General features: G+C 71.6%; 210 protein-coding genes, 4 tRNA genes and 1 pseudogene (1 of these 215 running past the window's edge). 102 read left to right on the top strand and 113 right to left on the bottom strand.

What is annotated here, in order from left to right:
* The 4 genes in view from IFT79_RS11180 to IFT79_RS11165 are tightly spaced (at most 41 nt apart) and all read right to left on the bottom strand, a layout consistent with a single transcriptional unit that may run on beyond the window.
* On the bottom strand, positions 1–2,343 hold the 5' portion of the coding sequence (locus IFT79_RS11180; RefSeq protein ID WP_192124227.1) for a beta-xylosidase/alpha-l-arabinosidase. It extends 30 nt beyond the left edge of the window; only the first 2,343 of its 2,373 coding nucleotides appear in the window; the start codon lies at positions 2,341–2,343; the stop codon falls past the left edge of the window.
* A gap of 41 nt (positions 2,344–2,384) precedes the next feature.
* On the bottom strand, positions 2,385–3,290 hold the full coding sequence (locus IFT79_RS11175; protein WP_056047129.1) for a carbohydrate ABC transporter permease: 906 nt from the start codon (positions 3,288–3,290) through the stop codon (positions 2,385–2,387).
* On the bottom strand, positions 3,287–4,321 hold the full coding sequence (locus IFT79_RS11170; protein WP_446718860.1) for a carbohydrate ABC transporter permease: 1,035 nt from the start codon (positions 4,319–4,321) through the stop codon (positions 3,287–3,289). The genes IFT79_RS11175 and IFT79_RS11170 overlap by 4 nt, the downstream gene beginning before the upstream one ends.
* 10 nt (positions 4,322–4,331) lie before the next feature.
* Entirely contained in the window at positions 4,332–5,618 is a 1,287-nt protein-coding gene (locus tag IFT79_RS11165; protein WP_192124225.1) for an ABC transporter substrate-binding protein, read from the bottom strand.
* A 147-nt stretch (positions 5,619–5,765) separates the two neighbouring features.
* On the opposite strand from IFT79_RS11165, the gene IFT79_RS11160 reads away from it, so the two are divergent.
* From IFT79_RS11160 to IFT79_RS11150, 3 genes are read left to right on the top strand one after another with little or no spacing between them, the layout of a single operon-like run.
* Positions 5,766–6,773, top strand: a complete 1,008-nt coding sequence (locus tag IFT79_RS11160; RefSeq protein WP_123571912.1) for a LacI family DNA-binding transcriptional regulator — start codon at positions 5,766–5,768, stop codon at positions 6,771–6,773.
* A 58-nt stretch (positions 6,774–6,831) separates the two neighbouring features.
* Complete coding sequence (locus IFT79_RS11155; protein WP_192124218.1) at positions 6,832–7,488, top strand: hypothetical protein; 657 nt, start codon at positions 6,832–6,834, stop codon at positions 7,486–7,488.
* Positions 7,485–8,201 carry a hypothetical protein gene (locus IFT79_RS11150; protein WP_192124216.1) on the top strand — a complete coding sequence of 239 codons (717 nt, stop codon included), beginning with the start codon at positions 7,485–7,487 and terminating at the stop codon, positions 8,199–8,201. Before IFT79_RS11155 ends, IFT79_RS11150 begins: the two co-directional genes overlap by 4 nt.
* Before the next feature lie 257 nt (positions 8,202–8,458).
* Here IFT79_RS11150 and opgC read toward each other — a convergent pair whose 3' ends face one another.
* Genes opgC through IFT79_RS11125 form a run of 5 tightly spaced genes read right to left on the bottom strand, consistent with a single transcriptional unit; the run spans position 8,459 to position 14,933 of the window.
* Complete coding sequence (opgC, locus tag IFT79_RS11145; RefSeq protein ID WP_192124214.1) at positions 8,459–11,005, bottom strand: OpgC domain-containing protein; 2,547 nt, start codon at positions 11,003–11,005, stop codon at positions 8,459–8,461.
* Complete coding sequence (locus tag IFT79_RS11140; RefSeq protein WP_082460371.1) at positions 10,993–11,412, bottom strand: ATP-binding protein; 420 nt, start codon at positions 11,410–11,412, stop codon at positions 10,993–10,995. The genes opgC and IFT79_RS11140 overlap by 13 nt, the downstream gene beginning before the upstream one ends.
* Positions 11,405–11,737, bottom strand: a complete 333-nt coding sequence (locus tag IFT79_RS11135; protein ID WP_056047165.1) for an STAS domain-containing protein — start codon at positions 11,735–11,737, stop codon at positions 11,405–11,407. Before IFT79_RS11135 ends, IFT79_RS11140 begins: the two co-directional genes overlap by 8 nt.
* Positions 11,734–13,683 carry a glycosyltransferase gene (locus IFT79_RS11130; RefSeq protein WP_235452761.1) on the bottom strand — a complete coding sequence of 650 codons (1,950 nt, stop codon included), beginning with the start codon at positions 13,681–13,683 and terminating at the stop codon, positions 11,734–11,736. Before IFT79_RS11130 ends, IFT79_RS11135 begins: the two co-directional genes overlap by 4 nt.
* A 59-nt stretch (positions 13,684–13,742) precedes the next feature.
* A complete protein-coding gene (locus tag IFT79_RS11125) occupies positions 13,743–14,933 on the bottom strand; it encodes a GAF domain-containing SpoIIE family protein phosphatase (RefSeq protein WP_192124212.1) in 1,191 nt (396 codons plus the stop codon).
* Between the two features lie 166 nt (positions 14,934–15,099).
* Here IFT79_RS11125 and IFT79_RS11120 point away from each other — a divergent pair, with 166 nt between their 5' ends.
* Entirely contained in the window at positions 15,100–15,345 is a 246-nt protein-coding gene (locus tag IFT79_RS11120; RefSeq protein ID WP_056047170.1) for a ribbon-helix-helix domain-containing protein, read from the top strand.
* Between the two features lie 242 nt (positions 15,346–15,587).
* On the opposite strand, the gene IFT79_RS11115 is transcribed toward IFT79_RS11120, so the two are convergent.
* From IFT79_RS11115 to IFT79_RS11080, 8 genes are all read right to left on the bottom strand, one after another.
* Positions 15,588–16,196: a hypothetical protein gene (locus IFT79_RS11115; protein WP_192124210.1), complete on the bottom strand. Its 609-nt coding sequence runs from the start codon at positions 16,194–16,196 to the stop codon at positions 15,588–15,590.
* A gap of 77 nt (positions 16,197–16,273) precedes the next feature.
* Positions 16,274–16,666, bottom strand: coding sequence for a hypothetical protein (locus IFT79_RS11110; protein WP_249407983.1), 393 nt, complete (start codon positions 16,664–16,666; stop codon positions 16,274–16,276).
* Positions 16,667–16,686: 20 nt separating this feature from the next.
* Complete coding sequence (locus IFT79_RS11105) at positions 16,687–17,760, bottom strand: Asp23/Gls24 family envelope stress response protein (protein ID WP_192124207.1); 1,074 nt, start codon at positions 17,758–17,760, stop codon at positions 16,687–16,689.
* 97 nt (positions 17,761–17,857) lie between these two features.
* The gene (locus IFT79_RS11100) at positions 17,858–18,460 is read right to left on the bottom strand and encodes a hypothetical protein (RefSeq protein ID WP_192124205.1); all 603 of its coding nucleotides are present in this window, start codon (positions 18,458–18,460) and stop codon (positions 17,858–17,860) included.
* Positions 18,457–19,035 carry a DUF6286 domain-containing protein gene (locus tag IFT79_RS11095; RefSeq protein ID WP_192124203.1) on the bottom strand — a complete coding sequence of 193 codons (579 nt, stop codon included), beginning with the start codon at positions 19,033–19,035 and terminating at the stop codon, positions 18,457–18,459. The genes IFT79_RS11100 and IFT79_RS11095 overlap by 4 nt, the downstream gene beginning before the upstream one ends.
* Positions 19,032–19,385 (bottom strand): hypothetical protein, encoded by a 354-nt coding sequence (locus IFT79_RS11090; protein WP_192124201.1) that lies wholly within the window; start codon positions 19,383–19,385, stop codon positions 19,032–19,034. Before IFT79_RS11090 ends, IFT79_RS11095 begins: the two co-directional genes overlap by 4 nt.
* Positions 19,382–19,570, bottom strand: coding sequence for a DUF2273 domain-containing protein (locus tag IFT79_RS11085; RefSeq protein ID WP_043597628.1), 189 nt, complete (start codon positions 19,568–19,570; stop codon positions 19,382–19,384). The genes IFT79_RS11090 and IFT79_RS11085 overlap by 4 nt, the downstream gene beginning before the upstream one ends.
* Positions 19,567–20,004 (bottom strand): Asp23/Gls24 family envelope stress response protein, encoded by a 438-nt coding sequence (locus IFT79_RS11080; protein WP_056047193.1) that lies wholly within the window; start codon positions 20,002–20,004, stop codon positions 19,567–19,569. The genes IFT79_RS11085 and IFT79_RS11080 overlap by 4 nt, the downstream gene beginning before the upstream one ends.
* 285 nt (positions 20,005–20,289) lie before the next feature.
* On the opposite strand from IFT79_RS11080, the gene IFT79_RS11075 reads away from it, so the two are divergent.
* From IFT79_RS11075 to IFT79_RS11065, 3 genes are read left to right on the top strand one after another with little or no spacing between them, the layout of a single operon-like run.
* Positions 20,290–20,847, top strand: a complete 558-nt coding sequence (locus tag IFT79_RS11075) for an RNA polymerase sigma factor (protein ID WP_056047985.1) — start codon at positions 20,290–20,292, stop codon at positions 20,845–20,847.
* Positions 20,844–21,452, top strand: coding sequence for an Asp23/Gls24 family envelope stress response protein (locus IFT79_RS11070; protein WP_192124198.1), 609 nt, complete (start codon positions 20,844–20,846; stop codon positions 21,450–21,452). Before IFT79_RS11075 ends, IFT79_RS11070 begins: the two co-directional genes overlap by 4 nt.
* Positions 21,449–21,784: a hypothetical protein gene (locus IFT79_RS11065; RefSeq protein WP_123571926.1), complete on the top strand. Its 336-nt coding sequence runs from the start codon at positions 21,449–21,451 to the stop codon at positions 21,782–21,784. The genes IFT79_RS11070 and IFT79_RS11065 overlap by 4 nt, the downstream gene beginning before the upstream one ends.
* A 99-nt stretch (positions 21,785–21,883) precedes the next feature.
* Here IFT79_RS11065 and hxlA read toward each other — a convergent pair whose 3' ends face one another.
* Positions 21,884–22,507 carry a 3-hexulose-6-phosphate synthase gene (gene hxlA / locus IFT79_RS11060; RefSeq protein ID WP_043597635.1) on the bottom strand — a complete coding sequence of 208 codons (624 nt, stop codon included), beginning with the start codon at positions 22,505–22,507 and terminating at the stop codon, positions 21,884–21,886.
* 176 nt (positions 22,508–22,683) lie between these two features.
* Here hxlA and IFT79_RS11055 point away from each other — a divergent pair, with 176 nt between their 5' ends.
* The gene (locus IFT79_RS11055) at positions 22,684–23,535 is read left to right on the top strand and encodes a helix-turn-helix transcriptional regulator (RefSeq protein WP_249407982.1); all 852 of its coding nucleotides are present in this window, start codon (positions 22,684–22,686) and stop codon (positions 23,533–23,535) included.
* A gap of 227 nt (positions 23,536–23,762) precedes the next feature.
* On the opposite strand, the gene IFT79_RS11050 is transcribed toward IFT79_RS11055, so the two are convergent.
* The 6 genes from IFT79_RS11050 to IFT79_RS11025 form a co-directional block, all read right to left on the bottom strand.
* On the bottom strand, positions 23,763–24,824 hold the full coding sequence (locus IFT79_RS11050) for an ABC transporter permease (protein ID WP_158612938.1): 1,062 nt from the start codon (positions 24,822–24,824) through the stop codon (positions 23,763–23,765).
* On the bottom strand, positions 24,821–25,912 hold the full coding sequence (locus IFT79_RS11045) for an ABC transporter permease (RefSeq protein WP_192124196.1): 1,092 nt from the start codon (positions 25,910–25,912) through the stop codon (positions 24,821–24,823). Before IFT79_RS11045 ends, IFT79_RS11050 begins: the two co-directional genes overlap by 4 nt.
* Positions 25,909–27,483, bottom strand: coding sequence for a sugar ABC transporter ATP-binding protein (locus IFT79_RS11040; protein ID WP_192124195.1), 1,575 nt, complete (start codon positions 27,481–27,483; stop codon positions 25,909–25,911). Before IFT79_RS11040 ends, IFT79_RS11045 begins: the two co-directional genes overlap by 4 nt.
* Before the next feature lie 36 nt (positions 27,484–27,519).
* Positions 27,520–28,480: ABC transporter substrate-binding protein (locus IFT79_RS11035; RefSeq protein ID WP_192124770.1), on the bottom strand; the 961-nt coding region annotated here is incomplete at its 3' end.
* Between the two features lie 171 nt (positions 28,481–28,651).
* Positions 28,652–30,340, bottom strand: a complete 1,689-nt coding sequence (locus IFT79_RS11030; RefSeq protein WP_192124193.1) for an ATP-binding cassette domain-containing protein — start codon at positions 30,338–30,340, stop codon at positions 28,652–28,654.
* A 106-nt stretch (positions 30,341–30,446) separates the two neighbouring features.
* A complete protein-coding gene (locus IFT79_RS11025) occupies positions 30,447–31,484 on the bottom strand; it encodes a LacI family DNA-binding transcriptional regulator (protein WP_056047214.1) in 1,038 nt (345 codons plus the stop codon).
* Between the two features lie 217 nt (positions 31,485–31,701).
* Here IFT79_RS11025 and IFT79_RS11020 point away from each other — a divergent pair, with 217 nt between their 5' ends.
* Complete coding sequence (locus tag IFT79_RS11020; protein ID WP_056047217.1) at positions 31,702–32,328, top strand: AmiS/UreI family transporter; 627 nt, start codon at positions 31,702–31,704, stop codon at positions 32,326–32,328.
* 24 nt (positions 32,329–32,352) lie between these two features.
* Positions 32,353–33,591: an acyl-CoA dehydrogenase family protein gene (locus IFT79_RS11015; RefSeq protein ID WP_192124191.1), complete on the top strand. Its 1,239-nt coding sequence runs from the start codon at positions 32,353–32,355 to the stop codon at positions 33,589–33,591.
* Between the two features lie 154 nt (positions 33,592–33,745).
* On the opposite strand, the gene IFT79_RS11010 is transcribed toward IFT79_RS11015, so the two are convergent.
* Together IFT79_RS11010 and IFT79_RS11005 are read right to left on the bottom strand one after the other, a co-directional pair.
* Positions 33,746–33,818: transfer RNA gene (locus IFT79_RS11010), tRNA-Arg, on the bottom strand.
* Between the two features lie 88 nt (positions 33,819–33,906).
* Entirely contained in the window at positions 33,907–34,197 is a 291-nt protein-coding gene (locus IFT79_RS11005) for a hypothetical protein (RefSeq protein WP_056047225.1), read from the bottom strand.
* Positions 34,198–34,379: 182 nt separating this feature from the next.
* On the opposite strand from IFT79_RS11005, the gene IFT79_RS11000 reads away from it, so the two are divergent.
* From IFT79_RS11000 to IFT79_RS10990, 3 genes are all read left to right on the top strand, one after another.
* Positions 34,380–34,967, top strand: coding sequence for a helix-turn-helix domain-containing protein (locus IFT79_RS11000; RefSeq protein WP_192124188.1), 588 nt, complete (start codon positions 34,380–34,382; stop codon positions 34,965–34,967).
* 8 nt (positions 34,968–34,975) lie between these two features.
* The gene (locus tag IFT79_RS10995; RefSeq protein ID WP_342211827.1) at positions 34,976–36,415 is read left to right on the top strand and encodes an MFS transporter; all 1,440 of its coding nucleotides are present in this window, start codon (positions 34,976–34,978) and stop codon (positions 36,413–36,415) included.
* A gap of 72 nt (positions 36,416–36,487) precedes the next feature.
* Positions 36,488–37,348 carry a phosphatase PAP2 family protein gene (locus IFT79_RS10990; RefSeq protein WP_148053721.1) on the top strand — a complete coding sequence of 287 codons (861 nt, stop codon included), beginning with the start codon at positions 36,488–36,490 and terminating at the stop codon, positions 37,346–37,348.
* A 21-nt stretch (positions 37,349–37,369) separates the two neighbouring features.
* Here the strand turns inward: IFT79_RS10990 and IFT79_RS10985 are convergent, their stop codons facing one another.
* A complete protein-coding gene (locus tag IFT79_RS10985) occupies positions 37,370–38,548 on the bottom strand; it encodes a VIT1/CCC1 transporter family protein (RefSeq protein ID WP_192124186.1) in 1,179 nt (392 codons plus the stop codon).
* 33 nt (positions 38,549–38,581) lie between these two features.
* On the opposite strand from IFT79_RS10985, the gene IFT79_RS10980 reads away from it, so the two are divergent.
* The 3 genes from IFT79_RS10980 to IFT79_RS10970 all read left to right on the top strand — a co-directional run bounded on the left by IFT79_RS10980 (position 38,582) and on the right by IFT79_RS10970 (position 40,485).
* Complete coding sequence (locus IFT79_RS10980) at positions 38,582–39,433, top strand: DUF429 domain-containing protein (protein ID WP_056047240.1); 852 nt, start codon at positions 38,582–38,584, stop codon at positions 39,431–39,433.
* A 163-nt stretch (positions 39,434–39,596) separates the two neighbouring features.
* Complete coding sequence (locus IFT79_RS10975) at positions 39,597–40,109, top strand: GNAT family N-acetyltransferase (protein WP_123572007.1); 513 nt, start codon at positions 39,597–39,599, stop codon at positions 40,107–40,109.
* A 16-nt stretch (positions 40,110–40,125) separates the two neighbouring features.
* A complete protein-coding gene (locus IFT79_RS10970) occupies positions 40,126–40,485 on the top strand; it encodes a hypothetical protein (RefSeq protein ID WP_123571936.1) in 360 nt (119 codons plus the stop codon).
* Between the two features lie 311 nt (positions 40,486–40,796).
* Here the strand turns inward: IFT79_RS10970 and IFT79_RS10965 are convergent, their stop codons facing one another.
* On the bottom strand, positions 40,797–41,222 hold the full coding sequence (locus IFT79_RS10965) for a YchJ family protein (RefSeq protein ID WP_192124184.1): 426 nt from the start codon (positions 41,220–41,222) through the stop codon (positions 40,797–40,799).
* Between the two features lie 188 nt (positions 41,223–41,410).
* Here IFT79_RS10965 and IFT79_RS10960 point away from each other — a divergent pair, with 188 nt between their 5' ends.
* The 3 genes from IFT79_RS10960 to IFT79_RS10950 all read left to right on the top strand — a co-directional run bounded on the left by IFT79_RS10960 (position 41,411) and on the right by IFT79_RS10950 (position 43,934).
* Positions 41,411–41,806, top strand: a complete 396-nt coding sequence (locus tag IFT79_RS10960) for a hypothetical protein (protein ID WP_056047249.1) — start codon at positions 41,411–41,413, stop codon at positions 41,804–41,806.
* 166 nt (positions 41,807–41,972) lie between these two features.
* Positions 41,973–42,845 carry a metallophosphoesterase gene (locus IFT79_RS10955; RefSeq protein WP_192124182.1) on the top strand — a complete coding sequence of 291 codons (873 nt, stop codon included), beginning with the start codon at positions 41,973–41,975 and terminating at the stop codon, positions 42,843–42,845.
* Positions 42,846–42,917: 72 nt separating this feature from the next.
* Positions 42,918–43,934 (top strand): NAD-dependent epimerase/dehydratase family protein, encoded by a 1,017-nt coding sequence (locus IFT79_RS10950; RefSeq protein WP_192124180.1) that lies wholly within the window; start codon positions 42,918–42,920, stop codon positions 43,932–43,934.
* A gap of 98 nt (positions 43,935–44,032) precedes the next feature.
* On the opposite strand, the gene IFT79_RS10945 is transcribed toward IFT79_RS10950, so the two are convergent.
* Complete coding sequence (locus IFT79_RS10945) at positions 44,033–44,686, bottom strand: HAD-IA family hydrolase (protein ID WP_192124179.1); 654 nt, start codon at positions 44,684–44,686, stop codon at positions 44,033–44,035.
* A gap of 58 nt (positions 44,687–44,744) precedes the next feature.
* Here IFT79_RS10945 and IFT79_RS10940 point away from each other — a divergent pair, with 58 nt between their 5' ends.
* From IFT79_RS10940 to IFT79_RS10930, 3 genes are all read left to right on the top strand, one after another.
* Entirely contained in the window at positions 44,745–45,164 is a 420-nt protein-coding gene (locus tag IFT79_RS10940; protein WP_148053722.1) for a hypothetical protein, read from the top strand.
* A 404-nt stretch (positions 45,165–45,568) separates the two neighbouring features.
* Positions 45,569–46,501 carry an aminodeoxychorismate lyase gene (locus tag IFT79_RS10935; protein ID WP_342211826.1) on the top strand — a complete coding sequence of 311 codons (933 nt, stop codon included), beginning with the start codon at positions 45,569–45,571 and terminating at the stop codon, positions 46,499–46,501.
* Positions 46,502–46,767: 266 nt separating this feature from the next.
* Positions 46,768–47,037 (top strand): hypothetical protein, encoded by a 270-nt coding sequence (locus tag IFT79_RS10930; RefSeq protein WP_173151877.1) that lies wholly within the window; start codon positions 46,768–46,770, stop codon positions 47,035–47,037.
* Positions 47,038–47,175: 138 nt separating this feature from the next.
* Here the strand turns inward: IFT79_RS10930 and glgX are convergent, their stop codons facing one another.
* Complete coding sequence (gene glgX, locus IFT79_RS10925; RefSeq protein ID WP_192124178.1) at positions 47,176–49,233, bottom strand: glycogen debranching protein GlgX; 2,058 nt, start codon at positions 49,231–49,233, stop codon at positions 47,176–47,178.
* A gap of 299 nt (positions 49,234–49,532) precedes the next feature.
* On the opposite strand from glgX, the gene IFT79_RS10920 reads away from it, so the two are divergent.
* The gene (locus IFT79_RS10920) at positions 49,533–50,579 is read left to right on the top strand and encodes a hypothetical protein (RefSeq protein ID WP_192124177.1); all 1,047 of its coding nucleotides are present in this window, start codon (positions 49,533–49,535) and stop codon (positions 50,577–50,579) included.
* An 89-nt stretch (positions 50,580–50,668) separates the two neighbouring features.
* Here IFT79_RS10920 and IFT79_RS10915 read toward each other — a convergent pair whose 3' ends face one another.
* The 3 genes from IFT79_RS10915 to IFT79_RS10905 all read right to left on the bottom strand — a co-directional run bounded on the left by IFT79_RS10915 (position 50,669) and on the right by IFT79_RS10905 (position 56,150).
* On the bottom strand, positions 50,669–52,582 hold the full coding sequence (locus tag IFT79_RS10915; RefSeq protein ID WP_123571946.1) for an APC family permease: 1,914 nt from the start codon (positions 52,580–52,582) through the stop codon (positions 50,669–50,671).
* Positions 52,583–52,779: 197 nt separating this feature from the next.
* Positions 52,780–53,577, bottom strand: coding sequence for a response regulator (locus IFT79_RS10910; protein WP_192124764.1), 798 nt, complete (start codon positions 53,575–53,577; stop codon positions 52,780–52,782).
* 5 nt (positions 53,578–53,582) lie between these two features.
* Positions 53,583–56,150 carry an ATP-binding protein gene (locus IFT79_RS10905; RefSeq protein ID WP_192124176.1) on the bottom strand — a complete coding sequence of 856 codons (2,568 nt, stop codon included), beginning with the start codon at positions 56,148–56,150 and terminating at the stop codon, positions 53,583–53,585.
* 302 nt (positions 56,151–56,452) lie between these two features.
* Here IFT79_RS10905 and IFT79_RS10900 point away from each other — a divergent pair, with 302 nt between their 5' ends.
* The gene (locus IFT79_RS10900; protein ID WP_173151885.1) at positions 56,453–57,118 is read left to right on the top strand and encodes a TetR family transcriptional regulator; all 666 of its coding nucleotides are present in this window, start codon (positions 56,453–56,455) and stop codon (positions 57,116–57,118) included.
* A 110-nt stretch (positions 57,119–57,228) separates the two neighbouring features.
* Here the strand turns inward: IFT79_RS10900 and IFT79_RS10895 are convergent, their stop codons facing one another.
* The 7 genes from IFT79_RS10895 to IFT79_RS10865 all read right to left on the bottom strand — a co-directional run bounded on the left by IFT79_RS10895 (position 57,229) and on the right by IFT79_RS10865 (position 64,465).
* Complete coding sequence (locus IFT79_RS10895; RefSeq protein ID WP_192124175.1) at positions 57,229–57,990, bottom strand: glycosyltransferase; 762 nt, start codon at positions 57,988–57,990, stop codon at positions 57,229–57,231.
* Entirely contained in the window at positions 57,987–59,405 is a 1,419-nt protein-coding gene (locus IFT79_RS10890) for a PIG-L family deacetylase (protein ID WP_192124173.1), read from the bottom strand. The genes IFT79_RS10895 and IFT79_RS10890 overlap by 4 nt, the downstream gene beginning before the upstream one ends.
* Positions 59,399–60,583: an acyl-CoA dehydrogenase family protein gene (locus IFT79_RS10885; protein ID WP_249407981.1), complete on the bottom strand. Its 1,185-nt coding sequence runs from the start codon at positions 60,581–60,583 to the stop codon at positions 59,399–59,401. The genes IFT79_RS10890 and IFT79_RS10885 overlap by 7 nt, the downstream gene beginning before the upstream one ends.
* Positions 60,584–60,665: 82 nt before the next feature.
* Complete coding sequence (locus IFT79_RS10880; RefSeq protein WP_159825077.1) at positions 60,666–60,998, bottom strand: hypothetical protein; 333 nt, start codon at positions 60,996–60,998, stop codon at positions 60,666–60,668.
* A gap of 165 nt (positions 60,999–61,163) precedes the next feature.
* Positions 61,164–61,253: transfer RNA gene (locus IFT79_RS10875), tRNA-Ser, on the bottom strand.
* Positions 61,254–61,732: 479 nt separating this feature from the next.
* Positions 61,733–63,115 carry an LCP family glycopolymer transferase gene (locus IFT79_RS10870; protein WP_173151891.1) on the bottom strand — a complete coding sequence of 461 codons (1,383 nt, stop codon included), beginning with the start codon at positions 63,113–63,115 and terminating at the stop codon, positions 61,733–61,735.
* Positions 63,116–63,256: 141 nt separating this feature from the next.
* Positions 63,257–64,465, bottom strand: a complete 1,209-nt coding sequence (locus tag IFT79_RS10865) for a glycoside hydrolase family 6 protein (protein ID WP_173151893.1) — start codon at positions 64,463–64,465, stop codon at positions 63,257–63,259.
* 301 nt (positions 64,466–64,766) lie between these two features.
* On the opposite strand from IFT79_RS10865, the gene IFT79_RS10860 reads away from it, so the two are divergent.
* Positions 64,767–65,066, top strand: a complete 300-nt coding sequence (locus IFT79_RS10860) for a hypothetical protein (RefSeq protein WP_056047292.1) — start codon at positions 64,767–64,769, stop codon at positions 65,064–65,066.
* Positions 65,067–65,202: 136 nt separating this feature from the next.
* Here IFT79_RS10860 and IFT79_RS10855 read toward each other — a convergent pair.
* From IFT79_RS10855 to serS, 3 genes are all read right to left on the bottom strand, one after another.
* Positions 65,203–65,290 (bottom strand) — tRNA-Ser (locus IFT79_RS10855).
* A gap of 118 nt (positions 65,291–65,408) precedes the next feature.
* A complete protein-coding gene (locus IFT79_RS10850) occupies positions 65,409–66,263 on the bottom strand; it encodes an HAD family hydrolase (protein ID WP_236556913.1) in 855 nt (284 codons plus the stop codon).
* A complete protein-coding gene (serS, locus tag IFT79_RS10845) occupies positions 66,260–67,525 on the bottom strand; it encodes a serine--tRNA ligase (protein WP_192124171.1) in 1,266 nt (421 codons plus the stop codon). The genes IFT79_RS10850 and serS overlap by 4 nt, the downstream gene beginning before the upstream one ends.
* Positions 67,526–67,623: 98 nt before the next feature.
* On the opposite strand from serS, the gene IFT79_RS10840 reads away from it, so the two are divergent.
* On the top strand, positions 67,624–68,649 hold the full coding sequence (locus IFT79_RS10840) for a diacylglycerol/lipid kinase family protein (RefSeq protein WP_159825874.1): 1,026 nt from the start codon (positions 67,624–67,626) through the stop codon (positions 68,647–68,649).
* A 51-nt stretch (positions 68,650–68,700) separates the two neighbouring features.
* Here the strand turns inward: IFT79_RS10840 and pheA are convergent, their stop codons facing one another.
* Positions 68,701–69,654 (bottom strand): prephenate dehydratase, encoded by a 954-nt coding sequence (gene pheA / locus IFT79_RS10835; RefSeq protein ID WP_159825873.1) that lies wholly within the window; start codon positions 69,652–69,654, stop codon positions 68,701–68,703.
* 69 nt (positions 69,655–69,723) lie between these two features.
* On the opposite strand from pheA, the gene pgm reads away from it, so the two are divergent.
* Entirely contained in the window at positions 69,724–71,343 is a 1,620-nt protein-coding gene (pgm, locus tag IFT79_RS10830) for a phosphoglucomutase (alpha-D-glucose-1,6-bisphosphate-dependent) (RefSeq protein ID WP_056047304.1), read from the top strand.
* A 135-nt stretch (positions 71,344–71,478) separates the two neighbouring features.
* On the opposite strand, the gene IFT79_RS10825 is transcribed toward pgm, so the two are convergent.
* Positions 71,479–72,288, bottom strand: a complete 810-nt coding sequence (locus IFT79_RS10825; RefSeq protein ID WP_159825871.1) for a M15 family metallopeptidase — start codon at positions 72,286–72,288, stop codon at positions 71,479–71,481.
* 137 nt (positions 72,289–72,425) lie between these two features.
* Between IFT79_RS10825 and IFT79_RS10820 the strand changes: the two genes are divergently transcribed.
* The 3 genes from IFT79_RS10820 (at position 72,426) to IFT79_RS10810 (ending at position 75,576) form a co-directional block, all read left to right on the top strand.
* Positions 72,426–74,255 carry an MDR family MFS transporter gene (locus IFT79_RS10820; RefSeq protein WP_249407980.1) on the top strand — a complete coding sequence of 610 codons (1,830 nt, stop codon included), beginning with the start codon at positions 72,426–72,428 and terminating at the stop codon, positions 74,253–74,255.
* A 397-nt stretch (positions 74,256–74,652) separates the two neighbouring features.
* Positions 74,653–75,255 carry a MarR family winged helix-turn-helix transcriptional regulator gene (locus tag IFT79_RS10815; RefSeq protein WP_192124169.1) on the top strand — a complete coding sequence of 201 codons (603 nt, stop codon included), beginning with the start codon at positions 74,653–74,655 and terminating at the stop codon, positions 75,253–75,255.
* A 150-nt stretch (positions 75,256–75,405) separates the two neighbouring features.
* Positions 75,406–75,576 (top strand): hypothetical protein, encoded by a 171-nt coding sequence (locus IFT79_RS10810; protein WP_157485415.1) that lies wholly within the window; start codon positions 75,406–75,408, stop codon positions 75,574–75,576.
* Positions 75,577–75,690: 114 nt separating this feature from the next.
* Here IFT79_RS10810 and IFT79_RS10805 read toward each other — a convergent pair whose 3' ends face one another.
* Positions 75,691–76,551, bottom strand: coding sequence for a DNA-methyltransferase (locus tag IFT79_RS10805; protein ID WP_159825869.1), 861 nt, complete (start codon positions 76,549–76,551; stop codon positions 75,691–75,693).
* Between the two features lie 71 nt (positions 76,552–76,622).
* Here IFT79_RS10805 and IFT79_RS10800 point away from each other — a divergent pair, with 71 nt between their 5' ends.
* Positions 76,623–76,907 (top strand): GNAT family N-acetyltransferase, encoded by a 285-nt coding sequence (locus IFT79_RS10800; protein WP_056047314.1) that lies wholly within the window; start codon positions 76,623–76,625, stop codon positions 76,905–76,907.
* Between the two features lie 93 nt (positions 76,908–77,000).
* On the opposite strand, the gene IFT79_RS10795 is transcribed toward IFT79_RS10800, so the two are convergent.
* The 6 genes from IFT79_RS10795 to IFT79_RS10770 all read right to left on the bottom strand — a co-directional run bounded on the left by IFT79_RS10795 (position 77,001) and on the right by IFT79_RS10770 (position 83,034).
* Complete coding sequence (locus IFT79_RS10795; protein ID WP_056047318.1) at positions 77,001–78,050, bottom strand: lipoate--protein ligase family protein; 1,050 nt, start codon at positions 78,048–78,050, stop codon at positions 77,001–77,003.
* A gap of 9 nt (positions 78,051–78,059) precedes the next feature.
* Positions 78,060–78,935 carry an alpha/beta fold hydrolase gene (locus IFT79_RS10790; protein ID WP_056047320.1) on the bottom strand — a complete coding sequence of 292 codons (876 nt, stop codon included), beginning with the start codon at positions 78,933–78,935 and terminating at the stop codon, positions 78,060–78,062.
* A gap of 72 nt (positions 78,936–79,007) precedes the next feature.
* Entirely contained in the window at positions 79,008–79,646 is a 639-nt protein-coding gene (locus IFT79_RS10785; protein ID WP_192124166.1) for a PepSY domain-containing protein, read from the bottom strand.
* Positions 79,647–79,876: 230 nt separating this feature from the next.
* Positions 79,877–81,478: a HAMP domain-containing sensor histidine kinase gene (locus IFT79_RS10780; RefSeq protein WP_342211825.1), complete on the bottom strand. Its 1,602-nt coding sequence runs from the start codon at positions 81,476–81,478 to the stop codon at positions 79,877–79,879.
* Positions 81,471–82,148, bottom strand: a complete 678-nt coding sequence (locus tag IFT79_RS10775; RefSeq protein WP_056047329.1) for a response regulator transcription factor — start codon at positions 82,146–82,148, stop codon at positions 81,471–81,473. Before IFT79_RS10775 ends, IFT79_RS10780 begins: the two co-directional genes overlap by 8 nt.
* Positions 82,149–82,281: 133 nt before the next feature.
* A complete protein-coding gene (locus IFT79_RS10770; protein ID WP_192124164.1) occupies positions 82,282–83,034 on the bottom strand; it encodes an SDR family NAD(P)-dependent oxidoreductase in 753 nt (250 codons plus the stop codon).
* Positions 83,035–83,205: 171 nt separating this feature from the next.
* On the opposite strand from IFT79_RS10770, the gene IFT79_RS10765 reads away from it, so the two are divergent.
* Positions 83,206–83,910, top strand: coding sequence for an HAD family hydrolase (locus IFT79_RS10765; RefSeq protein WP_192124162.1), 705 nt, complete (start codon positions 83,206–83,208; stop codon positions 83,908–83,910).
* Between the two features lie 112 nt (positions 83,911–84,022).
* Here the strand turns inward: IFT79_RS10765 and IFT79_RS10760 are convergent, their stop codons facing one another.
* Together IFT79_RS10760 and IFT79_RS10755 are read right to left on the bottom strand one after the other, a co-directional pair.
* On the bottom strand, positions 84,023–84,442 hold the full coding sequence (locus tag IFT79_RS10760; RefSeq protein WP_056047339.1) for a VOC family protein: 420 nt from the start codon (positions 84,440–84,442) through the stop codon (positions 84,023–84,025).
* 112 nt (positions 84,443–84,554) lie between these two features.
* The gene (locus tag IFT79_RS10755; protein WP_192124160.1) at positions 84,555–85,781 is read right to left on the bottom strand and encodes a multidrug effflux MFS transporter; all 1,227 of its coding nucleotides are present in this window, start codon (positions 85,779–85,781) and stop codon (positions 84,555–84,557) included.
* Between the two features lie 101 nt (positions 85,782–85,882).
* On the opposite strand from IFT79_RS10755, the gene IFT79_RS10750 reads away from it, so the two are divergent.
* Entirely contained in the window at positions 85,883–86,344 is a 462-nt protein-coding gene (locus IFT79_RS10750) for a MarR family winged helix-turn-helix transcriptional regulator (protein ID WP_055978010.1), read from the top strand.
* A complete protein-coding gene (locus IFT79_RS10745) occupies positions 86,341–87,723 on the top strand; it encodes an MFS transporter (RefSeq protein WP_192124158.1) in 1,383 nt (460 codons plus the stop codon). The genes IFT79_RS10750 and IFT79_RS10745 overlap by 4 nt, the downstream gene beginning before the upstream one ends.
* Positions 87,724–87,746: 23 nt before the next feature.
* On the opposite strand, the gene IFT79_RS10740 is transcribed toward IFT79_RS10745, so the two are convergent.
* Positions 87,747–88,781, bottom strand: a complete 1,035-nt coding sequence (locus IFT79_RS10740; RefSeq protein WP_192124156.1) for a YdcF family protein — start codon at positions 88,779–88,781, stop codon at positions 87,747–87,749.
* Between the two features lie 304 nt (positions 88,782–89,085).
* On the opposite strand from IFT79_RS10740, the gene IFT79_RS10735 reads away from it, so the two are divergent.
* The gene (locus IFT79_RS10735; protein WP_192124154.1) at positions 89,086–89,250 is read left to right on the top strand and encodes a hypothetical protein; all 165 of its coding nucleotides are present in this window, start codon (positions 89,086–89,088) and stop codon (positions 89,248–89,250) included.
* A gap of 196 nt (positions 89,251–89,446) precedes the next feature.
* On the opposite strand, the gene IFT79_RS10730 is transcribed toward IFT79_RS10735, so the two are convergent.
* The 4 genes from IFT79_RS10730 to IFT79_RS16420 form a co-directional block, all read right to left on the bottom strand.
* Entirely contained in the window at positions 89,447–89,599 is a 153-nt protein-coding gene (locus IFT79_RS10730) for a hypothetical protein (RefSeq protein WP_192124153.1), read from the bottom strand.
* A gap of 19 nt (positions 89,600–89,618) precedes the next feature.
* Entirely contained in the window at positions 89,619–89,954 is a 336-nt protein-coding gene (locus IFT79_RS10725) for a hypothetical protein (protein ID WP_192124151.1), read from the bottom strand.
* Between the two features lie 36 nt (positions 89,955–89,990).
* Positions 89,991–91,448 carry an ATP-dependent nuclease gene (locus IFT79_RS10720; RefSeq protein ID WP_192124150.1) on the bottom strand — a complete coding sequence of 486 codons (1,458 nt, stop codon included), beginning with the start codon at positions 91,446–91,448 and terminating at the stop codon, positions 89,991–89,993.
* A 166-nt stretch (positions 91,449–91,614) separates the two neighbouring features.
* Complete coding sequence (locus tag IFT79_RS16420) at positions 91,615–92,016, bottom strand: MerR family transcriptional regulator (RefSeq protein ID WP_192124148.1); 402 nt, start codon at positions 92,014–92,016, stop codon at positions 91,615–91,617.
* Between the two features lie 95 nt (positions 92,017–92,111).
* Between IFT79_RS16420 and IFT79_RS10710 the strand changes: the two genes are divergently transcribed.
* Positions 92,112–93,113 (top strand): bile acid:sodium symporter, encoded by a 1,002-nt coding sequence (locus tag IFT79_RS10710; RefSeq protein WP_192124147.1) that lies wholly within the window; start codon positions 92,112–92,114, stop codon positions 93,111–93,113.
* A 306-nt stretch (positions 93,114–93,419) separates the two neighbouring features.
* Here the strand turns inward: IFT79_RS10710 and IFT79_RS10705 are convergent, their stop codons facing one another.
* Positions 93,420–93,911 carry a hypothetical protein gene (locus IFT79_RS10705; RefSeq protein ID WP_192124146.1) on the bottom strand — a complete coding sequence of 164 codons (492 nt, stop codon included), beginning with the start codon at positions 93,909–93,911 and terminating at the stop codon, positions 93,420–93,422.
* Between the two features lie 338 nt (positions 93,912–94,249).
* Between IFT79_RS10705 and IFT79_RS10700 the strand changes: the two genes are divergently transcribed.
* The 7 genes from IFT79_RS10700 to IFT79_RS10670 all read left to right on the top strand — a co-directional run bounded on the left by IFT79_RS10700 (position 94,250) and on the right by IFT79_RS10670 (position 101,469).
* Complete coding sequence (locus tag IFT79_RS10700; protein ID WP_192124145.1) at positions 94,250–96,307, top strand: cytochrome c oxidase assembly protein; 2,058 nt, start codon at positions 94,250–94,252, stop codon at positions 96,305–96,307.
* Complete coding sequence (locus tag IFT79_RS10695; RefSeq protein ID WP_192124144.1) at positions 96,304–96,927, top strand: copper resistance CopC family protein; 624 nt, start codon at positions 96,304–96,306, stop codon at positions 96,925–96,927. Before IFT79_RS10700 ends, IFT79_RS10695 begins: the two co-directional genes overlap by 4 nt.
* A 41-nt stretch (positions 96,928–96,968) precedes the next feature.
* The gene (locus IFT79_RS10690; RefSeq protein WP_192124755.1) at positions 96,969–97,517 is read left to right on the top strand and encodes a copper chaperone PCu(A)C; all 549 of its coding nucleotides are present in this window, start codon (positions 96,969–96,971) and stop codon (positions 97,515–97,517) included.
* On the top strand, positions 97,514–98,752 hold the full coding sequence (locus tag IFT79_RS10685) for a Dyp-type peroxidase (protein ID WP_192124143.1): 1,239 nt from the start codon (positions 97,514–97,516) through the stop codon (positions 98,750–98,752). The genes IFT79_RS10690 and IFT79_RS10685 overlap by 4 nt, the downstream gene beginning before the upstream one ends.
* Positions 98,753–98,802: 50 nt before the next feature.
* Complete coding sequence (locus IFT79_RS10680) at positions 98,803–100,257, top strand: PepSY-associated TM helix domain-containing protein (RefSeq protein ID WP_192124141.1); 1,455 nt, start codon at positions 98,803–98,805, stop codon at positions 100,255–100,257.
* 69 nt (positions 100,258–100,326) lie between these two features.
* Positions 100,327–100,764 carry a GNAT family N-acetyltransferase gene (locus IFT79_RS10675; RefSeq protein ID WP_192124138.1) on the top strand — a complete coding sequence of 146 codons (438 nt, stop codon included), beginning with the start codon at positions 100,327–100,329 and terminating at the stop codon, positions 100,762–100,764.
* A gap of 87 nt (positions 100,765–100,851) precedes the next feature.
* Complete coding sequence (locus tag IFT79_RS10670; protein ID WP_192124136.1) at positions 100,852–101,469, top strand: hypothetical protein; 618 nt, start codon at positions 100,852–100,854, stop codon at positions 101,467–101,469.
* Between the two features lie 671 nt (positions 101,470–102,140).
* Here IFT79_RS10670 and IFT79_RS10665 read toward each other — a convergent pair.
* The 3 genes from IFT79_RS10665 to IFT79_RS10655 form a co-directional block, all read right to left on the bottom strand.
* Complete coding sequence (locus tag IFT79_RS10665) at positions 102,141–102,638, bottom strand: helix-turn-helix transcriptional regulator (protein WP_192124134.1); 498 nt, start codon at positions 102,636–102,638, stop codon at positions 102,141–102,143.
* Between the two features lie 165 nt (positions 102,639–102,803).
* Positions 102,804–104,825, bottom strand: a complete 2,022-nt coding sequence (locus tag IFT79_RS10660; RefSeq protein WP_192124131.1) for a serine hydrolase — start codon at positions 104,823–104,825, stop codon at positions 102,804–102,806.
* A 432-nt stretch (positions 104,826–105,257) separates the two neighbouring features.
* A complete protein-coding gene (locus IFT79_RS10655; protein ID WP_192124128.1) occupies positions 105,258–106,100 on the bottom strand; it encodes an NmrA family NAD(P)-binding protein in 843 nt (280 codons plus the stop codon).
* Between the two features lie 66 nt (positions 106,101–106,166).
* Here IFT79_RS10655 and IFT79_RS10650 point away from each other — a divergent pair, with 66 nt between their 5' ends.
* The 3 genes from IFT79_RS10650 to IFT79_RS10640 all read left to right on the top strand — a co-directional run bounded on the left by IFT79_RS10650 (position 106,167) and on the right by IFT79_RS10640 (position 107,757).
* Positions 106,167–106,505 carry a winged helix-turn-helix transcriptional regulator gene (locus tag IFT79_RS10650; RefSeq protein ID WP_192124126.1) on the top strand — a complete coding sequence of 113 codons (339 nt, stop codon included), beginning with the start codon at positions 106,167–106,169 and terminating at the stop codon, positions 106,503–106,505.
* Between the two features lie 221 nt (positions 106,506–106,726).
* Positions 106,727–107,080 carry a Cd(II)/Pb(II)-sensing metalloregulatory transcriptional regulator CmtR gene (cmtR, locus tag IFT79_RS10645; protein ID WP_192124124.1) on the top strand — a complete coding sequence of 118 codons (354 nt, stop codon included), beginning with the start codon at positions 106,727–106,729 and terminating at the stop codon, positions 107,078–107,080.
* On the top strand, positions 107,077–107,757 hold the full coding sequence (locus tag IFT79_RS10640) for a cation transporter (protein WP_192124122.1): 681 nt from the start codon (positions 107,077–107,079) through the stop codon (positions 107,755–107,757). The genes cmtR and IFT79_RS10640 overlap by 4 nt, the downstream gene beginning before the upstream one ends.
* Before the next feature lie 58 nt (positions 107,758–107,815).
* Here IFT79_RS10640 and IFT79_RS10635 read toward each other — a convergent pair whose 3' ends face one another.
* Positions 107,816–108,763, bottom strand: coding sequence for a helix-turn-helix domain-containing protein (locus IFT79_RS10635; protein WP_192124120.1), 948 nt, complete (start codon positions 108,761–108,763; stop codon positions 107,816–107,818).
* Positions 108,764–108,881: 118 nt separating this feature from the next.
* Here IFT79_RS10635 and IFT79_RS10630 point away from each other — a divergent pair, with 118 nt between their 5' ends.
* Positions 108,882–109,517 carry an isochorismatase family protein gene (locus IFT79_RS10630; protein ID WP_192124118.1) on the top strand — a complete coding sequence of 212 codons (636 nt, stop codon included), beginning with the start codon at positions 108,882–108,884 and terminating at the stop codon, positions 109,515–109,517.
* Positions 109,518–109,768: 251 nt separating this feature from the next.
* Here the strand turns inward: IFT79_RS10630 and IFT79_RS10625 are convergent, their stop codons facing one another.
* A complete protein-coding gene (locus IFT79_RS10625; RefSeq protein WP_162235901.1) occupies positions 109,769–110,074 on the bottom strand; it encodes a LuxR C-terminal-related transcriptional regulator in 306 nt (101 codons plus the stop codon).
* Between the two features lie 135 nt (positions 110,075–110,209).
* On the opposite strand from IFT79_RS10625, the gene IFT79_RS10620 reads away from it, so the two are divergent.
* From IFT79_RS10620 to IFT79_RS10585, 8 genes are all read left to right on the top strand, one after another.
* Positions 110,210–110,692, top strand: a complete 483-nt coding sequence (locus IFT79_RS10620; RefSeq protein ID WP_192124116.1) for a hypothetical protein — start codon at positions 110,210–110,212, stop codon at positions 110,690–110,692.
* A 40-nt stretch (positions 110,693–110,732) separates the two neighbouring features.
* Complete coding sequence (locus IFT79_RS10615) at positions 110,733–111,317, top strand: hypothetical protein (protein ID WP_137847184.1); 585 nt, start codon at positions 110,733–110,735, stop codon at positions 111,315–111,317.
* 232 nt (positions 111,318–111,549) lie between these two features.
* Complete coding sequence (locus IFT79_RS10610; RefSeq protein WP_192124115.1) at positions 111,550–111,996, top strand: hypothetical protein; 447 nt, start codon at positions 111,550–111,552, stop codon at positions 111,994–111,996.
* 95 nt (positions 111,997–112,091) lie between these two features.
* Positions 112,092–112,280 (top strand): hypothetical protein, encoded by a 189-nt coding sequence (locus IFT79_RS10605; protein WP_192124114.1) that lies wholly within the window; start codon positions 112,092–112,094, stop codon positions 112,278–112,280.
* 91 nt (positions 112,281–112,371) lie between these two features.
* On the top strand, positions 112,372–112,719 hold the full coding sequence (locus tag IFT79_RS10600) for a hypothetical protein (RefSeq protein WP_192123519.1): 348 nt from the start codon (positions 112,372–112,374) through the stop codon (positions 112,717–112,719).
* A 172-nt stretch (positions 112,720–112,891) separates the two neighbouring features.
* Positions 112,892–113,317, top strand: coding sequence for a hypothetical protein (locus tag IFT79_RS10595; protein ID WP_192124113.1), 426 nt, complete (start codon positions 112,892–112,894; stop codon positions 113,315–113,317).
* Positions 113,318–113,570: 253 nt separating this feature from the next.
* Positions 113,571–113,915 carry a hypothetical protein gene (locus IFT79_RS10590; protein ID WP_192124112.1) on the top strand — a complete coding sequence of 115 codons (345 nt, stop codon included), beginning with the start codon at positions 113,571–113,573 and terminating at the stop codon, positions 113,913–113,915.
* A 152-nt stretch (positions 113,916–114,067) separates the two neighbouring features.
* Positions 114,068–114,409 carry a hypothetical protein gene (locus tag IFT79_RS10585; protein WP_173154442.1) on the top strand — a complete coding sequence of 114 codons (342 nt, stop codon included), beginning with the start codon at positions 114,068–114,070 and terminating at the stop codon, positions 114,407–114,409.
* Positions 114,410–114,643: 234 nt separating this feature from the next.
* On the opposite strand, the gene IFT79_RS10580 is transcribed toward IFT79_RS10585, so the two are convergent.
* Together IFT79_RS10580 and IFT79_RS10575 are read right to left on the bottom strand one after the other, a co-directional pair.
* Positions 114,644–115,462: a CPBP family intramembrane glutamic endopeptidase gene (locus IFT79_RS10580; protein ID WP_043595650.1), complete on the bottom strand. Its 819-nt coding sequence runs from the start codon at positions 115,460–115,462 to the stop codon at positions 114,644–114,646.
* Positions 115,463–115,958: 496 nt separating this feature from the next.
* A complete protein-coding gene (locus IFT79_RS10575; RefSeq protein WP_192124111.1) occupies positions 115,959–116,534 on the bottom strand; it encodes a recombinase family protein in 576 nt (191 codons plus the stop codon).
* Positions 116,535–117,718: 1,184 nt separating this feature from the next.
* On the opposite strand from IFT79_RS10575, the gene IFT79_RS10570 reads away from it, so the two are divergent.
* From IFT79_RS10570 to IFT79_RS10560, 3 genes are all read left to right on the top strand, one after another.
* A complete protein-coding gene (locus tag IFT79_RS10570) occupies positions 117,719–118,462 on the top strand; it encodes a hypothetical protein (protein WP_192124110.1) in 744 nt (247 codons plus the stop codon).
* A 475-nt stretch (positions 118,463–118,937) separates the two neighbouring features.
* Positions 118,938–119,564, top strand: coding sequence for a recombinase family protein (locus tag IFT79_RS10565; protein WP_233568558.1), 627 nt, complete (start codon positions 118,938–118,940; stop codon positions 119,562–119,564).
* 53 nt (positions 119,565–119,617) lie between these two features.
* Positions 119,618–119,878, top strand: a complete 261-nt coding sequence (locus tag IFT79_RS10560) for a hypothetical protein (protein ID WP_192124109.1) — start codon at positions 119,618–119,620, stop codon at positions 119,876–119,878.
* 32 nt (positions 119,879–119,910) lie between these two features.
* Here IFT79_RS10560 and IFT79_RS10555 read toward each other — a convergent pair whose 3' ends face one another.
* Both IFT79_RS10555 and IFT79_RS10550 read right to left on the bottom strand, forming a co-directional pair.
* Positions 119,911–120,249, bottom strand: coding sequence for a DUF2274 domain-containing protein (locus IFT79_RS10555; protein ID WP_148053743.1), 339 nt, complete (start codon positions 120,247–120,249; stop codon positions 119,911–119,913).
* A 176-nt stretch (positions 120,250–120,425) separates the two neighbouring features.
* Positions 120,426–121,277: a cation-transporting ATPase gene (locus IFT79_RS10550; RefSeq protein WP_123572114.1), complete on the bottom strand. Its 852-nt coding sequence runs from the start codon at positions 121,275–121,277 to the stop codon at positions 120,426–120,428.
* A 174-nt stretch (positions 121,278–121,451) separates the two neighbouring features.
* On the opposite strand from IFT79_RS10550, the gene IFT79_RS10545 reads away from it, so the two are divergent.
* Positions 121,452–122,507, top strand: a complete 1,056-nt coding sequence (locus IFT79_RS10545; protein ID WP_123572113.1) for a hypothetical protein — start codon at positions 121,452–121,454, stop codon at positions 122,505–122,507.
* A gap of 38 nt (positions 122,508–122,545) precedes the next feature.
* Positions 122,546–123,418, top strand: coding sequence for an endo alpha-1,4 polygalactosaminidase (locus IFT79_RS10540; protein ID WP_123572112.1), 873 nt, complete (start codon positions 122,546–122,548; stop codon positions 123,416–123,418).
* A 16-nt stretch (positions 123,419–123,434) separates the two neighbouring features.
* Here IFT79_RS10540 and IFT79_RS10535 read toward each other — a convergent pair whose 3' ends face one another.
* From IFT79_RS10535 to IFT79_RS10525, 3 genes are read right to left on the bottom strand one after another with little or no spacing between them, the layout of a single operon-like run.
* Entirely contained in the window at positions 123,435–124,280 is an 846-nt protein-coding gene (locus IFT79_RS10535; protein WP_056049355.1) for a transglutaminase family protein, read from the bottom strand.
* The gene (locus IFT79_RS10530) at positions 124,277–125,203 is read right to left on the bottom strand and encodes an alpha-E domain-containing protein (RefSeq protein ID WP_056049358.1); all 927 of its coding nucleotides are present in this window, start codon (positions 125,201–125,203) and stop codon (positions 124,277–124,279) included. Before IFT79_RS10530 ends, IFT79_RS10535 begins: the two co-directional genes overlap by 4 nt.
* Entirely contained in the window at positions 125,197–126,951 is a 1,755-nt protein-coding gene (locus IFT79_RS10525) for a circularly permuted type 2 ATP-grasp protein (RefSeq protein WP_159825860.1), read from the bottom strand. Before IFT79_RS10525 ends, IFT79_RS10530 begins: the two co-directional genes overlap by 7 nt.
* Before the next feature lie 196 nt (positions 126,952–127,147).
* On the opposite strand from IFT79_RS10525, the gene IFT79_RS10520 reads away from it, so the two are divergent.
* The 4 genes from IFT79_RS10520 to IFT79_RS10505 all read left to right on the top strand — a co-directional run bounded on the left by IFT79_RS10520 (position 127,148) and on the right by IFT79_RS10505 (position 131,458).
* Entirely contained in the window at positions 127,148–127,360 is a 213-nt protein-coding gene (locus tag IFT79_RS10520; protein ID WP_056049364.1) for a hypothetical protein, read from the top strand.
* A gap of 147 nt (positions 127,361–127,507) precedes the next feature.
* On the top strand, positions 127,508–127,777 hold the full coding sequence (locus tag IFT79_RS10515) for a GlsB/YeaQ/YmgE family stress response membrane protein (protein WP_043595797.1): 270 nt from the start codon (positions 127,508–127,510) through the stop codon (positions 127,775–127,777).
* Between the two features lie 105 nt (positions 127,778–127,882).
* Positions 127,883–128,623, top strand: coding sequence for an aminoglycoside 3'-phosphotransferase (locus IFT79_RS10510; protein WP_192124108.1), 741 nt, complete (start codon positions 127,883–127,885; stop codon positions 128,621–128,623).
* A gap of 120 nt (positions 128,624–128,743) precedes the next feature.
* Positions 128,744–131,458, top strand: coding sequence for a phosphoenolpyruvate carboxylase (locus IFT79_RS10505; protein WP_446718859.1), 2,715 nt, complete (start codon positions 128,744–128,746; stop codon positions 131,456–131,458).
* Positions 131,459–131,530: 72 nt separating this feature from the next.
* On the opposite strand, the gene IFT79_RS10500 is transcribed toward IFT79_RS10505, so the two are convergent.
* The 3 genes from IFT79_RS10500 to IFT79_RS10490 are packed head-to-tail and all read right to left on the bottom strand — an operon-like array spanning position 131,531 to position 134,725.
* Positions 131,531–132,508, bottom strand: coding sequence for an ABC transporter permease subunit (locus IFT79_RS10500; RefSeq protein ID WP_199859668.1), 978 nt, complete (start codon positions 132,506–132,508; stop codon positions 131,531–131,533).
* A gap of 1 nt (position 132,509) precedes the next feature.
* On the bottom strand, positions 132,510–133,454 hold the full coding sequence (locus IFT79_RS10495; RefSeq protein WP_192124104.1) for a carbohydrate ABC transporter permease: 945 nt from the start codon (positions 133,452–133,454) through the stop codon (positions 132,510–132,512).
* Between the two features lie 11 nt (positions 133,455–133,465).
* On the bottom strand, positions 133,466–134,725 hold the full coding sequence (locus tag IFT79_RS10490; RefSeq protein WP_192124103.1) for an ABC transporter substrate-binding protein: 1,260 nt from the start codon (positions 134,723–134,725) through the stop codon (positions 133,466–133,468).
* Between the two features lie 290 nt (positions 134,726–135,015).
* On the opposite strand from IFT79_RS10490, the gene IFT79_RS10485 reads away from it, so the two are divergent.
* Positions 135,016–136,266 carry a Gfo/Idh/MocA family protein gene (locus IFT79_RS10485; protein WP_192124101.1) on the top strand — a complete coding sequence of 417 codons (1,251 nt, stop codon included), beginning with the start codon at positions 135,016–135,018 and terminating at the stop codon, positions 136,264–136,266.
* 53 nt (positions 136,267–136,319) lie between these two features.
* A complete protein-coding gene (locus IFT79_RS10480) occupies positions 136,320–137,351 on the top strand; it encodes a LacI family DNA-binding transcriptional regulator (RefSeq protein ID WP_192124099.1) in 1,032 nt (343 codons plus the stop codon).
* 102 nt (positions 137,352–137,453) lie between these two features.
* Here the strand turns inward: IFT79_RS10480 and IFT79_RS10475 are convergent, their stop codons facing one another.
* From IFT79_RS10475 to IFT79_RS16405, 5 genes and pseudogenes are all read right to left on the bottom strand, one after another.
* The gene (locus tag IFT79_RS10475; RefSeq protein WP_123572107.1) at positions 137,454–138,416 is read right to left on the bottom strand and encodes an SDR family NAD(P)-dependent oxidoreductase; all 963 of its coding nucleotides are present in this window, start codon (positions 138,414–138,416) and stop codon (positions 137,454–137,456) included.
* Positions 138,417–138,484: 68 nt separating this feature from the next.
* On the bottom strand, positions 138,485–139,111 hold the full coding sequence (locus tag IFT79_RS10470; RefSeq protein WP_192124097.1) for a CDP-alcohol phosphatidyltransferase family protein: 627 nt from the start codon (positions 139,109–139,111) through the stop codon (positions 138,485–138,487).
* A 174-nt stretch (positions 139,112–139,285) separates the two neighbouring features.
* Complete coding sequence (locus tag IFT79_RS10465) at positions 139,286–139,720, bottom strand: DNA methylase (RefSeq protein ID WP_192124096.1); 435 nt, start codon at positions 139,718–139,720, stop codon at positions 139,286–139,288.
* 215 nt (positions 139,721–139,935) lie between these two features.
* The gene (locus tag IFT79_RS16410) at positions 139,936–141,021 is read right to left on the bottom strand and encodes an alkene reductase (protein WP_274604889.1); all 1,086 of its coding nucleotides are present in this window, start codon (positions 141,019–141,021) and stop codon (positions 139,936–139,938) included.
* Positions 141,022–141,129: 108 nt separating this feature from the next.
* Positions 141,130–142,260: pseudogene (locus IFT79_RS16405) on the bottom strand (MFS transporter); the annotation flags it as partial.
* 22 nt (positions 142,261–142,282) lie between these two features.
* On the opposite strand from IFT79_RS16405, the gene IFT79_RS10455 reads away from it, so the two are divergent.
* Positions 142,283–142,879 carry a TetR/AcrR family transcriptional regulator gene (locus IFT79_RS10455; protein WP_192124092.1) on the top strand — a complete coding sequence of 199 codons (597 nt, stop codon included), beginning with the start codon at positions 142,283–142,285 and terminating at the stop codon, positions 142,877–142,879.
* Positions 142,880–142,912: 33 nt separating this feature from the next.
* On the opposite strand, the gene IFT79_RS10450 is transcribed toward IFT79_RS10455, so the two are convergent.
* Both IFT79_RS10450 and IFT79_RS10445 read right to left on the bottom strand, forming a co-directional pair.
* Entirely contained in the window at positions 142,913–143,821 is a 909-nt protein-coding gene (locus IFT79_RS10450) for an NAD(P)-dependent oxidoreductase (protein WP_274604888.1), read from the bottom strand.
* Between the two features lie 6 nt (positions 143,822–143,827).
* Positions 143,828–144,577 carry a lysophospholipid acyltransferase family protein gene (locus IFT79_RS10445; protein WP_192124088.1) on the bottom strand — a complete coding sequence of 250 codons (750 nt, stop codon included), beginning with the start codon at positions 144,575–144,577 and terminating at the stop codon, positions 143,828–143,830.
* A 394-nt stretch (positions 144,578–144,971) separates the two neighbouring features.
* Here IFT79_RS10445 and IFT79_RS10440 point away from each other — a divergent pair, with 394 nt between their 5' ends.
* On the top strand, positions 144,972–145,430 hold the full coding sequence (locus IFT79_RS10440; RefSeq protein ID WP_157485546.1) for a hypothetical protein: 459 nt from the start codon (positions 144,972–144,974) through the stop codon (positions 145,428–145,430).
* On the opposite strand, the gene recQ is transcribed toward IFT79_RS10440, so the two are convergent.
* From recQ to IFT79_RS10420, 4 genes are all read right to left on the bottom strand, one after another.
* On the bottom strand, positions 145,391–147,499 hold the full coding sequence (gene recQ / locus IFT79_RS10435; protein ID WP_192124086.1) for a DNA helicase RecQ: 2,109 nt from the start codon (positions 147,497–147,499) through the stop codon (positions 145,391–145,393). The two genes, IFT79_RS10440 and recQ, sit on opposite strands and share 40 nt — an antisense overlap.
* A gap of 31 nt (positions 147,500–147,530) precedes the next feature.
* A complete protein-coding gene (locus IFT79_RS16910) occupies positions 147,531–148,526 on the bottom strand; it encodes a CPBP family glutamic-type intramembrane protease (protein ID WP_192124084.1) in 996 nt (331 codons plus the stop codon).
* 74 nt (positions 148,527–148,600) lie between these two features.
* The gene (locus IFT79_RS10425) at positions 148,601–150,889 is read right to left on the bottom strand and encodes a bifunctional metallophosphatase/5'-nucleotidase (protein ID WP_192124082.1); all 2,289 of its coding nucleotides are present in this window, start codon (positions 150,887–150,889) and stop codon (positions 148,601–148,603) included.
* 196 nt (positions 150,890–151,085) lie between these two features.
* A complete protein-coding gene (locus tag IFT79_RS10420; RefSeq protein ID WP_192124079.1) occupies positions 151,086–151,505 on the bottom strand; it encodes a GNAT family acetyltransferase in 420 nt (139 codons plus the stop codon).
* A gap of 129 nt (positions 151,506–151,634) precedes the next feature.
* On the opposite strand from IFT79_RS10420, the gene IFT79_RS10415 reads away from it, so the two are divergent.
* Positions 151,635–152,510, top strand: coding sequence for a shikimate dehydrogenase (locus IFT79_RS10415; RefSeq protein ID WP_192124077.1), 876 nt, complete (start codon positions 151,635–151,637; stop codon positions 152,508–152,510).
* Positions 152,511–152,512: 2 nt separating this feature from the next.
* Positions 152,513–153,352 carry a type I 3-dehydroquinate dehydratase gene (aroD, locus tag IFT79_RS10410; protein WP_056049401.1) on the top strand — a complete coding sequence of 280 codons (840 nt, stop codon included), beginning with the start codon at positions 152,513–152,515 and terminating at the stop codon, positions 153,350–153,352.
* Between the two features lie 298 nt (positions 153,353–153,650).
* Here the strand turns inward: aroD and IFT79_RS10405 are convergent, their stop codons facing one another.
* On the bottom strand, positions 153,651–154,121 hold the full coding sequence (locus IFT79_RS10405) for a DUF805 domain-containing protein (RefSeq protein ID WP_192124076.1): 471 nt from the start codon (positions 154,119–154,121) through the stop codon (positions 153,651–153,653).
* A 157-nt stretch (positions 154,122–154,278) separates the two neighbouring features.
* On the opposite strand from IFT79_RS10405, the gene IFT79_RS10400 reads away from it, so the two are divergent.
* Positions 154,279–154,533 (top strand): DUF6458 family protein, encoded by a 255-nt coding sequence (locus IFT79_RS10400; protein ID WP_043593189.1) that lies wholly within the window; start codon positions 154,279–154,281, stop codon positions 154,531–154,533.
* A gap of 19 nt (positions 154,534–154,552) precedes the next feature.
* Here the strand turns inward: IFT79_RS10400 and phoA are convergent, their stop codons facing one another.
* From phoA to IFT79_RS10385, 3 genes are all read right to left on the bottom strand, one after another.
* The gene (gene phoA / locus IFT79_RS10395) at positions 154,553–156,487 is read right to left on the bottom strand and encodes an alkaline phosphatase (RefSeq protein WP_342211823.1); all 1,935 of its coding nucleotides are present in this window, start codon (positions 156,485–156,487) and stop codon (positions 154,553–154,555) included.
* Between the two features lie 290 nt (positions 156,488–156,777).
* Positions 156,778–159,801 (bottom strand): AAA family ATPase, encoded by a 3,024-nt coding sequence (locus IFT79_RS10390; RefSeq protein ID WP_192124074.1) that lies wholly within the window; start codon positions 159,799–159,801, stop codon positions 156,778–156,780.
* Positions 159,798–160,994, bottom strand: coding sequence for an exonuclease SbcCD subunit D C-terminal domain-containing protein (locus IFT79_RS10385; protein WP_192124072.1), 1,197 nt, complete (start codon positions 160,992–160,994; stop codon positions 159,798–159,800). Before IFT79_RS10385 ends, IFT79_RS10390 begins: the two co-directional genes overlap by 4 nt.
* A 205-nt stretch (positions 160,995–161,199) precedes the next feature.
* On the opposite strand from IFT79_RS10385, the gene IFT79_RS10380 reads away from it, so the two are divergent.
* A complete protein-coding gene (locus tag IFT79_RS10380; RefSeq protein WP_082460627.1) occupies positions 161,200–162,411 on the top strand; it encodes a M20/M25/M40 family metallo-hydrolase in 1,212 nt (403 codons plus the stop codon).
* Between the two features lie 171 nt (positions 162,412–162,582).
* Here IFT79_RS10380 and IFT79_RS10375 read toward each other — a convergent pair whose 3' ends face one another.
* From IFT79_RS10375 to IFT79_RS10365, 3 genes are all read right to left on the bottom strand, one after another.
* Entirely contained in the window at positions 162,583–163,602 is a 1,020-nt protein-coding gene (locus IFT79_RS10375; RefSeq protein WP_192124070.1) for a hypothetical protein, read from the bottom strand.
* A 186-nt stretch (positions 163,603–163,788) separates the two neighbouring features.
* The gene (prpB, locus tag IFT79_RS10370; RefSeq protein WP_192124067.1) at positions 163,789–164,688 is read right to left on the bottom strand and encodes a methylisocitrate lyase; all 900 of its coding nucleotides are present in this window, start codon (positions 164,686–164,688) and stop codon (positions 163,789–163,791) included.
* Positions 164,688–166,355: an MmgE/PrpD family protein gene (locus tag IFT79_RS10365; protein WP_192124065.1), complete on the bottom strand. Its 1,668-nt coding sequence runs from the start codon at positions 166,353–166,355 to the stop codon at positions 164,688–164,690. Before IFT79_RS10365 ends, prpB begins: the two co-directional genes overlap by 1 nt.
* A 207-nt stretch (positions 166,356–166,562) precedes the next feature.
* Between IFT79_RS10365 and IFT79_RS10360 the strand changes: the two genes are divergently transcribed.
* Both IFT79_RS10360 and IFT79_RS10355 read left to right on the top strand, forming a co-directional pair.
* The gene (locus IFT79_RS10360; RefSeq protein ID WP_192124063.1) at positions 166,563–167,315 is read left to right on the top strand and encodes an Ltp family lipoprotein; all 753 of its coding nucleotides are present in this window, start codon (positions 166,563–166,565) and stop codon (positions 167,313–167,315) included.
* A 128-nt stretch (positions 167,316–167,443) separates the two neighbouring features.
* Entirely contained in the window at positions 167,444–168,112 is a 669-nt protein-coding gene (locus tag IFT79_RS10355; protein ID WP_192124061.1) for a hypothetical protein, read from the top strand.
* Between the two features lie 123 nt (positions 168,113–168,235).
* Here the strand turns inward: IFT79_RS10355 and IFT79_RS10350 are convergent, their stop codons facing one another.
* From IFT79_RS10350 to IFT79_RS10340, 3 genes are all read right to left on the bottom strand, one after another.
* The gene (locus IFT79_RS10350; protein ID WP_192124059.1) at positions 168,236–169,186 is read right to left on the bottom strand and encodes an acetamidase/formamidase family protein; all 951 of its coding nucleotides are present in this window, start codon (positions 169,184–169,186) and stop codon (positions 168,236–168,238) included.
* The gene (locus tag IFT79_RS10345) at positions 169,183–170,637 is read right to left on the bottom strand and encodes an APC family permease (RefSeq protein ID WP_056049559.1); all 1,455 of its coding nucleotides are present in this window, start codon (positions 170,635–170,637) and stop codon (positions 169,183–169,185) included. The genes IFT79_RS10350 and IFT79_RS10345 overlap by 4 nt, the downstream gene beginning before the upstream one ends.
* Before the next feature lie 154 nt (positions 170,638–170,791).
* Entirely contained in the window at positions 170,792–171,718 is a 927-nt protein-coding gene (locus tag IFT79_RS10340; RefSeq protein ID WP_249407979.1) for a proline iminopeptidase-family hydrolase, read from the bottom strand.
* Between the two features lie 127 nt (positions 171,719–171,845).
* Here IFT79_RS10340 and IFT79_RS10335 point away from each other — a divergent pair, with 127 nt between their 5' ends.
* The 3 genes from IFT79_RS10335 to IFT79_RS10325 all read left to right on the top strand — a co-directional run bounded on the left by IFT79_RS10335 (position 171,846) and on the right by IFT79_RS10325 (position 175,331).
* A complete protein-coding gene (locus IFT79_RS10335; RefSeq protein WP_173151968.1) occupies positions 171,846–172,646 on the top strand; it encodes a FadR/GntR family transcriptional regulator in 801 nt (266 codons plus the stop codon).
* Between the two features lie 109 nt (positions 172,647–172,755).
* Complete coding sequence (locus IFT79_RS10330; protein WP_192124054.1) at positions 172,756–174,522, top strand: alpha,alpha-phosphotrehalase; 1,767 nt, start codon at positions 172,756–172,758, stop codon at positions 174,520–174,522.
* Between the two features lie 140 nt (positions 174,523–174,662).
* A complete protein-coding gene (locus tag IFT79_RS10325; protein ID WP_056049435.1) occupies positions 174,663–175,331 on the top strand; it encodes a hypothetical protein in 669 nt (222 codons plus the stop codon).
* Between the two features lie 168 nt (positions 175,332–175,499).
* Here the strand turns inward: IFT79_RS10325 and IFT79_RS10320 are convergent, their stop codons facing one another.
* Complete coding sequence (locus IFT79_RS10320; protein WP_192124052.1) at positions 175,500–176,495, bottom strand: siderophore-interacting protein; 996 nt, start codon at positions 176,493–176,495, stop codon at positions 175,500–175,502.
* A gap of 194 nt (positions 176,496–176,689) precedes the next feature.
* Between IFT79_RS10320 and IFT79_RS10315 the strand changes: the two genes are divergently transcribed.
* The 5 genes from IFT79_RS10315 (at position 176,690) to IFT79_RS10295 (ending at position 183,741) form a co-directional block, all read left to right on the top strand.
* Positions 176,690–178,252 carry a pyridoxal-dependent decarboxylase gene (locus IFT79_RS10315; protein WP_192124049.1) on the top strand — a complete coding sequence of 521 codons (1,563 nt, stop codon included), beginning with the start codon at positions 176,690–176,692 and terminating at the stop codon, positions 178,250–178,252.
* Complete coding sequence (locus tag IFT79_RS10310; RefSeq protein ID WP_192124047.1) at positions 178,249–179,694, top strand: lysine N(6)-hydroxylase/L-ornithine N(5)-oxygenase family protein; 1,446 nt, start codon at positions 178,249–178,251, stop codon at positions 179,692–179,694. Before IFT79_RS10315 ends, IFT79_RS10310 begins: the two co-directional genes overlap by 4 nt.
* Positions 179,691–182,177 (top strand): GNAT family N-acetyltransferase, encoded by a 2,487-nt coding sequence (locus IFT79_RS10305; protein WP_192124045.1) that lies wholly within the window; start codon positions 179,691–179,693, stop codon positions 182,175–182,177. The genes IFT79_RS10310 and IFT79_RS10305 overlap by 4 nt, the downstream gene beginning before the upstream one ends.
* A gap of 377 nt (positions 182,178–182,554) precedes the next feature.
* A complete protein-coding gene (locus IFT79_RS10300) occupies positions 182,555–183,055 on the top strand; it encodes a MarR family winged helix-turn-helix transcriptional regulator (RefSeq protein ID WP_123572037.1) in 501 nt (166 codons plus the stop codon).
* A gap of 179 nt (positions 183,056–183,234) precedes the next feature.
* A complete protein-coding gene (locus IFT79_RS10295; RefSeq protein ID WP_159825830.1) occupies positions 183,235–183,741 on the top strand; it encodes a mycothiol transferase in 507 nt (168 codons plus the stop codon).
* A 111-nt stretch (positions 183,742–183,852) separates the two neighbouring features.
* On the opposite strand, the gene IFT79_RS10290 is transcribed toward IFT79_RS10295, so the two are convergent.
* From IFT79_RS10290 to yczR, 5 genes are all read right to left on the bottom strand, one after another.
* Positions 183,853–184,506 (bottom strand): hypothetical protein, encoded by a 654-nt coding sequence (locus IFT79_RS10290; protein ID WP_192124043.1) that lies wholly within the window; start codon positions 184,504–184,506, stop codon positions 183,853–183,855.
* Positions 184,503–185,234 carry a hypothetical protein gene (locus tag IFT79_RS10285; protein ID WP_123572034.1) on the bottom strand — a complete coding sequence of 244 codons (732 nt, stop codon included), beginning with the start codon at positions 185,232–185,234 and terminating at the stop codon, positions 184,503–184,505. Before IFT79_RS10285 ends, IFT79_RS10290 begins: the two co-directional genes overlap by 4 nt.
* 218 nt (positions 185,235–185,452) lie before the next feature.
* Complete coding sequence (locus IFT79_RS10280) at positions 185,453–187,615, bottom strand: DEAD/DEAH box helicase (protein WP_192124041.1); 2,163 nt, start codon at positions 187,613–187,615, stop codon at positions 185,453–185,455.
* Positions 187,616–187,895: 280 nt separating this feature from the next.
* Positions 187,896–191,078, bottom strand: coding sequence for an efflux RND transporter permease subunit (locus IFT79_RS10275; protein WP_192124038.1), 3,183 nt, complete (start codon positions 191,076–191,078; stop codon positions 187,896–187,898).
* A 163-nt stretch (positions 191,079–191,241) separates the two neighbouring features.
* Positions 191,242–192,681, bottom strand: coding sequence for a MocR-like transcription factor YczR (gene yczR / locus IFT79_RS10270; RefSeq protein WP_192124036.1), 1,440 nt, complete (start codon positions 192,679–192,681; stop codon positions 191,242–191,244).
* A 62-nt stretch (positions 192,682–192,743) separates the two neighbouring features.
* Here yczR and yczE point away from each other — a divergent pair, with 62 nt between their 5' ends.
* Together yczE and IFT79_RS10260 are read left to right on the top strand one after the other, a co-directional pair.
* The gene (gene yczE, locus IFT79_RS10265; protein WP_056049470.1) at positions 192,744–193,370 is read left to right on the top strand and encodes a membrane protein YczE; all 627 of its coding nucleotides are present in this window, start codon (positions 192,744–192,746) and stop codon (positions 193,368–193,370) included.
* A 104-nt stretch (positions 193,371–193,474) separates the two neighbouring features.
* A complete protein-coding gene (locus IFT79_RS10260; protein ID WP_082460630.1) occupies positions 193,475–195,751 on the top strand; it encodes an APC family permease in 2,277 nt (758 codons plus the stop codon).
* Between the two features lie 18 nt (positions 195,752–195,769).
* Here the strand turns inward: IFT79_RS10260 and IFT79_RS10255 are convergent, their stop codons facing one another.
* Complete coding sequence (locus IFT79_RS10255) at positions 195,770–196,768, bottom strand: LacI family DNA-binding transcriptional regulator (RefSeq protein ID WP_043597449.1); 999 nt, start codon at positions 196,766–196,768, stop codon at positions 195,770–195,772.
* Positions 196,769–197,013: 245 nt separating this feature from the next.
* Here IFT79_RS10255 and IFT79_RS10250 point away from each other — a divergent pair, with 245 nt between their 5' ends.
* From IFT79_RS10250 to IFT79_RS10235, 4 genes are all read left to right on the top strand, one after another.
* On the top strand, positions 197,014–198,267 hold the full coding sequence (locus tag IFT79_RS10250; RefSeq protein WP_192124034.1) for a sugar ABC transporter substrate-binding protein: 1,254 nt from the start codon (positions 197,014–197,016) through the stop codon (positions 198,265–198,267).
* Positions 198,268–198,477: 210 nt separating this feature from the next.
* Positions 198,478–199,566, top strand: a complete 1,089-nt coding sequence (locus IFT79_RS10245) for a carbohydrate ABC transporter permease (RefSeq protein WP_043597416.1) — start codon at positions 198,478–198,480, stop codon at positions 199,564–199,566.
* Positions 199,563–200,489 (top strand): carbohydrate ABC transporter permease, encoded by a 927-nt coding sequence (locus IFT79_RS10240; RefSeq protein ID WP_173151986.1) that lies wholly within the window; start codon positions 199,563–199,565, stop codon positions 200,487–200,489. Before IFT79_RS10245 ends, IFT79_RS10240 begins: the two co-directional genes overlap by 4 nt.
* A gap of 64 nt (positions 200,490–200,553) precedes the next feature.
* On the top strand, positions 200,554–202,509 hold the full coding sequence (locus tag IFT79_RS10235; protein WP_192124032.1) for a glycogen debranching N-terminal domain-containing protein: 1,956 nt from the start codon (positions 200,554–200,556) through the stop codon (positions 202,507–202,509).
* A gap of 85 nt (positions 202,510–202,594) precedes the next feature.
* Here IFT79_RS10235 and IFT79_RS10230 read toward each other — a convergent pair whose 3' ends face one another.
* Positions 202,595–203,755 (bottom strand): NAD(P)-binding domain-containing protein, encoded by a 1,161-nt coding sequence (locus IFT79_RS10230; protein WP_192124030.1) that lies wholly within the window; start codon positions 203,753–203,755, stop codon positions 202,595–202,597.
* Between the two features lie 140 nt (positions 203,756–203,895).
* Here IFT79_RS10230 and IFT79_RS10225 point away from each other — a divergent pair, with 140 nt between their 5' ends.
* Together IFT79_RS10225 and IFT79_RS10220 are read left to right on the top strand one after the other, a co-directional pair.
* Positions 203,896–204,093, top strand: coding sequence for a DUF3073 domain-containing protein (locus tag IFT79_RS10225; protein ID WP_056227242.1), 198 nt, complete (start codon positions 203,896–203,898; stop codon positions 204,091–204,093).
* Between the two features lie 13 nt (positions 204,094–204,106).
* The gene (locus IFT79_RS10220) at positions 204,107–204,493 is read left to right on the top strand and encodes a VOC family protein (protein WP_192124028.1); all 387 of its coding nucleotides are present in this window, start codon (positions 204,107–204,109) and stop codon (positions 204,491–204,493) included.
* Between the two features lie 121 nt (positions 204,494–204,614).
* Here IFT79_RS10220 and IFT79_RS10215 read toward each other — a convergent pair whose 3' ends face one another.
* Both IFT79_RS10215 and purM read right to left on the bottom strand, forming a co-directional pair.
* A complete protein-coding gene (locus IFT79_RS10215) occupies positions 204,615–204,836 on the bottom strand; it encodes a hypothetical protein (protein ID WP_056049486.1) in 222 nt (73 codons plus the stop codon).
* A gap of 110 nt (positions 204,837–204,946) precedes the next feature.
* Positions 204,947–206,071: a phosphoribosylformylglycinamidine cyclo-ligase gene (purM, locus tag IFT79_RS10210; RefSeq protein WP_159825804.1), complete on the bottom strand. Its 1,125-nt coding sequence runs from the start codon at positions 206,069–206,071 to the stop codon at positions 204,947–204,949.
* A gap of 71 nt (positions 206,072–206,142) precedes the next feature.
* Between purM and purF the strand changes: the two genes are divergently transcribed.
* The 3 genes from purF (at position 206,143) to IFT79_RS10195 (ending at position 210,049) form a co-directional block, all read left to right on the top strand.
* Positions 206,143–207,603 (top strand): amidophosphoribosyltransferase, encoded by a 1,461-nt coding sequence (gene purF / locus IFT79_RS10205; protein WP_056049492.1) that lies wholly within the window; start codon positions 206,143–206,145, stop codon positions 207,601–207,603.
* A gap of 89 nt (positions 207,604–207,692) precedes the next feature.
* On the top strand, positions 207,693–208,493 hold the full coding sequence (locus IFT79_RS10200) for an ABC transporter ATP-binding protein (RefSeq protein WP_233568550.1): 801 nt from the start codon (positions 207,693–207,695) through the stop codon (positions 208,491–208,493).
* A complete protein-coding gene (locus tag IFT79_RS10195) occupies positions 208,475–210,049 on the top strand; it encodes a transporter (RefSeq protein WP_192124026.1) in 1,575 nt (524 codons plus the stop codon). The genes IFT79_RS10200 and IFT79_RS10195 overlap by 19 nt, the downstream gene beginning before the upstream one ends.
* Before the next feature lie 128 nt (positions 210,050–210,177).
* On the opposite strand, the gene IFT79_RS10190 is transcribed toward IFT79_RS10195, so the two are convergent.
* Positions 210,178–210,591, bottom strand: a complete 414-nt coding sequence (locus IFT79_RS10190; protein ID WP_192124024.1) for a hypothetical protein — start codon at positions 210,589–210,591, stop codon at positions 210,178–210,180.
* A 107-nt stretch (positions 210,592–210,698) separates the two neighbouring features.
* A complete protein-coding gene (locus IFT79_RS10185) occupies positions 210,699–211,079 on the bottom strand; it encodes a sterol carrier family protein (protein ID WP_192124022.1) in 381 nt (126 codons plus the stop codon).
* A gap of 130 nt (positions 211,080–211,209) precedes the next feature.
* Here IFT79_RS10185 and purD point away from each other — a divergent pair, with 130 nt between their 5' ends.
* The 4 genes from purD to IFT79_RS10165 all read left to right on the top strand — a co-directional run bounded on the left by purD (position 211,210) and on the right by IFT79_RS10165 (position 215,207).
* Complete coding sequence (gene purD / locus IFT79_RS10180; protein WP_056049509.1) at positions 211,210–212,478, top strand: phosphoribosylamine--glycine ligase; 1,269 nt, start codon at positions 211,210–211,212, stop codon at positions 212,476–212,478.
* Positions 212,475–213,422: a phosphoribosylaminoimidazolesuccinocarboxamide synthase gene (locus tag IFT79_RS10175; RefSeq protein WP_192124020.1), complete on the top strand. Its 948-nt coding sequence runs from the start codon at positions 212,475–212,477 to the stop codon at positions 213,420–213,422. Before purD ends, IFT79_RS10175 begins: the two co-directional genes overlap by 4 nt.
* Positions 213,423–213,636: 214 nt before the next feature.
* Positions 213,637–214,551 carry a VOC family protein gene (locus IFT79_RS10170; protein ID WP_249407978.1) on the top strand — a complete coding sequence of 305 codons (915 nt, stop codon included), beginning with the start codon at positions 213,637–213,639 and terminating at the stop codon, positions 214,549–214,551.
* A gap of 86 nt (positions 214,552–214,637) precedes the next feature.
* The gene (locus IFT79_RS10165) at positions 214,638–215,207 is read left to right on the top strand and encodes a GNAT family N-acetyltransferase (protein WP_192124018.1); all 570 of its coding nucleotides are present in this window, start codon (positions 214,638–214,640) and stop codon (positions 215,205–215,207) included.
* Between the two features lie 101 nt (positions 215,208–215,308).
* On the opposite strand, the gene IFT79_RS10160 is transcribed toward IFT79_RS10165, so the two are convergent.
* The gene (locus IFT79_RS10160; protein WP_056049517.1) at positions 215,309–216,811 is read right to left on the bottom strand and encodes a catalase; all 1,503 of its coding nucleotides are present in this window, start codon (positions 216,809–216,811) and stop codon (positions 215,309–215,311) included.
* 54 nt (positions 216,812–216,865) lie between these two features.
* Positions 216,866–217,369 carry a Fur family transcriptional regulator gene (locus tag IFT79_RS10155; RefSeq protein WP_056049519.1) on the bottom strand — a complete coding sequence of 168 codons (504 nt, stop codon included), beginning with the start codon at positions 217,367–217,369 and terminating at the stop codon, positions 216,866–216,868.
* A gap of 131 nt (positions 217,370–217,500) precedes the next feature.
* Between IFT79_RS10155 and IFT79_RS10150 the strand changes: the two genes are divergently transcribed.
* The 5 genes from IFT79_RS10150 to IFT79_RS10130 all read left to right on the top strand — a co-directional run bounded on the left by IFT79_RS10150 (position 217,501) and on the right by IFT79_RS10130 (position 223,640).
* Positions 217,501–218,832, top strand: a complete 1,332-nt coding sequence (locus tag IFT79_RS10150; protein WP_192124016.1) for an acyltransferase family protein — start codon at positions 217,501–217,503, stop codon at positions 218,830–218,832.
* A gap of 284 nt (positions 218,833–219,116) precedes the next feature.
* The gene (gene purS / locus IFT79_RS10145; protein WP_043597439.1) at positions 219,117–219,380 is read left to right on the top strand and encodes a phosphoribosylformylglycinamidine synthase subunit PurS; all 264 of its coding nucleotides are present in this window, start codon (positions 219,117–219,119) and stop codon (positions 219,378–219,380) included.
* Positions 219,380–220,075 (top strand): phosphoribosylformylglycinamidine synthase subunit PurQ, encoded by a 696-nt coding sequence (purQ, locus tag IFT79_RS10140; protein ID WP_054144901.1) that lies wholly within the window; start codon positions 219,380–219,382, stop codon positions 220,073–220,075. The genes purS and purQ overlap by 1 nt, the downstream gene beginning before the upstream one ends.
* A gap of 35 nt (positions 220,076–220,110) precedes the next feature.
* Entirely contained in the window at positions 220,111–222,426 is a 2,316-nt protein-coding gene (gene purL, locus IFT79_RS10135) for a phosphoribosylformylglycinamidine synthase subunit PurL (RefSeq protein ID WP_055978197.1), read from the top strand.
* A gap of 107 nt (positions 222,427–222,533) precedes the next feature.
* Positions 222,534–223,640, top strand: a complete 1,107-nt coding sequence (locus IFT79_RS10130; RefSeq protein WP_159825788.1) for an acyltransferase family protein — start codon at positions 222,534–222,536, stop codon at positions 223,638–223,640.
* A 157-nt stretch (positions 223,641–223,797) separates the two neighbouring features.
* Here the strand turns inward: IFT79_RS10130 and IFT79_RS10125 are convergent.
* The 3 genes from IFT79_RS10125 to gltX form a co-directional block, all read right to left on the bottom strand.
* A tRNA-Gln gene (locus IFT79_RS10125) sits at positions 223,798–223,869 on the bottom strand.
* Positions 223,870–223,923: 54 nt separating this feature from the next.
* Complete coding sequence (locus tag IFT79_RS10120; protein ID WP_159825786.1) at positions 223,924–224,859, bottom strand: NAD(P)/FAD-dependent oxidoreductase; 936 nt, start codon at positions 224,857–224,859, stop codon at positions 223,924–223,926.
* A complete protein-coding gene (gene gltX / locus IFT79_RS10115) occupies positions 224,856–226,346 on the bottom strand; it encodes a glutamate--tRNA ligase (protein ID WP_192124014.1) in 1,491 nt (496 codons plus the stop codon). Before gltX ends, IFT79_RS10120 begins: the two co-directional genes overlap by 4 nt.
* Positions 226,347–226,430 lie beyond the last annotated feature (84 nt).

The raw sequence follows: 226,430 nt of genomic DNA, 5'->3' as shown, positions 1-226,430 counted from the left end.
GCCCACGATCCGCTCGTCGGCGATCGTCACGGGGTACGCGTCGCCCGTCAGCCGCACCGTCGCCTCGGCCTCCCGCTCGGCGCACGAGCCGCCGACCCAGAGCTCGACGTCCCCGGGCTCGACGACCCGTCGGTGCTGCCGGTCGGTCAGCGCCAGACGGGTGGTGGGGACGCGGAAGACGACCCGCGCCTCCTCACCGGGTCCCAGCGCGACGCGCGCGTAGCCGAGCAGCTGCGCGACGGGCCGGGTGACCGAGCCCACGACGTCGTGCGCGTAGAGCTGCACGAGGTCGGTGCCGGGGCGGTCGCCCGTGTTGGCGACCGTCACCGAGGCGACGAACGAGCCGCCCGCGGGCACCTCGGCCGAGTCGACGACCAGGTCGGAGCGTCGCCACGAGGTGTACGACAGCCCGTGGCCGAAGGGCAGCACCGGCGTGCTGTCGGCGCTCGTCACCTCGGACGGCCCGCCGAGCACCGGGTGGAGGTACGAGAACGGCTGCGCGCCGGCCGACCGCGGCAACGACACGGGCAGGTGCCCGGACGGCTCGACGCTGCCGGTCAGGACGCCGGCGACGGCGGCCCCGCCCTCCTCCCCCGGGAAGAACGCCTGGACGACGGCGGCGGGCGCCCCCGCACCCGACACCGCCCACCCGATGGCGTACGGCCGGCCCGAGAGCACGACCATGACGGTCGGCGTGCCGGTGGCGACGACGGCCTCGACGAGCTCGCGCTGCACCCCGGGCAGCTCGAGGCTCTCGACGTCGTTCCCCTCGCCGACGGTGCCCCGGCCGAACAAGCCGGCCCGGTCGCCGACCACGATGACCGCGACCGCAGCGCCCCGGGCGGCCTCGACCGCCGCGTCGATGCGTGACCGGTCGTCGCCCTCGACGTCGCAGCCGGCCTCGACGACCACCTCGGCGGAGGGCAGCTCGATGCGCATGGAGGCGGCGACGGTCGGCAGATCGATGCCGAGCGGCACGCCGGGGTGGTGCGCCAGCACGTGGTTGACGAACGAGTAGCAGCCCATCAGGGCCTCGGCGCTGTCGCCGTTCGGGCCGACCACCGCGACCGACGCCGGGCCGGTCCCCGCGACGACGGCGCCACCGGTGGCCCCCGCCGCGCCCCGCACGAGCGGGAGCACGCCGTCGTTCGTCAGCACGACGACCGACTCGTCGGCCAGCCGCCGCGCGACGGCCCGGTGCTCGGCCGAGTCGAGGTCGATCGCGGTCGGCGGTGGCGTCTCGAACGTCTCGTCGAGCAGCCCGAGCTCCTCCTTCTCGGCGAGCACGCGGATCACCGCCCGGTCGACCAGCGCCTCGTCCACGTCTCCGGCCCGCACCCGCTCGGCGAGGGGCGCGAGGTAGGCGTCACCGGTGGGCAACTCGACGTCGATGCCGGCCTCGAGGGCCAGCGCGGCGGCCTCGCCCCGGTCGGCCGCGACGGCGTGCATCACCTGCAGGAACGCCACCGAGAAGTAGTCCGACACGACCACGCCGTCGAACCCCCACCTGCGGCGCAGCACCTCGGTCAGGTACGACGGCGTCCCGGCGACCGGAACCCCGTCGATCTCGGCGTACGAGTTCATCACCGACCGCACCCCGCCGTCGAGCACGGCCATCTCGAACGGCGGCAGCAGCACGTCCTCGACGAACCGCGGTCCGACCTGCGCCGGTGCGTGGTTGCGCCCCGCCGCCGAGGTCGAGTAGCCGACGAAGTGCTTGAGCGTCGCGTGCACGCCGGCCGCCTGCAGCCCCTTCACGTAGGCGGTGCCGATCGTGCCGACGACGTAGGGGTCCTCGGCGATGCACTCGTCGACCCGACCCCAGCGGGTGTCACGGATGACGTCGAGCACCGGCGCGAGACCCTGGTGCACGCCGAGGTCGCGCATGGACCCGCCGATCAGCCGGGCCATCTCCTCGACCAGCTCGGGGTCGAACGACGCGCCCCAGGCGAGCGGCGTCGGGAACGTCGCGGCCTGCCAGGCGGCGAGGCCGGTCAGGCACTCCTCGTGCACGAGCGCGGGGATGCCCAGTCGGGTCTCGTCCCGCAGGCGGCGCTGTTCGCGCCACAACCAGGAGGCGCGCTCGACGGGGTCCACCGGCCGCGTCCCGTAGACCCGCGTCAGGTGCCCGAGCCCGTGTCGGGTCGCCTCGACGTAGTCGCCCGACGTCGCCATCTCGCCCTGCATCGGGGCGACGTTCTCGGCGCCCTGGTCGACCCACCAGCCGACCAGCTGGGCGAGCTTCTCGTCGAGGGTCATCTCGGCCAGCAGCGACGCCACCCGGTCGGAGGCGCGGGGTTCGCCGACCGTGAGGGCCTGCGGTCGGTGAGCGGTGTCGGTCATGTCGGCTCGCGCCTCCTGGTCTGTGACGGTGTCGGTGGCGGTCATCCCTTGACCGCCCCGGTGAGCCCGCCGACGATGCGGCGTTCGAAGAGGCTGAAGAAGATCAACGCGGGCAGCATCGAGAGCGCCGTGAAGGCGAGCACCCGTGCCGTGTCGACCGAGTACTGCGACGAGAACGCCTGCACGCCGAGCGGCAGGGTGAACGTCGACGGGTCGTTGAGGATGAACAGCGGTAGCAGGTACGAGTTCCAGGCACCGATGAAGGCGAGGATGCCCACCGTGATCACGCCGGGCAACGACAGCCGGACGACCATCCGGAAGAAGAAGCCGAGGCGGCTGCAGCCGTCGATGAACGCGGCCTCCTCGATCTCGTCGGGGATCGCACGGAGGAACGGCACGAGGATGATGATCGTCGTCGGCAGGGCGAAGGCGATCTGCGGCAGGATGACGCCGGCCAGCGAGTTCGTCAGGCCCAGGTCGCGGATCACGAGGTACAGCGGCGTGATCGCGACGGTCATCGGGAACATCAGGCCCGCCGCGAAGAGCGCGTAGAGCACCCCGCGACCGGCGAACCGGTAGCGCGCCAGGACGTAGCTGGCGGCCAGGCCGAGTGCCACCGTGCCGATCGTGGTCGCCCCGGCCGAGATCAGCGAGTTGCCGACCTGCCGCCAGAACGTGCCGCCGGTCAGGACGTCGAGGTAGTTGCCGACCTGCCACGGGCTCGGGAACCCGGACGGGTCCGTCGTGATCTGCGCGTTGGTGCGGAACCCGCCGATCACGATGAACGCGACGGGCGCGAGCATCGCCACGATGACGACCACCGCGACCACGTACGCGACGCCGCGTCCGGGGTCGGCGATGCCGCGCCTCCTGCGGGTCGACGGCCGGGGCGCCGCGGGTGCGGGGGTGCCGCCGCGGGGGCGGGCGGGCAGGGTGCTGGCGGTCATCGTTCTTCTCCTGCGGTGGTGGCGGAGGTCGTGACGGCCCCGGCCGTGTCGCGTCGCAGCACGAAGCGCTGGTAGACGAGGGCGACGACGAGCGAGATGAGGAACAGCACGACCGCGACGGCGTTGCCGTAGCCGTAACTGCCCGAGGTGCGGCCGTTGGCCACCATGTAGGTCGCCATGGTCGACGTCCCGGCGGTGGCCGCGATGTACTGACCCCAGATGATGTAGACGAGGTCGAACAGCTGCAGCGAGCCGATGATCGACAGGAACGCCCAGATGCGCAGGGTCGGTCCGAGCAGCGGCAGCGTGATGCGGCGCTGGATCTGCCACCAGCTCGCGCCGTCGATCGCCGCGGCCTCGCTGAGCTCCTCGGGCACGCCCTGCAGCCCGGCCAGGAAGAGGATGACGGCGAAGCCGACGTACTTCCAGGTGATGATGACGAGCAGGGTCCAGATCGCGATGCTCGGGTCGGCGAGCCAGTCGGTCGCGAACGAGCCGAGGCCGACCTTGGTGAGCAGGTCGTTGACGGCGCCGCTGCCCTGGAGCATGAGGCTCCAGCCCGTGCCGACGACGACCTCGCTGATGACGTAGGGCACGAAGATCAGCACGCGGATGAGCGACTGACCGCGCAGCTTGCGGTTGAGCAGCAACGCGAGCCCGATGGCCACCGGGCCCTGCAGCACGAGCGAGAGCACGACGATCGTGGCGTTGTGCCGCAACGCGTCGAGGAAGGTCGGGTCCTGGAAGATCGTGACGTAGTTGCGGAACCCGACGAAGTCGGTCGGCGGGCCGAAGCCCGACCAGCTGAAGAAGCCGTAGTAGGCGGCCATCACGATCGGGAAGACCACGAACGCCAGGAACACGACGAGGGCGGGACCTACCAGCAGGGCGATCTCGAGGCCGCGGGCGCCACGCCCCTTCCGGGACGCGGCCCGGGAGGCCGCCGGGGGCGAGGCGAGTGCCTCGCCCCCGGCGGTGGCGTGAGGCCGCGAGGGTGCGGCGGGCCGCACGGAGGGTTCGCGGAGACTCACGATCCGACCTCTACGCCTTCTTGGCGGCGGCGTCGACGGCGTCGACGAACTGCTGCGGCGTGCCGTCACCCGAGAGCAGGTCGACCACGGCGACGTTCATCGCGTTGCCGACGTTCAGGCCGTAGACGGTGTCGAGCCACTGCGAGACGAAGGGGGCGTCGTTGTAGGCGCTGAGCACGTCCTGCAGGTAGGGCTCGGTGACGGCCTCCTGGGCGACCGTGTTGACGGGAGGCGCGTTGAAGGCTTTGTAGTAGGCCGTCTGCACGTCGGGGGTCGCCAGGTAGTTCAGGAAGTCGACGCACGAGTCGGGCGCACCGGCCGAGCACGAGTACCCGTCGACCCCGCCCATGATGGCGCCGGTCTCGCCGTCACCGCCGTCGACGGCGGGGAAGGGGAACCAGCCCAGGTCGGAGAGCGGCTGCTGGTCGGGCGTGAGCGACGCGATGACGCCCGGGTTCCAGGCACCCATGAGCTCCATGCCCGCCTGGTGGTTGGCGATCAGACCGGCCGAGCTGCCGGCGCCCTGCTGGGCCGCCGTGGTGAGGAACCCGTCGTTGAACGGCTCGGTGTCGCGGAAGTCGGCGAGGTCCTCGGCCGCCTTGACCCAGCAGTCGTCGCTGAAGTCACGGTCGGTCGCGGCCTTCTCGAGCACGTCCGAGCTGCACGAGCGCAGCGCGAAGAAGAAGTACCAGTGGGCGGCGGGCCAGGCGTCCTTGCCACCGAGGGCGACGGGCGAGACGCCCGAGCCCTTCAGGGCGGTGACGGCCTGGTCGAGCTCGTCCATCGTCTTCGGGGCCTCGGTGATGCCGGCGGCGTCGAAGAGGTCCTGGCTGTACCAGAAGCCACCGGGGAGCACGGCGACGGGCATCGAGTAGACCTTGCCGTCGACCGAGCCCGACCCGAAGGTCCCCTCGCTGATGTCCTTCTTGGCGTCCTCCGAGATGACGTCGGTGAGGTCCTTGACCTGTCCGGCCGAGACCATGGCCTGGAGCTTGCCGCCGCCGCGCTGCAGGAACACGTCGGGGGCGTCGCCCGAGTTGAGGGCGGTCTGCAGCTTGCTGTCGAAGTCCTCGTTCTGCACGGTCTGGACGTCGATCTTCACGTCCGGGTTGGCCTTCTCGAAGTCGGCCGCGGTGGCCGTCCAGAAGTCCTGGCCGGGGCCGGTCGTCGAGTTCTGCCAGAGGGTGAGCGTGCCGTCGTCCGACCCGCTTCCGCCCCCGGTGCTGCAGCCGGTCAGCAGTCCCGCTCCGATCAGCAGGGCCGCAGACCCGGCCAGGAGCCGTCGAGATGTGGTCATGGTTCCACCTTTTCCTCTTCGTTGAGCGGCCGTGGTCGGCCGAGCGTGCCGTGCTCCGATGCGCGGCATGGCCTCAGTGTCGAAAACGTCCGGACAGGTGTCAAACGTTTTCGAAAACCATTTCCGTCGGGCTAGGCTGCCGACGTGATGACGGCACGGGTGACGATCCACGACGTGGCACGGGCTGCCGGGGTGTCGGTCGCGACGGTGTCCAAGGCGGTCAACGGGCGCTACGGCGTCTCGGCCCAGGCGATCGAGCGCGTCATGGCAGCGGTCGACGAACTCGGCTACGAGTCGAGCCTCGTGGCCAGCAGCATGCGGGCCCGCCGCACCGGGGTGATCGGCGTGCTCGTGGCCGACTTCGAGCCGTTCAGCTCGGAGGTGCTCAAGGGGGTCGGGGCGGCCGTCCGGTCGCGGGGCGCCGAGTACGACCTGCTGGCCTACAGCGGGGCGCACCGCGGCGAGAACACCGGGTGGGAGCGTCGCTCGCTCAGCCGGTTGAGCGGCACGCTGATCGACGGCGCGATCCTCGTCACGCCCTCGGTGCTGACCACCGCCGCGAGCATCCCCGTGGTGGCCGTCGACCCGCACACCGGGCGCACCGACCTGCCGTCGGTCGAGGGCGACAGCCGGGGCGGGGCGCTGCTCGCCGTCGAGCACCTGCTCGGCCTGGGACATCGGCGCATCGGCTTCCTGGCCGGGCGTCCCGACCTGCGCTCGGCGTCGTTGCGCGAGGCGGGCTACGTGCAGGCGCTCCGGGCGGCCGGCATCACCCGCGACCCGGCGCTGACCCGCAACGGCGACTTCGAGTTGACGGCCTCGCGCCAGGCGGCCCGCTCGCTGCTGACGAGCCCCGACCGGCCGACGGCCGTCTTCGCCGCCAACGACCTCTCGGCCATCGCCCTGCTGCGCACCGCGCTCGACCTCGGCCTGCGGGTGCCCGACGACCTCAGCATCGTCGGGTTCGACGACATCCCCGAGGCCTCCCGCGAGTCGCCTCCGCTGACCACCGTGCAGCAGCCGATGCAGCGGCTCGGCAGCGCGGCGGCGGGCATGCTCTTCACGATGCTCGAGGGCGGCGAACCGGCCGCGCCCGAGGTGCAGCTGCCGACGCGGCTCGTGGTGCGCGGGACGACGGGGCCGCCGCGCGGGTGAGCGCGACCTGCTCCTGCTCTTCCACAATCATTCGCGTTCGCGTACGGTTGTGCACACCATGGCCGAACTGAGCGCGTCCGAATACGCGAGACGTCACGACATCTCGACCCGTCGTGCCCAGGCGGCCGCAGCGGCCGGACTGCTCGACGCCCGGTGGGTCGGCGGACGATGGCTGATCGACGACGCCGTTCCGCATCGACGGCAGCCCGGCCGACCGCTCTCGCACCGGTCGGCCGACGCCCTGGTGGCTCGGCTGACCGGTGACCCCGACTGGGCCGTCGGATTGTCGCCCAGCGAGCGGGGCCGGACGCTCGCCCGGGTCGACGAACTCCGGCAGGGCACGACGCCGTCCGACCGCCTCGCCCTCTGGCTGCGGACCGCCCACCCCACGGCCCAGGGGTTCGAGGCACCGGCGGCCGACCTCCCCGATCTCCGACTGGACACCCGGCTCACCCCCGGGGGCAGCAGCGACGAACGCTCGGGCATGAGCGACGGCGGCAGGCTCGAGGCACACGTGTCCGCCGCCGACCTCGACGCCGTGGTCCACGAGTACCTGCTCGTCCCGTCCCGCCGACCGAACGCCGCCCTGAGGGTCCACGACGGCGCCGCACCGCGCCCGCTGCCACTCGGCACCCTCATCGCGGACCTGGCGACGAGTGCCGGACCACGAGAACGGGCCGCCGCCGACAGGTTGATCCTCGAGGGCTCGCGATGATCGTCGCGCCCACGCTCCGAGCCGCCCAGGCCGACGCCTGGCACGCCCTCTTCGAGGTGCACGAGCGCCTGCCGGCCGGCTGGGCCGTCGTCGGCGGCCAGATGGTCCAGTCCCATTGCTGGGAGCGCGGGTCGACGTCGGCCCGCCCCACGAACGACGCCGACACCGTGCTCGACGTGAGGGCACATCCGACGATGCTGCTGCGCTTCACGACGGTCCTGCGCGACTGCGGATTCGTCGCGGACGGCCAGAGCTTCGAGGGCCATCAGCACCGCTGGGTCCGGGGCGAGGCCCAGATCGACGTCCTCATCCCCCGCTTCCTCGGCGAGCGCGCGTCGTCCCGTCGCGGGATCACCGGCGGGACGACCCTGGCCGCACCCGGTGCCCAGGGCGCCGTCGACCGAGCGCGCGTCGTCGAGGTCCGGGTGAACGGCCGCGACGGTGCCGTCCTGCGGCCGACCCTGCAGGGCGCGCTCCTCGCCAAGGCCGCGGCCGTCGAGATCCCGGGAGACGACCACACGCGACACCTCGTCGACATCGCCACCCTCGGGTCGCTCGTCTCCCGCCGGGATCGAGTGGCGACGGACGTCACCGAGACCGAGCGTCGCCGCATCCGTGCCGCCCTCAGCCTCATCGAGCGCGATCCGCTCATCTGCCGGGTCGCGGACGTCGAACCGATCGTCGTGGACCGGCTGCGCCTGGCCTTCGCCTGACGACCCCGCAGACCCCGGTGTCGCCCTTGACACCAGAGTCCGTGCCGAGAGTTCGGGCTCCCGACCGTGCCGACGGTTCGGGCCGCCGACGGCGTGCCGCGACAGGGTCGGTCGGACACGGGGCACCCCAGGAGGCACCCGGGCATGTGTTCGGAGCGGCACGCCTCCCCCGTTTGGGCGACGTCGCGAGAAAGACGGGAACGCAGGAGGCGCGGGTCACGCGACCCGCGCCTCCTGCGTCCTCGGCGGCCCGCCGCTCAGCGGGGGATGACCGAGAACAGGAACTTCTTCTTCACCATCACCCAGAGCAGCAGCACCGAGACCACGTGGACGATCGTGCCGACGACCACGTCCGAGCGGTCCAGCCCGGGGATCGACGCGACGGCGAGCACGAAGAAGACCTGCCAGATGAACACGTAGAGGCTGGCCTGCCCGAGGGGGACGTAGAACCAGCCGAGGGCCGCCGAGATCGGCTTCCAGAACACCGTGAGGATCGCGTAGACGCAGACGACCACGAGGGCCACGTCGACCAGCCGGCCCCACTGCATGTCGACCCGCTGGTAGCCGGTCGCGTACAGGGTGTCGTAGAGGCCCGTCGGGATCGGCCCCGGGGCGAACCCGTAGGCGTGCCCGGCCCAGATCAGCGCGAGGAACCCGGCGTAGCCGACGACCCCCACGCCGACCAGCACCTTGCCGAGGCGGGTGGTCAGCGCCGTCACGATCCGACGCCGGTACCAGCCGATGACGAGACCGTGGGTGAAGAGCACCTGCCAGGCGAAGAGCGGGAACACCGGCTCGAACTGCGACGGCAGGAGGTGGACGTCGGGGAAGACCACGCCGACGGCGTAGACCGCCCAGCTGACCAGCAACACGGCCCACCAGGCACGCCGCTTGATCGCCCACATCAGGGCGGGGATCGTCAGGCTCAGCACGACGAACAGGCCCATGATGTTGAACGGCCACGGCCCCATCTCGAGCAGCAACAGCTGACGCACGGCGTACCACGGCGGCGGGTAGTCGAGCAGGCGGTCGACGTTCGGGTACAGGTCGTAGACCCGCCCCTCCGCCGAGGTGCCGGTCATGCCCGTGCCGCGGTCGGTGAAGGTCGTGACCGCGTCCGTGTTCAGCAGCGGCACGAAGCTCAGCGCGAAGACCACCAGGATGACCGCGAGGGTCACGACGTACTGCTTGCGCGCCCGCACGAAGGCGCCGATCGCGGCGGCCTTCTCGCCGTACTTCTTGATGCCGAGCGGGTAGACCATGCCGAGGACGATGCCGCTGAGGAACACGAACATCTCGGCGCCCGTGATCGCCCCGACGGCCTTCAGCGTGACGAACGAGAACGGCCCCGCGACCTCGATGTGCGTGATGACGACGGCCAGGATGATGAACCCGCGGAAGAGGTCGATGCGCAGGTCGCGACCGGGTGATCCGTCGTCGGGGTAGCGCCAGCGGGGCAGCAGGCGCCCGACGACGCCGCTCACCAGGAAGACCAGGGCGAGCACCACGGCACAGGCCACGATCCAGCCCATCTCGTCGCCGCCGCCGTCGCGGACCTGCACGGTCGCGGCGTCGCCGTCGGTCGAGGTCACGCGGTCGGTGACCGGCCCGAGGTCGATCCGGTCGGACGCCTCGAGATCGGTGCGCAGCGCCCCGGCGATGCCCGACTCGGCTGTGGCCCGCCAGTCGACGGGTCGGTCGCCCGCCTCGGCCTCGTCCCGCTCGACCTCGAGCCAGGTGACGCCGGAGATCCGGTCGTGGGTCGGCAGGGCGTCCAGCACCTGACGCCACCAGCCCTGCTTGACGTCGAGCTCGGGGGCACCGTCGAACCCGGCGGCGTAGAGGGCGCCCGTGTCGAGCAGCATGGGTCGGTCGCGCCCCTCGGCGAAGCGCTCGTAGAACGTCGACGGCTGAGCCTCGGTGTAACCCCAGGTCTCGTCGAAGCGTGCCTCGACCTCGCCCGCCGCCGGGGCCTGGTTCTCGACCAACGGCACCGACGTGCCGGCGGCCGTCGAGGCGCTGCCCTTGGCGAAGAAGAACATCGACTGGCCGACCCAGTCGACCGCGTCGTCGCCGGGGTAGTAGGGCCCGTACGGGTCGTCGGCCTCGGTGACCCGCCCGTCGTCGTTCGTGTCGAGCAGGTCGACGTCGCCCGAGGGGGTCTCGGTGAGGCGGCCGACGGCGTCCGAGAACGGATAGCCCGCACCGTAGGACGGAGCCCACACCATGCGGGCCTGCGAGTCCCCGGCGTGCACGACGTCGGCGAGGGCCCGGAACGCCCCGACGAACGCCGTGGGCTGCTGCCCCCAGCGCTGCCAGTTGCCGTTCATCTCGGGCGCGAAGCGCACCAGCTGGAGCGTGCCGTACTGCCGGTCGATCTCGGTCAGCAGGTCGTCGGCCCGGCGCGCGTCCGCGGCGTCGAGGTCGGCGAGCCGCCCGGTGGGCTCCAGGCTGACCACGAGCACGGCGCCCTGGGCGGCCGCGGCACGGGCCGACCGGCGCCACTCCTCGACCGCGCCCTGGTCGAGCGGGTAGTCGATGTTGACGCCGTACAGCGACGGCGTCGCGCCGAGTCGACCGGCGTAGCCGTCGGGTCCGTCCGAGCCCCAGTCGAGGTCCGGGCCGACCCACGTGTCCGAGGGTTCAGGAGGCGCGGCGGCGGCCGACGCGGACGTCGCGTCCCCGAGCACCGCCGGCCCCAGCACCAGCGGCACGAACGCCGCGACGGCGAGCAGGGCCGCGCCGATCCGGCGGGCCGCCCGCCGAGGTGGCACCGTCGCCGACGGGTGCCTCAGCGTCGGCACACGAGCGTCCACACGTTGCGGCCGTCCTCGTGGCGGTAGTCGAGGCTCTCGAGGCTGAGGAGCGCCAGGGCCAGGCCGCGACCGTCCTCGTCCTCGAGGTCGGCCATCGAGACGGCGCTGAGGTCGATCTCGCTGGGCATGCCGTTGTCGTGGAAGACGGCCGTCAGCCGGTCGTCGGTGGCGGAGAGCTCGAGGGTGAAGCGGCGACCGCGGTCGGCCTCGGACCGGCGCGAGTGCTCGACGACGTTCGCCGCGATCTCGACGATCGCGGTCTCGAACGAGAAGCGCGTCTCGAGCGAGTCGTCGCCGAGCGAGGTCCACCACGCCTCGAAGGCGTTCTGCACCAGGTCGATGCTCTCGGGTTCGACGGCCACGTCGATGACGACGGGGCCGGGACGCTCAGTCATCGAGGGCGGCCGAGACCGAGGCGCGGGGCTTGAGGATGCGGTCGAGGTTCGTGAGGCGCAGCACCATCGAGACCTGCTCGGTGGGGGCCACCAACCGCAGGTCTCCCCCGGCCTGGCGTGCCGACTTGAGGCACGACACGAGGGCCCCGAGGCCCGACGAGTCCACGAAGGTCGTGCCCGAGAGGTCGACGATGATGAGGCGGTCGCCGGCTGCGAGACGCGCGGCCACCTCGTCGCGGAGTTGTGGTGTCGAGACCACGGTGAGGCGCCCCTGTGGGGAGAGCACGCAGCCGCCTTCGACGGCCTCGACGGTGACGGTCATCATGATTGTTCCTTGTCGTGGGGTGCCGAGGGCCCCGGGTAGAGAACGGCCCGGACGATGATGCTGAAGATCACCAGGTCGAAGAGCACCCAGGCGATGTTGACGAGCGGCGCGAGGCCCTCGGCCTGCCCGGTGGCGTAGCGGACGCCGACCAGGACGAGTGCGGCGACGAGGCAGGCGACGGCCCAGATCTGCGGTCGGACGAGGTCCCACCGGGGGCCGGTGGCCGCCTGCTTCGTCTTGGGCGTCACCGAGAAGCCGAGCGCGCGGCCGCGGTAGACGTTCTGGAACGCCGTGGTGACCGAGGCGATCCAGACCGGGAAGAGCGCCAGCGAGTACTGCTGCCCCCGCCAGGTCGGCCTGCCCGCCGCGACCACCCAGAAGAGCAGCTGGTTGAAGACCAGGAAGGGGATCAGGCGGGCGAAGAAGTCGACGCTGTAGGCCTGCACCGGCACGACGCCGAACGACAGGCAGAGCACGGGCGCCGCGATGTAGACCACGGCGGCGAAGCCCGAGAGGTAGCTCCACATGGTGGAGAAGTACATGAGACGCTGACCCCACGACAGGCCCTTCTGCACGAGCGGGTTCTCGCGGAAGAACACCTGCATGGTGCCCTGGGCCCAGCGCAGACGCTGCGTCATCATGGTCGCGAGGTCCTCGGGCGCGAGCCCGATCGCGAGGATCTCGTCGTGGTAGACCGACCTCCAGCCCAGCCCGTGGAGGCGCATCGCCGTGGCCATGTCCTCGGTGACCGAGATCGTGGCCAGGGGCATGATCGCCTGCGCCTCGGAGCCGCGGTCGACGTCGAGCGCCCCGACGAGCAGCGAGATCGACTCGATGGCGGCGAGCGGGGAGGACGACCGCTGCGCGAGCAGGTCGAGGGCCGCCTCGTCGAGGGCGTCGAACGTGTCGGGGCCGAGCGACATGGCGGCGAGCTCGGCGAGGTCGCCCTTCATGGCCGCGAGGTCGGCGTCGGCGAAACGGAAGGCGATCGTGTCGATGCTGCGCTGGAACCGGTAGGTGACGTCGCCGATGGACTCCCCCGCGGCGAACTCGGCCCGGGCCCGCTCGACCACGGTCTCGGCGTCGTCCAACGCCTCGAGCACGCGGGGCTGGCCGACGGCCTCCTCGCGTGCCCGCACCAGCAGCTTGCGCGACGTGCGGACGGCTCGACGCACGGCCGCCTCGACCTCGGTGACGTACCGCGCGACGCCCAGCTGCATCAGCGCCTCCCGACGGAGTACCGCGTTCGACCCGCAGAAGAAGGCGCTGTTCCAGCCGTCCTTGGACTGTTGGATGGGGCCGTAGAACAGCGGCGCCTGACTGCCCAGGGGGTCGGACTCCGGCACGTTCTCGAACCACTGCGGCGTCTGCACGAGAGCGATCCGCTCGTCCTTGAAGTAGCCGAGGGTGCGGTCGAGGATCTCGGGCTTCGGCACCTGGTCGGCGTCGAGGATCAGCAGGAACTCGCCCTCGGTCGACAGGAGGGCGTTGTTGAGGTTGCCGGCCTTCGCGTGGCGCGGCCGGTCGGCCCAGTCGTCGGACCGGGTGATGACGCCGATGCCCGCGGCCTCGGCGGCGGCACGGATCTCGGGGCGACCCCCGTCGTCGAGGATCCACGTCGTGTGCGGGTAGTCGATGCGCTGCGCCGCGAGGGCGGTGCGCATGACGAGCTCGACCTCCTCGTTGTACGTGGTGACGAAGACGTCGACCGTGACCCGCGTCTCGAGGCCCTCGGGGTCGGGAGCGGTCGGTGGCTCGCCACGTTCACGCAGCCGCCAGGCCCCGAGGCCGAACAGCAGCGAGTCGATCACGCTGTACGTCTCGGCGAGGATCAGCGGCACCGCGATCCACCACGACGACCAGTTCACCGAGGCGGCCCAGCGCCAGACGATGTAGTTCAGGCCGGCGAGCGACGCCAGCAGGACCGCCACCCGGATCGCGACGATGCGGCGACCCGGGGTGGTCCGGTCGAGCAGCCGCTGGTCGCGGCGACTCAGGGTGTCGGTCACGCGCGACGGTCCATGACGACGACGGTGACGTCGTCGCGCGAGAGGCGTCGCTCGGTCAGGGCCGCCATCGACCCGAGCAGGCCGAGGCCGTCGGCACCGCCGGTGGCGGGCCGCGTCGCGAGCCGCCCGACCTCGAGGGCCCAGTCGAACTCGTCGTCGAGGACGTCGAGGACGCCGTCGCTCATGACGATCAGCTGGTCGCCGACGCCGAGGCGGGTCGTCTCGGTGACGTGCTGTTGCTGCTCGTCGAGCCCGAGCGGCAGCCCCGTGCCCGCGAGGTGCTGCACGCTGCCGTCGGCCCGGACGATGATCGACAGCCCCGCCCCGGCGTCGACGAACGAGAGTTCGTCCGTGTCGAGGTCGAGGACGGCGTGGAAGTACGTGACGAACGTCCCGGTGCGCTGCAGGTCGGTCCGCACGGCTCGTTCGATGCGGTCGACCGCGAGGCCGAGTTCGCGTCCCGCGGCGACCTGCGGTGAGGCCGCACGACAGGCCGCCCGGACGGAGGACCCGATGATGGCCGCCCCGACGCCCTTGCCCATCACGTCGCCGACGGCCACGTGCACGAACCGGCCGACGAGTCCGTAGTCGTAGTAGTCGCCCCCGACGCTCAGCGAGGGCAGGCAGATGCCCTCGACCCGGACGCCCTCGACCTCGAGGGGCTCGGCCGGCAACAGCGCCTGCTGCGTCGAGCGGGCGGCCGAGGCGTCGGCGTCGGCGAGGAGCTCGACCTGGGCCCAGGCGGCCAGGTCGCGGAACTCGGCCATCTCGTCTGCCGAGAGCTGCCGGGGCTCGGCGTCCATCAGGCAGAACGAGCCCACGACGTTGCCCGATCCGTCGCGCAGCGGGTGACCGACGTAGAACCGCAGCCCGTTGTCGTTGAAGGCGCCCAGGTGGGCGAACCGCGGGTCGAGGCGGGCGTCGTCGGTGGTGACGATCTCGCCCGTGTCGGTCACGAGGCTGCACGGGGTGTCGGAGCGCCCGGACTCGGGGTCGTCGAAGCCCGCCCGGCCGACGAAGAGCGCGCGCTCGTGGTCCATGACGGTGACCGACGACAGCGGCACCCCGAACACGGCCCGGGCGACGCGGGTCACGCGGTCGAGGCGGGCCTCGTGGCCCGACTCGACGATGCCGAGCGTCTCGACCGCTCGCTGCCGACGTTCTTCGCGGACTTCGTCCCTGATCACACGGCTCCCTCTCGCTGGGCGCGCCTGGTGGGAGCGTGCCGTCTCCGAACCCTGCAACGATGCCACAGAGCCCTCGCCACGTCATGCCCACCATTAGGGGGACACCGAGGAGGCGCGGTGCCGGTCGACGCATGACAAACCTTGCCATCGCGCCTAGGATCGGTCCATGGCCACCATGAACGTCTCGCTGCCCGACGGTCTGAAGCACTTCGTCGAGGCCCAGGTCGACGAGCGCGGTTACGGGACGAGCAGCGAGTTCATCCGCGAGCTGATCCGTCGTGAGCAGGCGCGCGCCCGCCTCCGCGAACTCGTGGTGGACGGCATGGCGTCCGGGGCGGGCTCGGACCTCGACGAGCAGTACCTCGACCGCCTCCGTGACCGCGTGCACCGCGCCGGGGCCGACCGCGCGTGAGCCGCCGCGTCGTGACCTCGCGACGCGCTGACCACGACATCGAGTCGGCCGTCGACCACTACCTCGACGAGGGGGCGCACGCAGCCGCGCTCGACTTCGTCGACGCCATCGACGACGCGCGGTCGCTCATCTCGGCGCATCCCACCCTGGGGTCGGCCCGGTTCGCCGTCGAGACCGGGATCNGAGGCCCCGAGGAGGCGCGGTGCCGGTCGACCGGCACCGCGCCTCCTCGGGGCCTCGCGTCAGTCGAGGAAGTCGAAGACGAGATCGAGCGATCGGGCGGGATCGATCGGAGCGGTCGACCCGGCCGGAACCGCGACGATGACGCTCAGGAGCCCGTGGGGCGTCAGCAGGATCGACCCGCCCCCGACGACCGGCGACCCGTCCTGGGCCGTCGCGACGAAGGCGCGCCCGTCGAAGGCGTCGGCCCGTTCGTCCTCGACCTGCTCGAGCGACAGCCCGTCGACGCCGCCCCCTGCGGGGACCTCGGCGTCCATGCCCGCCTGGTCGAGTTCCTGGACCGTGGCGATGAAGCCGACCCGGGACCCGTCGGCCTCGCTGGTCCACGTGCAGTTCGCCTCGTCGGACCCGATGGTCGAGGTCTCCGCCACGAGGGTCCGCCCCGTGACGAGATCGCCGAGGACGGCCCCCGCCGCCTCGCAGTCGGCGGGCAGGGTGAACTCGCCGGTCGGCTGGTCGGCGGCGTCCGCCGTGGCGGTCGCCTGCCCCGGGGACGACGACCGACCGGCGTCACCGGAGTCGGCGCCGCCTCCGGTGCAGCCCGCGAGCAGGAGGGTCACGGCGACGGCTCCGACGACGGTCGAGAGTGCGGGCGTGGTGGTGGTGCGCATGGTGGTCCCCCGGTGGTGCGCCGGACCCCTTCCGACGACCGCCTCAGCCTAGACGGGTCGGTCCACCTCGGGGTGGGTCAGCTGCCGGGCCAGAAGCGGGTGACGAGGTCCTGGATGAACGGGATCAGGTCCTGCACCTGGTCGACGCCGGCGATCGCGACGGCCACGAGGGGCCACAGCGACACCACGAGCGTCGAGATCACGGCCGCCACCCCGAGCACCCAGGCCAGGGCACCGTTGCGCACCTTCACGATGAGCAGCAGCACGACCAGGGCCAGGACGTAACCGATGGCGATCGCCGCGACGATCGAGCCGACGGGCACGTCGAGGGCGCCGGCCGTGCCGCCGTCCGCCGCACCGATCAGGGTGAGCACGGGCAGCAGCACGCCGACGACGATCAGCACGCAGAGCACCGCCGAGGTCACCAGGGCCGCCCAGACGGCCCGCGGCCGAGGGCGCCGGGTCGTCATCGTCGTGCGCCGCCCGAACATCACTTCTCCGTCGTGGCGACGTCGTCGCCGTCGACGACGACCTGCGCGTCGCTGTCGGAGTCGACCTCGACCGTGACCGTTCCGCCGTCGACCGTCACGGTGACGTCGGCGTCGCCCGAGGAGGCGCGGGTGGCGTCTCCGTCCGAGGCCCGGTTCTCGTCCACCGCGTCGGCCACGCCGTCCACGGCGTCGGCGGCCTTCGCGCGGGCGTCGGCGACGACCTCGGACGTCGTGTCCAGTGCGGCGTCGGTGGCGTCGGCGGTCGTCGAGCGGGCGTCCTCGCCACGGTCCGCCGCGGAGTCGAGGGCGTCGGCAGCAGCGTCCCGCGCCTGGTCTGCCACGTCGCGGGCACCGTCGGCGACGTCGTCAGCCTCGGCGGCCGCCTTCTCGCCGACCTCGCCCGCGGTGGCCTTCGCCTGCTCGGCGACCTCGCCGGCCTTGTCGCCCAGCTCGCGGGCCTTGTCGGACAGCTCGCCCGCGGCCGTCCGGGCCTTGTCGGACAGGTCGCCCGCGGCGGTCGCGGCGCGGTCGCGTGCCTCGCCGGCGGCGGCCCTGGTCTTCTCGCCGGCCTCCTTCGCCCGGTCGCCGGCGTCCGAGGCGGCGGCGGCGACCTTGTCGCCGGCGTCGGACACGGTCTGCTGCGCCTTGTCCACGGCGGCGTTCACCTTGTCGGCGGCGTCCTCGTCCGAGTCGAACGGGCCGTGCACGTCCGTGACGGTCACGTTGACCGTGACCTCCTCGCCGTCGAGCTGCCCGACGGCGTGCTTGACCTGCGTGCGGACGGTGTCGGCCAGCGTGGTGACGTTCGTCGGGTACTCGGCGACGACGGCGATGTCGACCACGAGTCCCTCGTCGGTGGTGCCGGCGCGCACGCCGGGGACGGAGCCCGTGCCGATCGCCGTGCGCAGGGCGCCGGCGAGCCGCTGGGACGCGGTGCCGAGGGCGTGGACGCCCGAGACGCCGAGGACGGTGACGCCGATCGTGTGCTCGAGGACCTCTTCGGGTGAGGTGGCCCGGGTGGACGCCGCGGCGTCGATGTCGATGGGGGTGACGTGGTGGGTGGACTCGCTCATGAGACCGGCCTTTCATCGTGGAACGTGGGTGGGGCGACGGACGGCCCCCGTCCTCGGGTCGAGGGCGAGGGCCGTCCGTGCGGTGGGGCGAGGGAGGTCAGTCGAGCCGCGTCGCGGACGACATCTGGCTGCGCAGACCGCCGTTGATCTGGATCACGACGGGCGTCTCGGTCCCGAGGACGCCGTCCCAGTGGGCGACGGCCTGGTCGATGCTCCGGCGGATGTCGGTCGGCGAGACGCCGCGACGCGCGTTGGCGGTGACGCGCAGGACCGACTCGCGCTTGACGCGGAAGGCGGTCACGTCCACCGAGACGATGCCCGGGGTGTCGGCCAGCGCCTCCTCGAGGACCTGTTCGGCGACCTTCGCGTCGACGACCAGGCGACCACCGGTGGTCTGGTCGCGACGCGACCCCTCGTCGACGGTGAGCAACGTGCCGGTCTGGCCGTGTCCCTGTCGCAGGGCGAACCAGGCGAGCAGGACGATCAGCACGAGGCTGGCCGCCGCGACCACCCAGAGGATCCACGGTTGGTCGCCGAGGGCGTCGGTCGCGGGGCCCCTCGCATCGGAGGCACCCTGCGAGACGGTCTCCTGGACGTCGGGCAGAAGGGACCCGACGGCGACGGCCCCGCCGGCGAGCAGCAGCACGAGGCCGATGACGAAGACGACGATGCGGTTCAGAGCGCGATTGGTGCTGTTCATGACCCGACCGTTCCTTTCTCGGACAGCTTGACCTTGTGACGCAGGGCCGGGCTGAAGTCGTAGGCGCCCAGTTCGTCGCGGACGGCCTCGTCGATGCTGCGGACGTCGGTCTGACGGCCGGAGGTGCGGGTGACCTCGATCAGGGCGCTGCGCTTGCCCACGCTGACGCTGACCTGCGAGGGGTCGACGTCGCCGGCGTAGCTCGCGGTGCGGGCCAGCGAGCGGGCGATGACCCGGTCGTCGACCACGGCCACGGTGCGCTCGGCCTTCGCGCCACGACGGCCACGACGGCCCGGCGCGAGCGACACGACGATCAGGACGAGCCCGATCAGCGCGACGACGACCGCGACGGCGGTCAGCACGCCGACCGGAGCACTCGCGGCGTCCAGGGTCGAACCGACGAGGTCGGTCGGCGCCAGGAGGAGCGGAGCCGTCCCGACGGCGGCGAGGACCGCCTCGGTGCCGAGCCACGCCAGGGCGACGATCAGCAGGACGGCGAGGGTGATGGCGATGCCGGCCCGCGACGAGTGCGTCTCACGGCGCACGATGCGCTTGTAGAGCGATGCGGTGCTCATGCGACTCGCTTCCTCTCTCGGATGTCGGCACCGATGATCTGCAGGTCGACCTTGTCGATGCTCGACCCGGTCAGCTGCAGCACGCGGTCACGGATGGTGGACTGGGCCGCCGTGAGGCGGTCCAGCAGGGTGCCCGAACGACGTTCGGAGACGCCCAGGGGCGAGACCCGGATGGGGGTCTTGGCGATCACGCTCAGAGCGCCGTCGTGGTCGGCCAGCTCGACCGACACCTTCGACGCGGAGACCTCGAGGGCCTCCGCGGTGACGGCCGAGACGACCCGACGCACGGCACGTGACGTGATCTTGTTCCGGCCGTGGAGGGCCCGGTCGGCCGTCACCGCCGCGGTCACGACGACCGCCGCCCGCGGAGTGCGTCGGCGAGGCCGCGGACGTCGAGCTTGCCCTCGACGACACGGCCGACGCCGAACCCGATCGCCATGGCGATCGCGACGAACACGAAGGCCCAGAAGCCGAAGGCCAGGGCGGTCAGCGCCAGGACGGCGCCGACCAGCATGCCGGTGGTCGTGGCGGTCACTTGACGCGGCTGTCGTCGGCGTCGTCGTCGTTGTCCTCGGAGGGGATGTACACGTCGGAGACGGTGACGTTCACCTCGGTGACCTCCATGCCGACGACCTGCGAGATGGCGTCGGTGACGGACTTGCGCACGTCGTCGGCGACCTTCTGCAGTTCGACGGGGTACTCGGCGACGATGACGATGTCGGCGGCGACCTGCTTCTCGCCGACCTCGACCGAGACGCCCTGGCCGCGGTCCTGCTGGTTGATCACGTTGCGGATCGCGCCGATGGCACGGGCGGCACCGTTGCCCAGGTCGTGGACGCCGCGCACCTCGCGGGCCGCGATGCCGGCGACCTTCGAGACGACGCCCTCGGCGATGGTGTTCTTGCCGGCGGCGTGGGACTGCGTGGTCTTGGCAGCGGCGGTGCTGGTGGAGGGGGTCACGTTGCTCATGGTTGCTCCTTGCTCTGGACCGGTGGGACCGGTCGGTGTCGGGGTGCCCGTGAAGCGGGTCACATCATTCAGACGCATGGGGCACGGCAGGTGTCATGGTGGGTCAGCCAGCTTTCAGGGAACGATTCACCACCACTCACATTTCGGCCATCACGTCCCCCGATCCGGGCACGGGGTGGTAGTCAAGAGGCATGGCGCGGGCCGTCCGGTCCTCGTCGCCGGGGTCCCGCCGCGTCCCGTCTCGCCGGGTCCCGTCCCGCCCCCGTCCGATCGCAGGAGGTCGTCATCACCACCGACGACCCCCTCCTCGACGCCGCGGACGCGACGCTGGCCGTCCGGGCCCGCGACGGCGACGTCCACGCCTACGAGGTCATCGCGCGCCGACACGGACCGCTGATGCGCGTGTACGCCGCGCGCCTCCTGGGCTCCGACCTCGAGTCGGACGACGTCGTGCAGGACGCCTTCATGACGGCCTGGCGACGCCTGGCCGACCTCGACGACCCGTCGCGGGTGCGCAACTGGCTGATGCGCATCGTCAGCAACAAGGCGGTCGACCGTCTGCGCGTGCGACGCGACCACGACGACGTCGACCGGCTCGAGGTGTCGGCCCCGCGCCACGAGACGCCCGAACGCGTGGTCGAGGCCCGGTTGCAGCTCGACGCCATGTGGTCGGCCCTCGACAAGCTCCCCCTCGACCAGCGACGGTGTTGGCTGTTGCGTGAGACCGCCGACTACTCGTACGCGGACATCGCCGAGGCCCTCGACCTGCCCGTCTCGACGGTCCGGGGCAAGATCGCGCGGGCCCGGGTGTTCCTCATGACCGAGATGGAGGCGTGGCGATGACGACCGACGACCACTCCCCCCTCGACGTGCCCGAGGACGACGACACGGTGGACGGCATCCCCGCCGACCGCCTCGCGGACTACCTCGACGCCGGACGCACGCCCCGCGACCCGGCCATCGAGGGCTCGGCGGCCTGCCGCCTGTACCTGCAGTCGTTGGCCCGGGTGCACGACCTGTCCCGCGCCTCCCTCGAGCACGAGGCCCGCCGCGAGCCCGACCGGGACGGCGCCTGGATCGACGGTCTCCTCGACTCGATCCGCCGTGAGGTCGTCGGCGGCCGGGAGATCCCGGTCGGCCACCCCGACCCCGCGGTCCGGCTGAGCGTCACCGAGGCCGCGGCGCGCGGGCTCGTGCGACGGGCGGGTGACGAGCAGTCGGGCGTCGTGCTCGGGTCGACGACCTTCGACGGCGACCTGACGACGGCGGGGGGCGACGTGGTCGTGCGGGTGACCGCGGCGGCCCGGTACGGACTCGACCTCGCCGCCGTCGCGGACGAGCTGCGCACCCGCATCACCGAGACGCTGACGCGGCACACCGGCCTGACCGTCGTCCGGGTCGACGTGCTCGTCGACGACGTCTTCGTGGCGAGAGAGGACGACCGATGAGCGACGACCTGCTCTCCCGTGACCTGACCGAGGTGCTGCGCGGCGTCGAGGGCGTGGTCGACGTGTTCGACGCGCACCCCGTCGTCGAGGGGGCGGTGCGGGCCGTCGCGGCCGGCCTCGACCTCGCGGGCTCGACCGGCCTCGTCGAGATCTCGCGGGCGGCCGGTTCGGTGTCCGTCACCGCCCACGTGGCGACCGGACTCGACGTCCCGACGCCCGAGACGCTGGCCCGGGCGGCCGACGCGCTGCGGGGACGCCTGGCCGCCTCCGGCGTGACGGGCGACGACGTCGTGGTGTCGGTCTCGGCCCGTCTGGTCGACGCATCCCGCTGACCGCGGGACGACGAGGAGGCGCGGTGCCGGTCCGACCGACACCGCGCCTCCTGCGCGTCAGCGCTCTCTCGTGAGCCGCTGCGGGTGGTGCTGGTGCTGCTACTTGATGGCGGCGCGGATCTCGGCGGCGGCACCGGCGACGTCGTCGGCCGAGTAGATCGCGGCACCGGCGACGGCGACGTCGGCTCCGGCGTCCTGGACCGAGCCGACCGTGGCGGCCTTGACGCCACCGGCGACCGAGAACGGCACGCCCGAGGCCTTGCCGGCCTCGAGCAGCTTCTCGAAGGTGAAGCCTTCTTCGGCCTGCTCGTCGAGCCCGGCGTGCATCTCGACGAACTCGGCGCCGAGTGCGACGACCTCCTTGGCACGGGCGGCCTTGTCGCCGACGCCGATGAGGTCGACGACGATGCCCTTGCCGTGGGCCTTGGCGGCCTTGACGGCACCGGCGATGGTGCTGTCACCGGCGACGCCGAGCACGGTCACCAGGTCGGCGCCGGCCTTGAACGCCTCGCCCGCCTCGAGCTCGCCCGCGTCCATCGTCTTGAGGTCGGCGAAGACGATCTTGTCGGGGTGCGCCTCCTTGATCGCGGTGATGGCGCGGAAGCCCTCGGCCTTGATCAGCGGAGTGCCGAGCTCGATGATGTCGACGCTCGGCGCGGCGGCGGCGGCCAGCTCGAGGGCGGCGTCGGTGGTCAGGGTGTCCATGGCGAACTGCAGCTTCATGTGGTGCTCCTCGTGGGGGCGACGGGGCCCGATCGGGCCTCCGGTACGTCGTCGATCCCGTTGCCTTCGATCCTGGTCCGACGATGCTGTGAGAGCAGCCCCTCGACGGGGGCGTCCCACCCATCCGTTCGGGTAGGGAGGGTGGCATCGGGTAGGCGGACGCCTAGGGTGGGCGCATGAGCCACACCGTGCACGACGTCCCCGGTCGGGCCGGTTCCGACACCCTGGCCCGCACCCTGGCGTCCGAGCACGCGCGGGCGACCGCCGACCTGGTCGACCGGCATGCGATGACGCTCGAGTCCGTGCTGGCCGCCCTGCGCTCACGACGCCTCGACGACCGGGCGGCCCGGGCCGAGGCCATCGACGTCGCGGCGGGGGCCCTGGTCGCCCTCCGGACGGGGTCCGACCGCGACCGGGGCACGACCCTCGAGCCGGTCGTCGGGGCCTTCGCGCGCCTCCGGTCCGACCTCCGGCCGCTCGTGCGCTTCGGCGACCTGGACGTCCAGTTCGTCGAGCCTCCGGCGACGGGTCGGGCCCTGCCGGGGGACGTCGCGCACGTGGCCCGGGCCGTCGTCCGGAACGCCGTGCTCACCTTCGTCGACGCGGGGGACGCACGTCGGGTGCGCATCCAGTGGGACTGCGACGGCCTGAACCTGCTGATCGCGATCCGGGACGACGGCGCGGGCGAGTTGACGGCACACGACGACGCGCTGCGGCCGATCACCGAGCAGGTCTCGGGGGTCGGGGGCGAGCTGACGGTGGCGTCGACCGTGGGGTGGGGCTCGGAGTTGACGGTGCGCCTGCCGCTCGACCCGCCGCCGTCGAACGAGCCGTGGGAGCTGGTCGCGGCCCTGAGCGAGCGGGAACGCGAGGTGCTGCACCGGGTCGCGGCCGGCGACCGGAACCGCGACATCGCGGCGGTGCTCGGCATCAGCGACAACACGGTGAAGTTCCACGTGTCGAACCTGTTGCGCAAGCTCGGGGCCCGCAGCCGCACCGAGCTCGCCGCCCTCGCCTCGTCCCCCTGACCCGGAGGCCGCACTCTGCCCTCTCGCCCCCTGCGCCGATCGAGTGGGCAGAAAACGTCCTTCATCTCGACGGGAAGGACATCTTCTGCCCACTCGGCGCCCGGGGTGCGGAGCCGACCCCCGTGGTGCCCGTGGCGAGCGACGCGGCTGGTGGCGTCAGAGGATCACCTCTCGCCAGCGATCGTGCGGTTACTGTGGCTCTGGCCGTGGCACGCGTCACGTCGTCGCTAGGTCCGCCGCCTCGCCATCACGGCGCGCTGCAGGAGCACGAAGACCAGGAGGATGCCGCCGGTGATGATGGTGGTGGCCTCGGGCGGGATGCCTCCGTCTCGCGTGATGAGCACGTTCATGAGGCCGAGCACGAGCGCTCCCACGACGGACCCGAGCACGAAGCCGACGCCGCCGGTGAGGAGGGTGCCACCGATCACCGTGGCGGCGATCGAATCCAGCTCCCACCCGATGCCGGTGATGTTCTGGGCACTCCCGAGCCGGGCCGTGTAGATGACCGAGGCGAGCCCTGCCAGCGATCCGCTGATCACGTAGACGGCGAGCTTCGTGCGGCGAACCGGGAGGCCCATGAGGGCGGCCGACTGCTCCGACCCGCCGATCGCGTACACGGTGCGCCCCAGACGCGTGCGGTGCAGCACGAAGAACGCGACGGCGACCACCACGAGCGCCATGAGCACGCCCGGAGTCGTCACGACGTCGTTCACCTTGGGACCGTCCACGACCTTCATGTTCGTCGCGAGCGAGCGGATGGGCGACTCGTCGGCGAGTCGTTCGGGCACCGTGCTGAGGATGGAGGCGAGGCCCCGTCCGAGGAACATCATCGCGAGCGTCGCGATGAACGGCTGCACGTCGAAGAACTGGATCAGCACGCCCGAGACGACGCCGGATGCCGTGCCGATGAGGATCATCAGCACCATCACGACCCAGGGGTTCCAGCCGGCGTTCGCGAGCAGCACGCCCGCGACGCTGCTGACCGCGACGATCGCACCGACGGAGAGGTCGATGCCCCCCGTGAGAATCACGAACGTGAGCCCCACGGCCAGGACGATCACATGGGCGTTGTTGATGAGCAGGTTCGACAGGGTCGCGGCCTGCACGATGCGGCCGTAGGCGATCTCTCCGTAGGCAAGCATGGCGATCAGGATCACCAGGGCGGCGACCGTCGGCAGGGAATCGAGTCGGAGCCGCATGCGGCGACGCGGTTCGAGGGGACCGTTGCCGGGGCCCGGACCGGGGGTCGGCGTGGGGGTGAGGGGCGGGCGGATCGTCGTGGCGCTCATGCGGACACGGTCTCCTTCTCGGTCGGCACGGAGGTCGGCGCCGGGCGGCGGCGCCTCGTGAACAGGGCGCGGACGCGCCGGGACTGCAGCAGCACGATCGCCACGATCACGATCGCCTTGAAGGCGGGCGTCGCCGAGGAGGAGACGCCGAGGAACACGACGGTCTTGTCGAGCGTCGCGATGAGGAGCGCCCCAACCGCGGCTCCGAGCAGGTGGAACTTGCCGCCTGCCAGCGACGTCCCGCCGATGACGACCGCGAGGATGGCGTCGAGCTCGAGTTGGTAACCGGTGCGCGAGACGTCGACCGTCATGACGCTGGACGTGGCGAAGATCCCGGCCACGCCGGCGAGCAGGCCGCTCCCGATGTAGGCGGTGAACAGGAGGGCTCGGCGGTCCAGCCCCGCGAGGCGCGCGGCCTTCGGGTCCATTCCGATCGCTTCGATCATGAGTCCCAGTGCGCTGCGCCGCACGAGGGCGGCGACGCCGAGCGTGATCAGCACGGCCAGCAGGAACACGACGGGTAGTCCGACGAGGTAGCCGTTGGCGACCCAGCGGAAGGGCTCGTTGGCCGCGGCCGTGTTCTGGCCTCCCGTGATGACCTTGGCCAGGCCACGGCCGGCGAGCATGATCACGAGCGTGCTGATGAACGGCTGCAGCCCGACGACCGAGACGAGCATGCCGTTGACCGCGCCGAGGACCCCGGCGATGAGGAGCGCCAGGCCCATCGCAGCGAGCGCGACGCCGAGGGAGTCGGAGCCGGCCGCCTTCAGGAACTCCATCGAGACGGCACCGGCGACGACCATGATCGAGCCGACGCTCAGGTCGATGCCACCGGTGGCGACCACGAGGCACATGCCCACCGCGATCATGAGCACGGGGGCAGCGGCCCGGAGGATGTCGACGAGGTTGCCCACGAGGTTGCCCGTGTCCGGGTTGACGGACAGTGCGAGGTAACCGGGGTCCTTCGCCACGTTGATCGCCAGCAGCAGCACGATCGCGACCGTGCCCCAGACCCAGGGCCGGTGCAACAGGTCACCGAGCCCGTGGGCGCCCAGGCGCCTGGTCATGGTGGTCGTCGGGTCACTCATCGGGTTGCCTCCTCGGGCGTGGTGCGGGGGATGGTCTCGAGGGGGATCTCGGAGACGCCCTCCTCGGCGATGGCGGCGACGATGGACTCGGCGGTGACGTCCGGTCCCGCCGCGAGCTCGGCGATCTTGCGGTGGTCCTTCAGCACGACGATCCGATCGCTGAGCCGGACGACCTCCTCGAGCTCCGAGGAGATGAACACGACGGCGACTCCCGTGTCGGCGAGGGCGGCGACCTGTTCCTGGATCTCGGCCTTGGCACCGACGTCGATGCCGCGTGTGGGCTCGTCGAGGATCAGCAGCTCCGGCTCGGTCGCCAGCCACCGGCCGAGCAGGACCTTCTGCTGGTTGCCGCCGGAGAGGTTACGGATGGGTCGATCGGGATCTGCGGGTCGCACGTTGAGCTCGGTGAGATATTTCGTCACCATGCGGTCCTTCTCCTTGGCCGAGAGCGGGCGGGCCCAGCCCCGTTTCGCCTGCACGGCGAGCACGAGGTTCTCGCGGACGCTCAGGTCGCGGATGATCCCCTCGTCTCGACGGTTCTCGCTCGAGAACGCGATGCGGTGCTTCAGGGCCTTCGCAGGGGACGAGATCGCCACGGGGACGCCGTCCATGGTCACGGATCCCGAGTCGGGGCGATCGACTCCGTAGAGGAGACGGGCGAGTTCCGTGCGGCCGGAGCCGAGGAGGCCGGCGAGGCCCACGACCTCGCCGCGACGCAGGTCGACGTCCGTCGCGTCGAGCGAGCCCTTGCGGCCGATCCCGGTGGCCCGGTAGACGGGCTCGCCCTCGGCGACCTGTCGGCTCGCCCGGTCCCGGTCGAGGGAGCGGAGGCTCGGCAGGTCCTTGCCGATCATCTCCGAGATGAGGCCGGCACGATCGATGTCTCGTGTGAGGTGCTCACCCACGAACGTGCCGTTGCGCAGCACGGTGAGTCGGTCGCTGATCGCGAAGACCTGGTCGAGGAAGTGAGAGACGAAGAGGATGGCGACGCCTTCGTCACGAAGGCGTCGCATGACCCGGAAGAGACCTTCGACCTCGTCCGCGTCGAGGCTCGAGGTCGGCTCGTCGAGGATCAGCACCTTCGCCTCGACGACCGTGGCGCGGCTGATCGCGACGAGCTGCTGGAGGGCGAGGCTGAGCGACGAGAGGGGGGTGCGCGCGTCCAGGTGGCCGAGTCCCACACGCGCCAGGACCTCGGCGGCGGCGGCGTGCGTTCCCTTCCAGTCGATGCCGAACCGGCCGCGCTTCTCGTGGCCGAGCATGACGTTCTCACCGATGGTGAGATTGCTGCACAGGTTGACCTCTTGGTAGACCGTCGAGATTCCCGCAGCCTGCGCGTCCGCGGTGCCCGAGAGGCGACGTTCGACGCCGTCGACGACGACGCGTCCGGAGTCGATGGCGTAGACGCCCGTGAGCGCCTTGATGAGCGTCGACTTACCGGCGCCGTTCTCGCCCATGAGCGTGTGGACCTCGCCGGGGTAGAGACGGAGGTCGACCCCGTCGAGGGCTTTGACCCCGGGAAAAGCGATGGTGATGGCTTGCATCTCGACGATGGGGCCGGGTGCCTGCATGCGTGTAACTCCTTGTCTGCCGATGCCCACCCGCCNCCGTGGCGGCTGCCTCGGGCGAGTCGAACGTGGCCGACTCGACGACGATCGACGACTCGACGGTGTCGCCGTCGAGCAGCTTCTGCACTGCCTCGAGGGCCGTGTCGCCGAACAGCGGGTTGTACTCGGCGACGAAGCTGAGCTTGGACTCGGACAACGCCTCGAGGGCGCTCTTCGTGCCGTCGATGGTGGCGATCTTCACGTCCTTGCCGGGCGTGAGGCCCGCCTCCTCGACCGCCTGCACGGCGCCGAGTCCCATCTCGTCGTTCTGGGCGAAGACCATCTGGACGTCGTTGCCGTTCGACTTCAGCACCGTCTCGAAGACGCTCTTGGCCTCTTCGGTCGACCAGTTGGCCGTCTGCGCGCCGATCTTCGTGAATGCGCTGTCTGCGCCGATCACCTCGTCCCAACCTTCGTTGCGTTCGTTCACGACCGAGACGCCCGCCGGGCCCTCGAGGGTGAAGTACTTGCCACCCTCGGGAAGCGCGCCCTTGGCCCACTCGGCGACGGACTCGCTGACGGCGATGTTGTCGGGCGCGATCCGGGTCGCGTAGAGCGAGGTGTCGTCCGGCTCGATGCCACGGTCGATGAGGACGACGGGGATCTCGGCTTCCTTCGCCCGCTCGAGCGAGTCCTCCCAGCCGGAGCCCTCGGTGGCCGAGAGAAGGATCACGTCGACACCCTCGTCCACGAACGACGTGAACGCGTCGATCTGCGACTTCTGGTCGTTGTTGGTCGCCGGGGCGTACTTCAGATCGAACCCGGCGTCTTTCGTGAAGGTGTCCTGGATGTTCGTCTCGTTGGCCTGACGCCAGGCGCCCTCGGGGCCGACCGCGACGAAGCCGACCGTTGCCAGGTCGTCACCGCCGTCCGTCGAACCGGTGCCGGAACTGCAGGCCGCGAGACCGAGGGCAATGGCCCCTGCGGCGGCGATGGTGGCGATGCGCCTCTTCGTGGACATGGATCTCCTCCTTGAGATGACCGGACGTCTTCGTCCGGTCGTGGCCATGGGGCCGGTCGTGCTGCGTGGGCTCGGGTGCTTCCGCGTGCTGGGAATGTTACCGGTAACAGTTTCGCGAGTGCAAGAGTGATCGAGAACATCCGCCCGTCGGGAAGGGATCGACTGCGAGCCTCAGCGGCGTGACGGCGCTGCAGGCGGCAGGAGGGGCCCGCCCTGCCACACCGACGGGAAGTCGTCGCCCTCGTCGCTCTCGTCGTCCGGTGCGGCGATGAGCTCGACGAGGGTGTCGACCGTGACGCCCGGCCCGTTGCTGAGCTCGCCGATCTTCTCCCGGTCCTTGAGGACGACGATCCGGTCGCTCACCCGCACGAGCTCGTCGAACGCGCTCGAGATGAACACGACGGCGACACCCTCGAGCGCGAGCTGCGCGACGTGCGCCTGGATGTCGACCTTGGCGCCGATGTCGACGCCGCGCGTCGGCTCGTCGAGGATCAGCACGCGGGGCCGGATCGCCAGCCAGCGAGCGAGGAGCACCTTCTGCTGGTTGCCGCCCGAGAGCTCGCCGGCGGGTGTCGCCGGATCGACCGGCGTGATGTCGAAGTGCTCGATGTGCCGCTCGACGAGGTCCTCGCGCTCGGCCTTGGAGAGCGGGTGCGCCCACCCACGCAGAGCCTGCAACGCGAGGACGATGTTCTCCCGCACGCTGAGGTCGTTGATGAGGCCCTCCGCCCCTCGATCCTCGGCAGACAACGCCACCCGGTTCCGCAGTGCGTCCGCAGGGCGGTCGATCACGACGGTCCGACCACCGAGCGTGACCACGCCGCCGTCAGCTCGGTCGGCGCCGGCCAGCAGGCGCGCGAGCTCGGTTCGCCCGGAGCCGCGAAGCCCCGCGATGCCGACCACCTCTCCCGCGTGCAGCTCGAAGTCGACCGGCCGCAACATCCCGCGGCGTCCTACACCGGTGGCGCGGTACAGCGGCGGGCCGACCGGATCCACACGATGGGCGCGGCGCTCTGACCCGATGCGTTGCAGGTGCGCGATGTCCTTGCCGATCATCCGCGCGACCAGTTCGGCGCGGCCGATCTCGTGCGGCAGGTAGTCGCCCTTCTTCACACCGCCTCGAAGGATCGTCATCCGGTCGCTGAGTGCCAGCACCTGCTCGAGGAAGTGCGAGACGAAGAGGATGGCCACACCCTGGTCGCGGAGGCGGCGGATCACCTCGAAGAGCTGCGCGACGTCGACGGCATCGAGGCTCGACGTGGGCTCGTCCAGCACGAGCACCCGTGGTCGGTCGACCATGGCGCGGGCGATGGAGACGAGCTGGCGGCTGGCGGGAGTGAGGTCCGCCAGCAGGGCTCGCGGGTCCAGCTCGGCCAGTCCGAGCTCGGCCAGCATCGTGGCGGCGCGTTCATGCGTCGCACGCCAGGAGATGCCGACGCGACCGTGCACCTCGTGGCCCAGCATCACGTTCTCACCGACGCTCAGGTTCTCGACCAGGTGCGATTCCTGGAACGCGGCCTGGATGCCGAGGGCCCGCGCGTCAGCCGGACCGCCGAGACGGACGGGCTCGCCGTCCACGAGGACCTCCCCTGCTTCGATCGGGTACACGCCGAGCAGCGCCTTGATGAGCGTGGACTTCCCCGCTCCGTTCTCGCCGAGGAGAGCGTGCACCTCGCCCGAGTGGAGGTCGAGGTCGACCCTGTCGAGCGCGACGCCGTTCGAGAACGCGACGGTGATCCCCCGCATCTGCACCGTGGGGTGGGCAGGTCCGTCCCGCCGCTCGTCGTGACCGGACCAGGTCGGGCCAGCGGCCTGAGGGCCGATCGGGTGCATCGTCGTCGATGCCCGTACGTGACGCACGTGGTGCTCCTCGGGTCGGAGGCCTTGACGGCCTCGCGCCGGGCGGTGCCCGACGTGCACGACTGTAGCTGTCGTGATGCACGCGGGCGAACGACGACGAGCTGGATTACCTCAGATGGCCATCTCGGTCGAGAGGGCGCGCAGCCGCGCTGGAGTCACGCACCACGAGCTCGGCGGGAATCCGGCTGTTCTGCGGGATCTCTCGGCCCTCGATCGCGGCGATCAGGACGTCCACCACGAGCGACCCGAGCGCCGGGAAGTCCTGCCGCACGGTCGTGAGCGGCGGGAGGAAGTGGCGCGAGACGGGCAGGTCGTCGAAGCCGACGACGCTCAGGTCCTCCGGCACGCGGATGCCGCGGTCGTGGAGGCCGTGGATCACCCCGAGCGCCATCTCGTCATTGGCGACGAACACGGCGGTGTATTCCGGAACTCCGGTCAGTCCGCGTGCGTAGTCGTAGCCGAAGTCGCTCGACCAGTCACCGATGACGATGGGCCGCTCGTGCATGCCCCATGCCCGGGTGCGCGCATGGAAGGCACGCTCGCGAGCGCGGGCGTCGAACCAGTCGAGGGGCCCTGAGAGATGGAGGACGTCGCGGTGACCCAGCGACGCGAGGTGATCCACGGCCAGCTTCGTGCCGGCAGCCTGGTCGACGGAGACCGTGAGGAAGGCCGGGTCCTTCTCGGCCTTGACGACCAGGGTCGGCAGCCCCGTCGTGATGGTCCGGAGCACGGCCACGGACGACGAGCGCGGAGCGACCACGCAGAGTGCGTCGATGCCCTGGCCTGTGAGGTGGCGCACGGCCTCCTCGGGAGTCGCCGAGTCGTCGCGGAGCGCGAACGACGCCACGGAGTACCCGCCGTCGCGCGCCGATCGCTCGATGGCCCGCAAGATGCTCGACGGACCGAACTCGACGGCGCTCTCGATCAGCACGCCGATCCGGAGGGCCCGCTGGGTGACGAGCTCGCGCGCAGCACTGTTGGGACGGAAGTCGAGCTCGGCGACGACCTCGAGCACGCGTTGGCGCGTGGACTCCTTGACCTGCGGGTGACCATTGAGCACGCGTGACACGGTCATGTGCGACACACCAGCACGCTCGGCAACCTCGCGAAGACCGAGACGTTCACCGCCGCCTCTGACGCTCACCCGGGCTCCATCCTGCACGCTCCGCAACGCAGCTTGGCGTCATCTGCGCCGGCGTGGACGTGGCTCCATGGCGCTGGCTCATTGTACGGGGGCCTTGCTCACGTGGCGGTCGGCTTCCGTGACGAACACGACGGGTACCGCCGTCACGGGGCGTAGCGGACGGACATGATGGGACACGAGACACCGACCGAGGGGTGAACGGTGTCAAGGTCTCCGCATGGCGCTCATCTGCTTGGTCCTCTCCGGGGCCGCCCTCCTGGTCAACGGCCTCACCCTGCTCGGGCGCGTGCCCGGCCGGGACAGCGGCGTGTTCAACGTCCTGGTCGGCGGTCTGCAGCTCGTCCTCTGCGTGGCCGTGGCCGTGTCAGCCGACGGTTCCCTGCCCATCCTCTTCGGGATCTCGGGCACCTTCTTGTTCGGCATCACGTACCTCTACGTCGGCGTGGACTCCCTCCTCGGCCTCGGCGCCGTGGGCCCGGGCTGGTTCTGCGGCCTGGTCGCCGCTCTCGCCGTCGCCTTCGCGATCGTCCACGTCGCGGACGACCCTTTCCTCGCCGTGCTCTGGACGGGATGGGCGGCGCTCTGGGCGCTGTTCTTCGTCCTGCTCGCCCTCGGCCGATCGGCCATCAGCACCTACACCGGGTGGGCCCTCGTCCTCGCGAGCCAGGTGACCACCACGGTCCCCGCGCTCCTCGGCCTCACCGGGCACTGGCCGACCGGCTCGGTCGCCACGACGGCTGCACTCCTGGCGCTCGTCGGGGTGTTCGGCGGCGCCGTCCTTCTCACCCGCCGAGCCGCCACACGTCCCCAGCCGGAACACACGCCTGCCCCTGCCGCTGCCTGACCCACCAGAACGGAACCGAGACCCATGACCACGACGACCACCACCTCCACCACGTGCGTCACCACGGCGTCACCCACCGACGACGCCCTGTCCGCGCGTTTCCGCCCGCTCTTCGACCGCATCGCCGCCGGTGCCGCGGAACGCGACCGTGAGCACCGCCTCCCCGTGGCCGAGATCCGCGAGCTCGCCGACGCGGGCTTCGGAGCCCTCCGTGTCCCCGTCGAGTTCGGGGGCTCCGGCGCCACCCTCCCGCAGCTGTTCGAGTTGCTCACCGAGCTCGCGGCGGCGGACAGCAACATCCCCCAGGCCCTGCGCGGCCACTTCGCTCTCGTCGAGGACCGCCTCGTCGCCCGGTCCGGACCGCGCGACGTCTGGCTCGAACGGTTCGGCCGCGGCGAGATCGCCGGGAACTCCTGGACCGAAGTGGGCACGGTGCAGGTCGGCGACGTCGCGACGAAGGTCAGCCCGGACCCGGACGGCGGATTCCGCATCACCGGACAGAAGTACTACTCCACCGGCAGCATCTTCGCCGACTGGATCGACACGTACGCCGAACGCACGGACACCGGCGACCGGGTCATCGCGATCGTCGACGCCCACCAGGAAGGCGTCACCCACACCGACGACTGGGACGGGTTCGGGCAGCGGACGACGGGGTCGGGCACGAGCACCTTCCGAGATGCTCGTGTCGGTGCCGACGACGTCGTGCTCTTCGACGAGCGATTCAAGTACCAGACGGCCTTCTACCAGGCCGTGCTGCTGAGCGTCCTCGCCGGCTCCGTCGTGGCAGCCGAGCGGGACATCGCGTTCGAGGTCAGGAACCGCACCCGGGTGTTCTCCCACGGCAACGCCGACACGTTCGCCGCCGACCCGCAGATCCTGCAGGTCGTCGGCGAGGTCTCAGCCGCCGGCTTCGCCGCACGGGCGGTCGTCGACCGCGCCGCCCAGGCCCTCCAGGGCGCCTACGAGGGTGCCTTCCTGGACGAGACCGAGGACGAGCAGCGGAACGACCGCGCCGAACTCGCCACCGCGCAGGCCCAGGTCGCACTGACATCGCTCGCGACCCAGGCGACCTCGCACCTGTTCGACGCGCTGGCGGCATCCGGCGTGAGCACCACGAAGAACCTGGACCGGCACTGGCGAAACGCCCGGACCGCCGGCAGCCACAACCCGTGGGTGTTCAAAGCACGCATCGTCGGCGACCACGCCGTCAACGACGTCCAGCCGCCACGGGTCTGGGCCATCGGCGCGACCCGCCGCTGATCTCAGAAGACGAGCACCGAGGACGACAAAAGCCCTGCCGCGTAGGGCAGGGCTCTTCGGGTCCGCACCGAAGGCGCACGCCGCCGGAGGCGGCCAGACAAGCACCGAAGACGAGGAAAGCCCCTGCCGTGTTGGGCAGGGGCTTTCGAGTCTGTGCGCCTGGAGGGACTCGAACCCCCAACCTTCTGATCCGTAGTCAGATGCTCTATCCGTTGAGCTACAGGCGCGTTTCGCTGGCCGATTGGCCAGAGGAAACACTACACGAGGGAGGCGCGGGGCGCGAATCGAGGCCGACCCGCGCCTCCTCGGGTCGTGTCAGTAGGTGTGTTTGCCTTCGCCGTCGCCCTTGTAGTCGCCGATCAGCTCGTCGACCTGGCCGGCCTCGGCCTGGCCGGGCTGGCGGGTGGGGACGGCGTCGTCGGCCGGCCCGTCGTCGAGCGAACGCGAGCCGGTGCCGCCGTCGGGGTGGTTCTCGCTGGTGATCTCGACGGGGCGGTCGTCCCGCTCGCCGACGGTGTGGTCGCCGTGACCCTCGCCACTGCTGTTGCCACGACGCTCGAGGTCGGTCTCGTCGGTGCCGTGCGGGTCGTCCGGGGTCTTCGTCATCGGGTTCCTCCTGCGCGCCGGACTGTCCGGCGGTCGTGCTCCGAGCATGCGCCGCGGGTCCGACCTCCGCCCGCGACACCCACCACACTCACGGCTCGAACGGTTGGTCGGCCCGCCCACGCCCTCGTCGATAAGCACAACGACTCTTGCGCAACAGCTCTTGTGCACCTATCGTCGACTCCATGTCCCCCCGAGAGACCTCCCGCAGCACCCTCACCGACGCCGCCTCGATGCGCGTTCTCGCCCATCCGACCCGGTTGCGCCTCCTCGGTCTGCTGCGCGAACGCGGTGCGCAGACGGCCGCCCAGCTCGGCGACGCCGTCGACGAGGCCCCGGGGACGATCAGCTACCACCTCTCGAAACTCGCCTCGATCGACCTGATCGAGGCGGCCGAGCCGCAGACCACCGACCGGCGCGAGCGCTGGTGGCAGGCCACCGCGCAGCTCACCAGTTGGGAGCCCGCCGAGTTGCTCGACGACCCCGACCGCCTCGTCGCCTCATCCGCGCTGCAGAAGTCGATCGGCCAGGCCTACGCCGCCCGCTTCGGCGAGTACGTCGACGCGATGCCCACCCTGCCTCGCGAGTGGGTCGCGGCCGGGGCGAGCGGCGACCGCAGCCTGCGCCTCACCACGACCGAGCTCGCCGCCCTGCGCCGCGACCTCGAGGGCGTCGTCGACCGCTGGCTCGACGTCAGCGCCGCCCACGACCCGGCGGCCGACGACGGCGCCGCGCCGGTCGTGCTCGTCTACCAGGCCTACCGCCGCCCCTGAGGCGCGTCGTGAGCGAGAGCACGCCGGCCGAGGAGGCGCGGGGCACCGACAGCGCCACTCGCGGCGGTCGTCCGGCCCGGCCCCGCGGCGGGCGCACGGGTCACACCGTCCGCACCGGGCGCACCGGGCGCACCGACCGGGTAGCCCTGTCGTCCCTCGTCGCGGCCCACGCGATCTCACAGACGGGCAACGTCGTCACGGCCTTCGCCGTGCCCTTCTACGTCCTGGGTCTCGGCGGGTCGGGGGCCGAGGTCGGGCTCGCGGCGGCGTTCGCGACGGCTCCGGTGATCATCGGCGGCCCGCTCGGGGGCGTCGTCGTCGACCGGGTCGGGCACCGGCGGGCCGCGATCGTCGCCGACCTCGTGAGTGGCGCCTCCGTCCTCGCGATGCCCGTGCTCGCGCTCACCGTCGGGCTGCCGTTCTGGGCCCTGCTCGCGCTCGTCTTCGTCGGCGGCCTGCTCGACAGCCCCGGACAGACGGCGCGCCGGGTGATGCTGCCCGCGCTGACCGAGCGGGCCGGAGTCCGCATCGAACGCAGCGTGGGGCTCCTCGACGGGTCCGAGCGCTTCGCCAAGCTGATCGGGGCGTCGATCGCCGGGCTCCTCGTCGCCGCCGTCGGACCGGTCGCGTCCCTGTTCGTCAACGCCGCCACCTTCGCCGTCTCGGCGGCCCTGACCGGGGCACTCGTCCCGGCGTCCGGTCCAGGCGGGGCACACGGCGAGTCGGCGACCACCGTGGCACCGACCGACGGCCTAGCCCCGAGCGCGGACGAGCCGGGCGACCAGCCCGAGCCGACCCGCGCCTCCTACCGGTCCGACCTCGTCGAGGGCGCCCGCTTCGTCGTCCGCGACCCGCTGATGCGGCTGATCGTCGCGCTCGTGCTGGTCACGAACCTGCTCGACGCCGCACGCGGGTCGACCCTGCTGCCCCTCTACGCGAACGACCGACTCGGAGGCGCGGCCACCCTGGGACTACTCGTCGCCACCATGGGCGGGTGCGCCCTCGCCGGCAACGTCGCCTTCGGTTTCGTCGCCCACCGGGTGCCGCGCCGCCTCACCTTCGTCGCCTGCTTCACCCTCGCCGGCGGGCCGTCGAGCCTGGCGTTCGCCCTCGGCGCCCCGCTGCCGGTGCTGGTCGCCGCGACCGCGCTCTCGGGTCTCGCCGCCGGCGCCCTCAACCCGATCCTCGGCACGGTGCAGCTCGAGCGCACCCCCGAGCACCTCCGCGGGCGGGTCTTCGGACTGGTCACCGCGGGAGCCTGGGCCGGCATCCCGACCGGCGCCCTGCTCGGCGGGGTCGCGGCCGACACGATCGGGCTGACGGTCGCGTTCGGCATCGTCGCCGTGGTCTACACGACCGTCACGCTCGCCCCGCTCACCGGCGGTCACTGGCGGCTGATGGAGCGTCGGGGCCCGACCGGCGGCCGGCCACCTGCACCCTCGCTGTGAGTCGGGGCGACCCCGGCGCATCGGCAGGTCGGACCGAGCCTGTTTCCAGGCGACGTGTAGTTAGCTCGTCCGGTGACTGCTCACCCGACCCTCTCGACGACGCCTGCCGTCCGTCGACGGGTCACGGGTCGTTGGGTGGTCGCGTCGTCGGCCTCGCTCGTCGTGCTGGCGGGCGTCTACACGATCGCGGTCCTCACCGAGACCGGCCAGTCGATCGAGGACAGCATCCTCCGCTCGGTCGACGGCACCACGTTGTTGCAGTCCGGGGTCGCGCTCGACGCCATCTCTCCCCCGGCCGTGCTGCTGGTCGTCGCCCTCACGATGGTGGTGGCGTTCCTCCGCCGCCGGCCCGGGTCGGCCGTCCAGGCGGGCGTGCTGATCATCGGCGCCACGGTCACCACCCAGGTACTCAAGCAGCTCGCGCCCCGTCCCGAGCTGACGGGCGAGCTCTACGGCAACAGCTTCCCCAGCGGGCACGTCACGGTCGCCGTCGCCGCCGTCCTGGCGATCATGACCACGTTCGGCCGGCACGCCCGGCCCCTGTTCTACATGGTCGGTGCGGCGTTCGCAGCCGTCGTCGCCGAGCAGACCGTCGCCTTCGGCTGGCATCGCTGCAGCGACGTCGTCGGTGCCTGCGCCGTGGCCCTGCTCTGGCTCGGCCTCGTCCGCATCGCCGCCGCCCGCCTCTCACGTGACCCTCGCGGCCGCGACGACGTGGGCCCCCGGTCGCACGGGGCCACCTCGGTGGTGCTCGGCCTCGCCTTGGTCGTCTGCCTCACCCTGTCGGGCGCGATCTGGAGCATCGGCATCGGCTCCGACATGAGCCTCACGACCTCGACCGGCCAAGGGGTGCTGATGGGCGCGCGCCTCGCCGCGGCGGGCGTCGTCCTCGTCACGTGCTGGATCGCCTGGAAGCTCGACCGCAAGGCCTGACGCGCACGTGGCCCGATCGGCTCAGCCCGCGGCGCCGGTCCCGAACAACAGCCCCAGCAGGTAGGTCACGGCGGCCGCCCCGAACCCGATGCCGAGCTGGCGCAGCGCCCGCCTGACCGGGCTCGCCCCCGACAGCAACCCGACGACGGCGCCCGTGCCGAGCAGCGCGACGCCGACCAGCGCCGACGCCACGACGACCGCCACGAGCCCGGACAGCCCGAACAGGTAGGGCAGCACGGCGATCACGGCCCCGGACGCGAAGAAGCAGAAGCTCGAGGCGGCAGCGCCGAAGGCCGTGCCGAGGGTCTCGTGGGTGGCGGGCTCGTCGGCCGAGCGCGCCTCCTGGTCCGGGGCGTCCGCCCAGCCGGCCGTGGCGGCGCCCGGCGCGGCCCCCGCAGGAGGCGCGCTCGGCGACGAGGCCCCTCGCCCCGCGCCCGCGAGCACCTCACGCGCGTGGGTCTCGGCCTCGTCGGGCGACATGCCCCGTGCCCGGTAGACGAGCGCCAGCTCGTTCGCGTCGACGTCGAGGTCGGGCAGCACGTGTCGCGCCGTCGGGTCGGGGGTGGAGGCGTCGAGCAGCTCGCGCTGCGACCGCACCGAGACGTACTCGCCCGCACCCATCGACAACGCCCCGGCGAGCAGGCCCGACAGCCCGGTCAGCAGCACCACGTGGTTCGCGACACCCGAGGCACTGATGCCGAGCACGAGCGCCAGGTTGCTGACCAGACCGTCGTTCGCCCCGAACACGGCCGCGCGGAACGACCCCGACAGGCGGTTGCGTCCGCGCTCGGCCAGGCCGCGCACGACCTCGCCGTGGATGCGTTCGTCGGCGGCCATCGCGTCGGTGGCGTCGGCGTCGGTCGCGTAGGGCGACCGTGCCTCCGCGCTCTGCACGAGGGCCAGCACGAAGATCGAGCCGAAGCGCCGGGCGAGCACCCCGAGCACGCGGGTGCGCAGGTCGGTGCGGGCCGGACGCCCGACGTCGGCGCCGAGCAGGTCCACCCAGTGCTGTGCGTGGCGGCCCTCGGCGTCGGCCAGGGCGACCAGGATCGCGCGCTCCTCGCCGTCCCGGCGGCGGGCGAGGTCGCGGTAGGTCGACTCCTCGGCGCGCTCGTCGGCGAGGTAACGCCGCCAGCGACGCAGGTCGGCGGGGGTGCGGGTGCTCGTGCCGCCGCTGGTGCGGGTGCTGCTCGTGGGCATGGGGACAGTATCGGCCGCGAGTACGGTCGAGCGGTGACCACACCCCGGCCCCGCTACCTCGGCGTCGACCTCGCCTGGCGCGACTCGACGCCCGAGCGCCCCGCGAACGAGACCGGCCTGGCCGTGATCGACGCCGACGGCACGGTGCTCGACGCCGGCTGGGCGCGCGGCGTCGACGAGGTCGAGGCCTGGGTCCGTCGCTGGTCGACGCCCGGCTCGGTCGTCGCGGTCGACGCCCCCGTGCTCGTGCCGAACGCCACGGGCATGCGGGCGAGCGAACGCCTCGTGGCGCGGGCCTATGGTCGCTGGCACGTGTCGGCCAACGCGAGCAGCGCCTCCCTGCCCTGGCTCGGCGGGCGCACCCTCGGCGAGCGCCTCGAGCGTGCCGGCGGCGTCTACGACGACGGCGTCGTGCCGGTGGCGGCCGACGCGGTGGGGCACTTCGAGTGCTACCCGTACACGACGCTCGTCGGCATGACCGAGCTCGCCTACGACGACAAGCGTCCCCGCTACAAGCGACCCGACCTCACCCTGCCCAAGGAGGCGCGGCGCGAGGCCCGCGCGGCGGCCTGCGACGAGCTGCTGCGTCGGCTGGGCGGGCTGGCCCGGGCCGAGGTGCCGTTGCGCCTCGACTCGCACCCGGTGTCCGCGGCGCTGCTCGAGGAGCCCTCGCCGCTGGTCGACCGCGCCTACAAACACCGCGAGGACCTGCTCGACGCACTGGTCTGCGCCTGGACGGCGGCGCTCCGCGCGCGGACGCCCGAGCGCCTGCAGGTGCTCGGCGTCGACACCGAGCCGGACGACCGCGGGAGGCGCGCGACGCTGATCTCACCGGCCCGCCCCGAGCAGCGCCTCGGCCCCGCCCCCGTGGCGCGGGTCGGCTGAGGGCCGCACCGCGCCTCCTGACGCGACGACCCCGGGGCGCGGGTCCGCGTCGGGACGCGACCCGCGCCTCCTGACGTGACGACCCCGGGGCCCGACCCGGCGTCGGGACGCGACCCGCGCCTCCTGCACCCGCCGCGTCCCGCCCGTGTGGCAGGGTGGCGGCATGCCCGCACGACCCGTGACCGTCCGCCGCACGACCGCCGACGACTGGCAGCGCGTCCGCGACCTGCGCCTCGCGATGCTCGCGGACACGCCGATCGCCTACGGCGAGACGCTCGCCGTCGCCCGTCGTCACGCCGAGGCCGAGTGGCGGATGCGCGGGGCCCGGGGCGAGGCCGAGCACGGCACCTCGCTGGTCGCGATCGACGACGGGACGGGCGACTGGGTCGGCGCCATGGGCGGCTTCCTGCAGTCGGCGGGGCAGCCCCTGCTGGTCGGCGTGTACGTCGCCCCGAGCCATCGGGGGCGCTCGGCCGGGGTCACCGACCTGCTGCTCGACGGCGTCGAGACGTGGGCCGCGACCGAGGGCGACACCCTGCGCCTGCACGTCCACGAGCAGAACGAGCGGGCCATCGCGTTCTACCGTCGACGCGGGTACGAACCGACCGGACACACGAACCCCTACGCCCTCGACCCCACCGCGCGCGAGCTCGAGATGCTCGCGCCGCTGCGCTGACCGCCGCACCCGTCCGGTGGCGAGCACGCACGACGTCTTCCTCGAGGGCGCACACGACGAGTCGCGACACCTCGTCGAGCAGACCCTGATCGATCACGGCTTCACCCTGTCGCTGGTGTCGGACGGCAGCACCCGGGCCGTCCGGGGCACGCTGGCCTCCACCCTCGCGCTGCGCGCCTTCGCCGGGCGGGCGCAGTTGCTGACCCTCGGCGTGCAGTGGTTCGTGGACGACCGGGGACGCCTCGTGGTGCGGGTCGTGCACGAGCCGGTCCTGTCGGTGCTCGGCGGCCCGGTCGGCGTCGTCCGGGCGCAGCGGGCCGTCGGCGAGGTGGTCCGGGCACTCGAGGCGGTCGCCCTCGCACGCCGCGCCCCGTGACGGATGCGACCCGCGCGCGTCCTGTCCCCCGAAACACGCGTCTCGACGCCCTGCCTGTGAGGAGCGTCCACGTCTGAACCGCACCATCTCGTGCGGCCTAGCGTTCGTCGAGATGGAGGGCGCGAGCCCTGCATCGGTGTCGTCCGGACCGTGGGTCCCTGCCCGTGAAGCTCTCCCTGCGGCCCGGCGGCGTCACGGAGAGGATGCCGGGCCCGACGGACCCGCCGTCCTCTTCGTGACGCCCGATGCCGACGTCTCGCCTCCGCCCTGCCGGCCCCGGCAAGGCCCGAGCGTGCTCGGAGCGCCTCTGGTCAGCCCGAGATCCCGTCGACGTAGAGCCACCGCCGGTCGACCCGGGCGAACCGGCTGACCTCGTGCTGCGTCCCCACGCCGTCGTCGTCGCGGAAGTGCGCCTCGAACTCCACCGTCCCCTCGTCGTCGAACGGTCCGCCCGCCTGCGTCCGCACGACGTCGAGCCGGAACCAGCGCGTGCCCGGATCGACCTCGAGCGTCGCGGGCCGCGTCGTCGGGTGCCACGTCTCGAGCAGGTAGGAGGCGCGGGCGAGCACGAACGCCGAGTACCGCGAGCGCATCAACCGTTCCGCCGTCGGGGCGGGCGTCGTGCCCCGGTGCAGCGGCCCGCAGCACGATCCGTAGGTCTCGCCGCTGAGGCAGGGGCACCGGGCCGAGTCGTCGAGGTCGCGGCCGGAGCCGGCGGCGGGAGCAGCAGGAAGCATCGGGCCATTCTCCGGCACGCCCCGGCGCCCCGTCCCCGGGCCCCCTCTCGGACACGCCTGCCGGACCGAGCTACACCGTGGGCGGACGCCGGGCACGCCCGGTCGGCTCCCCAGTCCGGGTCGCACCCCAAGGGGCCGCCCCCGCACTGGGCGTCGCACTCCGGGCCACGACCTGCCACGGTGATGCCGTGACGAACTCGCCGACCTCCACCTCGCACCCCGTCCACGAGCAAGAGCTCGTGTTCGCGCACGTGCGCGCGGTGCTGAGCGCGGGGGAGGCCGGTCCCGTCCTCCCCCGACTGTCCCGGCGCAGGACCGCACGGGCCCTGGCGTCGGCCGGCTTCAGCACCCTGACCGGCGAACCCGTCCGGGCGTCCGCCCTCAAGCACGACGGGACGCAGTTCTTCGACCGCTCCGAGACCGTCCTGGTCGAGTCGCTCAACAGCGGGCGACGGTTCTACGGCCTGTTCGTCGAACCGACCTCCCCGACCCACGAGGACTGGGCGACCGTCACCGACATGTTCGCCGAGCTCGGGCGCCGCGTGCACGGCCGCCTCGCCCCCGCCGACCAGTTCCGCGGCTGAGCCCTCCCGCCGCACGCGAGGTCGCACCACGGTTGCGGCGTCGAACCACCCCCGTGCGTGGTTCGACGCCACGTGCGTGGTGCGACCCGACCGCCCGAGCCGCCCGAGCGGCCCCGGCACCCCGGGCCACGCGCACGCGCCGCCCCGCACCCGGTAGCGTCGCGGCATGCACGCCCTGCCGCCCGGAGCCCTCCGCATCGTCCACCTCAGCGACGCCCACCTGCTCGCCGACGGAGCCCTGCACCAGGGTGTCGTCGACACGACCGAGGCCCTCGACCTCGTGCTGGCGGAGGCCGCGCGGGTCGAGGGGGTGCGACTGCTGGTGGGGTCGGGTGACCTGTCGGACGACGGGACCCGCGCCTCCTACCGGCACCTCCTCGAACGCACCGACGCCTGGGCCCGAGCGGCCGGTGCCGAGGTGGTGCTCGTGCCGGGCAACCACGACGTGCGCGAGCCCTTCGCCGAGGTGCTCGGCGGCGACCCGGCGAGGCCGCTCGACCTCGTGCGCGACGTCGACGGCTGGCGGGTGGTCGGGCTCGACACGTCCGTGCCCGGGGCCGGCTACGGACTGCTGCGACCCGAGCAGCTCGCCTGGTTGCGCGACGAGCTCGCGACGCCCGCCGAGCGGGGCACCGTGCTCGTGCTGCACCACCCGCCGATCGCGGCGCCGACGACCCTGCACGAGTCGCTCGCCCTGCAGGACCCGGAGGCGCTGGCCGCGGTCCTCGAGGCGTCGGACGTCCGCGTCGTCCTCGCCGGGCACTACCACCACCACGTCGTCGGCCACCTCGCGGGCGTCCCCGTGGTGGTCGCGCCCGGGGTGGCGAACGACACGGACGTGCTGGCGACCGTCGGCACGGAGCGGGCCGTGCGCGGCTCGGGCTTCGCGGTGGTCGAGGTGGCGGCCGACGGGTCGGTGCGCTCGACCGTCGTGCGCGCGCACGACCCGCGCCACGGCGACGAGGTCTTCGTGCTCGACGAGGCCGCCGTCGCCCGCATCGCCGCCGAGGCCGGACCGTCGCCCAGGGGCCGCGCGTAGGCTCGGGACAGGCCTGCCGCCCACCCGGGGTCGGCGCCTGGCCGATCGTCGAGTCGTGAAAGTGAGACCCCCATGCGCGTGGTCGTCGTCGGAGCCACGGGCAACCTGGGCACCGCCCTGCTCACCCGTCTGCAGGCCGAACCCGAGGTGACCTCCCTCGTCGGCGTCGCCCGCCGGGGGCCGCGCATGGCGACGCCGCCGTACGGCGAGGTGACCTGGTTCTCGATCGACGTCGGGGCCGACGACTCATCCGTGGCCCTCGAGCGGGCGTTCGCCGGGGCCGACGCCGTCGTGCACCTCGGCTGGGCCCTGCAGCCGAGCCACCGCAAGGCCGTCATGTACCGCACGAACGTGCTCGGCACCTCGCACGTCCTCGACGCCGCCGCCCGGGCCGGCGTGCCGCACGTGCTCGTCGCGTCGTCGGTCGGCGCCTACTCGCGGGGCCCCAAGGGTCGACGCGTCGACGAGACCTACAAGACCAAGGGCGTCCGCCGCTCCAGCTACTCGAAGCACAAGTCGATCAACGAGCGCGTCATGGACGCCTTCGTCGAGCAGCACCCCGAGGTCACGCTGACCCGCATGCGCCCGGGCCTCGTGTTCCAGGCCTCCGCGGCGAGCGAGATCGTCGGACTCTTCGCCGGTCGCTGGGTGCCCACCCGCTGGATGCAGCGCGTGCGCCCCCCGTTCATCCCGCTCGCCCCGCGCTTCGTGTCGCAGGTCGTGCACGCGAGCGACGTCGCGGACGCGTTCTGGCGGGCCATCGACCGCCGCGCCGGTGGGGCCTTCAACCTCGCCGCCGAACCCGTGGTCGACCCCGACCGCATCGCCCGGGCCTTCGGCTCCCGCCTGCTGCCCGTGCCCTACCGCCTGTTGCGCGCCGTCGTCCAGCTCACCTGGCTGGCCCGCCTGCAGCCGACCGAGCCGGGCTGGCTCGACATCGCGGCCAAGATCCCGGTCATGTCGACCGAGAAGGCCCGGGACGTCCTCGGTTGGACGCCCCGTCACACCTCGGACGAGACCCTGCGCGAGTTCGCCCACGCCCTCGCCCACCGGACCAACCACGAGGGGTCGCACCCGCTGCACGGCTGAGCGGCGGGCCCCAGCTCGAACCGCGAGGCCGGGCCCGCGCCCGCGCTCGCGCGAGCCGCGCGCCCGTGCCACCTGCCAGCCCGCGCGAGCTCCAGGCCCTACGGCAGCGTGAGCTCGAGCAGCCCGTCGGCCCGCACGGTCACCGACACGTCCTCGTACCCGGCGACGCGCGGCAGCCCGTCGGCGGCCGGCCCGTCGTGGTCGCCCACGACCACGACCGAGGCTCCGGAGGCGCGGGCGGCCTCGAGCCCCGCCGCGGCGTCCTCGAAGACGACGACCTCGCCTGGGTCGACGCCGAGCAGCTCGGCAGCCAGCAGGTAACCGTCCGGGGCCGGCTTGCCCACCGCCACCTGCTCGGACGCCAGCACGACCGAGGGCCAGGGCACGCCCGCCTCGGCCATCCTCGACCGCGCCAGCTCGTGGTTCGCGCTCGTCACGAGGGCCACCCGGTCACCCGGCAGGCTCGCCACGAAGGCGGCGGCGCCCGGGATCTCGACGGTCCCGTCCCGGGTGCCGGCCTCGACCGCCTGCAGCCCGTCGCTGAGGAACCGTGCCTCGTCCTCGGGCAGCCGGGGCAGGAACCGCGTGACGGTGTCGTGGGTCTGCCGGCCGTGCGCGAACGCCAGCAACTCGACGACGTCGAGCTGGTGTTCGGCCGCGAAGTCGCCCCAGATGCGTTCGACCAGGGCGGTCGAGTCGACGAGCGTGCCGTCCATGTCGAACACGATCGCGCGGCAGGTGAGGGTCGTCATCGCCACAGTCTGCCCCGGCGCACATGCGGCACGCACCCCCACGGCGTACCGTGCCCGCATGCACGAAGACGAGCAGGACACGAAGACCGGCACCACCACGGGCGACGCCACGACGGCCACGGACGGCGTCGGCTACGCAGGCACCGCCGAGACCGCACCGGACCGTCGCGACGCCGACGACCCGACCGCGGACTTCCCGCGGAGCGAGGCGACCACCGCCGAGATGCAGCGGTCGGCGACGGAGGACTCCCCCGCCGTGGACTCCGACACCGACCTGGACGCGGTCCAGGCCCTGCCCGGTGAGGGCGGGCCGGACGACGGCGGCGACATCGAGGTCGACCCCGACGACCTCAACCTCTCGGGCGACTCGATCCCCGGTCACCCCAAGCCCGGTGAGCCCGATCCCGCCGACGCGCCCTCGGGTGACGGCGCCGCGCCGTCGCACCCGAAGCCCGGGCCGCCCCGGCCCCGCGGCTGACGCCTCCGGGACCGACCACGAAGGGCCGCACCGTCTCGACGGTGCGGCCCTTCGACGTGCGCGCCGTGGCGCGGGTGGTCCTACGTGTGTGGTGTGGTGCCGGGCGGGCCGCCCCGTGAAGAAGCTCCCGGCCCACCGGGCACCACGCGCCCACCGTGGGCGGGCTCGCTCACGGTACCGCTGCAGTCTGGGCGGGCAAAGAGGACCCTGCCAGGAAAACGCCTGTTCAGCGCCCGGAATTAGCTAGACGCACTAGTCACCGTGACGAGCGGGTGCCCGATGCGCACTTCCGAGCACCCATCGGGCCGATCGAGATCCCGTGAACGTCTAACCTCTCGACGACGAGTGATTCTCCACAGCCTGTCCACAAAGCGAAAACCCGCGCCCGAGGTACGGTCGAGGGCGTGACCGACCTCGCCGCAGACGCCTCCCCCACGACCGACACCGCGCCTCCTGCCCCCGTGCTCGTGGTGATCGACCGGGCCCGGGCCGGCGCCCGAGGCGACGGTCCCGGGTGGCACCTCGCCGACGCGGCGGAGCCGACGGTGAACGTCGTCGACCTGGGCGTGACCCGCGGCGACGGCATCTTCGAGGCGTTCGGCGTCGTCGACGGAGCCGTGCAGGCGCTCGAGCCGCACCTGAACCGCCTGGCGCGGTCGGCGGCCCTGCTCGACCTGCCCGTGCTCGACCTCGACCTGATCCGCGAGGCGGTGCTCGCCTCGGCCGCCGCCCACGCGCCCGTCCCGTTCGCGTTGACCAAGCTCATCGTGACGCGCGGCCTCGAGGGCGTGCCCGACAGCGAGCCGACCGCGTGGGCCCGGACCGAGGTCTACGAGGACCACGCCGTCGAACGCCGCGACGGCATCCGCGTCGTGGCGCTCGACCGCGGCTACCGGCACGACGTCGCGACCACCTCGCCGTGGCTGCTGCAGGGCGCCAAGACCCTCTCGTACGCCGTGAACAAGAGCGTGCTGCGCGAGGCCGCCCGCCGGGGCGCCGACGACGTCCTCTTCGTCAGCAGCGACGGGTACGCGCTCGAGGGGCCGTCGGCCTCGCTCGTCGCGCGTTTCGGCGACCGCTTCGTCACCCCGCGCACCGACCAGGGCATCCTCGAGGGCACGACGCAGGCGGCCGTGTTCGACGCCCTGGCGGACCTCGGCCACGAGACCGCGTACGAGCTGCTGCCGCTCACCCGCGTGCACGAGGCGGACGCCCTGTGGCTGCTGTCCAGCGGACGTCAGATCGCTCCCGTGTCGGACCTCGACGGCCGGCCGTTCGCGATCGACCACGAGCTGACGACGTCGCTGGTCGAGGCGCTCTGGGCCCGTCGCACCTGAGCCCCCGCCGTTCGAACAGATGTCCACCTTGCGAACGATGTGTCGGGCGATGGTGGCGATCACCCGGTGACCTGCGAGAGTCGGGAACGCGTCGATTCACGGCGACGCGACCCGCATCACCCCGTTCCGCACGCGGTCGCAGGGCCGCAGAGATGAGCTGAACACATGAACATCGTCCACGCCTCCGGGCACCACCCCCTCGCGCACGACCTGGCTCCCACCGAGCCGATCGACATCAGCGCACTCCTCCTGGCCGAGGCCGCGGCATGAGCGCCGCCGACCTCGCCCGCCTCAGCCACGACCAGCTCGTGGCGCACGTCCGTCGCTCCGTCGACGTGACCGGCCACTACGCCGCCGACCAGCGGGTGCCCGCCGCTCGCATCGAGGTCTACCCCAAGCGTCGACCCGCCGGTCGAGCCCACCGGTCGCCGGTCGACCCCGGGCCCGTCGTCTGCGGCACCGTCGTCGACATCACGCCGGGACCGAGCTACGCCGACTTCTTCGCCCCCGAGGCGCAGCAGCTCGCCACCGCCTGATCCCCGTTCGGCCCCGGCCGACCCACACGACGACCGCCGTCCCCTCGGGGCGGCGGTCTTTCGCATTCCCGGGGGACGCAGGAGGCGCGGTGCCGATCCCGAGGACCGGCACCGCGCCTCCTGCGCTCGCCCCTCCGCCTAGGAGGCGCGGCTCCGCAGCAGCGTGAAGCTCGCGTCGCGCACGAGCAGCGTCGTGACGGCGCCCTCGACCTGCTGGCCGGGGTCGCTCGACGCGGCGAGCTCCCACTCGCCGTGGGGCGCGTCGGGCACGTTGAACTCGACGACCGCCGTCGAACCGTTGACGAGGTAGGCGAACGCGTCGGCGTCCTTGTGGGTCAGCACGAAGGTGATCGCCTTGTTCTCGCCCTGCTGCCAGTCACCACTCGAGAACGAGTGGTCGTCGGCACGGCGGACCTGCACGTGGTCATCGCTCTCGACCTCGGGCGCGTAACGGAACCAGTCGGGCCGCAGCGCCGGGTTCTCGCGACGCAGCGTGATCAGCTCGGTCGTGAAGGCGAGCAGGTCGCGGTCGGCGCGCTCCCAGTCGAACCACGAGATCTCGCTGTCCTGGCAGTAGGCGTTGTTGTTGCCGCCCTGGCTGCGGGCGATCTCGTCGCCGCCGAGGATCATCGGCACGCCCGCGCTGAGCAGCAGCGTGCCGAGGAAGTTGCGACGCTGGCGGTCGCGGTACTCGTTGACCGCGGGGTCGTCGGTCGGGCCCTCGGCGCCGCCGTTGAACGACTTGTTGTCGCTCTCGCCGTCCTGGCTGTCCTCGCCGTTCTCCTCGTTGTGCTTCTCGGCGTAGCTCGTCAGGTCGGCGAGGGTGAAGCCGTCGTGCGCGGTGACGAAGTTGACGCTCGACAACGGCGAGCGGCGGTCGCCCTCGTAGACGTCGGGGCTGCCGAGCACGCGGTCCGAGAACGTCGAGAGGACGCCGGGCTCGCCGTTCCAGAACTCGCGCACGTCGTCGCGGAACTTGCCGTTCCACTCCGACCAGTCGGCCGGGAAGCCGCCGACCTGGTAGCCGGCGGTGTCCCAGGGCTCGGCGATCATCTTGACGCTCTGCAGCACCGGGTCCTGGTGGATCAGCGTGAGGAACGCGCTGTGCTCGCTGGCCTCGCCGCCCTGACGGGTGAGCGTCGTGGCGAGGTCGAAGCGGAAGCCGTCGACGTGCATCTCGGTGACCCAGTAGCGCAGGCTGTCCATGATCAGACCGAGCGCCGCCGGATGGCTGACGTTCAGGCTGTTGCCGGTGCCGGTCGTGTCGAAGTAGTTGCCCTCGTCGCCCTCGACCAGTCGGTAGTAGGCGGCGTTGTCGATGCCCTTGAACGAGATCGTCGGGCCCATGTGGTTGCCCTCGGCCGTGTGGTTGTAGACGACGTCCATCCACACCTCGAGGCCGGCGGCGTGGAGGTCCTTGACCATCTGCTTGAACTCGGCGACCTGGCCGCCGGCCGTGCCCGCGGCCTTCGAGGCGTACTCGTCGTGCGGGGCGAAGAAGCCGATCGAGTTGTAGCCCCAGTAGTTGCGGAGGCCCTTCTCCTCGAGGTGGCTGTCCTGCACGAACTGGTGCGTCGGCAGCAGCTCGACGGCGGTGACGCCCAGGTCGGTGAGGTGCTTGATCGCGGCGGGGTGCCCCATGCCGGCGTAGGTGCCCCGGATGTCCTCGGGGACGTCGGGGTGCGTCTGCGTGAAGCCCTTGACGTGCACCTCGTAGACGACCGTGTCCTCCATCGGCGTGAGCGGACGCTGGTCGTCGCCCCAGTCGAAGTCGCGGTCGGCGATGAGGTTGCGGGGCATGGCCGCGGCGGAGTCGGACTCGTCCATCGTCTCGGGCTCGTCCATGTCGTGCCCGAAGACGGCCTGACCCCAGTCGAACGTGCCGTCGAGGGCCGTCGCGTACGGGTCGAGCAGCAGCTTGTGCTCGTTGTGGCGGAGGCCGGCGGCCGGGTTCCAGGGGCCTGCGACACGGAGGCCGTAGCGGGAGCCGACCCGCGCCTCCTCGACCACGGCGTGGAAGACGTGGCCGGTGCGGTTCGTCAGCTCGAAGCGGCGCTCGGTGCCTCCGTCGGCCTCGTCGTCGAACAGGCAGAACCAGACGTGGTCGGCGGTCTCGGAGTACACCGCGACGTGGGCGCCGCCGTCGGGCAGGGGCGTCACGCCGAGGGGGTAGGGCAGGGAGCGGGAGTCGTTCATGCTCCCAGCAGTACAGGAGGAGCGCCGTCGGCGGCCAAGCTGAGCGCCGTACCCCGCCGAGGCGTCCCGCCCGCCCCGCCCGCGCCTCCTTCCTCCCCCGCCTGCCCGGCCCTCCCCGCCATGAACCCCGTTCACGAAGATGAACCCCGTTTTCGCGTGGTTCAACTTCGTGAACGGGGTTCATGGCCTCGTGTCGAGGACGACCACGCCTCCCCCACACGCCGGGAGCGAGCTCCCACCGCCCCCAGGCGAGGAGGCGCGGATCAGGCGGGTCGGGCGCCGTCCGTCACGCTCGCCCCATGACCGGCACCGCGCCCCACCTCTGCCCGCTCGTCTTCACCTCGACCCACGGGGGCACGACGCGCGAGGCGCGACGCCTGCAGCTCGAGGCGCGGCGGGGATCGCTGGTCCGCGTCCATCGGGGCACCTACGCCGTCGCCGCCGACTGGGACGACCTCGACGCGCGAGGGCGGCACGTCGTCCTGACCAGGGCGGTCACCCGAGGGCTGGACCGACGGTGCACGGTCTCCCACGACTCGGCCGCGGCCCTGTGGGGTCTGCCGCGGGTCCACGACGCCTACGCGGACGTGGTGACCGTCATCGATCCTCGGCGGACGACCACGAGGCGTTCGACCGACCTCCTGCGACGCCCCGGCTCGGTTCAGGCGGCCGACCGCGACGAACTCCACGGAGTGTGGCTCACGAGCCTCGAGCGGACCGCCGTCGACGTGGCTCGGAGCGCCTCGTTCGGCGATGCCGTGCTGTGTGTCGACGCCGTCCTGCGCCGCCTGGTCCTGCCCGACGGACACCGGACGGGCGCTGCCGTCGAGGCCGAGTTCCTCCGCCGACGCATGCGACTCATGTCCCGACTGGGCCCGTCCTCACACCCGGGCGGACGGATGGCCCGTCGCGCCGTCGAGTTCTCGTCCGCGTGGGCCGAGAACGGAGGTGAATCCCTCCTGCGCGTCGTGCTGTTCGAACTGGGTTTGTCGTCGGTCGAGTTGCAGAAGACCTTCATCCTCGGCGACCGGTTCCTCGGACGCTGCGACGTCTTCCTCCGGACCTCCGGCGTCGCGGTCGAGTTCGACGGGCACATCAAGCTCACCGACCCCGAGATCCTCGCCGGACGGACTCCCGCAGAGGTCATCAGGCTGCGGGGACGTCGCGACCGCCGCCTCCTGCGCCATCCCGAGATCCGTCACGTGGTGCACTGCGAATACGCCGACCTGGTGTTCCCGGAGAGGCTGGTCGAACTCCTCCGGGCGGCCGACGTCCTCATCGATCCACGTCGGGTGACGGACGCTGCGCGGGTCGCTCGACGGCGCTTCGTCGGGGCGTCCGGATGAACCCCGTTCACGAAGGTGAACCCCGTTCAAACGGGGTTCATCTTCGCAAACGGGGTTCGCGCGCGTGCAGAGGGTCAGGGCAGGGGCGGCTAGCTGACGTGCACGTCGGGGCGGCGGCTGCGCGAGGGCTCGGCCCGGCGCAGCACCTCGCGGGTCACCGGTGCGACCTCGCCCACCCCGGTCAGGAAGAACCGCCCCATGTTGGACAGCGGGTTGCCCTCGGTCCACTCGAAGTAGATGTCGGGCACGACGCCGGTCTCGTCGCGGATCGCCAGCAGCACGCTGGCCACGGCGTTCGGCACCGCGCCGCTCGTCGTGCGCAGCACCCGGTAGCCGTGCAGCGCGTGCCCCGTCACGACGAGGTCCTCCTCGAAGTTCGACGAGTCCCCCTTGTGCACCTCGAGGAAGATGACCGGCGAGCGCTGCGGGATGCCGCTGTACTTCCGCTCGGCCGTCAGCTTCTTCTTGTAGATCTCGGCGACCTCGCGCCCCGGCTCGTGGGCGATGACGCGGATCGTGCCGTACTCGTCGGCGTCCTCGCGCACGTACGCGAGCGCGGTGTCGTCCAGGGTGACCGAGGTCGCCCGCAGCTGGAACGAGCGTTGCACGCGCGAGACGAGCGACACCGCGATGATCCCGATGATGAAGATCGCGGCGATGCGCACGCCGTCGGGACGCTCGACGACGTTGGTGATGGTCGTGTAGACGAACACGAGGGCGACGACGCCGAAGCCGATCGTGCGCTTCCGCTGGCGCGCGCGTCGTGCCGACAGCGTCACGGCCACGGAGGCGCTGGTGATCAACACGAGGACCCCCGTCGCGTAGGCCCCGCCCTGGGCGTCGACGTCCGCCTCGAACACGATGGTGATGACGAAGGCGATCACCGTGAAGACCAGCACGAGGGGACGGACGGCCCGGGCCCACTGCGGCGCCATGCCGTAGCGCGGCAGGTAGCGCGGCACGAGGTTGAGCAGCCCGGCCATGGCCGACGCCCCGGCGAACCACAGGATGCAGATGGTGCTGACGTCGTAGAGCGTGCCGAAGCCGTCGCCGAGGTACTGGTGCGCCAGGAACGCCAGGGCTCGGCCGTTGGCCGACCCGCCGGCCTGGAACTCGGCCTGGGGGATCAAGAGCGTGGTGACGAAGCTCGACAGGATCAGGAACGAGCTCATGATGATCGCGGCCGTGGCGAGCAGGCGACGGGCCCCGCGGATGCGTCCCACCGGCTTGGCCGGGGTGTCGGTCGGGTCGCCGGTGATCTGGGGCATGACGGCCACCCCGGTCTCGAAGCCCGACAGGCCGAGGGCCAGCTTCGGGAAGACGATCAGGGCGATGCCGACCATGACGAACGGGTTGCCGTGCTGCACGGTCAGCGCTTCCCACCAGTTGCCGATGACCACCGGGTTCTCGCCGATGTGGAAGAGCGACACGGCGATGACGACGAGGTTGAGCGTCAGGAAGATCGCGACGAGCACGACCGCGATGCCGATCGCCTCGCGGAAGCCCCGCAGGAAGACGGCGGCGAGCAACGCGACCAACACCAGCGTCAGCGGCACCTCGGCCCCGTGGAACCACGACGGGGCGAACGGGTTCTCGACGGCGTGCGCCGTGGCGTCGGCCGCCGACAGGGTGATGGTGATCATGAAGTCCGTGGCGGCGAAGCCGAGCAGGACGAGGACGAACAGCTTGCCGCCCCACCAGGGCAGCAGGCGCTCGAGCATCGCGATCGAGCCCTCGCCGCGCGGGCTCTCGCGGGCGACGCGGCGGTAGACGGGGAGCGCGCCGAACAGCGTCAGCAGCACCAGCACGATGGTCGCGAGGGGCGAGAGCAGCCCCGCCGCGACGGCCGCGATGGCCGGTTGGTACCCGAGGGTCGAGAAGTAGTCGACGCCGGTCAGGCACATCACCCGCCACCACGAGTGCGTCTTCTCCGGGGTCTCGGCGTGCGGACCCTGGTGCGTCCCCGCGGTCTCGGTGAGGCCGTGCAGCAGCCAGCTCCGCATCCGTCGCGTGGTCGGGTGCGGGGTCGGCGGTGCGACCCTGGCGGGTGACTCGGGCTGCGCGGACACGGGTTCCTCTCGGACGTGCGGGGCGCACCGACCGGGAGGCGGGCACGCGCCCTGCAACGTTAGGCCTCGTGCGCCTCCCGGTGGTGACGTCCAGCGTTAGGAAACCGTGAGGATCCCGACGGCGACCGCGGTCACGCCTCCTCGACGACCTCTGCCCCGGCGTCGGGCACGAAGCGGTAGCCCATGCCGAGCACCGTGACGAGGTGTCGCGGTGCGGCCGGCATGGGTTCGAGCTTCTTGCGGAGTTGCGCGAAGTAGAGCCTCAGGTAACCGGTGTCCTTCGCGTGGAAGGGGCCCCAGACCTCGGTCAGGATGGTCTCGCGCGTGATCAGCTTGTCGGGGCTGTGCAGCAACAGCTCGAGGATCTTCCACTCGGTCGGCGTCAGCCGGACGGCCGTGCCGCCGCTGCCCGCGCCGCTGCCCGCACCCGCGCCGCCGCCCGCACCCGCGGCACCGCCCGCACCTGGGCCGCCGCCCGTGCTGCCGCCCGGACGACGGACCACGGTCTTCGCCGCGAGGTCGACCTGCACGTCGCCGAACGTGACCACGGGCTGCTCGTCGTCGGTGCCCGACGGCAACCGGCGGGTCTGCGCCCGGATGCGGGCGAGCAGCTCGTCCATCGAGAAGGGCTTCGTGACGTAGTCGTCGGCGCCCGCGTCCAACGCCTCGACCTTGTCGGCGGCGTCGGTGCGGCCCGACACGACGAGGATCGGCACGGTCGACCAGCCGCGCAGGCCGGTGATCACCTCGACCCCGTCGAGGTGGGGCATGCCGAGGTCGAGCATGACGAGGTCGGGGTGCCGGCTCGCCGCGAGGTCGAGCGCCTCCCGCCCGTCGGCGGCCGTGACGACGTCGTAACCGCGCGCCCCGAGGGTCACCTTGAGCGCCCGCAGGATCTGCGGGTCGTCGTCGGCGATCAGGATCTTCACGGCGCTCACGTGGCCGACCGTACCCGATCGGCCTCGCCTGCCCCGCCTCGCCCGGCCTCGCCTGCCCCGCCCGGCCCGGGCACCACCGGCAGCCCGACCACCATGGTCAACCCGCCGCCGGGGGTGTCGTCGAGTGCGAGCGTGCCGCCCATCGCCTCGACGAAGCCCTTGCTGAGCGCCAGCCCGAGCCCGAGGCCCGTGCCGTTGTCGGTGTCGCCCAGCCGCTGGAACGCGACGAGGATCTCGTCCCGCCGTTCGACCGGGACCCCGGGGCCGCGGTCCACGACCCGCAGCTCGACCCGGTCGCCGAAGGCGCTCGTCGAGATGCGGACGCTCGCGTCCGGCGGCGAGTGGCGCAGGGCGTTGTCGAGCAGGTTGACGACCACGCGCTGCAACAGCACGGCGTCGGCCCGCACGGGCGGCACCGTCGCCCGCAGCGCGAGCTCGACGTCGGCCGGCCCGAGGCCGAGCTCGTCGAGGGCGCCGAGCACGACCTCGTCGACGTCGACGTCCGCGGGCGTCACGGCGAGGGCCCCGGCCTGCACGCGGCTGACGTCGAGCAGGTCGGTGACCAGGGTCGAGAGCGAGTCGAGGCTCTCGTGGGCGGTGGACAGCAGCTCGTCCCGGTCGGAGTCGCTCCAGGCGACGTCGGTCTGCCGCAGTCCGCTGACGGCGGCCGTCGCGGCGGCCAGCGGGCGACGCAGGTCGTGACCGACGGCGGCGAGCAGGGCGCTGCGCATGCGGTCGACCTCGGCGAGCGGGGCGACCTGACCTGCGGCCCGGCTCAGCTCGGAGTGCTCGAGGGCCGCCTCGACCTGCGCCGCGACGACGTCCAGGAGGCGCCGGTCGGCCGCCTGCAGTTCGGGTCCGGTCAGCTCGAGGGTCGCGTCGGCGCCCGCGGCGATCGACGTGGTGGTCCCGGCCGGGGACCCGGCTCCGGGACGGCCGTCGTCGGCGAGCCGCGCCTCCCCGATCTCGACCCCGCCCTGGACGACGCGCACCCGGGTCATGCCCAGGGCCTCGCGGGTGCGGCCGATCAGGGCCTGCAGGGCGTCCTGGCCGCGCAGCACGCTCCCCGCGACCGTGGCGAGCAGCTCGGTCTCGGCGAGCGCCCGGGCGGCGGCACGGCTGCGTCGTGCGGCCTGGTCGACCACGTAGCTGACGATCGCGGCGTTGAGCACGTACAGCACGAGTGCCGCCAGGTGCAGCGGCTCGGCGATGGTCAGCTGGTAGATCGGCGCGATGAAGAACAGGTCGAGCGTCACGCCCGAGAGCAGCGCCGCGAGCAGGGCCGGCCAGATGCCGCCCGTGACGGCGACCACCACGACCAGCAGCTGGAAGACCAGCACGGTGCCCGCGATGCCGTCCTCCGAGCGGTGCCCGGCGAGCAGCCCGGTCAGCAGCGGCCCGGCCACGAGGGCGAGCACGAACCCGGCGATCACGCGGCGTCGCGACAAGGCCCCGCCGAGTCGCGGCAGCACCCGGTCGCGTCCGGCCGAGGAGTGGGTGACGATGTGCACGTCGATGCGTCCCGACTCGCGGATCACCGTCGAGCCGATGCCGGGCCCGGTCAACGCCGCGGCCAGGCGCCCCCGTCGGCTGACGCCGATGACGAGTTGCGAGGCGTTCACCCCGCGGGCGAAGGCGACGAGCGCGCGGGGAACGTCCGAGCCGACGACCTGGTGGTACGTGCCGCCGAGCTTCTCGACCAGGGCCCGCTGCGCCGCCAGGGCACCCGGCGCTCCCTGCCGGAGACCGTCCTGCGCACTGACGTGCACGGCGACGAGTTCCCCTCCGGAGGACCGGGCGGCGATGCGGGCACCCCGTCGGATCAGCGTCTCGCCCTCGGGGCCGCCGGTCAGGGCGACGACGACGCGCTCCCGGGCCTCCCAGGTGCTGTCGATGCCGTGCTCGTCGCGGTACGCCTTCAGCGCGCTGTCCACCTCGTCGGCCAGCCAGAGCAGCGCCAGCTCGCGGAGGGCCGTCAGGTTGCCGAGGCGGAAGAAGTTCGAGAGCGCCGCGTCGACCCGGTCGGCCGGGTAGACGACGCCCTCGGCCAGTCGGTCCCGGAGGGCCTGCGGGGCGAGGTCGACGAGCTCCACCTGGTCGGCCGCCCGCAGCACGGCGTCGGGCACCGTCTCGCGCTGCGTCGCCCCGGTGATGCGCTCGACCACGTCGGTGAGCGAGTCGACGTGCTGGACGTTGACGGTCGAGACGACGTCGATGCCGGCGACGAGCAGGGCCTCGACGTCCTGCCACCGCTTCTCGTGGGTGGAGCCGGGGGCGTTCGTGTGGGCGAGCTCGTCGACCAGCGCGAGCTGCGGTGCCCGCGCGAGCACCGCCTCCAGGTCGAGTTCGTCCAGCGCGACGCCGCGGTGGACGACCGCTCGGCGGGGCACGACCTCGAGGTCGCCGACCAGCGCCGAGGTCGCCCGCCGGCCGTGCGTCTCGACGACGGCCACGACGACGTCGACCCCTTCGGATCGCAACCGTGCCCCTTCTTCGAGCATCGTGTACGTCTTGCCCACGCCGGGCGCCGCCCCCAGCACCACCCGCAACCGCCCTCGCTTCATGGGCTCAGCCTGTCACCCCTGCGGACCCGAGCGTGCCGGACGGGGACCACCCGCCGGGCACACGGGAACGCCCCGTGACCACGGGGGCCACGAGGCGTGTGTCTCGAGGGGACCTGGCCCCCTCCGTGGTTCAGCTGGAGGGTCGCACCCGACGCGACCCTGCGCGATCTCACAGGGGGTTGTGTGCCTGGTGCCTCTCGAGGCCGTCCGACCCGAATCGGACTCTTGCAGGATACGCGATCCGGAGGCTCCGTTGCCCATTGGGCATGGAAATTCTCAGGAAGCCCCGGCACGATGGTCCGATGCAGCAGACTCCGGCGCGTGGGGACCTCACCCGATTCGGCACGGAAGCGGTCGGCGGGCGCGACGAGAAGCGTCGGGCGACGAGCCGTGGGCTCGCCGACGCGGCCTTCCGACTGGCGACCGAGAAGGGCTTCGACGGTTTCGTCGTCGAGGACGTCACCGCTCTGGCCGGTTACTCGAGGCGCACCTTCGCGAACCACTACTCGTGCAAGGAGGACGCCGTGGCCTCGGTGCTCCTGAACAAGGCGGGCGCGGCGGTCGACGCCTCCGACCTGTCGATGCTCGCGTCCTTCCAGGGCACCGACATCGACCTGCTCGAGCTGCTGCTGCTGTCGGCCGTCGACACCCAGCTCGTGGACTACATGATCAGCCTCCGCCACCTGCTGCGGACGCACGAACCCCTGCTGCCCTACGTGCTCGCGGTCGGCGTCCCCATGACCGAACGCGTCGGCGACGTGATCGGCCTGGCCGTCGGCCCCTCGCGGGACGACCTGACCACGTCCTTGCTGATCCACTCGACCTGGGGTGCCGTCATCGCCGTGCTGCGCGGCGTCTACGACCCCTGGGTCGACACGACCACCGACGACGAACGCGTCGACGCCCTCCGCGCCTACTGGGCGACGACGTTCGAACGCTTCCGCACGGGCTTCGGCCCCGTCGCCTGAGCCGGTCCGCACCGCGTTTCGTGCACGGCACCGGGTAGAGACGCGGTGCCGTGCACGAAACGCGGTGCGACACGCTGGGCTCGCGACGAGGAGGCGCGGTGCCGGCCTCGTCAGGCCAGCAGGTCCACGGCGAGGTAGCCGGCGTAGCCGCCCGACGTGCGTCCGTCGCGCCGTCCCGAGGTCAGCACCTCGCCGACGTCCGAGGCGACGAGTGTCGCGCCGGCGTCGCGCAGCCGGTCGACGAGGACGTTGTCCTCGTGCAGGTCGACGGGCGCGAACCCGCCGACGGACCGGTACGACGACGCCCGCACCCCGAGGTTGGCGCCGTGCACGTGACCGTTCGGCCGTCCGGGCGTGTGCCGGGCCGTCCAGGCCGCGATCTGCCGCGGCGAGAGGTCGGCGAAGTCCGGGCGCACGGTCCCGATCACGACGTCGGCGCCCGAGGCGGCCCGGTCGAGCTGGTCGTCGATCCAGCCCGGCGGCACGACCGAGTCGGCGTCGGTGCAGGCGAGCCACACCGCGTCGAGCGGCAGGTCGTCCGAGGGCGCGCCGAGTTCGTCCAGGGCGACGTCGACGCCGACGGCCCGTGCGACGCCGACCCCGCGGGCCTCGATCTCGACGACGGTCACGCGGGCGTGCGCACGAGCGGCCGCCACCGTCCCGTCGGTGCAGGCGTCGGCCACGAGGACGACGACGACCCGCACCTCCGGATGGGTCCTGGCCGTGTGCCGCCGCGCGACGTCGACGCCGTCGAGGGCGCGCGAGACGAGTTCCTCCTCGTCGTGCGCGGGGACGACGACCGCGACGGCCCGCACGGGGCGGGCCGGGGTCGGGGCCGGGGCCGGGGTCGGTCGGGCGGGCGCGTCGCTCATCGCAGGCCCGTCCGCTGGGCGACCGACCGGGGGTCGCGCGAGAAGACGTCGAGCACGAAGTCGCCCTCGACGTGGTGCGAGACCCGGTGGAGGCGCGGGTCGGCGCCCAGCCGGGCGTGGACGTCGTCCGCGCCCTGCCGGAAGTCCCCCTCGGGCTGCGTCCAGTGGCAGGCCACGACGTCGCCGTCGTCGGCCAGACCGTCGACGATCGAGTCCACCAACCGCCCGAACGCCTCCGGGGCCAGGTAGTAGCCGACCTCGCTGAGCACGACGAGGTCGAAGGTGCCCGACGGGTAGTCGGCGGCGGCGTCGGCCTGCTCGACCGTGACGTGCGGCAGGTTCGCGAGCCGCTCGCGAGCGGCCTGCACGGCGACCGACGACACGTCGAGGGCCAGCAGGCGGTCCGCCGCGGGGGCCAGGTCGCCCGTCAGCACGCCGATCGAGCAGCCCACCTCGAGCACGCGGCCGTAGCGCTCACGCGGCAGCGACGCCACGGTGAGGGCGCGCTTGCGGCGCTCGTACCAGCGCGTCGTGACCCGCCACGGGTCGGCGCGGCGGGCGTGCGTCCGGTCGAACGTCGCCTCGGTCGCCGGGACCGACGCCGCAGTGCCCGCGCCCTGGCCGCCCGCGTCCTGGCCGTCCGCCTGCGACCCGGCCACGACGAAGACCTCGCGCCCGCGGGTGAAGTGCCGCTCGAACACCGGGTGCAGCACGGGTGCGTCCTCGGGTGCGGTCGAGAGGGGTCGGCGCTGCGAGACGTACGCCGCGAGGGCCGAGCGCTTCGCGGCGTCGGCGACGGCGTCCAGGGACGACAGCCGCAGGGACGGCCAGGGCACGTCGGGATGGTCGGGCGAACCCCAGTGCCACAGCCAGATCGGGTACTCGAGCACCGTCGTGCCGGCCTGGTCCGCCTCGGCCGCCAGCTCGGCGGCGATCTCGCCGAGCACGCGATGGTCCCGATGTCCGTCGCCGCGCCAGGGCGCGACGAGCAGGCCACCGGGCCCGGGCATCAGGGGACGCAGCCGCTCGGTGATCTCGGCTCGGGCCTCGCGGACCGTCCCGTCGGCGATGCTCCAGTGCACCAGCTCGACGGCGTGACCCAGCAGGTCGACCGCGACCCGCGCCTCCTCGGCCCGCGTCGCGACGAGGTCCTCGGCGCTCGTGGTCGAGCCGGGGTGCGAGGCCGCGCCGTCGGTCACCACGACGACCGTGACCGGGATGCCGCGGGCGGCCGCGTGGGCGATGAGCCCGCCGGCGCCGAGGGTCTCGTCGTCGGGGTGGGCGGCCAGCACGACGACGCTCGACGCGCTGGTCGGGACGACGGCGCCGTCGAGCGGCGGCAGGTCGAGGAGGCGCGGGTCGGCCTCCCAGGTCTCGACCGGAGTCCCCGGCGCGCGACCGTCGAAGCTCACCACGTGGGACGACCGTCGGCCACGGCCCGACGCAGGACCGTCTGGCCGAGCGACGCGTCGTCGCGTTCGCCGTGGTGCTGGCGGAGGTAGAGCTCGAGGTCGGCGACGCGCTTGGCGTGGGCCGCGTCGGTCGCGAGCGGGGCCGGGCCGAGGGCACGAGACGCCCGCGCGAGCACCTCGTCGCAGGCGTGGGCGACGGTCCCGCGGACGCGCTTGGCCAGCAGCCGCCCGGCGTCACCGGTCGCCTCACCGGCGTCGACGAGGTCGGCGGCCTCGACCAGCGCCCGGCGGGCGTCGGCCAGTCGCGTGTCGACGAGGCCGAGGGCCTGCAGGAGGTGCGGGTCGGCAGGGCGCTCCGGCGTGCGCGACGAGGCGGTCACCGCCGCGGCCAGCAGCGTGCGGGCCACGCCGACCGCGCCGCCGTACCAGCACGCCGCGACGCCGATCCCGCCCCACGAGAAGCCGGGACGCTCGAGGTACCACCCGGGAGCGCCGACCTCGCGTGCCTCGACGTCGTCGAAGTCGACCGGGCCGGAGGGGATCTCGACGAGGCCCCTGGCGTGCCAGGCGTCCGCCGTCACGGTCACGCCCGCCTGACGGAGGTCGACCGAGAACAGCCGACGCTCGTCTCCGACCCAGGCGGTGACGAGCGCGCCGTCGAGGGTGCCCGCCAGGGAGCACCAGGGCTTCGTGCCGGCCAGCGACCACGGACCCGACCCGTCCGGGCCCCGGGTCGCCATCAGACGGACGCCGGGCCCCTCGGCGGCGAACACGCCCCAGGTGAACGGGTCGGCGGTCCGAGCGCGCGGGGGGACGGAGGAGCGGTCGCCGTCGTCCTCGTCGGACAGGGTCTCGATGGCGGTCGCGGCGCCGGCCTCGGCGTGCTGGTCGAGGATGGCGAGGGCGTCGAGGTGCGGTTCGGCCGCTCGCGCCGCTCCGAGATCGTGCGCGGCGAGCGTCGCCAGGGCCTGCCAGAGGTCGGCCGTCGAGCCCAGTCCGGGCAGGGCCCCGTGTCGACCGAGCTCGACGGCGAGGTCGAGTGCGTCGCCCACCGAGGGCGCCGGACGGGACCGCAGCCCCTCGACGACGAGAGCGGTGGCCGTCCCGACGACCGGACCCGCGCCTCCCAGGGTGACCGGCTCGATGGGGTCGGTCGAGCGCGCGGGCGCGGAGGGACTCATGGTCTCGACGCTAGTCGGTCGTCCGATCGAGCGTGGGGGTTGACAACGGGGTGGACGACAGGCGTCGGGCAGTGCGGGAGGCTCAGAACTCGTCGCTGTCGAGCGGGATGCGCTCGGCCGCTTCGGCGGTCTGGGGCTCGATTCCGCGGAGGCGGCCGATGCGCCCCTCGATGTCGTCGACCAGGGCGTCGTCGTCGATCTCGGCCTCGTCGGTCTGCTCTTCGGAGACCAGCATCTGGCTGGCGGGACCGAGCAGCACCTGGAACCGCTGGTGCACCCCGCCACGATCCATGCCGGGCAGGTCGACCATGTCGGACTTGTTCTGCATCGCCAGCGCTCGCGCGTACTCGACGACGGCCGCCGCGATCGCGTCGCCGGTGACCAGGTACTCGTCGGTGTAGTGGATGCGTTTCACCCGTGGTTCTCCCTGCAGTCGAGACGACTCGTCGTCACCGATCACGCTACGCGCGACGGGGCGGGAAGGCCCCGTGCCGGGCGACGTCGGTGGGCCCTCGAGCGGGCAGAAGAAAAGCCACCCCGGAACATCTCTGGCGAGAGAGAGAACCGACGTGGCTTTCCGCGGAGCCGGTGGGATTTGAACCCACGGTTCCCACAAAGGGAACTCCACCTTAGCAGGGTGGTGCACTAGGCCGAACTATGCGACGGCTCCATGCGGCTCGCAAGCGAACGCGCAGGGACAAGCATAGCGGCCCGGAGGCCAGATGCCGAACCGGGGCCCGGCGCCGGTCGGACGTCCGGCCGGGACGGGCGTGGACAGAACCACCCGTGCCCCACCCGCTCTGGGGGGCGTGATCGGCTTGTCGGCATTTGTGCCGACACATAGAGTACCCCTGACGCCGACGACGGCCGAGGGGCCGGGGCCCGACAGCACGGGCCCGTTCACCCTTGCCGAACACGCCCCCCGACGGTCGCCGCGTCACGTGCCCCACCATCGAGCGCCGCACCCGAACGGCTGCGCCCGAGGGGCTCGCCGCCGGCACCGACGCCGGCCTCCACACCCCCCACGGTGCCGCACCCCTGATCCCGGCATCGCGGGGTTCTCATGCGTGCCGGTTCGGGCCGCCGCTTGAGGTCACCGGTCGTCCCGGCGAGCTGGTTACTCGCCGGGGCGACTTCTCGGCGGAGCGCCTAGTTCGAGCCGAACGCCACCGAGCAGGTCTGGTCGGCCGCCGTCTGGCCGGTGAGGCCCTCGATGACCTCGGTCGTCGGAGGCGTGGTCGCCGCCCCCGCGCCCGGGTCGGTGGGTGCCGCCGTGTCGGCCGGAGCAGCGGTCTGGGCGGGAGCAGCCGTCTCGGCCGGAGCGGCCGGGGCCTGGGTCGCCGCCGAACCGTCACCCGTGCCGGTGTTCTCGGAGCCGATGCCGGTGCTGCCCTCGGGGATCGAGAACGGGACGTCGTTCGCGATCGCGTCGAAGAGCTGGGTCGCCACGGCCTCGTCGGGCTGCACCTTGTTCTCGTAGACGCCCGACCCTCCGGTCGTGCCGGGGTACTGGACGAAGTTGACGGCGTCGAGCGGCAGGTCCCGGAGCGCGAGACCGATCTGCACCATGGTGTCGATCTTGGTCAGCTGGTCGGACAGGGTCATGTTGCTCGCCGCGGCGCGGGCCAACGAGTAGAGCTTCGTGGGGTTGCTGAGGGTGTCGGCGCTCTTCACCGTCCGCAACAGCGACGAGAGGTAGACCTGCTGGCTGCTGATGCGGCCGAGGTCGGACCCGTCGCCCACGCCGTGGCGGGTGCGCAGGAAGGCCAGGGCGTCGGCACCCGAGAGCACGGTCTCGCCGGCCGGGATGTCGAGACCCGTGTAGCGGTCCTTGATGGGCGTGGCGGCACAGACGGGGACGCCGCCGATGGCGTTCGACATCTCGATGACGCCGTTGAACGAGATCATGCCCGCGAAGGGGATGTCGAGACCGGTCAGGCTCGAGACGGTCGAGGCGACGCAGCTCAGCCCGCCGTACGAGTAGGCCTCGTTGATGGGTCGGGCCGACATCGCCGAGTAGTACCCCGAGCCGTCCTCCTTCGCGCACGACGGGATCGGCACGACCATGTCGCGGGGGATGCTGACGGCGGTCGCGTTGGTGTGGTCGGCCGACACGTGGAGCAGGATGTTGACGTCGTTCAGGGTCGCGTCCCGCTCGCCGAACGCCCCCTGGTCCTGGCTGGCGTCGTTGTCGGTCCCGACGACGAGGATGTTGAAGCCGCCTTCGTACTCGCTGATCGACGGCGGAGCGGGCTTCGTGGTCTCGCCCTGGGCCGCCTGCAGCTCGACCCCGTCACCGAGGTCGCTGCGCACCTGGTACGCCGCGATGGCGCCGACCGAGGCTCCGCTCACGAGCAGGACGGCCACCGAGGCGGCCACCACCTTCGTGACGGCCCGCACCGCGCCTCCGCTCTTGAGCCGGCCGTGTCGGGCGACTCCCGTCGTCGCGGGGGCGGAACGGCGTCCGGAGGCGGTCGCCTCGGGTCGGGCAGCTCGTCGGCCACGGCCGGATCGGTCGCGAAGGTCGCTCACGCGGTGTCCTCTCGGTCATCGAGGGCGACCCTCGCTCGCGCGGCCTCGGGATCGTTCGAGGATCGAGCGGGCAGAAGGGCACCGTTCGGTGTACGGGCAGATGGAGATACTACCCAGGCGGTCCTGGGCCGCTGCCGGGACTCAGCCGGTCGCACGGTTCGCGACGAGCTGGACGGCGTACGAGGCGTGCCACTTGCCGGCGGCCGGTCCCCCGTTGCACTCGCCGTCGCTCGCCCCGGGCGTCTTGATCCAGAGCAGGGCGTCGAGCTTCGTCGTGCCGGTCTGCACCGAGGGCACGACCCCCAGGCCGGCCCCGGGCGCGTTGCACCACGTGCCCTTCCAGCCGCGACCGTTGCGCGACGTGTCGATCACGTACCGTGCGCCTCCCGTCGCCAGCGACACCTTCTCGGCGTAGGCACGCTCGGATTCGACCGGGTAGTAGTTCGACACGTTGGTCGCGAAGCCGCGCGCGCGGTCGACACCGGCCGCCTTGAGGCGCGCGGCCATGGTCTGCGGCGGCACCCAGTTCGAGTTGCCGGCGTCGAGGTAGGCGGGGACGCCCGCGTCCGCCAGGGTCGCGACCGCGGAGGCGATGGTGGCCTCCCGCCCGCTCGTCTGCTCGGGGCAGTTGCTGATGAGCGTGAGGGCGTCGGGCTCGACGACCACGACGACCCGGTGGCCCGCCAGCCGCGAGGCGACGAGGGAGTTCCAGCGCAGGTACGCCGCGTTGTCGGCCGATCCACCCGCCGAGTGGCTGCCACAGTCACGGTTCGGGATGTTGTACGTGACGAACAAGGGGGTCGCGCCTACCTTCTCCGCGGCGGCGACGGTGCCGTCGATCTTCTTCACGAGCTGGGCGTCGGTCAGCCAGCTGCCGAGCCAGGTCGCCACCGGCTGCTTCGAGATCGTGCGGGCCGCCGCGGCCTCGGCGGTCCGGCCCTCGGACGTCAGCGTGGTCGCGGCGCGCGCCGCCTCACCGGCGGGGTCGACGTACAGACCGCCCCGGAACAGCGTCGTGGTGGGCGTGGTGCGGATGGTCTGCGAGACCGCGGCGGGCGTCGTCACCGTGGGGACCGACGGGACCGACGTCGAGGCCGGGTCGGGCGACACGGGCGACCCGGTCGACCCGCGCTCCCCGCGCGAGGTGAAGGCGGCGATGGCTCGCTCGGCCGACTTGGACGACCGTGCGGGCGGGCTCGACGCCGTGGTCGGCGAGGCCGTGACCGAGGTCGACGAGGGGGCGACGGGGGCCGCGTGCGCTCGCGCGGGAGCGACCGCGAGGCCGGCCGTCAGGGCGACGGCGACGCCGAGGACGACGGCGGCGCGGGTCGTCGGGGTCATGTGGGTCATGGCTGGGGTCCTGGTGTCGAGGGGCCCGGGCGGTGTTCGGCCCACCCGGGGTGCCGACCGGTGCGGGACCGCAACGGGGGGCTCGATCAGTGCAACACGGGGGTGCCTCGGCGTTCAGTCCCTGTTCGGGGGGACGGAGCGTTCCACTTCGGGGGCCACGGGGGTCGGAGAGGGCCTCTGGCGGGGTTCCGGGCACGGCACCCGAGGAGGTCGTCACGGCGGCCCTCGCGGCGGCCGACCTGGGAGACTGGACGGGCGGTCGCGGACGCTCCCGCGCGCGCACCAGGCCCGGGAGGACCACATGAACGGCGAGACCAACCGAGACGCGTGGCGGGACTCCGTCGAGACCTGGCTCAAGGGCGACGAGCGCAACGACGTCTTCGACGGCTACCTCGACTGGTACCGCGCGCCGGTGATGGCCGACACCGACGACTGGACCCGCGACTTCTTCGTGCTGCCGGCCGTCGGTTCGGACGTGCTGCACAAGCACGCGGGCTTCGTCGACGGCGACGCCGCCGTCTCGGTCGACGACACCACCTGGCGCGACCTCAGCACCCTGATCGGCGAGGCCTTCGCGACCTACGCCGCCGCTAAGGCCTAGGAGGCACGGGTCGCGTCATCTGCGGAAGGCGCGACCCGACTGGCGGAGGGCGTGGGATTCGAACCCCGCGGCGCGCCAGCGACGCGTCCGCCCGGTCGGCGCCCTCCAGGGCGCGGTGCGGAACGCGTAACCCGACTGGCGGAGGGCGTGGGATTCGAACCCACGAGACATCTCTGCCCACTTGTTTTCAAGACAAGCTCCATCGGCCGCTCGGACAGCCCTCCCGGTGGCCGGGCGAGCTACGCCGCCACGATGTGATCACTGCACCACATCTAAACGTGGCGTCGTGTTCATGTCGTGGCGGGATGCACGCATCGGGCAACCGGGGCCGAGTCTACCGGCTCAGAGCGTCGCGAGCACCTCGGCGAGCCCGTCGTCCAGGTCGCTCGACGTCTGCTCGCTGGCCACCGCGGCGACGTCGTCGGGCGCCTGGCCCATGGCCACCCCGCGACCCTCGGCCGCGGCCCAACGCAGCATGTCGATGTCGTTGCGCCCGTCGCCGGCGGCCAGGACCTGCGACCGTGGCACGTCGAGCCACTGCCGCACGCGCTCGAGGGCGGTCGCCTTCGTGACGCCGTCCGGGGCGATGTCGAGCCAGGCCGTCCAGCCGACGTTGTAGTTCACGTGCTGGAGGCCCATGCGCTCGACGGCTGTGAGGAAGTCCTCGGTGTCGTGGTCGGGCGAGACGACGACCACGCGGGTCGCCGGCCGGCCGACGAGGTCGTCGAACTCGACCTTCTCGGCGTTCAGTGCCGCCGCCGCGGCGGGGAACGACCCGCAGTACCGCAGCAGCCCCTCTTGGTCTTCGACGGCGTACCCGGCCCCCGCGTCGGCCAGGGCCTCGCGGATCGTCGACAGCACCTGGGTCGGGTCGAACTCCTCGACGTGCACGCGGCGGTACCCCGTCGGGGCCGACTCGTCACGGCCCAGGGTGATCGCACCGTTCGCGCAGACGACGTAGTCCGAGACGAGACCGAGACGCTCCATGACGGGGAGCGTCATCGACACCGATCGTCCGGTCGCGATCATGACCTGGTGGCCCTGGTCGTGGAGGCGCGTGATCTCGCCGAGGACGGCCTCGGAGATGGTGCCGTCCTCGGGCATGATCGTGCCGTCGACGTCGAGCGCGACCAGCCAGCGGTCGGCGGCGGCCACGGGCTCGTCGCCGGGCCGGGGTGCGGCGGCGGCCTGGCTCACGCGACCGGCTCGATGACCTCGAGGCCACCGAGGTAGCCGCGCAGCGCCTCGGGCACGACCACCGAGCCGTCGGCCTGCTGGTGCGTCTCGAGGATCGCGACGAGCCACCGCGTGGTCGCGAGGGTGCCGTTGAGCGTCGCGACGGGGGCCGTCTTGCCGCTCTCGGTGCGGTAGCGGGTGTCGAGGCGGCGGGCCTGGAAGGTGGTGCAGTTCGACGTGCTGCTCAGCTCGCGGTAGGTGCCCTGCGTCGGCACCCAGGCCTCGATGTCGAACTTGCGTGCGGCGCTCGAACCGAGGTCGCCGGCGGCGACGTCGATGACGCGGTAGGTGAGGCCGAGGGCCTGCAGCATGCTCTCCTGGAACCCGACGAGGGCGTCGTGCTCGGCCTCTGCCTGGTCGGGGTGCACGTAGCTGAACATCTCGAGCTTGTTGAACTGGTGCACGCGCAGGATGCCCCGGTTGTCCTTGCCGGCGGCCCCGGCCTCGCGGCGATAGCAGGTCGACCAGCCGGCGTAGCGGATCGGGCCCGCCTCGACGTCGAGGATCTCGTCGGAGTGGTAGCCGGCGAGCGCGACCTCGCTCGTGCCGGTCAGGTAGAGGTCGTCGGCGGGCAGGTGGTAGACCTCGTCGGCGTGGGAGCCCAGGAACCCGGTGCCGGCCATGACCTCGGGTCGCACCAGCGTCGGGGTGATCAGCGGCGTGAAGTCGTTCTGCAGGGCGAGGTCGAGGGCCATGTTCATCAGGCCGAGCTCGAGGCGGGCACCGATGCCGCGCAGGAAGTAGAAGCGCGAGCCCGAGACCTTGGTGCCGCGCTTGATGTCGATCGCGCCGAGCTTCTCGCCGAGGTCGGCGTGGTCGAGGGCCTCGAAGTCGAAGGAGGGGCGGGTGCCGTACTCACGAAGCGTCACGAAGTTCTCTTCGCCGCCCGAGGGCACGCCGTCGATGATCAGGTTGCCGATGCCGCGCGCGGCCGCGTCGAAGACCGCATCGGCCTCGTTCGAGGCGGCCTGCGCCTCCTTCACGCGGGCGGCGAGCTGCTGCGCCTGCGCGACCAGGGCCTTCTTCTCGTCTTTCGGCGCCTTGGCGACGGTCTTGCCGAAGGCGTTCTGCTCGGCGCGCAGGTCTTCGAAGGCGGCGATCGCCGCGCGGCGGGCCTGGTCGGCCGCCACCGCGTCGTCGACCAGCGACTCGGAGTCGCCCCGGGCCCGCTGGCTCTGCTTGACGAGGTCGGGGGATTCACGAAGCAACTGGGGATCGATCACCCGCCCATCCTAAGCAACGGCACCCGCGCGGCCGACGTTCTGCACAGAGCCTTCGCCTTCCCGTTACCTGACGGGGGTGCGTCCAATACGCTCGCCCCATGACCGCCACCTCCCCCTCCCCCGCCGAGCACGCCTCGGCATCCGAGCCCGAGACGGCTCGCCAGACCGCCGCGGTCGTCTACAACCCGATCAAGGTCGACCTCGACGCCATCAAGACGGCCGTCGGGCGCCACGAGTTCTCGAACGGCTGGGCCCCCACGACGTTCTACGAGACCAGCAAGGAAGACCCGGGCGGCGAGGTGACGAAGCAGGCCCTCGCCGAGGGCGTCGACATGGTGATCGCCGCGGGGGGCGACGGCACGGTGCGTGCCGTGGCCGAGGCCCTGCAGGGCACCGACGCGTCCCTCGCCCTGCTGCCCTCGGGCACGGGCAACCTGTTGGCCCGCAACCTCGAGCTCTCGCTCGACAACCTCGACGACTCGATCGCGACGGCGTTCAGCGGTCGCGACCGTGACATCGACCTCGGCGTCGTCGACGTCGAGCGTGAGGACGGCTCGCGCGAGACCAAGGCGTTCGTCGTCATGGCGGGCGTCGGCCTCGACGCGAAGATGCTCGCGAACACCAACGACGAGCTGAAGAAGCGCGTCGGGTGGCTCGCCTACGTCGACGCCATCGCCCGCGCGCTCCGCGACGACAACAAGATCGACGTCCGGTACGAGCTCGACGACCAGGGCCGCAAGTCGATGCGCGCCCACACGATCATCGTCGGCAACTGCGGCCTGCTGCCCGCCAACATCATGCTGCTGCCCGACGCGGCGATCGACGACGGCATCTTCGACATCGTCGCCCTGCGCCCCGAGGGCTTCTTCGGCTGGGTGCAGATCTGGGTCAAGATTGTGTGGGAGAACGGCGTCATGCGCCGCACCCAGGTCGGCCGCCGCATCCTCGCCGCCAACAGCCGCGAGGTGCGCACCCTGCGCTACAACAAGGGCAAGAAGCTCGTGGTCCGCCTCGACTCCCCCCAGGACTTCGAGATCGACGGCGACTCCGTCGGCAAGGTCGTCGCCCTGCGTGCGGTCGTCGACCCGGGCGGCCTGACCGTCCGCGTGCCGGCCGACGCCTGATCGGCACGGGCGGCCGGCCGAGCGAGGCCGGTCGTCAGCGCAGGCCGCTGATCAGCGCAGGCCGCTGATCAACCCGCGCAACCACTCGCGGGCGTCGACGAAGGCCTCGTCGTCGTACCGCGGCGAGACCTCGGCCGGGGCGCCGTCGGCACGAGGGTACGACCCGAGGAACATCACGCTCGGGCTGAAGCGCTTCAGCCCGAGCAGGGCGTCGGCCACGCGTTCGTCGAGCACGTGCCCCTCGAGGTCGATGACGAACCGATAGCGCCCGAGGGCGTCGCCGATCGGTCGCGACTGGATGAGGCTGAGGTTGATGCCGCGGGTCGCGAACTGCTCGAGCATGTCGACCAGGGCCCCCGAGCCGTCGGCCGGCAGCTCGACGATCAGGCTGGTCTTGTCGGCACCGGTCGCGGGCGGCACGGGCACCGTCCGGCTGACCAGCACGAAGCGCGTGACGGCCTGGTCGTTGTCGCCGATCTCGCGGGCGAGCACCTCGAGGTCGTGGTGGTCGGTGATGCCGGGAGGCGCGACCGCGGCGTCCGCGGAGCCCCCGGCGCCGCCCGGCTCGAGCAGCGAGGCGGCGGCGGCCACGTTCGACGAGGCCGGCAGGTGACCGTGGCCGGGCAGGTTGCGTTCGAGCCAGCGGTGGGTCTGCGCGTAGGCGACCGGGTGCGCGTTGACGACCCGCACCTCCTCGATGCGGGTGCCCGGCCGGGCGACGAGCACGAAGTTGACGCGCACCAGGTACTCGCCGACGATGCGGAGGCCCGGCACCGTGGCGAGGGCGTCCTGCGTCGCACTGACCCCGCCCTCGACGCTGTTCTCGATCGCGATCATCGCGGCCGTGCTGACGCCCGAGACGACGTCGGCCAGGGCCTCGCCGACGTTGTTGACGCTCTTCCAGGTGGCCCCGACGGCCTCGGGCACCTGCTTGAGCGCCGCCTCGGTGAACGTGCCCGCGGGCCCGAGGTAGCTGTAGGTCGTCGAGGAGGCGCGGGTCGGCATGACGAGGAGCCTACTGAGAGCCGCCCGGGCACCGCGACGAAGGTCGGCGGCGGGTGCCAGGATGTCCCCATGACCGACCGTGCCGGAACCCCCGCAGAAGCCAGCGACCTGATCGACCCCGAAGAGGTCACGGCCGCGTACTACGAACTCGTCCCCGACGTCGGCGAGGTCGAGCAGAAGGTCGTCTTCGGCACCTCGGGCCACCGCGGGTCCTCGCTCGACGCCGCCTTCAACGAGACCCACATCGCCGCCATCACGCAGGCGATCGTCGAGTACCGCGCGGGTCAGGGCATCACCGGCCCGCTGTTCATCGGGCGCGACACGCACATCCTGAGCGGCCCCGCCGAGCGCACCGCGGTCGAGGTGCTCACCGGCAACGACGTGAAGGTGCTGGCCGACGCCGAGGGCGGCTACGTGCCGACGCCCGCGCTCAGCCACGCGATCCTGGTCTACAACAACGACCCCGCGAACACCGACAAGGCCGACGGCATCGTCGTCACCCCCAGCCACAACCCGCCCCGCGACGGCGGCTTCAAGTACAACCCGCCCCACGGCGGGCCGGCCGACAGCGACGCCACGAACTGGATCGCGAACCGCGCCAACGAGATCATCGCCGCCGGCAACGTCGACGTGAAGCGCGGCGTCGGCACGCCCGGCCGCCACGACTTCCTCCGCGGCTACGTGGGCGACCTCGTCAACATCATCGACATCGACGCCATCAAGAAGGCTGGCGTGAAGATCGGTGCCGACCCGCTCGGTGGCGCGAGCGTCGAGTACTGGGGCGCGATCCGCGACGTCTACGGCCTCGACCTCACCGTCACGAACCCGGGCGTCGACCCCACCTGGCGCTTCATGACGCTCGACTGGGACGGCAAGATCCGCATGGACCCGTCGAGCCCCTCGGCGATGGCCAGCGTCGTGCGCCGTAAGGACGAGTTCGACGTCCTGACCGGCAACGACGCCGACGCCGACCGGCACGGCATCGTCACGCCCGACGGCGGCCTGATGAACCCGAACCACTACCTCGCGGTCGCCATCGACTACCTCTACACGCACCGCCCCGAGTGGCGCGACGACGCGGCCATCGGCAAGACCCTCGTCTCGTCGAGCATCATCGACAAGGTCGCCGAGTCGCACGGGCGTCGCCTGTGGGAGGTCCCGGTCGGGTTCAAGTGGTTCGTCCCCGGGCTGGTGGACGGCTCGGTCGCCTTCGGTGGCGAAGAGAGCGCCGGCGCGTCCTTCCTGCGCAAGGACGGCACCGTCTGGACGACCGACAAGGACGGCATCCTGCTCGCCCTGCTCGCGAGCGAGATCATCGCCGTCACCGGCAAGACCCCCTCGCAGCTCTACGCCGAACTGGTCGAGAAGTACGGCGACCCGGTCTACCAGCGGGTCGACGCGGCGGCGACGAAAGAGCAGAAGACCCGTCTGGGCAAGCTCGACGGCGACGCCATCGAGGCGACCGAGCTCGCGGGCGACCGCATCACGGCCAAGCTCAGCAAGGCTCCGGGCAACGACGCGGCCGTCGGCGGCGTCAAGGTCGTCACCGACAAGGCCTGGTTCGCGGCCCGCCCCAGCGGCACCGAGGACGTCTACAAGATCTACGCCGAGTCGTTCGAGGGCCCCGAGCACCTCGCCCGCGTCCAGGCCGAGGCGAAGACCATCGTCGACGCGGCGCTCGGCGCCTGACCCGCGCCTCCCGCACCGCCCGACGGGCGTGTTCGTGACGGACGGGCGACGTCGGTCGCCCGTGTCCGACGAACACGCCCGTCGTGCGGTTCGCGGGGCGCGCGGCGGGCAGGTGGCGGCGGGCAGGCGGCAGGGTCAGCCCGCGTAGTCGGGGGCGGCCGGGAGGCCGAAGAACTCCTCGAGCGTGGTGACGCCCGTGTCGTGCATCTCGGTGGCGAGGGGCACGCCCACGTACCGGAAATGCCACGGCTCGAAGGTGAAGCCGGTCACGGCGACCTTGTCGGCCGGGTAGCGCAGCAAGAACCCGAAGCGCCACGCGTTGGCCGCCAGCCACGTCCCCTGGGGCGTGTCGCCGAAGCAGGCCTGCAGCGCGCAACTGAGCGGCACGGGGCTGATGTCGAGGGCGAGCCCGGTCTGGTGCTCGCTGAATCCCGGACGGGCGCTCTGTGCATCGGCCTGTGCCTGCCCGAGACGCTGGACCCAGCCGGCGTAGACGCTCACCTGGGTGTCGTACGAGCGGTAGGCGCTCTGCACCTGGAACGCCCCGGCCCCCTCGGCCTCGCCCGCCCGGAACATCTCGACGACCGCGGCAGCCGCCTCGGCGCGGAGGGTCGGCGGGTTCTGGTGCGCCACGTCGGGCGTGACGAGATCGCCGGGGACGTAGTCGACCGGGTCGAGCGCGCGCAGCTTGTCGCTGACGACCCAGAGGCTGGCGGGGTCGTCGACCGACCGGGCCGCCTTGTCGAACGCGGGTGTCGTGGGGGACGTGGGAGGCGCCTCCTCGGTCGGGGTCGGGGTGGGGGTGAGCGTCGGCGAGACGGTCGCGGCCGAGGTGCTCGTGCTCGGCTCGGGCGCGCCCCCCGAGCACGCGGCCAGCAGGCCGGCCGAGAGGACGACGGCCAGGACGGTGGCCGCGGGGTGCGGCAGGGAAGGGCGGCGTGACATCGCGTCGAGCCTAGTCACGAGCAACGGACCGACAGGGACGGACGATCCCTCTTGTTGTCGGATGCTTGCCGGTGAAGTAACTTTGCGTACTGCGCAATTCCTCGTCGCGCCTCCCCCTTCCAGACAGAAGAGACACCATGTCGAGCGCCGCCTCCGCACCCACGACCACGGCCCCCGCCGAGCGCCAGGGCCTGATGACCCACCGCCAGATCCTGTACGTCATCTTCGGCCTGATGGCCGGCATGTTCCTCTCGGCCCTCGACCAGACGATCGTCGGCACCTCGATGCGGACGATCGCGGACGACCTCGACGGGCTCAGCCTGCAGGCCTGGGTGACCACCGCCTACCTGATCGTGTCGACCATCTCGACGCCCATCTACGGCAAGCTCAGCGACATCTTCGGAAGGCGACCGCTCTTCCTGATCGCCATCACGATCTTCTTGCTGGGGTCCGTCGCGGCCGGCTTCTCCGAGAGCATGTACCAGCTCGCCATCTTCCGGGCGATCCAGGGCATGGGCGCCGGCGGCCTCATGGCCCTGCCGCTGACGATCATGGGCGACATCCTGGCCCCGCGTGAGCGCGCGAAGTACCAGGGCTACTTCCTCGCCGTGTTCGGCATCTCGAGCGTCATCGGCCCGCTCGTCGGCGGACTCTTCGCCGGAGCCGACCAGATCCTCTTCGTCACCGGCTGGCGCTGGGTGTTCCTGATCAACGTGCCGATCGGCATCGTGGCGCTGTTCATCGTCGTGCGGTTCTTGCACATCCCGGGCCAGAAGCGTCGCGAGAACGTCCGCATCGACTGGTTCGGCGCCGCCGCCGTCATCGTGGCCGCCGTGCCGTTGCTGCTGGTGGCCGAGCAGGGCCGCACCTGGGGCTGGAGCTCGCCCGGGGCCTTCGCCTGCTACGTCATCGGGGCCGTCGGCATCGTCGCGTTCGTCGTGATCGAGCGATCGATGGGCGACGACGCACTCATCCCGCTGAAGCTGTTCCGCAACCCCACCTTCTCGATGGCGACCGTGCTCGGCGTGCTCGTCGGGTTCGGCATGTTCGGCGCCCTGCTGACGGTTCCGCTGTACCTGCAGCTCGTGAACGGGGCGACCCCGACCGAGAGCGGCTTCCAGATGCTGCCGATGATCGCCGGCCTGATGATCTCGTCGATCGTCGCCGGCCAGCTCATCTCACGGACGGGCAAGTACAAGATCTTCCCGATCACGGGCACGGCGTTCATGGCGGCCGGGTTCTTCTGGTTCACGAACCTCTCGTTCGACAAGCCGTACTGGTTCATGATGGTCGGCATGCTGTTGGTCGGCCTGGGACTCGGACAGCTGATGCAGACCCTGACCATCGCCTCGCAGAACTCGGTCGGGGCCCGCGACATCGGCGTGGCCACGTCGGCGTCGACGTTCTTCCGACAGATCGGCGGGACGCTCGGCACGGCCGTGCTGTTCTCCGTGCTCTTCAGCCGCATCCCCCAGACGATCGCGGACGCCTTCGCCGACTCGAGCCTGCAGGGCCGCGCCCAGGCCGCCCTCGCCGACCAGTCGGTGCTGAGCGACCCGGCGAACGCCGCGATCCTCAAGCTCTACCAGGCGGCCGGAGGCGGCGACACGTCGCAGGTCGGCGGCGCACTCGACGGCAACACGTCGTTCCTCAACACGGCCGACCGCCGTCTCGCCGCGCCGTTCCTCGACGGCTTCGCGAACGCGGCCGTGACGGTCTTCTGGGTCGCCCTGGTGGTGGTGCTCGTGGCCTTCGTGCTGAGCTTCTTCCTCAAGGCCACGCCGCTGCGCCAGAAGTCGGCCATCGACGAGGCAGCCGACGACGCGCGGGCCGCCGTGGCCGCCGACGCCGCACTCGCGGCGCAGGCCGCCGCCGCGCAGACCGGTTCGCTGGTCGCCCCCGACACGGGTTCGATCGACGTCGTGCCCACGGAAGAACGGCGCGGCGACACCTCGTCTCGGCGCTGATCGGGTGCCCGGCGCGACGTTCGCCCGGCACCCGATCCGCTCGAGCTGGTGTCGCGACACGGCAGGTGTCGGGTAGCGTTCCCTCGACGGCGCTTCGGTGCCGAACGGTTCGTCCCGCGTCCGGCGTTCCCTGCCCGTGAAGCTCACGCGGGAGGCGAGACGACCGAAGGCCGCACACCCACGGGGTGTGCGGCCTTTCTCCGTCATGGGACGCCCCACCGAATCGATTCCCTGCGTGAAGCTCTGGTCGACACGGCGGGACGCCTCTGCCCACTCGAGGCGGACATGTCGAGCCTAGGACGGCCACGAGCCGCAGCACAGGGGTTGACAACGAGAAAAACCTGGTCAGCGATGACTTTTTGCTAGACGGACTAGCGACGGGGCTAGACTCCCCCTCATGCCCGATCAGCACGCCACCGCCGCGCCCTTCGACGCGTCCGGCTATTGGTACAGCAGCAGCACCGAAGAGCGCGGCGTCACGGTGTTGAACACCCTCCGCGCCTACCGTGCCGCCGAGGTCGCGATGCGGGCCCGCACCCGCAAGTCGATGAAGATGAACGACACCGACCTCGCCGCCCTGCGGTTCCTGCTCCGGGCCCAACGGCTCGGCGACCCCGTCAGCGCGAAAGAACTGGCCGCCCAGCTGAAGATCACCTCGGCGTCGACGTCGGTGTTGATCAACCGCCTCGTCGCGAGCGGGCACATGCTGCGCCACCCCCACCCGACCGACAAGCGCGGGGTCCTGCTGACTGCCACGGGCGACTCGAACACCGAGGTGCGCGACACCATGGCGGCGATGCACGCTCGCATGATCTCGACGGCCGAGTCGCTCGACGCCGACGAGGCGGCCGTGGTCGTGGGCTTCCTGCAGCGCATGACGGCCGCGATCGAGATCGACGACCACCACGTCGACGGCGATCCGGCCGACCGGGCGGGCACGGGCACGGGCACGGGCACGGGCACGGGCACGGGCACGGGCACGGGCCACCATCCTTCCTAGCCGTTGAGCGAACAACTGGTGAACTGACTAGATCGACTAACCATCGACGTGACAGTCTGACCGCACGGCGCCGATTCACGGCGGTGTCGTGACCGTCCGAAGTCCCACCGTTCCGCCAGGCATCGCAGGGGTGCCAGAGACGAGCCGAACATGACCACGATCGACGTCGCTCGCAGCGACCGCACCACTGCCCGCAGCACCTTCTCCGAGGTGCGCGACACCGCCCGCCAGCGAACGCTGGCCGTCATCGCCACGGCTGCCACCGGCGCGAGCGTCAGCCTCGTCGCCGCCCTGCTCCTCGCGCTCGGCGTCGTGCGATGACGTGCCCGTCGGGCTTCTCCGCCCAGCAGATGCAGGGTCTGACCCACGAGCAACTCGTGTCGTTCGTCCGGGGGTCGGTCACGACGGCCGTCTCGGCCGCCGACCTGCACGCCGTCAGACCGACTCGACCTGCGCCGACGGGAGCCGTCTGCGCATGACGGCCACCGCCTCCTCGTTGCTGTCGACGAGCAGGTAACGACGACCGAGGGCATCCGCCACCGCCCCGGTGGTGCCGCTGCCGGCGAAGAAGTCGAGCACCCAGTCGCCTTCGCGGCTGGAGGCCTGCACGATGCGACGCAACACGCCCTCGGGCTTCTGCGTCGGGTAGCCCGTCTTCTCGCGACCGGTCGGCGACACGATGGTGTGCCACCACACGTCGGTCGGCAGCTTGCCCCGGGCGACCTTCTCGGGCGTGACGAGCCCCGGGGCCATGTACGGCTCGCGGTCGACGCTCGTCGAGTCGAAGTGGTACTTCGTGGGGTCTTTCACGTAGACCAGGATCGTGTCGTGCTTGGTCGGCCACCGGGTGCGGCTCTTGGCGCCGTAGTCGTAGGCCCAGATGATCTCGTTCAGGAAGCAGTCCCGCCCGAACAGGGCGTCGAGCAGCACCTTCGCGTAGTGCGCCTCGCGGTAGTCCAGGTGCAGGTAGAGGGTGCCGTCGGGGGCGAGCAGCCGCCAGGCCTCGGCCAGGCGCGGTTCGAGGAACGACCAGTAGTCCTCGAAGCGGTCGTCGTAGCCCATCAGGTCGCCCCGGATGCGCTCGTACCGCACGCCCTTGAAGCCCGCCACCGAGGTGGTCGAGTCCTCGGCGCTGCGCACGGACGTCGTCGACCGGCGACGCTGCTGCCGCCCGGTGTTGAACGGGGGGTCGAGGTAGACGATCGTGAACCCGCCGTCGGGCAGCTGCGCCGTGACGTCGAGGGCGTCACCGTGGACCACGAGGCTCGGGGAGGCGGTGGTCCAGTCGAGGGGCATCCGACCATTCTGCTGCCTGGCGGGCACCGACACGCGCCCGACTCCCGGCCCGGGGCGCGTAGCGTGTCGGGATGACCACCGAGGTAGAGAACCGCCCCACCCAGAACCAGTACGCCCTCGTCGAGGACGGCGAGACGATCGGCTTCGCGGCCTACGACGTCGCCGGCCACGAGATCCGCTTCACCCACACCGAGATCGACCCCAGCCGACGATCCGCCGGCCTCGGGGCCCGGCTCGTCCAGGGCGCCCTCGACGACGTGCGCGCGAACACCGACCTGCGCGTCGTGCCGGTCTGCCCGTTCGTGGTCGACTTCGTCGAGGACCACGTCGACTACCGCGAGCTGCTCGACCGCTGACCGCGGTGCGGCCGCCGAGGCGACCACGGCGAGACCGCCGAGCCGGACCCCCGGCAGGAGGCGCGGGTCGCCTCGACGGCGCCCCTCACGTGCTCAGGGCACGCGCGCCAGCCACTCGGGCGTCGCGAACTTGGAGGTGACGAGCTGCTCGGCCTTCTCGAGCTCGGCCTCGGTGACGTGCCCTTCGGTCGCCCCGTAGAGGCCGGTGAAGGTCTGCTTGAGCCGCTCGATGATCTCGGCGCGGGACAATCCCGTCTGGCTCCGGAGGGGGTCGACGCGCTTGGCGGCGCTGGTGGTGCCCTTGTCGCTCATCTTCTCGCGGCCGATGCGCAGGACCTTGACCATCTTGTCGCCGTCCATGTCGTACGACATGGTGGCGTGGTGCAGCAGGGCCCCGTTGCCCAGGCGCTTCTGCGCAGCCCCGCCGATCTTGCCCTTGGCGCTGGTGATGTCGTTGAGCGGTTGGTAGAAGGCGTCGATGCCGAGCGACTTGAGCGCGGTGATGACCCATTCGTCGAGGTACGCGTACGAGTCGGCGAAGCTCATGCCCTGCACGAGCTCGCCCGGGGCGTAGAGCGAGTAGGTCACGATCGACTGGGCGTCCATGAACATCGCACCGCCGCCGCTGATGCGGCGCACGACCTCGAAGCCGTGGGTCGAGGCGGCGTCGAGGTCGACCTCGTTCTTCAACGACTGGAAGCTGCCGATGACCACGGCGGGCTGGTCCCACTCCCAGAAGCGGAGCGTGGGCCCGCGGCGGCCCGCTCCGACCTCTTCGGTGAGCACCTGGTCGAGGGCGAGGTGCACGTTGGGCGACACCGGGGCGTCGTGGATGATCTGCCAGTCGTAGTCGCGCCAGTCGGTCGCCTTCGAGAGGCTGCGGCGGATCGCCACGGCGATCGCCTCGGGCGAGAAGCCGAGCAGCACCGCGTCGGCCGGCAGCCCCTGCTTGATCGTCGCCGCGATCGTCGCCGCGTCGGACTCGACCGGCAGGCCGTTCACCGCCCGGTCGACGGCGTCGAGCGCCGTGTCGGGCTCGAGGAAGAAGTCACCGGCGAGACGGAACCCGGCGATGCGCCCCTCTCTGACGTCGAGGTCGACGACCACGAGCTTTCCGCCTGGGACCTTGTACTCACCGTGCATGGTCGCAGCCTATGCCTGGTGCCCCACGCGGTCGTCGAGCCACCGCACCAGGTCGGCGACGACCTCGTCGCGGTTGGTCTCGCGGAACACCTCGTGCCGGGCGCCCTGGTAGACCACGAGCTCGACGTCGCTGAGCCGACTGCGGTTGACGTACGCGTCGGCGAGCTTGCGGGCGCTGGCCTCGCCGCCGAGCGGGTCGTCGTCGCCGACGAGGACGAGCACGGGGAGGTCGCTCGCGAGCCGGGTCGAGGGGCGACCCATCAGCCGCAGCGTGTCGGCCGTGCCGAACAGCTGTCGGGCCGTCGCCTGCACCGACAGGGGGTCGGCAGCCATGGCGTCGACCACGGCCTGGTCCCGGCTGAGCCACTCGTAGCCGGTGTCGCCGAGGTGGGCGTGCCGGGCGTTCAGGTCGCCCGCGTTCATGCTGCCGGGCATGCGGTAGGCCGTGCCGCTCAGCACGACGGCGTCGAACCGGTCGGAGCCCTCGTCGACGAGCTTCTGCGCCATCAACGAGCCCCACGAGTGCCCGAGCAGCACGAGCGGCGAGCCGGGGTTCTCGGAGCGCGCGATGCCCGTCAACCGGACCACCGCCTCCATCGCCCCGCGCAGCCCCGACGGGCCCAGGCGGCCGAGCTTCGTGTGGTCACCGCCCCACTGGCCGAGGCCGGTCTCGCCGTGACCGAGGTGGTCGTTCGCGTAGACCGTGTAGCCGGCCCGCACGAGGTCCTGGGCGAGGTCCTCGTAGCGCAGGGCGTACTCGCCGAGGCCGTGGGCGAGCTGCACCACGGCCTTGGGCGACGCCGCCTTCCAGACGTAGTAGTGCACGGTCACGCCGTGGGCGTCGGTGAACTCGTAGTCGCCTCGGGCGGCGGAGAAGGTGGGCACGGAACCAGTCTCCCATCACGGGGCCCGGCAGGCCTGGCCGGGCCGGGCCTGGCACGGCCGGGCCCCGTCCCGTCAGCGGCGGGCGTCGACGTCCGTGCGCACCACGCCGAACGCCTGGTCGAGGTCGACGTCGACCTCGGTGCCGTCGTCGAGGCGCACGTCGACCTCGTAGGCCACGCCGGTGTCGTCGCTGCGGTCGGCGTCGGTCACCGTGCCCCCACCGGCGGCGGCGAGGGCGGCGGCCGCGGCCCGGTCGTAGTCCGCGCCGGTCAGGTCGTCGTCGCGGGCCGAGTCGTCGAGCCCCGGACCCGCGGCGGGCGTCGGGGTGGCGTCCGACCCGAGCGAGTCGTCGTCGCGGTCGTCGCCGGCGACGGGCGTCGGGGTGGCGCCGGACCCGCGCGAGTCGTCGTCGACGCGGCTCGAGGTGACGGAGTGGTCCCCGTCGAGCAGCACCGTCGCCTCGCGACCGTCGGGCAGGACGACCTCGACCTCGTAGCCGACGAGTCCGTCGTCGAGGGTGTCGACCTCGGTCACGGTGCCGCCGCCGGTCTCGGCGAGCGCCGCCTCCTGGGCCCGGTCGCGGGTCTGCGCGGACACGCCGTCGTCGAGGCCCGAGGCGAGGGCCACGCCGCCGCCGCCCAGCACGAGGACGCCCGCGATTCCGCCGGCGATCAGCAGGGACTTCTTCTTGGTGAGGGTGTTCTTCAGCATGGTTCGCTCCGTTCGTGGGGCCGCCGGGCGGCCGGGTCTGTCGCTCTCTCGAGCTGATGGACCCCACTCTCGCGAGAGGGCACTGAAGCGGTCCTGAAGCGACCTGAAGATCCGTTCAGGAGGCGCGGGTCGCGTGACCGGAGTGGGCGGGTCCACGTGCCCCTCGGCGGGTCGGCGCGCACCCGCCCGGCAGGACGGGAACCCGCCGACCACCCGGTGGGGCGCTCGGGTCAGGCGGGACCGGCGGGGAGGTGGACCACGAACCGGGCACCTCCGAGAGGCGAGGCCGTGACCGACACCGCGCCTCCGTGGACCCTGACGATCTCGCGCACGATGGCGAGCCCCAGTCCGCTTCCGCCCGCGTCGCGGGCGCGGGCCTCGTCGAGGCGCACGAACCGGTCGAACACCCGCTCGCGGTCCGCCTCGGCCACCCCGGCGCCGTCGTCGTCCACGGCGAGGACCACGCCTCCGTCGCGCTCGACGAGGGCCACGGCGACGCGGGCGTCGGCGTGCCGGGCCGCGTTCGCGACGAGGTTGTGCACGACCTGGCCGAGCAGCCCCTCGTCGCCGTCGACGCGAGCCGGGCCGACGGCCGTGGCGTCGACGGCGAGCGGCCCCCGACCGTCGGGACGGGCGACGCCGCGCAGGCGGGCGGTCTCCGACACCACGAGGTCGTCGAGGTCGACCGGGCGGCGCGTCACCCCCAGGGCGCCCTCGTCCGCCCTGGCGAGGACCAACAGGCCCTGCACGAGCGCCGTCAACCGCGCCTCCTCGCCGAGCACGGTGCCGGCCAGGGCCGCGCCGTCGATGCTGCCGGGGTGCAGCAGCGCGACCTCGGCGTGCTGCCGGATGGTGGCGAGCGGCGTCTTCAGCTCGTGCGAGGCGTCGCCGACGAAGCGCCGCTGGGCCGTCGCCGACGAGTCGAGCCGGTCGAGCATCCCGTTCAGCGTGCGGGCGAGGCGGGCGATCTCGTCGCCACCGCCCGGGTCGGGCAACCGGTGCGACAGGCTCTGGGCCGTGACCGTGTCGACCTCGCGGCGCATCGACTCGACCGGGCGCAGGGCACGGCCCACGACGAGCCAGGTGGTGACGCCCAGCACGAGCAGGGCCACCGGGATCGCCACGCCGAGCGTGACGAGACTGGCCGAGGAGGCGGCGCTCGCCTCCTCGAGGGAGCGCGCGGCCACGACGCCGTACCCGGTCGTGACGACCCGGGTGGGGACGGGGGTGGCGACGTCGGTGGAGGACGTGGCGTCGTCGTCCGCCTCGCCGTCGTCGGGGCGCGAGCCGCCCGACCCGGAGTCGGCGTCGGCGTCGTCGTCGTCATCCGTGGGGGTCGGCGTCGGGGTCGGGGTCGACGCGGCCGGCGTCGGCGTCGCGGTGCTCTCGACCCCGACGTCCTCGCGTTCGACGACGAACGCGTCGCCGTCGAGCGAGACCCGGTCCCCCGAACCGGACGACGCGATCGACGAGGCGACGTCGGCGAAGTCGTCGTCGCCTCCCACGGCGAGCACGCGCCCGGACGCGTCGGTCACGACGACCAGGGACCCGTCCGTCTCGCCCGCGACGGCCACGCTCGGCGTCGAACCGATCGCGAGGGCCGACACGGCGCGGTCCACGTCGGCCGAGGCGGCCTGGCGCGGGGCGTCGGCGAGCACGGCCTGTTGCACGAGCGCGAAGACGAGGGCGAACACCCCGAGGGTCAGCGCCACGGCGAGCACGGCGGCCACGGTGATGCGCGACCGCAGCGACGCCCGTCGCACCCGGCGCGGCCCGATGCCGGCGGACGGCCCGGGCCCGGGAGCCGGGCGGCGAGGGGCCCGCTCAGCCACCCCGCGCCTCCAGACGGTAGCCCGCCCCCCGGAGCGTGACGATGGCTTCTCGGCCGAACGGCCGGTCGACCTTGTTGCGCAGGTGACGCACGTACACCTCGACGATGTTGGGGTCGCCCTCGAAGTCGTCGTTCCAGACCCCGTCGAGCACCTCGCGCTTGGTCACGACGCTGCCGGCGTGACGCATGAGGAACTCGAGCACCGCGAACTCGCGGCTCGTGAGCTCGACCTCGACGTCGCCACGGTGGACGCTCCGCGAGGCGGGGTCGACGCGGAGGTCGCCGGCCTCGAGCACCACGGGGCGTTCACGGGCACCGCGGCGGACGAGGGCGCGCAGCCGGGCGAGCAGGACGGCGAAGGAGAACGGTTTGGTGAGGTAGTCGTCGGCGCCGGTGTCGAGGGCCTCGACCTGGTCCCACTCGCCGTCCTTGGCGGTCAACACGATGACGGGGGTCCAGTCGCCTCCCTCGCGCATCGCCCGGCACACGGCGTAGCCGCTCATGCCGGGCAGCATGATGTCGAGGACGACCACGTCGTAGCTGCCCTCACGGGTCCGCCAGAGCCCGTCGGTGCCGGTCGCCGCGACGTCGACCGCGATCCCCTCGGCCTCGAGCCCGAGCCGCAGACCCTCGGCCAGGGTCGCCTGGTCCTCGACGACGAGCACGCGCACGGGGCCTCCCTCGGTCGCGCCGGGTGCGCGTCGTGCCCATCATGGCGGGAGCGCGCTGAAGCCGGGCTGAAGCGGACCGGCAGCGGAGGCGCGGCGCAGGACTCCCCGCACCGCGCCTCCTGAGGGACGGTCGTCAGTGCGCCGAGTAGCCGCCGTCGACGAGGTGGTAGCTGCCCGTGACGAACGACGCCTCGTCGCTCAGCAGGAAGAGGACGAGCGCCGAGACCTCGGCGTCGGTCCCGAGGCGACCGGTCGCGTGCTGCGACTCGAGGTACGAGAGCGCGTCGCCCTCGAGCGAGGCGCGGACGAGGGGCGTGTCGATGAAGCCGGGGCCGACCGCGTTGGTGCGGACGCCGCGCTTCGAGTACTCGAGCGCGGCGACCTTGGTCAGGCCGACCAGGGCGTGCTTGCTCGCGACGTAGGCGGCGTTCTGGGCGATGCCGACCGAGCCGAGCACCGAGCTCATGTTGACGATCGAACCGCCGCCCGCCTCGACCATCGCGGGCAGCTGGTAACGCAGGCCGTAGAAGACGCCGTCGAGGTCGACCGAGCGGACGCGGTCCCAGGCGGCGATGTCGTACTCGCCGATGTCGGCGGCGGGGGCGCCGATGCCCGCGTTGTTGACCGCGAGGTGGAGGGCACCGTAGGTCGTCTTCGCGAACTGGACGGCCGCCTCGGACTGCTCGGGCTTCGCGGTGTTCTGCTCGAACGCCACGGCCGTGCCGCCCGCGGCGACGATCTGGTCGACGACGCCCTGGGCCGCGTCGAGCTTGATGTCGGTGACGACCACCGATGCCCCCTCGGCCGCCAGGGAGCGCGAGATCGCGGCGCCGATGCCGCTGCCTCCGCCGGTGACGAGTGCCGTCTTGTCGCTGAACCGTGCCATGGTGCGTGCCTTCCTCGTTCGTGGGCCGACCGTCGGGGCCGGTCGGGCTCGTCGACGAGCCCGTCTGCGAACGTACGCCCGCAGGGACCCATGAGCAACAGGTGTCGTCTTGATCCGGGCCGATCTCGTGCAGTCCGTGCACCTTCGCTCGTTCGGGGGCAGGGTGGCGGGATGACCTCCCCCACGTCCTCTGCTCCGTCCACCGCCGTCCTCTTCGACATCGACGGCACCCTGGTGGACTCGAACTTCGCGCACGTCGACGCCTGGTCGCGGGCCTTCACCGACGTCGGCCACCCCGTCGACAGCTGGCGCATCCACCGGTCGATCGGCAAGGACTCGTCCCTGCTGGTCGAGGGGCTGGTCGGGAAGGACGCCGCCACGCGCCTCCTCGACGACGCCAAGGACGCGCACTCACGCCATTACGCCGAGCACCTCGGCGAGCGGGGCGACCTGCACGTCTTCGAGCGGGCGACCGACCTGCTCGCCGAGCTCGCTCGCCGGGGGCACGGCGTCGTGCTCGCCACGAGCGCGCCCGAGGAGGAGCTGACGGCGCTGCGCGACCTGCTCGACGTCGAGGACGCCCTCTGGGCCGTCACCTCGAGCGAGGACGTCGAGACCGCCAAACCCGACCCGGGCATCGTCGAGGTCGCCCTCGACAAGGCGGACGTGCCGGCCGAACGCGCCGTCATGGTCGGCGACGCCGTGTGGGACGTCGAGGCCGCGCACCGGGCGGGCGTGACCTGCATCGGCGTGCTGAGCGGCGGCTTCTCCCGGGCCGAGCTGGTCGAGGCGGGGGCCGAGGAGGTCTACGACGACGTGGCCGACCTGCTCGCCCGACTCGACGAGAGCGTGATCGGCCGGCTCGGGCGCGACTGAGATGGGGCGACCCTGGCGACCGCCACCGCGCCTCCTCGTCCGTCGGGCGTGCCCCGGCTCAGGCCGCGGCGCCGACTCAGGCCGCGGCGCCGGCTCAGGCCGCGGTGCCGACTCAGGCCGCGGTGCCGCCGACGTTGACCATCCAGTGCTGGCCGAAGCGGTCGTCGAGCATGCCGAACGAGTCGCCCCACGGCGCCTGCGACAGGGCCTCGTGCACGGTGCCGCCCTCGGCGAGCGCATCGAACCATCCGGTCAACGTCTCGGCGTCGTCGGGTCCGCCGAAGAGCGAGAGCGACACGCTGCTCGCCTCCTCGAGCGGGTACGAGTCGGGGCGGTCCGCCCCCATCAGCAGCAGGCCCGACGGCGTGGCCAGCTGGGCGTGCATGACCTTCTCGGCCTCGTCGGGGGTGCCGACGCCGAACTCGCCGAAGGTGCTGAAGGTGGGGCTGCCGCCGAAGACGGAGGCGTAGAAGTCGAACGCCTCCCTCGCCTCGGAGCGGAACGCCAGGTACGGGGTGAGCTGCACGGTCACGGGGGCCTCCTCGGGTCACGGCGCCGGACGGCGTCGAGCCCAGGGTGGCACCACCCGGGCCGGCGCACCAGCCCCGGATCGACGGCAGGAGGCGCGGGTCGGGCCCCCGGGGTCAGGTCGCCGAGGTGCCGCCTCGCGACGACGCCCACAGCTGCACGGCCAGACCGGCGGCGATGAACCCGAGCATCAGCGCGCCCATGACCACGGCCGTGCCGCCGAGTGCCCCGGCGAGCGGGGTAGCGGCACCGCCGAGCCCGAACTGCAGGCCGCCCGCGAGCGCGGCGGCCGTACCGGGCGCGCGGTGCCCGAGCGCCTGCGTCAGGGTGATCGACCCGGGGATGACCCAGCCCCAGCCCGCCGTCACGAGGGCGAGCGCGGGCCAGATCAGTGCCGGGCCGACGCCGGTCAGCGCACCGACGAGCACGAGGGCCGACCCCACGGTGCAGGTGACGAGCCCCACGGTGAAGAGGTGGTCCTCGGCGAAGCGCCCGACGAGGCGGCGGAACACCAGGGTCGAGGCGATCATGCACGACGCGTTCGAGGCGAAGACGAGCGTGTAGAGGCCCTCGCCGAAGCCGTACTGCTCCTGGAAGACGAACGACGACGTCGCGATGTACGAGAAGAACCCGATCGTCGCGGCGCACCCTGTCACGAGGTACCACCGGAAGCGCGGCATCGCGAGCAGCGTGCCCATCCGTCGCAGCGAGGCGACCAGCGAGCCCGCACCCGGCTCGGGGTCGACGAGCGTCTCGGGCAGACGGCGCGCGGCCGCCCAGGTCAGGGCGGCCCCGAGCACCGCGAGCACGACGAACGTCGCCCTCCAGCTCGACACCGAGAGCACGACACCGCCCACGAGCGGGGCGACGACCGGGCCGACGGCGTTGATCGCGGCGAGCGTCGCGAAGAGCCTGCTGCGCACGAGGCCCGTCGTCGCGTCGCCCACCATGGCCCGGGCGGCCACCGAGCCCGCCGCGCCGCCGAGGCCCTGCGCGACGCGCGCGACGACGAGGGTGGCCGCGTCGGGAGCCACGGCGCAGGCGAGGGAGGCGAGGGCGAACAGGACGGTCCCGCCCAGCAGGATGCGCCTCCTGCCCCGACCGTCGCTGATCGGCCCGATCACGATCTGCCCGACCGCGAACGCGACGAGGAACGCCGTCAGGCTGAGCTGCACCTCGGCCGTCGACGCCCCGAGGTCGCGCGCGATGGCCGGCAGCGCGGGGATGTACATGTCGGTCGCGAAGGGCGAGATGCCCACGACGATCGCCACCGTCAGCACGGCTCCCCTCGCGGACAACCAGGAGGGGCGGCTCGGCTCGGCCGGGACGTCGTCGTCTCTCATCGGCACGAGCCTAGGCGCGGGGCGCCCCGAGGGGTCGCGTCGCACCCGGACCGCGACCAGACGTTTACTTAGCCGAACTAAACGAGTATCGTGGCCCGGCGATGACCGACTCCGCGCCTCCTGCCCCCTCCGCCACCCGGGCCGTGCCGCACGCCCACCTCGCGACCGACGTGCGCGGCGCCGTGCTGCGACTCGCCCGACGCCTGCGCCAGCAGAAGGCCGACGCCGACGTCACCGACGCCCAGATGGCCGCCCTCGGCTACGTCGTGCAGAACCAACCGCTGACGATCGGGGCGCTGACCGCCCACGAGGGCGTCACTCCCCCGTCGATGAACCGGACCGTCGGCAAGCTCGTCGACGCCGGGCTGCTGCGCCGCACGGTCGACGACGACGACAAGCGCCGCGTGCTGCTCGAGACGACAGAGGCCGGCGCCGCCTTCGTCTTCGAGACGCGTCGACGGCGGGACGAGTGGCTCGTGCCCCGCCTCTCGGCCCTCACCGCCGACGAACGCCGCACCCTGGCCGACGCCACCGAGATCCTGCGGAAGCTGACCCGCTCGTGAGCGCCATGTTCCGCAGCCTGGCGCTGTTCAACTACCGCCTCTGGTTCGCGGGGGCGCTCGTGTCCAACATCGGCACCTGGATGCAGCGCACGGCACAGGACTGGCTCGTGCTCACCGACCTGACCGACAACGACGCCACGGCCCTCGGCATCACCATGGCGCTGCAGTTCGCCCCGCCGATCCTGATGGTGCCGATCACGGGGCTGATCGCCGACCGGTTCGACCGGCGGCGGCTCCTGATGGTCACGCAGCTGAGCATGGGCCTGCTCGGGCTCGGCCTGGGCGTGCTCGTCCTCACCGACAGCGTGCAGCTCTGGATGGTCTACCTCTTCGCCCTCCTGCTCGGCGTCGCAGCCGCGATCGACGCCCCGGTGCGGCAGAGCTTCGTGTCCGAACTCGTGCCCCCCGGCCACCTGACGAACGCCGTCAGCCTGAACTCGGCGTCGTTCAACGGCGCACGCCTGGTCGGCCCCGCGGTCGCCGGCGTGCTGATCGCGACGATCGGCACGGGGTGGGTGTTCCTGATCAACGCCGGCTCGTTCGCGGCCGTGCTGCTGTCGTTGCGGTTCATCCGGGTGGCCCAGCTCGAGCTGAAGCCGGCCGTGTCGCGGGCCAAGGGCCAGATCCGCGAGGGGTTCCGGTACGTGCGCGAGAGGCCCGACCTCGTCGTCGTCTTCGTCATGGTCTTCGTCATCGGTACCTTCGGCCTGAACTTCGCCATCTTCACCTCGACCATGGCCAGCGTCGAGTTCGGTGTCGACGCGAGCGGGTTCGGCCTGCTGTCGTCGGCGATCGCGGTGGGGTCGCTGGTCGGCGCCCTGCTCTCGGCCCGACGTGAGAAGCCCCGCTGGCGCGTGCTCGTCACGGCGGCCCTGGCCTTCGGCGTGACCTGCCTCGTCGCCGCCGTCATGCCGACCTACTGGAGCTTCGCGGCCGTGCTCGTCACCGTCGGACTCGCCTCGATCACCCTGATGACGACGGCGAACGCCACCGTGCAGCTGACCACGGCACCCCGCATGCGCGGGCGCGTCATGGCGCTCTACATGGCCGTCTTCACCGGCGGCACGCCCCTCGGCGCACCGATGGTCGGTTGGGTCGCGAACGTCGCCGGACCGCGCTGGGCCATCGGCGTCGCGGCGGCGTCGGGCTTCGTGGCGGCCGGCGTCGCGATCGTCTGGCTCGTCCGCGGGCAACACCTGCGGGTGCGCCGCGTCCGTGGGGGCGAGCCCGAGCCCGTGACCGGAGCGCTGCCCGTGCTCGGGGCGGGCCGGTTCCACTACCGCCTGCAGCACGACGGCGACGCGGCCGCCGTCCGCGCACGCGACGAGACCGCGGCCGAGCTCGCCGTCGACGAGGGCACGGCGACGCGACCGTCCTGACCAGGAGGCGCGGCGCCGGCGGGTCAGAGGCGCGCGTAGACCAGCAGGGACGCCAGCAGCACGACGAACGGCGCGATCAGCAGCACGTTGAGCAGCTTGTGCTCGACCATCACGGCGACCCACTCGCGCAGGAAGGCGCTCGGCACGTAGTACGCGGCGGTGGGCGCCCCGACCACGTCGGCGCTGCTGCCGGCGTCCCGCGCCAGCAGCGCGGCGCGCAGCACGTGGTAGTTGTTCGTCACGACCAGGGTCGACCCGGTCCGACCGGCGTCGGCGAGCACCTTCCCCGACAGCACGAGGTTCTCGCGGGTCGAGCGCGACTCCTTCTCGGGCAGCACGTCGGCCGGGTCGGCCCCCTGGGCGATCAGGTACTCGGCCATGGCCTCGCCCTCGGGACGCGGTTCGTCGGCCCCCTGACCGCCCGACGGCACGAGCATCGGCCGCCTCACGCCCTCGGGGGTCGCGCGGTAGATCGCCAGCGCCCGGTCGAGTCGGCTGCGCAGCAGCGGCGGCACCTCGCCGCGGATCAGTCCGGAGCCGAGCACGATCAGGGCGTCGGGCTGCTCGCGCACCCGGGGTCGGGCGTAGACGAGCGACCACAGGGTGAACGCGGCGAACGTGAGCGCGGCGTAGCCGGTGACGAAGACCACGACGATGCCGAGCCCCACGGCTGCGTCCTGGAGGGCCGCGACGTCGGACCGGCGACCGGCCTCGACGATCACGACGACGAGCAACGGCACGCCGATCAGCGCGATGCCGACCAACAACGACAGCAGATTGCCGAGGCTGCGCCCTTCGGACCGCAGCATGGTGACGCCGTTCGCGATCGCGAAGACGGCGAGCGCGAGGACGAGCAGGGGCACGAGCGCCACGGCGACGAGGAACACGAAGACGAGCGGCGGGAACGCCGCGACGAGGACGTTCGCGGCGGCGACGACCCCGAAACCCCCGGCCATCAAGAGGAACACCCCGTTGCGGAACCGCCGGGCGTCCCGCCGACGCGACGCGGCGAAGAGCAGCAGGAAGACGACGGCGATGCCGGCCGAGATCGCGGTCATGAGCAGAGGCTACCCGCAGGGCGCAGTGCAACCCGGAGGGCGGCAGGGAGAGAATTTCGGCGCGAAATAAGGGAGCTTGTGACCGCGTGCCGAAAATCTCGGAGGAGCCGGTGGCGTAGCTACTTGAACGGAGTCTCGGAGGTGGCTACGAGGGAGCGCAGCGAGCGAGCCGCCGAAGGCTTCACGGCAAAAAGACGTGCCCGAAGGGCATTGAGCGCCGCGTAGCGGCTCCCTGGGAGCGCAACGACTCCCCCGGACCGCAAAGCGGGCCGTTCGCTACTGTCGAGCCGTGATGATGCGAGTCGTGATCCTCCTAGGCGTCGCCGTCATGGTGGTCATCGCCGTGGTCGCGATCGTGCTCACGGTGAAAGACATTCGCGCCAATCGCTCCATGTCTCCCCGAGCGCTCATGACGTTCTGCGCAGCCGGCATCGTCGCAGCCGCGACCATCGCCTACGCCGTCATCTGACACGAGCCGCTCATCGGCCGGCACAGGACTCGTGAACGGCCGGCGCGCACGAAGAAGCCCCCGCCCGGCTGGGGGGAGCCGGAATGCGGGGGCTGCTGCTGCCTAGCGGATTAGGGACCGCCCGGCAGCTCTCGGCCAGCTCGGGGGAAGCTGACCGGAGCCAAGCTACGCGCGGCCCTTGACGGCTCTCCCGGGCTCAGTAGGGAGCAACCGAGGTCACGATGCGATCCTCAGGGAGCGTGGCGCGCACCTGGTCGATCGCGTCGGCCGGCGTCGGAGCGTTCACCTCGACGGCCACAGCCTCGGCGCTCGTGTCGCCCTTGGGGCGGTGCCTGACGAACCAACTCATGCCCGGGCGCTACCCGCGGTCACGACGGCCACTCATCTGGCTCGGGGTGGAGCCGGCCCGTCAGGGTCGACAGCTCGGCCTCGTGTTGGATCATCCACGCGACGGCGCTGTTCAAGCTGTCCTCTCGGCGCAGCCAAGGCCGGCCGCCGGTATCGTCTCGGCCGTGGGCGTAGCAGTGGTAGACGATGCCACCCAGCTCGGCGCGCGAGAGGACGTAGCCAAGGGGTGCGGCGCGGTCCCGGCGGACCTGCCAGACACCAAACGTGCCGGGGATCGGCGGCACTGCGAGCGGGTGCGTCGGAATCGGCCGGCGCAAAATCTGCGTCGCGACCTCGCCTGCGCCTCTCACTCCCATGCCGGCAGACCGTACAGTCACCGCCCGACATTGCCGCTACAGGCTTTCAACAACCCCGACAAGTGCCCTCGTGGAAGTGCGCAGTTCTTCACTACTTACATCGTCATTGAGCTTGTTCTCGGGGTGATGGATGGTGTTGCGGATAAACGTAGCAAGAGTGGTTTGGTACTCCTTCCCGTCTGTCCGCTTCCACTTCTTCGACAGCGGAATTCCTGCGGCTTGAAAGAACGCGTCCAGTTCCTTAACCTGCGCAGAGTTTCCATTTGTTTTCTGAGCCTCGATATGACGAGTCAAGTGCCCATAGAGCTCGTTATGGAATTCCTGGCTGCAAATATCAAAGGCTCGGTAGTTAATTTCACCCCACGTTGGTTCCCCCATCCCGAAGAGACCGAATGTTGTGGAGGTATCGATCCGGCGGTTTGCCCCCTTACCGGCCATAACCGCAAGACGGTGATGAGCACTGTCGAAGGTACGAATCAGGTAGGGCGAGTGGGTGACGATGAACACCTGCTCCGTTTGCCCGATGACGCTTAGCGCCTCCCCGAGGCGGAGCTGTGCTGTGGGGTGTAGCCAGGTTTCCGGCTCGTCCAACATAAGGATGAGCGGCGTGAGGTTTTCCGCGTTCTGACTTGCCCCCGTCTTGGCATACAGCTGAATAATCCCGAGCGCGATCGCCCGCTGCATCCCCGAACCCTTGCCTTCGATGGGAGTTTCACCGGCTCCGTCATCGACGTGGAGTGTTCCTTGCTTCATAAAGACCGAGGCGTCGGGAAGACCGAATTCGAATCGCATCGCCGCTGGGCCGTACTGCTCCTCGACAAGAGTTTTGATCTCTCCAGCGAGTCGATCAGTTTCGACAAGGAAGGAGGACTCATCGTCGGGAGCAAAAGCACTCTTGTGCGCGTCGACTAGGCGCTCCCACCGTTCGGTGGTTGCGAAGCGATGAAAGGCCGATTCCAGGAGCCGACCAAGGGTCTTCGTGTTGGCAAAATCGATGTGATCGCCTGGCTGCGCATCGGCCCAAATAGCCTCAAAGTCAAAGATTGCTTTGGCCAGAGCATCGATCCCTAACGGATTCTCAAACTGACCAGTCTCGGGCTGCCAGAACGTCAGCGTCTTGACGTTCAGAGTCTTAGCCTTGCTTTTCTGCTCCACTGTCCTCTCGCCGCTGCGACGCTCCAGTCGCAGGATTTTCTCGCCCTCATCCTCGAAAACGTACGGGCGCAGAACGGCAAACTTCTCCTGCTCAACCAGGGCCTCTACTCCGCCTGCGACCTCAGCCATAACCCGAGTCGCACCTTCGGCGTCTTTGGAATAGAAGACACTGGGGCTCCATTTTGATGGACCGTCGAAGAGAAATAGCAGCGCCTCAAGGACTGTCGACTTGCCGCCGTTATTGTCACCAACTAGGTAGTTGACGCCCGGGCCGAGTTCAAAAATTGCCTGGTCGCGAAAACTTTTGACGTTCTCAAGAACGACGCGCTTTATGTGCATTTCTTCCCCCGAGGTACACGACGCACGCTCTCGTACGCCCTCCGAGATTCGAGCCTAAATGACAGGACCTCACTCGAGCCCTTGCTTCGTCAAGCTATCGAGGTGGCTTTAGTAGCAGCAGAGTTTGTGTCCGATAGGCGATTTGTCTCTGGACGCGGGAAGCCACCTAGGCGCTGCCGCGGAAGACGCACTCGGTCGAGCACCGCTCGGACCGGTCAGGGCACTCGGCCAGGTCGTGCTCAGCACGAGCAAGGCGTGACCGGAGCCGGTCCAGCCGGGCCTGCTTCTCCTCGATCTGATGCACCTGCTCGGCCAAGAGCGGCCGCAATGCCTCCCGGACATCGGTGCAGGACGTCGACTCCATGGTGCTGAGGTGCGCGCCTATCTGATCAAGAGGTAACCCGAGTTCCTTGCTGGCTTCAATCAGGTCGAGGCGGTTGAGAACGTCCGGGCTGTAGTCGCGGTACCCGTTGTGGGCCCTGGCCGGGGTCAGGAGCCCGATGGACTCGTAGTACCGGAGCGCCGTGGCGGACACGCCGCTGCGCTTGCTGACCTCGGAGATTCGCACACCGCGACCCTAGAGCTGCCGACGCCGCTTGACCTTCGAGCGGCTCGAACCTCTACGGTCACTGACGTGCCTTCCTCCTCCACACCAGTCCAGCCGTGAACGCGGTCGTCTCCTGGCTCGAACACCGGCAGATCGGCCTCTACCTGGTGGCGATAGTGACTGCCGGCGTGGTCGGCCTCGCCGTGCCGGGGGCGCACCACCTCGAGGGTGCGATCGAGCCCGTGCTCGCGCTGCTGCTGTTCGCGACGTTCCTCGGTGTCCCGTTCGCCGCGATCGGGAAGTCCCTCCGCGACGGGCGATTCCTCGCCGCGGTCGGGGTGCTGAACTTCGTCGTCGTCCCCCTCGTCGCCCACGCGCTGTCCCGGTTCGTCGCGGACGAGCCGGCGCTGCTGTTCGGGGTGCTGCTGGTGCTGCTGACCCCGTGCATCGACTACGTGATCGTGTTCGCCGGCCTTGCCGGCGGCGCGTCAGAACGGCTCCTCGCTGCGGCACCGCTGCTGATGCTGGCGCAGATCCTGCTCCTGCCGCTGTACCTGCTGCTGTTCATCGGCCCCGAGGGCGTCGCCGTGGTCGAGGTCGGCCCCTTCGCCCGGGCGTTCCTTCTCCTGATCGTCGTCCCGCTCACCGCGGCCGCGCTCGTGCAGGCCCTCGCCCGACGACATCGATCCGGTGTCGTGATCGAGCGGACGATGCTGGGCCTGATGGTGCCGCTGATGATGGCGACCCTGTTCACCGTCGTGGCATCGCAAGCCGGAGCTGTCGGGGACTCCCTGGGCCAGCTGCTCGTGCTGGTGCCGATCTACGCCGGGTTCCTCGTCGTCATGGCAGCGCTCGGCATCGGCGCCGGCCGCATCTTCCGCCTCGACGTGCCAGCGACCCGTGCTCTGGTGTTCAGCGGCGCGACCAGGAACTCGCTCGTGGTCCTGCCGCTCGCACTCGCCCTGCCGGCGTCGCTGTCGCTCGCTCCGGTCGTTGTCGTCACCCAGACACTCGTCGAACTCATCGGCATGGTGATCTTCGTCCGGCTCGTCCCTCGTCTTGTCCCGAACCAGGGCCGCGAGATTAGACCCGAGGCAGCCAGAGAAGCGTCTCGATAGACGATCGGTTACCGATCAACGGCGGAGGACCAGCCAGTCCACCGCAGCTACAGGGCGCCGGCTGTCTCGATAGGTCAGTCCGAAACTGATCTCGGTTAACGTTCCTCCATAGGACACCTTGCAGGGCGTCGCTCGAAGTCAAGAGACTGCGGGCTGCACCCGCCCTACCAACCCCTATCCCGTTGCACGCTCCCCGTAGGCTGGGCGTGTTCAGCAACAGGTGAGGAGAACGTCGTGGGGTCGAGGTGGTCGCGTCTTCTTCGTGGCTCGCTGACGACCGTTCTCGCTCTCACCGTTGCCGCGTTCTCACACGTCGCCGGTGGAGGCTCCGCACCGGGTCTTCTCGGCATCGGCCTCGCTCTGGCGTTTGCCCTGCCGTTGGCGGTCGCGGTGACGGGCAAGAAGCTCTCGGCCGTCCGCCTGTCGATCGCGGTCGCGTTCGCGCAGCTCGCGTTCCACACCCTGTTCTCCCTCGGCGCGAACACCACTTCCGTGACAGCGACCGGTGGCGGACACCACGGCCACGACGCCCTGGTCCTCAGCAGCGGTGACGCCGCCGGGATGGCAGGGATGGCCGGAATGCACGCTGGCCCCTCCATGTGGATTGCCCATGGTGTCGCTGCCGTCTTGACGGTGGTGGGCATTTGGTTCGGGGAGCGGACCCTGCGGGCCTTGGCTGACCTCGCTCGGGAGGGTGTCTCGGCAGTCGTCTGCGCCCTCGTTTTTGTTCTTGTGCTCGTCGCTGAGCCCGTGCAGCTCCGGGCTGTCGTCGCGCGGGCTGCCCGTCTCGTCCCTCACGACTCAGGCCTCGCCTGGTCGACCCAGCCCCACCGCGGCCCGCCGGCCGTCGCCTGACTTGTCACTCCGCGACGACACCACCCGGTGCCGTCTCGTGACGCTCGACGCCGCCCTTTGAGGGGCGCGAGCGTGTCGCACACCCACCCCTGACCCTTTCCGCCGGTACCCGGCGCGAGGTCAGCTGAGGCCGGGTGTGACCGTGATCTCGACCCCTGCCCCGGCTCGTACAGCCGCGGTGGGTGGTCTGTTCGGTGCCACACGTCGGCGCCTGTCAGGACGTCTCCCTTGTTCCCCTTCCTTCCTTCTCTGTACCCGCGACCTCGCGGTGGACGGTCTTCGTGAATACTCGGCCGCCCGAGCTCGACGACGTCGACCTCGAGACCGGCGTCACCCCGTTGCCGCCGCTGCGCCCCGCCGGCTCGGCACTGATCGCGTCCGTGCCCCTCGCTGTCGTCGTGACCCTGCTTGGTCTGCTCTTCACCGGCGCCACGACGCAGACGCTGATCATCGACCCCGGCGACCTCGTCACCTACGGGCTGCCGGTCGCCCGCATCGTGCACGACCTCGCCGCCGCCGCGACCATCGGGCTGTTGGTGCTCGCGGGGTTCGCCCTCCCGGGGCAGAACCGTGCCCCGGGGGTACTGAGCTTCACCCAGTTCACCGCCGTCCGCTGGGCGTCGGGGGCTGCCGGCGTCTGGTTCCTCGCGGGGAGCGTCGTCATCGTCCTCACCGCCGCGAGCGTCATCGGCGTGCCCCTGACAGACCCGATCTTCCGCCGCCAGTTCCTGTTCTTCGCCACCGGCCTCGAGCTGGGCCAGTCCCTGCTCGTGTCGACCCTGTGCGTGCTGGTCGTGTTCGTGATCACCTACCTGACCCGCAGCGTCTCGTGGACGGGCGCCGCAGCAGCCCTCTCCCTGCTCGCCCTGCTGCCGTTGTCGCTCTCCGGGCACGCGGCCGGCAGTGACGAGCACGCCAACGCGGTGAACAGCCTCGCCATCCACCTCCTCGGCGTCACCGTCTGGGTCGGCGGCCTGACCGCGCTGATCCTCCTGCGGAAGAAGGTCCGTGGTGGCCTGCCCGTCGTCGCGGCCCGGTACTCAGCCCTCGCGGGATGGTCCTTCGTCGCCGTCGCGCTCTCAGGCGTCGTGAACGTCTCGCTCCGCTTCACCGGGATCGGCGACCTCGTCACGACCGAGTACGGGCTGCTCGTGTCGGCGAAGATCCTCATCCTCGTCGCCCTCGGTGTCGCCGGCGCCCTGCACCGACGGCACGTGATCCCGGGCCTGGTCCGTGAGCCCACCCGGCGTCGAGGGTTCGTGCGGCTGGCCCTGGCTGAGGTCGTCCTGATGGCGGTGGCCATGGGGCTGTCGGTCGCGCTGTCCCGGAGCGCACCTCCGGTGCCTCAGACCTCGATCGCCAACGTCGACCCACGATCGTCGCTCATCGGGTTCACCTTCCCCGAACCGGTGTCCGTGTCGCGCATGCTGACCGCGTTCCACCCCGACTGGGCATGGCTCGCCATCGCCGCCGTGTTCGCCGGGCTCTACCTCGCCGGGGTCGCGGGGCTCAGGAGGCGCGGCGACCGCTGGTCCGCGACGCGCACCGTCCCCTGGGTGGCCGGCTGCGTGATGCTCGCCTACGCCACCAGCGGTGGCCCCGGCGTCTACGGGGCGGTGCACTTCAGCACCCACATGATCCAGCACATGCTGCTGATGATGTACGTGCCGCCGCTGCTCGTGCTCGGCGCCCCCGTCACCCTGCTGCTGCGTCTCGTGCCGGCCCGGCGGGACCACAGCCGCGGCGTCCGCGAGTGGGTGCTGCTGCTGACGCACTCCCGGTACGCGCAGCTCGTGACCCACCCGATCGTCGCCGCGGTGGTGTTCGCGGGCAGCCTGATCGCGTTCTACTACACCGGCTGGTTCCGGTGGTCGCTCGAGACCCACCAGGGGCACCTGCTGATGACGGTTCACTTCCTGATCAGCGGGTACCTGTTCTTCTTCGTCCTCATCGGCGTCGACCCCGGCCCGAAGCGGCCGCCGTACCCGATGCGGCTGATCATCCTGCTGGCCACGATGGCGTTCCACGCGTTCTTCGGCCTGGCGATCATGTCCGGCACCGAAGTCCTCGCCCTCGACTGGTGGCACGCCCTCGACGCCACCGACGACACCGCCCTCCTCGCCGACCAGGTCACCGGCGGCGGCATCGCCTGGGGAGCAGGCGAGTTCCCCGTCGTCCTCGTCGCCCTGATGGTCGTCCGCCAGTGGTCGCGGTCCGAAGAGCGCGCCGCGAAACGGTACGACCGCAAGGCCGACCGCGACGACGACGCGACCCTGCGCGCCTACAACGACCAGCTCGCCCGCCTGAACGGCACCGACACCCCCCGGAGAGAGTCATGACCCACACCACCTCCCGCACCCCCACCCGGACCGCCGGTGCCGTGTTCGCCGCGGTCCTGCTCGCCGTCGCGGCCGCCGTGGGTGTCGCAGCCCCCGCGCAGGCGCACGACCAGATCATCTCGACCTCCCCCAGCGAAGACGGTCACGTCGACACCGCCCCGGCTGAGGTGTCGATGGTCTACACCGACTCCCTCATCGAAGTCGGTGCCGTCGTGCTCGTGATGGACGACACCGAGAAGGACTGGGCCGACGGCCCCGTCGCCCTCGACGGGCCCAACGCCACCCAGGCGATCAAGGCCGGCATGCCCGACGGGGTCTACCAGGTGCGGTGGCGCGTGGTGTCCAGCGACGGCCACCCGATCTCCGGTGTCTACGACTTCGCCGTCGGCACCGCCACCCTCACTGCCGACACCGGCCCAGAGACCGGCACAGGGACCAGTTCCGACGCGGAGGCGACCGGCGGCCCTGCCGCGGTCGGCCCTGACGAGGGCACCGCGTCCGGTGCGACGTCGACGACCCGCACGGTGTCCTCCACCGTCGTCATCGGGCTCCTCGGAGCCGTCGCCGGGGGCGCCGTCTTCGGCGGCGTCCTCTGGTTCCGCAGCCGCAGCACCTCATGACTTCCCTGACCCACCACCATCACCTACAGAAAAGGATCACCATGCGTACCCTCACCACCACCGGCCTCGCCGCTTCCGCTGTTCTCCTGCTCGCCCTCACCGGGTGCAGCGCTGCCAGCCAGGACAGCGCCGAAGCGGACACCAATACCGAAGCGACCGCCCTGTCGATCGACGACGCCTGGGTCAAGGCCGCCGACTCCGGGATGTCCGCAGCGTTCGGGACCCTCGAGAACGGCTCCGACCAGGACGTCACCATCGTCAAGGCAGAGTCCGACGCCTCGCCGATGATGGAGCTGCACGAGACAGTCGCGAACGACGCTGGCGAGATGGTCATGCAGGAGAAGAAGGGCGGGTTCGTCATCCCCGCCGGCGGCTCCTACGAACTTAGCCCCGGCGCCAACCACCTCATGATGATGGGCCTCGACGCTCCCGTCACAGCCGGTGACGAGGTCGGGTTCACCCTCACGCTCACCGACGGGTCGACGTACGAGTTCACCGCTCCGGCGAAGGATTACTCGGGTGCGAACGAGACCTACGAGGGTGACGACATGTCCGACATGGACATGTCCGGCACGGACGCGGACCAGTGACCCCCGACACGACTCCTGACGAAGCTCCTCGGGGCGTCAGCCGGCGGCATCTCCTTTTCGGAGGGGCGGCCGCCGGCCTCGGCGCCGCCGGCGCCATCGGCCTCAGCTACACCGCCCGGGGTACCACCTCGACCGCCGAGACGGCCAACGCGAAGCTCTCCGGTGCTGAGACGATCCCGTTCTACGGCACCCACCAGGCCGGCATCGACACTGCCCCCCAGGCCCATGCCGTGTACTACGCCCTTGACCTGCTCCCGGGGACAGATGCGGCCGCGTTGCGGCGGATGATGCAGGTCCTCACCGACGACGCCGCCCGCCTCAGCCAGGGAGACGCAGCCCTTGCGGACAGCGAACCCGAGCTGGCCTACGTCCCCGCACGACTGACCGTCACCTTCGGGTTCGGGCCCGGCCTCGTCACCAGGGCTGCGGGTGCCGGGGCGGTTCCGTCGTGGCTGGGGCCGCTGCCGGCGTTCAGCGTCGACCGGCTCGACCCGGCCTACGGCGACGGCGACCTGCTGATGCACATCGCCGCGGACGACCCGATGACTGTCGCCCACGCCGCCCGGATGCTGCTGAAGGACACACGCTCCTTCGCCACCCTCCGATGGACCCAGACCGGGTTCCGGCGTGCCTCCGGGTCGGAGCTGAAGGGCACCACCATGCGGAACCTCTTCGGCCAGGTCGACGGGACCGTCAACCTCGAACCCGGCACAGCGGACTTCGACAAGCTCGTCTGGCGGAACACCGGGCAAGCCTGGATGGCAGGGGGCACCGGGTTCGTGCTCCGCCGCATCTCGATGGACCTCGACAAGTGGGACAAGCTCGACCGGTCCGGGCGCGAGCAATCCGTCGGCCGGACCTTGTCCAACGGGGCACCGCTGACCGGGGTGAACGAGCACGACGAGGCGGACTTCGAGGCGAAGACCCCGATCGGGTTCCCGGTGATCCCGGAGTTCTCCCACATGCGCCGGGCCCGGTCGGACAACCCCGACGAGCGCATCTTCCGCCGCGCCTACAACTACGACGACGCACCCACCCCAGGGTCGTCGGTGTCGAACTCGGGGCTGCTGTTCGTGTCCTACCAAGCCGACGTCACCACCCAGTTCGTCCCCCTTCAACAACGCCTGAGCGATCTGGACCTGCTGAACGAGTGGATCACCCCGGTCGGGTCGGCCGTGTTCGCGATGCCGCCCGGCTGCACGAGCAGTGGCTACATCGGCGACACCCTCTTCTGACCCTCCTGCACGTCACCGCACCGCCTCCTTCACGAGCCACGAAAGACACCATGACCGAGACCCTGCAGCGTCCCACCCCGGCCTCTGACACCCCTCCCCCGCGCCCGGGCACCTCGAAGGGGTGGCTGGGGCAGTTGCTGCTGCGGCTGCACTTCTACGCCGGCATCCTCGTCGGCCCGTTCATCCTCATCGCCGCCCTCAGCGGCGCCGCGTACGCCGTCACCCCGCAGATCGAGCAAGTCGTCTACGACCGTGAGTTGCACGCCCCCGTCACCTTGACAACGCTCCCCCTCGCGCAGCAGGTCGACGCGGCTGAGGCGTACGCGGGCGATGACACCCTCGTCGCGGTCCGGCCGGCCCCGGAGCCCGGGGACACGACCCGGGTCATGTTCACCGGCACCGGGCTCGGCGAGAGCGAGACCCGGTCGGTGTTCGTTGACCCCGGCACCGCCGAGATCCGCGGCGACCTCACCACCTACGGCACCTCCGGCGCCCTCCCGATCCGCACCTGGGTCGATCACCTGCACCGCAACCTCCACCTCGGCGACGCCGGACGCCTCTACTCCGAGCTCGCCGCGTCGTGGCTCGGTGTCGTCGTCCTTGCCGGCGCCGCCCTCTGGGTCATCCGGTACCGGAAGGCCCGCAGGGCCCGGCGCGACATGGTTCGCCCTAACAACAAGGTCACCGGGTACCGGCGGATCTTCTCCTGGCACGCCTCCACCGGGATCTGGCTCCTCGTCGGGGCCCTATTCCTCTCGGCAACAGGGATCACGTGGTCCACCTACGGCGGCGCCAACGTCGACAAGCTGCGTGCAGCGCTCGACTGGGGCACCCCCGCCGTCGACACCGCTCTCACCGAGACCGCTGGCTCCACCGCCACCGGCGACCACGCAGGCCACGCCGGCCACGGCAGCTCCGCACCTGCGACCGATGATGCCTCAGCCCCGGTGATCGAGCTGACGACGTTCGATGAGGTCCTCGGCGTCGCTCGGAGCGTCAACGTGAACACCGGGCTGGTGCAGATCACCCCGCCGACCACGGCAGACACCGCCTGGGTCGTGCAGGAGATCCAGCGCAGCTACCCCACCGAGGTCGACTCCGTCGCCATCAACGGCGACACCCTCGAAGTGGTCGACCGCACCGACTTCAAGGACTTCACCCTCGCCGCGAAACTCACCCGGTGGGGCATCGACACCCACATGGGCCAGCAGTTCGGGCTCGCCAACCAGATCGTCCTCGTCATCACCGCCCTCGGGATCGCGGCGATGGTCGTCTTCGGGTACCTGATGTGGTGGAAGCGCCGCCCCACCCGCCCGGGGGCGCTGGTCGGCAAGCCCGCCGCCGCTGGGGCCCTCGCCCGGGCACCCTGGTGGGGCACCGCCGCGGTGATCGTCGTCGCTGCCGGCATCGGATGGTTCCTGCCCCTGCTCGGGATCTCCTTGATCGGGTTCGTCGTCGTCGACGCCATCGTCACCGCGACACGATCACGCGCCGCAAGCCGATAGGGACTCGCAGGGCGGGCAAGCCCCTCGGGGCTGCCCGTCCCGCGCCCCCTCGTCAGGAAGACTCGACGCATGCCCCTGCACCGTGACTACCGCCTCCTCGACGGACCGCCGCCCCTAGCCGACTACCTGCGGCTGAGACTCGAGAGCGGCCTGTCACCCAAGAGCGAAGCCCAGGGTGCCGGCGCGCTGACCGGCTCCTGGACTTTCCGGCACGTCGTCGACGTCGCCGGGGACGTCGTCGGGATGGGGCGTGTCGTCGGGGACGGCGCCTGGTACTTCCTCATCGCCGACATGGCCACCGTCCCTGACCACCAAGGCCAGGGCATCGGAGGCGCGATCCTGGACGCCCTCCTGGCTCACATCGCTGAGCACGCACCCCCGGGGACCTACGTGACCCTCACCGCAGACCCGCCGGGCAGGCGCCTCTACGAGCAACGCGGCTTCGCTGACGTCGCCCCCGCACGAACTGGGATGCACCTCGTCATGCCCACTCTGGGCGTCCGATAGACAATCGGTGACCGGGCGTAGGCGGGACCAGTTCCACTGGTTCACCAAGGCTGTTGCGCAGACCAGGTGCGGATGGTGAAGTGACTCATGACGTTCTTCCCCGAAGTCACCCCTGCCGACGACGACTCGTCAGAGCACTACATGGCTCCTGAGTGGGCTGCGCCCCCTGTCGACTGTATCCCGAGTCGCATCGGCGTTTCGACGATCCTGGCCAGGACCGACGACATCGCCGTCATGGTCACTGGGCTCTCTGTCCACGCATCAGGCCTCCAGATCGACGTCCACTGGTTGCTCCGCAACCGTCACCAGAAGCGCCGAGACTGGGCCACCCTCATGGACAGGTTCGGGGGCGGACGATGGGGCAACGGGGCAGTCGACCCCGCTCGCAGCATCCGTTTCGGCGTCGTCCTCGACGACGGGACGAAAGTCGTCGCTGACGTCGGCGACGCGTTCCACGACGACCCCACCAAGGCACCGACAGGACCCCTGTTGACCCTCACCGAACAGGGCGGGTCGGGCGACGACTCCTACTTCACGACCTCGGCTCGACTGTGGCTGTGGCCCGTCCCCCCGGACGGCCAGCTCGAGCTCGTCGTGAGCTGGCCCGAATTCGACGTCTCCGAGGCGCGGCACACGTTCGATGCTCACGCCTACTCAGTCGCAGCTCGCCAGGCTCGACCCATCTGGAGCAACGAGGGCAACTAGCGCACCGGCCAGCGATCCCCAGTCGGGACGCGATATGCACTCTCGGTCAACCCGCCAGCCTGCGCCCGCGTCCCCGATGCGTTGCTGCCCGAAGAGCACTCGGTAGAGCTGCCGCCGCGAGGGCGACGACAACGCATGCCGTGACGGTGACGATCGTCGAGGCGTGCACAACAGCGACGAGAGATCCGAGCGCGACGAGAGCCAGCGTCCCCGCCAGAGCGCGCCACCACCAGCCCTTATCGCCTCTCGAGCTGAGGACGTCGACGGCAGCCAGTGATGCCCAGACGAGAAGACAACATCCCACTGCTATCGACCAGATGACGAAGAGGCTATGGAGCCCACCAACCATTCCAGAGATGACCCGGGCGGCTAGGAGGTCTGCGCCGCCTGGGCTCACGACGACCCCCGGGTCCCCTGGATCTTGAAATCAGGGCGCTGACCCTGGAAGAGAAACGAGCATCGAGGTCAGCAGCGCAAGGCACACGCCGCAGACCATGAGGAGCCCAATCGCAGCCATGACCACCAAGGCGCCCAAACCCATCACACCTTGAAACCAGTAGCGGCCGCTCTCAGAGCGGGAAAAGTTCACACTCGATCATCTCGCGACTGCACGACCGGCACATCAGCCCGCAGTAGTTTCCACGCGCACCATCCCCTACTGAGACGCCGTGCTACCTGCTCGTCGCCTCGTCCGTGCCAGCACGAGACAGAGGGTAGGCGCGGTCCAGGCGGGGGCTGAGGATGACGAGGAACAAGAACGCCGACAGCAGCCACCCGGCGACCCAGTAGGCCGGGATCGAGAAGATGGCGACGTTCGGCACGACATCGGTGGCGACTGCGACGACTACGGCGATCGTGACGAGCACGCCCACCCCGTAATACAGCGCCCGGAAGCCTTCCTCGACACGGCCCCGCCGTTCCTGCTGGCGCGTGGTCCGCTCGTCGAGGGCAGTGACTGAGCGGCCGTAGTCGTCCTCGGAGACGGCGACGAAGAGATCGCGGACCGGCACACCGAACGCCGTCGCCACCCGCGAGAGAGTGTCGAGGCTCCCGTCGTTGCCGGCCTCGAGCCTCTGGACGGTGCGGACGGTGACGCCGCTCTCATCTGCCAAGCGTTCCTGGGTCCAGCCCATCTGGGTCCGGAGTTCGCTGATCCGTGTCTCGTTCATGCACCTCACACTAAGAACGACCCGTCCAGAGGTCCACGACACGGACCCGACACCTCCACGACAGAGCTCACGGTGGGGCCACGAACACGCTGCAGGTCACCTCCGGTCGGCGGCGCGGGGACATGCAGCGATCCGCGGGCCTGCGGCGGTCGGTTCGGCCGCCCCTCAGTAGGAGATGTCGGGGAGCAGCAGGCCACCGGTCGCAGCGACGTACCCGAGCCCCGCGAACGCGAGGACCAGCAACGCCCGACCGGCGACGGCGACGACCTTCCGGAGGCGCGGGGGCGCCCCGCCCCCAGCAGCCCGCTCAGCAGGCGCGCGCCTCACCCGACCGACGAGCACGACCACCGCAGGCAGCACCCCGGCCACGGTGACGGCCGTGAGGACCTGCGCCGTCCGCAGCACGAACGCAGCAGGCGGTCCGGCGTCGCTGAGGAGGGCGGACGCGACCGTGGCCCAGAGCACGCCGGCGACCACGAGCGCCAGCAGGGCGACGGCGACCCCGACTCGACCGATGGTCTCTGCACGCGACTCGACGGACCCTGTCACGCGCCTCCCGGACCAGACCCGGCGGACGGCCCTGACGATGGTGCCCACCAGGGCGAGCAGCAGCACGGCCAGGGACGCGACGAGGACGAGGGGCAGTACCTGCCGCGTCGCCGGCATCGGCTGGAGCGTGAAGGCGGGGTTGAGCCCGACGGCCTGGACAGCACCGTCGACCTGGTCGACGGCGACCCTGCGGTCGCCGTCGACCTCCTGCCAGACCCACGGCTCGACCTCCACCAGCTCGACCGGCGCCCCCGAGGTGTCCGTGAGAGCCGAGATGAGGACGGAGTCGCCGGGGCCTCGAGAGACGTCCACCGCCGACAGGGCGTAGAAGAGCCGGACGAAGGTCGACTCCGCACGCCTCGACACCTGGTAGCTGCCCACCAAGGCGTCCGCGTGCTCACCGGCAGTCTCCGTGGCGGTCACGGCCGCCCCCTCCGCGGCGTAGGACGGGAACCACCGGTCGGCGAAGCCGTCCACCAGGGCTTCGCGCACGGCCGTCGTGGCGTCACCCCGAGCGCCCGTGCTGTTGAGGGAGACGTAGATGCCTGCGTCGTCGTCGGGCCAGAGATCCATCTGGGCGTGGAAGGCCGTGAGGTCGCCGCCGTGCCCGAGGACGCGGCGACCGTTGCGGTCCTCCTCGAAGAGGCCGAGCGTCATGCGAGGCCCGGCAGCGAGCCCGCCGAGGTCGTCACCATCGAGGGCAGGTGCGTGCATCTCCTCGAGGGCCTCCGGCCCGAGCATGCCGGCGGCGTGCCCGAGCTGGGCGAGCATGAACGCACTCATGTCCGATGCCGTGGCTGAGACCGCGCCGGCGGGTGCCGGGGAGACGATCTCGAAAGGCACCGCCGCCGCCCCAGCAGCGTCCCAGCCCCCGGAGACCACGGCAGCGTCGCCCGAGGAGAGGGGCTGGTCGAGCGTCGCGGACACCATGCCTGCGGGGTCGAAGACCCGCTCCTGGACGAGTTCAGCCCACGGGCGTCCGGTGGCCCGCTCGGCGACGTACGCCGCGACTCCGTTCGACCAGTTCGAGTAGGCGGGGATCGTGCCGGGCTCGTAGATCTGCTCGGGCGGCTCGACGGACACGGCGTCCCGCAGCGTCGTCGGCCCCTCCCCCGGGCCCGCGATGACGCCAGCCAGCTCGTCCTCGAAGCCGGCGGTGTGGCTCAACAGGTGCCGCAGGGTCACCGGACGGTCGAACGCGCGGGGCAGCGAGACGTCGAGACGGTCCTGGACGGGATCGTCGAGATCGAGCACGCCCTCCTCCACGAGAGACATGACGACGGTCGCCGTGACGACCTTCGAGATCGACCCGATCCGGAAGAGCGTGCTGTCGGGATCGACGGGACGCCGGTCCGCCCGCTCGTCACCGAGGTCCGACCAGCCCCAGCCCCGTTCGGTGACGACCTCGCCGTCGGCGACGATCGACACGGTCGCGCCGACGATGCCCTCCCGCTCGAGGGCGGCCGGGACGAACCCGTCGAGCCATGCGTCGGCATCGACGGTCGTGAGGCCAGACGCGCTTCCACCCGGGGGCGGGACCACGGAGGCGCGAGGCGCGGCAGCGCAGGAGGCCACGAGAAGGCAGGCGAGCAGCGTCGACACGACACCTGCCGCAGTCCGGGGGCGGATGGGCGTCACGGGCGTCCTCCTGGGCGCGAGCGAGGGCGGACCGGGCGTCGCACCTCGATGACCATATCGGTCCGCGACGAAGCCTCAGATACTTGATCTCTGGCTGGCCTTGCTCAGACACAAGGCCGCAGCGGGAAGAGTCCGGCCGGCATCAGATGGTTCCTACCCCTGCTCGGGATCTCATTGATTGGTTTCGTCGTCGTCGATGCCATCGTCACCGCGACACGACCACGCGCCGCACCCGCTGGCAACTCACAAGTTGGGGTGCGCCCACGTGGGCCCCGCAGGTTTGTCACCATCGCACCCCAGACAACTGGAACGCATCTCGTCATTCCCGCCGCAAGGGGCCATGCGCGATCAAGCCCCGAAGGGTGAGGATGACCGCTACCCGAGTAGATCCAACCTGAGTCGTGCAGCGGCCATCACCGACCAGATAGTGGATCAAGAGTTGACGTCGGCCAGCCAGTTCTCCACTGTGCGCGGCACGAGCCCGAGCCGCGTCTGGGCGCTGGTGGCCTCGTCGATCACCTCGGATTCCTGCGTTGCGCGCCAGCGGTACGAGGCGACGACCGGTGCCGCGCCCTCGGCGCCGAAGAGCGGCTCGATGACCGCAGCGAAGCCGTCCGGGGTCTGCGCCTCGAAGCGAACGTCACCGCCACGGTGGGCCGCGAACCCTGCGGCCAGGTCAGCGCCGAGAAGGCCCGGGAGGGCTCCTACGCCCACGACGCCAGTGACCGAGGCATCCTGCAGGAGGTGCGCCACGACGACCGCCACGTCGAGGTGTGAGCTCCAGGACACGGCGTAGTCGCCGCGGATGGGATAGCGGAGGACGCCAGCTTGCTCGACACCGGCCGTTACCGGTGGCAGGAGGAGGTTCTCGAGGTACAGGCGCGGCGCGACGACAGCGAGGGAGACGCCGGTGGCCTCAAGGCCCCGAACGAGGACATTCATGGGGCTGCTTCCGGCGCCCTCGATCTGCGCCCCACTGGTCGACACGACGACGCGAGCCGGTCGAGCCGTCGCGACGGCCGCCACGACAGCCTCGGCCTGCGCGCGTTGCATATCGGGGGAACCGACGGTGAGGTGGACGAAGATGCCGTCGAGACCCTCGTACGCCTTCGTCAGCGATTCAACCGATGTGAGGTCGACGGCGACGGGCGTGGCAGCACCTGCGTACGCGGAGGGATCACGGACGGCGGCGGCGACAGGCGCGCCGGCGGCGAGGAGTGCGGAGACGACGGGCGAGCCCTGGGCACCCGTGGCGCCGTGAATGAGATAGGTCATAGGAGCTATTAGTGCACGGACAGCACCGGTTACGTCAACTGCACTATTGGGCTAGGGTCCACTTTCATGGCTTTCTGTGGGGATGTCTGGCCCGACTGCGGCATCGCGAAGTTCTTGACGCTTCTGGACGGGCCTTGGGCGACGTTGATCGTCCGCGAGCTCCTGACAGGTCCGGCCCGGTTCTCCGAGCTGAAGGAGGCGCTGCCGGGCATCAGTGCGCACACCCTCACCAACCGCCTCCGAAAGTTCGAGACTTCCGGGCTCGTGACCCGGACGGTCTACGCCGAGATCCCGCCCCGGGTCGTCTACGAACTAACCGAGACGGGCATGGGCCTTCGACCCGTGCTCGAATCGATGAACGCTTGGGCCTTGTCCGTCCCAAAATCCCCGACCCTGGGCCCATAAACGGTGCGAACCTAAGCAATCAGCTATCGGGCGCCGGACATAAAGGTTCTCCGAAAACCCGGACCGGTTCACATCCCGACTTCGAACCGATCGCCTTTTCTGGCCTGCTGATCCGACCTCGGGCCAGTCCACTTGAAATCGATCGTTTTTGAGAGCGCCCTTTCATCTCAGTTACGACAGCAACGAGAGGTTCAGGTCAGTCTCGGCTGTATAGTCAGTGAATGCTGACTCTTTCCTCTCGTGTCGACGTCATGAACCGTCTCGGTCGGGCTATGGCCGACCCGACGCGCTCGCGCATCCTCCTCAGGCTGCTCGACGAGCCCGGCTACCCCGGAGCGCTGGCTGACCAGCTCGGCCTCACTCGCTCGAACGTCTCGAACCACCTCTCATGTCTCCGCGGCTGCGGCATTGTCATCGCCGTGCCCGAGGGCCGGTCAACCCGATACGAGATCGCAGACGCCCACCTCTCGAAGGCCTTGACGGCTCTCGTCGACGTCGTGCTCGCCGTCGACGACGGAGAGCCCTGCACTGACGACAGCTGCGATGTCCCCCTCTGCTGTGGGACCGGCACATGAGCACGACCACTTCCCCCGCCCTGCTGGTACCGGCCCGACGGCTCCTGCTGCAGCGTCGCATCCGAATCATCGTCGCCGTGACCATCACCTACAACGTGATCGAGGCGATCGTGGCGATCGCAGCCGGCACCGTCGCCACGTCGACGGCCTTGATTGGGTTCGGCCTGGACTCGATCGTGGAGGTGCTGTCGGCCGCGGCGATCGCATGGCAGTTCGCTGGGCCCGATCCCCAGAAGCGAGAGCGCGTGGCGTTGCGGGTGATCGCCGTGTCGTTCTTCGGCCTGGCCGCCTACGTCACGGTCGACGCAGTGCTGTCACTCACTGGTCTCCGTGAGCCCGACCACTCTCCTGTCGGGATCGTCCTCGCCGCGGTGAGCCTGGCGATCATGCCGTTCCTCAGCCTGATCGAGCGCCGCACCGGCACCGAGCTCGGATCCGCATCAGCCATCGCCGACTCGAAGCAGACCCTCATCTGCTCCTACCTGTCCGCGGCGGTCCTCCTCGGCCTCGTCCTCAACCTCGCGTTCGGGCGGACATGGGCTGACCCTGTGGCAGGTCTCGTCATCGTCGGTTTCGCTGTCCGCGAGGGCCTCGAGGCCTGGCGTGGCGATGCCTGCAAGACACCCGTGTCGGCCCTGACGGGCGAACGCCAGGTCGAGACCTGCGACTGCTGCTGAGCCGCACCAGCCACCCCCGCCACCCCTGACGGCACGACGTGAGCAATGCGCTGATGCGTCACGCGGTCGTGGCGAAGCGCTTCCGGTAACTCGACGGTGTGCTTCCAAAAGCTTCGGCGAAGTTCTGCCGCAGTGTCACCGCGTTGCCGAAGCCGCAGTGCGCGGCGACCTGCTCGACCGGGATTTCCGTGCTCTCGAGGAGGAGCCGGGCCTCGTCGAGCCGGCGACTCCTGACCCAGGCGGCAGGCGTTGATCCGGTTGTCGCACGAAAGGCACGGACGAAGGTCCGGCGGCTGAGATGAGCAGCTGCCGCGAGCCGGTCCACGCTCAGGTCTTCCCCCAAGTGCTCCAGCGCCCAGGTCGTCGCCACCGCAATCGGATCGTTCCCTTCCTGCTGGGGTACCGGGCGTTCGATGAACTGGGCCTGACCTCCCTCTCGGTGCGGGGCGACGACGAGGCTCCGGGCGACCTTGTTCGCCGCCTCCGCTCCCAAGCGGGTCCTGACGACGTGCAGGCACGCGTCGATCCCCGACGCGGTTCCCGCTGAGGTGATGACGTCGCCGTGGTCGAGATAAAGCACGTCGGCCTCGACGTCCACAGAGGGATGCTTCCGAGCGAGATCGTCGACGGCGTGCCAGTGCGTGATGGCGCTCCGCCCGTCAAGGAGACCGAGGTCTGCCACGGCTATGGCTCCGAGGCACAGTCCCGCGATCGTCGCGCCCCCGCCGTGAGCGGCCAGGAGCGCCTTCCGAAGAGCCGGTCCGGGCTCCCGCCCGTCGGGGATCCAGGAGGGGACGACGACGAGATCAGCATCGGCAGCGGCACCCAGTCCTCGAACCCCTCCGATGACGTACCCCTCGGCGGTGCGGACGGATCCCTCACGGTCAGCAAAGAGCACCGTCTGCCAGTCGGCCAGCCCCTGACGGGTGACTTCGTCGAACACCATCTGCGGGACCGCGAGATGGAACATCGTCACACCGTCGAACGCATGGATCGCGATCTTCACGCCGCCTCCTCGAATTGGCCCGTACTCATCGTAAAGCGGCCTGCGTGCCAATGGTGCTTACTCCACGCTCGACGCAGACTCGTGATGTCCATCTCGGCTCAACCGTCAGGAGCACACCATGACCACGCCCGCTCGCGCCCTCGTCCTCGTCGACATCCAGCAGGAGTACTTCACCGGCCCACTGGAGATCCAGTACCCCGCCCCGACGGACTCGCTCCCGCGGATCATCGCCGCCATCGATGCCGCCGAAGCGAACGGCATCCCCGTCGTCGTCGTCCAGCACACAGCCGGCGACGACGCCCCGGTGTTCAACCCCACCCTTCCCGGGTTCGCACTGCACCCCGAGATCGAGCAGCGCCGCACCCCCGCCTGGAAGGCCATCACGAAGCAGTACGGCTCCGTCTTCGCCGGGACCGACCTCGTCGACTGGCTTCAGGAGAACAGCGTCGACACTGTCACCCTCGTCGGCTACATGACCAACAACTGCATCATCGCCTCCGCTGCCCAGGCAGAGACCATCGGCATCGCGGCGGAGGTCCTCTCCGACGCGACCGGAGCCATCAGCATCAGCAACGACGCCGGCCACGTCGACGCGGAGACCGTCCACACGACCCTCATGGCCTTGATGAACTCAAACTTCGCCGCCATCGAGTCGACAAACGCCTGGATCACCGCACTGGCCGACGGAGAAACGCTCCCGAAGGACAACCTGCCCTCCTCCGCGATGTCCGGCGCCAAGCGCTTCGCTCGATGACCCGATAGGCGCTGCTCGACCTGGCCGCGTGCCCCGACCGGGCTAAGCAGTGTTCGGCTGAATGCGTATTCCGAACGACGGCCTAGCTTGACGGACTCGTCCGCGAACCGATTGTCTATCGGTCACGGGGTGGAGACGCTTGCTATGACTTTTCCGCTTCCAAGACGAACTGGCCATCCAGGCTCACTCGGCGACGCGCATGGTCCTTGCCCCAGCCCCGACCCGTTCGTCGAAACCACCGCGGTCGGCTGCTACGACACTGAGGTGTCGGGTGCGTCGGCGCAGGGCTCAGCGAGCGTGGCATGTAAGAGCCCGGAGGCCTCGATCGGCCACTGATCACCGGCCAGGATGCCGAACACGAACGCAGCCGCGACGAGCGCCGCACGATTGGGTACCCGGAACTTCGCTTGCAGCTTGGCGACGTGGTACGCGACCGTGGCTGGTGCAAGGTAAAGCCGCCGACCGATGGAGTCGTAGCCCTGGCCACGCGACAGCTCGACCAGGATCTGAGCCTGGGTGGGGGTCACGCAGTGCGCGCAGCGGGACTTGTGTGCCACGTGGCCCCTTCCGACCGGTCTGTCGGTCACTATACCGATCGCTAGTCCTCAGCAGAACAAGCCGTTTCGCCTTGCGACCTGAGTGCCCGCTGGTCTTTCATGAGCGTCATTGCAGCACCTGGCGAAGGAGGAATGATGGCCACGAAGACCACCTGGACGGGCGCCGTTGCCGCGGTCGTCTGCCTCGCCGGCCTGACTGCGTGCGTCGGCACGACATCGTCAACTGATCCAGTGTTTAGCGACCCGGCACCGACTAGTACGACGTCGTCTCCTGAAAGCGGCGGCACGCTCGTCGACCCCTTGACACGGCTCGAGGACCCCGACTCGGACGACTTCATCGCCACGACGGTCTCGCCGTCGCTGCACGAACACGGCACCGGCGGGGCCACCTTCAAGATCGCCCGGCCCGACCCGTCCTTGACGCAACTGCGTTTCTACGTCGCCTGCTCAGCCGGTGATTTCACGGTCACTCTCGGCACGTTCTACTCGGGCGACTGCACACCTGACTTCACCAGCAGCGGAAGCATCCCGCTGCCATCGGGGGAAGACCCTCTGAGCGTCCGCCTGGACGTCTCGGCAGGGACCGACTACTGGATCACCGCCATCCCGGTGCCGTGACCAGCCGACGCGAGTCGGACCAGACAACAAAGGGGTACTCATGAAGAAAAGCCTTGCCACCGTCGCTGTCACGGCCCTGCTCGTCCTGGCGGGTGGCACAAGCGCGATGGCAGCCGAGGGGCCCACCGCGGGTGCCCAGAATGCACCGACAACGACCAATGGGACAGACTCCACCGACGGCACCGACTCTCTCTGCTCGGGAAGCCGGGTTGTCTACAAGTCATCAAGCTCGGCCGGGTCCTTCACCCAGGCGTCCGGGGCGAACAGCTCTGTCACGGGTGGCCCGGGCGTGACCCTCGCCATCAGCACCTCCACCACGTTCACTGTCTCGGGCAGCATCACCGCCACCACGGGAGTCACCGTGAGCAACGTCGTCGCCAGTGTCAAGGCTGATGTGGGCGTGACCATCGGTGCCAGCAAGAGCGGCACGACAACGAATTCGGGGTCATGGACCGTGCCGTCCAGCTACGGATCGGGACGCCTCGCGATCGGTTCGATGAAGTACAGCGGAACGACCACGAAATACATCGAGAACTCCAGCTGCACCCTTGTGAAGCAGGGCTCCTCCGCGACCTTCAACGCCCCGCAGCAGGAGTGGCACTTCCAAACATCGCGAGTGTCCTAAGGCCGAACGGATCACCACTGGACACCACCGATCCCCGTCGACCACTCAAGTCGGCGGGGATCGGTCTCCCGAGAGTCGCTGCGACACCCGCCTCACCGGGGCCCATTCGCCACCGGGCAAAACCGCAGCTCGAACCGGTAACCGATCGCTTATCGGGCGGATGGCACCGCTCGACAGATGCCGATCCAGCTAACGTCTGCCTCAACGGAACAACGACTCTGGAGGCAACACCATGTGGGATGCCTGGCGAGACCGGCTCGACGATACGAGATTGCCGCCGGCGGCAGCTCTGTGGGCTGCGCAAAATGGTACCTACGAGGAGCGCTGGGAGCTTGCGTCACGTCAGGGTCTTGACGAAGGCACATTCGGTGCGTTGCTCGAGGTCGACGATCACCGAATACACGACATCCTGGCCCTGAACAGAGACCTGCCACGAGCCTTTCTCGACCAGCTTGCGATCGCCGGACTCGCTAACGAGGAGTACATCAGTGGGCATCAGAACGCCCCTGCTGAGCGTAAGCGAGCACTTCCGTTCAAGTACGTGACGGGACGGAGCCTGGAGCTTTTCCTTGATGAAGTCCAGGCCACCGAATCCGAACGAAACGCCGTCTGGCGGACATCAGCAGCGAAGGCCAGCAGGTCTCTTGGCGAGGTATGGGACGCCATCAGGACTGATTAGACGTCGATCTCGGAAGCGTGCCGCCCTCCAGACGATCCCCTACCGGCCGCGGTGGGCCGTCCAAGCCAGTCGTGGCCCTGCCATAAGGTTCGAGCATGGAGACCGTTCCGCTCGTCTTAACCATCATCGGTGCCCTGATCGTCGCGGCAGGCTTCGCCTATGCGTTCAACCTCAGGAGGCGCGGCGGTGTCCGAGCGGGAAGTCGCCCGTTCCTGGCCATGACCATCACGATCGGACTCGGGACCGGAATCTTCGTAGCAGGCGTCATCGCCGCGCTGAGCTGACACGCGAAGTTCGAGACCGATGGCCGATCGTCTATCGGGCACCAGCTTCGGCTCCGCTAACGTGCAGGCACGAGCCACGGAAGGAGCACCCTTGAACGTCACAGTCGAAGTGGGCGATTGGGAGCACGAATGCTGCGGCCCCGCGATCGAACGCAACGATGTAGTCGACCTGGGCTGTCTTCGTTGGCGGGACGCCGATGGACAAGTGCGGTTGATCGAGACCCACCACGACTCCCCTATCGAAACTCGTGTCCGCGGTCGCGTCGTGGACATTCTCGTGCTTGCTGAGGATGGTTCCTCGACACCAGTTCTTCGCGTTCCCAGCGGCGTGGCCCTGCGCGGATTTGACGACGAGGACGACGGGCACCTTGAGACGCCGTGGTCGGGCGAACTCGTCGACGAGCGCAACAGGCACTTCCTCGTGACAGTGAAGTCGTAGGCGCCAGCAGTTACTCTCCCTCCGCACCGCACCGCACCGCACCGCACGGCAGGTAAGAATCGCTCCACTGAACGATCGGCTAACGGGCTCCGGTTTCGGCGTTCTTGCCTCCCCTACCGCGCCACATCAACCAGCGCGTCGGATCGTTGAAGCGAGATGACATGCTGAGCGCATGCTGACCGATGCAGAGATCGTGACCGCGATGAGAAGAGTCGAGCACAAGAGTCGGTCTGCCGGGATGGACCTGTCGTACCTCGACTACGAGATGCGAGACATCCGCACCTCGCCCGGACACGTCGATGTCGAACTCACCCAGCGCGACGGCCACTCCGCGCGACTCCTCATCGCCCTCCCCTCCAGCGGCGAACCCCAGTACTGGCTCTACGCTCCCCCCGAACAAGCCGAGGATTGGCTCCAGCAGCTCCTCATCTGGATCGACGAGGAAGTCTTCACCAGCGGGCTCATGGACGGGCGCGCACGCATAGAGAGCAACGGCGCCAGCTACGTGCAGTCAGCTCCCTACGGTTGGCGCTTGACCGATCCTGCTGAGCACGCACGCCTCTCCGAAGCCGCTGGCCCCAACGGTTGGTACGGATGACGATCCCCTAACGGGCGCATAGCCAGAGGTGACCTTGAGTTGTGCCACGCTTGCCAGCGTGAGCGAAGTTGTGCCCTCAGAAATGGATGATGGGTTCTATAGCCCAAGACACCGGCGCCCTGACAGAACTTGCCACCGTTCGGGCCCCTGGACGCGCGCCTGGCATCTCATGGTCTACGCCGGGGCCGCTCTAGCAGCGCTGGTCGTCGCTCTACTTCTCGCCTCAGCCGTCCACGACTCGACTCAGGCGCATGTGGCAGGCACGTTCACCGAGGAGAGTTGCGAAGGCGATGGCCGGTACGGCTGCCAGAGCGTCGGCACGTGGACGAGCGACGACGGTCAGTTGACCTACCGCAGCGTCGGACTCGACGGGGCAGTGGGAACGGACGGCACCTCCCGTTCCTACGCGATACCCGATGCCATCCTCGGCGGCACCGACACCGTCCACGACAGCACCAGCAGCCCCCTCATCGGAGTCCTCGTCGCCACCATCTTGCTCGTCGTGCTCACTCTCGGCGTCCTGCGTGCAGCCGAAAAGTGGGGCGACTTAGCGCGTCTGAGAAATTCGTGGAGACGCCGCAAAGCGTCCAGGCCCTGAAGTCTGACCGACGAAAAGACGAAAGCCACGTGGCCCGTGAGATTCCCGTGACCAAGAGTGGGCTTGCCCTATCGCCGATCGTCTAACGGGCACCTTCTTGTGAGGCTCTACGGGGCTGTCGGCGACATTGACGAGCCGTCTAGTCTCGGGTCATGAGCACCGCCGAGCCGCTGGCGCCGCCGCGAATCTCAGCCAGGGTCGACGCGGGAGCGATCATGGTCCTGATCGTCGGCTTCGCAGCGACCTTGGTCGTCATCGTCGTCGCAGTTCTCTGGCGCGACATCATGGGCGACGTCTTCCTGTGGGCTAGGCCAATTCTGGTAGGCGTGCAGTTGTCGCTGTGGCTCCTGGCGTGCGCACTTTCTGGGCGCCGCATGCTACGTGGCCACCGCGCACTTGTTCCGGCGCTCTGGCTGACTGGCGCTGCTGCTGTGGCCTTCCACGCGAGCATGTTCCTGCTCACAGCCAGCCTCCCCTGCCCGTCTCTCTGTTAGGGGCCTGAGCCGGAGGGACGATCCGTGGGACGGGCCCCTAGGGCCTCGACCGCTGACCGATCGTCTATCGGGCATCGAGGAGGTCGAGCGGCGGGTTGATCCAAACGCCACTGCGATCGACTGCACGCTCTTGCTCTCCACATCCGGTGATGACGGTATCTGCGGCGAACACAGTCGTCTTTCGGGATGAGGTCGCTGGGCACATCACCATCGGTGATCGACCGAGGTAGACCGCTAGACCACCTGCTGCCCGTGATGTGCCGCACGGCGCTCCGTCACGAGGAAGACGACGAGCAGCACGACGCCGACGAGGACGACCACGATGTTGCCAAGCTGAGCCAGGGACCCAAGGCCGCCCTGCAGGGGGTATGTGCCCTGCATGAAGATGCTCGGGTCTGTGCTCGCGTGAAGCAGGATCGGAGCGATGATTGTTCCCGTCACCCGGAGGGCGAGGTACATGCAGAGGCCGAAGAAGAATGTGTAGAGCATCTGCAGCATGGTGGAGATGAAGGGCTGACCGGTGAAGAGGTTGGTCGCGTGCAGTAACGAGAACAACGCAGCGGAGACGAGCCCGACGGCGATCTCGGAACGGCCGGCCGAGCGCATGATGCGTACCACGTATCCACGAGTCAGCACTTCTTCGGAGAAGCCGATAACCAGTCCTGCCAAGAGCCACGCGGCGACCCAGTCGAAGCCTGCAGCGTCGTAGTCGATGCTCGCGAAGCGCAACACGTTGAAGAGCAGCACGACGGCGATGGCGATCCACATCCAGCCTCGGCCGGGGACGTCCTGCCGTGCGAAGAGGCCTCGCAGCCAGCCGAGGCTGGCACCGAAGCCGATCAGGATGAGGCTGCCGATCAGGACCGGGACGACGATAAGGACGAGGACATAGCTGGCTGATCCAGCGTCGCCGATGAATGGCACGAAGGGTGCCATGAGGAGCGATGCCGGTTCGTAGATGGCGAGGTAGCCGACGGCGAGGATCAGCGCCTTCCACCAACGACCCCGTTCCCAGAACCGCGTCCACCCTGATCGTGCAGCAGTGTCTTCCATCATCATCCCCTCGATTGGTTTTCAGTTAACCATCAGGCTCGAGACAGATTCAAGTTCAAGTCGGTGGGCGAGAGTCCGCCTTAGGCGCGCTCCGCTGCGTGCCGATCGTGGTCAAACTGCGCAAACGCACGCGACCGATGACGATGCATGCCGCTGTGCCTCCCCACCAGATGAGAAGGGCGACGATCGCGACCACGAGATAGGCGTCCTCGGTCGCCGCCCCGGCGTACGGCTTGGCGTCCAGGGCGTTCAGGGCTACCCGAACGAGGGCGGCCCCGAGGACGACGCTGAGGATGCAACCCACCGCAACGCTTGCGTAGATGCGTCGCCGTCGCGATGGGCTGTCCGGTTGCTCAGGCTTCATGGTCGTGGCCTGCCCGTCGGCGTCGCACTGCTATCAGGGTGAACCCTGCCAGCAAGAAGAGTGCGGCCGCCGTGAGTACGTGACCCGATCTTCGTCGTCGCTCTTCTTCAGAAAAGCAGCTGGCGCAAGCCCTCAAAGTGGCGCCTGGTCGGCGCGCTGAATTGCCCGGTAGACAGTCGAACGCGCGACCCCGAACAGCTCGGCGATCTCGCTTGTGGTGTGCTCGCCGGTGCGGTGCAGCTGCACGAGATGCTTCTCCTGCGAAGCGGTCAGCTTCGGTTTGCGGCCGCGGAGCTTGCCGGCGGCCTTGGCGATCGCCATCCCTTCACGGGTACGGGCGCGGATGAGGTCGGCCTCGAACTCGGCGACCATGCCGAGGACGTTGAACAAGAGCCTGCCGACGGGGTCGGTGGGGTCGTAGACCGCTCCCCCGAGGTTCAAGGCGACGCCCTTCTTCATTAACTCGTCGGCGATGTCGGTGGCGTCTCGCAGCGACCGGGCGAGACGGTCGAGCTTCGTGACGACCAGGACATCGCCGGTGCGGCACGCAGCCAATGCTTCTCGGAGGCCGGGCCGCGCTCGAGTCGTGCCCGACAAGCCGTGGTCAACATGAACGCGTTCATCGTCAACACCGAGTGCTTTAGGACCGTCACGTTGTGCTGCGAGATCCTGTCCAGAGGTCGACACACGCGCGTATCCGATGAGCATCCGCCGACTGTAGCGTTTAAACCCCCGTCACCGGGCATTTTTGCGGGACAGGCATACGCGAATCCGCAGGCCAGGAGCTACTTGGTCTCAGCCGACCAAGAACGGCCGGGGCAGGTGTCCCGATGAACGACCGCCTATCGGACACTGAAATCGAAACGGAGAGACCCTGGTGCACATTCGAGGTGCGGGTATTCCGACGCATGCGGCGCATTGTCGGTCTGCGCGTCGCGGCCGTACCGCATAGTTGGGGACGTGCCGGCACCCGAGATCATCTCCCTAGACCCAGCGGCAAGAGCGTTTTACGGCCTTCTGGCGGCCGGGATGGTCGTTGTTTTCGGGGGCACGACCATCTTCATTTCTGGGCTTCCCGGGCAAATCACGTTCGGTGCTCTAGCAGGCGCATGCATCGTGTTAGTTGTTCGCCTCGTGCAACTATCCATCACTCTTTCTGACGACGAAGCTGTCATCCGTGGCCTGTTCCGAACGACTCGTATCAATCGGGAGCACGTCAGGTTGTTGCGAGGGCACGCATATCTCGAGTGGACGGATGAGCTGGGCCTGGGACACTCCACACCCGTGCTGGCCCTCATGCTGAGCTTTATGCAGCCAACATCTCGTCGCCCTGCAGGCAGAGGGCACGAAGTCGCGCGACGCATCAACTCGTGGATTGACGGAACAGCAAAGCGGGCCTAGCCGAAACCAGACCCGCCCTTTCCTGCCGGCCTACTTCTTCTTGCGATGCTGGATGACCAACACGGCGATGAAGACAATCGTGACTAAGGCGACGGCGATGGGCCACCAACCATTTGCACCAGCTGCGTACACGGGCTTATCCCTCCGAAATGGTTGCTCCAGCCCTTTCGGCCAGAGAGTATCCATAGTTCACGGCGGCCGTGGCTGCGCCCTTGAATTTCTACGCGACCGGATGACGACCGCGTAACGGGCGCCCGCAGAGCGGCTTCCCTAAGAATGTCAGGGACCTCGCCCGCAGCGGCATGTGCTGACGCAGCCAGCTCAAGGGGTCTTCAGAGCTGCCACGAGTTGGCGGCCTGTCGTCGCCCTGCCGCAAACGCTGATGCCTGGTCCAATTTGTGCGCCCCTGGCACTCCGATAAGCCACCGCCTGGTGGTGTTCTAAATCACGTCTTGATGTCCTGTTTGAGGAATCCTCTTACAATGTGGCCCATGAGGAGATTTACGGCGGGGGTCGCCGTGGCGGCGGTTGCGCTGCTGCTGACCGGGTGTGCCGGGATTAGCAGCGAGATGGGCGGGCCACCGGCCCCGACCGGCACCGCGACGAACGGAACCGAGGTGCCGGACCGGCAAGCCGTCCTCAACGAGCTCGGTGCGCCCCCCACCTCGGGGCCGCCGGACCCAGCCCGCCTCGCCGAACTGCGGCAGAAGGCCACCGACCAGCGTTGGGACCAGGTGACAAAGCAATTCCCCGACGCGGTCCGACCCGAGGTCGCCCTGGTCCACGAGATCGAGGGCGGCGACCTCGACCCGCTCATCGCGTGCCTCCGCGAGGCCGGCCTGCCCGTGGTCGACGACGTCGGGAGAGGTAAGGACGGCTCGACCTCGCAGGGCTATTCGTTCGAGATGCCCGACAGCGGGCCGCAGCGCGAGCAGGCCGAACTCGCCAGCTACCGCTGCAACGTCATGTACCCGAGCCCCGTCACTGAGACGCTCACGGTCGAGCAAGCGGCGTGGTTGTACGACTACCAGACCATGTTCCAGCTGCCGTGCTTCGAGGCGCTTGGCGCCCCGTCAACCGAGCCGAGCATGACTCGCGAGGAGTTCGCGTCGACCTGGCCCCACCAGGGCTGGTTCCCGAGCGCTGGATCAGCGTCCAGTCAAGGGCTGACGGACGCCGAAGCGGAACGAGTCGACAAGACCTGCCCCGCGCCCGACTCGGATACTTTCGGCTAAGGATGCCGTAGCAGCTAGAGGCAACGCATATTCGAGGCGGCACATCCGGCCACAGAAGATTCGTCCAACAACTTGCTCCAACAAGTACTAGGAAAGCAGTTGCTCAAATGTCGATTCGCGTAAAGCCCCTTCTCATTTGTTTGGTGAAAATCCTCATCGCAAGCCTCAGTGTTGGCCTGACTGCCATAGGCGTTCTAGGCGGCAATCGAGCACACCCAGGTATGTACATCGGGGCCGAGAAGCGAGATGACTACCGACCCTAATGAGGCGGAGCAGCTTGGCATTGCTGGTTTATCGACTGGTCCATTCGCCCTGAGATGGCTTAGAGGGAGCCCGTAGCCTGCGCTACGAGCTCCCTCTCGCTTCGGCGATCGTTCATCGGACGTTCTGCGGCTGCGACCACTCCCCCGGACCTCCGGGCGTATTGCTGTCTCAGATAGGCCGTCCGAAATAGGTTCCGGTGACGGCACCCTCTGTGAGGCTGAAGACCACCGGGACCCTCATCGGCTACGCCCGCGTCTCCATCGACACCCAGGACCTCACCGCGCAGCGGGACGCCGCCTGCGCGCTGGGAGTGCCGCCGGAACCGATCTACAGCGACCGCGGCCTGACAGGGACTAATAGGGAGCAGCCTGGGCTCCGAGAGGCTCTGGCGGCCTGCCGGCAGGGCGACACCCTGGGCGTGACGAAGCTCGTTCGCCTCGCGCGATCGCTGCGAGACGCAACCGACATCGCTGAAGAGCTGACGCGCCGGCAGGTGCGGCTGACCCTCGGAGGGTCGGTCTACGACCCGACCGACCCCGTCGGGCAATTGCTCTTTGTCGTCCTGGGGATGGTGGCCGAGTTCGAGTCCGACCTTATCCGAGCGCGCACGCGCGAGGGCATGGCCACGGCGAAGGTGCGGGGGAAGCTCAAGGACCGAAAGTCCAAGCTCTCTCCCGCGCAAGAGCGGCACATGGTGGCGATCCACCGCGCCGGTGACCACACGGTCGCCGAGCTGGTGGAACTGCTCGGCGTGGGGCGGGCGACGGTCTACCGGGCGCTCGAGCGGCACCCGGCCGCGGTCGATTCAGCCGTGACACTCCCCCGCGCCGACGCCTGATCTCACAGCCGTGTTCCATGAACGAGGGCCGGCGAGGCCGTACTGTGCTGGCCGTGACCTCGCTGGCTGAGAGTGCCTATATCTACCGTGATTTCCCGGTCGGATCGTCCAGCGGGGTCGGTGCATGGCTCTTGACTCTCGCACCGGAAACCGGCGAGTCCACCACTGTCATCTTGCCGACCCGCGATCTCCACCACGACCCCGTCCCAGAAGCAGACGAGCGCCTGAGAGACGAGGCTTACCGGGCCGTCGAGTGGCGCTCGAGCGGCGCAGAGCGCTGGGTCACGGACCTTGAAGGACTGGGCGGCCAGTAGCGTGCATCCGTAATTACTGAACTACGGACGGTCTAGTCGTCGAGCTGCGCGCGGACGCGGCGGGCGATGGCCCCTTGCAGCTCGTCGTTTTCCAGCAGCTCTGCAACGAGGGCACGGGTAACGTGCACGTGCACGACACACACTCGGCCCTGAGCCTCTGCGAGGCCTGCGGCGTAGTCGACGAGGCCTCGGTAGACCTGGGGTGACAGGTCTGCGGTGATGCGTACGGGCTTGGCTCGAATGACGTTCGGCCGGGGTGCTGACGTCGCCTCGGCGGCGGGCGCTCCGGGCTGGCTCTGCTCGGGCGTCGTCGATGCGGCTCTCTCCGTTGCGCGGGCAGCTCGTGCTCGCAGCTCTTCCGCTTTGGTCATCGTCCTGCTCCCAGCGTCTCGATCTCGTCGGCGGCGTCGGCGTACTTGCCGAGTTCGGTGACCGGGCCGGACCCCCCGCGCGCGCGAGGGTCTCGGCGAGATCCTGGGGTCTCGGGACACGGGCCGCGCGGGCGCGAGCCGAGCGGGCGCGAGCCGAGCGGGCGCGAGCCGCGCGGTCAGCGGTCGAAGAGGTTGCCGAGGCCGGGGATCTGGAAGCCCTCGCCGAGGTTGCCGAGCTGGTCGCCCAGCCCACCCACCTGCTCGCCGAGTCCGCCGACCTGCTCGCCGAGTCCGCCGAGGTACTCCTCGCCGCCCGCGGTCAGGCCGTCCAGCCCCTCGAAGCCGAAGCCGTTGGTCAGCTGGTCGAAGTCGATGCCCGACGTCACGGCGTCGGACAGCAGGGGCAGGGCGACGCTGCTGACGGCGGCCGCCCCGGCCACGGCGACCGCGAGGCCCGCGACCCCCGCCACTCCGGCGCCGACCGCGGCACCTGCCGCGACCTTGCCCCCCGTGCTGCCGAGCACGCGCTTCATCAGGCCGGGGTGTGCGGTCTCGCCACGGGTCGCCGCCCGGGCGAGGTCGGCCGGGGCGCTCGACGCGGGACGCTCGCCCGCGGGCACCTCGGCGCTCAGGCGGGCGAGCACCTGCTGACGCTGCTCGGGGGTGAGGCGCTCGAAGGCGTCGCGGTGGACCTGCTCGAGCTGCTGCGGCGGGGCGGTCTGCAGCAGGTAGTCGTACTTGGCGAGGGCCGCGCGGTCCGCGGCGGACCCCTGGGGGGCGTGGCCCCCGGTGGCCGGGCGCCCGACACCCCGCTGCGGCGCCCCGTACCCGTCGCGCTGGGGCTGGCGGCCGCCCTGCTGCGGCTGCCCGCCCTGGCGGTCGTCGCCGGTCACCTTGTCGGAGACCTTGCGCACCACGTCACGCCAGTCGGTGGAACCGCCGGACGCGCCACCGCGGCCGGACGAAGAAGAAGAGGAGTTGCCGAGCGCACGCGCGGCGGCACCCAGGAGACGGTCGAAGTTGGCCATGCGAGCGATCATCCCGGGCCCGCATCCGAGAAGCCCCCGCAGGAGCCGAGCATCGCCCGGGAACGGCGCGTCCACCGCTGCGGGTTACGCCCGAGCCCTCCTCCGGGTTACATTCGCAGGGGACGTCCGCGCGGGCCCGACCGCGACGCGCGCTCCATCCTCAGGAGGTGTCGCATGGGCAAGGCAGCAGTCACGGGCTGGGTCGCCCTCGCGATGCTGGTCTCGGGCGCGGCGCTCGTCCTCGCCGCCACCTTCCGCCTGGCCACGGTCGGGCTCTTCGCCGGCGGTTTCCTGCCCATCGGCGACCTCGACTTCGTCACCATCGCGATCTGGCTGCTCGGTGCCGCCCTCGTCGTCGGCGGCGTGGCCCTCGCCCTCGTCGGGCTGACCGACCGGGTGCTCGGTGCCCTGCCGCGCGACGAGCCGGAGCACCCTCTCGAGCACGAGGCCGTCCGCGAGACGACGCCGGCCCCGGTCCGACCGACCACCCAGGAGGCGCGGGTCCTGTCCGCAGGACGGCCGACGGCCGCCCCCGTGGTCGCGTCCGCCCCCGTCCTCGCCGCCACGCCGACGCCGGCGATCGCCTCCGCCACGGGCACGCCCGTCGAGACCGCGTCCACCCGCTCCGCCGTGCCCGAGCAGGCTCCCGCCGGGCCGACCCTCGCCGAACGCCTGCGTCCCGTGCTGTCGTCCGCCGCCACCCGGGTCGCGGCCGCCGTGCGCGCCACGGGTGACGCCCTGGCCCGGGCCGGTCGGGCCACGGCACGGGCCGTCCGTCGCGCCTCCCGGGCCGTGGTCGCATGGGTCCGACGCACCACCCCGGTCGTCGTCGCCTGGTTCCGCACGACCGGCACCACCGTCGCGACGCGCACCCGACCGGCCGCCCGCTCGACCTGGGACGGCGTGCGTCACGGCAGCCGGGCCACCGCGGCCGGTGCCGTCGTCGCCGCCCGGGCCACGGGGGCGACCGCACGACGCGCCTCCTCCGCCGCCGCAGCCAGGGCCCGTGAGAACGCGCGCAGCCTGGCGGACGCCCGCGCCGCCGCCCGACAGGCGGAGCACGACCGCGAACTGGCCCGCGAAGCGGCGCGCCTCGACTTCCTGACCTCGCGCCGCACCCCCGCCGCGCCAGCCACGTCGCCCACCGCCGCGGTGGTCACCGCGGGGGCCACCCCCGCCGAGGCCGCGGTCGGCGAGCGCGAGTCCGCGCCGCTGTCGCACACCGCCTGACGGTCGGCCCGGTCGCTCGACTCACCTAGGCTCGCCGCATGCGCACACGCCTCGGACTCGTCGGACTCGTCGGCATCGCGCTGGTCGTGACGGGCTGCACGGGCGTCGACGCCGGGGCCGGTGAACGACCCGAGCGCGCCTCCACGTCCGCGGTGGGGGCCTCGGGGGCCGCGACGGCCGACGGCGTCGTGCTGCCGCCCGAGGGCGCCCGCTTCGACTACCAACTGGGAGGCGCGTCGCCGATCCCCGACGGAGCCACGGTCGTCGCCCGCGACAGCACCGACGACCCCGCCGACGACGTCTACGGCATCTGCTACGTCAACGGGTTCCAGACCCAACCGGGCGCCGAGTGGCCGGACGAGCTGCTCGTGCGGACGTCCGACGGCGAACCGCTGGTCGACCCCGGCTGGCCGGACGAGCACCTGTTCGACCTGTCCTCGGAGGCGAACCGGCAGGCCGTGGCGGAGCGCCAGGCGTCGACGATCGACGGCTGCGCCGCCTCGGGCTACCAGGCGGTCGAGTTCGACAACCTCGACTCGTGGACGCGGTCGGACGACGCCTTCGGTGAGGACGACGCGGTCGCCTTCGCGACGCTGCTCGTCGCGCGGGCCCACGCGGCCGGGCTGGCGACGGCGCAGAAGAACACCGCCGACCTCGGTGCCCGGGGCCGCGACGAGGTCGGCTACGACTTCGCCGTCACCGAGGAGTGCGACCGCTACGACGAGTGCGACGCCTTCACGGACGTCTACGGCGGGCTCGTGTTCGACGTCGAGTACACCGACGACCTGCGCGGCTCGGTCGCCGACGTGTGCGCCCGCGTCACCGGACTCGACCCGGCCCCCTCGACCATCGTGCGCGACCACGACCTGGTGCCGGCCGACGACCCGGCCCACGCCTACACGGCCTGCTGACCGGCGCCGGGCGGGCCTAGGCCTCGCGGGTGATCTCGACCGTGACGAAGAGCTCGCTGTTCGACGACCCCGCGTAGACCCCGCGCAGCGGCGGCACGTCGCGGTAGTCGCGGCCCTGGCCGACGACCACGTGCCTTTCGCCGATGTCGATCAGGTTGGTGGGGTCGTAGCCGTGCCAGGTGCCGCAGAAGAACTCGACCCAGGCGTGGGACTCGCCCGTGACGGTCTCGCGCAGCTCGGCCGAGGGCTTCGGGTGCAGGTAGCCGCTGACGTAGCGCGCCGGGATGCCCGCCGCCCGCAGCGCACCGACCGTGACGTGGGCGATGTCCTGGCAGACGCCGGCCCGGGCGGCCCACGACTCGGCGGCCGTGGTCTTCACGTTCGTGACGCCGGGCAGGTACCGGACCGCGCCTCCGACCGTCTCGCAGATCGCCATCGCGGCGGCGCACGGATCGGCGTGGGTCGCCCGTGCCTCGGTTCCGACCGCGGCCAGGTCGGCCGGAGGCGCGGTGAGGGGCGTCTGCTCGAGGTGTTCGACGAACGACGTGCTGGCCCCCGCGACCGCCGCCAGGTCGTCCCACGAGATCGTCTCGGACGGATGCGCCTGCGGCCGCACCTCGACGAGCGACGTCGCGGTCAGCGATAGCTGCCGGTGCGGCAGCAGCACCTCGAACGACGACACCCGCGTGCCCCAGTAGTCGACGTACTCGTGGGAGGCGGCGACCGGCTCGATGCGCAGGTGCGACGAGAGCACGAACTGGCCCTCGGTGTGCGCCGGCAGCATGCGTGCCTCGTTGTAGCTCGCGACGGCCTCGCCCTGGTACGAGAAGCCCGTGACGTGCCGGATGCGCAGGCGGCTCACGATCGCTCCCCCACCCAGGTGGGCGCGGCGCTCGTCGGGAAGTACCGCTGCCTGATCGCCTCGGACGCGGCGCTCGTCGCGGCCTGCACGGTGTCCATCTGCCCGGGCAGGTCGTCGAGGATGTCGCCGATCGGCCGGAACTCGAGCTCGCTGCGCATCTGCCCGAGGATGCGCACCCCGCTGTCGGAGGCCGCGACCCGGTGGGTCGTCGGCTCGACCTCGCGCAGACAGGCCTCGGCCCGGCTGATCGCGAAGAGCACGCTGCGCGGGAACAGCCGGTCGAGCAGGAGGAACTCGGCCGCGTTGCGGGCGCTCGGCACGCCCCGGTAGGTGCGCAGGTAGGCCTCGTACGCGCCGCACGACCGCAGGATCGTCGTCCACGACGGGCCCGACGCCTCGGTGAGCGTGCGGGTCGCGAGCAGGCGCGCGGTCATGTCGGCCCGCTCGATCGACCGGCCGAGGGTGAAGAACTGCCACACCTCGTCGCGGCTCGTCGCGCTCTCGATGATCCCGACGGCGAGCGCGCTGCGTTCGCGCACCCAGGCGAAGAACTCGTGCACCTTGTCGTCGGCGACCTTGCGCGGCATGCGGGCGCGCGTCGTGTTGAGACACTCCCACAGCTCGGTCGACACGATCTCGCGGGCCCGGCGGGCGTTCTCGCGGGCGGCGCCGAGCGAGTAGGCGATCGACGCCGGGTTGTGCCGGTCGACCGCGAGCATCGACAGGACGTCGCTGCGGGCGAGATCGCCCTCGGGGGCGTCGCTGCCCATCACGGCGAGCAGGCTGCGACAGGCGACGTCCTCCTCGATCCAGGGGTCCTCGAGCAGCAGCTGCAGGTGCACGTCGAGGATGCGGGCCGTGCCGTCCGACCGCTCGATGTAGCGGCCGATCCAGAACAGGCTCTCGGCGATGCGGCTCAGCATGATGGCCCTTCGGTCGGGGTCGTTCCGTGGTCGGGAACGCGGGACGCAGGAGGCGCGGGTCGGCTTCGTGACCCGACCCGCCCCTCCTTCGTCTGTTGCTGTTGCGCCTGCTGGTCGTTGCGGGGGTCGTCCTGGGGCGCGTGGTCGGGACTGTGGTCGGCCGCCGAGGCCGCGGCCGCGGCGACCTGCTCGGGGGTGATGATCGGGAGCGACTGCGTCGGGGTCGTCTGCTCGGCGATCAGGGCGCTGACGTCGTGACCGGCCCAGGCGTTGACGTCGCCGCCGACGATCCAGGTGTCCTTCGAGCCGCCGCCCTGGCTGCTGTTGACGACGAGCTGGCCCTCGGGCAGCGCGACCCGGGTCAGGCCGCCGGGCAGCACCCAGACGTCGTCGCCGTCGTGCACGGCGAAGGGCCGCAGGTCGGCGTGCCGGGGGCGGAGTCCGTCGTCGACCAGGGTCGGGATCGTGCTGAGCTGCACCACGGGTTGCGCGATCCAGCCGCGGGGGTCGCGTCGCAGCTGGGTGCGCAGGTCGTCGAGCTCGCGGCGGCTGGCCGCCGGGCCGACGACGAGGCCCTTGCCGCCCGAACCGTCCACGGGCTTCACGACGAGCTCGTCGAGCCGGTCGAGCACCTCGTCGAGGGCTCCGGGGTCCTCGAGCCGCCAGGTGTGCACGTTCGGCAGCAGGGCGTCCTCGCCCAGGTAGTAACGGATCAGCTCGGGCAGGTAGGTGTAGACGAGCTTGTCGTCAGCGACGCCGTTGCCCACCGCGTTCGCGATCGTCACCGTGCCGAGACGGGCGGCCATCAGGAGGCCCGGCGAGCCGAGCACGGAGTCGGCCCGGAACTGCAGCGGGTCGAGGAACTCGTCGTCGACGCGGCGGTAGATCACGTCGACGCGTTCGGGCCCGCCGGTGGTCCGCATGAAGACCCGGCCGCCGGAGCAGTAGAGGTCGCGGCCCTCGACCAGCTCGACGCCCATCAGGCGGGCGAGCAGCGTGTGCTCGTAGTAGGCCGAGTTGAACACCCCGGGGGTCAGTACGACGACGGTCGGTTCGTCGACTCCCGACGGGGCACTCTTCTTGAGGGCGGCGAGCAGCCGGTTGGGATAGTCGCCCACCGGCCGCACGCGCATCGAGACGAACAGCTCGGGCAGCGTCTGCGCCATGACGCGACGGTTCGAGATGACGTAGCTGACGCCGCTCGGCACGCGCACGTTGTCCTCGAGCACGCGCCAGGCTCCGGCCTCGTCCCGGACCAGGTCGATTCCGCTGACCTGGATGCGCACGCCGTTGGCCGGGTCGATGCCGCTCGCCTGCCGGTGGAAGTGGCTCGAGCTCGTGATGAGGCTCGCGGGGATGACCCCGTCGGCGATGGCGGTCTGCGGGCCGTAGACGTCGGCGAGGAACGCCTCGAGGGCCTTGACCCGTTGCTTGATGCCGCGCTCGACGGTGGTCCACTCGGCGTGCTCGACGACCCGGGGCACGGCGTCGAGCGGGAACGGCCGCTCCTCGCCGGCGAAGTCGAAGGTGACGCCCTGCGCCAGGTACGAGTCGGCCAGCGCCGCGGTACGGCCGCGCAGGTCGTCCTGCGTCATGCCCTCGAGGGTCGCGTGGATCTCGTGGTACGCCCGACGGGGCGTGCCGTCGCGCTCGAACATCTCGTCCCACGCGGCGGCCGGCGGGCGGGCGCCGGTCGCCCGGGCCGCGGCACCCGTGGTGGTCGCGTATCCCTCGAAGAGCTCACCCATGGCTCGACGCTAGCCAGGAGGTGTTGCCGGGGTGTTTCGGTCGTGCGGCGGGGGTGTGTCGGGGTTGAGCCCGGCGAGGGAGGGGACAAAAGCGAACACCGGGAACTTCCCACCAATCCGATTTGTAACAGAGAACTCCCAGGAGGAATAGCGTCACCCCCGAACGACAAGAACGTCCCACCGGGAGGACCACCACATGCGCTTCAAGTACCTCGTCATCGCCCTCATCGCGTTCCTCGCGTACACCTACGGCGCCAAGGCCGGGAAGGGCCGCTACAAGGAGATCAGCAACTTCTTCGGCTCGTTCTGGAACGACCCCAAGGTGAAGAAGGCGCGTGCCCAGGCCAAGAAGGACGTCACCAAGGCCCGCAAGGCCGCGGTGAAGAAGGCCCGCAAGGCCGCGCACTAGTCCTCTCGACCGCTGGGGCCCGAGAGGACGACCTTCTCACGGGCCTCTTCGCATGCGGTCGTCACCCAGACCCCGCTGACACGCACCCGACCCCGACCGTCTCAGCAGCACCCGCGCACTCCGCGCACCAACGAAAAGGACCACATCATGGGCTTCCTCGCCTTCATCCTCCTCGGCCTGATCGCCGGCGCCATCGCCAAGCTCATCCTCCCCGGCCGTCAGGGCGGCGGCTGGATCGCCACCCTGATCCTCGGTGTCATCGGCGCCCTCATCGGTGGCTGGATCGGCGGAGCCGTCTTCAACGTCGGCTACGACGGCTTCTTCAGCATCCAGAGCTGGATCATCGCGATCCTCGGTGCGCTCGTCGTCCTCGTCATCTGGGGCTTCATCACCGGCCGCAAGGGCAGCCGCGCGTAAGCAGCTCCCCCGCACCACGACAGAGCGGGCCGTCCCTCCGGGGGCGGCCCGCTCCGTCGTGCCCGGGGCGGGTGCGGGTGCCGTGGCGGGTGCGAGACTCGGGGCATGTGGACGCAGAACCGGCCCGACCCCGACGCCGAGGTGCCGGAGGCGGTGGTCACGGCCGCGCGCGGCGACGCCATCACCGCGGTGTGGCGCAACGAGGCCGGCGGCACCACCTACCGCCTGGGCGAGGGCACGACCCGGCGCTTCGCGAAGTGGGCCCCGCACGGCAGCGGCCTCGACCTGCACGCCGAGGAGATGCGGCTGCGCTGGGTCGTCGACTTCACCCCCGCCCCCCGCGTGCTCGAGATCGGCGGGGACGACGCGGGCGAGTACCTCGTCACGGCGGGCGTGCCCGGGCGCAGCGCCGTCGACCTGCTCCGGGCCGCGGACCCGGCGACCGCCGTGCGCGAGGCGGGACGGGGGCTGAGGCGACTGCACGACGCGTTGCCGGTCGACGAGTGCCCGTTCAGCTGGTCGGTGGACGACCGGATCGCGACCAGCGAGAAGGCGCGCGCCGCGCCTCCTGACCTCGGCGACCCGCCGCCCGTCGACCTCCTCGTCGTCTGCCACGGCGACCCGTGCGTGCCCAACACGCTGATCGGCGACGACGGCCTCTGGTCGGGGCACGTCGACTTCGACGCCCTCGGCGTCGCCGACCGCTGGGCCGACCTCGCCGTCGCGACGATGAGCCTCGGCTGGAACCACGGCCCCGGCTTCGAGCAGACCTTCCTCGACGCGTACGGCGTCGCCGACGACCCCGTCCGCACGGCGTACTACCGGGCGCTCTGGGCCGCGACGTGAGCCGGATCGCGCCGTGTCGCGGGTCACGACGCCACGATGTGGGCACCGCGCCACGAGAAAACCTGGCGGCGTGACCACATCGTGGCGTCATGGAGCGCCCGGGTCGTCCAAGATGGTGCGGTGACCGACATCGAGACCACACGACGACACGACGGCAGCCGTGACGACATCAGCGGCGCCGTCGACGGCAGCCTCCGTCAGGACGTCAGCTACCTCGGCAGCCTGCTCGGCCGGGTGCTGCGCGAATCCGGCGGCGACGAACTCTTCCAGGCCGTCGAGGACGTCCGGGCCGCCGTCATCGCCGCCTACGAGGGAGCCGACGGCGCGAGCCTCGACGACGCCCAGCACCTGGTCGACGCCCTCGACCAGGGGCTGGCCGAGCAGGTCGCCCGCGCCTTCACCTGCTACTTCCACCTCAGCAACCTCGCGGAAGAACACCACCGCGTCCGCGTGCTGCGCCGCCGCGGCAGCGAGGCGAGCGCCGCGGGCGACTCGGTCTCGGCCACGCTGCGCCAGCTCACCGAGGAGGTCGGGGCCGAGGAGGCCTCCAAGCGACTCGACGCGCTGCGCTTCCACCCCGTGCTCACCGCGCACCCGACCGAGGCCCGCCGCCGTGCGGTCGCGTCGAGCATCCGTCGGATCAGCGACCTGATGACCGACCGCGACCGGCTCGAGAACGACGTGGCCGTGGCCGAGGCCGAACGCCGCCTCCTCGAGGAGGTCGACACGCTCTGGCGCACCTCGCCGATCCGTACCACGCGGCCCACCCCGCTCGACGAGGTCCGCACGGCCATGAGCATCTTCGACCAGACGCTCTTCGAGATCGTGCCGCAGGTCTACCGCCTGCTCGACGACCGCCTGCTCGGGGACGCCGCCGGCCGCGAACCCGCCGTCGCCCCCGCCTTCATGCGCCTCGGCACCTGGATCGGCGGAGACCGCGACGGCAACCCGCACGTGACCGCCGAGGTCACCCGGGCCGCCGCCGACATCGCCGCCGAGCACGTGCTGCTGGGGCTGCACCGCGCGACCACCCGCATCGGCGGCACCCTGACCCTCGACGAGGCCGAGACCCCGGCCTCCGCCGAGCTGGTGTCCCTCGCGGAGGCGCAGCGCCGGATGGACGCGGACGTCGCGTCCCGCATCGGCGTGCGCTCGCCCCACGAGTTGCACCGCCGGGTGCTCATGTTCGTCGCGGCCCGCATCGACGCCACCCGTCGCGAAGGGGCCCCGCTCGCCTACGGCCACCCCGACGAGTTGCTCGCCGACCTGCGCGTCGTGCAGCAGTCGCTGCGCGCGGCCGGCGCCCACCGCAGCGCCAACGGCGACCTGCAGGGCCTCGTCTGGCAGGTCGAGACGTTCGGCTTCCACCTCGCCGAGCTCGAGGTGCGCCAGCACTCGCAGGTGCACCGCACGGCCCTCGCCGAGCTCCGGGCGGCCGACCCGGTGGCGGGCGGGGAGCAGTCCAGCGGCGGCGACGCCGGGTCCGACGCCGCTCCTCCTACACGCAGCGAGACGACCGACGAGGTGCTCGCGGTGTTCCGCACGATCGCCGACCTGCAGAAGCGCTACGGCGTGCGGGCCGCGTCGCGCTACATCGTGTCGTTCACGCAGTCGTCGGCCGACCTGGCCACCGTCTACGAGCTCGCCGAGCGCGCGATGGGCGACGAGCCCGCACCCGTGCTCGACGTGATCCCGCTGTTCGAGACGTTCGCCGACCTCGAGGCCAGCACGCGCATCCTCGACGAGGCCCTGCAGACCGAGGCGGTGCAGAAGCGCCTCGCGGCGACCGGTCGCCGCCTCGAGGTCATGCTGGGCTACTCGGACTCGTCGAAGGACGTCGGGCCCGTCTCGGCGACCTTCGCGCTCTACTCCGCCCAGGCCCGCATCGCCGACTGGGCCGCCGAGAACGACATCGAGCTGACGCTGTTCCACGGTCGCGGCGGCGCCCTCGGCCGCGGCGGCGGACCGGCGAACGAGGCCGTGCTGGCTCAGCCGCCGGCATCGGTCGACGGTCGCTTCAAGATCACCGAGCAGGGCGAGGTCATCTTCGCCCAGTACGGCAACAAGACCATCGCCGCCCGGCACGTCGAGCAGATGGCCGCGGCCACGTTGCTGGCCTCGAGCCCGTCGAACGAGCAGGCCAACGCGACGGCCGCCACGCGGTTCGCCGAGGTCGCCTCGACGATGGACGTCGCCTCGCGCGAGGCGTTCTTCGGCCTCGTCAAGGCCGACGGCTTCGCCTCGTGGTTCGCGGCCGTCACCCCGATGGAGGAGGTCGGACTGCTCGCGCTGGGTTCCCGTCCCGCCCGTCGAGGCCTCTCGGTCGAGTCCCTCGAGGACCTGCGGGCGATCCCCTGGGTCTTCGCCTGGACGCAGGCCCGCATCAACCTCGCCGGCTGGTACGGCCTGGGGTCGGCCCTCGAGGCCGTGGGCGACCTCGACCTGCTCCGTGAGGCCTACGCGACCTGGCCGCTCTTCTCGGCGATGATCAAGAACGTCGAGATGTCGCTCGCCAAGACCGACGAGCACATCGCCCGCGAGTACCTGGCGCTGGCCGACCGCGACGACCTCGCCGGACGCGTCCTCGACGAGATGGCCCGCACGCGCAAGTGGGTGCTCGCGGTCAGCGGCCACGGCGAGGTGCTCGACGGCCGCCCGGTGCTCAGCCGCGCGGTGCGGCTGCGGTCACCCTACGTCGACGCGCTCTCCCTGCTGCAGCTGCGCGCCCTGCGGGCGATCCGCGTCGCGGGCGGAGGCGACCCGGCGGACGCCGACCACCGCCTCCTGCTGCTGAGCGTCAACGGGATCGCCGCCGGGCTGCAGAACACGGGCTGAGCGGACCCGACGCCTGACGCAGGAGGCGCGGGCCGGTCTCGACGACCGGTCCGCGCCTCCTGCGTCCGGGGTCTACTTCTCGGCGCCCGCCACCATGCCCTTGATGAAGAAGCGCTGGAGGAACAGGTAGGCGACCAGCACGGGGACGACCGCCATGAGGGAGGCCGCTGCCGCCGCCCCGAGATTGCTGCTCTGCTGGCCGAAGAACGCCGCGATCGCCGGTGCGATGGTCCGCACCGCGGGATCGGTCAGCAGGTAGCCCGAGAGCGCGAACTCGTTCCAGACGTTGACGCTGGTCAAGATCACGACCGTCGCGGTGACCGGCTTGAGCAGGGGCAGCACGACCTGTGTGAACACCTGCAGGGTCGAGGCCCCGTCGAGCGCGGCCGCCTCCTCGAGCGACTCCGGGATCGACCGGATGAACGCCGCGTAGAGGAAGATCGCCAACGGCAGCTGCGTCGTCACCATCACGAGGATGACGCCCCAGTACGTATTTGTCGCCCCGAGCTGCGTCAAGAACGAGTACAGCGGTACGAGGATGCTGAGCGGCGGCACCATGATCAACGCCACGATGCAGGCGAAGACGAGCTTGTTGCCGCGGGTCGACCGGCGCGCCAGCGGGTAGGCCGCGAACGCACCGAGCAGGCAGGTGATCGCCGTCGACGCGAGCGTGACGATCGCGCTGTTGCCGATGGCTCGGAGGATGCCACCGTCGACCGCCGCAGTGACGAAGTTGTCGACGGTCAGCCGGGAGAGGGGCAGGGCGAACTGGATCGCGGGGTCGCCGGGCGAACGCAGCGCGGTGGTCACTGCGATCCAGAACGGCAGCAGCTGGACGAGGCACATCAGCACGAGCCCGATGCCCAGGGCGATCACGCCGAGGCGTGCGGCCGGGGTGCGCCGGCCCGCCGTACGGGACCGGGCCGTGTCGCGGGGCTCGGTGCCGGGATCGCCGCGGTTGCGGTTGCGGTTGCGGTTGCGGTTGCGGTCGTCGGACGAGGAGGCACGGTTCGCCTCGTCGGGGACGACGGCGGTGTCGAGGGTGGTCACGTCAGGCCTCCAGTCGGCGGCGATTGAGGATCGTGTTGAGCACGAGGGTGAAGACGACGATCACGAGGAACAGCGCGACCCCCATCGCCGAGGCGTAGCCGGCGCTCTGGTTGTCGAAGTACGCCTTGCCGATCAGGGTCGAGACCGAGTTCGTCGCGTAGCCCGGCCCTCCGCCCGTGAGCACCTGGATGACGTCGAAGAGCTTGAGCCCACCGATCAGGTTCAGCACGATGCTCGTCGCGAAGGCCGGTTGCAGCAGCGGCAGCGTGACGTGCACGAAGCGCTTCCAGCCACCGGCGCCGTCGAGCATCGCGGCCTCGTGGTACATCGTCGGGATCGACTGCAGCCCGGCCAGGTAGATGATCATCGAGATGCCGGCGAACTGCAGCGAGTTGACCAGCACGATCAGGACGATGGACGTCGTCGTGTCGGCCAGCCAGGCCTGCCGTTCACCGCCGAACGCGATGACGACGTCGTTCAACGTGCCCTCGTTGTACTGGAAGAGCAGGTAGTACATCGTGCCCATGATCACGGGCGAGACGAGCACGGGCAGGTAGATGATGGCGCGCATCACGTTGCGCCCGCGGAGTGCACGGTCGAGTGCGAGCGCGAGGCCCAGGCCGAGCGCCTGCTGCACGATGGTCGACCCGAAGCCGTACACGAACGTGTTGAGCAGCGAGCTGCGGAACACCTCGTCGGTCAGGAGGCGCGCGTAGTTGTCGAGACCGGTGAAGGTCATCGTCGGCGAGTAGCCGTCCCAGTTCTGGAACGACAGCATGACCCCGCGGACGAGCGGGTACGCGGTGAACGCCCCGAGCAACAGCACGGCCGGGAGGTAGAAGAGGTTGATGCCGGGCCGTGTCGCGGCCCCGCCGGCACCGCGCCTGCGCGCGGGGCCGGTCGGGGTGCGGCGACCGAGCGTCGGCACGATCGGTGTGTTCGCCATCAGGGCACCCGTCAGTTCGACTGGCCGTAGAGGCTCGTGAAGTCCTGCTCGACCTGCTTGACGGCGCTCGCGACGTCGGCCTGGCCGGTGATGACCGAGTCGGTCGTCGTGACGAGGGTGTTCCACATGCCGTTGGGCAGGTAGACCCGGTCGAAGTAGGGCACGAGGGGCGTCTGCGCCTCGGTGACCCAGGTCTCGTAGCTGGACTGAACGGGGCCGAGGTCGCTCGTGGCGTCGGTGAGTCCGGGGGCCGAGCCGCCGGCGGCCGCCAACGCCGAGTCGTTCTCGGGCTCGCCGAGGAACGACAGGAAGGCCTTGGCGTCATCGAGGTGCTTCGACGTCTTCGAGACGCCGAAGGCGTTCATCTCGCCACCGATCAGGTACGGGTCGCCGGTGCTGCTCGGCACGGGCATGAAGCCCAGGTTCGCGTCGGGCGAGGTCATGAGCGCGTTGGTGGCGACCGAGTTCTGCTGGAACACGAAGGCGGCCTGGCCCGCCCCGAGCGCCTTCGACATATCGTCCTGGGTCGACGACGAGTAGTCGGGGTTCACGTAGCCCGCGTCGACCCACCCCTGGACGGTGTCGAGCACGCTCGCGTAGGGGCCGTCGTCGAAGGTGCCGTCTGCCAGGGCGTCGAGCTCGTCCTGCGTGTACTGCCCCGGGGCGATCCAGTCGATCAGGTTCCCGGCCGGCCCGTTCGCCTTGCCGCTGACTTGCACGACCGTGACGCCCGCGTCGTGGATCTTCGCGGCGGCGGCGTCGAAGGCGTCCCAGGTCGTGAGCGACGCCGGGTCGACCCCGACCGAGTCCAGCACGTCGGCGTTGTAGAGCACGCCCGCGATGTCGGTGTCGATCGGCAGGGCGAAGATCGCGCCGTCGTCGTCGCGCATGGCGGCGTCCAGCTGCGTGTTGACCTTCGACGCCCAGGCCTCGTCCTGAAGCGGTGTGAGGAACTGCGCGTAGCGGTCACGCGACCAGCCGTGGGTCATCCAGATGTCGGGGACGTCGCGCGAGGCGAGCTTGACCTTGAGGTCTTGCTCGTACTGCGTGCTCGAGGGGATCAGGTCGATCGAGACGTCGGGGTTGTCGCTCTCGAACTTCTCGGCGAGGGTCGTCAGCGTTTCGAGCTGGTCGGTGCCCTGAGCGAACCCGGTCTGCATCTGGATCGCCCCGCCGCCCGAACCGGCGCCGCCGGCGCACCCGCTGAGCACGGCCGCGGTCGCCGCCGCGGTGGTGAGGACTGCGCCGATGCGCAGAGTTCGTGACTTCATTGTCGGCCCTTCGTGGCTGCTGACCGGCGTCGCACGAGAAGGGGCTCATCGGTGAGCCCCGGCGTCCAGCCGGTCGGTGGCGGCGAATCTACACGTGTAGCTGTTCGGCCACAAGACCGGATCTCAAACCCGATAATCTAGGCGGACGGCCGATCCTGCAGATAGTTGTCACGAGTAGACCTTTCGTGTCAGACTCCCGTCCACAGCGCCGCCGACGATGCTGACCACGGTCGGGTCGGGGCGCCCCCCGCACCCACCGAGCAGAGTTGCTCACCATCGAAAGGCCAGCCATGGTTTCCCTCGGGATCGTCGGCGCCGGACAGTTCGCCGGCCAGTTCGCCACCCTCTTCAAGGTCCACCCCGACGTCGAACGGGTCATCGTCACCGACCTCCTGCACGAGCGCGCCGACGAACTCGTCGAACGCGAGGGGCTCGACGGTGTCGTCGACTCGTTCGAGGCGTTGCTCGAGACCGACGTCGACGCGGTCGCCCTCTTCACGCAGCGGTGGACGCACGGACCGCTCGTGGTGCAGGCCCTCCGCGCCGGTAAGCACGTCTACTCGGCAGTCCCGATGGCGATCGCCGAGGACGAGATCGCGGCGATCATCGACGCCGTCCGCGAGACCGGCCTGACCTACATGATGGGCGAGACCAGCTATTACAACCCCGCGACCGTCTTCGCCCGCAAGAAGGTCGACGAGGGAGCCTTCGGCCGCGTCTTCTACGCCGAGGGCGACTACGTCCACGACATGGACCTCGGCTTCTACGCGGCGTACCAGTACAGCGGCGGCGCCGACTGGAAGCAGACGGCGAGCTATCCCCCCATGCACTACCCGACGCACTCGATCGGCGGCGTCCTCGGGGCCATCCCCGGCCACGCGGTCAGCGTCAGCTGCATCGGGGTGCGCGACGAGCGCGGCGACGGCGTCTTCGACCGCGAGGTCAGCCAGTTCGGCAACGACTTCTCGAACGCCAGCGCGCTGTTCGAGCTGGACAACGGCGGCGTGATGCGCATCAACGAGATGCGTCGCGTCGGGTACCCGTCTCAGATCAGGGAGTCGCGGTTCCGGTACTTCGGCACCGAGGCCAGTTTCGAGCAGCTCGCCACGATCAGCCTCTGGCAGGACAAGGCCGACGTCACCGACGTCACCGCCGACCTCACGACGCTGCCGAGCATGCCACTCGACGACCCCTCGCTGGCCCACGTCGCCCCCGAGCTGCGCGAGGCGTTCGTCTCCGGTCACGCACCGGTACACGTCGTCGACCGGCTGCCCGAGGTCTACCACGGCATGCCGAGCGGCCACGAGGGCAGCCACCACTTCCTGGTGGACGACTTCGTCCGCGCCGTCGTCGACGGCACTCTCCCCCCGGTCAACGCCTGGGTCGCCGCACGCTACACGCTGCCCGGCATCGTGGCGCACCGCTCCGCCTTGCAGGGAGGCGAACGACTGACCGTGCCCGACTTCGGGGACGCCCCGGCCGACCTGCCGAGGCCAGAGCGAGCCGGGGCCGCGGCTACGATTGCCGCAGGCTCCAACTGAGCGACGCGACGTCGGTCCGTGGTGGCAGAGCCGGGCAGAAGGAGGCGAGGCGCATGTCGTCGACCACGCCCCCTCCCCGCGGTCAGGTCACCCGGTCCGACGTCGCCCGGTACGCCGGCGTGTCGACCGCGGTCGTGAGCTACGTCGTCAACGCCGGACCCCGGCCGGTCGCCGCGGCCACGGCCACCCGGGTGCGCGAGGCGATCCGGGTGCTGGGCTATCGCCCCAACGCGAGCGCCCGAGCCTTGCGCACCGGCTCGACCCGGATGCTCGGTCTGGTGGTCCCCGAGATCGGCAACCCGTTGTTCGCGGGGCTCGCCGTCGCCGTCGAGCAGACCGCGGGCCGACTCGGGCACGCGGTGTTGCTCGTCAACAGCGAGAGCGACCCTCACATCGAGCGGCGGCTGATCCAGTCGCTGGTGTCACGACAGGTCGACGGCATCATCCTCAGCACGGTCCAGTACGGGGCTGCCGTCGTCGACCTCTCGACACTCGGGGTGCCCTCCGTACTCCTGAACACGTTCGAAGCCCGCGAGGGTTTCGAGACGGTCGGCGTCGACGCCAGGGCCGGGGCCCGGGCCGGGGTCGAGCACCTGATCGAACACGGCCACACACGCGTCGCTCTGATCATCGGCCATTCCGGCGACGCGGTCGAAGCCCGCGAGCAGGGCTGGCTCGACGCCACCCGGGCGGCCGGCCTCCCCGACGGCCCCCTCGTACGGGCTCCCTTCACCCGACGCGGCGGTTACGACGCGGCCATGAGGCTGTTCGACGCCCCCGTGCCCCCGTCTGCCCTGTTCGCGAGTTCGGACATGCAAGCCGTCGGCGCACTTCGCGCCCTCGACGAGCTCGGCCTCCGCGTGCCCGACGACGTGGCCGTCGTCTGCTTCGACGGCACGGAAGAAGCAGACTTCGCCACGCCGCAGCTCTCGGCCGTCCGGCAGCCCGTCGAAGAGATGGCCGACGAGGCCGTCCTCCGACTGGTCTCGCCCCGCGAGGGCGTGGCACCGCACCACGTCTCGTTCACACCCCTGTTGCGCACCGGACGGTCCTGCGGCTGCCCCGTCCGACCCCTCGACGCCTGACCGGCGGCGGCTGCCCAGAGGCAGCGCGACGGTGGGGACGCAGGAGGCGCGGGCGGGGTCGTCGACCCGGCCCGCGCCTCCTGCGTCCTGCGCCTGCGTCGGTCAGGCGAGCAGCTGCTCGCTGAGCGCCCAGAGGCGGTCGGACTGCTCGGGGTCGAGGGCGTAGTCCTTGACGCCGCGACCGCGGGCGTCCTCGCGGAACGGCTCGGCCTCGGCGACGTCCTCGAAGTAGCGGGCCCCGACGCCCTCGGCGAGGGGGTGGACGGCCACGAAGACCGACGTCGCGGCCCCCTGCTGCGTCGACTTGAACGCGGGGTTGGGGGTGCCGTCCTCGTCGATCCAGCCGCGGTCGAGCATCTCCTGCTTGGGCAGGTGGCGCTGCAGCGGCGTCATGATGCCGCCCGGGTGCACGGCGTTGGCCAGCACGCCGTCGTCGGCCCAGCGCTGCGTGACGCCGACGGCGAAGAGCGAGTTCGCGGTCTTCGACTGGCCGTAGGCCGACCACGGGTCGTACTCGCGACGCTCGAACATCACGTCGTCGAACACGACGGGCGAGAAGTGGTGGCCGGTCGAGCTGAGCGACACGAGTCGCGACGGGGTGCCCGAGGCCTGGGCGCCCTCGACCAGGGCTCCTCGGAGCGCGTTCGCGAGGGCGAAGTGACCGAGGTGATTGTTGCTGAACTGGAGTTCCCACCCCTCGGGGGTGCGGGTCTCGGGCGTGGCCATGATGCCGGCGTTGTCGATGAGCACGTCGAGCGGGCCCTGCCACGCGTCGGCGAAGGCCTGCAGGGTGTCGCGCTTCTCGAGGTCGAGGATCGCGGCACGGACGGTGCCGCCGCCGTCGCCGGTGCTCTCGCGGATGTCGGCGACGGCCTGCTCTCCCTGTTCGGGGCGGCGCACGGCGAGGGTCACGTCGGCGCCGGCGGCGACGAGCGAGCGGGCGGTCTCGATGCCGATGCCGGACGCGGCGCCGGTCACGACGATGCGCCTGCCGGTCAGGTCGAGGCCGTCGACGACCTCGTCCGCGGTGGTGGCGGCGCTGAAGGGGGTGGTGATGCGAGTCATGGGGTCGACGCTACGCCCGGGCCCCGGGCGGGCGGTCAGGCCCTGGACGGCGGTCGGACCCCGGACCGTCAGGCGGTTCGGCGGGCGCGACGGGTGCGGACGAGTGCCGCGGCGTAGAGGACGGCGGCGACCCAGTGGCCGACGAGTCCGGCCCAGAGCACCACGAGGCCGATCGTGCGGGCGACGGCACCGGCGTCGGCGAGCGGGGCCGACGCCGCGCCTCCCGATCCGCCGAACTGGTCCACGACCGCGGCCGCGACCAGCACGAGCAGCAGCCCGACGAAGATGAGAGCGGTGCGGATCTTGCCGACCCACGTCACCGGGAACGAGGCCCCGGCCAGCACGAACAGGGCGTAGGCGCTCAGCAGCAGGTCGGGCACGAGCAGCAGCGGCAACACCGGCCACGGCACGAGACCGCCCGCGACGAACGCGATGACGACGACGATCACGGTGATGCGGTCCGCCACCGGGTCGAGCCACCGGCCGAGCTCGGAGGTGGTGTTCGTCCGGCGGGCGATGAACCCGTCGAGGAAGTCGGTCACGAAGACGACCGCGATGACGACCATCGCCGACCAGTAGTGCTGCCCGACGATCAACACGAGGAACACCGGCAGCAACAGCAGCCGGGCCGCCGAGATGGCGTTGGGCACGGTGCGCCATTCGTCCTGTCGGAACAGCTTGTCGACGAGCGTCACGGGGCCCCCTCTGCACGATCGCGCGGACCGTCGGTGCCGGTCGCACCGATCACACCCGAGGAGGCGCGGGTCGCGCCCCCGAGATCGCCTCGAGTCTACGGGTGCCCCGCTCCCGACCCGAGGACGCCTCCGCCGTCAGGCGGTGCCGTCAGGCGGTGTTGTCATCCGGTGCCGTCAGGCGGTGCCGTAGAGGGCGGCGGGCAGCTCCCGCGTGAAGATCTCGGCCGTCTTCGGGCCGACGCCCTTGAGGTCGGTGAGGCGGCGGGTCAGCTCGGCACGGTCGGCCGACGACCGCACGAGGTGGTTCACCGACCCCCAGTCGGAGTCGATGCGCCCCATGACCTCGTGCAGCTCGTCGCTCATCACGTGGTCGATGCGGGCGTAGCCGGCCTCGTCGAGCAGCCGGCGCAGCCCCTCGTGGTCGTGATCGGCGAAGCGTGCGGGGCTCGTCAGCCCGTGGTCGACGAGCACCTGGTAGGTCTCGGCGGCCACGCTCTGCTGCACGGGCCGGCCGAACAACACGCTCGCGAGCAGCCAGCGGTACAGCTGCTGCGGCGAGCCCTCGCTCACGTCGATCCCGAGGTCGGACGGGTGCTTCACGTCGGTCATGCCGTCCTGTCTACGCCGGGTGCGCGGCGCGGGTGACGCGACCCGCGCCTCCTCGGCTCGCCGTGCGCCGGCGGCCGCGCGGACCGGCCGCACGGACCGGCCGCGCGGGTCGGCCGCACGGGCCGGCCGAACGACGACGGACCCCGCCCCGGGCGACCGACCACGGGAGGACGTGGTGGGTCGCCCGGGACGGGGTCCGCGGTGCGGGCGCCGGACTAGCGCGCGGCGTGCTCCAGCGTCGGGTAGTCCGTGTAGCCCTCGGCACCCTCGGCGTAGAACGTGGCGGGGTTCGGCTCGTTGACCTCGTGGTCACCCTGCCACCGCTCGACCAGGTCGGGGTTGGCGATGGCGAAACGGCCCACGGCCACGGCGTCGGCCTGGCCGTCGGCGACCTCGGCGATGGCCTCGTCGCGCGTGGTGATCTGACCGAAGCCGCTGTTGACGATGAAGGCACCACCGAAGCGCGTGCGGAGGTCCTGGACGAGCTCGCCGCGCAGGTCGGCCTGCAGCACGCTGAGGTAGGCGAGGCCGAGCGGCGCGAGGCCCTCGACGAGCGCACGGTAGACGGCCGTCACGTCGGCGACGTCGGTCTCGACGACGTCCTGGATGTTGTGCATGGGCGACAGCCGGATGCCGACGCGGCCGGCACCGATCGCCTCGGCCGCGGCGGTCGCGGTCTCGATCGCGAGGCGGGCGCGGTTCTCGGGGGTTCCGCCGTACTCGTCGGTGCGGACGTTCGAGACGGGCGAGAGGAACTCGTGCAGCAGGTAGCCATTGGCGCTGTGGATCTCGACGCCGTCGAGCCCGGCCTCGAGCACGGCGCGCTTCGACGCGGCGACGATGTCGGCCGTGACCTGGTGGACCTCGTCGGTCGTGAGGGCGTGCGGCACGGGGAAGTCGACCTTGCCGGTGGCGGTGTGCACCTGGCCGTCGATGGCGATCGCGCTGGGGGCGACGATGCGGTCGGTGCGCGTGATGTCGGTGTGCGAGACGCGGCCACCGTGCATGACCTGCATGACGATCTGGCCGCCCTCGGCGTGGACGGCCTCGGCGACGCGCTTCCAGCCGGCGACCTGCTCGTCGGTGACGATGCCGGGCTGACCGTCGTAGGCCTTGGACTCCTGCGAGGGCCAGGTGCCCTCGGTCGTGATCAGACCGAAGGAGGCGCGCTGACGGTAGTGCTCCACCACGACGTCGCCCGGAACGCCGTCGTCGCCGGAGCGGAGACGGGTGAGGGGCGCCATGACGACGCGGTTGCGCAGCTCGAGCTGGCCGAAGGTGGCGGGAGAGAAGAGGTCCAAGGGTGGTCCTTCCGAACGGTGACGCGCCCTCGGGCGGGGGCGCTCGTGAGACAACGCCCCCGTTGCACGATGCATTCCCCGGCCCACGAGGCCCGGGAGCGCCGCGAGGAGGGCGCCGAGGGCTGCCACGGCGAGGGCCACGCCGTAGCCGCCGGTCCCGACGAGCGCGCCCAGGACGACGGCCCCCACGGCCTGGCCCAGCACCAACAGCACGAAGAGCAGGGCCGTCCCGCTCGCGGCCCGCTCGGCGTCGATCTCGGCCGTCCAGGCGATCAGCGCACCCGTCGCCGCCGTGTAGGCCCAGCCGAAGGCCGCGCAGGCCACGAACGCCACCGGCACGACGCCCGGCAGGGTCGCCAACCCGGCCGTGCCCGCCGCCATCGCGACCAGCGTGAGCGTCCAGACCGTCCCGGGGGCCAGGCGCGCCAGCGGTCGGGCGGTGGCGATGACGGCGGTGCCGCCCGCGCCGAGGCAGACCCAGGCCCCGACCGACAGCTCGGCCGCCACCCCGGCGTCGACCAGCAACGTGCGCCCGAAGTTCCAGACCCCGGCCGAGGCGGCACCGGCGAGCAGCGCCGCGACCAGCACCCACCGGTGGTCGACGAACCACGACGGCGGAGGCAGGAGGTCGCGCCCGACCGAGGTCGTGGCACCCGTCGCGTCGCTCGGTCGAGCCACGGAGCCGCGGTGGTCGAGCACGAGGACGGCCCCGGCCGCGACGATCGCTCCCCCGACGGCCGCCCACCACGCGAGTCGCCAGTCGGGCAGCACGGCGGACGCCAGGAGTCCCGCCGCCACGAGGCCCGGGCCCGTGCCGGCGTTGACGACCGTCTGGCCGCGCGCCTGCCGTCCGTGCTCGAGACCGCGCTGCAGGAGGCGCACCAGGGCCGGCGACGCGAGGCCGGCCCCGGCCGAGCTCAGCACGGCCGCGAGCGCGAACGGCACCACGTCGGGCGCGAGGGCCATGCCCGCGGCACCGATCGAGGCCGCCGCACCCGCCGTGACGACGAGGCCTCGCGGGTGCCGGGCGGACGCCGCGGACCCCGCCACCGCGCCGGCGACGTAGGCGAGCGATCCGCCCGACGAGATCAACCCGGCGACGCCGGCGTCGAACCCGAGGTCGGCCTGCGTCTCGGGCAGGTAGAGCCCGTAGGCGAGGCGGACCAGGCCGTAGGTCACGGCGATCAGGGCCGTGCCGGCCGCGACGAGCCCGGTGCCGTTCGAAAACGTACGTTTCATTTTCACAGCCTAAGCTGTTCGCATGCCCCTGCGCCCGGCCAGCGAGAAGAAGATCCTCGACGCCGCCGACGACCTGTTCTTCACGAACGGCATCGCCGCGACGCCCGTCGACGCCGTCCTCGCCCGCGCCGGCGTCTCGGCCGCGACGATGTACCGCGGCTACCGCAGCAAGGAGGCGCTGGTCGCCGCAGCGCTGACCCGTCGCCACCACGACTGGCTCGCCACCTGGGACGCCGCCGTCGCCCGGTGCGACGAGGCCGGCCCGCGCCTCCTCGCGATCTTCGACGCGTTGGACGACTTCCGGTCCCGCCCGACGGGGGCGCGCTGGTGTGCGTTCCTCGCCTCGGCGGCCGAGTACGTCGATCCTCCCGCCGACGTCGCCGAGGCCGTGCGGCTCGACACCGAGACGCTGCGCACGCGACTCACCGACCTGGCACGCCCGCTCGTCGGCCCCGAGGCCGAGGCCGAGGGCCTCGCCGAACGCCTGCTGCTGGTGGTCACCGGCGACCTCGCCATGCGACTCCGCGAGCCCGACCGCGACACGACGACGGGCCGGGCCGTCGCGGCGTCACTGATCGCCGCCGCCGGCGCCACCGGCCCCACGAGCCCCGGCCGCTGAGACCCTCCTGCGCGCACGAGGGTCTCGGCGGTCCTAGCGGGTCTCGGCGGAACCGTCCCGGTCGAAGCCGGTGCGGACCGCGGCGATGTCGTCGCCGCCGTGCCCCCGGTCGGCCGCCGTCGCGTAGACGCCGGACAGCGCCTCGAGCAGACCGGTGTCGAAGCCCGTGCCCTGGGCGGCCTCCTGCATGAGGTCGAGGTCCTTGCGGATGCCGTCGAGCGCGAACTGGGCCGGGTAGTCGCCGGCGATCATCGTCGCGCCCTTGAGGTGCGCGTAGGGGGTGTCCGACTGGCCCCCGTCGATGGCGTCGAGGAAGAGCTGCGGGTCGAGGCCCAGGGCCTCCGTCAGCGCGAGCGACTGGGCCGTGGCGGCGGTGATCGTGGCGATCCACGCGTTGGCGGCGAGCTTCAGCGCCGTGCCCTGCCCGACCGTGTCGCCCGCGACGATCGTCTTGGAGCCCATGGCGTCGAGGACCGGACGCACGGCGTCGAGCAGGGCGTCGTCGCCGGCGGCCAGCATGACGAGCTTCCCCGTCGCGGCCGGCTTCTTCGTGCCGAGCATCATCGCCTCGACGAGCCGGAGTCCGTGCCCGTCGGCCGTCCGGACGACTTGGGCCGTGTCGGCCTCGCCGATGGTGCTGGCCTGCACCCACACGGTGTCGGCACCGCTCGCGTCGGCGGCCTCGTCGAGGACCTCGAGCACGGCGTCGCCGTCGAACAGCACGGTGACGACCACGTCGGCGCCCTCGACCGCCTGCCGCGCCGTGTCGGCGACCGCGGCACCGTCGGCGGCGAGCGGCTCGGCCTTCGACCTCGTGCGGTTCCAGACCGTGACGTCGAACCCCTCGCGCAGCAGTGTCCCCGCCACGCCCTGACCCATGATGCCCGTCCCGAGCACTGCGACCTTCATGGCCCCGACGCTACGCCCGGGACGCGCGAGCAGCGCGGCTCAGTCGAGCGGATCGGGCCCGACGGGGTCGGGCCGCATCGCGCGACGCACCCGGGCGACGACCGAGGGAGCGGGCGGATCGTTGTAGACGCCCGCCTCGACCTGGCCGCTGAGGCGCTGGACGGCCGCCATCACCTCGTCGGTGGCGTGCCGACGAGCCCGACCCGACTTCGCCTCCCCGTGGTGCGAGAGGTCGATGGGCTCGCCGAACTCGACGGTGACCTTCCGGAGGCGCGGGAAGCGCGTGCCCACCGGCTGCAGTTCCTGCGTCCCCGTGAGGGCGACCGGCACGACCGGGGCCCCGCTCGTGAGCGCGAGCCAGGCGACGCCCGTCCGGCCGCGGTAGAGCCGCCCGTCGAGGGAGCGCGTCCCTTCGGGGTAGATCGCGAACGCGTCACCGTCCGTCAGCTTGCCGAGGCCCAGGTCGAGGGCGTGCTGCGCGGCGGACCCGGCCCCTCGCTCGACGCCGATCGCGCCGATGCCGGTGAAGAAGGCCCGCGACGCCCGACCCTTGAGGCCCGAGCCGGTGAAGTAGGCGTTCTTCGCGAGGAACGAGACCTGACGGGGTGCCATGAGGGTGATCACGACGCTGTCCATGAACGAGAGATGGTTGCTGGCCAGGATGACGGCGCCGCGCCGCGGGACGTTGCGGCGCCCGATCACCCGGGGGCGCCAGACCGCGCGCACCAGGGGTGACAGGACCGAACGGCTGAGGGTTGTGAGCACGCTCCACTGTGCCCGACGCCACATTCCCCGAGGCGCATGGCTCGCCTGTGCGCCTCACCCGGGGGCCCTCGGCACCCACCCGCACCACCCGATTCGGGGAACAACGGGTGTCCCCCTCAGGGAGGATTGCCGCCGCCGGAGCCGCGGCCTATCGTCGGAGACCGACCGAAACGGGACGCTCGTCCGGTTCACGACCCTCCGACGAGTCCTCGTCGGGGGATCGACCCGAGACCCGGGACGAGCGCCGCGACGCACCGCCCGTCCCCGTGGGCGGTGGTCCGGCCGGGCGGACGGCCCCCCGCGCCCCGGCTCCGACAGCCGGGGACGGCCCCGGACGGCCCGAGGCGCCCCGAGTGCCCGCCGCATCCCCCGACGACAGCCCCGACGACCCGAGAGGACCGCCTTGGACGACGAGACCATGACCACCCGCCCTTCGCGCCTGCCGGTCGTCTTCGGCGCCACCGCGCTGATCTCCACCTACTTCGCCGTCGCCAGCATCGTCGGCGCGGGCACCTCGGTCGGCGTCGGTCTCACCGCGACGGTCGTGGCGACCGGCCTCTACGTGCTGTCGGCGGTCGTCTGGCTCGCGCTCGTCGTCGTGGCGGTCTCGTCGGTCCGCCGGACGCGCCGAGGCGCTGCGCTCGACCGGACGAGCATGCGCTTCATCGGATTGGCACCCCCGGCGGGCGGGGCCGTGCTGCTCGCCGCGGCCTACGTCGCCCGCATGAACGGACAGCCCTTCTTGGGCGGGTTCTCGGCCATGGTGATCACGACGGTCGCCCTGGTCGTCCTGTCGCAGGCGTTCCCGTTGCTCGGCTTCGGCCCGTCGACCCCGGGTCAGCGCCAGTCGTCGGGCGGCGGCGGGGCGTCGTCGTAGGGGTCGTAGGGAGCGTCGGCCGGCACGTCGTAGAGATCGTCGGCCGGCACCTCGGGCACCTCGTCGACGGCGGGCGGCGCGGCACGGCGGGCACCACGAGCGGGGGCGGTCGAGGTCGCCCGGGACGAGCGGGGCGTCGTGCCGGCCGGCGCCGACGCCGTCGGGGACGACCCGACGGCCGCCGCCTCGGCCGGTGCGGTGCCGCCCACGACGGCGAGCACCTGCTGACCGTAGGTGTCGAGTTTCTTCTGGCCGACGCCGCTGATGCCCGCGAGCTGATCGAGCGAGGTGGGCCGTTCGGACGCGATGCCCCGCAGGGTGACGTCTCCGAACACCACGTAGGCCGGGACGCCCTGCGCCCGGGCCACGCCGGCACGCCACTCGCGCAGCGTCTCGAACAGGGCGGCGTCGTCACCCGTCAACTCGGCGGCGCCCCGTGAGGAGCCGCGGCCCGACGAACCCGACCCGCTCCGCGCCCGGGCCGAGCGCGCCGGACGTTCGGGCTCGCGCCGCAACCGGACGGTGCGGCCGCCCGAGAGCACCTCGCCCGCCGCGTCGGTGAGCAGCAGGGTGCCGTAGCCGTCGGGCGAGACCGCCAACACCCCCTGGGCGAGCAGCTGCCGGACGGCGCCCCGCCACTCGACGTCGTTCAGCTCGGTGCCGATGCCGAAGGTGGACAGCTGCTCGTGGCGGTTCTGGAGGACCTTGGGGGTCGACTTGCCGACGAGGATGTCGACGATCTGGCCCGCGCCGAACTGCTGGTTGCGCTCTCGCTTCAGCCGGACGACCGTCGAGAGGAGCTTCTGGGCGGGCACCGTGCCGTCGAGCGACTCGGGCGGCGAGAGGCAGGTGTCGCAGTTGCCGCAGGCGGTGCTCGCCTGACCGAAGTAGCCGAGCAGCTGCACCCGTCGGCACTCGACCGTCTCGCACAGGGCGAGCATGGCGTCGAGGTGGGCGCCGAGCTTGCGGCGGTGCTCGGCGTCGCCCTCGGACTGGTCGATCATGCGCCGCTGCTGCACGACGTCTTGCAGGCCGTAGGCCAACCAGGCCGTCGAGGGCAGGCCGTCGCGGCCGGCCCGGCCGGTCTCCTGGTAGTAGCCCTCGACCGACTTGGGCAGGTCGAGGTGCGCGACGAAACGGACGTCGGGCTTGTCGATGCCCATGCCGAAGGCGATGGTGGCGACCATCACGATGCCCTCGTCGCGCAGGAAGCGCGCCTGGTTGCGTGCCCGGGTCTGCGCCTCGAGGCCCGCGTGGTACGGCAGCGCCGGGATGCCCTGCTTGACCAGGAACTCGGCCGTGCTCTCGACCGACTTGCGGGACAGGCAGTACACGATGCCGGCGTCGCCGTCGTGCTCGGTGCGGATGAACCGCAGCAGCTGCTGCTGTGGGCCGTCTTTCGCCTCGATGCGGTACTGGATGTTGGGCCGGTCGAAGTCGGCGACGAAGTGCTTCGCGTCGTCGAGCTCGAGGCGGCGTGAGATCTCGCGGTGGGTGGTCTCGGTGGCCGTCGCCGTCAGCGCGATGCGCGGGACGTCGGGCCAGCGCTCGTGCAACACCGACAGCTCGAGGTAGTCGGGACGGAAGTCGTGCCCCCACTGCGCCACGCAGTGGGCCTCGTCGATGGCGAAGAGCGAGACGTGGCCCCGGTCGAGCAGCGACTTCGTGGACTCGAGCTTGAGCCGCTCGGGCGCGAGGTAGAGCATGTCGAGCTCGCCCGCGACGAACGCCTGCTCGACCGCACGACGACGGTCGGGGTCTTGCGTCGAGTTGAGGAACGCCGCCCGGACGCCGACGGCCTCGAGGGCGTCGACCTGGTCTTGCATCAGCGCGATGAGCGGCGAGACGACGATGCCCGTGCCGTCGCGGACGAGGGCGGGCACCTGGTAGCAGAGCGACTTGCCACCACCCGTGGGCATGAGCACGAGGGCGTCGCCGCCCTGGACCACCTGGTCGATGATCTGCGCCTGCTGTCCACGGAACTCGTCGTAGCCGAACACCCGGTGCAGCACGTCGAGGGCTGCGGTGGGAGCGTCGGGAGCCAGGGCGGGCGAGGCGGTGGTGGTCACGCGTCGAGTCTACGAGCGGCCGCCGACGCGGTCAGTCGACCCGCGCCTCCTGGGGACGGTCGTCGGTCGGACGGGCACCGGGGACGAGGGGTTCGCCGGGCGCGGGAGCGCCGGGCACGAGAGGAGCGCTGCGGACCGTCACGAGCCCGGTGCGTCGGGCCGCCCGCAGCACGAGCCACACGTAGAGCGGCGTCGAGACCAGCGTCACCGCCAGGGCGAGGGGGCTGCCGTCGCTCGACTCGACGCCCGCGAAGGGGGCCGACAACAGGAAGAGCACGGTGTTGTTGAGCACGTGCGCGACGATCGCCGCCTCGAGCCCGCCGGTGCGCCAGGTCAGGTAGGCCGCGGCCACGCCGAACACGGCGACGTCGAGCATGCCCCACGCGTTGTAGTCGTGGCCGAACGCGAACCCGACCGTGGGCAGGACGATCGCTGCGATCGGGTACCTCGACCACGAGCCGATCGTCTGCATGGCGAGCCCGCGGAACGCGTACTCCTCGGCCGTCGCCTGGAGCGGCGTGACCACGAGGATGACGACGACCGCCCAGACGAGGGTGTCGGCCGGCGTGGTGACCGGGCCGGTGCCGATCGGTTCGCCCGACAGCGGGGGCACCACGACGTAGCTGAGCCCCACCGTCAGGGCCATGAACGCGAGGGCGGGCACGAGGCATCGCACGAGCCACCGCCAGCGCAGCCGCCCGGCGACGCTCGAGAGGCTGCCGACCGCGCCGGGACCGACGATCAGCGTGCCCAGCATGATGGCCGGCAGCATGACCGCGATCGAGGCGAGCGTCGTGAAGAGCACGAGCGGGTCGCCGGCGGCCAGGGCGTCACCCTCGATGCCGCGCTGCAGGCGTTCGGCGGCGGCGGTACCACCCACGGCCGTGGTCACCCCGAGGACTGCCACGTAGACCACGACCGACGCGAGCAGGTACGTGACGGCCGCCACGACGGCTGCCAGCAGCGGTTTCCACCACCGGTACGAGGGCAGGGAACGGAAGAGGCGGTGGTACGCGAACGTCGTCACCCGACGAGCGTACGGGAGGCGCGGTGCCGGTCGGTCGTGCCGCCGTCGCCTTCGCACCGCCGCGCGNTGGGGCGTCAGCCCTCGGTGGGCGTCACCGTCGCGCGGAGGCGACGGCGGCGGGCGACGACCAGCGCCGAGCCGCCGGCCAGCATCAGGGCGAGCCCGGCGAGGGCCGCGAGACCCAGGCCGTCCTGGCCGGTGAAGGCCAGCGAGCCGTCGGCGTTGCGGACCGTGCCGGCGGGCGTGGTGCCCGGACCCGAGCCGGGGGTGGTGCCGGGCACGGTGCCGCCGGGGGTCGTGACCGGAGGCGTGGTGCCGGGGTCGGTCGGCGGGACGACCACGGGAGCGGCCGCCGCGGCGAAGACGACCGGGACGGACGCCGTCGTGCCGGTGCCGGCGACCGAGAGCACGACCTGGCGCGTGACCGGTCCGGCAGCGGGAGCGGTGATGCCCTCGGGGACGACGAAGGTCACCGTGGCACGACCCTGTTCGTCGGAGTTGTCGAGGATGGTCTCGTCGATCGGGGCCGAGGCGAGCTCGACGCCGTCGAGCGTCGCGGTCACGGTGCCCGACGCGTCCGCGGCGGCCTGCTGCAGGACGAGCGACGACAGGGTCATCGACACGGTGTCACCGGCGGCGAACCCGCCGACGGGCGCAGCGGTCAGCCCCGAGATGCCGACCGAACGCGAGGCGAAGTCGGGGTCGGACGGGTCGCCGGCCTGGGCGTCGAAGTACTCGAGCTGGCTCTGCAGGTCGACCTTGCCGCTGTCGGCGTGGGCGCGACCGTTGGCGAAGGCGGTGAACCCGTCGCCACCCGAGGCGAGGAACGAGTTGACCGTCACCTTGTAGATCGTGGCGTCGTCGACGGCCACGCCGTCGAGCGAGACGGCCGCGATGCGCGAGCCCGCCGCCGCGGTGGGGTCGTACGTGTAGGTCAGACCCTCGGACGTGCCGAGCTTCAGGGTGCTGGTACGACCGGCGGTCGGCCACTGCTGCTCGAGCACCTGGCGGATCTCGGCGCCGGTCATGTCGACCACGACGAGCGTGTTGGCGAAGGGCTGCACGGCCGCGGCGGCCTTGTACGTCACGTCGCCGTCCGGCGCCACGAAGGGCAGGTCGTCCCGCAGGCCGCCCGGGTTCATGAAGGCGAGCTGGGCACCGCTCGCCGTCGTCGACGAGAGCTGGATGTCGGCGACGAAGTTGCCGAGCGTCGACTCACCGGCCCGGTTCGAGACGGGGAGTCCGTTGGCGTCCGGGTTGGCGTTGTAGGCCCGGTTGAAGGAGTCGCTGATCGAACCGATGACCTCGGCCCCCCGCTCGGCGGCGACGTCGACGGCCGAGGCGACGATGGCCTGGACGGTGGGATCGGGCGTGAAGGCACCGTAGAGCGGCACCAGTCGGTGCGAGGCGATGGTCACGCGATCGCGGAAGGCGGTGGCGGCGGGGTCGACCGTCATGGTCACCCGGGCGAGGTTCGTCCCGTAGCTGCCCGTCTGCACGACGGCACGCTGCGGGCCGCCGTCGGACGGCGAGACGAGGTAGTCGTAGCCCTGGTGGGTGTGTCCCGAGAAGATGGCCGACACGTCGCCCGAGACGCCGCGGGCGATCTCGCCGAACGCGTTGTCGCCGCTGACGGAGTCGAGGCTGCCGGTCTCGGCGCCCTCGTGCAGCAGCAGGACGATGGCGTCGGCCGCGTCGGCCGCGACGATGTCGTCCGCGACGGCGTTGACCGACTCGACGACGGGGGCGAAGGTCAGCCCCTCGATGCCGGCCGGGCTGACGAGCGTCGGCATGGTCTCGGTCAGCGCGCCGATGAACGCGACGCGGACGCCGCCGATCTCCTCGACGACGTAGGGGTCGTAGGCGGGCGTCCCGTCGCTCCGGAGGATGTTCGCGTTCACGTAGGGGAACTCGCTGTTCGCCCGGACACGGCCGTTGAAGTCGTCCTGGCCCTTGTCGAACTCGTGGTTGCCCGGCGTGCTGACGTCGAGGCCCATGGCGTTCAGGGCGTCGAGGGTCGGCTCGTCGTCCTGGATGAACGAGGTGAACGTCGAGGCGCCGATGTTGTCGCCCGCCGAGACGAAGAGCGTGTTGGGGTTCTGCGCCTCGACCGACTTGACGGCGCCGGCGAGGACGGCCGCGCCGGCGATGGAGGCGCGAGCACCGGGGGCGTCGGCCTCGAGTCGACCGTGGAAGTCGTTGATGCCGACGAGGTCGATCGTGACCGGGACGGCCTGGGCCGGTGCCGCGGCGACCAGGCCGAGCAGCAGGGTGCCGGTGGCGACGGACGCGAGGGCCGCACCGCGGACTCGCCGCCGGCCTCCCGTCGGGACGGACTCGGATGACGGGGGGCTGATGCGCATGGGCGTCGGTGCTCCTGGAGAAGACGGTTCGGGCGGGACGGCACCCCCCGACAGGGGGCGCACCACACGACCCTAAGTTCTCGCTGGGTACCCGACAAGAGTCCGCCGAAGATCGTCACATGTTGTTCATCCGACGCCGCGAGGCCGATCGACGGGCCCGCCGAGGGGCTCCACCGGAGCCTCCGGACACCGCGCCTCAGTCGGCGATCAGCCGCTTGCCCATGCCGAACGCGTCGTCGACCGAGTACCCCAGGTGTTCGTAGAACGCCCGTACCCGCTCGTTGCCGGTGCGCACCTGGAAGTTGACCTTCGGGCAGCCCAGCGCCTCGAGCGACCGCTCGACCTCGGCCATGAGCTGCCGGCCGAACCCCTCCCCCTGGCGACCGGGCTCGACCGCGACGTAGTAGACCCAGCCCCGATGGCCGTCGTACCCGGCCATCGCGGTCGCGACCAGCGCCTCCTCGTCGTCGACGCCGACCAGGAACAGCTCGCGCTGGACGGTCAGCTTGCGTTCGATGTCGCGTCGCGGGTCGTTCCACGGGCGGGTCAGCCCGCAGCGCTCCCAGAGCGCCACGACGGTCTCGGTGTCGGCCTCGTCGAAGGGTCGGATCTGCATGCACCGACCCTGCCAGACCCGACGGGACGAGGAGGCGCGGTGCCGGTCGCCACCACCCCGCACCCCCTCAGGGCCCTCGCGTTAGGGTGGGTCGTCGTCCGAGCCGCGGGCGCAGGGAGGGGCCCACCCGTGACCGATGCTCGCCGACGTCTCGCCGTCCTGGGGTCGCCGATCGAGCACTCGCTGTCACCGGTGCTGCACCGCACGGCGTACGAGCACCTCGGCCTGCCCTTCGACTACGACCGGGTCGAGGTCGCCTCGGGCGGGCTCGCCGACGTCGTCGGGGGCCTCGACGCGAGCTGGCGCGGCCTGAGCCTGACGATGCCGCTCAAGCGCGAGGTGCTGCCCCTGCTCGACACCGTCTCGCCGCTCGCCCGACGCCTCGGGGTCGCCAACACCGTCGTCATCGACGACCACGGTCGCCGCCACGGGCACAACACCGACGTCGACGGCATCGTCCGCAGCGTCGAGGGCTTCCACGACGCCCGGCCCGCCGCGGCCACCATCCTCGGCGGGGGCGCGACCGCCCTATCCGCGATGGCCGCCGCGTGGGATCTCGGCGCCCGGTCGTTCTCGATCCACCTGCGCAACCCCATGCGCGCCGGCGAGCTGACGTCCCTGGCCGCCGAGCTGGGCGCCGACGTCATGGTCGCCCCGCTCACCGAGCTGCCCTCGCTCGGCCCGTTGGACTTCGTCATCAGCACCTTGCCCGGCGGCGCGGCGGACGACCTCCACCTGCGTCCGGCCGGTGGCTCGTCCGTCCTCTTCGACGTCGCCTACGAGCCCTGGCCGACGCGCCTCGCGTCGCGCTGGTCGGCCGACGGGGGCATCGTCTTCAACGGCCTCGACATGCTCGTCGAGCAGGCGCTCGGCCAGGTGAGGCTCTTCTCCGGGCGGGCACAGGACGAGCCGGTCCCCGACGAAGGCGTCCTGCGCGACGCGATGCGCGCCTCCGTGGGCTCGCCGATCCGCGACCGGTCGACCACCGACAGCGTGGCGCGCTGACCATGGCGACTCCACTGCCGGTCTCGATCGGTCGGGTCGCGCTCGGCACCGGGCGTCCCGCGGTCTGCGTCCCGCTCGTGGCCCGGACCGTCGACGCGCTGGTCGACGCCGCCTCGGCGCTCGACACCGACACGGCCGAACTGGTCGAGCTGCGCATCGACTTCGTCGACGCCGCGTTCGCCGCGGCACCGGACCCCGACGGTCCCGTGCGCACGGGAACCGAGGCGACGGGAGCCGCCGACCTCGACCTCGTGGCCGACGTCGTCCGTCGGGTGCGTGGCGCGCTCGACGCCGAGCTGCCCCTGCTGTTCACCCTGCGGACCGAGCCCGAGGGAGGCGAGCACGACGTCGCCCCCGCGACCTACGACGCCGTGCTGCGCTCGGCGATGGCCACCGGGCTGCTCGACGCCGTGGACGTCGAGATGTACACCGACCCCGACCTGCTCGGCGGGCTCGTCGACGCGGCGCACGACGCCGGGCTCGTCGTGGTGATGTCGTCGCACGACTTCAGCGGCACCCCCACGCAGGGCGAGATCGTGTCACGCCTGCTCGAACAACAAGAGAACGGTGCCGACGTGGCGAAGTTCGCCGCCATGCCGTCGAACACGGACGACGTGCTGACCCTGATGCGGGCCACGGCCGAGTTCCGGGCGGGTGCCGGCATCGTGCCCGCGATCACCATGTCGATGGGGCCGCTCGGCGTCGTGTCCCGGCTCTCGGGCGAGACGTTCGGCTCGTGCGTCACGTTCGGATCGGCGGGGGCGACGAGCGCGCCCGGACAGGTCCCGGCGGCGGGGCTGCGGGCGGCGCTCGAGCTGGTGCACGAGGCGCAGCAGGGCTGACGGCGTCGCCTCGGCGTCGGACCGGCTTCGTCCGGGGCCTCGGGCGTCAGGGCTCCGGAGGCCCGACGCACGCAGAGTCCACCACCGGGAAACGAGCGACGGACGTCGCTCAACGGGACCACCACGGCGGTCGGGCCCACCGGAGTGCGAACAGGTTAGCGGTCGGTGGTCCGACCCCGTAACCCCCTTGCGCCCACGAGTGCCACGTGGTCCACGACGAGGACCGGCAATGGACCGGGGCTCTCGACGACGCCGTCGCCGCCGTGTCCCGGCGGGACTCCGGCGCCGTCCGGCCGGGTCAGGCCGGGCCCGGGTACTGCCGCTCGCCACCCGTGTCGAACCGCTCGCCCGAGGCGCGCGAGGGCAGCAGCGACATGACGAGCAGGGTCAGCCACCCGAGGACCGGCAGCAGGTAGAAGAGCACGTACCAGGCGGTGAAGCCCCCGTCGTGCAGGCGCCGCGACTGCAGCGCCAGGGTCGGCAGGAAGCTGACCACCGACCACAGCACGACGACGACGCCCTGTGGGTCGATGTAGGTCCAGTCGCCGTTGTCGCCCCCGGCCCAGGTCGACGTCCCGCCGCTGCCCGTGGCCCAGGCCTGGAGCGCCCCCTGGAACACGAGCGCGATGACGAACCACCACCAGTACTCGCTGCGGCTCGCCCTCCCGTGGAACGTGGCGTACTTGCGCCAGAACCGGACGACCGCGACCTTCGGCGAGGCACGGTGGTACGGCTGGTCGAGGGGCACGGGGCCGGCGGCTCCGGTCATGGGATCTCCTGCGGTGTCGGGTGACGGGCAGGACCATCCTCGCAGCGCCTCCGCCGCGTCGTGGCCGATCGGCGCGGCCCGTCGGTACTGTGGGGCCCGCCGACCCTCGCGTCGGCGCCGTCGCCCATCCGGGGCGGCGCCAGACGAAGGAGACCCCATGAGCATCGGCGGCGGAATCGCCTTGATCGTGATCGGCGCGGTCCTCGCGTTCGCTCTCGACTTCCAGGTCGCGGGCATCGACATCAAACTGATCGGCTACATCCTCATCGCGGCCGGCGTGGTCGTGACCATCATCGGCATCGCCTTCGCGTCGCGCCGCCGCTCGACGGTCTCCACGACCCGCAGCGCGGTCGACCCGGCCACGGGCGAGCGCGTCGAGCGTCGCTCGACCGACAGCGACCCGCTGGTCTGACCCGAGGGTCCGANAACGCCTAGAGCTGCACGCCGTCCTGCACGGACGCCGCGCGGTGGCGACGACGCAGCACGAGGGCCGCACCGGTGCCGGCCAGCATCAGCGCGAGCAGCAGGGCGGGCAGGGCGTCGGAGCCGGTGAACGCGAGGGGCCCGCCCCCGTTGCCGGCCGTCCCCGCGCCTCCTGCGCTCGAGCCGTCAGCGGGGACCGCCGCGGGAGGGGTCGTCGGAGCCGGGGTGACGGCGCCTTCGACGACGGCGACGGTCGTCGCCAGCGTCGTGCCGCTCTGCGTGCCGGTCAGCGTGATCGTGTAGCTGCCGGGCTCGGTCGGGGCGGTGACGGTGTAGGTCGCGACGCCGTCGATCACGTCGGCGATGCCGAGGTCGGTCACCGTGCCGTCGACGTCGAGCGTGCCCGTGACCTGGCGGTCGCCGGCGAGGCCGGCGGTGCTGACCGGGAACTCGGCGCCGGGGGCGACCTCGGTCGGAGCCGAGATCGTCGCGTCGGTGCTGAGGCCGTCGAGGTCGCGGTCGAGCTGCAGGGCGTTGACGATGGTGAAGAAGTTGTCGGTCTGGTCGATCAGGCCGACGACGTTCGCGGCACCGGGGCCGTAACCCGCGACGCGCAACTGCGTGCCGGTGTGCTGCTGCGACCCGCCCGCCGCGGCGGTGCCGTAGGCGATCTTCATCGTGGTGCCGTCGACCGTCGTCAGCGCGGTGCTGAGCGTGGCGGGCGGCGTCGAGTCGACGATCTGGCTGGTGTGCGCGTGGTCCGCCGTGACGATGACCATCGTGTTGCCGTCGGCCTTCGCGAAGGCGAGGGCGGACTGGACGGCCTCGTCGAGGTCGAGCACCTCACCGATCTGACCGCAGGCGTCGGCGCTGTGGTCGCGCTTGTCGATCGAGGCACCCTCGACCTGCAGGAAGAAGCCCTGGTCACCGGTGTCGAGCAGGTCGATCGACTTCTCGGTCAGCGACTGCAGCGAGAGGCCGGTGGACAGGCGGGCCGGGTTCGGCAGGCAGGTCTGCGGGGCCAGGTCGGCCCCGCCGACGGTCGCCGTGGTGGCGGCGTACCGGGTCGGGAAGTTGCCGTCGGTGAAGGTGCCGAGCACGGGCTGCGCCTGGTCGGCGGTCGTCAGGGCGTCGAGGCCGGCCGCGTCGCGCACGACCTGGTAGCCACGGTCCTGCGCCTGGGCGAACAGGGTGTCGCCCTGCCACTGACCGGCACGGGCGGACTGGCCGAACGAGGTCGCGCCTCCGCCGAGGGTCAGGTCGGCACGGGTGCCGATGATCTGCTCGCTGATCGAGCCGAGGCCGCCCTGGTCGAGCGCGTCGGCGCCGCACTGGGTGACGCTGTCGGGGCCGTAGCAGCTGCGGGCGGCGACGTGCGCGGCCTGCACGGCCGGGGTGGCGTCCTGCAGCTCGGCGGTCGAGACGTTGCCGGTCTTCTTGCCGTTGGCCTTGGCGATCTCGAGCAGGGTGTCCTGCGGGACGCCGTCGACGTCGACCGAGATGGCGTTGTCGTAGGTCTTCGTGCCGGTGGCCCAGGCGGAGCCGGTCGCGGCGGAGTCCGGCACGTAGTCGGGCTTGCCCTTGTTCGCGCCGTCCCGGTAGACCGAGTACGTCGTGTACTGGCCGGTCAGGGGCAGGGCGTCGATGCCGGGCAGCGTTCCGCCGGCGCCGTAGGCGTAGTTGCGCGCCGACGTGATCTCGCTGTCGCCCATGCCGTCGCCGATCAGCAGGATGACGTTCTTGGCGGGGCCGGCCTCCACCGAGTCGAGCAGCAGCTGCGTGCTGTCGTCGATGCTGCGGGCGGCACCACCGTTCTGGGCGACGTTCGCGGGGGTGGCCGCGAAGGCGGCGACGGGGCTGAGGGCGAGGGCGGCGGCGGCGGCCGTCGCGACGACCCCCGTCGTCAGGGCCGCACGCCGGCGGTTCGGGGTGTTCTTCGACACGGTTCTGCTCCTGTGATCGTGATCGTGATCCGGTCGCCACGCGACGGAGTCGCCGCGGAGCGGGGACCAGCAGACTCCTGCCGGGTGGCCGCCACGTGAACGAGGCCGTGCGCGCGGGTGAACACCCTCGGACGGGGGTCGCCCGCTCGGCTGGCACGCCCCGACGCCCCGGCCGGCCGGCCCGCCGCGCTGCCCCGCCCCGATGCCCTGCCGGCCCGCCGCACTGCCCTGCCCCGCTGCCCTGCTCAGCCGACCCGTCCCGCTCAGCCGACCCGCGCTGCCCTGCCTGCTCAGCCGGTCGTCGAGCGAAGCACCGACGACCCGTCGGGGCGGCGTCGCACCTCGACCCGGTCGGCGATGCGCTGCTTGAGCTCGTCGACGTGGCTGACGATGCCGATCACCCGCCCCGAGGCACTGAGCCGGCCGAGTTCGCTCATGACGGCGTCGAGGGTCTCGGGGTCGAGCGAGCCGAACCCCTCGTCGACGAACAGGGTGCCGAGCTCGAGCCCGCCGGCCTCGGCCTGCACGACGTCGGCGAGGCCGAGCGCGAGGCTGAGCGAGGCGTAGAAGGTCTCACCGCCCGAGAAGCTGCCGGGGTCGCGGGTGGTGTCGGTGGTCGCGTCCCGGATGACGAGCGAGAGCCCCGTCTTGCGCGAGCGCGACCCGACCTCGCGCTCGTCGGACGAGGCGAGCTCGTACCGCCCGCTCGACATGACCGACAGCCGGACGTTCGCCGCCGCCACGACCTCGTCGAACCGTCGCAGCAGCACGTAGGTGCCGAGCGTCACGCCCTTCACGTTCTCGCCGGTCGAGGCGCTGGCGAGGTTCGCCATGCGCACCACCGCCCGGGCGTGCTCGACGGCGGCGTCGGCCGCGGCCGTCACGGCCTCGAGGGCGGCCAGGGCCTGGCGCGCCCGCTCGGCCCGGTCGCCGGTGCGCGTCGCGCGGTCGGTGGCCTCGTCGAGCTCGGCCTCGACCAGGTCGAGGGCCTCGACGGCCGACGGGACGTCCGCCACCTCGTCGCCGGTCAGCACCGCGGCCTCGGGCTCGACCAGCCCGGCCGCGACGATCGCCCGTTCGCGTTCGTGCGCCGAGACCCGCGCCTCGAGCGCGGCGAGGTCGCCCGCCTCGAGGGCGGCGTCGGCGACTTGGTCGACGTCGTCGAACCCGCTGCGCTCGAGGGCGGCCGCGAGCTCGGCACGTCGGACGGCCGCCGCGTCGGACGCCACGTCGGCGGCGTCGAGGAGGGTCAGGAGGCGCGTGTCGCGTTCGACCCCGTCACCGACCGCTGCGGTGAGCTCGGCGATGGTCGGGGCCCGACCGTCGAGCAGTCGCGCGATCTCGGCCTCGTCGTCGAGCAGGGCCCGCCGGTCGGCGGCCACGCGCTCCCGGCCGGTGGCGGCTCGCTCGCGGAGGTCGTCCCGCTCGGCCCGCAGCTCGTCGACCTCGCGGTCGTGGGCCACGAGCGCCGCCTCGGCCGCCGCGAGGGCGGTACGGGCCCGGGTGGCCTCGGACACGCGCAGGGCGAGCCGGGCCAGGTCGGACTCGACGTCGTCGCGGGTCAGGTCGCCCAGGGCGCGGCGGGCCTCGGCGGCCCGCCCCTCGGCGGTCGCGTGCCGTGCGGCGGACTCGCGCTGACGGGCCTCGGCCGCTCGTGACGACCGCGACGCGGCCTCGACCTGGTCGTCGGTGGGGTGCTCGGTGCCGGGAGCCGCCGGGGCCGGATGCTCTCGCGAGCCGCACACGGGGCATGGGTCGCCGACGACCAGAGCCGCGGCCAGGTGACCCGCCATGCCCTCGATCTGCCGACGGCGGAGGCCCGCCTCGTCGTCGAGGGCCCGCAGCGCCGCCGCCGAGTCGTCGGCCCGTCGTGCGGACGCCGCGTCGACGGCCCGGCCGAGGGCGTCGAGGTCGTCGAGATCACGCAGGCGGAGCCGTGCCTCGGCCGTCGCCTGCTCGGCGGCGACGAGGTCGGTCGAGGCGTCGGCCAGGGCGTCGCGCTCGACGACGAGCGACGCCCGCACGGCGGGGGCCGCGACGAGGTGCGCGTCGAGCTCACGGCGCCGCTCGTCGGCGACCACCAGGGATTGCTCGGCCGCCTCGAGAGCGGTGCGACGACCGGGCAGGGCCTTCTCGGTCCGGGCCGCCTCGGTCAGGAGGGCGAGTTCCGACAGTCGGGCGTCGCGACGGGCGGCGACGTCGGCTCGGAGCGGGACCTCGCCGTGCGCCACGGTCGTCTCGCCGTCGGCGACGACCCCGGCGGCCCCGGCGGCCCCGGCGGCCCCGGCGGCCCCGGCCAGGCGTGACGCCGCATCACGCTCGGCCTCGGTCGCCCGCGTGACCGCGGCGAGGGCGTCGGTCACGGTCGCGGCCCGGGTCGCCGCGGCGACGCGCGAGCGGACCGTGGCGATCTCGCCGTCGCCCTCGTCGAGGCGCGTCCGCCGGACGGTCAGGTCGGCTCGTCGGTCGAGTGCCGCCCCCAGCGCCCGCACGCGATCGAGGGACCGTCGTGCCGCGTCTCGGGCCTCGACCACCCGTGACCGCTGAGCCGACGCGGCGACGGCCTGGGCCTCGAGGTCACCGAGCAGGGCGACCCCGCCGTCGGCGGCCAGCCCCTCGTCGAGGGCCTCGGCCTCGAGGCCGCTCGCCTCGAGCAGTCTGGCTCGCGCCAGCTCGATGTCGCGGTCGGCGGCGGCCACGGCGGCGTTCGCGACCTTCCGCCGGTCGACGAGCTCGGCCGTGGTGCGCTCGTAGATCTCGGTGCCGAAGAGCGACTGCAGGACCTCTTTGCGCTTCTCGCCGGTCGAGCGGAGGAAGGCGGCGAACTCGCCCTGGGGCAGGACGACGGTCTGCACGAACTGCTGGCGCGTGAGCCCGAGGATGCGCGAGACCTCGGCGCCGGCCTCTTGCGTGCTGATCGAGACGATCTCGCCGTCGACGGCGTCGGGCGACGAGAGGCGCCACAGCTTGGCGGTCGCGTTCGCCGGCGTCGTGCCCGTGCCGCGTGCCTTCGGGCGGCGGTACGCGGGCGTGCGTCGGATGCGGTGCACGCCCGCGCCGTTCTCGAAGACGAGCTCGACGAAGGGCTCGACGTCGGGGGCGGCGTGGTGGCTGCGCAGGCGGTCGGGCGTCGAGGCCGAACCGGCGAGCCCGCCGTAGAGGGCGAAGACGATCGCGTCGATGATGGTCGACTTGCCCGAACCCGTCGGGCCCTCGAGCAGGAAGGTGCCCGAGGCGCCGAGCGCGGCGAAGTCGATGCTGTGCTCGCCCGCGTAGGGCCCGATGGCCCTCAGGGTCAGCCGGTGGAGGTTCATTCGCCGACCTCGCTCGCGAGTGCGGCCTCGTAGGCGCCGCGCACCATGGCGAGCTCGGTCTCGCTCGCCGCCCCGCCCGAGGCGAAGGCGACGAACTCGGCCGCCACCTCGATCGGGTCGGACTCGGCCGTCACGGCGGCCAGCGCCGAGGCCTCGACCGCTCCGACGGGCGTGTGGTGGATCGCGAGGGCGTGCGGGAAGTGCTCGGCCACCCGCGTGTAGAGCCGTTCGGGGTGCACCGGATCGGTGACGAAGACCCGGAGCCAGGCGTCGCGCAGGTCGTCGTGGCGCCCGTCGAGCAGGGCGTCGAGGGAGTCGGTCACCTCGGCCAGTCGTCGCGGGACGGGAGCCGGGACGAGCTCGACCGAGACCGAGCCGTCGGCGGCCAGCTCGAGGATCGTGGACGACTTGACCTGGTTCCGCTCGCCGAACGAGAAGGCCAGGGGCGAACCCGAGTAGCGCAGGCGACCGGACGGGCCGACGCGCTGGGCACCGTGCAGGTGGCCGAGGGCGACGTAGTCGACGCCCTCGAACGCGGCCGACGGCACGGAGTCGACGCCGCCCACCCGGATGTCGCGCTCGCTCTCGCTGCGCTCGGGCGTCGGGGCGCCGTCGGGCTCGCGGTCGGCTGCGGGCCCCGCCACGACGAACGCGTGCGCCACCACGACCGACCGGGTGCCGGGTCGCCCGGCGAGGTCGTCGCGCACCCGCTGCATCGCCGCACCCACGACGGCCGCGTGCGACCGGGGCAACGGCTCGTCGGCTCCCGCCGGTGCCAGGGACCTGCGGACGCTGTCGGGGTCGAGGTAGGGCAGCCCGTAGAAGGCGACCGGCCCCTCCGGGTCGTCGACGACGACGGGCTCGTCGAGCAGGTCGACCGACGCCCGCAGGTGCAGGCCCGGGCGCATCAGCTCGGCCGCGAACCCCAGACGCACCGCCGAGTCGTGGTTGCCCGGCGTGACGATCACGGTGGCGTGCTCGGTCAGGCCCGCGAGGGCCCGGCCGAGGAGGCGCACGCTGGGCACCGCGGGGACGGCCCGGTCGTACACGTCGCCCGCGACCACCACGACGTCGATCGACCGTTCGACCACGAGCCCCACCAGGTGGTCGACGAAGGCCTGCTGAGGCTCGTGCAGGTCGACCCCGTGCAGCGTGCGCCCCAGGTGCCAGTCGCTGGTGTGCAGGATGCGCACGGGGCCCCTCTCGTGGATGTCGCGGTCGGTGCGGCAACGGGTGCCGGAGTCGGTGCCCCCGACTGTATCGGGGGCCTCCGACAGAGCCGACCGCGCCTCCTCGGGTCCCGCGCCGCGCCTCCTCGGTCCGGCGCCGCGCCTCCTCGGGTCCCGCGCCGCGCCTCCCCACCGGTCGCCGCCCCGCCCACGGGAGTGAGATGGTCAGATGCCCGCACACCGTGGCGGGCCCGACGAGAGCGAGACCGTGAGCCACGACGCCCTGCAGCCCGACCAGGTCACCGCCCTCCGTCGCGAGGTCGAGGCCCGCCTCGACGCGATGGTGGCCGACCTGACGACCTACGCGAGCCTCGAGACGCCGTCCGACGACGTCGACCTGCTCGAGGCGGGGCTCCGCTGGATCGAGACCTGGCTCGGCGAGACCGTCGGCCCGCCGGCCGAGCGCCGGGTGCACGTCGTCGAGGGCTACGGCGACACGGTGACCCTCGACTACCCGTCGCCGTCGGGCTCGACCGAGTGGGTGTCGGCCCTGTGCCACTACGACACGGTCTGGTCCGAGGGGACGCTGGCCGGGTGGCCCGTCACGGTCGAGGGCGACCGCATGACCGGCCCGGGCGTCTTCGACATGAAGTCCGGGCTGATCCAGCTCGGCAACGCCCTCGCGATCGGCGACCGCCTGGGGCTGCCACGTCCGAACGTGCGCCTGCTGCTCAACGGCGACGAGGAGGTCGGCAGCATCGCCTCGCGTGAGGCGATCGAGCGCGAGGTCGGACGAGGAGGCGCGGTGTTCGTCTTCGAGTCGGCCGCCGACGGTGCCGTGAAGACCGCCCGCAAGGGCGTCGGCATCTTCGAGGTCGAGGCCTTCGGGGTCGAGGTGCACGCCGGCCTGCATCCGCGCTCCGGGGCGAGCGCCGTCGACGAGATCGCCCGCGTCGTCCTGGCCCTGCACGCCGCCGCCGACGTCGAGGCGGGCACCTCGCTGAACGTGGGAGTGCTGCAGGGCGGCACCCGCACCAACGTCAAGGCCGGCTACGCCCGCGCGATGGTCGACGTCCGCGTCACCTCGTCGACCGAGGCCGAGCGCATCGAGCGGGTCTTCGCCGGACTCGCGGCGCACGATCCCGCCGCGACGCTGAAGGTCACCGGCGGCTGGAACCGCCCGCCGATGGAGCGCTCGGTCGCGACCGGCGCGCTGTACGAACGCGCCGCCCGGGTCGCCACCTCGCTCGGCTTCGAGTTGCGCGAGGTGTCGGTCGGCGGCGCCAGCGACGGCAACTTCGCCGCCGCGCTGGGCCTGGCGGTGCTCGACGGGGTCGGCGGCGTCGGCGGCGGAGCGCACGCCCGACACGAGTGGATCAGCGTGCACGGCATGGTCGAGCGCACCGAGTTCGTCAGCGCCCTGTTCGCCGACCTCGCCTAGTCCGCCCCAACCAACCCCACCGCACCGCTTTGCCGTGCTTTGCACCGCTCTGCACCGCTCAACACCGCTCCGCACCGCCGAGTGGACACGACGCCGCCGCGCGACACGGCGCCTTGTCCACTCGGCGGTTCGCTGCCGCGGCGCCGACGACGCTGTGCGAATAGCGCACCCTCACGACCACGACGCCGAGGTGCGGCCCGACCGCAGCGGCACCCCGCCACGGCGCACGATCGCCGCCAGCCGTCGCGGATCGAGCGCGTCGTCGATGTCACATCTCTCGATGCGTCGGACCCGCCCCGTGCCCAACAATCGAGCCTCGCGCTTCTTCTCACGGCGTACGACCTCGGCCGGGGACGAGCCCGCGAGCAAGCGAGGGTCCGAGTACTTGCCGAAACCGTCGAACTCGAGCACGAACCCGAACTCTTCGAAGAAGAAGTCGCATCGTCCGACGAATCCCCGGGCGTCGAAGAACTCCTCTTGCAGGATCGGCTGAGGCGCACCGAGCCGATGCAACGCGACTCGCACGAGCGACTCCCCGCCGTTCTCGGACAGGGGCGTGGCGAACGAGATCGCTCGCCCGAGTGCCAGCTCACCCCGCCGTCCGACCACGCCGTCGGCCATCGCCCCGAACCGGAGCCGGAACTCGTCACGCAGATCGTCGACTCGGGTGCGCATCTCGGCGGCCCTCGGAAGCCGACTCGTGACCAAGAGCCGACGACGCATCACGCCGTCGAGACAGAGGACGCCGTCGTCGAACCCGGATGACCTCGCGACGTCGAAGGCGGTGCGCAGCTCACTCGTGACCAGCAGGTCGCCCACCGACTCGATCTCGTCGTCCTCGAGACCGGCCCCGTGCTTGACGAGGACCGGCGTGCACTGGGTCGAGGCCCGACGTCGGTCGATCACGTGCACCCGGCGCGGGTCGCCCTGGACGCTCGGCAGCCCGTGCACGGCGACGGCCGAGCCGTGGGACACGACGCAGTCGGCGGGGAGCGCGGACACGGCGGCCCGCACCCGGACGACGTGGCGACGCCAGGGCCTCAGTCGGCCCCAGTCCTCCGTCGCCACGTAGACGCCCCGTTGGACGCGCACGAGACGTCCCGCGGCGGCGTCGCGTCGCAGGGCGCGCGCCTCGCGGGACTGCGCACCCGGCGTGGCGGAGAAGATCAGATCGGGGAGGTCGTCGTCCATCCCTCGATGCTCGCCCGTCGATCGGACCCGGCCGCGCCTCCAGAACTTCGCTGTGGACGACCGCCCGCCCACCGCGTCATGTCGACGAGACGACCTATGCGCACCGAGAACCGCCGAGTGGACAGCGCGCCGCCGCATGACGCGGCGCGCTGTCCACTCGGCGGCGTCCGGCACCGGCGCCCGACCTCAGCCCTCCAGCGTGAAGTCGTAGACGCCGGCGTCGAAGCGGGCGTAGCCGGGGTAGTCGATCAGCTCGTAGAGCTCGGCACGGGTCTGCATCGTCGGCACCTGCGAGTCGAGCGACCCGTCGGCCACGAGCGCGTCGAGCGCCCGGGACGCCGCACCCATCGCGGCACGCATCAGCGACACCGGGTGGATCACCATGCTCACGCCCACGTCGTGCAGTTGCTGGTGCGTGAAGAGGGCGCTCTTGCCGAACTCGGTCATGTTGGCGAGCACGGGCACGTCGAGCGCCGAACAGATCGCCTCGAACTCGCCGAGGTCGGCCATCGCCTCGGCGAAGATCGCGTCGGCCCCCGCGTCGACCAGGGCCCGGGCCCGGTCGACCGCGGCCTCGAGCCCGTCGAGCGCCCGGACGTCCGTGCGCGCCATGATCACGAGCGACGGGTCGCGGCGCGCGTCGACCGCGGCCCGGATGCGACCGGCCGCCGTCGCCGCGTCCACGACCTGCTTGCCGTCGAGATGGCCGCAGCGCTTGGGGTTGACCTGGTCCTCGATGTGCAGCCCGGCCACACCGGCGGCCTCGAGCACCTGGACGGTGCGGGCGACGTTCATCGGCTCGCCGAACCCGGTGTCGGCGTCGACGAGCACGGGCAGGTCGGTCATCGACGCGATCTGCCCGGCCCGCGTGGCGACCTCGGTGAGCGTGGTGAGGCCGATGTCGGGCAGCCCGAGCTCGTTGGCCATCACGGCGCCCGACACGTAGACGCCGTCGAAGCCCTTCTGCTCGATCAGGCGAGCGGTGAGCGGCGTGAACGCGCCGGGGAAGACCAGGGTGCGCTCGTCGGCCAGCCCGGCCCGGAACGCCGCGCGCTTGTCGGCAGGCGACACCGTCGAGTACAGCATCAGAAGAGCCCGCCCGGCTGGGCGGCGGCACCCGCGAGGGCGTCGGGAGCGACGATGCCCAGCTGCCGCACCTCGACCGCCGTCAACGAGGGGAGGCGCGTGGCCAGGTCGACGAACCGCTCGACCTCGGCGTCGGGCAGCACGCCCTCGGCCAACGTCCGGAACTTGCGCACGTAGTCCTCGCGTCCGAAGGGTCGCGCCCCCAGGGGGTGGGCGTCGGCGACGGCGATCTCGTCCACGAGGGTCGTGCCGTCGACGAACTCGACCTCGATGCGGCCGCCGAACGCCTTCTCGGCGGGGTCGGTCGAGTGGTAGCGGGCCGTCCAGGCGGGGTCCTCCGCCGTGGTGATGCGCTGCCACAGCTCGACGGTGTCGGGACGCTGCGCCCGGGCCGGGGCGTAGCTGCGCTCGTGGTGCCATTCGCCGTCCTGCAGGGCGACGGCGACGATGTAGGGGATGGAGTGGTCGAGCGTCTCGCGGCTGGCCGTGGGGTCGTACTTCTGCGGGTCGCCCGCCCCCGAGCCGATCACGACGTGCGTGTGGTGGCTGGTGTGCAGCACGATGCGGCGCACCTGCGCCGGGTCGCGGAGGGCGGGGTGCGCGCGGCCGAGCCGCCGGGCGAGGTCGATCCAGGCCTGGGCCTGGTACTCGGCCGAGTGCTCCTTCGTGTAGGTGTCGAGGATGCCCCGCTTGGACGCACCCGGCGCCGGCAGGGGCACGTCGTACGACGCCCCGGGTCCGTCGAGCAGCCGGGCGATCACGCCGTCCTCACCCTCGTAGATCGGGGCGGGACTGCCCTGGCCGCGCATCGCGCGGTCGACGGCCTCGACCGCGGCCTTGCCCGCGTAGGCCGGGGCGTAGGCCTTCCACGACGAGATCGCGCCCTTCCGCGACTGCCGCGTGGCCGTCGTCGTGTGCAGCGCCTGGCCGATCGCCTGGTGCACCACCTCGGTCGAGAGCCCGAGCATCGTGCCCAGGCCTGCCGCGACCGACGGGCCGAGGTGGGCGACGTGGTCGATCTTGTGGGCGTGCAGGCTGATCGCCCGGACGAGGTCGACCTGCACCTCGTAGCCGGTCACGATGCCGCGCAGCAGGGCCGCACCGTCGAGTCCGCGGTGCTGTGCGACGGCGACCATCGCCGGGATGTTGTCGCCGGGGTGCGAGTACTCCGCCGCGAGGAACGTGTCGTGGAAGTCGAGTTCGCGCACGGCGACCCCGTTCGACCAGGCGGCCCACTCGGGCGAGACGGGGTGCTCGGGCGCGACGCCCGTGACCTGCGAGCCCGCGCCTCCGGTGGTCGGCGGATGCGCGAGCGCCTGGTCGCGCGCGACGGCGACCGGCGCGCGCAGCAGCGACGCGGCCGAGACGGCGGCGTTGTCGATCAGGCGGTTGATGACCATCTCGGTCACGTCGTCGTCGACGGGCGCGTCGTCGGTCGCGAGCGCGGCCAGGCGCCACGCGAGCTCGTCCTCGCGGGCCAACGGCTGGTCGCTGCGGTGCACCCGCACGGTGTGCACGACGAGGTCGGCGGTCGGGGCGGCCGGCCCGTCTCGACCGTCCGTGACCCCGGACGAGGAGGCGCGGGTCGCGTCCCCTCGGCCGCTCTCGTCGGTCGTCGCCCCGGCGTCGTGTGCGTGCTCGGACGCCTGCTCGTGCTGCGTGCCCATCGGCCACCCTCTCTGGTGGGGCGGGCGTCGTGCGGCCCGCCGTGCGCCGTCGTCGGTGACGGCCGTGTCGTTGCCGACCAGTCTCGCACCCGGTCCGGGCGACGCGTCTCGTCCCCGCCCCGGACGACGCGCCTGGCGTCCCCCGGCCCGCCGACGCGCCCCGTTCGGGGGTGAACCCGTCTGTCCGCCACCTGGCAGGCTGGGAGCATGACGACCGAGAGCCCGCTGGGGGGCGGCTCCGACGAGCGACGCCCCTCCGCCGACCAGCCGACCACCTCCTACCCCGCGACGGGGACGTCCACCCCGCCGACCCGACCGGGCCGCCCGATCGGGCTCGCGATCGCCGCCCTCGTCGTGGGCATCGTCGCGTTCCTGCTCGGCCTCGTGCCCGTGGTGGGCACGATCGTCGGACTCGCCGCCGTGGTGCTCGGCATCATCGCGCTGCTGCGGCACCAGTCGAAGGTCATGGCGTGGATCGGCCTCGGCCTGGGAGCCGTCGCCACCATCGTGTCCATCGTCGTCGCCGTCGGCCTCGGCGCGGCGATCGACAGCGTGCAGCAGGACGACCCGGCCGTGACCGCCACCTCCGAGCCCGCCCCCGTCCGCACCTCGTCGACGCCCGCGCCCACCGCGTCGGCCACGCCGACGTCGGCGGCCGCCGACGTGCCGGCCGACCACTCGGACGCCCTGGCGGACGCCGAGACCATCGCGAACGGCCTCGGCAGCAGCAAGCTCGAGACCTACGCGAAGCTCGTGGCCGGCGGCGCCTCCGAAACCGCGGCGCAGTACGCGGTCGACACGGTCGACGCCGACTGGCAGGCCAACGCCGTCCGCAAGGCCAAGGCCTACGCGGCGGACGGCATGACGGGCGACGTGCTGCGCAACCAGCTCGTCAGCGAGTACGGCGAACAGTTCACCGCCGAGGAGGCCGACTACGCCCTGGCGCACCTCGACGACTGACGCCTCGTGACGCGATCGTGATCCTGGCCGGCCCGACCTCATCCTCTGGGACGAGTGCTCGGGCCGGACCGGTCTGTAGCGTCGAGAGCGACCACCGGAGGACGACCGGAGGCCAGGAGGGCACGATCATGAGGAGCACGACCACGATGCGCACCGCCATCGGCACGGGGGCCACGGCCTGCCTGATCCTGGTGTTGACCGCGGGCTGCACGGGCGGGGCCGACGACGCGACGCCGAGCCCGTCCGAGACGAACTCCGCGACGCCGTCCTCGGCCACCGCCACGCCCGCCCCCACGCCCGCGCCCACCGAGACCGCCGGCCCGGTCGCCCTCCCGGTCGACTGCACCGACATCGTCGACCAGGCCACCTACGCCTCGACCTTCGGCGACATCCCGCTCAACCCGGTCGAGTTCGGCGGCTCGGGCACCAGCTCGGGCGTGGTCACGCCGACCACCCCGCCCGCGGGGGCCGGCGCTCGTGACGTCGTCGGGGCGGCGACCGAGCTGTCCTGCCTCTGGCGCGACCCGCGGGCCGACGTCTCGGGCATCTCGGTCGCGATGGGTCACCTCGAGCCCGCCGCCGGCGCCGCGGCCCTCGACGGTCTCGCCTCGCAGGGCTACACCTGCACCTCGGTCCACGAGGGGCGCAGCTGCCAACTCGTGACGCCCGACCCCCTCTACCCGGTGGACCGCGCGCAGACCTACTGGCTGCGCGACGACGTCGTCGTCACCGTCGACCAGACCAACGTGCCGACGGACGACCTGATCGGCTCGATCGCGACGCGCCTCTTCGGCTGAATCCGCGCCTCCTGCACCTGTCGCACCGTGGACCGGACGTCGCACCGCCGAATTCGGCGGTGCGACGTCCGGTCGGCGGTGCGGTGCACGCTTAGCGCACGCGCAGCGCACGCGCGACGGGCGCTACAGCACGTGCTTCGGCACGCGGTGCAGCGTGACCGCGCCGACGGCGTCGAACGGGTGCAGCGGATCGGGGGCGACCGAGCCGGTCGGGCCCCCGAGCCTCGAGTGCCCCACGGCGCTGAGCACGGCGTAGGCGTCTCCGCGCGACCAGCCGTGGTCGTCCACGAGGAACGAGAAGGCGTCCTCGTACCCGCGGCGGATGCTCTCCTGCACCGGGTCGCCGAGGCCGACGAAGATCCAGTCGTCGGCGGTCTCGATGCGCGGCGCCCGCAGGCCGAGACCGGGCACCAGGTCGATCGAGACGACCGCCGTGCCCTCGGCCTCGATGGCCACGAACGACGACTCGCCCTCGGCCATGATCGCGTGCACGTCGCCGATCGACAGGTACGCCCCCTCGACCATGACCGGGAGGTAGACCGTCGACCCGACCGTGTTCTCGGTGACGTCCATGTTGCCGCCCTGGGCGTACGCGGGCATGATCGTCGAGTTCTCGCCCTCGGCGGGCGCCGTGCCCATGCAGCCGATCATCGGGCGGGCCTCGAAGACGTGCCGGTCGGTGACGTGCACCCCGTCGGAGTCGATCGGCACGCGGCGGGTGAACATCTCGTCGCCCATGACGTGCTGCAGGGCCCCGGACCCGGGCAGGCTGACCGACCAGCCGTGCTCGATGAGTCGGATCTCGTGCACCGTGACGGCGAGCGCGTCGCCCGGCTTCGCGCCCTCGACGTAGACCGGCCCGGTGACCGGGTTGATCGGCACGGACAGCTCCGCGAGGTCGTGGTGTCGGTGCAGCTCGGCGTAGACCGCGTCGCTCGTCTCGAACCCGATGCGTTCGCCGGTACCCGGCTCGATGCGCAGGGCCGGCGGCACCGTGGCCGTGAAACCGGGGCGACCGTGCTCCTTGCCGAGGAAGTGGTCGATCCCGTCGCGGGCGGCGTCCTCGGCGGTCATGCGTCGCGCCGTTCCGAGTCGGCCGCGGGCACCGACGTGACCGCCGGCTCGTCCGCACCCTGCCCGAGGGACGGCGCCGCGCCTCCTCGGCTGCGGTAGTAGAGGAACACGCCCGCGCCGAGCACCAGCCAGACGAGCCCGCCGATCTTGGCCTCGGGTGCCGCGTTGACCAGCACGTAGCCGATGATCAGGAACCCGACCACGGGCACGACGAGGTGCAGCAACCAGTTGCGCGACTTCTTCTTCACGACGTAGTGCACCACGACGGACACGTGCAGCAGCATGAAGCCGAACAGCGCCCCGAAGTTGACCAGCGACGAGATGACGTCGATCTGGCCGACGAAGAACAGCACGAGCACGGCCGAGAGCGCGGACACGACGAGGATCGCGGCCTGCGGCACCTGACGCGTGTTGATCTTCGAGAGGAAGGCCGGCAGCTGCCCGTCGCGGCTCATCGAGAACAGCAGGCGCGACGTCGCGGCCTGGGCGGCCATGGCGTTCGCGATGCCGACGGCCAAGACGTTGACGACGAAGAACGCCGTCGCCCACCCGCTGTTCGACGCCTCGCGCACGAGGTCGAAGAAGGCGTTCCCGGCCTCGCCCTCGGGGAACGAGTCGCGGCCGCCGGCCAGCGCGCTGGCCAGCCAAGTCTGCAGGATGAAGCAGAACGCCACGATGAACAGCGCGATGATCATGGCCTTGCCGGCCCCGCCGCGCTTGCCGGTGCTCTCCTCGGCGAGGGTCGAGATGCCGTCGAAGCCGAGGAAGCTCAGCACGGCGATCGACAACGCCGAGGCGATCAGGGGGGCGGTGACCTTGCTGGAGTCCCAGATCGGGTCGGTCGTGAACTCGGCACCGGGGATCGTGCCGCCGTTGAGCGCGGTCACGGCGATGATGACGAAGATCACGATGAAGACGACCTCGATGGCGAGGAACACCCGGTTCATCAGCTTGATCGAGCTGATGCCGAGCAGGTTCACGGCGGTGTTGACGGCGACGAAGATCAGTGCCCACATCCAGCGGGCGGTGCCCGGGAAGATGCCGATCATCGACTCGGCGGCGAAGACGTAGAGCAGCGTCGGCACGAGCAGGTAGTCGAGCAGGATGGCCCAGCCGGCGAAGAACCCGGCCACGGGGTGGATGCCCCGCCCGACGTACGAGAAGACCGACCCGGCGAGCGGGATCGACTTGGCCATCTGCGCGTAGGCGAGCGCGGTGAAGATCATCGCGACGAGGCCCACCAGGTAGACCAGCGGCACCATGCCCGAGGAGGCGTTGTAGACGGTGCCGAAGATCGCCCAGGGCGCGATCGGCACCATGAAGATCAAGCCGTAGATGAGCAGGTCGACGGTCGAGACCGACCGCTTGAGTTCTTGCTTGTAGCCGTACTGCTCGAGCTGCTGCTGGTTGCTCAGCTCACCGCCGGAGGCGGCCTTCGTGGGCAGGGACATGGTGTGCTCTCTCGCTCGGGTGGGGATCGGGTCGGTGCGGATCGGGTGGGTGCGGGTCGGGGGTGCGGGTGGGACGCGGATCGGTGCGGATCGGTGCGGGTCGGGGGGCGGGAGGCGCGGGCCGCGTCGGTTCAGGAGGCGCGGCCCACGCCGGTCAGGAGGCGCGCCCGGCGTCGCGCAGCTCGTCGTGCGCCGCCAGGAACGGCGCGACGACGGCCCGGAACTCCTCGGGCTGTTCGAGGTGTGAGCAGTGGCTGGCACCGGCGAACACGTGCGACCGGACGTCGGCGATGCCGTCGACGAAGGGCTGCCAGGTGGCGGGAGTCGCCTCGTCGAACTCGCCCGCGACGACGAGGGTCGGCATCGTGATCGCCGGCAGGCGGTCGACGACGGTCCAGTCGCGCAGCGTGCCGATGACGTGGAACTCGTTCGGCCCGTTCATCGTGTGGTAGACCGTCGGCTCGGCCTCCATCTGCTCCTCGCTGTCGACGAAGTCCTGCGGCATGGGCACCACGCGGCAGACGTGCCGCTCGTAGAACGCCTGGGTGGCGGCGAGGTACTCGGGGTCGGTGGTCGTGCCGTCCTCCTCGTGGCGTGCCAGCGCCTCCTGGGTGTCGGTCGGCAGCTGGTCGCGCAGCTCGGCGGCGCCCTCGACCCAGAGCTGCATGGACGCGGGCGAGTTGCAGATGGCCAGGCTCGCCAACCCGTCCGGTGTCGTCACGGCGATCTCGGCCCCGAGCATGCCGCCCCACGACTGGCCGAGCAGGTGGTACCGCTCGAGTCCGAGGTGGGCGACGAGGTTGGCGAACTCCGAGACGAAGAGGCTCGGCTGCCAGAAGTCGACGGGCGCGTCGGGCAGGTGGGTGCTGCGGCCGCAGCCGAGCTGGTCGTAGTGCACGACGGTGCGGCCGGTCTCGTCGGCGAGGGCCTCGAGGTTGCGCAGGTAGTCGTGGGCCATCCCCGGGCCGCCGTGCACCACGACGAGGGGCAGCGCACCCTCGCGCGGCTCATCGGGCGTGGTGACCCGGTACCAGGTCTCGGCGTCGTGGAAGGCGGCGGTGCCGGTGGTGATCGTGGACATGCCGGTGAGCATGCACCCGGCTAAGGTCTCGCGACAAGACCTTTCGCGATGCCTTAATCTGCTCGTAACACGACGAGACCTCGACGGCTCCGCACAGGACGGGTCGTCGAGCAGGGACGGGGACGCGATGGGCCAGGACGACAGCCGAGGAGGCGCGGGCGGCGCGCGCTCGGACGTCGCGGTCGACGGCGGCCTCGGTGGCGCCCTCGGGGCCCCTCTCGCCCCCACGACCCGGGTCGACGACCTCACCGACCGCCTCGTCACGGCCATCACGATCGGCGAGTACCTGCCCGGCTCGCGCCTGCCCGCCGAGCGCGACCTCGCCGCCTCGCTGCGGGTCGGCCGCATGACCGTGCGGGCCGCCCTGGCCCGACTCGTCGAGCAGGGGTTGATCGTGACGCAACGCGGGCGCGGCGGCGGCTCGTTCGTCCAGGCGCCGGCACCGGGGTCGGGCACCGACGTCGTGCGCCGCACGCTCGCCGCGCGCTGGTCCGACCTGCGCGACACGAGCGAGGCGATCAGCCGACTGCACGGCGTCGTCGCCGAGGCCGCGGCCGAGAACCGCACCCCGGACGACGTCGACCGACTGCACGACCGGCTCGAGGGCTACCGCGGCGCCGCGTCGGGCCTCGCGTCGCAGAAGGCCGACGAGGCCCTGCACGTCGCGATCGCCGAGGCCGCCGGCAACGCCACGCTGCGCGGGGTGCTGTTCGACCTCGAGGCCCGCGTGAGCATCTCGGCGCCGGCGCACCTCTGGGGCGGGCCGGACGGCATGCGCGAGATGGAGCTGCGCGCCCTCGCCGACCACGAGGCGCTCGTCGCCGCGATCTGCGACGGGCGTGCGGCGGACGCCGCGGCCATCGCCCGCGAGCACGTCAAGATCGACCTCGAGCTGCTCGAACGCGAGCTCGGCCGCGCCGCGCCCTGACTCCGCACCCGCGCCTCCCCGCCTCCGTCCCCGCGCCTCCTGAGCCCCCGATGCCCCTGGGGTCTCGGTGCCGCGGCGCGGCCGAGGCCGGCCGTGACAGGCTGGGCCGGTGAGCGACTCGACGACGAACGACACCACCCCCACGACCGCCGGAGGCGCGGCGCACGACGCCCCGCCCGTCACCGCCCCTCCCGCCTGGTGGACGACCGCGACGGTCTACCAGATCTACCCGCGCAGCTTCGCCGACTCGAACGGCGACGGTGTCGGCGACCTCGGCGGCATCCGGCAGCGGCTCGGTCACCTGCACGACCTCGGGGTCGACGTGATCTGGCTGTCGCCGATCTACCGCTCGCCCCAGGCCGACAACGGGTACGACATCAGCGACTACGACGACGTCGACCCGCTGTTCGGCACGCTCGCCGAGTTCGACGCCCTGATGGACGAGGTGCACGCACTCGGCATGAAGCTGGTCATGGACCTCGTCGTCAACCACACGAGCGACGAACACCCGTGGTTCGTCGAGGCCCGGTCGTCGCGCGACTCCCCCAAGCGCGACTGGTACCTCTGGCGCGACCCGCTGCCGTCGGGCGAGGGGACCGACGCCGCGGGCACGCCCGGGGCCGGCACCCACCCGACCGCCTGGCGCAGCGCCTTCAGCGGCCCGGCCTGGACCCTCGACGAGCCCACCGGCCAGTACTACCTGCACATGTTCGCGTCGAAGCAGCCCGACCTCAACTGGGAGAGCCCCGACCTGCGCCGGGCCGTCTACGACATGATGAACCGCTGGCTCGACCGGGGCGTCGACGGGTTCCGCATGGACGTGATCAACCACATCGCGAAGGAGCCCTCGTCGCTGGCGCCCGGAGCCTCGCACTTCGTCATGGGCGGGCAGATCCACGACCACCTGCGCGAGATGCACCGCGAGGTCTTCGCCCACCGCACCGACCGCGAGCTGATCACGGTGGGCGAGATGCCGGGGGTGACGGTCGACGACGCCCGGCTGTTCACGGCCGCCGACCGGCACGAGCTCGACATGGTGTTCCAGTTCGAGCACGTCGGCCTCGACCACGGACCGGCCTCGAAGTTCGACAACCTGCCGTTCGACCTCGTGGCGCTCAAGCGCTCGCTGTCGCGGTGGCAGGAGGGCCTCGCCGACCAGGGCTGGAACAGCCTCTACCTCGGCAACCACGACCAGCCGCGGTCGGTCTCGCGCTTCGGCGACGACGGCCGGTACCGGTTCGAGTCGGCGACGCTGCTCGCCACCGTGCTGCACCTGCACCGGGGCACACCGTACGTCTACCAGGGCGACGAGATCGGCATGACGAACGCCGGGTTCACCGCGGTCGAGCAGTACCGCGACATCGAGTCGATCAACTGGTTCGACGAGTCGGTCGCGGCGGGGGCCGACCCCGAGGGCCTGCTCGAGGCGTTGCGCTTCCGCAGCCGCGACAACGCGCGCACCCCCGTGCCGTGGTCGGGAGGCGCGGCGGCGGGCTTCAGCACCGGCACCCCGTGGATCGAGGTGGTCGCGAACCACGACACCGTGAACGTCGACGCCGACCGTGCGGCGGGTGACCGCTCGGTGTTCGAGCACTACCGGCGGTTGATCGCGCTGCGGCACGAGTCGCCCGTGGTGGCGCTCGGGTCGTTCGAGCTGCTCGCTCCGGACGACGAGCGGCTCTACGCGTTCACCCGCACGCTCGGCGACGAGCAGCTGCTCGTGCTGGCGAACTGGTCGGGCGAGGCGTACGAGCTCGACCCGGCGCTCCACCCGGCGCTGCGGCGCCGGTCCGTGCCGCAGGTCGTGATCGGCAACGTGCCCGGCGGGGGCGGGCTGACGCTCGCGCCCTGGGAGGTGCGCGTCCTGCGGGGCTGACCCGCGCCTCCTCGGCTCCCCCGCGCCGCGCCGCGGGCTCGCATCGCACCGTCCGCTGACCGTCGCACCGCCGATGTTCGCGGTGCGACGTTCAGTCGACGGTGCGACTCGCGCCCCCGGGACGCGCTAGCGTCGGCGAGGTGAGCGATCCCGACGACGCGCCCGCGCCTCCCGACGACCCGGCACCCGCCGAACCGGCACCCACCGAGCTCCCGCACGGCTGGGTGCGCGTCGGCGAGCGCCGCTGGTGGTCGACGTGGGTCGGGGCGACGACCGCGTTCGCCTTCTTCGCGGCGATCCAGGCAGTCCAGTTCGTCTTCCGCATCGCCGAGATCAGCTTCCGGTGGGATCTCGCCCTGTTGGTGGCCGTCGGGGTGACGGTCGGGATCTTCGCGCTGATCACGGTGATCCGGAACGCCCGGGCCCCGCAGCCCTGGATCGACCTCGACTCCGGGCAGCTGCGCGCCGGCACCCGCCGCCCCGTCCCCCTGGTCAGGGTCGACCGTGCCGTCCTGACGACGGCCCCGGTCGGCAACGGCGGCCGCGTGCTCGTGCTCCGCCTGACCGCCAAGGAGGCGCGGGTCGACTTCATCCTGCGCGACCGGAAGGACGCGACCCTCGACCCGACCTCGACCGCCGTGTTGGCGGAGGCGCTGCGCCGCACCTCCGTCGCCATGCCGACCTCGATCCACGACCCGACCGGCCGGTTCGCGCGCTACAACTTCCCCGGCCACGTCGACCGCGACGACGCCGTCGCCCTCGTCGAGCACCCGCCCGCGGCCGGCGACCCGCTGCCCGCGGCCTGGTGACCGCGGCCTGGTGACCGCGACTGGTGACCGAGGCCTCGTGACCGGTTCGCCCTCGAGCGCCCTCGTCCGCGACCACGACCACGTCGCACCACCGTCGCGTCGTCGAACCACGCGAGAAGGTGGTTCCCCGACGCGACGGTGGTGCGACCTCGGTGGCGGGTCCCGGACTCAGCGCTTCCAGTACCCCGAGAACGTGATGCGGTTCTTCGGCAGCCCTGCCGCGTGCAGGTGCCGCCGTCCGCTGGTCGCCAGCGCGGACTCACCCACGACGTAGGCGTAGGCCCCCGGGTCGGCCGCCGACCGGGCCAGCAGCGCGGCGAGCGCCCCCTCCCCGGGCGCGACACCCCCGGCACCCTCGGCACCCCCGGCACCCCGACCGTCTACGTCGTCGTCGCCGCCGAGCGGCCGGCTGCCGGACCCCAGGGCGCCGAGCGCCCGGGCGTCGAGCTCGTCCCGCACCACCCACGTCACCTCGACGCCGTCCGGCACGTCGAGTGGCCGCACGTCGGCCCGGGTCGGCACCTCCTGGATCACCGACCCCACGGAGGCGCGGTGCAGCGACCGCACGATGCCCTCCGTCCCCGGCAAGCCGGTCTCGTCGGCGACCAGGTGGATCTCGGTCGCGTCGTCGGGGGCGTTGAACAGCACGCCCTGGTCGAGCAGGCCGAGGGCGTCGCCGGGGCGGGCGGCGCAGGCCCAGATCGCCGCGCCTCCCTCGAGTTCGCCGGACCCGCCGCGGTGCAGCACGAAGTCGATGTCGAGCTCGGCGCGCGAGGCCCCGCCCGCACCGGCCGCACCGGCACCCGCGCCGGCCGCCCCCGCACCCGCACCCACACCGGCACCCGCTTCCGTCCCGGCCGAACCCGCCGGCCGGAACTCGCGCACCGTGTAGTTCGCGCAGTGCGGCCGCTCGGCCTCGGGGATCGCCAGGTACTGCGCGTACCAGAGCGACGTGGTCGCCCGCGGCAGCCTCAACGAGTCGCTGCCGGGCACCGGCAAGAACAGCCGGAACCACTGGTCGAAGCCCATGCCGCCGAACTCGTGCAGGTCGTCGCCGACGACGGTGACGCGCTGGAAGCTCGGCGAGACGCGCTCGGAACGCAGCACCTCGAGGCGGTGCACTCGGGGGTCGGCGGGCTTGACGGGCGGACGGCGGGTCGACATAAGGTAAGGCTAACCTAACGAACCGCGGGTCGCATCCGACGTCGACGACCACGCCTCCGACGGGCACACCGACGTCGAGCCACCCGCACGACCCGCACCACCCGCACCACCCGCACCACCCGCACCACCCGCACCACCCGCACGACGCGCGATACCGCGCCCTGCCCCACCGCTCCACGATCCGAAGGAGACCCGTGTCCGAACGCCACGCGTCCGCACTGCTGACCACCGCGACCGCCGACGAGTACGAGCGCCTCACCGGCGCCGCCGTCGCCCGGATCGCCGACCGCTTCCGCACGACGCGCCAACCCTTCTCGGGCGAGAGCCGTGCGCACCTGCAACACCTCGTCGACGCCGTCGACCTGGACGCCCCGGGCACCGGCCTCGACGACGCCCTGCGCGAGGTCGACGAACTCTTCACGGCGAACGCCGTCTGGTTCCACGACCCCGCCTACCAGTCGCACCTCAACTGCCCGGTCGCCCTCCCGGCGGTCGCCGCCGAGGCCGTGCTCGCCGCCGTCAACCCCTCGGTGGACACCTACGACCAGTCGGCCGTCGGCACCCTGATCGAGCGTCGCCTCGTCGACTGGACCGCCGAGCGCATCGGCTTCGACCCCGCCACCCGCGACGGCGTCTTCACCTCGGGCGGCACGCAGTCGAACCTGCACGCCCTGCTGCTCGCCCGCGAGCACGCCACGGCGCGCGCCCGCGCCGACGCGAGGGACGAGGAGGCGCGGCTGCGGGACACCGCCGCCCCCGGCCACCGACCCGTCCCGCGCGCCACGGCACTGCACGACCTGCTCGGCCGCATGGTCGTGGTCGCCACCGCCGAGAGCCACTTCAGCGTGCAGAAGTCGGCTCGGCTGCTCGGCCTCGGCGAGGACGCCGTCGTGACCGTCCCCACCGACGACGCCGGTCGGATGCGACCAGAGGCCCTCGCGGTCACCCTGGACGCCCTCGTGCAGGCTGGACACCTGCCGGTCGCCGTCGTCGCGACCGCCGGCACGACCGATCGCGGCTGCCTCGATCCGCTCGCCGCCGTCGCCGAGGTCTGCGACCGCACGGGCGTGTGGCTGCACGTCGACGCGGCGTACGGCGGTGGCCTGCTCGTGTCGCCGACGCGTCGGCACCTGCTCGACGGCATCGAGCACGCCCGGTCGGTCACGGTCGACTTCCACAAGACGTTCTTCCAGCCGGTGTCGTCGAGCGCCCTCATCGTGCGCGACGGGCACGACCTCGACCCGGTCGCCTGGCACGCCGACTACCTCAACCCGCTCACCGACCCCGAACCGAACCAGGTCTCGAAATCGCTCCAGACCACCCGACGGTTCGACGCGCTCAAGCTCTGGGCGACGCTCCGCGCCCTCGGCGCCGACGGCGTCGGCGAGCTGGTCGACCGGGTGATCGACCTCGCGACCGGCGCCCACGACCTGCTGCGGGGCGACGACGAGTTCGTGCTGCTCGCCGAGACCCAGCTCAGCACGGCGCTGTTCCGCTGGCAGCCGGCCGGCGTCGACGACGCCACCGCCGACCGGCTCGTCCCGCTCGTCCGACGCGTGCTCTTCGAGTCCGGCAGGGCGATCGTCGCGAAGACCGTGGTCGACGGGCGTCCCTGCCTCAAGCTCACGCTGCTCAACCCGGACGCGGGTCTCGACGACGTGAGGGGCGTGCTCGAGCTGGTCCGCGCCTCCTCGTGGGCCCTGCTCGAGAGCGACGCCCCCGCCCTCGTCGCCGCCGGGACGGAGGTCGCCCGATGACCGCCGCCACCGCTGCGGCCGCAGCCGCCGCCACCCCGCGCGACGCCCCGCGCCTCCACGACCTGGTCGGCATCGGCCTCGGCCCGTTCAACCTCGGACTGGCCGCCCTGACCGACCCGCTCGACGACGTCGACGCGGTGTTCCTCGACGAGAACGACGGCTTCGCCTGGCACCCCGGCATGATGATCGAGGGCGCCACGATCCAGGTGCCGTTCCTGGCCGACCTCGTGACGATGGCCGACCCGACCTCGCGCTTCGGGTTCCTGAACTGGCTGAAGGCGACCGGGCGGCTCTACCCGTTCTACATCCGCGAGGAGTTCTCCCCGCTCCGCGCGGAGTACGACGCCTATTGCCGCTGGGTCGCCGGCCAGCTCGACACCCTGCGGTGGGGTCGACGCGTCACGAGCGTCGACGAACAGCCCGACGGGACGTACGTCGTGACCTCGCGACGTGCTGCCGACCAGGCCGTCGAGACCTGGCACGCCCGACACGTCGTGCTGGGGGTGGGAACCGAGCCGCGCCTCCCCGAGCCGCTGCAGCGCCTCGCCGACCGGGGCGACGCCCACGGCCGGGGCGACGCCCACGGCCGGGTCGTGCACAGCGCCGACTACCTGACGGCCCGCGACCGCCTGGGCGCCGCCGACTCGGTGACGATCGTCGGCAGCGGGCAATCGGCCGCCGAGATCTACCGCGACCTGCTCGACACGACCCGCGTCGGCGACCGACCGGGGCACCGGCTCGACTGGGTCACCCGTTCGCCGCGGTTCTTCCCGATGGAGTACACGAAGCTCACGCTCGAGCTCACCAGCCCGGAGTACACCGACCACTTCCACTCGCTGCCGCGCGAGACCCGCGACCGCCTCGGCCGCGAACAGCGCAGCCTCTACAAGGGCATCAGCGGCGACCTCGTCGACGACGTGTACGACACGCTCTACCGGCTGAGCGTCGACGGGCCGGTCGACTCGACCCTGCTGACCGAGACCGAGCTGGTCGACGCCCGGTGGATCGACGCCGACGAGCAGCTCGAGATCACGGTCCGGCACGCGCAGCTCGGCACGACGACCACCCGCCGCACGGACGCGCTCGTCGTCGCGACGGGCTACGCCGCACGGCTGCCGTCGTTCCTCGACGCCCTCGGCGACCGGGTCGACCGCGACGACCTCGGCCGCCTCGCCGTGGCCCGGGACTACTCGATCGACGGGGGCCGGGGACGGCTGTTCGTCCAGAACGCCGAGGAGCACACCCACGGCCTCACCGCCCCCGACCTCGGCTTCGGCGCCTGGCGCAACTCGAGCATCATCGCCTCGATCACCGGCCGCGAGGCCTACCCGATCGAGCGCCGCATCGCCTTCCAGACCTTCGGCCGGCCCGACGGGCCGACCGCGACAGCGACACCGACGCCGACACCGACACCGACCGAGGAGGCGCGGGTCACCCGATGAGCACCACCCACGACACCGAGGCGCTCGCGCCCGAACTCGCGCCAGCAGCCTCGCCCGCGGCGCCCACTGCACCCGCAGCATCCGCCGCGGCGCCCGCAGCATCCGCGGCACCCGCGCTGCCGTCCCGCACCGACGAGGGGGCGACGGGCGTGGCGTTCTCGCGCCGCGCCTCCTGCGGTCTCGTCACGATCGAGCCGTTCGCCGCGGACCCCTACGCCGTCTGCCTCCGCCGGTGGTTGGCGCACCCGGCATCGGCCGCCTGGCAGATGGCGGGCCTGAGCACCGACGAGGTGCGCGCCTACCTGGCCGCGATCGACGCCGACCCGCACCAGCAGGCCTGGCTCGGGCGGGTCGACGGCGAGCCGACGTTCTTCGTCGAGACCTACGACCCGGCCGAGGTGCTGCTGACCGAGGTGCACGACGCCGAGCCCGGAGACGTGGGCATGCACCTGCTCGTCGCTCCCCCGCGCGGGCAGCGGGTGCACGGCCTGACCAGCGCCGTCATGGCGAGCGTCGTCGACTTCGTCTTCGAGATCGAGCGGGCGAGGCGCATCGTCGTCGAGCCCGACGTGACCAACGACCGCATCGCGGCGAAGAACGACGAGGTGGGGTTCCGGGCACTCGGCGACGTCGAGCTGCCCGACAAGACGGCTCGGCTCTCGGTCCTGACGCGACACGACCGGGCGGCGGCGCACCTCGCCCCCGGCCCCGTGGACTGGGCTCATCGGCACCTGGTGACCAAGGCGCTGAGCGAGTTCGCCCACGAGCGGCTGATCGCCCCGGTGGCCGACGACGACGCCGCGACCGCCCCCGCAGTCGACGACGACGACGCCGACGCCGCTGCGACGGACGGCGCCTGGCGGGTCGCCCTCGACCACGACGGCCACCGGATCGACTACCGGTTCACGGCCCGCCGGCTGGCCCTCGAGCACTGGGCGATCGACGACACGACGGTCACCCGCACGATCGACGACCGCCCCGAGCCCCTCGACGCCCTCGCGTTGGTCGTCGAGCTGGACGACCTGCTCGGCATCCCCGAGTCGCTGCTCGCCACCTACCTCGAGGAGGTCTCGTCGACCCTGGCGAGCGCCGCCTACAAACGTCACCGGGGCGGCCCGACCGCCGAGCGGTTGACCACCGCGGACTTCCAGACGGTCGAGGCGGCGATGACCGAGGGGCACCCGGGCTTCGTCGCGAACGCCGGGCGCATCGGCCTCGGACTCGACGAGTTCCACGCCTTCTCCCCCGAGGCCGCGGCTCCCGTCCGGCTGGTCTGGTTGGCGGCGCGTCGGTCGGTGACGCACCTCGCACTCGGCGCCGGACTCGACGAGAGGACGCTGTGGCAGGCCGAGCTGGGCCCCGAGAGCGTCGCCCGGTTCGACGCCACCCTCGCCGCGAAGGGCCTCGACCCGGCCGCGTTCCACTACCTGCCGGTGCACCCGTGGCAGTGGCAGCACCGCGTCTCGATCTCGTTCGCCCCCGACGTCGCCCGGCGTGACCTCGTGCTGCTCGGCGAGGGCGACGACACGTACCAGGCGCAGCAGTCGATCCGCACCTTCGCGAACCGCAGCCGGCCCGACCGGCACTACGTCAAGACGGCGCTGGCGATCCAGAACATGGGCTTCGTCCGCGGCCTCTCGCCGGCCTACATGAGGCCGACGCCCGCGATCAACGACTGGGTGCACGACCTCGTGCACACCGACGCGACCCTGCAGGAGGCGCGGTTCCGGGTCCTGAGGGAGCGCGCCTCCGTCGGCTACACCGGTGACGCCTACCACCGGACGACGACGTCGTCGCCGCACCGGAAGATGATCGCCGCGCTCTGGCGCGAGAGCCCGGTGCCGCTGGTCGGCCCGGGTGAGCGGCTCGCCACGATGGCGGCACTGCTGCACCGCGACGGTGCCGGCGACGCACTCGCCTCGGCCCTCGTGAAGGCCTCGGGGCTGTCGGCCGAGGACTGGCTGCGGTCGTACCTGCACGCCTACCTCCGACCGGTGGTGCACTGCCTGCGGGCGCACGACCTGGCGTTCATGCCGCACGGCGAGAACGTCATCCTCGTGCTCGAGGGGTGCGTGCCGACGGCCGCGTTCATGAAGGACATCGGCGAGGAGATCGTCGTCGTCGCCCCGCGCGAGGTCCCCGAGGCGGTGCGGCGGACCGTGCACGCGGTCGACGACCGCGAGAAGGCGTTGGCGGTGTTCACGGACGTGTTCGACGGGGTGTTCCGACACCTGGCCGCCATCCTCGACGGCGACGGCGTGCTGCCCGCGGCCCGGTTCTGGGCGCTCGTGGCCGAGTGCGTCGAACGGCACGCCGACGAGCACCCCGACCTGCCGGGGTCGGTCGACCTGCGGGCGGCGCGCTTCGACCACTCCTGCCTCAACCGGCTGCAGCTGCGCGACACGCGCCAGATGGTCGACCTCGCGGCGCAGTCGTCGTCGCTGATCTTCGCCGGGACGCTGGCGAACCCGATCGCGAGGTAGGGGCGGCGCCCCGGGGCGGGGGCGGTCGGGCCGCCTCCGCCCCTGGGAGGTGGCGGTCGATTCACGGTCGACCACCACCCGATCCGCGCAGGGCCACGGGCCGTGCGGGCCGCCGCCGATCACAGGGGGAGAACCATCGGCGGCGGGTCGAGCTGCTCGAGCGACGATACCGCCGTCGAGTTGCTTGGGTTTGAAGATACTCGCCCGACAAGGGGAAGGCAACGACCGCGCGCTGGGCATTCGCTGCGCGGGGGTGGGTGATTCGAAGCTCGAACAACTCACTCGGCGAGGTATCGTGGCCTCCGTGGCGTCCGTCGCCGCGCCTCCTCGTCTTCGCTCCGTCCTCGCGTCGCCGTCCCGCCAGCAGAGAGCCCACCATGTCCGACGTCTCCCCTCAGCCGCCCGCCGGCTCCCCTCCGCCCCTCGACGACGAGGGCCAGTTCGACGTGACCCTCGTGCTCTCGGCGTACGCGTCGCTGCAGCGACAGGGCGAGCGCGTGCAGAAGGTCGTCGCCGACCACTTCGGCATGGGCACCACCGACCTCCGCTGCCTGACCTTCATCGCCACCGACCACGACACGACCCCGAAGCGCGCCGCCGAGTTCCTCGAGCTGTCGACCGGGGCGACGACCAGCCTGGTCGACCGGCTCGAGAGCGGCGGGTACATCTCGCGCCAGCCGCACCCCTCCGACCGGCGGAGCGTGCTGCTCGAACTGGCCCCGGCCGGACGCGAGGCGATCGACCAGATCCACGACTTCTACCGCCGGGCGTTCCGCGACGCGGTCGACCCGAACCACCTCGACTTCCTCGCGGCGGCGATGCGTGCGATCGGCGACTCGTTGACGCGCGCGGCGGCCGGCGACGACGCCGTCGGCTGAGCGACCACCACCGCCCCCGCCGCCACCGCCGCCACCGCCACCGCCACCGCCGGGTCGAACCACCGATGTGGCGTCGAACCACGCACTCCGGTGGTTCGACGCCACGTCGGTGGTTCGGTGTCGTCCGGATGGTCCTGGTGACCCGCACGGGCGCGCGCGGCCGGTCGTAGGGTGGGTCGATGACCCCCTCGGACGTCCTCGTCGAAGCCTTCTCGCGCCTCCCCGCCATCGCCGTGCGGGCGGTCGCCGACCTCTCGGTCGACGACCTCGCCTGGCGCCCCGACGACGAGGCGAACACGATCGCCTGGCTCGTCTGGCACACCGCGCGGGGGCAGGACGTCCAGATCGCCGACCTCGCCGCGTCGGAGCAGGTCTGGACGGCCGACGGCTGGGCCGAGTCGTTCGCGCTGCCGTTCTCGCCCGCCGAGATGGGCTACGGCATGTCCCCGGCCGACGTGGCCGCGGTGCGGGTCGACGCCGAGCTGTTGATCGGCTACCTCGAGGCCGTGACGCTGCGGACGCGCGGCTACCTCGACGACCTCGACGGCGCCTCGTACGACGACGTGGTCGACGAGGCCTGGGACCCTCCGGTCACGGCCGGCGCCCGTCTCGTCAGCATCCTGAACGACTGCGTGCAACACCTCGGCCAGGCCTCCTACGTGCGCGGCCTGCTCGACCGCCGCTAGCCGCCCGCCTGCCGGCCGCCCCACCGAATGCCAGCAATCCGCCGAGACCCTCTTGCGCGCGCGGGTGTCTCGACGACTTTCCGGGGTCTCACCAACGCAGGAGGCGCGGGTTCAGTCCTCGAGGGACGACGGGAAGTCGGTCGGCACCGTGAATCCGAGCCGCGCGGCCAGTTCGTCGAGCTCGGCCCGGCGCGCCTCGTACTCGGCGGCGAGCACCGGACCGACGACGGCGTCCGCGTGTGGCCAGCTGCCGTCGGACGTCGCCTCGCGCCACAACTCGATCGACGTGAGCGCGGATCGCGTGGCCACGCAGGCTCTCGCGAGGTCCACGACGTCCGCCACGGGGGCGTGCCCGGCATCCGCCCACTGCCGCACCTCGACGGGCACGTACTCGAGGACGCCGGGCGTCTCTGCTCGTGAGCGATGCCCGGCACGCACCCGTCCGCGCGTCCCGAGCCCGCCGATCCAGCGGGCGAGGGCACGGAGACCCGCCGACGTCGCCGCGCCCGCGGATGCTCCGGCGGCCACGGGCACGACGAACGACGGTGGTTCCCGCAAGCCCGCCACGTCCCAGGCGAGCCACCAGGCGACGGCCACCCCGAGCGTCACGCCTGCCCAGGAGGCCACGCGCCTGCCCGCCGAACCGTTCGAGACGAAGGCCCGGCGACGCACGACCTCCAAGGCGGCGTCGAGAGGGACGGACGGATCGGTGACGAGGTAATGGGTCTCGTCGCCTGCGCGGGCGACGCTCACGAAGGCCGTCATGCCGCGTCGTCCCTCATGAGCACGGGGTCGGGGTCGAACCCCAGCGGTCCCGCGACGACGCGGAGCGCCTCGGCGGCGTCGCCGATCGCCGAGCTGAGGGCGACGAGCGGCCGGGCGTCCGTGCGGCGGTCGAGTGGTAACTCGAGCTGAGGTCCCGGGTCGCCCACGAATTCCAGTGCTCCGTCGCCGTCCACGTCGACGTACCCGTGGAGGAGTTCCTCGACCGTCCACGAGGCCTCGACGAGTTCCGTGTACAACGACACGGCCTCGTTCAGTCGCCACACGTCCGAGGCGAGCGTCTCGTCGGTGACCCACCCGAGTACGTCGTCGTCCACCTCGACGATGCCGGGCGCCGTGACCGGTACCGGCAGGTCGGGAGTCGTCACCGCCCACACCCCCCTCGCGGCGAGACCAGCGGCGCCGAACAGGACGATCCCGCCGACGAGGTTGACGGTCCCCTCCGCCAGCGCCTCGGTCAGCTGCAACGCATCGACCACGTCGTCGATGCCCGCGCCACCCGCCACGACCACCAGCACGAACGCGAGCAGCGGCGCGTACCGCACCACCCTCCGCACCGGCCCGACGTACGTCCCGGAGTTCCGCCGCCGCAGCTCGGCCACCGCCGCATCGGCCGCCGCCGCGTCGAGCGACGGGTCGACGACGTGCCAGCGCCTCCGGTTCCCCAGGCGCACGCGCAGCAGGCCGGGGCGGTCGCGGGTCGGGGGCACATCGAGAGACTAGGGGGCGTGCGGCCTGCCCGCCGCGCCCCCGTCCACGGGACGTCCGCCGCGGGCCGGCGGCGCGCCTCCTCGGCTCGTCCGCCTCGCACGGCGTCCGCACGACGAAGAACCCCGTTCCGAACGATCGACCCACGCGATGCGGGGTCCGTCGTCCGGAACGGGGTCCGAGAGCAGGAGGCGCGGTGTGAGCCTCCGGGGAGGGCTCGCTACGCCTGCACTCCCGCGAGCTCGTCGATCAGACGGTCGCCGGAGCGGGCCTCGATCATCTCGGCGTCGATCTCGGCGCGGTCGAGCAGCTCTTCCATGCGACGGCGGCGCTGACGCGTGATGAGCGTGACGACGGTGCCCTCCTTGCCCGCGCGGCCGGTGCGGCCCGAGCGGTGCATGTAGGTCTTGTACTCGTCGGGCATGTCGGCCTGGACGACGAGCTCGATGTCGTCGACGTGGATGCCGCGGGCGGCGACGTCGGTCGCGACGAGCACGTTGACCTTGCCGCTCGTGAGCAGCTGGAGGTTGCGCGTGCGGCGGGCCTGGTTCAGGTCGCCGTGCAGGCTCGTCGAGCGGATGCCGGCGTCCTCGAGCTGGTCGGCGAGCTGCTCGGCGAAGGCGCGGGTGCGGGCGAAGACCAGGGTCTTGCCGCCGCCCGAGGCGAGCTGCTCGATGACCGCGGTCTTGTCGCGCTGCTCGATCAGGAGCACGCGGTGGTCGATCGTGGCGCTGGCCTGGTCCTCGCCGGCGACCTCGTGGACGGCCGGGTCGACCAGGAACTCGTCGACGAGCTTCGCCACGCCCTTGTCGAGCGTCGCGCTGAAGAGCAGCTTCTGGGCGCGGGCGCCGTCGGGGCGGACCGTCGCGGTCTCGCGGATGATGCGCTGCACCGGCTCGAGGAACCCGAGGTCGCACATGTGGTCGGCCTCGTCGAGCACGGTCACGACGACCTCGCTCAGGTCGAGACGACCCTGGTCGATGAGGTCCTCGATGCGGCCGGGGGTGCCGATCACGATGTCGACGCCGCGGTTGAGGGCACCGACCTGGCGCTGCTGGGGCACGCCGCCGTAGACCTGCGTGGTGAACAGGCCGACCGAGCGGGCGATGGGCTGCACGGTGCGGTCGATCTGCATGGCGAGCTCACGGGTCGGGGCGAGGATCAGGGCGCGGGGCTTGCGGCCCATCTTGCGGTTCTTCGCGCCGTTGTTCTCCATCAGCTTCTCGACCAGGGGGGCGCCGAAGGCGATCGTCTTGCCCGAACCCGTGCGGCCACGGCCGAGCACGTCACGACCGGCGAGCACGTCGGGGATCGTCGCGGCCTGGATCGCGAACGGAGCCGCGGCACCCATCGAGGCCAGCTGACGCTCGATGTTGTCGCCGAGGCCCAGGTCGCCGAAGCTCACGCCCTCGACGTCGGCCGCGGTGACGACCTCGGCCTTGAGCTTCTCGAGCTTGACGTCGTCCTCGGGCGAGTAGTGGGTCGCCGCGTCGCGCTTGGGGTAGAAGTCGCTCGAGCGGTCGCCGACGCGTGCCGGGCGGTCGGGGCGGTCGGTGCGGTCGAAGCTGCGGGGCGCGCGGTCGTCGCGCGCCGGGCGGTCGCTGCGGTCGAAGCTGCGGGCCGGGCGGGCGTCGCGGTCGAAACCACCGGAGGCGCGGCCACCGCGCTCGGGACGGTCACCGTACGAGCGCTGGGGGCGGTCGTCACGCGTGCGGTCGTCGCGCGCCGGGCGGTCGCTGCGGTCGAACGAACGAGGGGCGCGGTCGTCGCGCGCCGGGCGGTCGTTCCGGTCGTACGAACGAGGGGCACGGTCGTCGCGCGCCGGGCGATCGTTCCGGTCGAACGAACGAGGGGCACGATCGTCGCGGGCCGGGCGGTCGCTGCGGTCGTAGCTGCGGGCGCCACGGTCGTCGCGGGGAGCGCGATCGTCGCGTGCGGGGCGGTCCGAGCGGTCCCACGAGCGGGGTCCGCGGTCGGAGCCCCGGGCGGCGTCGCGGCCACCGTCGCGGCCGTAGCCGCGGGCGGCCTCGCGACCACCGTCACGGCCGAAGCGGGGAGCGGCGTCGCGGCCACGCTCGCCGTTGCGGCTGTCGAAGTCGCGGTTGCCGAAGCGGTTGCCGCCGGCCGGCTTCTCGCGGGGCTCCCAGTTGGGGCGGCGGTCGTCGGAGCGGGCCGCGCCGGGGGCACGGTTGCCGCCGCCGTCACGGGTGCCGAACTCGCGGCGTCCGCGGTCGGCGCGCTCGCTGGCGTCCCAGCGCTTCTTGGGGGCAGGGGCCCCGGCCTCGTCGGCGCGGTGGCCGCGGTGCTTGGGGCTCTTCGAGCCGGCCTTGGGGGCACCGCCGGTGCGGTCGGTGCGCGGGCGGGAGTTGTCGTAAGGAGACATGGAGGAGTTCTTTCCGGGCTTGTCAGAGATGACGCGAAGAAATACCCGGGCAGCCATTGACCAGGACCGTTCACAATCGTGAATTCATCCCGTCGTGACTCGACGGGAATCCGGCCCACAAGACTTACAAACCCTCGTGCTGTTCAAAGCTGTGCATGATCGGCACCTCCAGGTGCCGATGTGCTCGCGCCACAGGCGCGGTGTCTTGAGCCGACCCACCTACGATACCCGAGCCTCCCCCGAACCGGAAGCCCCGCCTCCTCGGGCACGCCGACCGAGGTCACCCCCGGGCGGCAGCCGTCTCGGCACCCTCGGCACGCTCGGCACCCGCGGCGCCCTCGCCCGACTCCGCCGCCCGTCGGTCGGCCCGGCGTTCGCCGATGCGCTCGAACAGGTAGTAGATGACGGGCAGCACCACGAGCGTCAGCAGGGTGGACGACACGAGCCCGCCGATCACGACGATGGCGAGCGGCTGCGAGATGAAGCCGCCGTGCCCGGTCACGCCGAGCGCCATCGGGGTGAGCGCGAAGATCGTGGCCGCCGCCGTCATGAGGATCGGCCGCAACCGCCGCGACGCTCCCTCGAGCAACGCCTCGCGCACGCGCAGACCCTTCTCGCGGTACTGGTTCACGAGGTCGATCAGCACGATGGCGTTGGTCACCACGATGCCCACGAGCATGAGCACGCCGATCAGCGATGCCACCCCGAGCGGCACGCCCGAGGCGAGCTGCAACAGGATCGCCCCGGTCGCCGCGAACGGGATCGACACGAGCAGCAGCAACGGCTGGATCAGGCTGCGGAACGTCGCCACCATCACGATGTAGACGATCAGGATCGCGATCAGCACGGCGAGGCCGAGCTGCGAGAAGGCGTTGGCCTGGTCGGCCGTCGCCCCACCGATGGTCGCGTCGGTCCCGTCGGGCAGGTCGACGGCGGCCACGGCGTCGGACACCTCGGTGCCGGCGGCCGAGAGGTCGTCGCTCGACGGCGTGATCGTCACGGTCGCCGAACGTACCGCGTCGGTCGTCGTAACGGAGGTCGGCCCGGTCGTCTGCTCGACCGTGGCGATGGAGTCGAGGCGCACGGGCCCGGTCGGGCTCGGCAGCTCGAGGGCCTTCAGCTCGTCGATGGTCGCCGGCGGCGTCGGGTCGACCGTGTAGACGTCGACCGAGCTGTCGTCGATCTCGAGCGACCCCACCCGGAAGGGCTGGATGGCCTGCGACACGATGCCCCCCACGGCGACCTCGCTGTAGCCGAGGGCCGCGGCCGCGACGCGGTCGACCTGCACGCCGATGACCGGCTGGGCCGCCTGCAGGTTGGAGCTGGCCTCGGCGGTGCCGGGAAGCCCCTGCACCTTCTTCAGCACGGCGTCCGTCGCGGTCTGCAGGCTGTCGGGGTCGGGTGCCGTGACGTCGACGGTGATGTCGTTGCTCGTGCCGAAGCCGCTCGACGCCGAGACCTCGATCTCGCCCGCGTCCGTGACGTCGTCCAGCCGGGACCGGACGTCGGCCTGCAGGGCGTCCTGGTCGGCGCTCTCGTCGGTGGTGATCGAGTAGGTGACGGTGCTGTCGCCCGATCCTCCGAGGAAGCTCGCGATCGACGTCCCGCTCGAGCCGATGGTCAGCTGCACCGTCTTGATGCCGTCGACGCCCTCGAGCACCTGCTCGACCCGGTCGGCGGCGTCGGACTGCGTCTGCAGGCTCGACGCGGGCGGCAGGGTCTGCGTGACGCTGAAGGTGTTCTGCCCGCTCGCCCCGAGGAAGTTCGTCTTCATGAAGGGGATGACGGCGCCCGTGCCCACGAGGATGAGCAACGCCACGAGGATCGTCACGACCGGACGCTGCAGGGTGCCCCGCAGCACCGGGACGTACGCGCGACGCAGGCGGTCGAGCGGCCGGGTGTCGGACGGGTCGGAGGCGCGGGTCGTCAACGACTCGACCGTCGCCCCCTCGACGGCGGCGGCCTCGCCCCCCGGCGCGTGCTTGTGGGCTTTCGGTGCCCGGAGGAACCAGTACGCCAGCACGGGCACGATCGTCAGCGCGACGAAGAGCGACGCGACGAGCGCGATGGTGACCGTCAGGGCGAACGGCCGGAACAGCTCGCCGGTGATGTTGCCGACGAAGGCCAGCGGCAGGAAGACCACGACGGTCGTGACCGTGGACGCGGTGATGGCACCCGCCACCTCGCGGACGCCGACCTTGATCGCTTCGAGCCGGTCGACGCCCGCGGTGAGGTGCCGCTTGATGTTCTCGATGACGACGATCGAGTCGTCGACCACGCGGCCGATGGCGATCGTCAGCGCACCCAGGGTCAGGATGTTCAGGGTGTAGTCCGCCGCCTGCAGCCCGATGAACGTGATGAGCACGCTCGTCGGGATGCTGATGGCGGTGACGATGGTCGACCGGATCGACAGCAGGAAGACCAGGATGACGATCACGGCGAACACGAGGCCGAGCAGCCCCTCTTCGGCGAGCGCGTCGATCGACTGCTGGATGAACGGCGCCTGGTCGAACACCACCGACAGCTCCACGCCGTCACCCAGGTCGGAGGCGAGGCCCGGGATGGCGTCGCGCACGGTCTGCGACACGTCGACGGTGTTGGCGTCGAGGGTCTTGGTGATGGCGACCGTGAGGGCGTCCTGCCCGTCGACGCGGCTGATCGAGGTGACGGGTGCGCCGGTCAGCTGCACGTCGGCGACGTCGCCGATCGTCGTGGCCGAGGTGCCGCCGAGGAGCGGCAGGGCGCGGATCTCGTCGACGCTCGTGAGTCTCTGACCGGCCTGGATGGACAGCGTCTTGCCGTCCTGCGTGAGGGTACCGCCGGGGATCAGCGTGCCGTTGGCGTCGAGGGCGTCCTGGAAGGCGGCCGTGGTCAGCCCCGCGGCGGCGAGCGCCGTCTGGTCGGGCGAGATGGTGACGCGTTGGCCGGCGTCGCCGTAGATCGAGGCCTCGCGGACGCCGTCGAGCTTCTGCAGGTCGGGCACCGTGACGGTGGTCAGCCGGTCGACGAGGGCCTGCGAGTCGGCAGAGTCGTAGCCGGTGACGGCGATCTGGATGACGGGCAGGTCGTCGAGGCTGCCCGTGACCACCTGGGTGTCGACGGAGTCGGGCAGCGAGAGCCGGTTGATGGCCGACTGGATCTTCTGCTCGGCCGAGTCGAGGTCGGTGCCGTAGGTGAACTCGGCCGAGACCGTGCTCTGCGAGGTGCTCGAGGTCGCCGAGGTGCCCTCGAGCCCGGGGATGATCTGGACGGCCTGCTCGATCGGGGTCGAGACGTCCTCGTTGACGACCTCGGGCGTGGCCCCCGGGTACGAGCTGACGATCGCGATCTGCGGGAACTGCACGTTGGGCGCGAGCTCTTGCTTGAGCGAGGTGAGGGCGATGCCGCCGAAGACGGCGACGACGATGGTGACGAGGGCGATCAGCGCGCGGTTGCGCAGGCTGAAGACGGACAGCAGGTGCACGGTGCTCCGGTGGTGAGAGGGAGAGCGGAGGAGGCGCGGTGAACGACGTGCACCGCACCTCCATTGTCACCAGCCTCTCTGGGAACTGGCGGCGGTTTCTTTCACGCTGTGCAGATCGCTGCCCGGTCGCCGTGACGGGGACGAGCCGACCGCAGGACCCGACTCAGACGACCTCGGCCAGCAGGGGCGAGGTCGGCGCCTGCACCCCGTCGACCCCGTCCCACGCGGCGCGCAGGGCGGCGAGCGCCCGGTCGGTGTCGCTGGCGGCGTACGAGAACGGCACGCGGAGGAACCGCTCGAACGCCCCGTCGATGCCGAACACCGGGCCGGCCGCGAGCAGCAGGCCCTCCCGGCGGGCCGCGAGGGTGAGCTGCGAACTGACCGGCGCCCCGAGCCCCACCCAGGTGGTGAGACCGCCCGCCGGCGACGGCACCTGCCACGACGGGAACGCCTCCCTCAGGCCGTGGACGACGCGGTCGCGACCTCGTCTCAGGTGGCCGGCCCGCGCCTCCAGCACGCGGTCGAAGTCGCCGAGCAGCTCGGCGACCACGAGCTGCTCGAGCACGGGGGTGCCCAGGTCGCCCGCCGAGCGGGCGCGCACGAGCCGCTCGACGAGCGGGCGCTCGGCACGGATCCAGCCGATGCGCAGCCCACCCCAGAGCGACTTGCCGACCGAGCCGATCGTGACCGCGCGTCCGTACGCGGCCATCGGCGAGGGGGCGTCCCGACGGTCGTCGATCGCCATCTCGGCCATGGTCTCGTCGGCGATCACGACGGTGCCCTCGGCGGCCGCCGCCTCGAGCACGCGCGCCCGCTGGTCGGCGGGCATCGTCGCGCCCGTGGGGTTGTGGAAGTCGGGCATCAGGTAGGCCACCGGCGGGCTGGTGCGCCGCAGGGTCTGCGTTAGCGCCGCTTCGTCCCAGCCGTCGTCGACGGTGACGCTGACCGGCACCAGGCGGGCGCCGGCGCCGCGGAGGGCCTCGAAGGCGTGCGGGTAGCCGGGCGCCTCGACGACGGCCCGGTCGCCGCGCGAGACCAGCACGCGGGCGAGCAGCGCGATCGCGTGCTGCGCCCCGAGGGTCACGACGATCTGGTCGGCAGTCGTCTCGAGCCCCCGCCGTCGGTACCGTTCGGCGATCGCCTCGCGCAGCACCGGCCGCCCGACCGGGTCGTAGCCCGGGTCGTCCAGGTACGCGCCGAGCCGCCCCGCCGCCCGTTGCGCCGCCTCGGCGATGCCGTCGACCGCGGGCAGCGCCGCCTTCGTCAGGTCGAGCAGCCCCTTGGTCGTCGTCGGACGCGGCACTGACGCGCGGGCCGGCAGCCGGACGACGCTGCCGCTGCCCCGCACGCTGTCGACGTGCCCCGTGTCGCGGAGGGCGGCGTAGGCCGCGGCCACGGTCGTGCGGCTGACCCCGAGGTGCGCGCAGAGGTCGCGTTCGGACGGCAGGCGGGTGCCGACCGGCAGCCGGCCGTCGAGCACGAGCAGGCGGATGCGGTCGGCGAGCGCCAGGTAGCCGGGAACCGAGGAGGCGCGCCACGAGTCGAGCAGGACGCCGAGCGCCCGCGACGAGACCGTGGTGGCACCGTGGTCGAGGTTGGTCACGCGGCCACCCTAGGCGGATTGGACCCTTGCCACCAGGCCAGTCGAGCGATTGGATCGACCCCATGCTCCTCTCGCGTCGCCTGCTGCAGTTGTTCGTCGGCCTCACCGCCTACGGCTTCGCCATCGCCCTCATGGTCCGCGCGGGCATCGGCGTCGCCCCGTGGGACGTGCTGTCACAGGGGCTCGTCCGCCACACCGGGCTGACGTTCGGCACCGTCACGTTCGTCACGAGCCTCGTCGTGCTCCTGCTCTGGATCCCCCTGCGCCAGCGACCCCGCTTCGGCACGATCGCCAACACCCTGATGATCGGTCCGGTCGCCGACCTCGGCCTGCGCGTCCTGCCACAGCAGACCGAGTGGTGGGCACAAGGCCTGACCTTCGCGGGCGGCCTGCTGTTGCTCGCCGTCGCGAGCGGCCTCTACATCGGAGCCGACTTCGGGCCGGGCCCTCGCGACGGGCTCATGCTCGGCCTCCACGCCCGGTTGGGCTGGCGGGTGGGCGTCGCGCGCACCGTCATCGAACTCACGGTCCTCGCCGCGGGGTGGCTGCTCGGCGGGCAGGTCGGCATCGGCACGGCGGCCGAGGCCCTGCTCATCGGCCCGCTCGTGGCGATCACGTTGCCGCTCTTCGCCCGGCGCCGGGTGGCGACCTCCGTGGTCGCCCCGGCCCGCGCCTCCTCGCCTGCCTGAGCCGCGGCCGGTACGAACCAGTTCGGACCGACCCGCGCTGACCGGGAATAAATCGTCCACGAGCGAAGTTGACAGGCCCTCGCACGGGAGTAGAGTCGCCGCTCGTGACCAACGACACCCGGTCGCCGAAGCGTTGGCTGATCGGTGAACCCCTCCCCTCGGAGAAGCTCGAGGGGCAGCTGCTCCCGAAGCACCTCGCACTGCCGATCTTCGCCAGCGACCCGCTCAGCTCGGTGGCCTACGCGCCGCAAGAACTGCTGATGATCCTGCTGATCGGCGGCCTCGGGTTCCTGACCCTCGCGCCGTGGGTGGCCGTCGCGGTCGTCGTCCTGCTGCTGGTCGTGGTGGCGTCGTACCGTCAGCTGATCAAGGCGTACCCGTCGGGCGGCGGCGACTACGAGGTCGCCCACAAGAACCTCGGCGAGAAGGCCGGGCTCGTGGTCGCCTCGGCGCTGCTCGTCGACTACGTCATGACGGTGGCCGTGTCGGTCGCCTCGGGCGTGGACAACATCATCTCGGCCGTTCCCGAACTGGCGCCGGTGCGCGTCGAGCTCGCGATCTTCTTCGTCGTCCTGCTGGCGGCCGTCAACCTCCGGGGCGTGCGCGAGTCGAGCAAGGCCTTCGCGATCCCCACCTACCTCTTCGTGTCGAGCGTCTTCGTCATGATCGTCATCGCCCTGGTGCGCACCGCCCTCGGCGACCCGCCCGTCGCCGAGAGCGCCGAGTACACGGTGCAGGCCGACCAGCTGACGCAGGCCGCCTTCATCCTGCTGTTGCTGCGGGCGTTCTCGAGCGGCTGCTCGGCCCTGACCGGCGTCGAGGCGATCGCCAACGGCGTGCCCGCGTTCCGGCGGCCCAAGGTGCAGAACGCCCAGAAGACCCTCGTGCTGATGGGCAGCATCGCCATCGTCCTGTTCGCCGGCCTCGTCGCCGTCGCCTTGATCGCCAAGGTGCACTACGCCGAGGACGCCTGCGACCTCCAGGGGTTCGTCGACTGCGCCACCACGCCGCAGCGCAGCCTCGTCGCGCAGATCGCGAGCGCGGTCTTCGGCGGGTCGCTGTTCGGCATCCCCTTCTACGTGATCCAGGCCTGCACCGCGGCGGTGCTGTTGCTGGCGGCGAACACGGCCTTCAACGGGTTCCCCTTGCTCGGGTCGATCCTGGCCCGCGACCAGTACGCCCCCAAGGCGCTCAACACGCGCGGCGACCGACTGATCTACTCGAACGGCGTGATCGTGCTGGCGCTGGTGGCCTGCGCCATCCTGCTCGTCTACCAGGCCAGCGTCACCGGGCTGATCCAGCTGTACATCATCGGCGTCTTCGTCTCGTTCACGCTCGGCCAGACCGGCATGGTCGTCCACTGGACCCGCATGCTGCGCGAGGGATGCGCCGACCGTGGAGCGGTGTACCGCGCCCGCGGCATCAACGCCTTCGGCGCCCTGCTCACGGCGTCGGTGCTGATCGTCGTGACGGTGACCAAGTTCACGCACGGCGCCTGGCTGGTGTTCGTCATCATGCCGATCCTCTTCGTGCTGATGCTCGGCGTGAACCGCTACTACCGGGACGTGCTCGTCGAGATCGAGCCCGACGCCACGACGCAGTTCGGCTCGCACGGCGACCACGCGATCGTGCTGGTCGGCACCATGCAGAAGCCCGTGCTGAAGGCCCTCGACTACGCCATCGCCGCACGCCACGAGTCGCTCGAGGCGATCCACGTGGGCATCGACGACGAAGCAACGGCGCTCCTGCAGCGTCAGTGGGCCGAGCAGGACATCGAGGTGCCCCTGCGCATCGTCGCCTCGCCGTACCGCGACATCAGCATGCCGCTGATCAAGTACATCAAGGCCCACCGTGAAGAGCACGGCAGCGAGGTCGTCACGGTCTACACGCCCATCTACATCGTCGGCCACTGGTGGGAGGCCGCGCTGCACAACCACAAGAGCCGCCGCATCCGCCAGAAGCTCATGCTCGTGCACGGCGTGACGATCTCGCTCGTGCCGTGGCTGCTCGACTCGTCCGAGGTGCTCTACGGGCGTCGATCGCGGCCGATCCCCGGCCAGGACCGCCGTGGCGAGCCGATCCGCCCCCGCCCCGTGCCGCGCCGCGTGCTCGAGCCGGCCGGTCGCCGGTCGGGCGCCGCCGGCGGGGCCCTGGGCGCCGACGCGGGCCCGGACGGCCGCGCCGGGGCGGCGGTCGAAGGAGGCGCGGTGCAGCGGGGCCTCGACGTCCAGCCCGCGCAGAACGGCACGAAACCCGGCCCGAAGCAGACCCCGCGCGCACCGGGCTCGGCGGCCGGCAACCGCGGAGGCGGCGCCGCCGCACGCAAGGCCCGCTCGGCCGCCCGCAACTCGACCGGCACCTCCCCCCGCAAGAAGAAGTAGCGCCGGCGCCCGGGAGCGTCAGCGCCAGACGGTGCGGGGCCGCAGCAGCCGGTGCCGCGGCTCGCTGTCGTCGAGCAGCAGCGAGAGCACGGCTCCTGCGACGTCGACGAGCGGTTGCTCGACGCTCGACAGGCCGAGCGCCGAGGCGACCGGGGTGTCGTCGTAGCCCACGACCGGCACCGATGACCCCAGCACGACCGATGCCCCGAGCGCGAGGGTGTCGCTCGCGCACACCACGGCGTCCACCGCGACTCCCGCGTCGAGCACCGACCGGACCGCAGCCGAGGCGAGCGGCACCGAGTCCTCGACGGCCAGGTCGAGCGCGTCGATCGAGGCCGGATCGAGCGTGCCCCGTGACGCGAGCGCCTCGCGCCACCCGCGCCTCCGGTCGTCCCCGGCGCCCGAGCCGGCGGGCCAGCCGAGGAAGGCCACGTGCGTCGCACCCCGGTCGAGCAGGTCGTCGGTCGTCGAGGCGAGGCCGGCGCGTCCGTCGACGTCGACCCAGCGGTGTTGCGGGTCGCCCATGTCGTCGATCCCCCAGGGCCGACCGAAGGTGACGAAGTCGGCGCCGGCGTCGATCAGCCATTCGGTGCGCGGGTCGTCGAAGAACGTCGAGGTGAGCACGAACCCGTCGACGTCGGCGCCGTCGAGCAGGCGGCGGAACTGGGCGATCTCGTCGTCGGGCCCGGCCGCCGTGTACAGCAGGATGCGGTGGTCGCGAGCGTCGGCCTGCTCGGTGACCGCGTGCAGGAACCGGTCGAGCACCGCGCCCGAGATGCCGTTCTGCACGGGGTCGAGCCGGATGCCGATGGTCGAGCTCTTGCGGGTGCGCAATCGTCGCGCCGACGCGTGCGGCCGGTAGCCGAGGTCCGCGATCGCCCGCTCGACCCGGCCCCGCGTGTCGGGTCGGACGATGTCGGGCGCGTTCAGCACGTTCGAGACGGTCTGCCGCGACACCCCCGCGACCGAGGCGACGTCGCTGACGGTCGGGAGGCGCGGTGTCGGAACCCGAGTCATCGCGCCCTCCACCCCGGCGCCGGTCGGCGGCCTCGGGTCACGTTACCCCAGCGCCCGGGTGCCTCTCGGCTCCCCGGTCTTGACACCCACGGGGCGGCCTGCCTACTCTGACGACACGGATTTGATCGATCAAATCGCACGTCCGCCCCCGCTCCATCCCGAGGCGCCACCCCGGCACCACACCCCGGCACCACACCCCGACCACAGCACCCGCACCATCGCAACGACGCGACGAGAGGCCCACCATGCGACGACGCACGACCCGCCTGGCGGCAGCAGCCGCCCTCACCACCATCTCGGCCCTGGCCCTCACGGCCTGCGGCTCCGGCTTCAGCGAGGGGTCGGGCGCCGCGAGCGACGGCGCCCTCACCAGCAGCGACGACTCGCTGACCGTGCTGATCGGCTCGAGCGGAGACGCCGAGACGAAGGCCGTCACCGAGGCCGTCGCGAGCTGGTCCGACGACTCGGGCACCGGCGCCGAGGTCAGCGTGGCCTCCGACCTGCCGCAGCAGCTCAGCCAGGGCTTCGCCTCGGGCGAGCCGGCCGACGTGTTCTACGTCTCGACCGACACGCTCGCGGGCTTCGCCGGCAACGGCAGCCTGCTGGCCTACGGCGACCAGCTCGCCAACGAGGGCGACTTCTTCCCGACCCTCGTCGACAGTTTCACGCTCGACGACCGGTTCTACTGCGCGCCCAAGGACTTCTCGACCCTCGGCCTGATCATCAACACCGACATGTGGGCCGCGGCCGGCCTGACCGACGCCGACGTCCCGACCGACTGGGACTCGCTGAAGGCGGTCGCCGCGAAGCTCACGACGGCCGACAACGTGGGCCTGGCCTTCAGCCCCGAGTACGCCCGGGTGGGCGCGTTCATGGCGCAGGCCGGCGGCGCGGTGACCACCGCCGACGGCACCGAGGCGACGCTCGACTCGTCCGAGAACGTCGAGGCGCTGACCTACGTGAAGGACCTGCTGACCAGCGGCGACGCCGCGTTCTCGAGCGACCTCGGCGCGGGCTGGGGCGGCGAGGCCTTCGGCACGGGCAAGGCGGCGATGACCATCGAGGGCAACTGGATCACCGGCGCACTCACCAACGACTACCCCGACGTGTCGTACCAGGTGGCCGAGCTGCCCGCCGGCCCCGGCGGCCAGGGCACGTTGCAGTTCACCAACTGCTGGGGCATCGCCGCCGACAGCCCCAACCAGCAGGCCGCCGTCGACCTCGTCGAGCAGCTGACGAGCACCGACCAGCAGCTCGCCTTCGCCGACGCGTTCGGCGTCATGCCCTCGATCCAGTCGGCCGCCGACACCTGGAAGTCCGACAACCCCGACCAGGCCGCGTTCCTCGACTCGGTCGAGTTCGCCCAGGGCACGCCCACGCAGGACGGGTCCGCCGCCGTGATCAGCGACTTCAACTCGCAGCTCTCCGGCCTGAAGGACGGCGACCCGAAGACGATCCTCGAGTCCGCGCAGAAGAACTTCGAGGCGATCCTCCAGTAACCCTCGGGGCACCGCGCCTCCCCCGGCGCGGTGCCTCGCACTCCCCACCCGACGGGGGCGGCCGGGGCCGCGACGCGTCCTCCCCAGGGCGGTCGCGCCTCCGTCCCTCCCCGGTCCTGCTCCCCGCCTCCCCCGCGGCCGCGCCTCGTCGGCGATCATCCGAGGAGGCGCGACCCATCGACCCGAGACAGCGCACGAAAGGCAGTCCCCATGACCGCGATCTCGACCAAGGCCCCCCGCCGGCGCAGCGCCGTCTCGCGCGGCGAGGGCCTCTCGGGCTGGCTGTTCGTCTCGCCCGTGCTGATCGTCCTGGGCCTCTTCCTGGCCGTGCCCGTCCTGATGGCCCTCTGGGTCAGCGTCTCGGACTGGACCGGCCGGGGCTCCCCCTTCGCGGCCGGCGTCGGCTTCGTCGGGGCGCAGAACTACCGAGACCTGCTCGGCGGCGGCGGCCTGGCCGAGCGCGACTTCGGCCTGAGCCTGCGCAACAACGCCTGGTACGTGATCCTCGTCGTGCCCATCCAGACCGCCGTGGCTCTGCTGCTCGCCGTGTTGGTGAACCGCCAGGTGCTGCGCGGCCGCGGGTTCTTCCGCACCGCGTTCTACTTCCCGTCGGTGACCAGCTCGGTCGCCATCACCGTCCTGTGGCTGTTCCTGTTCTCGCAGAGCGGCGCGGTGAACAAGCTGCTCTCGTTCGTCGGCATCACCGGGCCCGCGTGGTTCAACGACGCCAGCGGCGTGCTGCACAACCTGCTCGCCGTCGTCGGCGTCACGCAGCCCCCGGCCCTGCTGGCCGACCACACCGCCCTCGGCGTCAGCTGGTGGGACTGGCTGGCCGGGCCGTCGGTCGCGATGTCCGCGTTCATCCTGATGGCCGTCTTCACCACCAGTGGCACGTTCATGCTGCTCTTCCTGGCGGCCCTGCAGAACCTCGGTGGCGACGTCCAAGAGGCCGCGATGATGGACGGCGCGAGCGGCTGGCAGCGCTTCTGGCGCATCACGTTGCCGCAACTGCGACCGACGCTCTTCACGGTCCTCACCCTCGGCCTCATCGGCACCTGGCAGGTCTTCGACCAGATCTACACGGGCACCCAGGGCGGCCCGCAGAAGACCACGCTGACGCCCGCCTACCTCTCGTACACCTCGGCGTTCGGCGAACAGGAGTGGGGTCGCGGCGCGGCCATCGCCTTCGTGCTGTTCGTCATCATCGTCGCCTTGACGATCCTGCAGCGCATCGTGCTGCGCGAACGGGCCGTGTCGAAGAGACGCACCCGGCTCTACACGACAGGAGTCGAGCGATGACCACGACCGCACCGATCGCCGACCGGACGAACCCCTCCTCGCCGGTCGCGCCTCCCCCGGCCCCACCTCACCCGGCCGGGCGCGAGCCCCGCAGCACGCGACGCATCGCCGGCACCTCGGTGCTCTACGCCGTGCTGATCGTCATCGCGGCGATCTACATCCTGCCGTTCCTGATCAACGTGGCGACGTCGTTCAAGACCGACCCCGAGGCGGCCTCCGACCCGCTGGCGTTGATCCCGATCACGCCGACGGTCGCCGCCTACCGCCAGCTGTTCCTCAACAGCGACTTCCCGACCTGGTTCCAGAACTCGGCGATCGTGACGATCGTGGTGACGCTCGGGCGGGTCTTCTTCAACTCGCTCGCCGGCTACGCCCTGGCGCGGCTGCAGTTCCGGGGGCGCAACGTCATCTTCGTGCTGCTGATCGGCGTGATGGCGGTGCCGACGGTCGTGCTGCTCATCCCGAAGTTCCTGGTGATCAACCAGCTCGGCATGTACGACTCGTACTCGGGCATGATCGTGCCGCTGCTGACCGACGCCGCCGGGGTCTTCATCATGAAGAACTTCTTCGAGTCGATCCCGCGCAGCGTCGAAGAGCAGGCGCGCATCGACGGCGCCGGCACCTTCCGGGTCTTCTGGTCGATCGTCCTGCCCATGGCTCGCCCGGCCCTCGTGACGATCATCATCCTGTCGTTCCAGGGGTCGTGGAACGAGCTCTCGCACTTCATCGTGTCGACCCAGTCGCCCGAGCTGACCACCCTCACCAAGGGCGTCGCGAGCCTCGCCTCGGGGCAGCTGAGCCAGGGGTCGCAGTACCCGATCAAGCTCGCGGCCGCCGCGGTCATGACGATCCCGGTCGCCATCGTCTTCTTCGTCTTCCAGCGCCGCATCATGAACGCCAGCGCCGGGGCCGTCAAAGAGTGATGCACGCCGCGACGCCCACCCCGTCGCACCCCACGCCCGCCACCCGGAGCCCCAGGAGCCCCCGATGACCCAGACCTCCCCCCTCGATTCCGACCACGCCGACCGGTCGACCCCGACACCCGGCCTCCAGCCGTTCCTCGCCGCCGAGACCGTCGTGCTGAGGGCTCCCGTCCAGGCGTGGTCGGCCGCCGACGGGTCGATGGGCGCGGCGACGATCCACGGCGTCTACCTCGGCGACGTGCGTCTCGTCGCCGGGCACGGCGTCACCGTCGACGGCCTCGTCCCCGAGCACGTGGCCACGGTGCCCCTCGGAGCCTCGTCGGTCCGCTTCGAGTCGCTGCTGCGCGGCCTCGACGACGCCGGAGCCGACCCCGACGTCCGCCTGAGCTCGCTCCGTGACGTCACGACCACGGGCGTCCACGAGCGCCACACGGTCACCTCCCGGCTCGACCGCGAGCTCACGGTCACCCTGGCCGCGACCCTCCGACCCGACGCCTCCCCCATGGACCACGTGAAGGCCGGGATCGTGGGCGCGCCCGTGCGCGACGCGACGCTCACGTCCGACGGCACCCGCGCCTCCTGGCGGGCAGAAGGAGTCCGGGTCGACCTCGAGACCCGAGGAGGCGCGATGCGGGACACCCCGGCCGGCCTCGTCGTCGAGTGGGTCGCCGTCGTCCCCGCCCGGAGTTCCGTGACGGTCGGTCTCGACCTGGTCGCGACCGCCCCCGACGCCGTCGTCCGGGGCGTGCGGACGCCGCCGCACTGGGCCGACCTCGACCCGGCGCCGCGTGACGGCCGGCTCGCCCGCTGGGTCGACCGTGCCCGCGACGACCTGGCGGCGCTCCGGCTGACCACGACGACGGCACCCGACGACGTGTTCTACGCCGCAGGTGCGCCCTGGTTCTTCACGCTCTTCGGCCGTGACTCGCTTTGGGCCGCCCGCTTCACCCTGCCCCTCGACCTCACGGTCGCGGGCGGCACCCTGCGGGTGCTGGCGGGCCTCCAGGGCACTCGACACGTGCCGGGGACGGCCGAGCAGCCGGGCAAGATCATGCACGAACTCCGTCAACGGACGTTGACGATCCCCGGTGAGGACGTGAGCCTGCCCCCGCTCTACTACGGCACCGTCGACGCGACCGCGCTCTGGATCTGCCTGCTGCACGACGCCTGGCGCTGGGGCCTGCCGCGGGCCGAGGTCGAGGCGCTGCTGCCGCACCTCGACGCAGCCCTCGCCTGGATGCGCGACTCGGGCGACAGCGACGGCGACCTGCTGCTCGAGTACGTCGACGAGACCGGCCACGGCTTGGCGAACCAGGGTTGGAAGGACTCCGGGGACAGCGTCCAGTGGCGCGACGGAACCCTCGCCGAGGGGCCGATCGCGCTCTGCGAGGTGCAGGCCTACGCGTACGAGGCGGCCGTGCACGGGGCCGACCTGCTCGACGCTTTCGGTCGGGCGGGCGGCGACGCGTGGCGCGACTGGGCGGGGCGCCTGCGCGACCGGTTCCGCGCCTCCTTCTGGGTCGACGACGCCGCGGGCGCCTACCCGGCGATCGCCCTCGACGCGGCCAAGCGGCCGGTCGACACGGTCACGAGCAACCTCGGGCACCTGCTCGGCACGGGTCTGCTCGACCCGGACGAGGAGGCGCTGGTCGCGTCCCGCCTCGTCTCGCCCGAGCTGTCCAGCGGATTCGGCCTCCGCACGATGTCGACCGACAGCGCCGGCTACTGGCCCCTGAGCTACCACGGGGGCAGCGTCTGGACCCACGACACGGCCATCGCGGTGCAGGGCCTGGCCCGGGCCGGGTTCGCCGACGAGGCCGCGGTGCTCGCCGAGGGCCTGCTCGCGGCGGCGCCGACCTTCGACTACCGGATGCCCGAGCTCCACTCGGGCGACCCGGCCCGCGAGGTGCCGTCGCCCGTGCCGTACCCCGCCTCGTGCCGCCCCCAGGCCTGGTCCGCCGCAGCCGCCGTCGCCGTCTGGTCCGCCACGCACGCCGTGCGCCCGCCCCGCCACCCATGACCGCTCGCCCCGCTGGCCCCGCCGCCGATGGTGCGCGCACCCTCCCGCCGAACGCGGGCGAGCCCGCGCACGGGCATCGCCTGCGTCACCCCTGCCGTCGGCGCTCGGCGTCGCTCTCCGACAACCGCGCGACCACCTGACGGGCGATCGCCCGGCCGGCCCGGTTCGCCCCGATCGTCGAGGCCTGCGGCCCGTAGCCCGCGAAGAACAGCCGCGGGTCGAGGGTGGAGGCGCCGCCCTCGACGCTCACGCCCCCGTCGGCCGAGCGCAGTCCGAGCGGCGCCAGGTGACGCAGCTCGGGCCGGAACCCGGTCGCCCAGACGATCGCGTCCGCGTGGGCGGAGGTGCCGTCGGCCCATCGCACCCCGTCGGGTTCGACGGTCGCGAACATCGGCCGCTCGACCAGCACGCCGCGCTCGATGCCCGACACGAAGCGCCGGGTGCGGGGCACGCCCGTCCCGCTGACGATGCTCGGCAGCGCCTGCCCCGCCCGTGCCGCGCGGTCCTGCGCGGCGACCGCCGCGACGGCCGACTCGACGTCGAGCTCGCCCTGGTCGAGCCAGTCGACCGACCGGCGGGTCACCCACGTCGTCGAGGCCGCGACGCCGTCGAGCTCCAACACGAATCCGATCGCGCTCGTGCCGCCGCCGACGACGACGACGTCGAGCCCCTCGAGCTCGGAGGCCGCCCGGTAGTCCGAGGTGTGCAGCTGACGCCCGCGGAAGGTGTCGCGCCCGGGGTACCACGGCACGAACGGGGCGCCCCAGGTGCCGGTCGCGTTCACGACGACCTCGGCCCGCAGAGCGCCGAACCCCGGCCCTGTCGCCGCAGCCGGAGCGCCCCCCGAGGAGGCGCGCCTCGCCCACCGCACCGAGAACCCGTCGCCCAGCCCGGTCACCTCGGTCACCTCGACCGGGCGCCGCACGTCGAGCCCGAGCGCGTCCTCGTACCGGGCGTACCGGTCGGCGACGACGTCACGCGCCGGGGCCGACCGGTCGGCGTCGGCGAACCCCAGCCCCAGCTCGGCCATGCCCGGCAGGTCGTGCACCCGGTGCGCGGCACCCAGCCGCAGGCTCTCCCAGCGGTGCTGCCACGCGCCTCCGGTTCCGGGGCCCCGGTCGAGGACGACGAGATCGCGACCCACCTCGAGTCCGAGCCGGCGCAGGTACCACGAGACCGACAACCCGGCCTGGCCCGCACCGATCACGAGGACCCTCGTCCGCTCGCCTTCGCCCCCTGCAGTCATCCGGACCATCATGCCCGTCCGAGGCGGCAGCCGGGGCTAGGGGTACATGATAAGATCGGTCCAGTTTTTCACCAGCATCCTGTCGGCAGTTCCCGGGTCGTCCGACACCGTTTCCGGGCCGAGTTCAGAGGGGGTCACGCATGGGGCGCGGCCGTCAAAAAGCCAAGCACACCAAGGTCGCCAGAGAGCTGAAGTACTTCAGCCCTGACACCAACTACGGTGCACTCGAAAAAGAGTTGGCGACGAAGAACGACTCCGGCGACGAATACGTCGACAAATGGGCCGACGACTTCGACGACGAATACGACACCGAGCACGACCAGAACAAGAGCGCCTGAGGCCGGCCGGCTGATGACCTCTTCGTCCTCGTCCCTCGCCTGGGAGCAGGTCGTCGTCGACGCGAGCGACCCGGCCGGGCTCGCCCGTTGGTGGGCCGACGCCCTCGGGTGGGTGTTCGTCTCGGTCGACGACGACGAGCCCGAGATCCGTCCGACGGCCGACACGCTGCCGGGGCTCCTCTTCGTGAGCGTCCCCGAGGCCAAGACGGTCAAGAACCGTCTGCACCTCGACTTCCGTCCGACGCCGGTCGACGGCCAGAGCCGCGAGGCGACGCAGGCCGACGAGGTCGCGCGGCTCGAATCGCTCGGGGCCGTCCGCGCACAGGTCGGCCAAGACGACACGGACGTGTCGTGGGTCGTCCTCGCCGACCCCGAGGGCAACGAGTTCTGCATCCTCTGAGTCCGCACCACGCACGCCACACGACGACGGCCCCTCGATCTCGAGGGGCCGTCGTCGTGTGTCACCAGCTCACCGGGTGACGGGCCGAACCGGCGACGCGGCCGCCGTCAGGAGGCGCGGCTCAGCCGCCGACGAGCGTCGCGACCGCGGGCAACAGCCCCACGACCAACAGCAGGATCATGCCGCCGGCCGTGAGGGCCGCGACCTTGCGCCCGCCGGTGACGGGTGACGCGGACGACCGCAGCGGCGCGGGCTGGGCGGGGACGCGGCTGACCCGGGCGCTGCGCGGAGCGGCGACCGCCGCGCGCGAGACGGTGGAGAGGGGGATGCGGGTGGTGCTCATGGGTCGACTCCTTCGTCGTCCGGTCTGACGTCGTCGTCAGGACGCCCGGCAGGGGCGTGGCTTCATCGTACGTCCGCCGCCGGACGAACGCCACGCGACGTCGCCGGTGATCAGCCCGCGTAGGACCCGACGAGCCGCACCGCGCCTCCGTCGACTCCCTTGGCGCCCTGTTCGAAGCCGGACAGGTCACGCGCCCGGGTCGAGACGGTGCCGACGGGCCACGTCGCGATGCCGTCGGCCTCGAGGGCCGCGGTGACCGAGTCGGCCTGTCCGGCGGCCACGACGGCGATCATGCCGATGCCGAGGTTCCAGGTGCCCTCGCTCGACTCGAGGGTCGAGCCGGCCAGGTCGCTCAGCACCCGGAAGACGGGCAGCGGCGACCAGGTCGAACGGTCGACCTCGGTCCACGACCCGAGGGGGAGCACGCGGGCGAGGTTGGCCGCGATGCCGCCCCCGGTGACGTGGCTGAGCGAGTGGATCGCGCCGTCGAGCGCAGGGTCGTCGAGCACGCGCAGCAGGGGCGAGGTGTACAGGCGCGTCGGTTCGAGCAGTGCCTCGCCGACGGTGCCCGAGAACTCGGGCAGGGTGTCGTCGTAGCCGAGGTCGCGAGAGGCCAGGATGTGGCGCACGAGCGAGAAGCCGTTCGAGTGGACGCCCGACGAGGCGAGGGCGAGCACGACGTCGCCGTCGCCGACGAGGTGCGGGCCGAGCTGGCGCCCCGACTCGACCGCACCCACCGCGGCGCCGGCCACGTCGTAGTCGTCGGGCCCGAGCAGGCCGGGGTGCTCCGCCGTCTCGCCGCCGACGAGGGCGGTCCCCGTCGCGCTGCAGGCGCGGGCGATGCCCTCGACGATCGAGGCGATGCGGGTCGGCACCACACGGCCGCAGGCGATGTAGTCGGTCATGATCAGCGGCCGGGCGCCGACGACGACGATGTCGTCGACGACCATGCCCACGAGGTCCTGCCCGATCGTGTCGTGCTTGTCGAGCGCCTGGGCGATGGCGACCTTCGTGCCGACGCCGTCGGTCGACGTCGCGAGCAACGGCTTGTCGAAGTCCTTGAGGAACGACACGTCGAACAGCCCGGCGAACCCGCCCACGCCACCGACGACACCGGGGCCGTGCGTGGCGCCGACGGCCGCCTTCATCAGCTCGACCGCCCGGTCGCCGGCGGCCGTGTCGACCCCCGCTGCGGCGTAGGAGGCGCTGGTCGAGTGGGCAGAGGAGGTCGCCATTCGTTCATCCGTTCGGTGTCGCTCTAGACTGTCGCGGTAACCCCAACTCTACGGTCTGGAGCCAGATCCGCATGTGCGGCATCGTCGGTCTCGTCGCGCACGAGCCAGCAAATCAACTCGTCTACGACTCGCTCCTCCTGTTGCAGCACCGGGGGCAGGACAGCACCGGCATCGCGACCGCCGAGGGCGGCATCTTCCACGTGCACAAGACCAAGGGTCAGGTGCGCGAGGGCTTCCGCACCCGCGACATGCGCGCCCTGCTCGGCAACATGGGCCTCGGTCACGTGCGGTACGCCACCAAGGGCGCGGCCAGCAACGAGCAAGAGGCGCAGCCGTTCTACGTGAACGCGCCCTACGGCATCGTGCTGATCCACAACGGCAACCTGACGAACACGCGCGAGCTCACCAGCGAGCTCTTCCACGTCGACCGTCGTCACCTCAACACGAACAGCGACACCGAGCTCCTGGTCAACGTGCTGGCGCACGAGCTGCAAGAGCAGGTCAACGGCAGCGAGCTCGACCCCGAGCAGATCTTCGCCGCGGTCTCCCGCGTGCACGACCGGGTGCAGGGCTCCTACGCGGCGATCGCGATGATCGCGGGCCACGGTCTGCTGGCCTTCCGCGACCCCTTCGGCATCCGCCCGCTGGTCCTGGGCCGCCGTCTCGCCGCCGACGGCGTCCGCGAAGAGTGGATCACCGCCTCCGAGTCGCTCGTCCTCGAGTCCGGCGGCTACGAGATCGTCCGCGACGTCGCCCCCGGCGAGGCCGTCTTCATCTCGCTCGACGGCCAGATGGTGTCGAAGCAGTGCCACGCCAGCCCGCGCCTCATCCCCTGCTCGTTCGAGTACGTCTACCTGGCCCGCCCCGACTCGATCATGAACGGCATCTCGGTCTACGACGCCCGCCTGCGCCTCGGCAACCGGTTGGCCGACACGATCGCCGCGCACTCGCCGATCGGCGACATCGACGTGGTCATGCCGATCCCCGACTCGTCACGCCCCGCGGCCATGCAGGTCGCCCAGAAGCTCGGCATCGAGTACCGCGAGGGCTTCTACAAGAACCGTTACGTGGGCCGCACCTTCATCATGCCGGGGCAGGCCGAGCGCAAGCGGTCGGTGCGCCAGAAGCTCAACGCGATGTCGAGCGAGTTCAAGGGCAAGAACATCCTGATCGTCGACGACTCGATCGTCCGCGGGACGACCTCGCGCGAGATCGTCGAGATGGCCCGCGCCGCCGGAGCGAACAAGGTGACGTTCACCTCGGCCGCTCCCCCGGTCCGGTTCCCCCACGTCTACGGCATCAACATGCCGTCGCGGCACGAGCTGGTCGCCCACGACCGCAAGATCCCCGAGATCGCCCGCGAACTGGGTGCCGACCACCTCATCTACCAAGAGGTCGCCGACATGCAGGCGGCCATCACCGAGGGCAGCGACGTCACCGAGCTCGAGATGAGCTGCTTCACGGGCGAGTACGTCACCGGCACCGTCAGCCCCGAGTACCTCGCCTGGGTCGAGGCCAACCAACTCAGCTGAGTCGCGCCGCCGTCGCCACCCGCACCTCGCCCCTGCTTCCACCCGCCGGGGGAGGTGCGGTGTCGGCAGGCGTCCCTAGGCTGGGGGCCATGAGCGACGTCGGCATGCCCCGCCCCGAACCGACCGCGACGCCCCCGGCGTCCGCCCTGCAGATCACCGGTCTGCGCAAGGCGTTCGGCGACAAGGTCGCCGTCGACGGAATCGACCTGACCGTGCCGACGGGCTCGTTCTTCGGCCTCGTCGGCCCGAACGGCGCCGGCAAGACGACCACGCTCTCGATGGCGACCGGTCTGCTGCGTCCCGACTCGGGCAGCATCGCCGTGCTGGGCGTCGACGTCTGGTCCGACCCGACGCACGCCAAGTCGCTCGTGGGCGTGCTGAGCGACGGCATCTCGCTGTTCGACCGCCTCACCGGCGAGCAGCTCGTCACGTACCACGGCCTGCTCAACGGCATGAGCCGCGAGACGACGGCCCAGCGGGTCGGCGACCTGCTCGACCTGCTCGACCTGCGCTCCGCCGGCGGCACGCTCGTCGTCGACTACTCCGCGGGCATGACCAAGAAGGTGGCGCTCGCCTGCGCGCTCGTCCATGCCCCGCGCCTCCTCGTCCTCGACGAGCCGTTCGAGTCGGTCGACCCGATCTCGGCCGCGAACATCCGCGACATCCTGCACGGTTACACGCAGAACGGCGGCACGGTCATCGTGTCGAGCCACTCGATGGACCTCGTCCAGCGCATGTGCGACCACGTCGCCGTCATCGCGGCCGGGCGCGTGCTCGCGGCCGGCACGACCGACGACGTGCGCGCCGGCTCCACCCTCGAGGACCGCTTCGTCGAACTCGTCGGCGGCCGTCAGCACAACGAGGGGCCGTCGTGGTTGCGCACCTCCTGAGCCTGCGCTGGCGGGTGCTGCTGAACGGCTTCAAGCGCAGCACCTGGCAGATCGTCGCGGCCGTCATCGGCGGGCTCTACGGCCTCGGCGTTCTCGCCGCCGTCGTGGTCGGCCTCGTCGCCCTCTCGTTCGCGCCCGAGCGCTGGGCCTGGACGGCCGGCGTGCTCGGCGGTTCCCTCGCCGTCGTCGGCTGGATCGTCGTGCCCTTCGTCGCCCGGGGCTACGACCAGACCCTCAGCGTCTCGAAGCTGCGCCCGTTCCCCCTGCCCGCCGACAGGCTCCTCGTCGCCCTGTTCGTCACCGGGCTGCTGGGCATCCCGGGCATCGTCACGCTCGTCGCCGCCCTCGCGACGACCTTCAGTTGGCTGCACCACCCTCTCTCGGCCGTCCTCGCGCCGTTCTGCGGGGTGCTCGGCGTCTTCGTCTGCGTCGCGGCGTCCCGCGCGGTCGAGACCGCCACCAGCGCGCTGGGTGCCAAACGTCGCTACCGCGAGTTGATGAGCGTCGCGATCTTCGTGCCCCTCATCCTGGCCGGGCCGCTGATCGGGCTGGTCGGCCAGGGGCTCAGTTCCGTCGGTGACGACCTGCCCCGTGTCGCCCACGCCCTGTCGTGGAGCCCGCTCGGCGCCGCCTGGTCGATCCCCGGCGACGTCGCCCTCGGCCGACCGGGCGAGGCAGCCCTCAAGGCCCTCATCGCCCTGGTCACCCTGGGGGTGCTCCTCCTGCTCTGGCGACGCGGACTGGCGACGGCGCTCGTGGCTCCCCCGGCCGTCACGGCCACCGCGGCGTCCAAGGGCCTCGGGCCCTTCGCCCGGTTCCCCGCGACGCCGACCGGTGCGGTCGCCGCCCGGACGGCCGTCTACTGGCTGCGCGACCCGCGGTACGGCGGGTCGCTGATCGTCGTCCCGCTGATGCCGGTCCTGGCGATCTTCCTGTCGTTCTCCCTCGAGACGACCTGGCCGCTGTACGCCATCGGCCCGGCCGTGGCCGCGCTCCTCGCCATCACGCTGGCCGCCGACGTCTCGTACGACGGCACGGCCTTCGCCGCGCACCTGTCGACCGGCTTGGCGGGTTCGGCCGACCGCGCAGGTCGCGTCCTCACGCTCTCGCTGTTCGCGGTGCCCTCCGTCGTGCTCGCCACGCTCGTCCCCCTGGCGGTGGTGGGCCGTTTCGACGTGGCCCCGGCGCTGCTCGGCATCGGCCTGGGGCTGCTGCTCACGGGGTTCGGCGTGTCGAGCGTGGCCTCGGCGCTGTACCTGATGCCCGTCCCGGCGGCGGGCGAGAGCCCCTTCAAGTCACCGCCCGGGGCCAACGTCACCTCGACCCTCGGGCTCTACGCCTCGTGGGCGATCGTCTTCGTGTTGTCGCTGCCCGAGCTCGTGCTCGGAGTCGTGGCGCTGGTCCAGGGCTCGGTGATCCTCGGGCTCGCGACGCTCGTCGTCGGCGTCGTCCTCGGTCTCGTGCTGACGATCATCGGCATCCGACGCGGCGGCCGCCTCCTCGACGCCCGCGGCCCCGAGCTGCTCACCAGGTTGCGGCGGGCTCGCGGGGCCTGACCCGGGCCGTCAGCCGGGCACGAGGCAGGTAGGCGAGGCCTGGCGCGGCTCGGTGAGGCCTGGCTCGGCTCGGCTCGGCTCGGTGAGGCCTGGCTGGGCTCGGCTCGGCTCGGCTCGGCAAGGCGAGGTCAGTCGCGGTCGGGTTCGCCGTCGGTGACCGGGCGGGCCGCCGTGTCGACCTCGTCGTCGATCGGCATCTCGAGCCGTTCGCGTTCGACCTGGACCCGCTTCGCCCCACGGCTGGTCACCTGCTCGGCGACAATGGCCACGACGCAACCGACGGCCCCGCCGATGGTGAGCCCCCAGAGCGAGATGTACCCGTAGGTCTGGGCGACGCCCTCGCCCGAGTCGAACGGGAAGAGCGAGGTGACGATCAGCGACACGACCACGCCGAGCGCTGCACCCATGATCAAGAACACGGGCACCTTGGGTGCCCGACGCACGGTGACCTCGTCGCGTTCGACGATCGACTCGGCTGCGCGATCGGCGGAGGGCTCGACGACGGGCTCGGGTCGCTGCTGGTCGTCGGGTGCGTTCGTCACCCGCCCATCATCCCAGAGGAGGCCGACCCCCGCCGCCGCCCCTCTCGACGTCGAGCAGGGCCCCTCGAGGAGCGACCACGGCGGAGGCACCGCCGAGGAGGCGCGGGTCAGCCCCGCTGCCAGGCGATCGGCACGTAGCCGGTCAGGTCCGCCCTGCTGCCGGAGGCCGACACGAGAGCCCCGGCCCGCGCCTCCTGCCAGCTGAGATCGCCGGTGGCGAGTCGCACGAAGGTGGCGGCGTCGGTCTCGACGACGTTCGGCGGCGTGCCCCGCGTGTGACTGAGTCCTTCGCGGAACTGCACCGCGCCGAACGGTGGGACGCGCACCTCGACCGTCGCACCGGGTTCGCCGTCGGCGAGCACCTGCAGCAACCAACGGACGGCCATGGCGGTCAGCGGCCGTGGCGCGGTCTCGTCGGCGGCGAGCGCCGCCCGCACCTCGCCCACCGCGGCCGATCCCGCCGCGTCCTCGATCCGTGCCCTGGCCATGCGCCCACGCTACCCGCGCCTCCTCGTCTCGCCCCGCTCCGGCCCGCCCGCCCCGGCCCGCCCGCGCCAGCCCTCCCCGGCCCGGGCGACGGACTCGGCATCGCCGCACGCCCTCGGTAGGCTGTGGCGCGTGCGAATCCTCGTCCTCGGTTCCGGTGCTCGCGAGCACGCCATCATCACCGCCCTGCTGCGCGAAGACGCGGGCCACGAGATCACCGCGGCCCCCGGCAACGCGGGCATCGCCGACCAGGTCGGCATCGTGCACCTCGACCCGTCGAACGGCGCCGTCGTCACCGAGTACGCCCTCGAGAACGACGTCGAGCTGGTCGTCGTCGGTCCCGAGGCACCGCTCGTCGCCGGTGTCGCCGACGCCCTCCGCACCCGGGGCATCCCCGTCTTCGGGCCGGGCAAGAAGGCCGCGGCGCTCGAGGGCAGCAAGACCTTCGCGAAACGCATCATGGACGAAGCCGGCGTACCGACCGGGCGGGCCACGCGCGTGGGCACCCTCGACGAGGCCCTCGGCGTGCTCGACGACTTCGGCTCCCCGTACGTCGTCAAGGCCGACGGGCTGGCGGCCGGCAAGGGCGTCCTCGTCACCGACGACCGCGACGCGGCGGTCGAGCACACCACCTACTGGCTGCAGCACGGGCCCGTCCTCGTCGAGGAGTTCCTCGAGGGTCCCGAGGTCTCCCTGTTCTTCCTCAGCGACGGCCACACGGTCGTGCCGCTCAGCCCCGCGCAGGACTACAAGCGCCTGCTCGACGGCGACGCCGGTCCCAACACGGGCGGCATGGGTGCCTACTCGCCACTGCCCTGGCTCGCCGACCGCTTCGGCAGCGAGAAGGACTTCGTCGACGAGGTCCTCGACGCCATCGCCACCCCGACGGTGCGGCAGCTCGAGTCCGAGGGCACGCCGTTCATCGGCCTCCTCTACGCCGGGCTCATCCTGACCGAGCGGGGCGTGCGCGTCATCGAGTTCAACGCCCGGTTCGGCGACCCCGAGACGCAGGTCGTCCTGCCCCGTCTGGTCACGCCGCTCAGCGGGCTGCTGCTCGCCGCGGCGACCGGATCGCTGGGCAACCACGAGTCGCCGCGGTTCTCGTCCGACGTCGCGGTGACCGTGGTCCTCGCGAGCGAGGGCTATCCCGAAGGCGCCGTGAGCGGTCGCCCGCTGCGGGGTCTCGACGACGCGACCGCCGTCGCCGGGGTCCACGTCGCGCACGCCGCGACGGCGCGCCTCGACGACCAGCTCATCGCCACCGGAGGGCGCGTGCTCAGCGTCGTCGCCGAGGGGGCCGACTTCACCGAGGCCCGGGGTCGCGTCTACGACGCCCTCTCCCGCATCGACCTCGAGGGCGGCCAGTACCGCCACGACATCGCCGAGCGGGTCGCCCGATGACCGCCCCCGACGGCACGACGCCCTCCGCCTCCGGCCTCGACGCCGCCCCTCGCCACCTCGACGGGTGGACGCCGGTGTACTCGGGCAAGGTGCGCGACCTCTACGTCCCGGCGCCGGTCGCCGGCTCGGTCGGCGACGCCGCCACCCTCGCCGACACCGAGTACGTGCTCGTCGTCGCGAGCGATCGGGTCAGCGCCTTCGACCACGTGCTCGAGCCCGGCATCCCGGGCAAGGGAGCACTGCTCACGCAGCTCAGCCTCTGGTGGTTCGCCCAGCTCACCACCGTGCCCAACCACCTGGTCGACCCGACCACCGCCTCCGTCTCGTTGCCCGCGCAGTTCCGGGACCGCGCCATGCTCGTGAAGCCGCTCGACATGTTCCCCGTCGAGTGCGTCGTCCGCGGGTACCTGGTCGGCAGCGGCTGGGCCGAGTACCGCGAGCACGGCACCGTCTGCGGCATCCCGCTGCCCGAGGGGCTGTCGAACGGCGACCGGTTGCCCGAACCGATCTACACCCCGGCGTACAAGGCTCCGCTCGGCGAGCACGACGAGAACATCTCGTTCGAGCGCACCGTCGAACTCGTGGGGGCCGAGACCGCGGCGGCCCTGCGCGACCGGTCGCTCGAGATCTACCGCCTGGCGTCGGACGTGGCCGAGGTCCGGGGGGTCGTCCTCGCCGACACGAAGTTCGAGTTCGGCGCCGACCGGGCCACGGGCGAGATCACCCTGGGCGACGAGGTCCTCACGAGCGACAGCAGTCGCTTCTGGGACGCCGAGGTCGACGCCTCGGGCGACCGCACCCAGAGCTTCGACAAGCAGATCGTCCGCGACTGGCTCTCCGCGCACTGGGACGGCACGGGCGAGGCCCCCGCCCTGCCCGACGACATCGTCGCCCGCACCTCCGCCCGCTACCGCGAGCTGATCGAGCGCCTGACCGCCCGCTGACCCGGGCCCCACGCCCCGGGGCCAACCCCCCGGGCCGCATCCCGGGTCCTGACCCGGGCTCCACACCGCGTTTCGTGCACGGCACCGCGTCGAGATCCGGTGCCGTGCACGGAACGCGGTGCGCCGTCGGTCGGGAATGCCCGGCCCGAGCGGCCGGTTCCTGTCGATGACACGTCACCGACCCGGTGACCACCCGACCAGACCGAGGGCCCCCATGACCGACACCTCCGCGACCGACGCGACGCGCGCCTCCTCGTCCGACCTGCTCGCCGCCGACACCGGCATGGGAGCCGTCACCCTGCGGGTCGCCGACCTCGACGCGATGACCGCGTACTACCGCGACGCGGTCACCCTCACGGTGCTGACCGCCGAGCCGGCCGTGGGCCGCGTGGTGCTCGGTCGAGGGGCGACCCCGATCGTCATCCTCGAGCACGCTCCCGAGTTGAAGCACGCCGGGCCGCGTGACGCCGGCCTCTTCCACACGGCGATCCTGTTCGAGACCGAGGCCGACCTCGCCGCCGCCGTCTACAGCGTCGCGACCCGTCACCCCGGCACGTTCACCGGCAGTGCGGACCACCTCGTCAGCAAGGCGTTCTACTTCACCGATCCCGAGGGCAACGGCATCGAGCTCTACTGGGACCGCAGCCGCAGCGAGTGGTCCTGGACCCACGGCCAGGTCGACATGGCCACCCTCGCCCTCGACCCGAACGCGTTCGTGCAGCAGAACGTCACCGAGGAGGCGCTGGCCGGCTCGGCGTCCCGTCCCGCCACGGTCGGCCACGTCCACCTGAGCGTGGGCGACGTCGAGTCGGCCCACCGGTTCTACGTCGAGCAGCTCGGCTTCGAGACGACGACGCGCTTCGGGCCGCAGGCACTGTTCGTCAGCGCGGGCGGCTACCACCACCACATGGCGATGAACACCTGGAACAGCGCCGGCGCCGGGCGCCGTCAGCTGGCGCTGGGCCTCGGCCTGGTGCGCATCGAGGTGCCGACGGCCGACGACCTGGGCGCCCTCGGCGAGCGCCTCGGCCACCACGGCGTCGCCACCCGCGACGACGGGCGTGTGCTCGGGTTCGACGATCCCTGGTCGAACCAGCTCCAGGTGACCGTCCGACCGCAGTCGGCCTAGCCCTCGGTCGCCGGCTCCCTCGGCGCTGGCGTCGCAGAGCCGCTGGCGCGGCTCCCTCGGCGACGCCGATGGCTACGGTGGTGAGCATGCCTGCAGCCGACTCCCCCACCTTCTCCACGACCCCCGAGGGCGACCTCACGCTCGACGACCACGAGGCCGTCGCGGCGATGCTCGCCCGGGCCTTCCCGAGCTACGACCACTGGTACGCCGGGGCCCGCAGCTGGGCGGGCATGCAACCCGAGCTGCGGGTCGTCGCGCGTCAGGGCGACGTCGTGGTCGCGCACGCCGGTCTGCGACGTCAGTTCGTCACCGTCGGCGACGCCGACCTGCTCGTCACCGCGGTGGGCATGGTCGCGGTCTCACCGGCCGTCCAGGGCACCGGCCTCGGGGGCGAGCTGTTGCGGCGGGTGGACGCGGCGCTGACGTCGCTCGACAGCGGCTTCGGCGTGCTCGAGACCGGGGACGACGTCCAGGGCTTCTACCGACGCGGCGGGTGGCTGCCGCTCGACGGTCTCACGGCGCACTACACGGCGTTCAGCGCCGACGGCGCCGGCGTGCTGGTCACCCAGGACCACGGCTGGCTGCTCCGCGAGGGCACGAGCACCCTCGCCGACTGGCCGCAGGGTGAGTTGCACTGGAACGGCCAGATGGTCTGACCCGCGCGGCACCCGAGACAGCGCGAAGCCCGGAGACGCCGAGGAGGCGCGGTGACCGACGAACGGTCACCGCGCCTCCTGCGGTCTGTCGCGGCTCGCGGCTACGCCGGGACGCCGACCTCGGCCGGGTCCTCGTTCGAACCGGGAGCCTCGGGCTCGACGCCCTTGCGGACGCGCAGGCCCAGGGTGGGGTCGACGTTGGTCCAGTACTCGTAGACCCGCTCGCGCAGGGCGGGCTGGGTGACCTTCGAGACGTGGCCCACGATGTTCTGCACCAGGCGGTCGCGCTCCTCGTCGTCGAGCACCTCGCGGACGAGCGTGCCGGCCTGGCCGAAGTCGTCGTCCTCGGGGTGCAACGTCACGGACGAGCGGACGAGCTCGCCGTCGCTCTCCCAGCCACCGGTGTCACCAGCGGCCTGCGGGTCCGCGGCGGGACCGCCGACCGAGTTCGGTGCGTAGACCGGCGCCGTCGCCTCGCTGAAGTGGTACCGCGCGGCACCGTCCTTCGAGTACGAGTGCACCTCGGTCTTGGGCGTGTTCACCGGCAGCTGCTGGTGGTTGACGCCGATGCGGTAGCGGTGGGCGTCCGCGTAGCTGAAGATGCGGGCGAGCAGCATCTTGTCGGGGCTGGTCGCGATGCCGGGGACGAAGTTCGACGGGGCGAACGCGGCCTGCTCGATCTGCGCGAAGTAGTTCTCGGGGTTGCGGTTCAGCGTCATGGTGCCGACCTCGATGAGCGGGTAGTCCGCGTGCGGCCACACCTTCGTCAGGTCGAACGGGTTGAAGCGGTACGTGGCCGCCTCGTCGTAGGGCATGACCTGCACCGACAGCGTCCAGGTGGGGAAGTCGCCGCGGTCGATGGCCTCGGAGAGGTCGCGGATGTGGAAGTCGGCGTCCTCTCCCGCGATGCGGTCGGCGTCGTCCTGCGTGAGGATCTTGTTGCCCTGGTTCGTCTTGAAGTGGTACTTGACCCAGAAGCGCTCGCCCTCGGCGTTGATCCACTGGTAGGTGTGCGAACCGAAGCCGTCCATGTTGCGCCACGAGGCGGGGAGGCCGCGGTCGCCCATCAGCCAGGTGACCTGGTGCGCCGACTCGGGCGAGAGCGTCCAGAAGTCCCACTGCATGTCGTGGTCGCGCAGGTGCGAGCCGGGCAGGCGCTTCTGCGAGTGGATGAAGTCGGGGAACTTGATGCCGTCGCGGATGAAGAAGACGGGCGTGTTGTTGCCCACGAGGTCGTAGTTGCCCTCGCTCGTGTAGAACTTCAGCGCGAAGCCACGGGGGTCGCGCCACGTGTCGGGGCTGCCCTGTTCTCCGGCGACGGTCGAGAAGCGGGCGAGCATCTCGGTCTCGACACCGGGCTGGAAGAGCGCGGCGCGGGTGTAGCGCGAGACGTCGGCCGTCGTGACGAACGTCCCGAAGGCGCCGCCGCCCTTGGCGTGGACGATGCGCTCGGGCACCTTCTCGCGGTTGAAGTTGGCCAGTTTCTCGACCAGCTTGTGGTCGTGCAGGACGATCGGGCCGTCGGCGCCGACCGACTGCGAGAACTCGTCGCTGGCGGCGGGGGCGCCGTTGTCGGTGGTGGTGATCTTCTTGGCGTCGGTCATGTGTCCTCTTTCGTTCGTGGTTCGTCGTCGTGTGAGATCAGGGGGGCGGGCTGGTCAGGCCGCCGGGACGGCCGCGTCCACGCGGTCGGACGAGGAGGCGCGGGTCGGCTCGTCGCCCTCCGCGCCCTCGGACTCGGCCGCCCGACATGCCGGGCACAGGCCCCAGAAGGTCACCTCGGCGGTCTGCACGAGGTACCCCGAGTCGTGCGAGGGGGTGAGGCAGGGGGCGTGGCCGACGACGCAGTCCACGTCGGCGACCGAGCCGCACACCCCGCAGACCACGTGGTGGTGGTTGTCGCCCGTCCTCAGCTCGTAGAGCGCTGCCGAGCCCGCGGGTTCGATGCGACGCACCAGCCCGGCACCGGTCAGCGCGTTGAGGACGCCGTAGACCGCCTGCACCGACGTGCCGGGCAGGTCGAGGGCGACCCGGGCGAAGACCTGCTCGGCGGCCGCGTGGGGCGACGGCTCGAGGGCGCGCAACACGGCGAGCCGGGGCTCGGTCACGCGCAACCCGGCGGAGCGCAGTGCCTCGCGGGGGTCGTCGGTCGGATGGGTCATGCATCAAGTGAACCACTCTTTTGATCAGATCAAAACAATCCGGGCCACCTCGGAGGACGTTCCCTGGTTCGGACGCGCCGCACCTGTGGACAACCACACCCGAGCGGCCACGGGTCGCTACCGTCGTCGACATGAGCACCGCCGCCACGACACCGCCGTCCGTCGTCGTCCCCCCGGGCCGCGACCTCGTGGTGGATCTCGCCCGCGTCTTCTGCGTCCTGCTGGTCGTCGCGATCCACGTGATGATGGTCGGTGTCGCCGTCGACGCGACGGGCGCCGTCGTGGCGAACCGTCCCCTGCAAGAGCAGTCCTGGTTCCCGCTCTCGACGTGGGCCGGGCAGATCATGCCGCTCTTCTTCGTGGTGGGCGGGTTCGCCAGCGCCACGGCCTGGGCCGGGGCACGGCGCCGCGGCGCCGACGCCGGCGACTTCGTCCGCGGTCGCCTCCTGCGCCTCGCCCGGCCCGCGAGCGCGGTCTTCGTCGTCCTCGCGATCGCCCTCGCCGTCGCGACCCTGCTCGGCGTCGATCCCGAACTGCTCGACGTCGTGGCGACCGGCGTGGGCTCGCCGTTCTGGTTCCTCGCCGCCTACGGCATCACGCAGCTGCTCGTGCCGGTGATGGCCCGGCTGCACACGACCCGCCCGTGGGCGACGCTGTTCGTCCTGGTGGTCGCCGCGGTCCTGGTCGACGCGGTGCGGTACGGCACCGGCGTCACGGCCGTCGGCCTCCTCAACCTCGCCTTCGTGTGGCTCTTCGTGCAGCAGCTCGGCTTCGCCTACGCCGACGGGCTGTTCCGTCGGACCCCTCGGGCCGTGCTGCTCGTCGTCGCCGTCGTGGCGTACGCCTCGCTGGTCCCGCTGACGACGGCCGGGCCGTGGTCGGACGACATGCTGAGCAACCTCAACCCGCCGACGGTGCCGCTCATGGTGCTCGGGGTGGCGCAGATCTGCGTCCTGTCGCTCGTGCACCCCGCCCTGGCGCGTCTCATGTCCACGTCGGCGGCCCGCGCCGTCGTGTTCGCCGTCGGCAGCCGCGGCATGACCATCTACCTCTGGCACCTCCCGCTGTTGATCGCCGTGCTCGGGGTCCTCTTGGCCGTGGGCGGGCCGCTCCCCCAACCCTCGACCGCCACCTGGTGGTGGACGCGCCTCCCGATCTGGGCCCTCGTCATCGGGCTGACCTGCCTGGTCTCGCTGGCGACCGCCCGGTTCGAGCTGCCGCCGCGAGCGTTCGCCGAGGGGCGGCGCCGCGCCTCCTGGTGGTCGATCGGGGTGGCGGCGGTGCTCGCCATCGGGCCGCCGTTCGACGTGATGCACGAGGGCCTCGACCTGCGCAACGCGATCGCGGGCGCGATCTGCCTGCCCCTGGCCGTCTGGCTGCTCGGCCGGTCGCGCCCCGACGTCGACCCGGAGTCCGCCCTGAGGGCCGCCGACAGACCCGCGGACGCAGCCCACACGGGGTAGACGCCCGGCCGACGGGGGGCTCGGCCGGGCGTCCGGCGGTCTCGGAGCGGATCAGGAACCCCGGGACCGGACGCGGAACAGAAGGCCCGATCACGAGGCCCGCGCTCTGTCCGCTGAGAACACTCTGCGGCGCGAACCAATGATCCGGCTGACAGGTGGCCCGCATTCCGCTGACCATCGCCGCGACGGCCGATGCCTCCACGACGACGGCACCACCAGGAGGCGCGCGCGGCTGCCGTAGACTCGTCGCGTCCACCCGTTGACGCCTCTGCAGGAGTAAACCAGTGCCCACAATCGTCGTCGAGGTCATGCCCAAGGCTGAACTGCTCGACCCCCAGGGCAAGGCCGTCGCCGGTGCCCTCTCCCGTCTCGGCAAAGGGGCGTTCACCGACGTCCGCATCGGCAAGCGCTTCGAGGTCACGGTCGAGGGCGAGGTGACCGACGCCGTCCTCGCGGACGTCCGCGAGCTCGCCGACGACATGTTCTCGAACTCGGTCATCGAGGACGTCGTCTCGATCACCGTCGCCGACGCTCCCGCCGCCCTCTGATGCGCGTCGGCGTCGTCACCTTCCCCGGCTCCCTCGACGACCGTGACGCGCAGCGCGCGGTCCGACTCGCGGGCGGCGAGCCCGTCGCCCTCTGGCACGGCGACCACGACCTGAAGGGCGTCGAGGCGATCATCCTGCCCGGCGGCTTCAGCTACGGCGACTACCTGCGTGCCGGCGCGATCGCCTCCTTCTCGCCGATCATGGCCGACGTGGTCGACGCCGCGAACGCGGGCATGCCCGTCCTCGGCATCTGCAACGGCTTCCAGATGCTCGCCGAGGCCCGCCTGATCCCGGGGGCGCACACCCGCAACGCGCACCAGCAGTTCATCCGCCGCGACCAGCGTCTCGTCGTCGAGAACGCCCGCACCGACTGGACGAACGGCTTCACCGAGGGGCAAGAGATCACCATCCCCCTCAAGAACGCGGACGGGCGCTTCATCGCCGACGCCGAGACCATCAAGCGCATCGAGGGCGAGGGGCAGGTCGCCTTCCGCTACGTCGGCGTGAACCCGAACGGGTCGATGGACGACATCGCCGGCGTCACCAATGCGCGCGGCAACGTCGTCGGCCTCATGCCGCACCCCGAGCACGCCGTCGAAGAGGGCTTCGGCCCCGACACCCCCGCCGCGATGTCGAGCGGCGTCGACGGCCTGACCTTCTTCACGTCCGTTCTCGAGAGGGCCCTCGCCAAGTGACCGACCAGACCGACCGCGCCCCGCACGACGCCGAGATGATCGACGTCCGCCCCGAGGGCCACGTGCCCGACACCGTGGCGAACGCCGCGGCGACGCCTGATCGCGAGCAGCCCTACGGCGCCCTCGGCCTGAAGGCCGACGAGTACGCGAAGATCCGCGAGATCCTGGGGCGTCGCCCCACGAGCGGTGAGCTCGCCATGTACTCGGTCATGTGGAGCGAGCACTGCTCCTACAAGTCGAGCAAGATCTACCTCCGGCAGTTCGGCCAGAAGGTCTCGCCCGCCATGAAGAAGAACCTCATGGTCGGCATGGGCGAGAACGCCGGAGTGGTCGACGTGGGGGGCGGCTGGGCCGTCACCTTCAAGGTCGAGTCGCACAACCACCCGAGCTACATCGAGCCCTTCCAGGGGGCGGCCACCGGCGTGGGCGGCATCGTACGCGACATCATCTCGATGGGTGCCCGCCCCGTCGCGGTCATGGACCAGCTGCGCTTCGGCGACATCGACGCGGCGGACACGGCCCGCGTGGTCGACGGCGTCGTGGGTGGCATCAGCTTCTACGCCAACTGCCTCGGCCTGCCCAACATCGGCGGCGAGACCTACTTCGACGCCGTCTACCAGGGCAATCCCCTGGTCAACGCACTGGCCGTGGGCGTCCTGCGCCACGAAGACCTCCACCTGGCCAACGCCCGGGGCGTGGGCAACAAGGTGGTCCTGTTCGGTGCGCGCACCGGCGGTGACGGCATCGGCGGCGCCTCCATCCTCGCCTCCGACACGTTCTCGTCCGGCGGGCCCACCAAGCGTCCTGCCGTCCAGGTCGGCGACCCGTTCGCCGAGAAGGTGCTCATCGAGTGCTGCCTCGAGCTGTTCCGCGACGAACTGGTCGAGGGCATCCAAGACCTCGGTGCAGCCGGCATCAGCTGCGCCACGTCCGAGCTCGCCTCGAACGGCGACGGCGGCATGTTCATCGAACTCGACAACGTCCTGCTGCGCGACCCGTCGCTCACCGCCGAAGAGATCCTGATGAGCGAGAGCCAAGAACGCATGATGGCCGTCGTGCGTCCCGAGAAGCTCGACGCGTTCCTCGCGGTCGTGGCGAAGTGGGACGTCGAGACGAGCGTGCTCGGCGAGGTCACCGACACCGGCCGTCTCGTCATCAACTGGCACGGCGAAGAGATCGTCAACGTCGAGCCCCGCACGGTCGCCGTCGACGGCCCGGTGTACGAGCGCCCCGTCGCCTACCCCACCTGGATCGACGCCCTGCAGGCCGACAGCGCCTCGTCGCTGCCCCGCCCCACGGGCAACGCCGTCCTTCGCGAGCAGTTCCTCGAACTGCTCGGCTCGCCCAACCTGGCCGACAAGAGCTGGGTCACGAACCAGTACGACACCTACGTGCTGGGCAACACCGCGCTCAGCTTCCCCGACGACGGAGGCATGATCCGCGTCGACGAAGAGACCGGTCTCGGCTTCGCGATCGCGACCGACGCCAACGGGCGCTACTGCCAGCTCGATCCCAAGCAGGGTGCTCGCCTGGCGCTGGCCGAGGCGTACCGCAACGTCGCCGTGACCGGTGCCGTGCCCGCCGCCGTGACCGACTGCCTGAACTTCGGCAGCCCGGAGGACCCCGAGGTCATGTGGCAGTTCTCGCAGGCCGTCGAGGGACTGGCCGACGGGTGCCTCGAACTCGAGATCCCGGTCACCGGCGGCAACGTGTCGTTCTACAACCAGACCGGCACGCGTCCGATCCACCCCACTCCCGTGGTGGGCGTCCTCGGCGTGATAGACGACGTCGCCAAGCGCATCCCGTCCGGCTGGCAGGACGAAGGCGACAACATCTACCTGCTCGGCACCACGGCGCTCGAGCTCGACGGATCGGCCTGGGCCGGCGTGGTCCACGACCACCTCGGTGGACGCCCGCCGGCGGTCGACCTCGCGGCCGAGGCGCAGCTCGCGCAGCTCCTGCACGCCGGTGGCGACCAGTCGTTGATCGCGGCGGCCCACGACCTGAGCGACGGCGGCCTGGCACAGGCGCTGGCCGAGGCCGTGCTGCGCTTCGGAGTCGGTGCTCGCGTCTGGCTGGGTGAGATCATCGAGCGGGACGGCATCGACGTCGCGACCGCCCTCTTCAGCGAGTCGACCGGTCGCGTGATCGTCTCGGTGCCCCGCGAGGACGACGTCCGCTTCCGCGGCCTCTGCGAGGGCCGTGGCTACCCGGTGGCCCGCATCGGCGTGACCGACGGCGAGTCGGGGTCGCTCGAGGTACAGGACGTCTTCACGGTGTCCATCGACGAGCTGCGCAGCACCCACCGTGGCACTCTGCCGGCCCGCTTCGGAGCCACCATCGGCGACTAGTCACCATCCTGCGACGACTCGAAGGCCCTCACCACAGGTGAGGGCCTTCGAGGTCGTGGGAGGCAGAACCCTAGGGCCCCGCATCTCCTGCATGTAAAATGTATCATATGCAGACCCCGACCCCGTCCCCTGAGGCGTCCTTCCGTGATCGCGAACGCTTCTCGGGCATCCAGGGCCTCCGGTTCGTGGCAGCCCTCCTGGTGGTCGTCACCCACACCGTGTTCTACGCCCACGAACGACTCGACCCCTCGTTCCGCCCGTGGAGCTACGGATCGGTCGGGGTGGACGTCTTCTTCGCGATCAGTGGGTTCGTCATGATGCACACCGTCCGTCGCCTCGAGGGCACGCCGCGGGCCTGGGCCATCTTCGCGCGTCGCCGACTCGATCGCATCGTCCCGCTCTACTGGCTCGCGACGACCCTCAAGGTGCTGACGTTGGTACTCGTCCCTTCGGCCGTGCTGCACGCCACCCTCGAGCCGGCCAACACGCTCGGGTCATACTTCTTCATCCCGACCCGCAACGCCGAAGGCAACATCGAACCCGTCCTCGGCGTCGGCTGGACCCTCGTCTTCGAGTGTGCGTTCTACGCCCTCGTGGCCCTGTGCCTGGCCCTCAGGGTCAGAGTCCTGCCCACCGTCGGAGCGGTGCTCGTCAGCTGCTCGGCGCTGTGGTGGGCCTTCGACGCCGCACGCCCGGCATGGGCGGTCTATTTCGACCCCATCGTCCTGTTCTTCCTCATCGGCATGGTGATCGCCGAGCTGACGCGTCCCGCCCGCCGTGGCTGGTTGTGGGCCGTGCTCGCGGTCTCCCTGGTGGCCCTGGCGGTCGTGCTCGCCACGTCCGTCGGCGACGGGGGCTTCGGGCGCAACGCACCAGCCCGATTCGCGGGCGTCACGGCCGTCGTCGCGGCGACGGTGCTGGCCGAAGGTCCCCTTCGCCGCGTGACGCCGACCTGGGTGCTCACCGGCGGTGCCGCGTCGTACGCGCTCTACCTGTTCCACCCCTTGGTGGCCCCGGCCGTGCCCGAGCTCTTCGCGCGCCTGGGTTGGATCGACGGCTGGCTGTCGGTCGCCGTGTCGGTTCCACTCCTGGTGGCCCTGTCGTTCGTCATCCACCGTCGCGTCGAGCGCCCCCTCGCCAGGGTTCTCGCCCGACGAGGACGCGACCCCCGGCGCCCGCTCGGCTCCGAGTCAGAAGAGCCCCAACCGGCCTAGCTGCTGGCGCCCGACGGCACACCGACCACTCGGCCCGAGGCGCGAGGCGCGACGAGGGGACGATCGCGTTCGGCGAAGCCGAACACGCCGTCGGAGGCGGCGAGACAGGCCCGAACAGCAATTCCCCCGGGCCTCAAGGCCGGGGGGAATCAATTTGCTGGGGTACCTGGACTCGAACCAAGAACAACTGAACCAGAATCAGTCGTGTTGCCAATTACACCATACCCCAATGATGACAACCGTCAGGTCTACATCACTGTCGGCCCATCATCTGGACCGACGTCTACTGTACAGCATCTGCCAGGTGTTCGAGGCCACCGATGAGGTCCCGGTTGATCACGGCAGCGACACGGGCGCCGTCGCCGGCGGCAACGATGAGTTGCTGGGGACCGGGTGCGGTGCTCTCGCCGGCGGCGTACAGCCCAGGAACCGACGTGCGACCATGGCCGTCCACGACGAGCAGTCCGTCGCCGTCCAGGTCGGCCCCCGTCGCCGAGACGTAGTCGAGCGCGGCCGACCACTCCGGGCGGACGAAACCCCCGGCCCGAGGCACGACCGTGCCGTCCTCGAGCACGACCCCACGCATGCCGTCACGATCGCCGTCGATGCTCGTGACGCGACGACGGTCCACGGTGATCCCCCGGGCGGCCAACGCAGCCTCGTCCTCCGAGGTCACCACGTCCGAACCGTGCGTGAAGACGATGAGGTCATCGGTCCACTGCGAGAGCAACAGGGCGCGGTCGACCAGGTCAGGGTGCTCACCGATGAGGGCGAGTGGCTGGTCACGCTTGTCGTACCCGTCGCATTCGATGCAGCTGTGGACGTACGTGCCGTAGAACGCTCGGAGTTGGGCGATCTCTGGCAGGGTCTCGCTCAGACCCGTCGTCACCAGCACGGTCCCTGCCAGGGCGGACGACTCCTGCCCACGGAACGCGCACGAGATCTCGAACCCGCCGTCGACCGGGACGACGTTCGTCGCCAGGGTCTGCCGGTGTTCGGCCCCCTCGTACCCCAGGAACTCGTCGCGTCCGAGCTTGCGGAGCTCGAGCGGCGAGATGCCGTCGCGGGTGAGGTACCCGTGCGAGAGCAGCGTGGCGGAGTTCCGCGGCCGGTTGCTGTCGATCAGCACGACCCGTCGGCGGGCGCGGACGAGGTTGAGCGCAGCGCTCAACCCTGCGGGGCCGCCCCCGATGACAGCGACGTCGTAGCGCTCGGTCATGAGCGGTCGGCGAGAGCCGCGAGTCGGGCAAGGGTCGACTCGCGGCCGAGGATCTCCATCGACTCGAACAACGGCGGACTCACGCGACGCCCGGACAGCGCCACCCGCAACGGGCCATAGGCCACGCGGGGCTTGAGGCCGAGTCCGTCGACGAGCGCCTCCTTGAGGACCGCCTGGATCGACTCGTGCGTCCAGTCGGCCAGGCCCTCGAGGGCAGCCGAGGAGGCGCGCAGCACCTCGGTGGACCGCTCGCCCAGCGAGGCCAGCGCGTCATCCTCGTGGACAAGGTCGTCGTCGGCGACGAACAAGAAGCCGAGCATGCCACGAGCCTCGGACAGGAGGGTCATGCGTTCTTGGACGAGAGGCGCTGCCTGAACGAGCACGGCACGCTCGGCCTCCGTCGGCGGAATGCTGACGACCCCGTCGAGGTAGGGCAGCAATCGCTCGGTGAAGTCCCCGACGGACAGCAGTCGGATGTGGTCGCCGTTGATCGACTCGGCCTTCTTCACGTCGAATCGCGCGGGGTTCGGGTTCACGTCGACCACGTCGAACGCCGCGACCATCTCGTCGATCGAGAACACGTCCCGATCGTGAGTCAAAGACCACCCCAGGAGCGCCAGGTAGTTGACGAGGCCCTCGGGGATGAAGCCGCGGTCTCGGTGGTGGAACAGGTTGGACTCGGGATCGCGCTTCGAGAGCTTCTTGTTGCCGTCACCCATGACATAGGGCAGATGGCCGAACCGAGGGACGAACGTGGTGATGCCGAGCTCGACCAGCGCCTCGTAGAGGGCAATCTGGCGGGGAGTGGACGAGAGGAGGTCCTCACCGCGCAGGACGTGGGTGATGCCCATCAGAGCATCGTCCAGCGGGTTCACGAAAGTGTAGAGAGGCACCCCGTTCGGTCGGACGACGACGAAGTCGCTGAACGATCCCGCCGGGAACGTGATCTCACCACGGACGAGGTCGTCGAAGCTGAGGTCGCGGTCGGGCACTCGCAACCGGAGTGCCGGCTGACGCCCCTCGGCTCGGAACGCCGCACGTTGTTCGTCGCTCAGCTCACGCTCGAAGTTGTCGTAACCCTGCTTGGGGTCGCGACCGTTGGCGATGTTGCGAGCTTCGATCTCTTCACCCGTGGCGAAGCTCTCGTAGAGAAGCCCCCGCTCCAGCAACTGATCGATGACCCCGCGATAGATGTCGTGGCGCTGAGACTGACGGTAGGGGCCATGAGGCCCACCTGCGTCGATGCCCTCGTCCCAGTCGATGTTGAGCCAACGAAGCCCGTCGAGGATCTGCTCGTAGCTCTCTTCGCTGTCTCGGGCCGCATCGGTGTCTTCGATGCGGAACACGAGCTTGCCACCCGTGTGCCGGGCGTAGGCCCAGTTGAAGAGGGCGGTGCGGATGAGGCCGACATGCGGCGTTCCGGTGGGCGAGGGGCAGAACCGCACGCGCACGTCGGTGCCGGTGGCGGTGGAGAAGGGAGCTGACATCGCTGACGATCTTACCGGGGTTGGTGGGTGGGTCAGCGTTAAACGCAGAAAGGCCCCTTCCGAAGAAGGGGCCTTTCTGGTGTT

The sequence above is a fragment of the Frigoribacterium sp. CFBP 8759 genome (assembly GCF_014841655.1).
Taxonomy (GTDB): domain Bacteria; phylum Actinomycetota; class Actinomycetes; order Actinomycetales; family Microbacteriaceae; genus Frigoribacterium.
The sequence above is the reverse complement of the archived record's forward strand: the minus strand, read 5'-3'. Positions and strand labels throughout refer to the sequence as shown.

Bases quoted from the DNA above. Each gene is read 5' to 3' on its own strand.
- yczE (WP_056049470.1), top strand. From the start codon at position 192,744: ATGCTCCTCTCGCGTCGCCTGCTGCAGTTGTTCGTCGGCCTCACCGCC.
- IFT79_RS10605 (WP_192124114.1), top strand. From the start codon at position 112,092: ATGGAGACCGTTCCGCTCGTCTTAACCATCATCGGTGCCCTGATCGTC.
- IFT79_RS10630 (WP_192124118.1), top strand. From the start codon at position 108,882: ATGACCACGCCCGCTCGCGCCCTCGTCCTCGTCGACATCCAGCAGGAG.
- IFT79_RS10530 (WP_056049358.1), bottom strand. From the start codon at position 125,203: ATGCTGAGCCGCATCGCCGAGAGCCTGTTCTGGATCGGCCGCTACATC.
- IFT79_RS10840 (WP_159825874.1), top strand. From the start codon at position 67,624: ATGACCGCCACCTCCCCCTCCCCCGCCGAGCACGCCTCGGCATCCGAG.
- IFT79_RS10350 (WP_192124059.1), bottom strand. From the start codon at position 169,186: ATGACCGCCGAGGACGCCGCCCGCGACGGGATCGACCACTTCCTCGGC.
- IFT79_RS10810 (WP_157485415.1), top strand. From the start codon at position 75,406: ATGACCACGATCGACGTCGCTCGCAGCGACCGCACCACTGCCCGCAGC.
- IFT79_RS10805 (WP_159825869.1), bottom strand. From the start codon at position 76,551: ATGCCCCTCGACTGGACCACCGCCTCCCCGAGCCTCGTGGTCCACGGT.
- IFT79_RS10545 (WP_123572113.1), top strand. From the start codon at position 121,452: ATGGGCAAGGCAGCAGTCACGGGCTGGGTCGCCCTCGCGATGCTGGTC.
- IFT79_RS10245 (WP_043597416.1), top strand. From the start codon at position 198,478: ATGACCGCGATCTCGACCAAGGCCCCCCGCCGGCGCAGCGCCGTCTCG.
- IFT79_RS10165 (WP_192124018.1), top strand. From the start codon at position 214,638: ATGCCTGCAGCCGACTCCCCCACCTTCTCCACGACCCCCGAGGGCGAC.
- IFT79_RS10255 (WP_043597449.1), bottom strand. From the start codon at position 196,768: ATGACTCGGGTTCCGACACCGCGCCTCCCGACCGTCAGCGACGTCGCC.
- IFT79_RS10675 (WP_192124138.1), top strand. From the start codon at position 100,327: ATGCCCCTGCACCGTGACTACCGCCTCCTCGACGGACCGCCGCCCCTA.
- IFT79_RS10975 (WP_123572007.1), top strand. From the start codon at position 39,597: ATGCCCGCACGACCCGTGACCGTCCGCCGCACGACCGCCGACGACTGG.
- IFT79_RS10940 (WP_148053722.1), top strand. From the start codon at position 44,745: ATGCACGAAGACGAGCAGGACACGAAGACCGGCACCACCACGGGCGAC.
- IFT79_RS10290 (WP_192124043.1), bottom strand. From the start codon at position 184,506: ATGACGGCCTTCGTGAGCGTCGCCCGCGCAGGCGACGAGACCCATTAC.
- IFT79_RS10155 (WP_056049519.1), bottom strand. From the start codon at position 217,369: ATGACCCATCCGACCGACGACCCCCGCGAGGCACTGCGCTCCGCCGGG.
- IFT79_RS10670 (WP_192124136.1), top strand. From the start codon at position 100,852: ATGACGTTCTTCCCCGAAGTCACCCCTGCCGACGACGACTCGTCAGAG.
- IFT79_RS11115 (WP_192124210.1), bottom strand. From the start codon at position 16,196: ATGCGCACCACCACCACGCCCGCACTCTCGACCGTCGTCGGAGCCGTC.
- hxlA (WP_043597635.1), bottom strand. From the start codon at position 22,507: ATGAAGCTGCAGTTCGCCATGGACACCCTGACCACCGACGCCGCCCTC.
- IFT79_RS10305 (WP_192124045.1), top strand. From the start codon at position 179,691: ATGAGCACCACCCACGACACCGAGGCGCTCGCGCCCGAACTCGCGCCA.
- IFT79_RS10945 (WP_192124179.1), bottom strand. From the start codon at position 44,686: ATGACGACCCTCACCTGCCGCGCGATCGTGTTCGACATGGACGGCACG.
- IFT79_RS10920 (WP_192124177.1), top strand. From the start codon at position 49,533: ATGACCGGCACCGCGCCCCACCTCTGCCCGCTCGTCTTCACCTCGACC.
- IFT79_RS10120 (WP_159825786.1), bottom strand. From the start codon at position 224,859: ATGACCGAGCGCTACGACGTCGCTGTCATCGGGGGCGGCCCCGCAGGG.
- IFT79_RS10405 (WP_192124076.1), bottom strand. From the start codon at position 154,121: ATGACCGGAGCCGCCGGCCCCGTGCCCCTCGACCAGCCGTACCACCGT.
- IFT79_RS10440 (WP_157485546.1), top strand. From the start codon at position 144,972: ATGACCACCCGCCCTTCGCGCCTGCCGGTCGTCTTCGGCGCCACCGCG.
- IFT79_RS10310 (WP_192124047.1), top strand. From the start codon at position 178,249: ATGACCGCCGCCACCGCTGCGGCCGCAGCCGCCGCCACCCCGCGCGAC.
- IFT79_RS10380 (WP_082460627.1), top strand. From the start codon at position 161,200: ATGCCCGCACACCGTGGCGGGCCCGACGAGAGCGAGACCGTGAGCCAC.
- IFT79_RS10525 (WP_159825860.1), bottom strand. From the start codon at position 126,951: ATGGGTGAGCTCTTCGAGGGATACGCGACCACCACGGGTGCCGCGGCC.
- IFT79_RS11120 (WP_056047170.1), top strand. From the start codon at position 15,100: ATGGCCACCATGAACGTCTCGCTGCCCGACGGTCTGAAGCACTTCGTC.
- IFT79_RS10295 (WP_159825830.1), top strand. From the start codon at position 183,235: ATGACCCCCTCGGACGTCCTCGTCGAAGCCTTCTCGCGCCTCCCCGCC.
- IFT79_RS10725 (WP_192124151.1), bottom strand. From the start codon at position 89,954: ATGGGAGTGAGAGGCGCAGGCGAGGTCGCGACGCAGATTTTGCGCCGG.
- IFT79_RS10185 (WP_192124022.1), bottom strand. From the start codon at position 211,079: ATGGCCAGGGCACGGATCGAGGACGCGGCGGGATCGGCCGCGGTGGGC.
- IFT79_RS10235 (WP_192124032.1), top strand. From the start codon at position 200,554: ATGACCCAGACCTCCCCCCTCGATTCCGACCACGCCGACCGGTCGACC.
- IFT79_RS10915 (WP_123571946.1), bottom strand. From the start codon at position 52,582: ATGCGGAGCTGGCTGCTGCACGGCCTCACCGAGACCGCGGGGACGCAC.
- IFT79_RS11065 (WP_123571926.1), top strand. From the start codon at position 21,449: ATGAGCGACGACCTGCTCTCCCGTGACCTGACCGAGGTGCTGCGCGGC.
- IFT79_RS10720 (WP_192124150.1), bottom strand. From the start codon at position 91,448: ATGCACATAAAGCGCGTCGTTCTTGAGAACGTCAAAAGTTTTCGCGAC.
- IFT79_RS10985 (WP_192124186.1), bottom strand. From the start codon at position 38,548: ATGCCCACGAGCAGCACCCGCACCAGCGGCGGCACGAGCACCCGCACC.
- IFT79_RS10900 (WP_173151885.1), top strand. From the start codon at position 56,453: ATGCAGCAGACTCCGGCGCGTGGGGACCTCACCCGATTCGGCACGGAA.
- IFT79_RS10300 (WP_123572037.1), top strand. From the start codon at position 182,555: ATGTCCGACGTCTCCCCTCAGCCGCCCGCCGGCTCCCCTCCGCCCCTC.
- IFT79_RS10485 (WP_192124101.1), top strand. From the start codon at position 135,016: ATGGTTTCCCTCGGGATCGTCGGCGCCGGACAGTTCGCCGGCCAGTTC.
- IFT79_RS11095 (WP_192124203.1), bottom strand. From the start codon at position 19,035: ATGAGCACCGCATCGCTCTACAAGCGCATCGTGCGCCGTGAGACGCAC.
- IFT79_RS10220 (WP_192124028.1), top strand. From the start codon at position 204,107: ATGACCTCTTCGTCCTCGTCCCTCGCCTGGGAGCAGGTCGTCGTCGAC.
- cmtR (WP_192124124.1), top strand. From the start codon at position 106,727: ATGCTGACTCTTTCCTCTCGTGTCGACGTCATGAACCGTCTCGGTCGG.
- IFT79_RS11105 (WP_192124207.1), bottom strand. From the start codon at position 17,760: ATGAGCGAGTCCACCCACCACGTCACCCCCATCGACATCGACGCCGCG.
- glgX (WP_192124178.1), bottom strand. From the start codon at position 49,233: ATGAACGACTCCCGCTCCCTGCCCTACCCCCTCGGCGTGACGCCCCTG.
- IFT79_RS11020 (WP_056047217.1), top strand. From the start codon at position 31,702: ATGGCGCTCATCTGCTTGGTCCTCTCCGGGGCCGCCCTCCTGGTCAAC.
- IFT79_RS10465 (WP_192124096.1), bottom strand. From the start codon at position 139,720: ATGACCGACGTGAAGCACCCGTCCGACCTCGGGATCGACGTGAGCGAG.
- IFT79_RS10130 (WP_159825788.1), top strand. From the start codon at position 222,534: ATGCAGACCCCGACCCCGTCCCCTGAGGCGTCCTTCCGTGATCGCGAA.
- IFT79_RS10865 (WP_173151893.1), bottom strand. From the start codon at position 64,465: ATGACCCACATGACCCCGACGACCCGCGCCGCCGTCGTCCTCGGCGTC.
- IFT79_RS10420 (WP_192124079.1), bottom strand. From the start codon at position 151,505: ATGCAGATCCGACCCTTCGACGAGGCCGACACCGAGACCGTCGTGGCG.
- IFT79_RS10160 (WP_056049517.1), bottom strand. From the start codon at position 216,811: ATGACCGACGCCAAGAAGATCACCACCACCGACAACGGCGCCCCCGCC.
- IFT79_RS11000 (WP_192124188.1), top strand. From the start codon at position 34,380: ATGTCCCCCCGAGAGACCTCCCGCAGCACCCTCACCGACGCCGCCTCG.
- IFT79_RS10225 (WP_056227242.1), top strand. From the start codon at position 203,896: ATGGGGCGCGGCCGTCAAAAAGCCAAGCACACCAAGGTCGCCAGAGAG.
- IFT79_RS10150 (WP_192124016.1), top strand. From the start codon at position 217,501: ATGAGCACCGCCGCCACGACACCGCCGTCCGTCGTCGTCCCCCCGGGC.
- IFT79_RS10515 (WP_043595797.1), top strand. From the start codon at position 127,508: ATGGGCTTCCTCGCCTTCATCCTCCTCGGCCTGATCGCCGGCGCCATC.
- IFT79_RS10445 (WP_192124088.1), bottom strand. From the start codon at position 144,577: ATGTGGCGTCGGGCACAGTGGAGCGTGCTCACAACCCTCAGCCGTTCG.
- IFT79_RS11050 (WP_158612938.1), bottom strand. From the start codon at position 24,824: ATGAGCGCCACGACGATCCGCCCGCCCCTCACCCCCACGCCGACCCCC.
- gltX (WP_192124014.1), bottom strand. From the start codon at position 226,346: ATGTCAGCTCCCTTCTCCACCGCCACCGGCACCGACGTGCGCGTGCGG.
- IFT79_RS10455 (WP_192124092.1), top strand. From the start codon at position 142,283: ATGCCCCTGCGCCCGGCCAGCGAGAAGAAGATCCTCGACGCCGCCGAC.
- IFT79_RS10585 (WP_173154442.1), top strand. From the start codon at position 114,068: ATGAGCACCGCCGAGCCGCTGGCGCCGCCGCGAATCTCAGCCAGGGTC.
- IFT79_RS10355 (WP_192124061.1), top strand. From the start codon at position 167,444: ATGAGGAGCACGACCACGATGCGCACCGCCATCGGCACGGGGGCCACG.
- IFT79_RS10520 (WP_056049364.1), top strand. From the start codon at position 127,148: ATGCGCTTCAAGTACCTCGTCATCGCCCTCATCGCGTTCCTCGCGTAC.
- IFT79_RS10175 (WP_192124020.1), top strand. From the start codon at position 212,475: ATGACCGCCCCCGACGGCACGACGCCCTCCGCCTCCGGCCTCGACGCC.
- purL (WP_055978197.1), top strand. From the start codon at position 220,111: ATGATCGACGTCCGCCCCGAGGGCCACGTGCCCGACACCGTGGCGAAC.
- IFT79_RS10540 (WP_123572112.1), top strand. From the start codon at position 122,546: ATGCGCACACGCCTCGGACTCGTCGGACTCGTCGGCATCGCGCTGGTC.
- IFT79_RS10965 (WP_192124184.1), bottom strand. From the start codon at position 41,222: ATGCTTCCTGCTGCTCCCGCCGCCGGCTCCGGCCGCGACCTCGACGAC.
- IFT79_RS10345 (WP_056049559.1), bottom strand. From the start codon at position 170,637: ATGTCCCTGCCCACGAAGGCCGCCTCCGGCGGTGAGCTGAGCAACCAG.
- IFT79_RS10695 (WP_192124144.1), top strand. From the start codon at position 96,304: ATGACCCACACCACCTCCCGCACCCCCACCCGGACCGCCGGTGCCGTG.
- IFT79_RS11015 (WP_192124191.1), top strand. From the start codon at position 32,353: ATGACCACGACGACCACCACCTCCACCACGTGCGTCACCACGGCGTCA.
- IFT79_RS10620 (WP_192124116.1), top strand. From the start codon at position 110,210: ATGGCCACGAAGACCACCTGGACGGGCGCCGTTGCCGCGGTCGTCTGC.
- purQ (WP_054144901.1), top strand. From the start codon at position 219,380: ATGCGCGTCGGCGTCGTCACCTTCCCCGGCTCCCTCGACGACCGTGAC.
- IFT79_RS10550 (WP_123572114.1), bottom strand. From the start codon at position 121,277: ATGGCCAACTTCGACCGTCTCCTGGGTGCCGCCGCGCGTGCGCTCGGC.
- IFT79_RS10570 (WP_192124110.1), top strand. From the start codon at position 117,719: ATGAGGAGATTTACGGCGGGGGTCGCCGTGGCGGCGGTTGCGCTGCTG.
- IFT79_RS10640 (WP_192124122.1), top strand. From the start codon at position 107,077: ATGAGCACGACCACTTCCCCCGCCCTGCTGGTACCGGCCCGACGGCTC.
- IFT79_RS11160 (WP_123571912.1), top strand. From the start codon at position 5,766: ATGACGGCACGGGTGACGATCCACGACGTGGCACGGGCTGCCGGGGTG.
- IFT79_RS10575 (WP_192124111.1), bottom strand. From the start codon at position 116,534: ATGCTCATCGGATACGCGCGTGTGTCGACCTCTGGACAGGATCTCGCA.
- IFT79_RS11150 (WP_192124216.1), top strand. From the start codon at position 7,485: ATGATCGTCGCGCCCACGCTCCGAGCCGCCCAGGCCGACGCCTGGCAC.
- IFT79_RS11045 (WP_192124196.1), bottom strand. From the start codon at position 25,912: ATGAGTGACCCGACGACCACCATGACCAGGCGCCTGGGCGCCCACGGG.
- IFT79_RS10580 (WP_043595650.1), bottom strand. From the start codon at position 115,462: ATGGAAGACACTGCTGCACGATCAGGGTGGACGCGGTTCTGGGAACGG.
- IFT79_RS10885 (WP_249407981.1), bottom strand. From the start codon at position 60,583: ATGAGTCCCTCCGCGCCCGCGCGCTCGACCGACCCCATCGAGCCGGTC.
- IFT79_RS10820 (WP_249407980.1), top strand. From the start codon at position 72,426: ATGTCGAGCGCCGCCTCCGCACCCACGACCACGGCCCCCGCCGAGCGC.
- IFT79_RS10335 (WP_173151968.1), top strand. From the start codon at position 171,846: ATGGGCCAGGACGACAGCCGAGGAGGCGCGGGCGGCGCGCGCTCGGAC.
- IFT79_RS10755 (WP_192124160.1), bottom strand. From the start codon at position 85,781: ATGAGAGACGACGACGTCCCGGCCGAGCCGAGCCGCCCCTCCTGGTTG.
- IFT79_RS10825 (WP_159825871.1), bottom strand. From the start codon at position 72,288: ATGTCACGCCGCCCTTCCCTGCCGCACCCCGCGGCCACCGTCCTGGCC.
- IFT79_RS10170 (WP_249407978.1), top strand. From the start codon at position 213,637: ATGACCGACACCTCCGCGACCGACGCGACGCGCGCCTCCTCGTCCGAC.
- IFT79_RS10950 (WP_192124180.1), top strand. From the start codon at position 42,918: ATGCGCGTGGTCGTCGTCGGAGCCACGGGCAACCTGGGCACCGCCCTG.
- IFT79_RS10785 (WP_192124166.1), bottom strand. From the start codon at position 79,646: ATGCTGAAGAACACCCTCACCAAGAAGAAGTCCCTGCTGATCGCCGGC.
- IFT79_RS11005 (WP_056047225.1), bottom strand. From the start codon at position 34,197: ATGACGAAGACCCCGGACGACCCGCACGGCACCGACGAGACCGACCTC.
- IFT79_RS10250 (WP_192124034.1), top strand. From the start codon at position 197,014: ATGCGACGACGCACGACCCGCCTGGCGGCAGCAGCCGCCCTCACCACC.
- pgm (WP_056047304.1), top strand. From the start codon at position 69,724: ATGACCGACCGTGCCGGAACCCCCGCAGAAGCCAGCGACCTGATCGAC.
- IFT79_RS10390 (WP_192124074.1), bottom strand. From the start codon at position 159,801: ATGAACCTCCACCGGCTGACCCTGAGGGCCATCGGGCCCTACGCGGGC.
- IFT79_RS10555 (WP_148053743.1), bottom strand. From the start codon at position 120,249: ATGACCAAAGCGGAAGAGCTGCGAGCACGAGCTGCCCGCGCAACGGAG.
- IFT79_RS10930 (WP_173151877.1), top strand. From the start codon at position 46,768: ATGAGCGCCGCCGACCTCGCCCGCCTCAGCCACGACCAGCTCGTGGCG.
- IFT79_RS11040 (WP_192124195.1), bottom strand. From the start codon at position 27,483: ATGCAGGCACCCGGCCCCATCGTCGAGATGCAAGCCATCACCATCGCT.
- IFT79_RS10400 (WP_043593189.1), top strand. From the start codon at position 154,279: ATGAGCATCGGCGGCGGAATCGCCTTGATCGTGATCGGCGCGGTCCTC.
- IFT79_RS11080 (WP_056047193.1), bottom strand. From the start codon at position 20,004: ATGAGCAACGTGACCCCCTCCACCAGCACCGCCGCTGCCAAGACCACG.
- IFT79_RS10200 (WP_233568550.1), top strand. From the start codon at position 207,693: ATGAGCGACGTCGGCATGCCCCGCCCCGAACCGACCGCGACGCCCCCG.
- IFT79_RS11055 (WP_249407982.1), top strand. From the start codon at position 22,684: ATGAGCCACACCGTGCACGACGTCCCCGGTCGGGCCGGTTCCGACACC.
- IFT79_RS10280 (WP_192124041.1), bottom strand. From the start codon at position 187,615: ATGTCTCCTTACGACAACTCCCGCCCGCGCACCGACCGCACCGGCGGT.
- IFT79_RS10425 (WP_192124082.1), bottom strand. From the start codon at position 150,889: ATGCGCATCAGCCCCCCGTCATCCGAGTCCGTCCCGACGGGAGGCCGG.
- IFT79_RS10750 (WP_055978010.1), top strand. From the start codon at position 85,883: ATGACCGACTCCGCGCCTCCTGCCCCCTCCGCCACCCGGGCCGTGCCG.
- IFT79_RS11165 (WP_192124225.1), bottom strand. From the start codon at position 5,618: ATGACCACATCTCGACGGCTCCTGGCCGGGTCTGCGGCCCTGCTGATC.
- IFT79_RS10665 (WP_192124134.1), bottom strand. From the start codon at position 102,638: ATGAACGAGACACGGATCAGCGAACTCCGGACCCAGATGGGCTGGACC.
- aroD (WP_056049401.1), top strand. From the start codon at position 152,513: ATGGCGACTCCACTGCCGGTCTCGATCGGTCGGGTCGCGCTCGGCACC.
- IFT79_RS10215 (WP_056049486.1), bottom strand. From the start codon at position 204,836: ATGAGCACCACCCGCATCCCCCTCTCCACCGTCTCGCGCGCGGCGGTC.
- IFT79_RS10730 (WP_192124153.1), bottom strand. From the start codon at position 89,599: ATGAGTTGGTTCGTCAGGCACCGCCCCAAGGGCGACACGAGCGCCGAG.
- IFT79_RS10800 (WP_056047314.1), top strand. From the start codon at position 76,623: ATGACCACCGAGGTAGAGAACCGCCCCACCCAGAACCAGTACGCCCTC.
- IFT79_RS11070 (WP_192124198.1), top strand. From the start codon at position 20,844: ATGACGACCGACGACCACTCCCCCCTCGACGTGCCCGAGGACGACGAC.
- IFT79_RS10340 (WP_249407979.1), bottom strand. From the start codon at position 171,718: ATGTCCACGATCACCACCGGCACCGCCGCCTTCCACGACGCCGAGACC.
- IFT79_RS10610 (WP_192124115.1), top strand. From the start codon at position 111,550: ATGTGGGATGCCTGGCGAGACCGGCTCGACGATACGAGATTGCCGCCG.
- IFT79_RS11135 (WP_056047165.1), bottom strand. From the start codon at position 11,737: ATGATGACCGTCACCGTCGAGGCCGTCGAAGGCGGCTGCGTGCTCTCC.
- IFT79_RS11140 (WP_082460371.1), bottom strand. From the start codon at position 11,412: ATGACTGAGCGTCCCGGCCCCGTCGTCATCGACGTGGCCGTCGAACCC.
- IFT79_RS10655 (WP_192124128.1), bottom strand. From the start codon at position 106,100: ATGACCTATCTCATTCACGGCGCCACGGGTGCCCAGGGCTCGCCCGTC.
- IFT79_RS10895 (WP_192124175.1), bottom strand. From the start codon at position 57,990: ATGAGCGACGCGCCCGCCCGACCGACCCCGGCCCCGGCCCCGACCCCG.
- purM (WP_159825804.1), bottom strand. From the start codon at position 206,071: ATGGCGACCTCCTCTGCCCACTCGACCAGCGCCTCCTACGCCGCAGCG.
- IFT79_RS10240 (WP_173151986.1), top strand. From the start codon at position 199,563: ATGACCACGACCGCACCGATCGCCGACCGGACGAACCCCTCCTCGCCG.
- IFT79_RS10375 (WP_192124070.1), bottom strand. From the start codon at position 163,602: ATGGACGACGACCTCCCCGATCTGATCTTCTCCGCCACGCCGGGTGCG.
- IFT79_RS10795 (WP_056047318.1), bottom strand. From the start codon at position 78,050: ATGCACGGTGAGTACAAGGTCCCAGGCGGAAAGCTCGTGGTCGTCGAC.
- IFT79_RS10480 (WP_192124099.1), top strand. From the start codon at position 136,320: ATGTCGTCGACCACGCCCCCTCCCCGCGGTCAGGTCACCCGGTCCGAC.
- pheA (WP_159825873.1), bottom strand. From the start codon at position 69,654: ATGCCGACCCGCGCCTCCTCGACGACCTACAGCTACCTCGGGCCCGCG.
- IFT79_RS10360 (WP_192124063.1), top strand. From the start codon at position 166,563: ATGACGACCGAGAGCCCGCTGGGGGGCGGCTCCGACGAGCGACGCCCC.
- IFT79_RS10680 (WP_192124141.1), top strand. From the start codon at position 98,803: ATGACCGAGACCCTGCAGCGTCCCACCCCGGCCTCTGACACCCCTCCC.
- IFT79_RS11110 (WP_249407983.1), bottom strand. From the start codon at position 16,666: ATGACGACCCGGCGCCCTCGGCCGCGGGCCGTCTGGGCGGCCCTGGTG.
- IFT79_RS10765 (WP_192124162.1), top strand. From the start codon at position 83,206: ATGACCTCCCCCACGTCCTCTGCTCCGTCCACCGCCGTCCTCTTCGAC.
- IFT79_RS10770 (WP_192124164.1), bottom strand. From the start codon at position 83,034: ATGGCACGGTTCAGCGACAAGACGGCACTCGTCACCGGCGGAGGCAGC.
- IFT79_RS10740 (WP_192124156.1), bottom strand. From the start codon at position 88,781: ATGACCGCGATCTCGGCCGGCATCGCCGTCGTCTTCCTGCTGCTCTTC.
- IFT79_RS10230 (WP_192124030.1), bottom strand. From the start codon at position 203,755: ATGACTGCAGGGGGCGAAGGCGAGCGGACGAGGGTCCTCGTGATCGGT.
- IFT79_RS10490 (WP_192124103.1), bottom strand. From the start codon at position 134,725: ATGAAGTCACGAACTCTGCGCATCGGCGCAGTCCTCACCACCGCGGCG.
- IFT79_RS11100 (WP_192124205.1), bottom strand. From the start codon at position 18,460: ATGAACAGCACCAATCGCGCTCTGAACCGCATCGTCGTCTTCGTCATC.
- IFT79_RS10365 (WP_192124065.1), bottom strand. From the start codon at position 166,355: ATGGGCACGCAGCACGAGCAGGCGTCCGAGCACGCACACGACGCCGGG.
- IFT79_RS11155 (WP_192124218.1), top strand. From the start codon at position 6,832: ATGGCCGAACTGAGCGCGTCCGAATACGCGAGACGTCACGACATCTCG.
- IFT79_RS10615 (WP_137847184.1), top strand. From the start codon at position 110,733: ATGAAGAAAAGCCTTGCCACCGTCGCTGTCACGGCCCTGCTCGTCCTG.
- purF (WP_056049492.1), top strand. From the start codon at position 206,143: ATGTGCGGCATCGTCGGTCTCGTCGCGCACGAGCCAGCAAATCAACTC.
- IFT79_RS10495 (WP_192124104.1), bottom strand. From the start codon at position 133,454: ATGGCGAACACACCGATCGTGCCGACGCTCGGTCGCCGCACCCCGACC.
- IFT79_RS10320 (WP_192124052.1), bottom strand. From the start codon at position 176,495: ATGTCGACCCGCCGTCCGCCCGTCAAGCCCGCCGACCCCCGAGTGCAC.
- IFT79_RS10815 (WP_192124169.1), top strand. From the start codon at position 74,653: ATGCCCGATCAGCACGCCACCGCCGCGCCCTTCGACGCGTCCGGCTAT.
- prpB (WP_192124067.1), bottom strand. From the start codon at position 164,688: ATGCTGTACTCGACGGTGTCGCCTGCCGACAAGCGCGCGGCGTTCCGG.
- IFT79_RS11175 (WP_056047129.1), bottom strand. From the start codon at position 3,290: ATGACCGCCAGCACCCTGCCCGCCCGCCCCCGCGGCGGCACCCCCGCA.
- IFT79_RS10650 (WP_192124126.1), top strand. From the start codon at position 106,167: ATGGCTTTCTGTGGGGATGTCTGGCCCGACTGCGGCATCGCGAAGTTC.
- IFT79_RS10860 (WP_056047292.1), top strand. From the start codon at position 64,767: ATGAACGGCGAGACCAACCGAGACGCGTGGCGGGACTCCGTCGAGACC.
- IFT79_RS10510 (WP_192124108.1), top strand. From the start codon at position 127,883: ATGTGGACGCAGAACCGGCCCGACCCCGACGCCGAGGTGCCGGAGGCG.
- IFT79_RS10690 (WP_192124755.1), top strand. From the start codon at position 96,969: ATGCGTACCCTCACCACCACCGGCCTCGCCGCTTCCGCTGTTCTCCTG.
- IFT79_RS10475 (WP_123572107.1), bottom strand. From the start codon at position 138,416: ATGACTCGCATCACCACCCCCTTCAGCGCCGCCACCACCGCGGACGAG.
- IFT79_RS10905 (WP_192124176.1), bottom strand. From the start codon at position 56,150: ATGAAGCGAGGGCGGTTGCGGGTGGTGCTGGGGGCGGCGCCCGGCGTG.
- IFT79_RS10595 (WP_192124113.1), top strand. From the start codon at position 112,892: ATGCTGACCGATGCAGAGATCGTGACCGCGATGAGAAGAGTCGAGCAC.
- IFT79_RS10955 (WP_192124182.1), top strand. From the start codon at position 41,973: ATGCACGCCCTGCCGCCCGGAGCCCTCCGCATCGTCCACCTCAGCGAC.